The organism is Streptomyces sp. NPDC001904 (genome assembly GCF_040297005.1).
GTDB lineage: Bacteria > Actinomycetota > Actinomycetes > Streptomycetales > Streptomycetaceae > Streptomyces.
The window spans coordinates 1-229,609 of record NZ_JBEOYI010000007.1 but is presented as its reverse complement, the minus strand read 5'-3'; the positions used below and the strand labels follow the sequence as shown (position 1 = coordinate 229,609).

The 229,609-nt window shown below is 71.3% G+C and carries 202 protein-coding genes and 1 pseudogene (1 of these 203 cut by a window edge); 114 read left to right on the top strand and 89 right to left on the bottom strand.

The features are described 5' to 3' along the window. The 4 genes from ABT127_RS14325 to ABT127_RS14310 all read left to right on the top strand — a co-directional run. On the top strand, positions 1-411 hold the 3' portion of the coding sequence (locus tag ABT127_RS14325; protein WP_351448725.1) for an ABC transporter ATP-binding protein. The gene continues 276 nt to the left of window position 1, outside the view; the window shows 411 of its 687 coding nt (coding positions 277-687); its start codon lies beyond the left edge, outside the window; it ends in the stop codon at positions 409-411. A gap of 142 nt (positions 412-553) precedes the next feature. Further along, on the top strand, positions 554-2,041 hold the full coding sequence (locus ABT127_RS14320) for an ABC transporter permease (RefSeq protein ID WP_351448722.1): 1,488 nt from the start codon (positions 554-556) through the stop codon (positions 2,039-2,041). A gap of 45 nt (positions 2,042-2,086) precedes the next feature. Next, the gene (locus tag ABT127_RS14315; RefSeq protein ID WP_351448719.1) at positions 2,087-2,773 is read left to right on the top strand and encodes an ABC transporter ATP-binding protein; all 687 of its coding nucleotides are present in this window, start codon (positions 2,087-2,089) and stop codon (positions 2,771-2,773) included. A 109-nt stretch (positions 2,774-2,882) separates the two neighbouring features. Then, positions 2,883-6,212 carry a S8 family peptidase gene (locus tag ABT127_RS14310; RefSeq protein WP_351448716.1) on the top strand — a complete coding sequence of 1,110 codons (3,330 nt, stop codon included), beginning with the start codon at positions 2,883-2,885 and terminating at the stop codon, positions 6,210-6,212. Between the two features lie 108 nt (positions 6,213-6,320). On the opposite strand, the gene ABT127_RS14305 is transcribed toward ABT127_RS14310, so the two are convergent. After that, the gene (locus ABT127_RS14305; RefSeq protein ID WP_502971705.1) at positions 6,321-7,208 is read right to left on the bottom strand and encodes a helix-turn-helix domain-containing protein; all 888 of its coding nucleotides are present in this window, start codon (positions 7,206-7,208) and stop codon (positions 6,321-6,323) included. Between the two features lie 119 nt (positions 7,209-7,327). On the opposite strand from ABT127_RS14305, the gene ABT127_RS14300 reads away from it, so the two are divergent. Beyond that, a complete protein-coding gene (locus ABT127_RS14300; RefSeq protein ID WP_351448711.1) occupies positions 7,328-8,371 on the top strand; it encodes an NAD(P)-dependent alcohol dehydrogenase in 1,044 nt (347 codons plus the stop codon). A gap of 123 nt (positions 8,372-8,494) precedes the next feature. Further along, positions 8,495-8,842, top strand: a complete 348-nt coding sequence (locus ABT127_RS14295; protein ID WP_351448708.1) for a DUF1330 domain-containing protein — start codon at positions 8,495-8,497, stop codon at positions 8,840-8,842. Positions 8,843-8,854: 12 nt separating this feature from the next. Here ABT127_RS14295 and ABT127_RS14290 read toward each other — a convergent pair whose 3' ends face one another. Continuing rightward, positions 8,855-9,214: a GntR family transcriptional regulator gene (locus ABT127_RS14290; protein ID WP_351448705.1), complete on the bottom strand. Its 360-nt coding sequence runs from the start codon at positions 9,212-9,214 to the stop codon at positions 8,855-8,857. Next, on the bottom strand, positions 9,208-10,161 hold the full coding sequence (locus ABT127_RS14285) for a hypothetical protein (protein WP_351448703.1): 954 nt from the start codon (positions 10,159-10,161) through the stop codon (positions 9,208-9,210). The genes ABT127_RS14290 and ABT127_RS14285 overlap by 7 nt, the downstream gene beginning before the upstream one ends. A 173-nt stretch (positions 10,162-10,334) precedes the next feature. On the opposite strand from ABT127_RS14285, the gene ABT127_RS14280 reads away from it, so the two are divergent. Beyond that, entirely contained in the window at positions 10,335-10,820 is a 486-nt protein-coding gene (locus tag ABT127_RS14280) for a carboxymuconolactone decarboxylase family protein (protein ID WP_351448700.1), read from the top strand. A gap of 8 nt (positions 10,821-10,828) precedes the next feature. Here ABT127_RS14280 and ABT127_RS14275 read toward each other — a convergent pair whose 3' ends face one another. Next, positions 10,829-11,425, bottom strand: a complete 597-nt coding sequence (locus ABT127_RS14275; protein ID WP_351448698.1) for a DUF4291 domain-containing protein — start codon at positions 11,423-11,425, stop codon at positions 10,829-10,831. Between the two features lie 5 nt (positions 11,426-11,430). Beyond that, entirely contained in the window at positions 11,431-11,850 is a 420-nt protein-coding gene (locus ABT127_RS14270; RefSeq protein ID WP_351448696.1) for an ATP-binding protein, read from the bottom strand. Positions 11,851-12,019: 169 nt separating this feature from the next. Between ABT127_RS14270 and ABT127_RS14265 the strand changes: the two genes are divergently transcribed. From ABT127_RS14265 to ABT127_RS14255, 3 genes are all read left to right on the top strand, one after another. Then, complete coding sequence (locus tag ABT127_RS14265; RefSeq protein WP_351448693.1) at positions 12,020-12,865, top strand: helix-turn-helix domain-containing protein; 846 nt, start codon at positions 12,020-12,022, stop codon at positions 12,863-12,865. Further along, positions 12,822-13,016: a DUF397 domain-containing protein gene (locus tag ABT127_RS14260; protein ID WP_351448690.1), complete on the top strand. Its 195-nt coding sequence runs from the start codon at positions 12,822-12,824 to the stop codon at positions 13,014-13,016. The genes ABT127_RS14265 and ABT127_RS14260 overlap by 44 nt, the downstream gene beginning before the upstream one ends. A gap of 92 nt (positions 13,017-13,108) precedes the next feature. After that, a complete protein-coding gene (locus ABT127_RS14255; protein WP_351448687.1) occupies positions 13,109-15,169 on the top strand; it encodes a restriction endonuclease in 2,061 nt (686 codons plus the stop codon). A 62-nt stretch (positions 15,170-15,231) separates the two neighbouring features. Here the strand turns inward: ABT127_RS14255 and msrA are convergent, their stop codons facing one another. Beyond that, on the bottom strand, positions 15,232-15,909 hold the full coding sequence (gene msrA / locus ABT127_RS14250) for a peptide-methionine (S)-S-oxide reductase MsrA (protein ID WP_351448684.1): 678 nt from the start codon (positions 15,907-15,909) through the stop codon (positions 15,232-15,234). Positions 15,910-15,989: 80 nt separating this feature from the next. After that, positions 15,990-17,081 carry a hypothetical protein gene (locus ABT127_RS14245; RefSeq protein WP_351448681.1) on the bottom strand — a complete coding sequence of 364 codons (1,092 nt, stop codon included), beginning with the start codon at positions 17,079-17,081 and terminating at the stop codon, positions 15,990-15,992. A gap of 55 nt (positions 17,082-17,136) precedes the next feature. Here ABT127_RS14245 and ABT127_RS14240 point away from each other — a divergent pair, with 55 nt between their 5' ends. Further along, a complete protein-coding gene (locus ABT127_RS14240) occupies positions 17,137-18,309 on the top strand; it encodes a cystathionine gamma-synthase (RefSeq protein ID WP_351448679.1) in 1,173 nt (390 codons plus the stop codon). Between the two features lie 10 nt (positions 18,310-18,319). Here the strand turns inward: ABT127_RS14240 and ABT127_RS14235 are convergent, their stop codons facing one another. The 3 genes from ABT127_RS14235 to ABT127_RS14225 all read right to left on the bottom strand — a co-directional run bounded on the left by ABT127_RS14235 (position 18,320) and on the right by ABT127_RS14225 (position 19,632). Next, the gene (locus tag ABT127_RS14235) at positions 18,320-18,574 is read right to left on the bottom strand and encodes a hypothetical protein (protein ID WP_351448676.1); all 255 of its coding nucleotides are present in this window, start codon (positions 18,572-18,574) and stop codon (positions 18,320-18,322) included. Further along, a complete protein-coding gene (locus tag ABT127_RS14230) occupies positions 18,571-19,062 on the bottom strand; it encodes a sigma factor-like helix-turn-helix DNA-binding protein (protein WP_351448674.1) in 492 nt (163 codons plus the stop codon). Before ABT127_RS14230 ends, ABT127_RS14235 begins: the two co-directional genes overlap by 4 nt. Positions 19,063-19,143: 81 nt before the next feature. Continuing rightward, positions 19,144-19,632: a MarR family winged helix-turn-helix transcriptional regulator gene (locus ABT127_RS14225; protein ID WP_111664070.1), complete on the bottom strand. Its 489-nt coding sequence runs from the start codon at positions 19,630-19,632 to the stop codon at positions 19,144-19,146. Positions 19,633-19,815: 183 nt separating this feature from the next. Here ABT127_RS14225 and ilvA point away from each other — a divergent pair, with 183 nt between their 5' ends. The 3 genes from ilvA (at position 19,816) to ABT127_RS14210 (ending at position 23,044) form a co-directional block, all read left to right on the top strand. Further along, positions 19,816-21,087, top strand: a complete 1,272-nt coding sequence (gene ilvA, locus ABT127_RS14220; protein ID WP_351448671.1) for a threonine ammonia-lyase — start codon at positions 19,816-19,818, stop codon at positions 21,085-21,087. A 125-nt stretch (positions 21,088-21,212) separates the two neighbouring features. Continuing rightward, a complete protein-coding gene (locus ABT127_RS14215) occupies positions 21,213-22,187 on the top strand; it encodes an ATP-binding cassette domain-containing protein (protein ID WP_351448668.1) in 975 nt (324 codons plus the stop codon). Then, positions 22,184-23,044 (top strand): ABC transporter permease, encoded by an 861-nt coding sequence (locus ABT127_RS14210; RefSeq protein WP_351448665.1) that lies wholly within the window; start codon positions 22,184-22,186, stop codon positions 23,042-23,044. The genes ABT127_RS14215 and ABT127_RS14210 overlap by 4 nt, the downstream gene beginning before the upstream one ends. Positions 23,045-23,113: 69 nt before the next feature. On the opposite strand, the gene greA is transcribed toward ABT127_RS14210, so the two are convergent. Both greA and ABT127_RS14200 read right to left on the bottom strand, forming a co-directional pair. Then, positions 23,114-23,611, bottom strand: a complete 498-nt coding sequence (gene greA, locus ABT127_RS14205) for a transcription elongation factor GreA (RefSeq protein ID WP_351448662.1) — start codon at positions 23,609-23,611, stop codon at positions 23,114-23,116. Between the two features lie 162 nt (positions 23,612-23,773). Further along, positions 23,774-24,184, bottom strand: coding sequence for a DUF4307 domain-containing protein (locus ABT127_RS14200; protein ID WP_351448660.1), 411 nt, complete (start codon positions 24,182-24,184; stop codon positions 23,774-23,776). A gap of 131 nt (positions 24,185-24,315) precedes the next feature. On the opposite strand from ABT127_RS14200, the gene mca reads away from it, so the two are divergent. The 3 genes from mca (at position 24,316) to ABT127_RS14185 (ending at position 26,114) form a co-directional block, all read left to right on the top strand. Beyond that, complete coding sequence (gene mca / locus ABT127_RS14195; RefSeq protein ID WP_351448658.1) at positions 24,316-25,197, top strand: mycothiol conjugate amidase Mca; 882 nt, start codon at positions 24,316-24,318, stop codon at positions 25,195-25,197. Continuing rightward, positions 25,190-25,429, top strand: a complete 240-nt coding sequence (locus ABT127_RS14190) for a hypothetical protein (protein ID WP_351448655.1) — start codon at positions 25,190-25,192, stop codon at positions 25,427-25,429. The genes mca and ABT127_RS14190 overlap by 8 nt, the downstream gene beginning before the upstream one ends. A gap of 100 nt (positions 25,430-25,529) precedes the next feature. After that, entirely contained in the window at positions 25,530-26,114 is a 585-nt protein-coding gene (locus tag ABT127_RS14185; protein ID WP_351448652.1) for a dihydrofolate reductase family protein, read from the top strand. Here the strand turns inward: ABT127_RS14185 and ABT127_RS14180 are convergent, their stop codons facing one another. From ABT127_RS14180 to ABT127_RS14160, 5 genes are all read right to left on the bottom strand, one after another. Next, entirely contained in the window at positions 26,115-29,327 is a 3,213-nt protein-coding gene (locus tag ABT127_RS14180) for a tetratricopeptide repeat protein (RefSeq protein ID WP_351448650.1), read from the bottom strand. It abuts the gene before it with no gap. A gap of 711 nt (positions 29,328-30,038) precedes the next feature. Continuing rightward, complete coding sequence (locus tag ABT127_RS14175) at positions 30,039-30,578, bottom strand: hypothetical protein (RefSeq protein ID WP_351448647.1); 540 nt, start codon at positions 30,576-30,578, stop codon at positions 30,039-30,041. Positions 30,579-30,598: 20 nt separating this feature from the next. Continuing rightward, complete coding sequence (locus tag ABT127_RS14170; protein ID WP_351448645.1) at positions 30,599-32,587, bottom strand: hypothetical protein; 1,989 nt, start codon at positions 32,585-32,587, stop codon at positions 30,599-30,601. Further along, positions 32,584-33,747, bottom strand: a complete 1,164-nt coding sequence (locus tag ABT127_RS14165) for a 5'-methylthioadenosine/S-adenosylhomocysteine nucleosidase family protein (protein WP_351448642.1) — start codon at positions 33,745-33,747, stop codon at positions 32,584-32,586. Before ABT127_RS14165 ends, ABT127_RS14170 begins: the two co-directional genes overlap by 4 nt. Beyond that, positions 33,748-34,491: an NUDIX hydrolase gene (locus ABT127_RS14160; protein WP_351448640.1), complete on the bottom strand. Its 744-nt coding sequence runs from the start codon at positions 34,489-34,491 to the stop codon at positions 33,748-33,750. A gap of 156 nt (positions 34,492-34,647) precedes the next feature. Between ABT127_RS14160 and ABT127_RS14155 the strand changes: the two genes are divergently transcribed. Both ABT127_RS14155 and ABT127_RS14150 read left to right on the top strand, forming a co-directional pair. After that, positions 34,648-36,678 carry a thioredoxin domain-containing protein gene (locus tag ABT127_RS14155; protein WP_351448637.1) on the top strand — a complete coding sequence of 677 codons (2,031 nt, stop codon included), beginning with the start codon at positions 34,648-34,650 and terminating at the stop codon, positions 36,676-36,678. Positions 36,679-36,758: 80 nt separating this feature from the next. Next, positions 36,759-37,070, top strand: a complete 312-nt coding sequence (locus ABT127_RS14150) for a hypothetical protein (RefSeq protein WP_351448634.1) — start codon at positions 36,759-36,761, stop codon at positions 37,068-37,070. A gap of 8 nt (positions 37,071-37,078) precedes the next feature. On the opposite strand, the gene ABT127_RS14145 is transcribed toward ABT127_RS14150, so the two are convergent. The 3 genes from ABT127_RS14145 to trhA all read right to left on the bottom strand — a co-directional run bounded on the left by ABT127_RS14145 (position 37,079) and on the right by trhA (position 40,076). Then, positions 37,079-37,690 carry a TetR/AcrR family transcriptional regulator gene (locus ABT127_RS14145; RefSeq protein ID WP_351448631.1) on the bottom strand — a complete coding sequence of 204 codons (612 nt, stop codon included), beginning with the start codon at positions 37,688-37,690 and terminating at the stop codon, positions 37,079-37,081. A 5-nt stretch (positions 37,691-37,695) separates the two neighbouring features. Continuing rightward, a complete protein-coding gene (locus ABT127_RS14140) occupies positions 37,696-39,261 on the bottom strand; it encodes an MFS transporter (RefSeq protein WP_351448628.1) in 1,566 nt (521 codons plus the stop codon). Positions 39,262-39,386: 125 nt separating this feature from the next. Then, positions 39,387-40,076 (bottom strand): PAQR family membrane homeostasis protein TrhA, encoded by a 690-nt coding sequence (trhA, locus tag ABT127_RS14135; RefSeq protein ID WP_351448625.1) that lies wholly within the window; start codon positions 40,074-40,076, stop codon positions 39,387-39,389. Positions 40,077-40,375: 299 nt separating this feature from the next. Between trhA and ABT127_RS14130 the strand changes: the two genes are divergently transcribed. Beyond that, positions 40,376-42,247 carry a phosphoenolpyruvate carboxykinase (GTP) gene (locus ABT127_RS14130; RefSeq protein ID WP_502971700.1) on the top strand — a complete coding sequence of 624 codons (1,872 nt, stop codon included), beginning with the start codon at positions 40,376-40,378 and terminating at the stop codon, positions 42,245-42,247. 148 nt (positions 42,248-42,395) lie between these two features. Here ABT127_RS14130 and ABT127_RS14125 read toward each other — a convergent pair whose 3' ends face one another. The 4 genes from ABT127_RS14125 to ABT127_RS14110 form a co-directional block, all read right to left on the bottom strand. Continuing rightward, positions 42,396-42,806 (bottom strand): SCO4983 family protein, encoded by a 411-nt coding sequence (locus ABT127_RS14125; RefSeq protein ID WP_351448622.1) that lies wholly within the window; start codon positions 42,804-42,806, stop codon positions 42,396-42,398. A gap of 99 nt (positions 42,807-42,905) precedes the next feature. Next, positions 42,906-44,117: a pyridoxal phosphate-dependent aminotransferase gene (locus ABT127_RS14120; protein ID WP_351448620.1), complete on the bottom strand. Its 1,212-nt coding sequence runs from the start codon at positions 44,115-44,117 to the stop codon at positions 42,906-42,908. A gap of 113 nt (positions 44,118-44,230) precedes the next feature. After that, positions 44,231-44,908, bottom strand: a complete 678-nt coding sequence (locus tag ABT127_RS14115; RefSeq protein WP_351448617.1) for a GNAT family N-acetyltransferase — start codon at positions 44,906-44,908, stop codon at positions 44,231-44,233. Further along, positions 44,905-46,023: a ThiF family adenylyltransferase gene (locus ABT127_RS14110; RefSeq protein ID WP_351448614.1), complete on the bottom strand. Its 1,119-nt coding sequence runs from the start codon at positions 46,021-46,023 to the stop codon at positions 44,905-44,907. Before ABT127_RS14110 ends, ABT127_RS14115 begins: the two co-directional genes overlap by 4 nt. 176 nt (positions 46,024-46,199) lie before the next feature. Between ABT127_RS14110 and ABT127_RS14105 the strand changes: the two genes are divergently transcribed. Beyond that, positions 46,200-46,838, top strand: coding sequence for an alpha-ketoglutarate-dependent dioxygenase AlkB (locus ABT127_RS14105; RefSeq protein ID WP_351448612.1), 639 nt, complete (start codon positions 46,200-46,202; stop codon positions 46,836-46,838). Between the two features lie 94 nt (positions 46,839-46,932). Here the strand turns inward: ABT127_RS14105 and ABT127_RS14100 are convergent, their stop codons facing one another. Then, positions 46,933-48,552: an N-acyl-D-amino-acid deacylase family protein gene (locus ABT127_RS14100; protein WP_351448609.1), complete on the bottom strand. Its 1,620-nt coding sequence runs from the start codon at positions 48,550-48,552 to the stop codon at positions 46,933-46,935. A gap of 119 nt (positions 48,553-48,671) precedes the next feature. Continuing rightward, a complete protein-coding gene (locus ABT127_RS14095; protein WP_351448606.1) occupies positions 48,672-49,967 on the bottom strand; it encodes an amino acid deaminase in 1,296 nt (431 codons plus the stop codon). Between the two features lie 132 nt (positions 49,968-50,099). Here ABT127_RS14095 and ABT127_RS14090 point away from each other — a divergent pair, with 132 nt between their 5' ends. The 5 genes from ABT127_RS14090 (at position 50,100) to ABT127_RS14070 (ending at position 54,668) form a co-directional block, all read left to right on the top strand. Next, positions 50,100-51,134 carry a sugar kinase gene (locus tag ABT127_RS14090; RefSeq protein WP_351448603.1) on the top strand — a complete coding sequence of 345 codons (1,035 nt, stop codon included), beginning with the start codon at positions 50,100-50,102 and terminating at the stop codon, positions 51,132-51,134. Beyond that, positions 51,131-51,898: an IclR family transcriptional regulator gene (locus tag ABT127_RS14085; protein ID WP_351448601.1), complete on the top strand. Its 768-nt coding sequence runs from the start codon at positions 51,131-51,133 to the stop codon at positions 51,896-51,898. The genes ABT127_RS14090 and ABT127_RS14085 overlap by 4 nt, the downstream gene beginning before the upstream one ends. After that, entirely contained in the window at positions 51,895-52,311 is a 417-nt protein-coding gene (locus ABT127_RS14080; RefSeq protein ID WP_351448599.1) for a RidA family protein, read from the top strand. Before ABT127_RS14085 ends, ABT127_RS14080 begins: the two co-directional genes overlap by 4 nt. Before the next feature lie 131 nt (positions 52,312-52,442). Beyond that, the gene (locus tag ABT127_RS14075) at positions 52,443-53,930 is read left to right on the top strand and encodes a GntP family permease (RefSeq protein WP_351448597.1); all 1,488 of its coding nucleotides are present in this window, start codon (positions 52,443-52,445) and stop codon (positions 53,928-53,930) included. Between the two features lie 120 nt (positions 53,931-54,050). Beyond that, the gene (locus ABT127_RS14070; protein WP_351448594.1) at positions 54,051-54,668 is read left to right on the top strand and encodes a hypothetical protein; all 618 of its coding nucleotides are present in this window, start codon (positions 54,051-54,053) and stop codon (positions 54,666-54,668) included. A gap of 68 nt (positions 54,669-54,736) precedes the next feature. Here the strand turns inward: ABT127_RS14070 and ABT127_RS14065 are convergent, their stop codons facing one another. After that, positions 54,737-55,762, bottom strand: coding sequence for a chitinase (locus tag ABT127_RS14065; protein WP_351448591.1), 1,026 nt, complete (start codon positions 55,760-55,762; stop codon positions 54,737-54,739). A 241-nt stretch (positions 55,763-56,003) separates the two neighbouring features. On the opposite strand from ABT127_RS14065, the gene ABT127_RS14060 reads away from it, so the two are divergent. From ABT127_RS14060 to ABT127_RS14010, 11 genes are all read left to right on the top strand, one after another. Beyond that, on the top strand, positions 56,004-56,951 hold the full coding sequence (locus ABT127_RS14060) for a hypothetical protein (protein ID WP_351448590.1): 948 nt from the start codon (positions 56,004-56,006) through the stop codon (positions 56,949-56,951). Positions 56,952-57,009: 58 nt separating this feature from the next. Next, the gene (gene cpaB, locus ABT127_RS14055) at positions 57,010-57,732 is read left to right on the top strand and encodes a Flp pilus assembly protein CpaB (protein WP_351448588.1); all 723 of its coding nucleotides are present in this window, start codon (positions 57,010-57,012) and stop codon (positions 57,730-57,732) included. Between the two features lie 238 nt (positions 57,733-57,970). After that, a complete protein-coding gene (locus ABT127_RS14050; protein WP_351448586.1) occupies positions 57,971-59,557 on the top strand; it encodes a CpaE/TadZ family protein in 1,587 nt (528 codons plus the stop codon). Then, the gene (locus ABT127_RS14045) at positions 59,554-59,988 is read left to right on the top strand and encodes a TadE/TadG family type IV pilus assembly protein (RefSeq protein ID WP_351448584.1); all 435 of its coding nucleotides are present in this window, start codon (positions 59,554-59,556) and stop codon (positions 59,986-59,988) included. Before ABT127_RS14050 ends, ABT127_RS14045 begins: the two co-directional genes overlap by 4 nt. A 1-nt stretch (position 59,989) precedes the next feature. Next, positions 59,990-61,348 carry a TadA family conjugal transfer-associated ATPase gene (locus ABT127_RS14040; RefSeq protein WP_351448583.1) on the top strand — a complete coding sequence of 453 codons (1,359 nt, stop codon included), beginning with the start codon at positions 59,990-59,992 and terminating at the stop codon, positions 61,346-61,348. Positions 61,349-61,376: 28 nt separating this feature from the next. Continuing rightward, complete coding sequence (locus ABT127_RS14035; protein WP_351448581.1) at positions 61,377-62,327, top strand: type II secretion system F family protein; 951 nt, start codon at positions 61,377-61,379, stop codon at positions 62,325-62,327. 7 nt (positions 62,328-62,334) lie between these two features. Next, entirely contained in the window at positions 62,335-63,237 is a 903-nt protein-coding gene (locus ABT127_RS14030) for a DUF5936 domain-containing protein (RefSeq protein ID WP_351448579.1), read from the top strand. A 238-nt stretch (positions 63,238-63,475) separates the two neighbouring features. Further along, a complete protein-coding gene (locus tag ABT127_RS14025) occupies positions 63,476-63,676 on the top strand; it encodes a hypothetical protein (RefSeq protein WP_351449082.1) in 201 nt (66 codons plus the stop codon). After that, positions 63,673-64,272: a pilus assembly protein TadG-related protein gene (locus tag ABT127_RS14020; RefSeq protein ID WP_351449080.1), complete on the top strand. Its 600-nt coding sequence runs from the start codon at positions 63,673-63,675 to the stop codon at positions 64,270-64,272. Before ABT127_RS14025 ends, ABT127_RS14020 begins: the two co-directional genes overlap by 4 nt. 222 nt (positions 64,273-64,494) lie before the next feature. After that, positions 64,495-64,878, top strand: a complete 384-nt coding sequence (locus ABT127_RS14015) for a hypothetical protein (RefSeq protein WP_351448576.1) — start codon at positions 64,495-64,497, stop codon at positions 64,876-64,878. A gap of 1 nt (position 64,879) precedes the next feature. Next, positions 64,880-65,494, top strand: a complete 615-nt coding sequence (locus ABT127_RS14010) for an OmpA family protein (RefSeq protein ID WP_351448573.1) — start codon at positions 64,880-64,882, stop codon at positions 65,492-65,494. A 13-nt stretch (positions 65,495-65,507) separates the two neighbouring features. Here the strand turns inward: ABT127_RS14010 and ABT127_RS14005 are convergent, their stop codons facing one another. The 3 genes from ABT127_RS14005 to ABT127_RS13995 form a co-directional block, all read right to left on the bottom strand. Next, positions 65,508-67,256, bottom strand: coding sequence for a serine/threonine-protein kinase (locus ABT127_RS14005; protein WP_351448570.1), 1,749 nt, complete (start codon positions 67,254-67,256; stop codon positions 65,508-65,510). 107 nt (positions 67,257-67,363) lie between these two features. Continuing rightward, complete coding sequence (locus tag ABT127_RS14000; RefSeq protein WP_351448567.1) at positions 67,364-68,680, bottom strand: cytochrome P450; 1,317 nt, start codon at positions 68,678-68,680, stop codon at positions 67,364-67,366. Between the two features lie 196 nt (positions 68,681-68,876). After that, positions 68,877-69,395, bottom strand: coding sequence for a DinB family protein (locus tag ABT127_RS13995; RefSeq protein WP_351448564.1), 519 nt, complete (start codon positions 69,393-69,395; stop codon positions 68,877-68,879). Positions 69,396-69,503: 108 nt separating this feature from the next. On the opposite strand from ABT127_RS13995, the gene ABT127_RS13990 reads away from it, so the two are divergent. Next, on the top strand, positions 69,504-70,328 hold the full coding sequence (locus ABT127_RS13990; protein ID WP_351448561.1) for a methyltransferase domain-containing protein: 825 nt from the start codon (positions 69,504-69,506) through the stop codon (positions 70,326-70,328). Between the two features lie 562 nt (positions 70,329-70,890). On the opposite strand, the gene mgrA is transcribed toward ABT127_RS13990, so the two are convergent. Continuing rightward, complete coding sequence (mgrA, locus tag ABT127_RS13985; RefSeq protein ID WP_351448559.1) at positions 70,891-71,928, bottom strand: L-glyceraldehyde 3-phosphate reductase; 1,038 nt, start codon at positions 71,926-71,928, stop codon at positions 70,891-70,893. 119 nt (positions 71,929-72,047) lie between these two features. Between mgrA and ABT127_RS13980 the strand changes: the two genes are divergently transcribed. The 4 genes from ABT127_RS13980 to ABT127_RS13965 all read left to right on the top strand — a co-directional run bounded on the left by ABT127_RS13980 (position 72,048) and on the right by ABT127_RS13965 (position 77,110). Continuing rightward, positions 72,048-72,821: an isoprenyl transferase gene (locus ABT127_RS13980; RefSeq protein ID WP_351448556.1), complete on the top strand. Its 774-nt coding sequence runs from the start codon at positions 72,048-72,050 to the stop codon at positions 72,819-72,821. Positions 72,822-73,159: 338 nt separating this feature from the next. Beyond that, the gene (gene phoH2 / locus ABT127_RS13975) at positions 73,160-74,485 is read left to right on the top strand and encodes an RNA 5'-3' helicase PhoH2 (protein WP_351448553.1); all 1,326 of its coding nucleotides are present in this window, start codon (positions 73,160-73,162) and stop codon (positions 74,483-74,485) included. 408 nt (positions 74,486-74,893) lie between these two features. Further along, positions 74,894-75,601 (top strand): aggregation-promoting factor C-terminal-like domain-containing protein, encoded by a 708-nt coding sequence (locus ABT127_RS13970; protein ID WP_351448550.1) that lies wholly within the window; start codon positions 74,894-74,896, stop codon positions 75,599-75,601. Between the two features lie 159 nt (positions 75,602-75,760). Next, positions 75,761-77,110, top strand: a complete 1,350-nt coding sequence (locus tag ABT127_RS13965; RefSeq protein WP_351448547.1) for an AI-2E family transporter — start codon at positions 75,761-75,763, stop codon at positions 77,108-77,110. A gap of 119 nt (positions 77,111-77,229) precedes the next feature. Here the strand turns inward: ABT127_RS13965 and ABT127_RS13960 are convergent, their stop codons facing one another. Beyond that, positions 77,230-77,760 carry an alkyl hydroperoxide reductase gene (locus ABT127_RS13960; RefSeq protein ID WP_351448545.1) on the bottom strand — a complete coding sequence of 177 codons (531 nt, stop codon included), beginning with the start codon at positions 77,758-77,760 and terminating at the stop codon, positions 77,230-77,232. Between the two features lie 16 nt (positions 77,761-77,776). Further along, positions 77,777-78,331: a peroxiredoxin gene (locus ABT127_RS13955; RefSeq protein WP_018089323.1), complete on the bottom strand. Its 555-nt coding sequence runs from the start codon at positions 78,329-78,331 to the stop codon at positions 77,777-77,779. Positions 78,332-78,465: 134 nt separating this feature from the next. On the opposite strand from ABT127_RS13955, the gene ABT127_RS13950 reads away from it, so the two are divergent. Next, a complete protein-coding gene (locus tag ABT127_RS13950) occupies positions 78,466-79,428 on the top strand; it encodes a LysR substrate-binding domain-containing protein (protein WP_351448543.1) in 963 nt (320 codons plus the stop codon). A 26-nt stretch (positions 79,429-79,454) separates the two neighbouring features. On the opposite strand, the gene ABT127_RS13945 is transcribed toward ABT127_RS13950, so the two are convergent. The 5 genes from ABT127_RS13945 to ABT127_RS13925 all read right to left on the bottom strand — a co-directional run bounded on the left by ABT127_RS13945 (position 79,455) and on the right by ABT127_RS13925 (position 84,264). Beyond that, positions 79,455-81,770 (bottom strand): ABC transporter permease, encoded by a 2,316-nt coding sequence (locus ABT127_RS13945; protein WP_351448541.1) that lies wholly within the window; start codon positions 81,768-81,770, stop codon positions 79,455-79,457. Then, positions 81,767-82,459 (bottom strand): ABC transporter ATP-binding protein, encoded by a 693-nt coding sequence (locus ABT127_RS13940; RefSeq protein ID WP_351448539.1) that lies wholly within the window; start codon positions 82,457-82,459, stop codon positions 81,767-81,769. Before ABT127_RS13940 ends, ABT127_RS13945 begins: the two co-directional genes overlap by 4 nt. Next, positions 82,456-82,983, bottom strand: a complete 528-nt coding sequence (locus tag ABT127_RS13935; RefSeq protein ID WP_351448537.1) for a PadR family transcriptional regulator — start codon at positions 82,981-82,983, stop codon at positions 82,456-82,458. The genes ABT127_RS13940 and ABT127_RS13935 overlap by 4 nt, the downstream gene beginning before the upstream one ends. 121 nt (positions 82,984-83,104) lie before the next feature. Next, complete coding sequence (locus ABT127_RS13930) at positions 83,105-83,338, bottom strand: type II toxin-antitoxin system antitoxin (protein ID WP_351448535.1); 234 nt, start codon at positions 83,336-83,338, stop codon at positions 83,105-83,107. Beyond that, positions 83,335-84,264 carry an SPFH domain-containing protein gene (locus ABT127_RS13925; RefSeq protein ID WP_351448533.1) on the bottom strand — a complete coding sequence of 310 codons (930 nt, stop codon included), beginning with the start codon at positions 84,262-84,264 and terminating at the stop codon, positions 83,335-83,337. Before ABT127_RS13925 ends, ABT127_RS13930 begins: the two co-directional genes overlap by 4 nt. 319 nt (positions 84,265-84,583) lie before the next feature. Here ABT127_RS13925 and ABT127_RS13920 point away from each other — a divergent pair, with 319 nt between their 5' ends. Beyond that, the gene (locus ABT127_RS13920) at positions 84,584-86,893 is read left to right on the top strand and encodes a transglycosylase domain-containing protein (RefSeq protein ID WP_351448530.1); all 2,310 of its coding nucleotides are present in this window, start codon (positions 84,584-84,586) and stop codon (positions 86,891-86,893) included. Between the two features lie 69 nt (positions 86,894-86,962). Here ABT127_RS13920 and ABT127_RS13915 read toward each other — a convergent pair whose 3' ends face one another. The 4 genes from ABT127_RS13915 to ABT127_RS13900 all read right to left on the bottom strand — a co-directional run bounded on the left by ABT127_RS13915 (position 86,963) and on the right by ABT127_RS13900 (position 93,280). Continuing rightward, entirely contained in the window at positions 86,963-88,927 is a 1,965-nt protein-coding gene (locus tag ABT127_RS13915) for an ATP-binding SpoIIE family protein phosphatase (RefSeq protein ID WP_351449077.1), read from the bottom strand. A gap of 440 nt (positions 88,928-89,367) precedes the next feature. Then, positions 89,368-90,051, bottom strand: a complete 684-nt coding sequence (fomD, locus tag ABT127_RS13910; protein ID WP_351448527.1) for a cytidylyl-2-hydroxypropylphosphonate hydrolase — start codon at positions 90,049-90,051, stop codon at positions 89,368-89,370. Between the two features lie 74 nt (positions 90,052-90,125). Further along, positions 90,126-91,520, bottom strand: coding sequence for a class II fumarate hydratase (locus tag ABT127_RS13905; protein ID WP_351448525.1), 1,395 nt, complete (start codon positions 91,518-91,520; stop codon positions 90,126-90,128). A 92-nt stretch (positions 91,521-91,612) separates the two neighbouring features. After that, a complete protein-coding gene (locus ABT127_RS13900) occupies positions 91,613-93,280 on the bottom strand; it encodes a fumarate hydratase (protein ID WP_351448522.1) in 1,668 nt (555 codons plus the stop codon). A 165-nt stretch (positions 93,281-93,445) separates the two neighbouring features. Between ABT127_RS13900 and ABT127_RS13895 the strand changes: the two genes are divergently transcribed. Continuing rightward, on the top strand, positions 93,446-94,126 hold the full coding sequence (locus ABT127_RS13895; RefSeq protein ID WP_351448519.1) for a DUF1707 SHOCT-like domain-containing protein: 681 nt from the start codon (positions 93,446-93,448) through the stop codon (positions 94,124-94,126). A 151-nt stretch (positions 94,127-94,277) separates the two neighbouring features. Next, positions 94,278-94,646: a WhiB family transcriptional regulator gene (locus ABT127_RS13890; protein WP_351448516.1), complete on the top strand. Its 369-nt coding sequence runs from the start codon at positions 94,278-94,280 to the stop codon at positions 94,644-94,646. A 97-nt stretch (positions 94,647-94,743) separates the two neighbouring features. Here the strand turns inward: ABT127_RS13890 and glpX are convergent, their stop codons facing one another. After that, positions 94,744-95,784 (bottom strand): class II fructose-bisphosphatase, encoded by a 1,041-nt coding sequence (gene glpX, locus ABT127_RS13885; protein ID WP_351448513.1) that lies wholly within the window; start codon positions 95,782-95,784, stop codon positions 94,744-94,746. Between the two features lie 225 nt (positions 95,785-96,009). Here glpX and ABT127_RS13880 point away from each other — a divergent pair, with 225 nt between their 5' ends. Then, complete coding sequence (locus ABT127_RS13880; RefSeq protein WP_351448511.1) at positions 96,010-96,546, top strand: DUF4245 domain-containing protein; 537 nt, start codon at positions 96,010-96,012, stop codon at positions 96,544-96,546. A 113-nt stretch (positions 96,547-96,659) separates the two neighbouring features. Here the strand turns inward: ABT127_RS13880 and ABT127_RS13875 are convergent. From ABT127_RS13875 to xseA, 4 genes and pseudogenes are all read right to left on the bottom strand, one after another. After that, positions 96,660-96,851, bottom strand: a pseudogene (locus ABT127_RS13875) (malonic semialdehyde reductase); the annotation flags it as partial. A gap of 126 nt (positions 96,852-96,977) precedes the next feature. After that, positions 96,978-97,568, bottom strand: coding sequence for a malonic semialdehyde reductase (locus ABT127_RS13870; RefSeq protein WP_351448508.1), 591 nt, complete (start codon positions 97,566-97,568; stop codon positions 96,978-96,980). 114 nt (positions 97,569-97,682) lie between these two features. Further along, positions 97,683-97,928 carry an exodeoxyribonuclease VII small subunit gene (locus ABT127_RS13865; protein WP_351448506.1) on the bottom strand — a complete coding sequence of 82 codons (246 nt, stop codon included), beginning with the start codon at positions 97,926-97,928 and terminating at the stop codon, positions 97,683-97,685. Between the two features lie 14 nt (positions 97,929-97,942). Then, complete coding sequence (xseA, locus tag ABT127_RS13860; RefSeq protein ID WP_351448503.1) at positions 97,943-99,160, bottom strand: exodeoxyribonuclease VII large subunit; 1,218 nt, start codon at positions 99,158-99,160, stop codon at positions 97,943-97,945. 113 nt (positions 99,161-99,273) lie between these two features. Here xseA and ABT127_RS13855 point away from each other — a divergent pair, with 113 nt between their 5' ends. Then, entirely contained in the window at positions 99,274-100,986 is a 1,713-nt protein-coding gene (locus ABT127_RS13855) for a collagen-binding domain-containing protein (protein ID WP_351448501.1), read from the top strand. A gap of 34 nt (positions 100,987-101,020) precedes the next feature. Here ABT127_RS13855 and ABT127_RS13850 read toward each other — a convergent pair whose 3' ends face one another. Continuing rightward, positions 101,021-102,400, bottom strand: coding sequence for an APC family permease (locus tag ABT127_RS13850; protein ID WP_351448498.1), 1,380 nt, complete (start codon positions 102,398-102,400; stop codon positions 101,021-101,023). A gap of 85 nt (positions 102,401-102,485) precedes the next feature. On the opposite strand from ABT127_RS13850, the gene ABT127_RS13845 reads away from it, so the two are divergent. Continuing rightward, positions 102,486-103,499 (top strand): 4-hydroxy-3-methylbut-2-enyl diphosphate reductase, encoded by a 1,014-nt coding sequence (locus ABT127_RS13845; RefSeq protein ID WP_351448495.1) that lies wholly within the window; start codon positions 102,486-102,488, stop codon positions 103,497-103,499. Between the two features lie 30 nt (positions 103,500-103,529). After that, positions 103,530-104,276: a polyphosphate--glucose phosphotransferase gene (ppgK, locus tag ABT127_RS13840; RefSeq protein WP_351448492.1), complete on the top strand. Its 747-nt coding sequence runs from the start codon at positions 103,530-103,532 to the stop codon at positions 104,274-104,276. Position 104,277: 1 nt separating this feature from the next. On the opposite strand, the gene ABT127_RS13835 is transcribed toward ppgK, so the two are convergent. Further along, entirely contained in the window at positions 104,278-104,916 is a 639-nt protein-coding gene (locus tag ABT127_RS13835) for a DUF6542 domain-containing protein (protein ID WP_351448489.1), read from the bottom strand. A 167-nt stretch (positions 104,917-105,083) separates the two neighbouring features. Here ABT127_RS13835 and ychF point away from each other — a divergent pair, with 167 nt between their 5' ends. From ychF to ABT127_RS13810, 5 genes are all read left to right on the top strand, one after another. Beyond that, positions 105,084-106,172, top strand: coding sequence for a redox-regulated ATPase YchF (ychF, locus tag ABT127_RS13830; protein WP_351448486.1), 1,089 nt, complete (start codon positions 105,084-105,086; stop codon positions 106,170-106,172). 106 nt (positions 106,173-106,278) lie between these two features. Next, a complete protein-coding gene (locus ABT127_RS13825; RefSeq protein WP_351448484.1) occupies positions 106,279-107,289 on the top strand; it encodes an Lrp/AsnC family transcriptional regulator in 1,011 nt (336 codons plus the stop codon). Positions 107,290-107,412: 123 nt separating this feature from the next. Then, positions 107,413-108,849 carry an amidase gene (locus ABT127_RS13820; protein ID WP_351448481.1) on the top strand — a complete coding sequence of 479 codons (1,437 nt, stop codon included), beginning with the start codon at positions 107,413-107,415 and terminating at the stop codon, positions 108,847-108,849. A 29-nt stretch (positions 108,850-108,878) separates the two neighbouring features. Next, a complete protein-coding gene (locus ABT127_RS13815) occupies positions 108,879-109,094 on the top strand; it encodes a hypothetical protein (protein WP_351448479.1) in 216 nt (71 codons plus the stop codon). Further along, positions 109,091-110,563, top strand: coding sequence for a sodium:solute symporter family protein (locus tag ABT127_RS13810; RefSeq protein WP_351448476.1), 1,473 nt, complete (start codon positions 109,091-109,093; stop codon positions 110,561-110,563). Before ABT127_RS13815 ends, ABT127_RS13810 begins: the two co-directional genes overlap by 4 nt. Before the next feature lie 55 nt (positions 110,564-110,618). On the opposite strand, the gene ABT127_RS13805 is transcribed toward ABT127_RS13810, so the two are convergent. Both ABT127_RS13805 and ABT127_RS13800 read right to left on the bottom strand, forming a co-directional pair. Next, entirely contained in the window at positions 110,619-113,300 is a 2,682-nt protein-coding gene (locus ABT127_RS13805; protein ID WP_351448474.1) for a discoidin domain-containing protein, read from the bottom strand. Positions 113,301-113,538: 238 nt separating this feature from the next. Beyond that, positions 113,539-114,657 carry a threonine synthase gene (locus tag ABT127_RS13800; RefSeq protein WP_351448472.1) on the bottom strand — a complete coding sequence of 373 codons (1,119 nt, stop codon included), beginning with the start codon at positions 114,655-114,657 and terminating at the stop codon, positions 113,539-113,541. A 269-nt stretch (positions 114,658-114,926) separates the two neighbouring features. On the opposite strand from ABT127_RS13800, the gene ABT127_RS13795 reads away from it, so the two are divergent. The 6 genes from ABT127_RS13795 (at position 114,927) to ABT127_RS13770 (ending at position 122,130) form a co-directional block, all read left to right on the top strand. Then, positions 114,927-115,679 carry a GntR family transcriptional regulator gene (locus ABT127_RS13795; protein WP_351448469.1) on the top strand — a complete coding sequence of 251 codons (753 nt, stop codon included), beginning with the start codon at positions 114,927-114,929 and terminating at the stop codon, positions 115,677-115,679. 228 nt (positions 115,680-115,907) lie between these two features. Then, entirely contained in the window at positions 115,908-117,626 is a 1,719-nt protein-coding gene (locus tag ABT127_RS13790; protein ID WP_351448467.1) for a purine-cytosine permease family protein, read from the top strand. A gap of 219 nt (positions 117,627-117,845) precedes the next feature. Continuing rightward, entirely contained in the window at positions 117,846-118,049 is a 204-nt protein-coding gene (locus ABT127_RS13785; protein WP_351449075.1) for an SPOR domain-containing protein, read from the top strand. Between the two features lie 21 nt (positions 118,050-118,070). Next, positions 118,071-118,475, top strand: coding sequence for a (deoxy)nucleoside triphosphate pyrophosphohydrolase (locus ABT127_RS13780; RefSeq protein ID WP_351448465.1), 405 nt, complete (start codon positions 118,071-118,073; stop codon positions 118,473-118,475). A 342-nt stretch (positions 118,476-118,817) separates the two neighbouring features. Further along, positions 118,818-119,234: an ATP-binding protein gene (locus tag ABT127_RS13775; RefSeq protein ID WP_351448462.1), complete on the top strand. Its 417-nt coding sequence runs from the start codon at positions 118,818-118,820 to the stop codon at positions 119,232-119,234. 259 nt (positions 119,235-119,493) lie between these two features. Then, positions 119,494-122,130, top strand: a complete 2,637-nt coding sequence (locus ABT127_RS13770) for a SpoIIE family protein phosphatase (RefSeq protein ID WP_351448460.1) — start codon at positions 119,494-119,496, stop codon at positions 122,128-122,130. A gap of 9 nt (positions 122,131-122,139) precedes the next feature. Here ABT127_RS13770 and ABT127_RS13765 read toward each other — a convergent pair whose 3' ends face one another. From ABT127_RS13765 to ABT127_RS13735, 7 genes are all read right to left on the bottom strand, one after another. Then, positions 122,140-122,853 carry a PspA/IM30 family protein gene (locus ABT127_RS13765; RefSeq protein ID WP_351448457.1) on the bottom strand — a complete coding sequence of 238 codons (714 nt, stop codon included), beginning with the start codon at positions 122,851-122,853 and terminating at the stop codon, positions 122,140-122,142. Between the two features lie 49 nt (positions 122,854-122,902). After that, a complete protein-coding gene (locus ABT127_RS13760; RefSeq protein WP_502971699.1) occupies positions 122,903-125,017 on the bottom strand; it encodes a TPM domain-containing protein in 2,115 nt (704 codons plus the stop codon). 100 nt (positions 125,018-125,117) lie between these two features. Continuing rightward, positions 125,118-126,524: a glucoamylase family protein gene (locus ABT127_RS13755; protein WP_351448454.1), complete on the bottom strand. Its 1,407-nt coding sequence runs from the start codon at positions 126,522-126,524 to the stop codon at positions 125,118-125,120. A 284-nt stretch (positions 126,525-126,808) separates the two neighbouring features. Further along, entirely contained in the window at positions 126,809-128,020 is a 1,212-nt protein-coding gene (locus ABT127_RS13750) for a glycoside hydrolase family 1 protein (RefSeq protein WP_351448453.1), read from the bottom strand. 68 nt (positions 128,021-128,088) lie between these two features. Beyond that, positions 128,089-128,946, bottom strand: a complete 858-nt coding sequence (locus ABT127_RS13745; RefSeq protein WP_351448450.1) for a carbohydrate ABC transporter permease — start codon at positions 128,944-128,946, stop codon at positions 128,089-128,091. Continuing rightward, positions 128,943-129,917 carry a carbohydrate ABC transporter permease gene (locus ABT127_RS13740; protein WP_351448447.1) on the bottom strand — a complete coding sequence of 325 codons (975 nt, stop codon included), beginning with the start codon at positions 129,915-129,917 and terminating at the stop codon, positions 128,943-128,945. The genes ABT127_RS13745 and ABT127_RS13740 overlap by 4 nt, the downstream gene beginning before the upstream one ends. Before the next feature lie 81 nt (positions 129,918-129,998). Continuing rightward, positions 129,999-131,243 carry a sugar ABC transporter substrate-binding protein gene (locus ABT127_RS13735; protein ID WP_351448444.1) on the bottom strand — a complete coding sequence of 415 codons (1,245 nt, stop codon included), beginning with the start codon at positions 131,241-131,243 and terminating at the stop codon, positions 129,999-130,001. 271 nt (positions 131,244-131,514) lie between these two features. Between ABT127_RS13735 and ABT127_RS13730 the strand changes: the two genes are divergently transcribed. Next, positions 131,515-132,507 carry an acetylxylan esterase gene (locus tag ABT127_RS13730; protein ID WP_351448442.1) on the top strand — a complete coding sequence of 331 codons (993 nt, stop codon included), beginning with the start codon at positions 131,515-131,517 and terminating at the stop codon, positions 132,505-132,507. Between the two features lie 278 nt (positions 132,508-132,785). Here ABT127_RS13730 and ABT127_RS13725 read toward each other — a convergent pair whose 3' ends face one another. The 6 genes from ABT127_RS13725 to ABT127_RS13700 all read right to left on the bottom strand — a co-directional run bounded on the left by ABT127_RS13725 (position 132,786) and on the right by ABT127_RS13700 (position 138,756). Beyond that, positions 132,786-133,862 carry a LacI family DNA-binding transcriptional regulator gene (locus ABT127_RS13725; protein ID WP_351448439.1) on the bottom strand — a complete coding sequence of 359 codons (1,077 nt, stop codon included), beginning with the start codon at positions 133,860-133,862 and terminating at the stop codon, positions 132,786-132,788. A gap of 174 nt (positions 133,863-134,036) precedes the next feature. Beyond that, positions 134,037-134,795 carry a phosphotransferase gene (locus tag ABT127_RS13720; RefSeq protein WP_351448437.1) on the bottom strand — a complete coding sequence of 253 codons (759 nt, stop codon included), beginning with the start codon at positions 134,793-134,795 and terminating at the stop codon, positions 134,037-134,039. A 66-nt stretch (positions 134,796-134,861) separates the two neighbouring features. After that, entirely contained in the window at positions 134,862-135,635 is a 774-nt protein-coding gene (locus ABT127_RS13715) for a succinate dehydrogenase/fumarate reductase iron-sulfur subunit (protein WP_351448435.1), read from the bottom strand. Then, positions 135,632-137,566: a fumarate reductase/succinate dehydrogenase flavoprotein subunit gene (locus ABT127_RS13710; protein WP_351448433.1), complete on the bottom strand. Its 1,935-nt coding sequence runs from the start codon at positions 137,564-137,566 to the stop codon at positions 135,632-135,634. Before ABT127_RS13710 ends, ABT127_RS13715 begins: the two co-directional genes overlap by 4 nt. Positions 137,567-137,582: 16 nt before the next feature. Continuing rightward, positions 137,583-138,422, bottom strand: coding sequence for a succinate dehydrogenase subunit SdhC (sdhC, locus tag ABT127_RS13705; RefSeq protein ID WP_351448431.1), 840 nt, complete (start codon positions 138,420-138,422; stop codon positions 137,583-137,585). Positions 138,423-138,465: 43 nt separating this feature from the next. Then, a complete protein-coding gene (locus ABT127_RS13700) occupies positions 138,466-138,756 on the bottom strand; it encodes an Rv0250c family protein (RefSeq protein ID WP_351448429.1) in 291 nt (96 codons plus the stop codon). A 480-nt stretch (positions 138,757-139,236) separates the two neighbouring features. On the opposite strand from ABT127_RS13700, the gene ABT127_RS13695 reads away from it, so the two are divergent. From ABT127_RS13695 to ABT127_RS13635, 13 genes are all read left to right on the top strand, one after another. Continuing rightward, positions 139,237-141,561 carry an ABC transporter family substrate-binding protein gene (locus tag ABT127_RS13695; protein WP_351448427.1) on the top strand — a complete coding sequence of 775 codons (2,325 nt, stop codon included), beginning with the start codon at positions 139,237-139,239 and terminating at the stop codon, positions 141,559-141,561. A gap of 274 nt (positions 141,562-141,835) precedes the next feature. Next, positions 141,836-143,743: a translational GTPase TypA gene (typA, locus tag ABT127_RS13690; protein ID WP_351448424.1), complete on the top strand. Its 1,908-nt coding sequence runs from the start codon at positions 141,836-141,838 to the stop codon at positions 143,741-143,743. Between the two features lie 553 nt (positions 143,744-144,296). After that, positions 144,297-145,922, top strand: coding sequence for a peptide ABC transporter substrate-binding protein (locus tag ABT127_RS13685; RefSeq protein WP_351448421.1), 1,626 nt, complete (start codon positions 144,297-144,299; stop codon positions 145,920-145,922). A 160-nt stretch (positions 145,923-146,082) separates the two neighbouring features. After that, a complete protein-coding gene (locus ABT127_RS13680; protein ID WP_351449069.1) occupies positions 146,083-147,015 on the top strand; it encodes an ABC transporter permease in 933 nt (310 codons plus the stop codon). Beyond that, complete coding sequence (locus ABT127_RS13675) at positions 147,008-147,961, top strand: ABC transporter permease (protein WP_351448418.1); 954 nt, start codon at positions 147,008-147,010, stop codon at positions 147,959-147,961. The genes ABT127_RS13680 and ABT127_RS13675 overlap by 8 nt, the downstream gene beginning before the upstream one ends. Before the next feature lie 11 nt (positions 147,962-147,972). Further along, a complete protein-coding gene (locus ABT127_RS13670; RefSeq protein ID WP_351448415.1) occupies positions 147,973-149,025 on the top strand; it encodes an ABC transporter ATP-binding protein in 1,053 nt (350 codons plus the stop codon). Beyond that, the gene (locus ABT127_RS13665; RefSeq protein ID WP_351448413.1) at positions 149,018-150,175 is read left to right on the top strand and encodes an ABC transporter ATP-binding protein; all 1,158 of its coding nucleotides are present in this window, start codon (positions 149,018-149,020) and stop codon (positions 150,173-150,175) included. The genes ABT127_RS13670 and ABT127_RS13665 overlap by 8 nt, the downstream gene beginning before the upstream one ends. Before the next feature lie 86 nt (positions 150,176-150,261). Further along, positions 150,262-151,017 carry a transporter substrate-binding domain-containing protein gene (locus ABT127_RS13660; protein ID WP_351448410.1) on the top strand — a complete coding sequence of 252 codons (756 nt, stop codon included), beginning with the start codon at positions 150,262-150,264 and terminating at the stop codon, positions 151,015-151,017. A 113-nt stretch (positions 151,018-151,130) separates the two neighbouring features. Next, complete coding sequence (locus ABT127_RS13655) at positions 151,131-152,762, top strand: peptide ABC transporter substrate-binding protein (protein WP_351448407.1); 1,632 nt, start codon at positions 151,131-151,133, stop codon at positions 152,760-152,762. Between the two features lie 67 nt (positions 152,763-152,829). Beyond that, a complete protein-coding gene (locus tag ABT127_RS13650; RefSeq protein WP_351448404.1) occupies positions 152,830-153,753 on the top strand; it encodes an ABC transporter permease in 924 nt (307 codons plus the stop codon). Then, positions 153,746-154,738, top strand: coding sequence for an ABC transporter permease (locus ABT127_RS13645; RefSeq protein ID WP_351448402.1), 993 nt, complete (start codon positions 153,746-153,748; stop codon positions 154,736-154,738). Before ABT127_RS13650 ends, ABT127_RS13645 begins: the two co-directional genes overlap by 8 nt. A gap of 5 nt (positions 154,739-154,743) precedes the next feature. After that, complete coding sequence (locus tag ABT127_RS13640; RefSeq protein WP_351448400.1) at positions 154,744-155,727, top strand: ABC transporter ATP-binding protein; 984 nt, start codon at positions 154,744-154,746, stop codon at positions 155,725-155,727. Next, positions 155,714-156,853, top strand: a complete 1,140-nt coding sequence (locus tag ABT127_RS13635; protein ID WP_351448398.1) for an ABC transporter ATP-binding protein — start codon at positions 155,714-155,716, stop codon at positions 156,851-156,853. The genes ABT127_RS13640 and ABT127_RS13635 overlap by 14 nt, the downstream gene beginning before the upstream one ends. 144 nt (positions 156,854-156,997) lie before the next feature. Here the strand turns inward: ABT127_RS13635 and ABT127_RS13630 are convergent, their stop codons facing one another. Next, on the bottom strand, positions 156,998-159,142 hold the full coding sequence (locus ABT127_RS13630) for a S9 family peptidase (protein ID WP_351448395.1): 2,145 nt from the start codon (positions 159,140-159,142) through the stop codon (positions 156,998-157,000). 164 nt (positions 159,143-159,306) lie between these two features. Between ABT127_RS13630 and ABT127_RS13625 the strand changes: the two genes are divergently transcribed. The 8 genes from ABT127_RS13625 to ABT127_RS13590 all read left to right on the top strand — a co-directional run bounded on the left by ABT127_RS13625 (position 159,307) and on the right by ABT127_RS13590 (position 166,635). Next, positions 159,307-159,501 carry a hypothetical protein gene (locus tag ABT127_RS13625; RefSeq protein WP_111666458.1) on the top strand — a complete coding sequence of 65 codons (195 nt, stop codon included), beginning with the start codon at positions 159,307-159,309 and terminating at the stop codon, positions 159,499-159,501. Positions 159,502-159,548: 47 nt separating this feature from the next. Then, positions 159,549-160,436 carry an N-acetyl-1-D-myo-inositol-2-amino-2-deoxy-alpha-D-glucopyranoside deacetylase gene (mshB, locus tag ABT127_RS13620; protein ID WP_351448392.1) on the top strand — a complete coding sequence of 296 codons (888 nt, stop codon included), beginning with the start codon at positions 159,549-159,551 and terminating at the stop codon, positions 160,434-160,436. Continuing rightward, positions 160,433-160,867 carry a DUF6113 family protein gene (locus ABT127_RS13615; protein WP_351448389.1) on the top strand — a complete coding sequence of 145 codons (435 nt, stop codon included), beginning with the start codon at positions 160,433-160,435 and terminating at the stop codon, positions 160,865-160,867. The genes mshB and ABT127_RS13615 overlap by 4 nt, the downstream gene beginning before the upstream one ends. Positions 160,868-161,053: 186 nt before the next feature. Then, positions 161,054-163,108: a hypothetical protein gene (locus ABT127_RS13610; protein WP_351448387.1), complete on the top strand. Its 2,055-nt coding sequence runs from the start codon at positions 161,054-161,056 to the stop codon at positions 163,106-163,108. Between the two features lie 104 nt (positions 163,109-163,212). Next, positions 163,213-164,121, top strand: a complete 909-nt coding sequence (locus ABT127_RS13605) for an ABC transporter ATP-binding protein (protein ID WP_351448384.1) — start codon at positions 163,213-163,215, stop codon at positions 164,119-164,121. Then, positions 164,118-164,858, top strand: a complete 741-nt coding sequence (locus ABT127_RS13600; RefSeq protein ID WP_351448381.1) for an ABC transporter permease — start codon at positions 164,118-164,120, stop codon at positions 164,856-164,858. Before ABT127_RS13605 ends, ABT127_RS13600 begins: the two co-directional genes overlap by 4 nt. Then, entirely contained in the window at positions 164,855-166,024 is a 1,170-nt protein-coding gene (locus ABT127_RS13595; RefSeq protein ID WP_502971697.1) for a sensor histidine kinase, read from the top strand. Before ABT127_RS13600 ends, ABT127_RS13595 begins: the two co-directional genes overlap by 4 nt. Then, positions 166,021-166,635: a response regulator transcription factor gene (locus ABT127_RS13590; protein WP_351448378.1), complete on the top strand. Its 615-nt coding sequence runs from the start codon at positions 166,021-166,023 to the stop codon at positions 166,633-166,635. The genes ABT127_RS13595 and ABT127_RS13590 overlap by 4 nt, the downstream gene beginning before the upstream one ends. A gap of 18 nt (positions 166,636-166,653) precedes the next feature. Here the strand turns inward: ABT127_RS13590 and ABT127_RS13585 are convergent, their stop codons facing one another. Both ABT127_RS13585 and ABT127_RS13580 read right to left on the bottom strand, forming a co-directional pair. Then, positions 166,654-167,496 (bottom strand): transglutaminase-like and tetratricopeptide repeat-containing protein, encoded by an 843-nt coding sequence (locus ABT127_RS13585; protein WP_351448375.1) that lies wholly within the window; start codon positions 167,494-167,496, stop codon positions 166,654-166,656. A gap of 30 nt (positions 167,497-167,526) precedes the next feature. Further along, a complete protein-coding gene (locus ABT127_RS13580) occupies positions 167,527-168,564 on the bottom strand; it encodes a GNAT family N-acetyltransferase (protein ID WP_351448372.1) in 1,038 nt (345 codons plus the stop codon). A 140-nt stretch (positions 168,565-168,704) separates the two neighbouring features. On the opposite strand from ABT127_RS13580, the gene fdxA reads away from it, so the two are divergent. Together fdxA and ABT127_RS13570 are read left to right on the top strand one after the other, a co-directional pair. Continuing rightward, complete coding sequence (gene fdxA / locus ABT127_RS13575; RefSeq protein ID WP_111666449.1) at positions 168,705-169,025, top strand: ferredoxin; 321 nt, start codon at positions 168,705-168,707, stop codon at positions 169,023-169,025. 107 nt (positions 169,026-169,132) lie between these two features. Further along, positions 169,133-170,236 (top strand): bifunctional succinyldiaminopimelate transaminase/glutamate-prephenate aminotransferase, encoded by a 1,104-nt coding sequence (locus ABT127_RS13570; RefSeq protein ID WP_351448368.1) that lies wholly within the window; start codon positions 169,133-169,135, stop codon positions 170,234-170,236. Positions 170,237-170,313: 77 nt separating this feature from the next. Here the strand turns inward: ABT127_RS13570 and ABT127_RS13565 are convergent, their stop codons facing one another. Further along, positions 170,314-170,757, bottom strand: a complete 444-nt coding sequence (locus ABT127_RS13565; RefSeq protein WP_351448366.1) for an ATP-binding protein — start codon at positions 170,755-170,757, stop codon at positions 170,314-170,316. A gap of 314 nt (positions 170,758-171,071) precedes the next feature. Beyond that, positions 171,072-171,995, bottom strand: a complete 924-nt coding sequence (locus ABT127_RS13560) for a VldE C-terminal domain-containing protein (protein ID WP_351448363.1) — start codon at positions 171,993-171,995, stop codon at positions 171,072-171,074. Between the two features lie 73 nt (positions 171,996-172,068). Here ABT127_RS13560 and dapE point away from each other — a divergent pair, with 73 nt between their 5' ends. Both dapE and ABT127_RS13550 read left to right on the top strand, forming a co-directional pair. Further along, positions 172,069-173,151: a succinyl-diaminopimelate desuccinylase gene (gene dapE, locus ABT127_RS13555; protein ID WP_351448360.1), complete on the top strand. Its 1,083-nt coding sequence runs from the start codon at positions 172,069-172,071 to the stop codon at positions 173,149-173,151. An 87-nt stretch (positions 173,152-173,238) separates the two neighbouring features. Continuing rightward, positions 173,239-173,988: an LOG family protein gene (locus tag ABT127_RS13550; protein WP_111666445.1), complete on the top strand. Its 750-nt coding sequence runs from the start codon at positions 173,239-173,241 to the stop codon at positions 173,986-173,988. Between the two features lie 17 nt (positions 173,989-174,005). Here ABT127_RS13550 and folP read toward each other — a convergent pair whose 3' ends face one another. Beyond that, positions 174,006-174,866 carry a dihydropteroate synthase gene (gene folP, locus ABT127_RS13545; RefSeq protein ID WP_351448356.1) on the bottom strand — a complete coding sequence of 287 codons (861 nt, stop codon included), beginning with the start codon at positions 174,864-174,866 and terminating at the stop codon, positions 174,006-174,008. A gap of 145 nt (positions 174,867-175,011) precedes the next feature. On the opposite strand from folP, the gene ABT127_RS13540 reads away from it, so the two are divergent. Further along, positions 175,012-175,407: a DivIVA domain-containing protein gene (locus tag ABT127_RS13540; protein WP_351448353.1), complete on the top strand. Its 396-nt coding sequence runs from the start codon at positions 175,012-175,014 to the stop codon at positions 175,405-175,407. Further along, positions 175,404-176,012 (top strand): DNA-3-methyladenine glycosylase I, encoded by a 609-nt coding sequence (locus ABT127_RS13535; RefSeq protein WP_351448350.1) that lies wholly within the window; start codon positions 175,404-175,406, stop codon positions 176,010-176,012. The genes ABT127_RS13540 and ABT127_RS13535 overlap by 4 nt, the downstream gene beginning before the upstream one ends. Here the strand turns inward: ABT127_RS13535 and chcB are convergent. Then, positions 176,009-176,812, bottom strand: a complete 804-nt coding sequence (gene chcB / locus ABT127_RS13530; RefSeq protein ID WP_351448349.1) for a 2-cyclohexenylcarbonyl CoA isomerase — start codon at positions 176,810-176,812, stop codon at positions 176,009-176,011. The genes ABT127_RS13535 and chcB overlap by 4 nt on opposite strands. 320 nt (positions 176,813-177,132) lie before the next feature. Between chcB and ABT127_RS13525 the strand changes: the two genes are divergently transcribed. Beyond that, positions 177,133-177,300, top strand: coding sequence for a DUF3117 domain-containing protein (locus tag ABT127_RS13525; RefSeq protein WP_003966491.1), 168 nt, complete (start codon positions 177,133-177,135; stop codon positions 177,298-177,300). Positions 177,301-177,499: 199 nt separating this feature from the next. Here ABT127_RS13525 and ABT127_RS13520 read toward each other — a convergent pair whose 3' ends face one another. Then, positions 177,500-178,198 carry an O-methyltransferase gene (locus ABT127_RS13520; RefSeq protein WP_351449064.1) on the bottom strand — a complete coding sequence of 233 codons (699 nt, stop codon included), beginning with the start codon at positions 178,196-178,198 and terminating at the stop codon, positions 177,500-177,502. 145 nt (positions 178,199-178,343) lie between these two features. Between ABT127_RS13520 and sigE the strand changes: the two genes are divergently transcribed. From sigE to ABT127_RS13495, 5 genes are all read left to right on the top strand, one after another. Next, positions 178,344-179,129, top strand: coding sequence for an RNA polymerase sigma factor SigE (gene sigE / locus ABT127_RS13515; protein ID WP_351449061.1), 786 nt, complete (start codon positions 178,344-178,346; stop codon positions 179,127-179,129). Further along, entirely contained in the window at positions 179,126-180,115 is a 990-nt protein-coding gene (locus tag ABT127_RS13510; RefSeq protein WP_351448346.1) for an anti-sigma factor family protein, read from the top strand. The genes sigE and ABT127_RS13510 overlap by 4 nt, the downstream gene beginning before the upstream one ends. A gap of 140 nt (positions 180,116-180,255) precedes the next feature. Continuing rightward, positions 180,256-181,890, top strand: coding sequence for a S1C family serine protease (locus tag ABT127_RS13505; protein WP_351448344.1), 1,635 nt, complete (start codon positions 180,256-180,258; stop codon positions 181,888-181,890). A 165-nt stretch (positions 181,891-182,055) separates the two neighbouring features. Then, on the top strand, positions 182,056-182,529 hold the full coding sequence (locus tag ABT127_RS13500) for a sec-independent translocase (protein ID WP_351448341.1): 474 nt from the start codon (positions 182,056-182,058) through the stop codon (positions 182,527-182,529). A 134-nt stretch (positions 182,530-182,663) separates the two neighbouring features. Beyond that, complete coding sequence (locus ABT127_RS13495) at positions 182,664-183,329, top strand: hypothetical protein (RefSeq protein ID WP_351448338.1); 666 nt, start codon at positions 182,664-182,666, stop codon at positions 183,327-183,329. Positions 183,330-183,439: 110 nt separating this feature from the next. Here ABT127_RS13495 and ABT127_RS13490 read toward each other — a convergent pair whose 3' ends face one another. Genes ABT127_RS13490 through ABT127_RS13480 form a run of 3 tightly spaced genes read right to left on the bottom strand, consistent with a single transcriptional unit; the run spans position 183,440 to position 186,457 of the window. Next, on the bottom strand, positions 183,440-184,573 hold the full coding sequence (locus ABT127_RS13490; protein WP_351448335.1) for an Mrp/NBP35 family ATP-binding protein: 1,134 nt from the start codon (positions 184,571-184,573) through the stop codon (positions 183,440-183,442). A 44-nt stretch (positions 184,574-184,617) separates the two neighbouring features. Then, complete coding sequence (locus ABT127_RS13485; protein WP_351448332.1) at positions 184,618-185,193, bottom strand: DUF1003 domain-containing protein; 576 nt, start codon at positions 185,191-185,193, stop codon at positions 184,618-184,620. Further along, positions 185,183-186,457, bottom strand: coding sequence for a magnesium transporter MgtE N-terminal domain-containing protein (locus ABT127_RS13480; RefSeq protein WP_351448330.1), 1,275 nt, complete (start codon positions 186,455-186,457; stop codon positions 185,183-185,185). The genes ABT127_RS13485 and ABT127_RS13480 overlap by 11 nt, the downstream gene beginning before the upstream one ends. Before the next feature lie 221 nt (positions 186,458-186,678). Between ABT127_RS13480 and ABT127_RS13475 the strand changes: the two genes are divergently transcribed. Further along, positions 186,679-187,389, top strand: coding sequence for a hypothetical protein (locus ABT127_RS13475; RefSeq protein ID WP_351449059.1), 711 nt, complete (start codon positions 186,679-186,681; stop codon positions 187,387-187,389). 148 nt (positions 187,390-187,537) lie between these two features. Here ABT127_RS13475 and ABT127_RS13470 read toward each other — a convergent pair whose 3' ends face one another. Beyond that, complete coding sequence (locus tag ABT127_RS13470; protein ID WP_351448327.1) at positions 187,538-188,059, bottom strand: hypothetical protein; 522 nt, start codon at positions 188,057-188,059, stop codon at positions 187,538-187,540. Positions 188,060-188,072: 13 nt separating this feature from the next. Next, the gene (locus ABT127_RS13465; protein WP_351448324.1) at positions 188,073-189,206 is read right to left on the bottom strand and encodes a magnesium and cobalt transport protein CorA; all 1,134 of its coding nucleotides are present in this window, start codon (positions 189,204-189,206) and stop codon (positions 188,073-188,075) included. 512 nt (positions 189,207-189,718) lie between these two features. On the opposite strand from ABT127_RS13465, the gene ABT127_RS13460 reads away from it, so the two are divergent. Beyond that, positions 189,719-190,312, top strand: a complete 594-nt coding sequence (locus ABT127_RS13460; RefSeq protein WP_351448321.1) for a suppressor of fused domain protein — start codon at positions 189,719-189,721, stop codon at positions 190,310-190,312. Between the two features lie 12 nt (positions 190,313-190,324). Here ABT127_RS13460 and ABT127_RS13455 read toward each other — a convergent pair whose 3' ends face one another. Further along, on the bottom strand, positions 190,325-191,581 hold the full coding sequence (locus tag ABT127_RS13455) for an MFS transporter (protein WP_351448318.1): 1,257 nt from the start codon (positions 191,579-191,581) through the stop codon (positions 190,325-190,327). Positions 191,582-191,774: 193 nt separating this feature from the next. Here ABT127_RS13455 and ABT127_RS13450 point away from each other — a divergent pair, with 193 nt between their 5' ends. From ABT127_RS13450 to ABT127_RS13440, 3 genes are all read left to right on the top strand, one after another. Continuing rightward, on the top strand, positions 191,775-192,413 hold the full coding sequence (locus tag ABT127_RS13450) for a DUF6758 family protein (protein ID WP_351448315.1): 639 nt from the start codon (positions 191,775-191,777) through the stop codon (positions 192,411-192,413). 154 nt (positions 192,414-192,567) lie between these two features. Next, complete coding sequence (locus ABT127_RS13445; protein WP_351448313.1) at positions 192,568-193,440, top strand: PHP domain-containing protein; 873 nt, start codon at positions 192,568-192,570, stop codon at positions 193,438-193,440. A gap of 119 nt (positions 193,441-193,559) precedes the next feature. Then, a complete protein-coding gene (locus ABT127_RS13440) occupies positions 193,560-194,165 on the top strand; it encodes a MarC family protein (protein WP_351448310.1) in 606 nt (201 codons plus the stop codon). Positions 194,166-194,251: 86 nt separating this feature from the next. Here ABT127_RS13440 and ABT127_RS13435 read toward each other — a convergent pair whose 3' ends face one another. From ABT127_RS13435 to ABT127_RS13425, 3 genes are all read right to left on the bottom strand, one after another. Further along, complete coding sequence (locus ABT127_RS13435) at positions 194,252-194,404, bottom strand: DUF8834 family protein (protein WP_351448308.1); 153 nt, start codon at positions 194,402-194,404, stop codon at positions 194,252-194,254. Positions 194,405-194,641: 237 nt separating this feature from the next. Then, complete coding sequence (locus ABT127_RS13430) at positions 194,642-195,511, bottom strand: alpha/beta fold hydrolase (RefSeq protein ID WP_351448305.1); 870 nt, start codon at positions 195,509-195,511, stop codon at positions 194,642-194,644. 95 nt (positions 195,512-195,606) lie between these two features. After that, positions 195,607-197,922, bottom strand: a complete 2,316-nt coding sequence (locus tag ABT127_RS13425; protein ID WP_351448303.1) for a DEAD/DEAH box helicase — start codon at positions 197,920-197,922, stop codon at positions 195,607-195,609. Between the two features lie 528 nt (positions 197,923-198,450). Between ABT127_RS13425 and ABT127_RS13420 the strand changes: the two genes are divergently transcribed. Then, positions 198,451-199,218 (top strand): ferritin-like fold-containing protein, encoded by a 768-nt coding sequence (locus ABT127_RS13420; RefSeq protein ID WP_351448301.1) that lies wholly within the window; start codon positions 198,451-198,453, stop codon positions 199,216-199,218. 108 nt (positions 199,219-199,326) lie between these two features. Here the strand turns inward: ABT127_RS13420 and ABT127_RS13415 are convergent, their stop codons facing one another. The 4 genes from ABT127_RS13415 to ABT127_RS13400 form a co-directional block, all read right to left on the bottom strand. Next, positions 199,327-199,599: a hypothetical protein gene (locus tag ABT127_RS13415; protein WP_351448298.1), complete on the bottom strand. Its 273-nt coding sequence runs from the start codon at positions 199,597-199,599 to the stop codon at positions 199,327-199,329. A 179-nt stretch (positions 199,600-199,778) separates the two neighbouring features. Next, the gene (locus ABT127_RS13410; protein ID WP_181512665.1) at positions 199,779-200,006 is read right to left on the bottom strand and encodes a DUF3107 domain-containing protein; all 228 of its coding nucleotides are present in this window, start codon (positions 200,004-200,006) and stop codon (positions 199,779-199,781) included. Positions 200,007-200,161: 155 nt separating this feature from the next. Beyond that, positions 200,162-200,803: a TetR/AcrR family transcriptional regulator gene (locus ABT127_RS13405; RefSeq protein ID WP_351448295.1), complete on the bottom strand. Its 642-nt coding sequence runs from the start codon at positions 200,801-200,803 to the stop codon at positions 200,162-200,164. 226 nt (positions 200,804-201,029) lie between these two features. After that, the gene (locus ABT127_RS13400) at positions 201,030-201,248 is read right to left on the bottom strand and encodes an Rv3202a family protein (RefSeq protein WP_351448293.1); all 219 of its coding nucleotides are present in this window, start codon (positions 201,246-201,248) and stop codon (positions 201,030-201,032) included. Positions 201,249-201,468: 220 nt separating this feature from the next. Between ABT127_RS13400 and ABT127_RS13395 the strand changes: the two genes are divergently transcribed. From ABT127_RS13395 to moeZ, 7 genes are all read left to right on the top strand, one after another. Continuing rightward, complete coding sequence (locus ABT127_RS13395; RefSeq protein ID WP_351448291.1) at positions 201,469-202,545, top strand: alpha/beta fold hydrolase; 1,077 nt, start codon at positions 201,469-201,471, stop codon at positions 202,543-202,545. A gap of 8 nt (positions 202,546-202,553) precedes the next feature. After that, positions 202,554-203,972 carry a DUF3152 domain-containing protein gene (locus ABT127_RS13390; protein ID WP_351448288.1) on the top strand — a complete coding sequence of 473 codons (1,419 nt, stop codon included), beginning with the start codon at positions 202,554-202,556 and terminating at the stop codon, positions 203,970-203,972. Between the two features lie 200 nt (positions 203,973-204,172). Continuing rightward, positions 204,173-206,068, top strand: coding sequence for a DUF3492 domain-containing protein (locus ABT127_RS13385; protein ID WP_351448285.1), 1,896 nt, complete (start codon positions 204,173-204,175; stop codon positions 206,066-206,068). Then, a complete protein-coding gene (locus tag ABT127_RS13380; protein WP_351448283.1) occupies positions 206,065-207,513 on the top strand; it encodes a hypothetical protein in 1,449 nt (482 codons plus the stop codon). Before ABT127_RS13385 ends, ABT127_RS13380 begins: the two co-directional genes overlap by 4 nt. Before the next feature lie 298 nt (positions 207,514-207,811). Then, entirely contained in the window at positions 207,812-208,780 is a 969-nt protein-coding gene (locus ABT127_RS13375) for an NAD-dependent epimerase/dehydratase family protein (RefSeq protein ID WP_351448280.1), read from the top strand. Next, a complete protein-coding gene (locus tag ABT127_RS13370; RefSeq protein ID WP_351448277.1) occupies positions 208,768-209,517 on the top strand; it encodes a spherulation-specific family 4 protein in 750 nt (249 codons plus the stop codon). The genes ABT127_RS13375 and ABT127_RS13370 overlap by 13 nt, the downstream gene beginning before the upstream one ends. Before the next feature lie 72 nt (positions 209,518-209,589). Further along, positions 209,590-210,768, top strand: a complete 1,179-nt coding sequence (gene moeZ / locus ABT127_RS13365) for an adenylyltransferase/sulfurtransferase MoeZ (protein ID WP_351448275.1) — start codon at positions 209,590-209,592, stop codon at positions 210,766-210,768. Between the two features lie 100 nt (positions 210,769-210,868). Here moeZ and ABT127_RS13360 read toward each other — a convergent pair whose 3' ends face one another. The 3 genes from ABT127_RS13360 to ABT127_RS13350 form a co-directional block, all read right to left on the bottom strand. Then, positions 210,869-212,506 (bottom strand): alpha/beta hydrolase, encoded by a 1,638-nt coding sequence (locus ABT127_RS13360; RefSeq protein ID WP_502971695.1) that lies wholly within the window; start codon positions 212,504-212,506, stop codon positions 210,869-210,871. Between the two features lie 120 nt (positions 212,507-212,626). Then, positions 212,627-214,174 (bottom strand): alpha/beta hydrolase, encoded by a 1,548-nt coding sequence (locus tag ABT127_RS13355; RefSeq protein WP_351448270.1) that lies wholly within the window; start codon positions 214,172-214,174, stop codon positions 212,627-212,629. A 110-nt stretch (positions 214,175-214,284) separates the two neighbouring features. After that, positions 214,285-217,062, bottom strand: coding sequence for a lysylphosphatidylglycerol synthase domain-containing protein (locus ABT127_RS13350; RefSeq protein WP_351448267.1), 2,778 nt, complete (start codon positions 217,060-217,062; stop codon positions 214,285-214,287). A 164-nt stretch (positions 217,063-217,226) separates the two neighbouring features. On the opposite strand from ABT127_RS13350, the gene ABT127_RS13345 reads away from it, so the two are divergent. The 5 genes from ABT127_RS13345 to nudC all read left to right on the top strand — a co-directional run bounded on the left by ABT127_RS13345 (position 217,227) and on the right by nudC (position 227,290). Continuing rightward, positions 217,227-217,592: an MGMT family protein gene (locus ABT127_RS13345; RefSeq protein ID WP_351448265.1), complete on the top strand. Its 366-nt coding sequence runs from the start codon at positions 217,227-217,229 to the stop codon at positions 217,590-217,592. A 278-nt stretch (positions 217,593-217,870) separates the two neighbouring features. Beyond that, the gene (locus tag ABT127_RS13340) at positions 217,871-221,224 is read left to right on the top strand and encodes an ATP-dependent helicase (RefSeq protein WP_351448262.1); all 3,354 of its coding nucleotides are present in this window, start codon (positions 217,871-217,873) and stop codon (positions 221,222-221,224) included. 63 nt (positions 221,225-221,287) lie between these two features. Continuing rightward, on the top strand, positions 221,288-224,833 hold the full coding sequence (locus ABT127_RS13335) for a UvrD-helicase domain-containing protein (protein ID WP_351448259.1): 3,546 nt from the start codon (positions 221,288-221,290) through the stop codon (positions 224,831-224,833). 10 nt (positions 224,834-224,843) lie between these two features. Beyond that, positions 224,844-226,256, top strand: coding sequence for a dipeptidase (locus tag ABT127_RS13330; protein ID WP_351448256.1), 1,413 nt, complete (start codon positions 224,844-224,846; stop codon positions 226,254-226,256). Between the two features lie 86 nt (positions 226,257-226,342). Next, positions 226,343-227,290 (top strand): NAD(+) diphosphatase, encoded by a 948-nt coding sequence (nudC, locus tag ABT127_RS13325; RefSeq protein WP_181512662.1) that lies wholly within the window; start codon positions 226,343-226,345, stop codon positions 227,288-227,290. Between the two features lie 18 nt (positions 227,291-227,308). Here the strand turns inward: nudC and ABT127_RS13320 are convergent, their stop codons facing one another. After that, positions 227,309-227,551 carry a mycoredoxin gene (locus tag ABT127_RS13320; RefSeq protein ID WP_255973298.1) on the bottom strand — a complete coding sequence of 81 codons (243 nt, stop codon included), beginning with the start codon at positions 227,549-227,551 and terminating at the stop codon, positions 227,309-227,311. Between the two features lie 162 nt (positions 227,552-227,713). Here ABT127_RS13320 and ABT127_RS13315 point away from each other — a divergent pair. After that, on the top strand, positions 227,714-229,609 hold a 1,896-nt coding region (locus ABT127_RS13315), incomplete at its 3' end, for an ATP-dependent helicase (RefSeq protein WP_351448252.1).

Below are 229,609 nucleotides of genomic sequence, written 5' to 3'. Positions count from 1 at the left end.
AACCTGATCCCGACGCTGACCGCGCAGGAGAACGTGGAGACCGCGCTGGTCCCGCTGGGCCTGAAGGGCGCCGTACGGCGGGAGCGGGCGGCACAGGCGTTGAAGTCCGTGGGGCTCGGCGAGCGGCTGACCCATCTGCCGTCGGAGATGTCGGGTGGTCAGCAGCAGCGCGTGGCCATCGCCCGCGCGCTGGTGAAGAACCCGAAGGTGCTCCTCGCCGACGAGCCCACCGGCAACCTCGACGAGTCGACGCGCGACGAGATCATGGACGTACTGGAAGGGCTGTGGCGGGAGCACGGCCTGACGTTCATCATGGTCACCCACGACTCGGCGCTGGCGCAGGCCGCTCCGCGGCTGGCCACGATCCGGAAGGGGCGGATCTCGGTCGCGGAGAACGCCGGCGCGGCCTAGGGCGTGTGTCGAAAGCGGCCCGACCCGGGTCTCATCCCGTTCTCATCGGCACCTCACGGAACCCTTACAGCACCTCAATACGGTTCCGCTGATTCCTTTCAGCGCCCCGATCCCGCGGGCCGTCATCCGGCGAGGCTGCCACATGTTCTTCACCTACCTCAGGCGTGAGTTGCGCCGCCGCAGAAAGGCGGCGCTGGTCGTCGCCTCAGGGCTCGCCCTCGGCATCGCGCTCGTCATCGTCGTCAGCTCCGTGTCCTCCGGCATGAACAAGGCGCAGGACAAGGTCCTGCAGTCCCTGTACGGCCTCGGCACCGACATGACCGTCACCAAGGCGGCCGCGGCGCAGACCGGGGACAACGCGCGGCCGAACTTCAAGTTCGGCGCACAGGACAGCGATTCCGACAAGAAGCAGTCCACCGACCGCGTCATCGTCCAGGGCTTCCAGACGCTCGCCTCCTCCACGGTCACCGAGGTGGCCGGCCAGAAGGGCGTCGCCGACACCGTGGGCGGCCTGAACCTCCAGGTCATGAAGGTCAGCGGGCAGTTCACGCGCGGCCAGTTCAAGCAGGACCAGAGCCAGGGGCAGCAGGGCCAGGGCGGACCCGGTGGCCGCAGCGGCGGCGGCAACGGCCAGCCGCAGGGCCGCGTCGAGGGCGGCGGCGCCAACTTCGACGTCAACTCCTTCTCGGTGTACGGCACCGACGTCACCAAGCAGAACCTCGGCCCGCTGACCACCTCGAAGATCACCAAGGGCCGGACCTTCAAGACGTCCGAGACGAACGCCGAAGTGGCCGTGGCCGACGCCTCGTACGCCAAGGAGAAGAAGCTCGCCGTCGGTGACAGCGTCACCGTCCACGGGACGAAGTTCAAGGTCATCGGCGTCTCCACCGCGGACAGCGGCGACTCGGCGGCCAACCTCTACATCCCGCTGAAGCAGGCCCAGACCGTCGCCGACATGAAGAACAAGGTGACGACGGTCTACGTCAAGGCGACCGACTCGCAGCAGATCGACGCGGTGAAGTCGGCCATCAGCAAGAACGTCTCGGGCACCACGGTCACCACCTCCGCCGACCTCGCCAAGACGGTCTCCGGCTCGCTCTCCACGGCCTCCTCGCTCGCCTCGAACGTCGGCAAGTGGCTGTCCATCGCGGTGCTCGTGGCCGCGTTCCTCGTCGCGGGCCTGCTCACCTCGTCGGCGGTCTCCCGCCGGGTGCGGGAGTTCGGCACGCTCAAGGCGCTCGGCTGGAAGTCCGGCCGGGTCACCCGGCAGGTCATCGGCGAGGCCGTCGTCAACGGGCTCATCGGCGGTGTCCTCGGCATCGCGGTCGGCCTGGCCGGCGCGTACGCGGTCACCGCGATCAGCCCGACGCTGAGCGCGTCCCTCGGCTCGACCGGTGGCGGCGGCTTCGGCGGCGGGGGCGGCATGGGCGGTCCCGGCGGCGGTGGCCCCGGCGGCATGCGCCAGGCCGCGGGCAAGACCCTCGACATCGCGCTGACCGCGCCGGTCTCCGGCACCACCATCGCCCTCGCGGTCGGCCTCGCCGTCGCGGGCGGCCTGATCGCCGGCGCGTTCGGCGGCTGGCGGGCCTCGCGGCTGCGCCCCGCGGACGCGCTGCGCCGCGTCGAGTAGCCCACCGGCCGTTCCGACTTCCTTACGCACCACAGGAGTTGCCCCATGTATCAGCTCAGAGGCGTCACCAAGCAGTACCAGCGCGGCAAGGAGCGCATCGACGCGCTCGCCGGGGTCGACCTGACCATCGGCGACGGCGACCGGCTCGTCATCCAGGGCCCGACCGGCGGCGGCAAGTCGACGCTGCTCCAGATGCTCGGCGGCCTCGACCGGCCCACCGCGGGCAGCGTCGAACTCGACGGCACCGACCTGGCCACGCTGCCCGAGGCCCGGCTGACCAAGGTCCGCGCCGAGTCCATCGGGTTCGTCTTCCAGTCCTTCAACCTCATCCCGACATTGACCGCGCAGGAGAACGTGGAGACCGCGCTGGTCCCGCTGGGCCTGAAGGGTGCCGTACGGCGGGAGAGGGCGGCGGAGGCGCTGAAGTCCGTGGGGCTCGGCGAGCGGCTGACCCATCTGCCGTCGGAGATGTCGGGTGGTCAGCAGCAGCGTGTGGCCATCGCCCGCGCGCTGGTGAAGAACCCGAAGGTGCTCCTCGCCGACGAGCCCACCGGCAACCTCGACGAGTCCATGCGCGACGAGATCATGGACGTCCTGGAGACCCAGTGGAAGGAGCACGGGCTCACGTTCATCATGGTCACCCACGACTCGGCGATCGCCCGCAAGGCCCCGCGCCTCGCGACGATCCGCAAGGGCCAGATCAAGATCACCGAGAACGAAAAGGCCAAGTAAAGAATTCCCGGTGATCGGTGCAACCTGTGAACCCCCTGAGCCATCTGTAGGCGCAGGGGGTTTCTCTCATCCTGCCCCCTGCGGTGAACCACCGTTTCCAGGGGGAAAGTTGCACAGACAGTCACATTCTCGGACGCGTCGGGCGGCGCTCGTCGCCGGTGCCGCCGCCGTCGCCGTGACCGCGGGGGTCGCCCTGCCGGCGCACTCCGCGCCCGCGGCCGCCGCGCACGCCGGCGCGGGGCAGCAGTTCAAGCCCAGGACGCACATCACGCTCATCACCGGCGACCGGGTCGCGGTGGACGCCAAGGGCCGGCCGGCCGGGGTGGAGCCGGCCGCGGGGCGCACGCACATACCCGTGCTGACCCGCACGGTCGCGGGCCACACCTATGTGGTGCCTCTCGACGCCCAGCGCCTGATAGCCGCCGGAAAGCTGGACCAGCGGCTCTTCGACATCACCGAGCTGTCCAAGGCGTCGTACAAGAAGGCCCAGAAGAGCGGCCTCAAGGTCATCGTCGGCTACAAGGGCGCGGCGGCCGGTGCCCGGGCCGAGGTGCGCGACGCCGGTGACACGACGGTGCGCCGCTCGCTGAAGGCGCTGAACGCGGACGCGGTCACCACGCCGAGGACCGACGCGGTGAAGCTGTGGGACGCCGTCACCGACCGGGACGGGACCACCGCCTCCGGCGTGAGCCGCATCTGGCTCGACGGCATCCGCCGGGCGAGCCTGGACAAGTCCGTGCCGCAGATCGGCGCGCCCACCGCCTGGGCCGCCGGGTACGACGGCAAGGGCGTCAAGATCGCCGTGCTCGACACGGGCGTCGACGCCACGCACCCCGACCTGAAGAGCCAGGTCGTCGAGTCGAAGAACTTCTCCGCCGCGCCCGACGCCACCGACCACTTCGGCCACGGCACCCACGTCGCGTCCATCGCGGCCGGCACGGGCGCCAAGTCGGGCGGCCTGTACAAGGGCGTCGCCCCCGGCGCCAAGCTGCTCAACGGCAAGGTGCTCGACAACGACGGCTTCGGCGACGACTCCGGCATCCTCGCCGGCATGGAGTGGGCGGCCGCGCAGGGCGCCGACATCGTGAACCTCAGCCTGGGCGGCGGCGACACCCCCGAGATCGACCCGCTCGAGGCCGAGGTCAACAAGCTGTCGCAGGAGAAGGGCATCCTCTTCGCCATCGCGGCGGGCAACGAGGGCCCGAACTCCATCGGTTCGCCCGGCAGCGCCGACGCGGCCCTGACCGTCGGCGCCGTCGACGACAAGGACAAGCTCGCCGACTTCTCCTCCACCGGCCCGCGCGTCGGCGACGGTGGCATCAAGCCGGACGTGACCGCGCCGGGCGTCGACATCACGGCGGCCGCCGCGCCGGGCAGTGTCATCGCCCAGGAGGTCGGCGAGAAGCCGGCCGGGTACCTGACCATCTCCGGTACGTCGATGGCGACGCCGCACGTCGCCGGTGCCGCCGCGATCCTCAAGCAGCAGCACCCGGACTGGACGTACACGCAGCTCAAGGGCGCCCTGGTCGGCTCGGCCAAGGGCACCGCGGGCCTCACCCCGTTCCAGCAGGGCAGCGGCCGGATCCAGGTCGACAAGGCCATCGGGCAGACCGTGTTCGCCGACCCGGTCTCCGTCGGGTTCGGCGTCGCGCAGTGGCCGCACACCGACGACAAGCCGCTGACCAAGCAGGTCACGTACCGCAACACCGGGACGAAGGACGTCACCCTCGACCTCACCGTCCAGGGCACGGGCCCGAAGGGGCAGCCGGCTCCGGCGGGCTTCTTCACGCTCGGCTCGACCACGGTGACGGTCCCGGCGGGCGGCACCGCCTCGGCCGACGTGACCGCCGACACCCGGCTCGGCGGCACCGCCGACGGCTCCTACTCGGCGTACATCACGGCGACCGGCGACGGCCAGACCGTGCGCACCGCCGCCGCGGTGCAGCGCGAGATCGAGTCGTACGACGTGACGCTCAAGCACCTCGGCCGCGACGGCAAGCCGCTGTCGACGTACCTGAGCGACCTGATCGGCTACACCGGGCTCGCCAAGAACCAGTACTACTCGGCCGAGCCCAGCGACTCCGGCACGGTGACGCTGCGCGTGCCCAAGGGCGACTACCTGCTGGACGCGTGGCTGGTCAAGGACACCGTCAACTTCAAGGGCGGCGTCGACTGGTTCGCCCAGCCGAAGCTCAGCGTCACCAAGAACACCAGCCTGACGCTGGACGCCCGCAAGACCAAGGCGGCCGACATCACGGTCCCGGACACGGCGGCCAAGCCGGTCAGCGCGAGCATCGGATACACGTATGACCCGGGGGAGGTGAACCTCACGCTCCCGCTCGGCTCGTTCGCGGACATCCGCATGGCGGGCCTCGGCGCGGACGTGCCGAGCGGCCTGTCGCAGACCTGGTTCGGCCAGTGGAGCAAGGGCGGCTCCGCCGAGTACGACGTCGCGACCACGGCCAAGGTCAAGCACATCGTCGGCGACAAGTCCAAGCACTACAAGAAGTCCGAACTCGCCACGGTGGCCAACACCCTGGGCGCTTCGACCGCCAGGAAGACCGGCGCGCTGGTGCCCGTCGGAGTGTTCTCCGACGACTTCGTCGTGGGCGCCCCCGTCGAGCAGAAGCTGCCCGGCACCCGCACCCTGTACCTGTCGACGAACGACAAGATCCAGTGGACGTACGACTTCCTGCAGATCGCGGGCAAGGACGCGGAGGGCAACCCGATCCCGGACGCCTCGTACTCGCTCGGCACCCCGCAGACCTTCAAGGCGGGCCAGAAGTACGCGAAGACGTTCAACACGGCCGTCTTCGCGCCGCGCGTGGGCGGTGACTACGGTCTCTTCCGCGACGGCAACGACATCTTCGGATACGTGCCGCTGGTCGCCGACGGCATGACGCACGCGGGCTCCTCGGACTACACCTCGGTGGCCACCACGCTGTACCGCAACGGCACCAAGGTCGGCTCGCACACGGACCCGCTCTTCGGTGACGAGGTGTTCACCGTTCCGTCGGGCGACGCCGCGTACAAGCTGACCACGTCGGTGAAGCGCAGCACCAAGGTCGCCGCGGTATCCACCCGGGTCGACGCCTCCTGGACGTTCCGCTCGAAGAAGCCCGCCGACTTCGCCACGCTCCCGGCGGCCGGCGTGCGGTTCACCCCCGCGGTCGGCTCCGACAGCCGCGCCACGGCCGGCAAGACCCAGTCCGTCCCGGTCGCCGTGACCGGCGCGGCGGCCGGCTCCAACCTCAAGTCGCTCTCGGTCTACACCAGTTACGACGACGGCAAGAACTGGAAGAAGGTCACCGTCAAGAGCGGCAAGGTCAGCGTGAAGAACCCGGCCAAGGGCAAGGGCATCACGCTCCGCGCCAAGATCACCGACAAGAAGGGCAACACGTCGACGATCACGATCTACAACGCGTATCTCGGTAAGTGACGTAGCGCGCGTGGGCCGCGGCCCGTCCTGGTCCTCGGACCGGGGCGGGCCGCGCTCGCGTTCGTCCGCGACCGGCCCTCACCGGCCCGCAGCCGCGATCGACGCGACCTAGCGGGGCACCGTCGTGGCGTCGGCCCCCCAGCTGGCCAGCAGCCGCAGCGCCTCCGCCGAGGCCGTCCCCGGCTCGGCGTGGTACACGGACAGGAACTGCCCGTCGTCGTCCGGCAGGTGCAACGTCTCGTAGGACAAGGTCAGTTCACCGACGAGCGGATGCCGCATCCGCTTCACCCCGTGCCCCTTCTCCTTCACGTCGTGCGTGGCCCACAGCTTCCTGAACTCCTCGCTCTTGACGGAGAGTTCACCCACCAGCGCCGACAGATCCGGGTCCTCCGGGTTGCGGCCCGCGTAGAGCCGCAGATAGCTGACCATGTCCGACGCCTTCTGCTCCCAGTCGAGGAACAGCTCGCGGTAGGCGGGGTCGAGGAACGTGAGCCGTGCCCAGTTCCGCTCGGACGGCGTCAGCGCGCCCCAGTCGCCGAAGAGGGCCGCCGCCATCCGGTTCCAGGCGAGGATGTCCGAGCGCGCCCCGCCGATGTATGCGGGCACGCCCTCCAGGTTCTCCAGGAGGTGCCGCAGCGCCGGCCGCACCTGCTGCTGCCGCCGGGGCGCCCGCTGCTTGCGGCGGGCCTGCGTCGGCTTCGCCAGATGGACCAGGTGGGCGTGCTCGGTGTCGCTCAGCCGCAGGGCGCGCGCGATCGCGTCGAGCACCTCCGCCGACACATTGCGCCCGTTGCCCTGCTCCAGGCGCGTGTAGTACGCGACCGAGACCCCGGCGAGCTGGGCCAGCTCCTCGCGGCGCAGTCCCGGCACCCGGCGGTGCCGCCCGGCCGCCGAGAGCCCCACGTCCTCGGGCTTGAGCCGGGCCCGCCGGGTGCGCAGGAACTCGCTGAGTTCGGCGCGGCGGTCCAGGGTGGGGTTGTCGTCCATGCTGTCCAGTATTCCCGGTCGTACGACAGTGAGCCTGACCCCGTCAGTAGTAGGACCACTGGTCGTACGCAAAGGGGTGACCTGCGCAGATGTCGCAGCAGGGGTCCGGCTCGGGCAGGCTTGCATCCATGACCACCACAGTTGCCGCCTACGCCGCGCCCAGCTCGAAGGCCCCGCTGGAGCGCACCACCATCGAGCGCCGTGACGTGCGCGAGCACGACGTTCTGATCGACATCAAGTTCGCCGGAATCTGCCACTCCGACATCCACCAGGCCCGTGAGGGCTGGGGCGAGGCCATCTTCCCGATGGTCCCCGGGCACGAGATCGCCGGTGTCGTCGAGGCCGTCGGTTCCGGTGTCACCAAGTTCAAGGTCGGCGACCGGGTCGGCGTCGGCTGCATGGTCGACTCCTGCCGCGAGTGCGAGAACTGCCTGGCCGGCAACGAGCAGCACTGTCTGCGGGGCAACGTCGGCACCTACAACGCCGTCGGCCACGACGGTGAGCCCACCTACGGCGGCTACTCGCAGAAGGTCGTCGTCGACGAGGCCTACACCCTGCGCATCCCGGACGGCCTGTCGCTGGACGTGGCCGCGCCGCTGCTCTGCGCGGGCATCACCACGTACTCCCCGCTCAAGCGCTGGGACGCGGGCCCGGGCCGCAAGGTCGCCGTGATCGGCCTGGGCGGCCTCGGTCACATGGCCGTCAAGCTGGCGCACGCCATGGGCGCCGAGGTGACCGTCCTGTCGCAGTCGCTGCGCAAGAAGGACGACGGCCTGAAGCTGGGCGCCGACCACTACTACGCGACCAGCGACCCGAAGACCTTCGAGGAGCTGGCCGGCTCCTTCGACGTCATCCTGTCGACCGTCTCCGCCCCGCTGAACTTCGGCGCGTACCTGGGCCTGCTGAAGACGAACGGCGCCCTGGTGAACGTCGGCGCCCCCGAGGAGCCGATCTCGCTCAACCTGTTCTCGCTGATCGGCGGCAACAAGGTGCTCGCCGGCTCCGCGATCGGCGGCATCGCCGAGACCCAGGAGATGCTGGACTTCTGCGCCGAGCACGGCCTGGGCGCCGAGATCGAGCTGATCGAGGCGAGCCGGATCAACGAGGCGTACGAGCGCGTCATCAACTCCGACGTGCGCTACCGCTTCGTGATCGACACGGCCACCATCTGAGCCCGTGCCGAACCACCTCTCATGGCCTGAGGGACACCTCATGATGACCTGAGAGGTCATCGACGCCCTCCCCGGGCTCCGGCAGGATCCCCCTATCCGGCCGGACCCGAGGAGGGCTCGCTCATGACCGCCTACGCCATCGCCGTACTGCGCCCCACCCAGCCCGTGCACCCCGATGTCCTGGAGTACATCGAGCGCGTGCAGGGAACCTTCGAGCCGTTCGGCGGCCGCTTCCTGTCGCACGGCAAGCCCGGCGAGTGGATGGAGGGGGAGCGCCTCGGCGACCTGGTCATCCTCGAGTTCCCGGACCTGGACCGGGCCCACGCCTGGTACGCGTCCGACGCCTACCGGGCGATCCTGCCGCTGCGCACGGACCACATCCCCGGGGAGCTGGTCCTCCTGGACGGCGTGCCGAAGGGGTACGACGCCGCGGCCACGGCGGCGAAGATGCGGGATGCCGGGCCCGCGTGACGGCCGCGGGTGTCAGGGCGTGAGCCCGCCGCGCACCAGCCCCACGATCTCCTCGTCGCTCAGCCCGAGCCGCCGCCCCTCCGACACCAGCGCCCGCACCTTCTCGGCCAGCCGCGCCCGTCCCGCGGTCGCGGCCCCGCCGAGCACCACCGCGCCCCGACCGCGCCGCAGCTCGATGACGCCCTCGTCGCGCAGCCGCTGGTAGCCCCGCAGCACGGTGTGCAGATTGACCCCCAGCGAGTCGGCGAGCGCCCTGGCCGAGGGCAGCCGCTCTCCCGGGGCCACGTCCCCGTCGGCGACGGCGCGGCGGACCTGCGCCGCGATCTGGTCGCCGAGGGGAGTGGCGGAGCCGGGGTCCACACGGATCAGCACGGGCTGTCCTTTCGTGCGACGAGCGAGTTGAGCAGGGCTGCGGCGGTCCCGGCGTCGTCGACGGTGACGGCGAACTCGCGTCCGCCCGTCCGTCGTACGACCAGGGCCTCGCCCGCGCGCAGGACCACCCCGGTCGCGCCCGGCCGCACCCGGTACCCCCAGCCGCCGAAGTCGCCGAGCGGGCTGATGGTACGCCGGGAGGCGCTCTCGACCTGCTCCAGAGGTATCCGGACCCGCGGCCACCGCAGCCCGCTCTGTGCCACGACGAGCCCCTGCGGGCCGACGGTCACCTGGACCCGGCCGAACCCCAGCGACGCGAGACCCGCGCCCGCGACCGGCAGACCCCACCAGCCGACCAGGGCGGCGGCCACCAGCCCGGCCGCGATCAGGGCTGAGCCGAGCAGGGTGAGGGGCAGCGATCCGGCCCGCCGGACCCAGACCGCCCGCTCCCCGTCGCGCAGCGCCAGCGAGGTCCCGGCCGTGCCCTCGCCGACCTCCCACGTGCGCGGCCAGCCCCGGGTGAGCAGCCACCCGCCCGCACCCGCGACAGCGGCGACCGCACCCGCCACGGCCAGGTGCCACCAGGGCATACGGGCGTCATGGGCATCGCCCACGGCGGCGTTGACCCGCAGCACGGAGACCGCCACGGACCCCAGCAGCCCCGCCGTGCCCCAGCCCAGCACCACGGTCCACCGCGCGGCGCCGACCCGCTGCCGGCCCGCGACGACGCCGAACAGCGCTCCGGTCCCGACCAGCATCAGCAGACCTACGACCAGGAAGCCGCTCCCCGACGAGAACCCGTCGGGCGGCCCGCTGCCCGGGAAGTGGGTGGCCATGGGGTCGGGGAGCCGGTCCCGCAGGGCGGTGCGGACGGCGCTCGCGACGAGGGCGGCCGCGGCGAACGGCAGCCCGGCCAGGAGGGCCCGGGGAGCTGAGGAGATCGGCATGGTGACTCCGTCCGCTGAATGTTCGCTACTTGTTAGCGTCATAGTAGAACAATCAGCAAAGGCGGGGCAAAGGTGCAGGCGCAGCCGTGCGGAGCTGTCACGGACAGGGGGCGGCCGGGGTCTTGTGCACGACACGCCGGGGCCGACCCGGCCACCACCACGGAGGAGTCACCATGACCGCGAGTCCCCGCTTCAACCTCTTCGACAGCCCGACCGCGGCGAAGGTCGCCAAGCGCTTCTACAACGTCTCGCTGGCCCTGGAGGGCTCCACGCTCCCCAAGTCCCTTCGGGAACTGGTGCAGTTGCGGGTCAGTCAGCTCAACGGCTGCGGCTTCTGCGTCGACGCCCACACCAAGGAGGCCGCACTCGCGGGCGAGAGCGCGGTGCGCATCAACCTGGTCGCGGCCTGGCGCCACACCACCGTGTTCAGCGACGCCGAGCGGGCCGCGCTCGCCCTCGCCGAGGAGGGCACCCTGCTCGGCGACCACGGTGTCTCCGACGAGACCTGGGAGTCGGTCCGCAAGCACTTCGACGACGACGAGGTCGGCGCCCTGGTCTGCCTGGTCTCCCTGATCAACGCGGCGACCAGGATGAACGTGATCGTGCACCTTGCCGGGGGCTCCTACGAGCCGGGCATGTTCGCGGCTGTGGCGGACTGAGGGGACGGTCAGGGCACGAGGTGCCCGAGGCTCAACTCCGCGCTGGGGTAGGGCCGTTCGGCGGGAAGCAGCCGGACGGCCCCTGCCTGGTCGCCGTCACGGACGGCGGCCCGCACCTCCCGCGCGAGCGGCGTCACATCCCTGATGCCGACCGTCCACTCGTCCGCGTACCGCGGCACGGCCTCGCCGGAGAGCCCGAGCTGGAGCGACCGGTGGGCCAGCGGCTGCAGCCGCATATCCCGCTCGGGATCCCACTGCACCCGCGCGGGCGACCGCCTCAACTCCCGCTTCCACTCTGCCTGATCACTGTGGACGGAGCGCGTATAGCTCGACAGGCACGCATGCCGCAGCGCCCACTCGAACCCCTCCCGCGTGATCTCCACGGCGAGCACCACCTCCTGCCCGGGCTTCTCCGCCCAGCCGCAGCGGTACATCATCCACAGGAACGACGGCTTGACCCACGTCATCCGGTCCCGCTTCCAGAGCGCGGGGAAGCGCCCGTCGCGGGCGGCGGGGAGACCGATCTCCGGGCGGTACGCCTGGTAGACGGTGACCGTCGACGCCGTGTACGCGGCGCGGATCTCGTGGCGGGGTGCGGTGGTCATGGGGTTCAGGATGTGGCGGCGCGGGTGGCGGGACCAGTGATTTTCCGCCCCGGGGGACCGGCGACCTCGCACCACACCGTCTTGTCGTGCGCCCCCTGCCGTACGCCCCAGCGCACGGCGACCGCGCCGACCAGCGCGAGCCCGCGCCCGGACTCGTCGCCGGGCATCGCATGCAGGAGAACGGGCAGCGCCCGCGGATCGGGGTCGGTGACCTCGATCCGTGTACGGCCATCGTCCCCGTGGCGGACTCGCACGGTCACCGGTGTCCCCTCCCCGAGGTGGTCGATCACGTTCGTCACCAACTCGCTGACGCAGAGCTGCACCTCGAAGCCGTGGCCGCGCAATCTGTGCCGCAGCTCAGGTACCGCCTTCGGGGTGGCCAACAGGTCGATCCTCGTGGGACGGGGCGGGTGGGGGCCGGTCATGGGCGGACGCCTTCCTGTGCCGTGTGTCGTGCGCTCTGTGTGACGAACCACTCACACCTTGACGCCACCGCACGTACCGTAAAAGGGACTTCGTGTCCGCAGACCGGCCTGCGGACGCCTCTCGCCCGGACGGTGAACGATGGCGCGACGCAGGGACATCGACGGCTCCATGAGCGTTCCGACCTTCTACGGCAAGGAGCTGAGGTGGAAACGCGAGGCCGCCGGGCTCTCCCTGGAGGACCTGGTACGGGGGAGTTTCTACGGCAAGACGTACCTCAGCGACATCGAGCGCGGGGAGCGCCGGATGCCGCTGGACCTGGCCCGGCACGCCGATCAAGTACTGGGTACGGATGGGTTCTTCGAGCGGTGCTGTGAGGATGTGCGCAGGGCACGGAGGGGTACGCACGCCGAGTACTTCGCTGATGTGCTCGCTTCGGAGCGCCGTGCTACGGAGATCGAGGAGTGGGGGCCGTGCCTGCTCCCTGGCCCGCTTCAGCTAGAGCCGTACATCCGGGCGGTGGTACTGGCCGCCCACCCGTCGACCTCCGACGACCTGCTGGCGGCGAAGGTCGCGGACAGGCGTGGCCGCGCCGATCTCGTCGAGGAGTCGGACGGCCCGGAGACCTGGGCGGTGTTGCACGAGTCGATACTTCACGAACCGGTGCTCCCACAGGGGGACATGGCGGAGCAGCTTGCCCACGTGGCGGCGCTCGCCCGTAAGCGCCGATTCATTCCGCAGGTCCTTCTGCGGAATGCGGGGCCGCACCCCTTCATGATGGGCACAGCGAGGTTCTTGACCTTTCCGGACGAACCGCCGCTCATGTACACGGAGGGCATGTATAGCGGGCAGTTGATCGATGATCCCGCTCTCGTGCGGCAGTATGCGAAGGCGTATGACCGTCTCAGAGCCACCGCTCTCGCTCCAGAGGCGTCCATCAGGCTGATCGAAGCAGCGGCGGAGGACTACCGAAATGGCAAGCACCCTGAACGATTTGAACCCCCGACTGTGGCGTAAGAGCAGCTACAGCAACGGCGACGGCGGTCACTGCGTCGAGGTAGCCGACGGAGTCCCCGGCATCGTCCCGGTCCGGGACAGCAAGAACCCCGACGGCCCGGTCGTCACGCTCACCGGCACCGCTTGGCGGGTGTTCGTCCACTCCCTCTGAACGGCCCAGACACCAACGCGCCGCCGGATAAAGTCGCTCGGTACAACTGGTTGTGGGGACAACCAGAGCGCCTTGGGGAGGGCATGCGGAACATGAGTCGTCGTTCTGGTGGCATGGTCGGTGCTTGGGCCGAGATGCAGAGGCAGCAGCAGCGTCAGGTGGAGGCCGAGGCCCGGCGGCAGCGCCTCGAAGAGCAGCAGGCGCGCGCCCATCAGCGGCGAGCCGCCCAGAGCTACCGCGAGTACCGACAGGCCGAGGCAGCGCGCCGCACCGAGGAACTGGACGCCCAGATCACCGTGCTCCAGAACCTTCTCGCCACCGGGTGCCGGACCCCGGCCTTCAGCGCGTCGTCGCTGTTGCGCCCGGAGCAGATCGCTCCCTTCGCGCCGGGTCGGCTCGGGCAGCCTGTGTCCATGCCGGTCGGCGACCATTACCAGGCGCAGGGCGGCTGGACGGCCGGCCGCAGAGCTCAGGCGCAGGCCGAGGCGAGGGCACGCTTCGAACGGGACTGGCACGCGGCCCAAACTGCCGAGGCGCAGCGACTCCAACAACTTGCCGCGTATCAAAGGGAGTACGAGCAGTGGGCGGATGCCCAACTGGCCGACACCCGGCGCCACAACACGGGGATCGCCGAGCTGACCGAGGGAGTGCGCCGTCGCGATCCGGATGCCGTGGTCGAGTACTTCTCAGCGGCGCTCTACGCGTCGACCGCGTGGCCGGAAGGGTTTCCCCGCCAGGTTGCCGCAGCCTATGACGCGGCGGCCGGGCAGTTGGTTCTCGACTGGGAACTCCCCGGCTTCGACATCGTCCCCGAGGCCAAGGCCGTCCGATACCTGTCCAGTACGGACCAGGAGAAGGAGACAGCACGTCCGGTCGGTCAGCGGCGTTCGGTCTATCGCGAGGTCCTGGCGCAGTGCGTGCTGCTCGTGCTGCACGACGTCTTCGCCGCCGACGAGTCGGGCGTGATCGAGTCCGTGACCCTGAACGGTTTCGTGGACGGGCACGACCCGGCGACGGGGATTCGCGGGCGCATCTATCTGGCGACCGTGATGGCGCCCGGCATGACCTTCCGCGGGCTGCACATCGAGCAGGTGGACCCCCTCAGCTGCCTGGCCGACGCGTTGCACGGACAGCTCTCCGTCCGCCCGGACCAACTGACGCCGGTGCGCCCGGGACGCTTACCGCAGGACATCGGGAACCGCGTCGTCACCCACGGCACGGACGACGATCCGGATCTGTACGCCATGGATCCGATCGCGTTCGAGAACCTGGTGGCCGAGCTGTTCCGCGCCATGGGGATGCAGGCGGTCACCACTCAGCGCTCCAACGACGGTGGCGTGGACGTCGACGCACTGGATCCGGCGCCCATCAGGGGCGGCAAGATCGTCGTTCAGGTGAAGCGCTACCGCAACACCGTGCCGCCGACCGCGGTGCGCGATCTGTACGGGACGGTCCAGGACGCCGGTGCCAACAAGGGCGTCCTCGTCACGACCTCGAAGTTCGGCCCGGGCTCGCACACGTTCGCCAACGGGAAACCCTTGGAGCTGATCTCGGGGACGGAACTCGTCGACCTGCTCCATCGCCACGGGCTGCGCGGACGTCTGGGCGGTGACGCCTCGCCCGCATCGGCGAATTCCACGGCGACGGTTCCCGACCTCCGGCTTCCCGACGACTACAACGTCCTGGGCATGTCCTGGACCGGAGACGTCTGCCTCGACGTCTGTGCCCTCGTCTGCCAGGGCAACCGGGTGCTCAGCGACGACCACTTCGTGTTCTTCAACAACCCGCGGACCCCTGACGGTTCCGTGCGTGCTCTGCCCGCCACCGCACCGGACAAGGCTGCCATCTGCGTCTCCTTCGACGGACTGCCCGCCGCTGCCGACCGGTTCGTCCTGGTGGCCGCGGTCGATCCGGAGACCAACCCTGATGCGGACCTTTCGGGGTTCACGAACGCCGGCATCCGTCTGCTGGACCCGGCGCTGACGGAACTGGGGCGGCTGGAAGTCTCCGACGGCCGACCGGGAGAGACCGCCCTCGTCCTCGGCTCGTTCCGCCACCGGCCCAACGGCGACTGGGACTTCGTCCTAGGCGGCAAGGGCTACACGGGCGGCCTGGAAGAGCTCGTACGCGATTTCGGCATCGACGTCGAGTGAGCAGCGGTGGGGCCGGACACGGCCTCATGAAGTGCAGACTCCCTGTGCGCGACGCGCCGTGGCTACTCCTCCGAGACCTCACGCGCCGGGGAGACTCCCACCGGACACGACACCCCCATCCCCCCGATCCCGCAGTACCCGCCCGGATTCTTGTCCAGGTACTGCTGGTGCTCCGGCTCCGCCGGATAGAAGACGCGGTCCTGTGCCGGGAGGATCGCCGTCGTGATCGTGCCGTGGCCGGAGCCGGTCAGGACCTGCTGGTACGCCGCACGTGAGGCCTCCGCGGCAGCGGCCTGCGCGGGGGAGTGGGTGTAGATCGCCGAACGGTACTGCGTGCCCACGTCGTTTCCCTGCCGGAAGCCCTGGGTCGGATCGTGGTTCTCCCAGAAGAGCTTCAGCAGCGCCTCGTAGGAGACGGTGGACGGGTCGTGGACCACGCGGACCGTCTCCGCGTGGCCCGTCAGCCCCGAGCAGACCTCCTCGTACACCGGATGCTCGGTGGAGCCGCCCTGGTAGCCCACGAGTGTCGTCCACACGCCCGGCGTCTTCCAGAAGACGCGCTCGGCGCCCCAGAAGCAGCCGAGGCCGAAGTCGGCGACCGCCAGGCCCTCCGGGTACGGGCCGAGCAGCGGGGTGCCGAGGACCGTGTGCCGCTCCGGGACCGTGAACTCGGGCTCGGAGCGGCCGCGCAGGGCCTGGTCGGGGGTGGGCAGGGCCGGGGTCCGGCCGAAGAGTGCCATGGGGTGCTGCCTCCCGGAGGGTGTCGGTGACGTCGGGGTCGTCCCGTGCAACAACCCCGGCCCGCCACAGGATTCCGGGGTCAGGCGGACAGCGTCGCCGGGCTGCCGCCGTTCGCCTCGTAACCGGCCACCGCGAGCGCCCGGTACACGGCGTACGACGCCGCCGGATCGGTCTCCGCCGTCCACGGCACGGCGCCCACGTGCCCGTCCACCCGCACCAGCTGCTGCATCGCCTCGGACCAGCGCTCCCCGCGCACCAGGAAGAAGACCAGCAGATGCCGTACGTGGGCGAGCATCGGGTCGTCGGGCCGGGCCGCGTGCACCGCGAACAGGGCGCCGTGCATCGCCTTGGAGACGACCTCGCTCTCGTAGAACCCGCGCACCAGGTTCAGATCGGGCAGATGCTCGTACAGCGCGAAGAGCGGCAGCGCGGCCAGCAGCGAGCCGCGCGGGGCGCGGGCCGCGGCGGCCTCGGCGAAGGCGAACGCCTGCTCGCGCGAGCCGTGCCACTTCTCGCACCAGTAGCGCAGGCCGGCCAGGTGCGCCCCCATGTGCCCGGGCGCGGTGTCCAGGATCTTCAGCCAGACCTGCTCGAACTCCGACTGGGAGTAGCCGAGCCCGCGGGCCACCGCGAGGTGCGTGATGTGCGGGACCGGGTCGCCGGGCGCCAGCAGCGCGGCCTGCTCACAGGCGCCGCGCGCCTCCTCCAGGATGATCCGCTGCTCGTCCTCGGTGCCGCCGCCGCGCCACGCCTGCTGCACCAGGAACTCGGCGAACACCTGTGCCCCACCGGCGTCCTTGGGCTGCTGCGAGCGCCAGGCGTGCAGCCACCCGGCGCCGATCCGCGGCGTCTGCTGCAGCTCGATGGCGGCGGCCCCGGCGATCGCCTGCACCCGCTCCCACCGCGTCTCGGTCTCCTTGCCGGTGCCGGCGAGGAGTTGCGAAGCGGCTGTGAAATCTTGATTGCGCTGCACGACGGCCATGACGTCGAGCAGATCCTGGTCGGGACCGGGCAGCCGGACGTCCAGGTCCTCCTGTCGCATGAACCCGTAGTCCGCCGGATCGGCGGCGTCCGGCGACCCCGGTGCCACCTGACGGATGCCGCCGCGCCTGCGCAGCATCACCACCCAGGCGATCATCAGCACGGCCATCAGCCCCCAGAGAATTCCCATGCTTCAAAGCTAACCGAGGCGGAGACGGCTCCACGGCCCACTACTCTCGGGGCACATGAGCGACACGCACAGCCAGAGCGAAGCCCCGCGCGGCTTCGAGACCACCGCCATCCACGCCGGAAACACGGCCGATCCCGTCACCGGCGCCGTGGTCCCGCCGATCTACCAGGTCTCCACGTACAAGCAGGACGGCGTGGGCGGTCTGCGCGGCGGCTACGAGTACAGCCGCAGCGCCAACCCCACCCGTACCGCCCTGGAGGAGAACCTCGCCGCGCTGGAGGGCGGCCGCCGCGGCCTCGCCTTCGCGTCGGGCCTGGCCGCCGAGGACTGCCTGCTGCGTACGCTGCTCAGCCCGGGCGACCACGTGGTCATCCCGAACGACGCGTACGGCGGCACGTTCCGCCTGTTCGCGAAGGTCGTCTCGCGCTGGGGCGTCGAGTGGTCCGTCGCCGACACCAGTGACGCGGCGGCCGTCCGGGCCGCCCTCACCCCGAAGACCAAGGTCATCTGGGTCGAGACCCCGTCGAACCCGCTGCTCGGCATCACCGACATCGCCGCCGTGGCCCAGGTCGCCCGGGACGCGGGCGCCCGCCTCGTCGTCGACAACACCTTCGCCAGCCCCTACCTCCAGCAGCCGCTGGCGCTCGGCGCGGACGTCGTCGTGCACTCCATGACCAAGTACATGGGCGGCCACTCGGACGTGGTCGGCGGCGCCCTGGTCGTGAGCGACGAGGCGCTGGGCGAGGACCTCGCCTACCACCAGAACGCGATGGGCGCGGTCGCCGGCCCCTTCGACTCCTGGCTGGTGCTGCGCGGCATCAAGACGCTCCCCGTCCGCATGGACCGGCACAGCGAGAACGCCACCCGGGTCGCCGAGATGCTCGGCCGTCACCCCCGCGTCACCAAGGTCCTCTACCCGGGCCTGCCCGACCACCCGGGCCACGAGACCGCCGCGAAGCAGATGAAGGCGTTCGGCGGCATGGTGTCGTTCCAGGTCGAGGGCGGCGAGGCGGCGGCCGTCGAGGTCTGCAACCGCGCGAAGCTGTTCACCCTCGGAGAGTCCCTCGGCGGCGTCGAGTCCCTCATCGAGCACCCGGGCCGGATGACCCACGCGTCGGTCGCGGGCTCCGCCCTGGAGGTCCCCGCCGACCTGGTCCGGCTCTCCGTCGGCATCGAGTCGGTGGACGACCTGCTCGCCGACCTGCAGCAGGCGCTCGGCGACGCCTGAGGCCCCGGGCTCACCAGCCCGTCAGCGGTGGAGTCGTCTGCGAGGGCGGCTCCACCCACGGCCGCGTCATGGTCGCCCACACCAGGAACACCACCGCGACCACGGTCAGCACGCACCACAGCAGCCGCCGTACGGTCCGCCGCCTGCGCAGCCCCCGGGCGCCCCGGCGCACCGCCTCCGCGCACAGCTCGGCGGGGACCACCGGCGGCGGGGCGGAGTCGAGCACGGCGCGCACCGACGCCGACCTGCGGTCCTCCAGGCTCATGTCGAGGCCGCCTTCCGCAGCGGCGGCACGGGCGCGGGATCACGCGGCGGATGCAGCACCAGGCCCATCGCGCGCGCCTGCACGGCACGGACCCGCTCCATGGGCAGCCCGAGCAGCGCCGCCACCTGCTCCTCGCCGACCCCCTCGAACAGCCGGAGCACCAGAATCAGCCGCTCCTGCGGTGACAGGTGACGCAGGACGCCGCTCGGCTTCCGGCGCGAGGGCCAGGGCGGCCAGGTGCCGCGCGCGAAGCGGACGGCCAGGTCCTTGCGGGCGCAGTCGTAGGGATCCTCCCCCCGAAGACGGTCCCAGAAGGCATACGTCCGGGCGAGGGAAGCCGTGAGGAGTTTCCGCGCGCGGGGGTTGTCGTCACCGGGCTCCGCGGTCAGCAGCGTCGCGGCATGGAGCAGCCGCCCGGCCGCGCCCGCGACGAACGCCTCGAACTCACGGGCCCGACGGGCATCCCGGGACGCCTGCCGATCGCGCACTCTTCATATGAGGCCTGCCGCGGCCCCCCGGTCAAGAGGCGGGGAACCGCGGCAGTGCGGATGTCCGGGAGGCGTCGCCCCTCAGGAGTCCGCGGACGGAGCGGCCTGGCCCGACTGGCGCGCCGAGAGGGCCGTGTTGAAGCGCGTGAGGAGCGCGCAGAACTGCTCGCGCTCCTGCGGCTCCCAGTCCTGCGTCAATTGCGCCATCAACTCCTGTCTCGACGAACGGACTTCGTCGAGACGGGCGAGACCACGTGGGGAGAGCTGAAGCACGACGGCCCGGCCGTCCTCGGGATGCGAGGTGCGCTTCACGAGGCCGGTGTCGACGAGCGGGGCGACCTGGCGGGTCACCGTCGAGGAATCGATCCCCATGCTCGCCGCGAGCGCCTTGACGCCCATCGGACCTTCTTTGTCGAGGCGGTTGAGCAGCAGATACGCGGCTCGGTCCATGGAATTGCGCACCTGCCCGACCCCGCCGAGCCGGGTCTGTTCGGCGCGACGGGCGAAGACCGCCACCTCGTGCTGCAGCGTTTCGAGGAGGCCGGTGTCGCCGGCGGTCGACATGTCCATCGTTTCCTGCGGTGTGGGCATGGCCGGGGGCTCACTTCATGCGTGGGTGGTGGATTGCACTCAATTACGAGATTGGCCCACAGAGTACGCGGCGAAAGCGCTGGCCGTACCGGCCGTGCGCAATCCGGTCTCGCAGCGTGAACATCCCGAGTCACCTGCGGCGTGAGCTGCGAGACTTTCGTCATGAGCTACAGCGCGTCTGACTCCTTGCCTTTTCCGGCCGCGGTCACTCTGGACGACGTACGCGGTGCGCAGAAAATGCTGTCCGGGGTGTCCCGGGTGACAACGATGGCGCACAGTCATCACCTTTCCCAGCTGCTCGGATCTCCGGTGCATCTCAAGTGCGAGAACCTCCAGCGGACCGGTTCCTTCAAACTGCGCGGCGCCTATGTGCGGATCGCCGGGCTGCTCCCCGAGGAGCGGGCCGCCGGAGTGGTGGCGGCGAGCGCGGGCAACCACGCGCAGGGGGTGGCCCTCGCCTCTTCGCTCCTGGGCGTGCGCTCCACGGTGTTCATGCCGGTCGGTGCGCCCCTGCCCAAGGTCGCCGCGACCCGGGACTACGGCGCGCAGGTGCGGCTGCACGGTCAGGTGGTCGACGAGACCCTGGCCGCCGCCCAGGAGTACGCCGAGCGGACCGGCGCCGTCTTCATCCACCCGTTCGACCACCCGGACATCGTGGCCGGTCAGGGCACGCTCGGCCTGGAGATCCTGGAACAGTGTCCGGAGGTCCGCACGATCCTCGTCGGGATCGGCGGCGGCGGCCTGGCGGCCGGACTCGCGGTCGCCGTCAAGGCGCTGCGCCCCGAGGTGCGGGTGATCGGCGTGCAGGCGGCGGGCGCGGCCGCCTATCCGCCCTCGCTGGCGGCCGGCCGGCCCGTGGCGATCGACGCCCCGGCGACGATGGCCGACGGCATCAAGGTGGGGCGGCCCGGCGACATCCCGTTCCGGCTGATCGCGGAGCTGGTCGACGAGGTCCGTACGGTGACCGAGGACCAGCTCTCCAGCGCCCTGCTGCTCTGCCTGGAACGCGCCAAGATGGTCGTCGAACCGGCCGGCGCGAGCCCGGTCGCCGCGCTGCTCGCCGACCCCGCCGGGTTCGAGGGCCCGGTCGTCGCGCTGCTGTCCGGCGGCAACGTCGACCCGCTGCTGATGCAGCGCGTCCTCACCCACGGCATGGCCGCGGCGGGCCGCTACCTGTCGCTGCGGCTGCGGCTGACCGACCGTCCCGGCGCCCTGGCCACGCTGCTCGGCGTGCTGTCGGTGGCCGACGCCAACGTCCTCGACGTGGGCCACGTGCGGACCGATCCGCGGCTCGGGCTCACGGAGGCCGAGGTCGAGCTGCATCTGGAGATGAAGGGGCCCGCGCACTGTGCGGCGGTCGGACAGGCGCTGCGCGAGGCGGGCTACACGGTCACGGCCCAGTCCCTCGGCGGGTCCCTGGAGCAGTCCGCGTAAATCCATTGCCGATACGCGATACATCGCGATAGCGTGTGCCCCTCGTCACGCTTCGCCGGGCATGCATGCCCCGGCAAATTTACAATTTCTGTACGTATCAGGACGTACGAATCTGGGGGAACCACATGCCAGGCGCCATCTACGCCGAAGGTCTGGTGAAGACCTTCGGCGATGTCCGGGCTCTCGACGGGGTCGATCTGGACGTGCCGGAAGGCACCGTCCTCGGCCTCCTCGGGCCGAACGGAGCGGGCAAGACGACGGCCGTGCGCTGTCTGACCACGCTGCTGACGCCGGACAGCGGCCGGGCGGTCGTCGCGGGCATCGACGTCGTGAAGAATCCGAACGAGGTCCGCCGCTCGATCGGCCTGTCCGGTCAGTTCGCCGCGGTCGACGAGTACCTGACCGGCCGCGAGAACCTCCAGATGGTCGGCCAGCTCTACCAGATGCGGGCCAAGGAGGCGAAGGCCCGGGCCGCCGAGTTGCTTGAGCGGTTCAATCTCGCGGACGCCGCCGACCGCCCCTCCAAGACGTACTCCGGAGGCATGCGCCGCCGCCTCGACCTCGCGGCCGCGCTCGTCGTCTCCCCGCCGGTGATGTTCATGGACGAGCCGACCACCGGACTCGACCCGGTCAACCGGCAGCAGCTGTGGGAGGTCATCCAGGAGCTGGTGGCGGGCGGCACCACGCTGCTGCTCACCACCCAGTACCTCGAAGAGGCCGACCACCTCGCGCACGACATCTGCGTCGTCGACCACGGCCGCGTCATCGCCCGCGGCACCTCCGACCAGCTCAAGGCGCAGACCGGCGGCGAGCGCGTCGAGGTCGTCGTCCACGAGCGGGAGCACATCGCCGCCGCCCGGGAGATCCTGGCCGGCTTCGGCAAGGGCGAGACCACCGTCGCCGAGCACACCCGCAAGCTCACCGTCCCGGTCACCGGCGGCGCCAAGCTGCTCGCCGAGGTGATCCGCGACCTGGACGCGCAGGGCATCGAGATCGACGACATCGCCCTGCGCCGCCCCACCCTCGACGATGTCTTCATCTCGCTGACCGGCCACCTCGCGGAAGCGGCGGAGCAGGACGAACAGGAGGCCCGCTCATGAGTGCCGTCACCGAGAGCGTGCGCGCCCCCCGCGCGGCGGGCGGCGTCGGCCAGTCCGTCCGTGACTCGCTGGTCGTCGCCAAGCGCAATCTGATCCGGATGACACGGATCCCCGAGATGATCCTCTTCGGGATCATCCAGCCGGTGATGTTCGTGGTCCTGTTCACGTACGTCTTCGGCGGCTCGATCTCCATCCCGGGCGCGGGCACCAGCCCCACCGCCTACAAGGAATTCCTGATGGCGGGCATCTTCGCCCAGACCGTCACCTTCGCCACGGCCGGTGCGGGCGCGGGCATCGCCGACGACATGCACAAGGGCCTCATCGACCGGTTCCGCTCGCTGCCCATGGCGCGCGGAGCGGTGCTCACCGGGCGCACCCTCGCCGACCTCGTGCAGACAGCCGTGACACTCGCCGTGCTCGCCGCGGTCGCCCTGCTCGTCGGCTGGCGCACCCACGAGAACATCGGCAAGGTGCTCGCCGGCTTCGGCCTGCTCCTGCTGCTCGGCTACGCGTTCACGTGGATCGGCGCCCTGATCGGCCTGTCCGTGCGGACCCCGGAGGCGGCGACGTCGGGCGGCCTGATCTGGCTCTTCCCGCTGACCTTCATCTCGAACGCGTTCGTGCCGGTCAACGGCATGCCGAAGTTCCTCCAGTACGTCGCGGAGTGGAACCCCTTCAGTGCCACGGTGGCGGCGGCCCGCGAGCTCTTCGGGAACACGATCGACGGCGTCCCCAAGTCGGTGACCGGCGCCTGGCCCATGGAGCACCCGGTCTGGGCCTCGCTGATCTGGTCGGTGCTGATCATCCTGGTGTTCCGCACCCTCGCCGTCCGCAAGTACCGCAAGGCGGCCGGCTGACCGGCCCCGCACGCGAGAGGGCCCCGGAGCATGGTCGCTCCGGGGCCCTCTCGTACGACGGTGAAGGCGTCAGCCGCTGTACGGCTCCGCCTTGAGGATGCGGACCGAGGCCGGCTTGCCGTTCGGCAGTTCGTACGTGGCGTCCTCGCCGACCTTCTTGCCGTTCACGCCCGTACCGAGCGGCGACTGCGGCGAGTACGTCTCGATGTCGGAGCTCGCGTACTCGCGGGAGGCGAGCAGGAACTCCAGGGTGTCGTCCTCGTCGCCGTCGAAGGCGATGGTGACGACCATGCCCGGCGCGACGACGCCGGAGGCGGCCGGGGCCTCGCCGACCTTGGCCTTCTCAAGGAGCTGGGTCAGCTGGCGGATGCGGAGCTCCTGCTTGCCCTGCTCCTCCTTCGCCGCGTGGTACCCGCCGTTCTCGCGCAGGTCGCCCTCCTCGCGCGCCGCAGCGATCTTCTGCGTGACTTCCTCGCGCGCGGGACCAGACAGGTAAGCCAGCTCGTCCTTGAGCTTGGTGTACGCCTCCTGCGTCAGCCAGGTGACGTCTTCGCTGGTCTGGGTCACAGGTCGCTCCTCGTAGGTACTGGGATACAAAGCATCGCCCTACCCAGAAGGATGTTCCCTCTCGGGTGGGCGAAACCACGAGCCTAACAATTCGCCGGCCAAAGGGGGAGGACATAAGGCATCAGTTTTACGTCAACGCAGGTCAGCCACGATCACTCGACATCAGTCGGCGTGGCAGCCGAGCAATTCGGCCGTCGTTCCCCTGCCGCCGGACGTACGGAGCGTGACGACCTTGTCGATCCGCTCCTGATCCTGGTCGAAGCGAAAGTCGGCGCGGCCCACCTCGGAGCCGACCGCGTCCTGGGAGCGGATCGTGCAGTAGCCGGAGGTGCCGGCGTCCTTGCGGATCTCCAGATGGACCTTGACGTTGTCGTCGTAGGTCTTGAACGCGATGACCTCACCGCTGAACTTGCTGCCGCCCGAGACGTAGTACCAGCCGAACCAGACCATCATCGCGGCGAACAGGGTGCCCAGCACGATCGCGGCGATCCGCAGCTTGCGGTCGGCGCGGGCGTCGGAGTCGCGCGGGGAGCTGTAGCGGCCCTCGGGCAGGTGCTGCTGCACGGCGCTCATCAGCCAGTTCCTCTCGCCTTGCCCGTCAAGATGCGGACGCCGGAATTTTCGGCCGCCCGGTTCGGTCACTATAGAAGCCGCCCATTGCACCGAAACACACCAGGGCGACCCATCTCACCGAGGATCTTGTCTTGACTGAGCAGCTGCGACTGATGGCCGTTCACGCCCACCCCGACGACGAGTCGTCGAAGGGCGCGGCCACCATGGCCAAGTATGTGTCCGAGGGGGTGGACGTGCTGGTCGTCACGTGCACGGGCGGCGAGCGCGGCTCCATCCTCAACCCCAAGCTCCAGGGGGACACGTACATCGAGGAGCACATCCACGAGGTCCGCAAGAAGGAGATGGACGAGGCCCGCGAGATCCTCGGCGTCAAGCAGGAGTGGCTCGGCTTCGTCGACTCGGGCCTGCCCGAGGGCGACCCGCTGCCGCCGCTGCCGGAGGGCTGCTTCGCGCTGGAGGACGTCGACACGGCCGCCGGCGAGCTGGTGAAGCAGATCCGCTCCTTCCGCCCGCAGGTCGTCACGACGTACGACGAGAACGGCGGCTACCCGCACCCCGACCACATCATGACCCACAAGATCACGATGGTGGCCTTCGACGGGGCGAACGACCCGGTCGCCTACCCGGAGGCGGAGTTCGGCCCGGTCTTCCAGCCGTCGAAGCTCTACTACAACCAGGGCTTCAACCGCCCGCGCACCCAGGCGCTGCACGACGCGCTGCTGGCGCGCGGCATGGAGTCGCCGTACGGGGACTGGCTCAAGCGCTGGGACGAGTTCGGGCGGGTCGAGCGGAACCTCACCACGCACGTGCCGTGCGCCGACTTCTATGAGATCCGCGACAAGGCGCTGATCGCGCACGCCACGCAGATCGACCCCGACGGCGGCTGGTTCCGGGTTCCGATGGACGTCCAGAAGGAGGTCTGGCCGACCGAGGAGTACGAGCTCGCGAAGTCGCTCGTGGACACCTCCCTCCCCGAGGACGACCTCTTCGCGGGCGTACGCGAGAATGCCTGATGTGATTGCGAATCTGGCATTGACCCATCTCGTCCCTCTGGCCGCGACCGAGGTCGACGAGGACAAGGTGACCCCGGGCGTGCTCGGCTTCATCGTCTTCGCGGTGATGGCCCTGGCCGTGTGGGGCCTGATGAAGTCGATGAACAAGCACATGCGCAAGGTCGACTTCAAGGAGAAGACGTCCGAGCCGGTCGCCCCGGCGGCCGCCGAGGACCGTCGCACCTCCGCCTGACGCACCCGGCCGACGACCCCTTCGCCGCCCTGCGGGGCAGAGCCGCGGAGCGGGTCGTCGGCGTGCGATGAGTTCCGCGGGCGCGCGGAGTCGTACAGGTATGAGCCCTGTACTGATGCACGCGGTCGTCTCCGTGGACGGCTTCATCGCCGATGCCGACGATTCCGTCGGCCGCCTCTTCGACTGGTACGGCAACGGGACCGAGCCGATCGTCGACGACGCCGGATTCCGGGTGTCCAAGGCCTCCGCCGACTACACCCGCGCGGTGTGGGACAGCCTCGGCGTGATCGTCATGGGACGCCATCTGTTCGACTTGACCAACGGCTGGAACGCCGAGCCGCCCGCCGGTGAGCACGTCGTCGTGGTCTCGCACCGGCCGCGCCCCGCCGACTGGTACCCCGAGGCGTCCCACTACCACTTCGCCCGCGACGTGCCCGAGGCCGTCGCCACCGCCCGGGAGCTGGCGGGGGAGCGGTCCGTCGCGATCACCGCGGGGGACGTCGGCGGCCAGGCGTTCGCCCTCGGCCTCGTCGACGTGGTGGCGATGGACGTCGCCCCGGTCGTCCTCGGCGCGGGCAAGCGCTACTTCGGGTCCGCCGCCGGGGAGCGGCTCCTGGACGACCCGCACGTGGTCGTCCAGGGGGACCGGGTGCTGCACCTCCAGTACCGGGTGCGCGGGCGGTAGCTACCCCCGGTCCGCGCCGACCACCACGCCCATCGTGTCCCGCGCGTGCCGGTTCGGGACCATGCCGAGCCGCCACGCCTGCCAGCCCGTGTCCAGGTCCACGCCCCGCTCCAGGAGCAGCTGGTACGCCTCCACGTAGTCGTCGAGCTTGCCGTCGCGCGTGGGATGCGTGGCCCGGGCGAGCCGGCCCAGCTCCTCCTGCGCGACCGCCGTGCCGACCTCCGAACCGCCCGGCGAGGCGTACGGCAGCAGGGTGCAGCGCAGGAAGACCGCCCAGTCCTTGCCGCGCCGGTCGCCGTACGAGGCGAAGAGCGCCTGCGCCTCCTCGCACAGGGTCATCGCCTGCTGGAGCCGGGCGTTGCCCGCGTCGACGACCGCCAGCTCCAGGCACGTCCAGCCCTCGCCGTGCGCGACGCCGATCCGCTGGAAGTCGGCGCGGGCGTCCACCAGGAGCTGCCGGGCGAAGCCGGAGTTGCGCAGCGAGCCGGTCTGCACGGCACGCTGGTCGCGGGTGACCCGCGCCGAGTGGTGCCGGGCGCAGGCGAGCCCGTACACGTCCCGCATCCGGGAGAACATCGTCCGCGACCGCTCCAGCTCGCGGACCGCCTGGTCGAGACTGCCGGTCTCCTCCAGGGCCTGGCCCAGGTAGTAGTACGTCCAGGCCTCACCGCGCGCGTCCTCGTTGTCCCGGTGCCGGGACGCCGCCTGGCGCAGCCCGTCGACCGCCACCGAGGCGTCGCCCTCGACGAGCCGGGCGCGGGCCAGCTGGGTCAGCGCCCAGGCCTCGCCGCGGGCGTCGCGGGTGCGGCCGTACAGGTCGAGCGCGGCCCGCAGCTCGTCGTCCGCGCGCGGCACGTCGCCCATCCGCAGGCAGAGCTGGCCGAGCTGGAAGTGGGCCCAGGCCTCGCCGTGCAGCGACTCGTTCTCCCGGTGCAGGGCGAGGGCGTCGGTGAGCAGGGCCAGCGACTCGCGGACATGGGCGCGGTCCCGCTCGACGGCCGCGAGCGCGTGCAGGGTCCAGCCCCGGTCGCCCTTCGTCTCGGGTGTCGTCTGCATCTCCAGGGCCTGCCGCAGCCGGTCGGCGGCCTCGGTGAGCTGGCCCTGGTGGTGCAGGGTGATGCCGAGCGAGCACAGGGCGCGCGCCTCGCCCGCCCGGTGGTGGGCCTCGCGGTACAGGTCGACCACCGACGACAGCGTGGTGCGGGCCTTGTCGAGCTCGCCGAGCTGGCGGGCCGCGATACCGGTGCGCCACTGGACCGACCGCACCAGCAGGCCCTGGTCGATGGCCTGCGTCAACTCGCTGATCTCGCCCAGGCGGTAGAGGTCGCCGCGCAGCAGGCAGTAGTCGCACAGCGCGCCGAGCAGGCCGAGCACCGCGTCCTGGTTGACCCCCTCCGCGTGCCGCAGCGCCGCCGTGATGAAGCTGGACTCGTCGTCCAGCCAGCGCAGCGCCGCGTCCAGCGACGTGAAGCCGTGCGGGCCCATCTGGCCGGCCCGCGTCGACATGTTGCCGTCGACCAGGCGGATCACCGAGTCGGCCAGCTCCGCGTAGTTCTTGATCAGCCGCTCCTGCGCGGCCGTGCGCTCCTGCGGCTCCTCCTCGTCGGCGAGGCGGGCCTGCGCGAAGACGCGGACCAGGTCGTGCAGCCGGTAGCGGCTGCCCCGGACGTGGTCGACGAGACCGGCGCGGGCCAGCGCGGTCAGGTGCCGGGTCGCCTCCGTGTCGTCCGTGGCCAGCAGGGCCGCCGCCGCTGCCGCGCCCAGCGAGGCCCGGCCCGCGAGCGCGAGCCGCCGCAGCAGCCGCCGGGCCGCGTCGGACTGGTCGGTGTAGCGCAGCCACAGCACCCGCTCGACCGGATCGACGGGCCCGTACGCGCCCAGGTCGGCGACGAGCTGACGCGGCGAGCGCGGCCCGAGCGCGGACCCCGCGATGCGCAGCGCCAGCGGCAGGCCGCCGCACAACTCCCGTACGGCGTCGGCCGACTCGGCGTCGTACGGCCCGCCGGCCTCCTCCGCCGACTCGCGCAGCAGCTCCTCCGCGCCCGCCGCGTCCAGCGCCTCCACCGGCAGCTGGTGCACCCAGGCGGGCATGTCGTCGCCGAGGTCCAGCGGCTCCCGGGAGGTGACGATCACCAGGCTGTCGGAGCGCTCGGGGACGAGCGTGCGCACCTGCCGCGCGTCGTCGGCGTCGTCGAGCACGATCGTCACCGGAAGCCCGGTCAGATGCTGGTGGTACAGCTCGCTCAGCCGCTTGACCTGCTGGTCCGGCGTGGAACGCTCCCGGAACAGCAGCTGCTCGCGCGGGGCGCCCAGCCGGTTCAGCAGGTGCAGCAGCGCGTCCCGGGTCGACAGGGCGGGGCCGTCCGCGCGGTCGCCGCGCAGATCCACGACGCAGGCCCCGCGGAACTGGTCGCGCAGGTCGTGCGCGGCCCGCACGGCGAGCGTCGTGCGGCCCGAGCCGGGCGTGCCGTGCAGCACGACCACCGTCGGCCTGGTCTCCGTGCTCGCCCGTGCCGCGTGCACCCACTGGGCGATCCGCGCCATCGAGGTCCGCCGCCCGGCGAACGGGCCCTGCGGCTGCGGGAGTTGTCCGAACGACTGCTCCAGCACGCTCCGGCGCCGGGCGGCCGCGCTCCGGTCGGGCCTGCGCCCGCCCGGTACGACCGTCTTCGTGCCGACCGACCCGGTGGACGCGGCGAGGACCCGCTGCTGGTCCAGGAAGGGCCGGATGCCCCGCACCTCCAGGGCGGTCAGCCACTGCAGCCGCAACTGCTCGGGCCCGCCCGGCTGGCTCCTCGCACCGGCGCTGCGGCTGGCCGCCGGCACGTGCGACGCGGTCACCTTCGCGACGGTCGCGGCGGCCCCGAGCACCGCCACGGCGGCGCCCACCCCCACGGCCGTGCCGGTGCCGGTGCCGAGGATCAGGTCGGCCACGCACGCGGTGACGGCCCCGACTCCCGCCACTTGCAGGGGAGTTGATCCGCCCTGCTTGGCGAACCGCTCGCCGAACGTCATCTGTCCGGCCGCCGCCTCGTCCAGCGCCCGGGTGTACGCGGCGTACTCCTCGGCCGCGGTCTGCTCCATGGCGTCCAGCGACCCCTTGGCCCGGGACAGCAGCACTCCGGCATCCGTCCGCCCGCCCGAGCGCCGCACCTCCTCCTCGACGGCCCGGGCCAACAGCCGCTCGGCCTCCGCCCGATGGCTGTCTCGCATCTTCGGTCCCCCTCCGGTCGCGACAGTTCCTTGTCAATTGTCCTGCGTATGGGGTGTCGGCGCGAGGGGCCCGGCGATCAGAGGGTTCAGCGGCGGCGCCGGATGGCGCCCGGCGGCTCACCTGCCGACGTCTCCGGCTCCCGCCGAAGTGGGGGGGGGGGGGCGGCCGCGTGCGAGGTCTGGACGCTGAGCGGCAGGACCGCCCCTGTGCGCCGGCCGCCCTCGGGCACTGACGATCTCTTCGCAATTCTGGGGTTCGCAACTCATCGACGGTCTGTTTCTGGCTGAAGCAGGCCAATGCCACCACAGGGCCAACGGGCTCGATCCCCTCTGCCTGGCCAGGAATGGGCCTGGCGTCATCCCTTGCCGGGCGGCATTCCGCCGGACTGTGTGCGGGAGTTTTATGACCTGGGGCCGGTTCTCGACGCTCACGTGCCGGGTGGCGTGTGCGCGGGTGAACATCACCCCAGCCGAAGCACGTTGGCCGCGGTGAGAGCCGCCCACACCCAGCCCAGCCGCTCCGGCTGCATCGCGGCCCACACGCACAAGTACCGCTCGGCGGAAGCGCCCTTGAAACTGACGGACGGGCCTGGACCGTTGACCTGGACGAACTACATGAGTCCGAGTGGGGTACCTGCTGACTGTGCAGCGGAGTCCGACTCGCACTCTGAGGCCGGAGGTGTCGTATGCGTGCGTGGCGAGGGCCGGGTGCTACCGCTCCGTACGGCGCAGGAACTGCCAGCCCAGTACAGCCAAGGCGAGCGTCTGCACGAGAGAAGTGAGCACGAGCAGGGGCCGGGCGGCGGGAGAGCACCAGAACGCGGTAGTGCAGACCATCGGCAGGATCAGGTACGTGAACAGGTCCACCGCGGTTTGGAGCCGCTTGCGCAAGGTGCGGCCCAAAACGTTGCGGTGGTAGACCTCCCAGCCGAAAACCGTGCTCTGGGCGGAGGAGAGTTCCCCAAGACGCGGCCCCAGTTGGTCGCGGACGTAGTTGCCGATCGCCGAGATCTTCTCGTCGTTGACCAGGTAGGTCCAGCCCAGGATCAGACAGATCGCGGGGGCGGAGAGCAATAGCCGGGACTGTCCGCTGTGGACGGTGGCCGCCACGACCGCGGTGACCGCGGCGAGCGTGAAGTAGAGCAGGTTGTCGCGGAACCCTATGCGAGTCTTCTGTTCCTCCTTGAGTCGGTCGTACTCGGCCAGCAGGACTTTGCTCTCGGTGACATCGTCCATAGCGGTCACAGCCATTCCTGTGCTCGAATCCAGGATCAGCCGGCGACCTGGAAGGGCGTCAGATCATCGGGGTTGTGCCGTTCGATCCAGTCCTTCCCGTCCGCCGCGATCCCCTCCAGGAGGCGGAAAGTATGAGTGAAGCCGGCCGCGCTGAGACTGATCTCGGAAATCTCCCGGGCGCTCTCGTCCGGTGCCAGTTGATGAGCATCGGCGTCCTTGACACGGATCTTCCGGGCTGGTCCGTTGGTGAGGACGAGTTCCAGGTCGTAGCCGACATCCGCGTTCTCCGTCACCTGCACCGAGGACAGTGCGTCGAACCGGTAGTTGCTCCGCTCCTCGTTCCTGCGTGTCGAGTCGACGAACTTGAGCTCGGAGCTGATCTCGCGGATGCCGTCCCTCGTGAACAGGAACAGGCGGATGACGTAGTGCGAGTACCGCCACGGGCCGCCCCGGACCCGGGCTCGTCTGTAGGAGGGCGCCGGGGCCACCAGGATGGTGTGCGTGATCAGGTCCCGCCAGGTGAGCCGGTGGTGCCGCAGCGCCTCGTCCACGAACGAAGTCCTGTCGCAGGTGAGCCAGGTCTCCATCTCCCGCTCGCTGGGGCGGGTCTCGTCCAGGAATGCCTTCCAACGCTGATAAGCCTGCTGCCGTGCGGCCAGCTCCTCCTGGTACTCCCGGGCCTCCCGGGCCACCCGGTGTCTTTCACGCCGGGACTCCAGCCACAGCTGAGCGGCCGCATGCCCCGACCAGGCCGCACCGAGCAAGGCCAGGAATGCCCACAGTGGCCGCGGCTGGGCAGCGCCCGACACCGCCGTGCCGAACGCTGACAGAGCCACGGCGCCGAGAACAACGAGGGCCGCCACGGTCAGGACCTTCGTCCTGGCCGGCGTCCGGTCCTGGGGGTGCCGATCGAAGAGGGTGCCGTTGTTGTGGCGATTCCTGCTCTCCTCGGCGAGGTACCGGATCAGCCAGGTGACCCGGTCCACGTTGATGCGGCTCTCCCGGTAGAGGTCCGCAATCTCGGCGGCGAGGCCGCTGCGGACCTCAGCGGTGTATGCGAGCCAGGCTTCCGAGGCAAAACCGTGGGGTGTGCGGACGCTGAAGTAGTGATCGAACTTGCTGTGGACGCTTTTGGTGAAGCCGCCCTCGGCAGGCGTGGGACCGTGCGGCTGGGGGGAGCCGGGCCCGACTGTGTAGTCCGACCTCGGGTCCCGGCCCCACCACTGGACGCCGTAGCGGGCCGCGGTGCGGCCCGCGCCGAGTGCCACCAGTGACTCGAAGACCGCCTGGGCCGGATGTGCGATCCATGCCAGGGCCCCGAGGGCCCCAATGCTGACCACGAACAGGACCAGCCGGAGCGGGAGGGCCGCCCGGGCAGCGGCAGCGGCATCAGTGCTCAAGTGGGGGAGTACGGCACGTGCCCCGATGGGGGAGGGCTCGAAATAGGCCCAGACCCGTCCGACCCGGTCATTGCCGAAGCGCTCCGCCCCAGCCCGTTCGAGGGTCTCCGCCCACAGGTCGTCCTTCAGCCCTCCGGTGAGCATGAGGTCGAGGTGGCGAAGGATCGCATCATGCTGGCGGGACGGCAGATCCTGCAGCTGCTTCAGTACAGGTCCGGTCGCTCCGCTCGCGGTGCCGAGCGCCGCCAGCAGGTCGAAAGTGACGCGCAATGCTTCCTTCCACTCGTCCTCGGCGTAGGCCCGCACGAGCCCGGAGGCGTGGCGCAGCCGCTGGACCTCTTCGACGCTGAGGTCGTGGTAGGTGCGTGCGCTGAGCATGGCGAGCACCCAGTGGAAGCGAACCTCCGCGTTGTGGTAGCCGTGGGCGATCGCGTCCGTGATCATTTCCCGGGCACGGCTGGGAATTCCGTCTTCCAGAAGCCGCACGCCCACCCTGTACTTCTCCTGTGGCGAAGCATCCGGGTGGACGAAGTAGACATTGGAGTTGTGTACGGTCTCCGCCTGGATCCCGACGGTGGAGCCGTACGCGGCCGAGCTGTGCGTGGCACTGTTGCTGTCGCTCATACTCGGCCACCGGCTGTGGCGACCAAGGGGGCCAGCTCGGCCATGAGCGCAGGGCACTCCACGACCAGCCCGCGCAGTCTCCTGAGCGTCATGATTGCCCGCTTCGACGAATCCGGGGTGTTCTCCCCGGCTGACCGGAGGGCGGAGTCCAGGTCGGCCAAGGCCTCCCGGTACGTGTCCTCGTCGAGGGCGCCTTCAGCGTGGTGCTGCCTCAAACTTCCGCGGAAACCGTTGAGCGTCGCGATCAGATTCATCGGGCCGGACTCCTGCGGAGCCGTGTTCATGTGAACGCTGCTGCCCGTGACCGAGCCGGCCATGATGCCGACGGTGCTGTTGTGAGCAGTATTGCTGACGTGTCGGCCGGGCCGGTCGGCCGCAGGGGCCCTGCCGTCCCGGGACACGGCGGCCTCCTCCTGTTCAGCTGTCAGTTCCACCGCAAGCCGGATGGCGAACGCCGCCGCGTTCGCTGCGGCCTGCGGCTGCCAGTTGCGGTCGTCTGTGCTGTTCTTCGTGCCGTCCGCCCGGTCGCTGATTCCCCGAATGATGGCCACTGGGGCCCCGTTGAGATGGCCGGCCTGCGCCACGCCGGCCGCCTCCATCTCGATGGCGAGTGCGTCGTTGTAGTGCTTCCGGATCCAATTCGCCTCGGCCGAGATCCTTGAGTTCTGGACGACCTCGCCAGCGGCAACCGCCCCGAAGCGAACCTGTGGCGCGTTCTCGTGACCGGAGGAGGAATCCGCCCATTCGTTCAAGCGGGCCAGGTGCGAGGCGAGCTGAATGATGCCGTGCGGTGCTTCCCACACCCGCGGGCGTGCTTTGAGCCCGTCGTCCTCGCTGGTCCCACCGTGGTACGCGTACACGTGTGACGCCATGACGACATCACCCAGCCTAGTGGCGTCCCATAAAGCGCCGGCGACCCCGACGAACAGCACGGCCACGGGCGAGAACTCCTGAATCGCGCGTTCGGCGATCACCGCGGCGGAATGGTTCCCCTTGCTCGTCAGGCCGAGTGCGACACGGCACGACGTACCCTGCACGGTTCCCACTTCGAACCGGGTGCCACGCTCATGGCGGTGCATCTGCGGATTCGCCAGCTTCTGACGTACGGCCTGATATTCGAGATTGAGAGCGGTGAGAATCACCACCGGGCCTTTCGACATCTATTCCTCTTCCCCTCTAGTGTTCTCTTCCGTTGCGGGCGGCGCGGGGCGGATCAGTGGGGGGAACAGCACGGTCTTCGGACCGGCCCGGTACAGCTGTGCGGGCCGTCCGCCGGTGCTCCTGCGGTCTGTGCCGGCGGGGATGATGAATCCCTTAGCGGCCTGGACCTTGCGGTAGAAATTGCGAGTGTCGAGTGCGGTGCCCCAGACGGCCTCGTACACCTGTTGCAGCTCTGCGATGGTGAATTCTGCCCCACAGAAGGCCGTAGCCAGCGACGAGAACTCAAGCTTGGTACGCGCGTGTTCGATCCCGTCCGTTGCGATTCGGCGGTGGTCGAAGGCGAGTTCCACCTTTCCCGACAGCACGGCGTGCGCGGGAACCCACGCGGCATCGGTGGCATCCGTCCCCGCGACCGGGTCGGGCAGTCCCGGCGCGATCGCCAGGTGTGCCACGGAGACGACTCGGCCCCGGGGGTCGCGGCCCGACTCTCCGTACACGCCCAGCTGTTCAAGGTGGACCCAGCTGGATGCCAGGGCCGTTTCCTCGCTCAGTTCGCGGTGAGCGGCATCCAGGATCTCCTCGCCGTCGTGGTTCAGGAATCCTCCGGGCAGGGCGGACATGCCGCGGAAGGGGTCTTCGCCCCGCTCCACCAAGAGGACGTGCAGGTGGCCCTCCCGAAGCGTCAGGATCACAAGATCGACCGTCAGTAAGACACGAGGAGGTGACCACACGTCATCTTGCATGTATTGCAAGGTACTTCAGTTACTGTCACTTGCACAAGAAGGGGGTCGGGGCTTGCTGTCACGTTCGCCCCCCCCGCGGTCCCGGCGCGGGTGGGGGACCCCGCCGGTCCGATCCGGTTTCGGGGTTCCCACGGTCGGTGCTGCGATACTGCCCGCATGGTGAACCGCCTGGCCGATGCCCTGTCCCCGTACCTGTTGCAGCACGCCGACAACCCCGTCGACTGGTGGCCCTGGTCGGCCGAAGCCTTCGCGGAGGCGCGGCGGCGCGGGGTGCCCGTCCTGCTGAGCGTCGGATACTCGGCGTGCCACTGGTGCCACGTCATGGCGCACGAGTCCTTCGAGGACGAAGCCACCGCCGCGCTCGTCAACGAGAACTTCGTCGCCGTGAAGGTCGACCGCGAGGAGCGGCCCGACGTCGACGCCGTCTACATGGAGGCCGTGCAGGCCGCCACCGGGCACGGCGGGTGGCCCATGACGGTGTTCCTGACGCCGGACGCCGAGCCGTTCTACTTCGGGACGTACTTCCCGCCCGAGCCGCGGCACGGCTCGCCCTCCTTCACGCAGGTGCTCCAGGGGGTGCGCGACGCCTGGAGCGAGCGGCGCGGGGAGGTCGCCGAGGTCGCCGGGAAGATCAGCGCCGATCTCGCGGCGCGGGAACTGACGTACGGGGACACGCAGGCGCCCGGCGCGGAGGAGCTGGGGCAGGCGCTGCTCGGCCTGGTGCGCGAGTACGACGCCACGTACGGCGGGTTCGGCGGGGCGCCCAAGTTCCCGCCGTCCATGGTCATCGAGTTCCTGCTGCGCCATCACGCGCGCACCGGCGCCGAGGGCGCGCTGCAGATGGCCGTCGACACCTGTGACCGGATGGCGCGCGGCGGGATCTACGACCAGCTCGGCGGCGGCTTCGCCCGCTACTCCGTGGACCGCGAGTTCACGGTGCCGCACTTCGAGAAGATGCTCTACGACAACGCGCTGCTGTGCCGCGCCTACGCACATCTGTGGCGTTCCACCGGCTCGGAGTCCGCCCGGCGGATCGCCCTGGAGACCGCCGACTTCATGGTCCGTGAACTGCGCACGAACGAGGGCGGGTTCGCCTCGGCGCTGGACGCCGACAGCGAGGACGCGGCGACCGGCGAGCACGTCGAGGGCGCCTACTACGTGTGGACGCCGCGGCAGTTGACCGAGGTGCTGGGGGAGGAGGACGGCCAGGTCGCCGCCCGGTACTTCGGGGTCACCGAGGAGGGCACCTTCGAGGAGGGCGCCTCCGTCCTCCAACTCCCGCAGACCGATGAGGTGTTCGACGCCGGGAAGATCGAGGACATCCGGCGGCGGCTGACCGCGGCCCGCGCCGGACGCCCCGCGCCCGGCCGGGACGACAAGGTCGTCGCCGCCTGGAACGGTCTGGCGATCGCCGCGCTCGCCGAGACCGGCGCCTACTTCGGGCGGCAGGACCTCGTGGACGCCGCCGTGTGCGCGGGCGACCTCCTGGTGCGCCTGCACATGGACCCGCAGGCCCGTCTCTCCCGCACCAGCAAGGACGGTCACATCGGCCGGAACGCCGGGGTTCTGGAGGACTACGCCGATGTCGCCGAGGGCTTCCTTGCGCTGGCCTCGGTGACCGGGGAGGGTGTCTGGCTGGAGTTCGCCGGGTTCCTGCTCGACCACGTGCTGGACCGGTTCGTGGACGCGGAGAGCGGGGCGCTCCACGACACCGCCGTCGACGCGGAGCAGCTGATCCGCCGCCCGCAGGACCCGACCGACAACGCCGCACCGTCCGGCTGGACCGCCGCCGCGGGCGCCCTGCTGTCGTACGCCGCCCAGACCGGTTCCGAGCCGCACCGCACCGCCGCGGAGCGGGCGTTGGGGGTCGTCAAGGCGCTCGGCCCGCGCGTGCCCCGCTTCATCGGGAACGGTCTGGCGGTCGCCGAGGCGCTGCTCGACGGGCCCCGCGAGATCGCCGTGGTCGGGGAGGTCGGCGGCCGGCTGCACCACACCGCGCTCACCGGCACGGCCCCCGGCGCCGTCGTCGCGGCCGGACCCGAGGGAAGCGGTGAACTGCCCCTGCTGGCCGACCGGCCGCGGATCGAGGACCGGGACACCGCCTATGTGTGCCGGCACTTCGTGTGCGACGCCCCGGTGACCGATCCCGACCGGCTGGGACAGATCGTGGGCGAAGCGGCGTCCTGACCCGCCCGGTGCGGCGCCGGGTGTCACTGGACCGGTGCACAGGCCGTTTCCCACAGGGCGGTCGCTGAGATACGTAGGGCATGATCCGCTACCTCGCGACCGCCGCGCTCGCCGCCGCGCCGCTCCTCGTCAGCACCTCACCGGCGCTCGCCTCCGACACGGTCCACCGGGGCGTCACCGGCTGCTTCTCCTGGTCCTGGAAGGACGGCGGCGCCCTGACCACGACCGTGTACTACCGCAACCGCTGCGACACCGCGCACACCCTGCGCATCCGCTGGTCGTCGGCCGCGTCCGGCAACGAGGACATCAAGGTCGGGGCCGGCGCCAAGGGTTCGACCTGGAGCTTCGTCTCCCTGAAGCCACTGGGCTTCGACGATCTGGGGCGGGCCTAGCCGGTGACCTAGAGCCCCTGCTGGACGGTGTCCAGGGCGCGCAGCACCAGGGCGCGCAGGTCGTCCTCGTGGTCGTGCTCGGCCCAGTACATCGTGGCCTGCATGAGGGCGCCGACCAGGGCCATCGCGTAGACGCGGACCTCCAGGCCGTCGGGGTCGCGGCCGGTGCGCTCGGCGATCACCCGGCACAGCAACTGGCCGGTGACCGACATCGACTCCATCATCCGGGAGCGCACCGCGGGCGTCTCGACCTGGAGGCGGGTGCGCAGCCGGACGACCTCGGGGGACTCGCCCGCGAACGCCAGCTGCAGGGCGCGCTCGACGACGTGCCGTACGGAGTCGATGACCGACTCGTCGGCCGGCCGGGCCCGCAGCTCCCGCTCCAGGACCGGGTCGAACTCGTCGGTGAGGACGATGTCCTCCTTGGTCGGGAAGTAGCGGAAGACGGTGGACGGCGAGACCTCGGCGGCCTCGGCGATCTGCTCGACCGTCGTCGCGTCGTACCCCTGCTCCGCGATCAGGCGGTACGTCGCCTCGCGGATCGCCGTCCTGGTCTTGATCTTCTTGCGTTCGCGGAGCCCGACCTTGGGCTCCGCGGACGTGTGTGCTGAGGCGGCCATGGCGCTCATTGTCCGGCATCGGCGCTGATCGGGGCCACCTCCTTACCGGGTGAGGTGTCCTCTGCGGGGCGGACCCGGGCGGGCATCAGTGTCGCCGAGAGCAGCGCCGCGGCCAGCGCGACGATGCCGATGACGACCAGGGCGAGGTCCATGCCGTGGACGTACGAGGAGTCCGCCGACGCCGCGAGCGCCCGGTCGCCGAGCCGGCCGGCCACCCCATGGGCGCCGGTCACCGAGTCGCGGGCGATGTCCGCGGCCGGCCCCGGCAGCCCGGCCGTGGAGAGCCGGTCCGTGTAGGCGCCGGCGACGAGCGCGCCGAGCAGGGCCACCCCGAGCGCGCTGCCGGTCTGCCGCACCGTGCTCAGCAGGCCCGTGCCGCGCCCGGCCCGGTCCTTGTCGAGCGCGGCCATGGCGCCGCCCATCGCCGGGATCATGGCGAAGGCGACGCCGATGCCGGCGATCGACAGCCACAGGGCGGTGAACCCGTAGCCCGAGGCGACGGTGGTGCGGGCGCCGAGGAACGCGGCGAAGGCGAGCACCGCGAGCGCCGCGCAGACCACCGACCGGGCCCCGAACCGGATGACCAGCGGCTGCGCGAGCCGTGCCGCGAGCAGCATGCCGCCCATCAGCGGGAGGATCCGCACGCCGGTGCCGAGCGCGTCCGTGCCGAGGACGGCCTGGAGGTACTGCGGCAGCAGGAACAGCACGCCGGACAGGACGAACATGCCGAGCGTGGCGGCCAGGGTGTTGCTGAGGAAGCCGCGGTGGGCCAGGAGCGAGAGGTCGAGCATCGGCCGCGTGCCGCGCCGCTCGCGCAGCACCAGCGCGGCCAGCAGCACGACGGCCGCCGCGAATCCGCCGACGACGAGGGCGTCGCTCCAGCCGCGGCCCGGGCCCTCGATGATCGCGTAGATCAGGCTGCCGAGGCCGAGCGCGGTGAGCACGGTGGAGACCGTGTCGACCTTCGGCGCGGCCGGGTCCCGGCTCTCGGGCAGCAGGAACAGGCAGGCGGTGATGCCGAGGGCGACCATCGGCACGTTGAGCACGAACACCGAGCCCCACCAGAAGTGGTTCAGCAGCCAGCCGCCGACGATCGGGCCGAGCGGCATGCCGAGCGCGGAGGCCGCCGAGATGATGCCGATGGCCTTCGTCTGCTCGTCGCGCGGGAAGAGCGAGGGCAGCACGGACATCGCCAGGGGCATCACGAACGCCCCGCCGACGCCCATCAGGGCGCGGGCCGCGATGACCCAGGCGACGTCGCTCGCGAGCGCGCCGACGACGGAGGCGGCGAGGAAGACGCCGAGCCCGCCGATGAGCATCCGGCGCCGCCCGAACCGGTCGCCGAGCAGTCCGGCCGGGAGCATCAGGGCGGCGAACACCACGATGTACGCGTCCGCCATCCACTGCTGCTGCCCCGTGCTCGCGCCGAGGTCCCCGGCGATCGTCGGCAGCGCCACATTGAGGATCGTCATGTCGAAACCGAGCACGAGCATGCTCGCGACCAGGGCCCCGAGGGCCCACCAGCGCCGTGGATCCAGGCGCGACTCCGGGGAATCAGTGACAGTAGCCATGAATTGAGAGTAGCTTTCAGTTCGTAGAAGATGTCAATGGGGAGTGACTTCCGGTCGAGTGCAACAGGGCACAAAAAAGGGCCGCGGCTGGGGAGCCGCGGCCGGGAGTGCTGGGGGGGTGGGCGTCAGCCGTGCTGGTACGCCACCAGGGAGATGCCGACGTAGTGCACGACGAACGCCGCGAGGGTGAAGGAGTGGAAGACCTCGTGGAAGCCGAACCAGCGCGGGGAGGGGTTCGGGCGCTTCATGCCGTAGATCACGCCGCCCGCGCTGTAGAGCAGCCCGCCCACGACCACCAGGACCAGCACCGCGATCCCGCCCGTGCGCAGGAAGTCGGGCAGGAAGAAGACCGCGGCCCAGCCCATCGCGATGTAGCAGGGCGTGTAGAGCCAGCGCGGGGCGCCGACCCAGAACACCCGGAAGGCGATGCCCGCCAGGGCCGCCGCCCAGATGCCCCACATCAGGGCGTCGCCCTTGGCGTCCGGCAGCAGCAGCATCGTCAGCGGCGTGTAGGTGCCCGCGATGATCAGGAAGATGTTGGCGTGGTCCAGCCGGCGCAGGACGCCGTCGGCGCGCGGCCCCCAGTTCCCCCGGTGGTAGAGCGCGCTCACCCCGAACAGCAGGCAGGCCGTCAGGACGTAGATGCCGCAGGCCACGCGCCCGCGCGTGGAGTCCGCCAGCGCGGTCAGGACCAGGCCGGAGATCAGTACCGCCGGGAACATGCCCGCGTGCAGCCAGCCCCGGAGTCTCGGCTTCAGGGCGGGCGGTTCGGTGAGTCCGACGGGGGGACCGGGCTGCTCTGCGGCGACGCTCATGCCCGGCATCGTACCTACGCGACCGTAAGTAACAGATAGGGCCAGCCCCCGTATCCGGGCTGGGGGGAACCCGAATTCATCGATCGTTAAGCCTCCGGAGGCCCTCCGGTGCGAGTGGCAATGCTCACGTCGCTCACCTGTGAGCCCCCCTGGACAGATGGGCGAAACGGTCGGATGATCAAATGAGTGCGGTCGGCACCGGATGAGCGCTCACTGGGAAACAGTGGAACGGGAGGCGCAGCGTCCGGGTCGCAGCCCCCACGGGGCAACCAACTCAACACCCTCTTTTAGGAGCGATCGTGGCGCGCGACATCGCGGCTCCCCACTCCCGGCTCGACACAGCCCCTGTTTCCCAGAACCCCACCACTCTCCCGACCAACCACAAGGAACTGATCTCGTGGGTCAACGAGATCGCTGAACTGACGCAACCGGACCGCGTGGTCTGGTGCGACGGCTCCGAGGCCGAGTACGAGCGGCTCGCGGAGGAGCTCGTCGCCAAGGGGACGTTCAGGAAGCTGGACCCGACGCTGCGCCCGAACTCCTACTACGCCGCCTCCGACCCGACCGATGTCGCGCGGGTCGAGGACCGGACGTTCATCTGCTCCGCGAAGGAGGAGGACGCCGGCCCCACCAACCACTGGAAGGCCCCCGCCGAGATGCGGGAGATCTTCCGGGGCAACGAGGGCAACGGCGGGATCTTCCGCGGCTCCATGAAGGGCCGGACGATGTACGTCGTCCCGTTCTGCATGGGCCCGCTCGGCTCGCCGCTGTCCGCCATCGGCGTCGAGATCACCGATTCGGCCTACGTGGCCGTCTCCATGCGCACGATGACCCGGATGGGCCGGCCGGTCCTGGACGAGCTCGGCGAGGACGGCTTCTTCGTCAAGGCCGTCCACACGCTGGGCGCCCCGCTGGCCGAGGGCGAGGCCGACGTGGCCTGGCCGTGCAACTCCACCAAGTACATCTCGCACTTCCCCGAGGACCGCGAGATCTGGTCCTACGGCTCCGGCTACGGCGGCAACGCCCTGCTGGGCAAGAAGTGCTACGCCCTGCGCATCGCCTCGGTGATGGCGCGGGACGAGGGCTGGCTGGCCGAGCACATGCTCATCCTCAAGCTGACCCCGCCGCAGGGGGAGTCGAAGTACGTCGCCGCCGCGTTCCCGTCGGCGTGCGGCAAGACCAACCTCGCGATGCTGGAGCCCACGATCTCCGGCTGGACCGTCGAGACGATCGGTGACGACATCGCCTGGATGCGGTTCGGCGAGGACGGCCGGCTCTACGCGATCAACCCCGAGGCCGGTTTCTTCGGCGTCGCGCCCGGCACCGGCGAGCACACCAACGCCAACGCGATGAAGACCCTCTGGGGCAACTCGGTCTTCACCAACGTCGCCCTCACCGACGACAACGACGTCTGGTGGGAGGGGATGACCGAGGAGACCCCGGCGCACCTCACCGACTGGAAGGGCAACTCCTGGACGCCCGGGTCGGGCGTCCCGGCCGCGCACCCCAACGCCCGCTTCACCACCCCCGCCGCGCAGTGCCCGATCATCGCGCCGGAGTGGGAGGACCCGAAGGGCGTGCCGATCTCGGCGATCCTCTTCGGCGGGCGCCGCGCCTCGGCCGTGCCGCTGGTCACCGAGTCCTTCGACTGGAACCACGGCGTCTTCCTCGGCGCGAACGTGGCCTCCGAGAAGACCGCCGCCGCCGAGGGCAAGGTCGGCGAGCTGCGCCGCGACCCGTTCGCGATGCTGCCGTTCTGCGGCTACAACATGGGCGACTACATGGCCCACTGGGTGAAGGTGGCCCAGGGCAAGGACGCTGCCAGGCTCCCGAAGATCTACTACGTCAACTGGTTCCGCAAGGACGCGAACGGCCGCTTCGTGTGGCCCGGGTTCGGCGAGAACTCCCGCGTCCTGAAGTGGATCGTGGACCGGCTCGACGGCCGCGCCGAGGGCGTCGGGACCCCGATCGGCATCCTCCCGGCCAAGGGCTCCCTGGACACGGACGGGCTGGACCTGTCCGACGCCGACCTGGACTTCCTGCTCACCGTCGACAAGGAGGTCTGGCGCGAGGAGGCCGCCCTGGTCCCCGAGCACCTCAACACCTTCGGCGACCACACGCCGAAGGAACTGTGGGACGAGTACCACGCGCTGGTGAAGCGCCTGGGCTGATCCGCCCCGCCCGAAGACCGGCGAGGTTCCGTACAACGGCGTGCGGGATCACGGGCCCGTCGCTCTCCCGTGCCGCCCCCGCAAGCCCCTGGGGACGGCGGGAGGCGGCGGGCCCTCGCCTGTGCGGCGCGGCCTGCTCGGAGAACGTCTACGCGGAGACCAGGTGCCCCGCGCCCGCGTGGTACTCCATGCGCTGCGCGGCCAGGATCGCGGCGGCGGTGTCCGCGCGGGACGCGGCGACGACCAGCGCGCGCCCGGCGAGGGCGTGCGCCCGCTGGTGCAGGGCGGCGACGTGCGGCTCGTGGATGGCGGCGGCCACGGCCGAGCGGACCGGCGGGCGTCCGCCGCGCAGCCGCGCGACCTGGGTGGCCAGCTCCTCGGCCGCCCGGTCGAGCTCCGGGTCCCCGGCGGCCTGGCGGATCTCGTCCGTCACCGCGAGCAGGGCGGAGAGGTGCCCGGCGAGCTGGATGTCCAGCTCCTCCTCGCGGGAGCGGTGCGGGAAGGTGTCGTGGCCGGCCGCCATCGTGTGGACCGACTTGGTGCGGATCGGCTCGTACATGGAGGCCTCCGGGCAGCAAGGGGTGCGTGGCTTGGTCTCCATCGTACCTTAGAAACTGTCTAAGTTAGAACTTGTCCAAAGTAGGCCCGGGTCCGCGTGTCACGGCTGGCTGTAGCCGTCCAGGAAGTTCCCGATCCGGGTCACGGCCTCCGTCAGCTGCTGCGCCGAGGGCAGGGTGACGACGCGGAAGTGGTCGGGCTCGGGCCAGTTGAAGCCCGTGCCGTGGACCACCATGATCTTCTCGGCGCGCAGCAGGTCGAGCACCATCTGGCGGTCGTCCTTGACCTTGAAGACCTTCGGGTCGAGGCGCGGGAAGAGGTACAGGGCGCCCTTGGGCTTCACGCACGTCACGCCGGGGATCTGCGTCAGCAGCTCGTACGCGACGTCCCGCTGCTCCTTCAGCCGGCCGCCCGGCAGCACCAGGTCGTTGATCGTCTGGCGGCCGCTGAGCGCGGCGACGACCCCGTGCTGACCCGGCATGTTCGCGCACAGGCGCATGTTCGCGAGGATCGTCAGGCCCTCGATGTAGGACTCGGCGTGCGCGCGCGGACCGGAGACGGCCATCCAGCCGACGCGGTAACCGGCGACGCGGTACGCCTTCGACATGCCGTTGAAGGTGAGCGTCATGACGTCCGGGGCGATGGCGGCCGTCGGGGTGTGCGTCGCGTCGTCGTAGAGGATCTTGTCGTAGATCTCGTCGGAGCAGACGAGCAGGTTGTGGCGGCGCGCGATGTCGGTGAGGCCGCGCAGCATCTCGTCGCTGTAGACCGCGCCGGTGGGGTTGTTCGGATTGATGATGACGATCGCCTTGGTGCGGTCGGTCACCTTGCGCTCGATGTCGGCGAGGTCCGGCATCCAGTCGGCCTGCTCGTCGCAGCGGTAGTGGACGGCCGTGCCGCCGGAGAGCGAGACGGCCGCCGTCCACAGCGGGTAGTCGGGGGCGGGGACCAGGACCTCGTCGCCGTCGTCGAGGAGGGCCTGCATCGCCATCACGATCAGCTCGGAGACGCCGTTGCCGATGAAGACGTGCTCGACGTCGGTCTCCACGCCGAGGGTCTGGTAGTGCATCATCACCGCGCGGCGGGCGGTGAGCAGGCCCTTGGCGTCGCCGTAGCCGTGGGCGTCACCGAGGTTGCGGAGCATGTCCTCCAGGATCTCCGGCGGGCATTCGAAGCCGAACGCCGCCGGGTTCCCTGTGTTCAGTTTCAGGATCCGGTGCCCTGCCGCTTCCAGCCGCATCGCCTCCTCGAGCACCGGGCCCCGGATCTCGTAGCAGACGTTGGCGAGCTTGGTCGACTGGATGAGCTGCATGCTGAGACTTTACGGCGGTGTTTCGCCCGGGCGCGCGCGGTTTGCGCCACAGGCGGGAGGAGCCGGCAGGAGCACTTCGGATGCGGTGGCACGCGGTGCCGGGTGTCTTCGGATTACGGGGTGGAGGGTCCGGCGGAGCTTGGAACGAGCTGGTCGCGCGCGTGGGTGAGATGGGCCACTGGCAGGCGCTCCGGGACCTCGGCGGGTGGCCCGCCGAGGATGGCCCGCTCGGCCGGGGTCGCCTGCTCGATCCACTCCGGGGCCAGGGCTGCGTACGTGGTGACGTCGTGCCAGGCGCCCTGGGTGCGGAAGAGCCCGCGCAGGGTGGCCTCGGGGTGCAGGCCCGCCGCGAGCATGATGTCCCGCATCCGGGTGTGGTCGGCGCGGTGGCCCGCCCAGATCCGGTGCAGTCCGAGCCGGCCGAAGCCGTGGGCCATGAGCAGCCGGCCCGCCTCGTGGCCGTGGCCGCGCACCGGGGCGCCGGGCAGCAGGACCAGGCTGGTCAGCATGGCGTTGCGGCCGTACTCCTCGACCAGCAGGCCCATCATGCCGACCATCGTGTCGTCGCCGGGGGCGCACACCGCCATGGTGTGCTTGCGGCGCGGGTACGAGAAGGGCTGGGTCAGGCACTGGACGAAGGCGTCCTGGGCCTGCCGGGCGTCCATCCGGTCGATGCCGAGATAGCGGGTCAGGACCCGGTGGGTGTGGATCCGTTCGAACGGGGCGAGGTCGGTGGGGCGCAGTTCGCGCAGCCAGAGTCGGTGGCCGTGGAGTTCGGGCAGCTGGTTCACGCGGCCGCTCCCGCCGTCACGCGGCCGATGAGCCGCTCCAGGTCCACGTAGTAACGGCCCGACGCGACCGGTTCGCCGAGCAGGATCCGGCGGGCGGTGTCGGTGACCAGGGCGCCGCCGAGCGCCACCCCGCTGGCCAGCTGGGGCCAGCTGGACAGGGTGGTGCCGATCCGGCGCAGGGCGTCGGTCATGGCCGGGCTCAGGTTCGCCTCGTCGCAGACGTCGAGGAGGTGGGCGAGCGCGTCGGCCGGGGCGAGGCCGCGCACCTGCGCCGCCGTCAGCCCGCCGCCGCGGCCGTGGAAGAGCGGGCGGTCCGGCTCCAGGTCGAAGCGTTCGACGTCGAGCAGCCCGCGGTCGTTGGCGTCCATCAGGACGGGGACGCGGCGGGCCCGGGCGTGCTCGCGCACGGCCGTCTTCACCCAGGGGGTGTCGCACTCCTCGACGACCAGGTCCAGGGCCTGCTCACCGGCGCCGACGAACGCGCCGACGCTGTCCTCGGTCAGCCCCTCGGGCCACAGCTCGATGTCGAGATAGGGGTCGGTCTCGTACATCTGGCGCGCGCACAGGACGGTCTTGGCGAGGCCGAGGTCGTGCACGCCAGCCCGCAGCCGGTTGAGATTGCTCAGGCCGATGTCGTCGAAGTCGGCCAGCCGGAACGATCCGCCAACACCCTCCATGGCGCAGGTCAGCGCGGCGCTGTTGCCCACGGACAGGCCGACCACCCCGATCCTGCGGCCCAGCAGGTGCTCCTGCTGGGCGCTGGTGATCTTGTCCCGGTTGCGGTCGGTGCGGACCCGGTGGAACTCCCGCTCGGGCAGCACCCGGACGAGCCGGCCCGACCACGGGTACCAGACCCAGGTGCCGTACCGGCCCGGGTCGGTGCCGTCGAGCAGTTCGGCGACGGCCGCGTCGAGCGCGGGCCCGGCCTGGGCCTCGCCCGGGCGCAGGCAGCGTGCGAGTTCGGTGAGCTGGTCCGCGAGACGGTCGTGCGTCTCGCGGACGTCGCCGGAGGCGCGCAGGGCGTCGAGCCGGGCCCGGTCGTGGGGGTCGACGGGGCGCAGCAGGACGGGGCGCCAGGGGGCCGGGGCGGCCGGGGTGTCCGGTGCTCCTCGCAAGCTTGTGCGGAGAGTCACGGAGGGGGCGGAATTGATCACAGTCGGTGAAATTATCAGCGCGAAGGGGTGTGATGGGGGCGCGCAAGGGTTTTGCGCTACGGGAAAACATGAACGATTCGTACTCTGAGACACCTGTCGTTCGAGCTGATGTTCGAATATCGCGGTACGGTGGGGTCATGCGTCAGGTGAGTCAGGTGCTTCAGGGGTCGCTCTTCGATCAGGCCGAGGAGGTCGCGCTCGGCCCGCTCACCGGTGTGCGGCGGACCGTGCTCGGGGCCGGCGCCTGGATCGACGTCCTGCCCGGCTGGCTGCGCGGCGCCGACGCGCTGTACGAGCGGCTGGCCGGTGAGGTGCCCTGGCAGGCCGAGCGGCGGCAGATGTACGAGCGGATGGTCGACGTGCCGCGGCTGCTGAAGTTCTACGGCGCCGGGCGGGAGCTTCCGCATCCCGTGCTCGGCGCGGCCCGTGACGCGCTGTCCGCCCACTACGCGGAGGAGCTGGGCGAGCCGTTCACCACCGCCGGGCTCTGCTTCTACCGCGACGGGCGGGACAGCGTCGCCTGGCACGGGGACCGGATCGGGCGCGGGGCCCGGGAGGACACCATGGTCGCCATCGTGTCCGTGGGGGCGCCGCGCGATCTTGTGCTGCGGCCCGTGGGCGGGGGCGCCCCCTCCGTGCGGCGGGCGCTCGGGCACGGGGATCTCATCGTGATGGGCGGGTCCTGTCAGCGGACCTGGGAGCATGCGATCCCGAAGTCGACCCGGGCGGCCGGGCCCCGGATCAGTGTGCAGTTCCGGCCGAGCGGGGTGCGGTAGCGCTGTTCTTCGTCCGCGGGCCGGTGGGACTTCTCGCGCAGTTCCCCGCGCCCCTGAAGCGAGCTGCGCTCGCCCTTCAGGGGCGCGTCGGGCGTCAGCCGATGGACGAACCCGGAGTGCGGCGCACCGAGCGGCCGGCCAGGACGTCGGTGCGGCGGCCGTTCTCGATGACCGGCTTGCCGTCGATCAGGACGTGCGGGATGCCCACCGGCAGGGTGCGGGGGGACTCGAACGTCGAGCCCGCGGCCACCGTCTCCGGGTCGAAAAGGACCAGGTCGGCGCGGTACCCCTCACGGATCAGGCCACGGTCGGGAAGCCGCAGGCGGGCGGCGGGCCGGGACGTGAGGTGCGCGACCGTCTCCTCCAGGGAGAGCACGCCCAGGTCCCGGGCGTAGTGGCCGAGGTAGTGCGGGAACGTGCCGTACGCGCGCGGGTGCGGCTTCGTCCCCTGGAGGATCCCGTCGCTGCCGCCCGTGTGCACCGGGTGCCGCATGATCGCGCGGACGTTCTCCTCGTGCCCGACGTGCTGGAGGATCGTCGAGCCCAGGCTGTCCTCCAGCAGGAGGCGGCGCGCGGTGGTCCAGGGGGACTCGGCGTGCTCGGCGGCGGACTCGGCGACCGTCTTGCCGACGTAGGAGGCGAGCGCGGGGTTCGTCGTCCCCGAGATCTCGATGCGGTCCCACTCGATCGGCACGCCGTGGCACCCGTCGGAGCCGATCTCCTCGACGTGCGCGCGGATCCGCTCGCTGGTCGCGTCGTCGTGGAGCCGCGAGAGGGTGGCGTCCGGGCCGCCCTCGTTGGCCCAGCTCGGCAGCATCGCCACGAGCGTGGTGGCGCCCGGGGTGTACGGGTAGGTGTCCAGGCTGATGTCGGCGCCGGCGGCGATCGCCTCGTCGAGCAGCGCGAGGAGGTCCACTCCCTTGCCCTTGTTCACACCGAAGTTCATGGTGGCGTGGGCGAGGTGGAGGGCGCAGCCCGCGGTGCCGGTCAGCTCGACCATCTCGCGGTACGCGTCGAGCGCGCCGGCTCCGTAACTGCGGTGGTGGGGGCAGTAGTAGCCGTCGTACGCGGCCACCGTGCGGCACAGTTCGGTGAGTTCGGCGTCCTTGGCGTACATGCCGGGGGTGTAGGTGAGGCCCGACGACATGCCGACGGCGCCCTGCTCCAGGCCCTCGGCGACGAGCCGCTTCATGTGGTCCAGCTCGGCGTCGGTCGCGTCGCGGTCGTCCCAGCCGACCGCGTACATCCGGACCGTGCCCTGGGGGACGAGGTAGGCGGCGTTCACGGCGATGCCGCGGTCCAGGCGGTCCAGGTACTCGCCGACCGTGCGCCAGTCGAAGTCGACGGAGGTGTCGTCGGGGCCGCCGCCGTTCCAGCCGGTGATGGTGCGGCGGACCTGGTCGAGGGTGCGGTCGTCCACCGGGGCGTAGGACAGGCCGTCCTGGCCGAGGACTTCCAGGGTGACGCCCTGGGCGGCCTTCGCGCTGTGGTCCGGGTCGCGGAGCAGGGCGAGGTCGCTGTGGGCGTGCATGTCGATGAAGCCGGGGCTCAGGGCGAGGTCCTGGCCGTCCAGGGTTCGGGTCGCCGTGGGGCGGGGGCCGGTGCCGGGGCGGTGGATCTCCGCGATGCGGCCGTTGTCGATCGCCACGTCGGCGCGGTAGGAGGCTCCGCCGGTGCCGTCGATCACTCGGGTGTTCTTGATGACCAGGTCCACTGGGGGAGCCTCTCGTCTGCCGGGTTGTTGGAGTGGTGGCGTCTGCGGGCCGGTGGGGCTTCTCGCGCAGTTCCCCGCGCCCCTGGAACGAGCTCCGCTCGTCCAGGGGCGCGTACGGCCTAGAAGAACGTGCGGATGTAGTCCACGACCGTGCCGTCGGCCTCGACGAGGGGGATCAGCTGCCACTTGTCGAATGCGGTGCAGGGGTGCGACAGGCCCATGCCGAGCCAGTCGCCCACCTCCAGTTCGGTCCCGTTGTCCAGGCGGAGCCACCCGTGCTGGTCGGACAGGCCCGTCACCGTGACCCCGGAGGCGTCGCGGACAGCGCCGGTGCGGGCGGCGCGGACCGCCTGGGCCTCGGGGAGGTCGAGGTCGTGGGCGGCGTCGCGCTTGCCGGCGTTGATGAAGGCCTGGTCGGGCGCCGGACGCGAGACCACCTGCGCCCACAGCCGGAACGCCGGGTGCAGCGCGCCCTCCTCGGGGACCCGGTTGAACGGGGTGAGGTGGCGGTAGTGGCCGTCGTCGTGCGAGACGTACGCGCCGGAGCGCAGCAACTTCAGGACCGGCAGGGTCAGTTCGGGGATCTCCGCGAACACGTCGGCCACCGCGTCGAACCAGGCGGAGCCGCCCGCGCTGACCACGATCTCCTCGACGCCCGCGAACCGTCCGGCCCGGTCGAAGTCCACCGCCAGCGCGACCAGCTGCCGCAGCCACGCCCGGACCCGGTCGCCGTCGGCCTGCGGCACCTCGCCCTCGTACCCGGCGACGCCCACGAGCCGCAGCCGGTCGGCACCGGCCACCGCGTCGGCGACGGCCGCACACTCGGCCTCCGTGCGGACCCCGGTACGCGCGCCCACTCCGGCGCCGAGCTCCACGACCACGTCGACCGGCCGGGTCGCGCCCGCCTCCGACAGGGCGGCCTGCATCAGCTCCACACCGCGTACGGAATCCACGTAGCAGACGAACCGGAAGGACGGGTCGGCGTCGAGCTCGCCGGCCAGCCAGCGCAGCGCGGCCGCGTCGACCAGCTCGTTCGCCAGGAAGATCCGCTCGATGCCGAACCGCCGTGCCACGCGCACCTGGTGGGGCACGGCGAGGGTGATGCCCCACGCGCCGTGCTCGATCTGCCGCCGGAAGAGCTGCGGCGCCATCGACGTCTTGCCGTGCGGGGCGAACGTCAGGTTGTGGCGCGTGGCGTACGTCTCCATCAGCGCGAGGTTGTGCTCCAGGCGCTCGGCGGAGAGCGTGAGGACAGGGGTGGTGAAGCCGTCCGTGAAGAGGTTGAGGCGGCGGGCCGCGAGGTCGGCGACCGTGGCGCCCTCGGCCTCGGGCGGCAGGCCCTTGAAGCGGAAGTCCACCCGTTCCTGCGCGAGCGCGTCCAGCGGGTCCGGCTCGTCCAAGCGGTCGGCGGTCATGGAGCCCTCCTCCAGGCGGACTGTTGCATTATTTGCAACGGTCATTGCGTATGTCGCTCACTGCTGTCTAACATCCGAGCCGATGCCGGGTCAACGAAGTCGTTGGCCCCCCTGCCGCGAGGAGGACGCCCCATGAATGGCACGCCGGTGGACGTCGTCGCGCTCGGCGAGTCCATGGTCACGTTCCGGCCCACCGTGCCGGGACGCCTCGCCGACGTGCCCTCCTTCGACCGCGGGATCGGCGGCGCCGAGTCCAACGTCGCGTGCGTGCTGGCCGCCGGCGGACACCGCACGAGCTGGGTCAGCCGGGTCGGCGCCGACGGCTTCGGCGACCACCTGGTCGAGGCCGTCGGCGGCTACGGCGTGGACGTGAGCGCCGTGCGCCGCGACCCGACCCGCCCCACCGGCATCTACTTCCGCACCGCCGGGGACCGGGGCGGCGACTCCCACGAGGTCGCCTACTACCGCGCCGGATCCGCGGCCTCCGCGATGTCCGTCGACACCCTGGACCTCGACGCGCTGCGCGCCGGACGCGTCCTGCACCTGTCCGGGATCACCGCGGCGCTCTCGGCGGACTGCCTGGAGCTGCTGTACGCCCTGACCGACGGCTCGACGCCGGGCACGGTCTCCTTCGACGTCAACCACCGGCCCGGCCTGTGGCGCACCCCCGAGGACGCGCGGGTCCTGCTCGACCTCGCCCGCCGCGCCGACCTCGTCTTCGTCGGCGAGGACGAGGCCGAGGACGCCTGGGGCGTCACCGGCGGCCCCGACGCGATCCGGGCCGCGCTGCCCGAGCCGACGGTCCTCGTCGTGAAGCAGGGCTCCGCGGGCGCCGTCGCCTTCGATCACGAGGGCCGCCACTTCGAACCCGCCCCGCGCGTCGACGTCGTCGCCGCCGTGGGCGCCGGTGACGCCTTCGCCGCCGGATTCCTCTCCGCGACCCTGCGCGACCTGCCCGCCGCCGCCCGGCTGCGCCACGGCCACCTCTGGGCCGCCGCCGCCCTCACCGTCCCCGGCGACCTCGCCGCGCCCCCGAGCCGCGCCCACGCCGACCGGCTGACCGCCCTCGCGGCGGGCGAGTGGGGGACACTGCACCTCGGCCCCGGCTGGACCGAAGCGACCGAAGCAGCCGACAGCGGGGCCGCCGAGGAGGTACGTACGCCATGAGCCAGACCGTCGACCGCGCGCTCAGCATCCTGCCGCTGCTCGCCGAGGGCCCCGCCGACCTGGGCCAGGTCGCCGACCGGCTCGGCGTCCACAAGTCCACGGCCCTGCGACTGCTGCGCACCCTGCACGAGCACGGACTCGTCCACCGCCAGTCCGACCAGCGCTACCGGCTCGGCGCCCGCCTCTTCGCCCTCGCCCAGGAAGCCGTCGAGAATCTCGACGTCCGCGAGATCGCCCACCCCCACCTCACCGCGCTCAACGAGAAGTGCGGCCACACGGTCCACCTCGCCGTGTACGAGGAGCACGAGGTCCTCTACATCGACAAGGTCGAGAGCCGCTACCCGGTGCGCATGTACTCGCGCATCGGCAAGCCCGTCGCCATCACGGTGGCGGCCGTGGCGAAGCTGCTGCTCGCCGACCGGCCCGAGGCCGAGCGCCGCGCCCTCGCGGAGAAGCTCGACTACCCCATGTACACGGCCCGTTCGACCCCCAACGCGCCCGCCTTCCTGCGGGAGCTGGAGAAGGTGCGCGAACAGGGCTGGGCCACCGACCTCGGTGGCCACGAGGAGTCCATCAACTGCGTCGGGGCGCCCATCCGCGGCGCCGACGGACGCGTCGTCGCCGCCATGTCGGTCTCCGCGCCGAACGTGGTCGTCACCGCCGAGGAACTCCTCACCCTCCTTCCGCTCGTGCGCCGCACGGCGGAAGCGATCAGCCGGGACTACTCCGGTAACCCCCCAACCAAGGAAGCCAGTTCACGATGACCGAGAACGCCAAGACCGCACTCACCCCCGCCACGCACACCACCCCGCCCGCGAAGTTCTCGCACGGCGTCAAGAAGGGCAACATCCTTCAGGTCGCGGGCCAGGTCGGCTTCCTCCCGGCCGTCGAGGGCCAGGCCCCCACCCCGGCCGGCCCGACCCTGCGCGAGCAGACCCTCCAGACCTTTGCCAACGTCAAGGCGATCCTCGAAGAGGGCGGCGCCACCTGGGACGACGTCATGATGATGCGCGTCTACCTGACGGACGTCGACCACTTCGCCGAGATGAACAAGATCTACAACGAGTACTTCGAGGAGCAGGGCCTGACCGCCCCCGCCGCCGCGCGCACGACCGTCTACGTCGGTCTGCCCAAGGGCCTGCTCATCGAGATCGACGCGCTCGCCGTCCTCGGCTGAGCCGCCGCACCGCAGTCTGAACCACCCGCAAGCCGTACGTCGTCACGGCACGGCCCACCCGCTCCCGCAGCGCGGTGCGCCGTGCCGCGATCCCCCCTGCCCCGAAAGCCCATGCACTTACGAGGTCAACGATGTCCCCGTTCGCACTCGCCGCCCCGCTCGCGGCCCCCACCGAGGCACCGCCCCACACCGGCGGCATCCTCACGATCATCGACGGCACGGCCGGTCTGCTGACCGTCGCGTTCCTCGGGATCGTGCTGCTGCTCTTCCTGATCATCAAGGCCCGCATCCAGCCGTTCGTGGCCCTGCTCGCGGTCTCCATAGCCGTCGGCCTCGGCGCCGGCCTGTCGGTCACCGAACTCTTCGGCACCGTCCAGAAGTCCGACGCCGTCTCCACCATCGAGTCCGGCATGGGCGGCACCCTCGGACACGTCGCGATCATCATCGGCCTGGGCACCATGCTCGGCGCCGTCCTCGAGGTCTCCGGCGGGGCCGAGGTCCTGGCCTCCCGCCTGCTGAACCTCTTCGGCGAGAAGCGCGCCCCCCTCGCGATGGGCCTCACCGGCCTGATCTTCGGCATCCCCGTCTTCTTCGACGTCGGCATCTTCGTCCTCGCGCCGATCGTCTACGCGGCAGCCAAGCGCGGCGGCAAGTCGATCATCCTGTACTGCATGCCGCTGCTCGCGGGCCTGTCGATGACGCACGCCTTCCTGCCGCCGCACCCGGGTCCGGTCGCCGCCGCGGGCCTGCTGAAGGTCGACCTCGGCTGGGTCATCCTCATGGGCATCGTCTGCGGCATCCCGGCCGTGCTCGCCGCCTGGGGCTGGGCCGCCTGGATCGGCAAGCGGATCTTCGTCCCCGTACCGCAGGACATGGTGGAGGCCGCCGAGGAGGCGAAGGCCGCCCTGGAGGCCGAGCAGCGTGCCTCGGGCGTCACCCCGACCGAGAAGCCGGTTCCGCTGGGCACCGTGTTCACCATCATCGGTACGCCGCTGGTGCTGATCCTCCTCGCCACGTTCTCCTCGATCGCCTTCGACCCGTCCACGGGCCGCTCGGTCATCGAGTTCTTCGGCCACCCCTTCGTCGCGCTGACGATCGCCCTGCTGATGGCCTACTACCTGCTGGGCATCCGGCGCGGCTGGTCCCGCAAGTCCCTGGAGACGGTGTCGACCGCGTCGCTGAAGCCGGTCGGCAACATCCTCCTGGTGGTCGGCGCGGGCGGTGTCTTCGGCGCCGTCCTCAAGGCGAGCGGCATCGCCGACGCCCTGGCCGACACGTTCAACGGCATGGGCCTGCCGGTCATCGTGCTCGCCTACCTGATCTCGCTGGTCCTGCGCGTCGCCCAGGGCTCGGCCACGGTGGCGATCGTCACGACCGCGGGCATCGTCGCCCCGCTGCTGTCCGAGGGCCACTACTCGCAGGCCTTCACCGCGCTGGTCATCATGGCGATCTCGGCGGGCTCCATCTTCGCCTCGCACGTGAACGACGGCGGTTTCTGGATGGTCGCCAAGTACTTCGGCATCTCGGAGCGCGACACGCTGCGCACCTGGACGGTCCTGGAGTCGGTCCTGTCGCTCGCCGGGTTCGCGGTGGCGGCCGTGGTCAGCCTGTTCGTCTAGACACGGAGAGAGACGGCGCCCTCGCTCACCGTGGCGGGCGGCGCCGTCCCGCCGGTTCGTGACCAGGACGTAAGGGGCCGGGGGGCGCGGGACACAGAGTCGTCCGCCATACTTCGGCGCGTGGAGCAGCGTATGGACAGTCAGAAGGTCACGCCCGTCGCCGGCGCCGGTTTCGACCCGGCGTACGTCCCCGGTCTGACGTCTCCCGCCAAGGAGACGGTTGTCGAGGACGCCCAGGCCACCGAGGCGGAAGCGGACGAGACCCCGGGGGAGGTGAACACGCCGTCCCTGGAGAAGGAGACGCCCGAGCCGGAGGACGCCCGGAGCGCCGCGGCTGCGGAGACGGCCGAGCCGGCCGACGCCGAGGGCGCCGACGACACCGCGTCCGACACGGACGAGGAGCCGGGCGCCGAGAAGGCTGACGAGGCCGAGAAGGCCGCCAAGGCCGTGAAGGCGGAGAAGGGCGACGGCGTCACGCTGGAGGCCAAGGACCGTCGCGGCTCCATCACCGTCGACGCGACCGGCGTCCGCTACACCCTCGACGACCAGGAGGCCGACTTCACCTGGGGCGAGATCAGCGCGGTCGAGTACGGCACCTCGCGCAAGCGCCTCACGGTGACGGTCCACACGCCCAACAGCCGCTGGTACCCGAACGACGTCGAGGCCCCGGACAAGTCCCGCCTCAAGGAGTGGACGGAGAGCCTCGACAAGGCGCTGGACGCCTACTTCGAGGACTGAGCCTCCGGGGTTCCGGCAGCGCCGCCGGGGGAGCGGCGGCGCTGCCCGTTTCGAGGGACGGCCGTGGACTACAGGCCGTGCACGTGGCTCCCGACCGCCGAGGACCAGGCGTTGCCGGCCGTCGCGTCCCAGTTCGTGGACCAGGTCATCGCGCCGCGGATGCCGGGGTACGTCTTCGAGGGCTTGAAGGAGCCGCAGTTCGTGCCCTTGGCGAGGCAGTCGAGGGCGTCGTTGACGACCGACGGAGCCACGTAGCCGCCGCCCGCCGCGCTGGACGAGGCCGGGACGCCGATGCCGACCTGTGACGGGTCGAGGCCGCCCTCCAGCTGGATGCAGGCGAGCGCGGTGAGGAAGTCCACCGACCCCTGGCTGTACACCTTGCCGTCGCAGCCGAGCATCGAACCGCTGTTGTAGTACTGCATGTTGACCACCGTGAGGATGTCCTTCACGGCGAGCGCGGTCTTGAAGTACTCGGCCGACGTGGACTGCATGTCGATGGTCTGCGGCGCCATCGTCAGCACGAAGCCGCTGCCCGCCTTCGCCGCCAGTGACTCCAGCGCCTGCGACATGTAGGTGGAGTTGAGCCCGTTCTCCAGGTCGATGTCGACGCCGTCGAAGCCGTACTCCTGCATGAGCGCGTAGAGGGAGTCCGCGAAGTTCGTGGCCGAGGCGGAGTCGTTGATCGAGACGGTGCCGTTCTGGCCGCCGACCGAGATGACCACCGACTTCCCGGCCGCCTGCTTCGCCTTGATGTCGGCCTTGAACGCGTCCTCGGTGTAGCCGCCGAGGCCCGCCGAGTCGAGCGTGAAGTCGACCGCGCCCGGTGTCGTCGTGGCGTCCGCGAAGGCGACCGCGACGATGTCGTAGTCGGACGGCACGTCGCTGAGCTTCTGGACCGCCGCGCCGTTGTCGAAGTTCTGCCAGTAGCCGGTGACCGCGTGGGCGGGGACGGCGGCCGCGGCGCTCGGCGCGGTGGGGGCCGCGTTCGCGCTGCCGGCCGTGGCCATGAACAGGCCGGTCGCGGCGAGCGCCGTGGCCGTGAACCCGCCGATGAACGTGCCGAGCCGGCCGCGCCGGCGGTGGGAGTGCGTCATTCTCTGCCTCCGAGTGGGGGGAACCGTGGGGGAGTTGGGGAAGCAGCTGCTGGAGATACAAACTGGTCCAGACCAATGCCCGTGTCAAGGGTTCGGACAGTGCGGAGGTGATGGTTCCGCGCCAACTCCTGCCCATCCGGCCATGAACAGTGAGAAGTTGGGTGTTCAGGAGCGCTCACGTGGATATGGTGCTCAGGCAGAACGCCGTCAGGAGGAGCGCAGAGCGACCGGGGGTGCGCGCGTGCCGACCGCCATAGCCGTGACCGACCCCGACCTCGTGCTCATCTCGCCGGACCGGCACACCCCGACAGCCTCCGTGCTGCCCGTGGGGGAGTCGCAGGAGCGGTATCCGCTCGACCGCGCGATCATCGACGTCCACACTCTGATCGAGCAGCACGGCTATGTGATCGTGCTCTGCCCGCAGTCGGCACCGGACGCGGTCCTGCACCGACTGCACGCGATCCGTTCCGTGCTCGAAAGCGACCGGATCGCGATCCTGCGCCCCGAACTCCCGCCGCTCGGACTCGCCGTGCTCGCCCTGCAACTGCGCCAGTTGTCGATCTGCGACTTCAGCCCCGGCGTGCTGGCCTCGGCCGCGCGCCTGCTCGCGCACTATGTGCACGCGGGCGCCGTCGTCGGCTCCGTCGCCAAGCTGGACCGGGTCCCCGTCACCCTGCGCGCGCACGCCAAGTCCTGGTCGCCCGGCGCCCAGTTCGCCGTCGTCGCCTCGCCGCAGCCCGAACTGCTCCGGCTCACCGGGGCGGCCGGCGAGGTACCGGGCGGACCCTCCTTCGGCACGCACCTCTTCTACGCCGCCGGGCAGAGCCCCGCCGACTGGGTCACCGCGACGCTCGCCCCGGCCTGGCGGGTGCACGGGGTGACCGAGGCGCGGCTGCCCGCCGAGTCGGCGCGCTGGTGGGCGACCGGGAAGCCCGGCAGCCCCGGCCGGATCGTGGAGTTCGCCGCCGCGATCCCCGACATCTCCGTCCTCTACCAGCTGGTGTCGTCCGTCCGGCGCGAGGACTGCCGCTGGTGCGGGCTCGAACTCATCGGTGACCGCTGCGGGTTCTGCGCGGCGCCGCTGTCCGCCGACGCGCCCCCCGAGCGGGTGGGCGGCGGGCGGTCGACGGCGGCGCTCCAGCCGGCGGCGGCCTCGGCGCGGGCCGCGCTGCCGCGCGGTCCCCATTGACTCCGTCCCGTCCGTCCCGCCAGCCGTCCCGCCGTCTACCCACGAGGTTGTCCCGTCCATGAACTCACGTCAGCGCCGCGGCGTCATACTCCTGGTCGTCTCGGCCCTGTGCGCCCTCGGTGCCTTCGCCGGTGTGCTGTCGGTGATCAAGGACGTGAACTCCAAGGTGGGCCCGGAGAAGACCGCGTACCGGCTGAAGCAGGACATCGCCCCGTACAAGGAGCTGACGGCGGACCAGTTCGAGAAGGTGGACATGCCCGAGCGCTGGCTGTCGTCCACGGCCGTCACCCGGCTCGGGGAGATCCGCGGCAAGATCGCCGTCACCCAGCTGAAGAAGGGCTCCCTGCTGCAGGAGGACATGATCGTCTCCCGGCCGCGGCTCAAGGCGGGGCAGCAGGAGATCGCCATCATGATCGACGCCGAGACGGGTGTCGCCGGAAAGATCGACCCCGGCTCGAAGGTGAACATCTACGCCACCTTCAAGGCCGAGAACGACAAGCAACGCAACCAGTCCAAGGTCATCGTGGAGAGCGCCGAGGTCATCGACGTCGGCAAGCTCACCCCGATCGACCAGCAGGGGGCCAACGCCTCCGACAACAACGGGGTGCGGCGGCAGGGCGAGGCCGTGCCGATCACGTTCGCGCTCGGCGCCGCCGATGCCCAACGCGTCGCGTACGCCGAGTCGTTCGCCACCCATGTGCGGCTGGCGCTGGTGGCGCCGGGCAGTGACGGGGCGGTGCCGCCGGGGGACCGGACGTACACGCTGGACGAGGACAAGTAGGGGGTCGCGTGATGGTGATGCGCAGGGGTACCCGCGTCCCCGACCGGTTCGGGCGCGGGCCGAGTACGGCTGGGGTCCGGTCGCGCGGGTGCGGCGCCGCTGTGGCGGGTCGCGCAGCTCCCCGCGCCCCTTACGGGGCTGTCCTGGAGGGCGCCGAGTCCGCGGCGGGTGCCGGGGGCGGATCCGTGGGGCGGTGCGCGCAGCGCGGACCGGGGTACCCGTACACCGAGGAGGCCCGGTGACCACTCGTATTCTGCCCGCCGTCGGTGATCCGGACAGCGCCCGCGCGCTGATCACCCTGCTCTCCCAGCTCCCCGACACCGAGCCGGCCCCACCCGTCCCCGACTCCACCGCCCTCCTCGACCTGCTGGCCCGCCTCGCCGCCGAGTCCCTGGACGAACTCCCCGAGGTCGTCCTCGTACACGAACGCATCGGCCCCGTACCCGCCCTGGACCTCATCCGGGACCTGGTGCTGCGCTTCCCGGCGGTCGGCGTCGTCCTCGTCACCGCCGACACCAGCCCGGCCCTGCTCACCGCCGCCATGGACAGCGGCGCCCGCGGCATCGTCGCCTTCCCGCTCAGCTACGACGCCCTCGCCGAGCGCGTGCACGCCGCCGCCTCCTGGTCCGCCGGCATGCGCCGCCACCTCGCGGGGAGCACCGGCAACGAGCTCGTCCCGGCGGGCGGCGGCGGCCGCGTCGTCGCCGTCACCGGCGCGAAGGGCGGCGTGGGCACCACCCTCACCGCCGTCCAACTCGCCCTGGCCGCGCGTGCGTCGGGCCGCTCGGTCGCGCTGCTCGACCTCGACCTCCAGTCCGGCGACGTCGCCTCCTACCTGGACGTCCAGTTCCGCCGCTCGGTCGCCGACCTGGCCGCCATCACCGACATCACCCCGCGCGTCCTCCAGGACGCCGTCTTCACCCACGAGACCGGCATCGACCTCCTCCTCGCCCCGGCCGACGGCGAACGCGGCGAGGAGATCACCGACCGCGTGGCCCGCCAGGTCGTCCACGCCCTGCGCGCCCGCTACGAGGTCGTGGTCGTCGACTGCGGCACGCAGATGGGCGCCGCCAACGCCGCCGCGATCGAACTCGCCGACCAGGCCGCCCTCCTGATCACCCCGGACGTCGTCGCCGTCCGCGCCGCCAAGCGCATGATCCGCCTCTGGGACCGGCTGCAGATCCGCAAGGCCGAGGAGACCCTGACGGTCGTCAACCGGTACGCGCGCTCCGCCGAGATCCAGCCGACCCTGGTCGAGCGCGTCACCGGCACCAAGACGGCCCGCACCACGCTCCCCGCCGCGTTCAAGGAACTCCAGGCCGCCGTCGACGCGGGACGCATGCAGGACCTCGACAACCGTTCCACGGTGAAGCAGGCGATGTGGACCCTGGCCGGCGAACTCGGCCTGGTCGCCGCCCCGGCCCCCGACGCGACGGGCGGCCGCCGCACCCGCCGCCGCGGCGACAAGGGCGCCGTCACCCTCGAATTCGCCGCGATGTTCCCGCTGGTGCTCGTCGTCATGGGCCTGCTGTGGCAGTGCGTGCTGTACGGGTACACGTACTCGCTGGCCGGGAACGCGGCGGACGAGGCGGCGCGGGCGGCGACCTCGGTACAGGCCGGTGGCGGCGACTACGCCGCCGCCTGCAACGCGGCCGGCCACAAGAACCTGCCGTCCGCGTGGCAGAGCGCGGACATCGGCTGTGGTTCGGACGGCACGGTCATGAAGGCCACGGTGAAGGTGGACGTCCCCCTGTTCTTCCCGGGCGTGAACCCCGGCTGGTCCGTCACGGGCACGGCGGGCGCGGCTGCGGAGACGGACCAGTGACAGCGCCCGGGCCACGGGGCGCCGCCCCGGACCCCGCTCCTCGATCGCCGGAGGGGCACGACGGGGCGAACCGGCGCTTCACCGGCGACCGGGGCGTCTCCATGCTGGAGTTCGCCGGGTTCCTCCCCTTCCTCCTCGTCGTCGGCATGGCGGCGATCCAGCTCGGCCTCGTCGGCTACGGCGCCAACCAGGCCGGCAGCGCCGCCCGCGCCGGAGCCCGCGCCGAGTCACTGAACACCGGATCGGGCCCGGCGGCGGCGACCGCCTCGGTGAGCGGCTGGCTGGAACCGGCACCGGGCGCGTGCGGCGGTGACCCGCTGGTCACCTGCACCGTCACCGTCCACGTGAAGGCGATCATCCCCCTCTTCGACGGCTGGAACATCAGCCGCACCGTGACCATGCCCAGCGACCAGACCGACCAAGGGAGCTGACATGAGCCTGCGCTCCAGAGTGGTGGCCACCCGCGACCCCGCCGGAGGCGAACCGTCCCGCGACGACGGCCTCGTCGCCGTCTACCGGGCCAAGCTCCTCGAAGAGATCGACCTCGCCGAGATGTCGACCCTCGCGGCGGCGGACCGCCGGGTCCGCCTGGAGCGCGTCCTCGGCCACATCATCAGCCGCGAGGGCCCGGTCCTCTCCTCCACCGAACGCACCCAGCTGATCCGCCGGGTCGTCGACGAGGCACTCGGCCTCGGCATCCTGGAGCCGCTCCTCGCGGACGCCTCCATCACCGAGATCATGGTGAACGGCCCCGACGCGATCTTCGTGGAACGGGCGGGCCGCGTCGAACAGCTCCCGATGCGCTTCGCCTCGTCCGAGCAGCTCATGCAGACCATCGAACGCATCGTGTCCACCGTCAACCGCCGCGTCGACGAGTCCAACCCCATGGTCGACGCCCGCCTGCCCACCGGCGAACGCGTCAACGTGATCATCCCGCCGCTCGCCCTGACCGGCGCCACCCTCACCATCCGCCGCTTCCCGCGCGCGTACAGCCTCAACGAACTCCTCGACCTCGGCTCGCTCGACCAGCACATGCTGATGCTGCTCGCGGCCTGCGTCCGGGCCCGCTTCAACATCATCGTCAGCGGCGGCACCGGCTCGGGCAAGACGACCCTCCTCAACGCCCTCTCCGCGCTGATCCCGCCGCACGAGCGCATCATCACCATCGAGGACTCGGCGGAGCTCCAGCTCCAGCAGGACCACGTCATCCGCCTCGAATCGCGCCCGGCGAACGTCGAGGGCAAGGGCCAGGTCACCATCCGCGACCTCGTCCGCAACAGCCTGCGCATGCGCCCCGACCGCATCATCGTCGGCGAGGTCCGCGGCGGCGAGACGCTGGACATGCTTCAAGCCATGTCCACGGGCCACGACGGCTCCCTCGCGACGGTCCACGCCAACACCGCCGAGGACGCCCTGACCCGCCTCCAGACGCTCGGTTCGATGTCCGAGGTCGACGTCCCGTTCGAGGCCCTGCGCGACCAGATCAACTCGGCGGTCGACGTCCTCGTCCAGCTCACCCGGCACGCCGACGGCTCCCGCCGGGTCACCGAGATCGCCCTCCTCGTCAGCCACGGCCGCGAACAGTTCACGATCGCGACGGTGTCCCGCTTCGCCGCCCAGCCGCACACGTACGGCGACACGGGCCCGCGGCGCGTCCACGGCTACTACGAGCACCTGCCGCTGCCCCGCCGGGTCGCCGACCGGCTGTACGTGGCGGGGGAGTCGGTCCCGCCGGCCTTCGGGGTGGTCGAGTCCGTCGACGTACTCAACACCAGGGAGGCCACGGGATGACGTCCGACCACGCGGCGGAAGGTGCGGCATGACGAACCCGGTCCTCATCGCCCTCGCCGCCACCGTCCTGGCCTGCGTCGTCGCCGTCGCGGGCGTGCACGTCTACGCGTCCGGGCGCGCCCAGCGCCAGGCCCTCGTCGACCGCCTCGACGACTACGCGGCCGGTGGCTACGGCAGCGGCGCGGGCGGCCGGACCCGGCGCTTCCGCTCCGTCGACCGCCGCCTGCGCCGCACCCGCCTCGGCAAGGCGCTGCAACTGCGCCTCTCCGCCACGGGCCTGGACCTCACCCCGGGCGAGTTCTTCATCTACGTGGCCGTGCTCGTCGTCGCCCTGTGGCTGGTGGCGGCGACGGCCCTGGCCCCGTTCTTCGGGCCGATCGCGGGCGCCGTGGGCATCTGGAGCGCCGTCATCTTCCTCAACTGGCAGCGGCAGAAACGCATCGAGGCATTCATCAACCAACTCCCTGACGTGGCACGCCTCCTGGCGAACGCCACGGCCGCGGGCCTCGCCCTGCGCACCTCGCTGGCGATGGCGGCGGAGGAGCTGGAGGCCCCCGCGGGCGAGGAACTCTCGCGGGTCGCCGACCAGTTGTCGCTCGGGCGCTCCGTCGACGACGCCCTGGACGAACTGGCGGCCCGCCTCCCGTCCCGCGAACTCATCGTCCTGGTCACGACGCTGGTCCTGGCGAACAAGGCGGGCGGCACGGTCGTCTCCTCCCTGCGCAACCTCACCCAGACCCTGGAGGACCGCAAGGAGACCCGGCGCGAGATCCGCACGATGCTCTCCGAGGTCAACGCGACGGCCTTCACGGTTCCGCTGCTCGGCCTGGGCTCGCTGATCCTCATCAACTCGTCGAACGACGGGGCCCTGGCCCGGGTGACCGGCTCCGCGATCGGCCAGACGCTGATCCTGGTCTCCCTCGGCCTCTATGCGATCGGGTTCTTCGTCATCCGCCGCCTGGGAAAGATCGAGGTCTGAGGCGTCCATGTCCACCACCGTCATCGGCCTCCTCCTCGCCCTCCTCATGGGCCTGGCCGTCCTCGGCATCTTCCTGGGCGTCCGCATGTACCGGGCCGACGCCAAGATCCCCAGCGACCTCGCCCTCGCCCTGGAGGTCGGCGCCAGCCGCGTCTCGGCCCCGTCCTCGGCGGTCGACCGCCTGGGCATGCGGTTCGCCCCGCTGGTCCTGCGGCTGATGGGCCCGCGCCGGGTCGACGCCAAGCGCCGCCGCATCGACATGGCGGGCAACCCCGGCGGTCTGACCATCGACCGGTACGCGGCCCGGCGTGCGGTCTACGGCGCCTTCGGCCTGGTCATGGGCCTGGTCTTCCTCTCCGTCGGCCGGCCCCTCTTCGCCCTCTTCACCTTCGCCTTCGGCGCGCTCGCCGCCGACGCGCTGATCCTCCAGGCCATGCGCGAACGCAAGGACGTCATCGACCGCACCCTCCCCGACTTCCTCGACGTCCTCGCGGTCGTCGTCTCGGCGGGCCTCGGCTTCCGCCAGGCCCTCGACCGGGTCGCGGAGAAGTACGAAGGTCCCTGGGCGGACGAACTCCGCATCACCCTGCGCCAGATGGACATGGGCGTCCCGCGCCGCCAGGCGTTCGACGAACTCCGCCGCCGCAACTCGTCCGAGCAGGTCGCGCAGTTCGTCTCCGCCCTCCAGCAGGGCGAGGAACTGGGCTCGCCCATCGCGGACACCCTCATCCAGCTGGCCACGGACATGCGCCGCACGGACGCCCAGAACTCCCGCCGCCGCGCCGCCAAAACCATCCCGAAGGCAACGATGGTCACCCTGGTCTTCATGCTCCCGGCCACCATGATCCTGATCGGCACGGGCATGTTCCTGGGCTCGGGCTCCAACTTCGGCTCAATATTGGGGCGTTGACTGACTACAGTGTTCCCTAGTGTGGTTGGCGGTTGCGAACGCGGCGGGGGTGGGCGCGGGATGCGATCGACAACACAGGTGACACGGCGGACAACGCGAAATCAACTTCCGGTCAAGCGACAGCAGTTAATTGTCGAATCCGCATACAAGCGGTTGCTGGTCGCGTACGTTGCGTACGGTACGCGCGCGAGCGTGGCCGTCGTACGGGGAAGGGGAGATCGTGACCAGGGATCGGCTCATCGAGGTGTGGGTCAAGTGGACGGTTTCGGTGTCGGAGCGGGTTCGCGGAGCGCGGCGAGATTCTGGTGCCGGGTTCGTGGAATATGCGGGGCTGATGATTCTGATCGCGGGGATTTTCGTGGCGATCGATCAGCTCGGGCTGAACGGGCGCATCTCGTCCGCCATCAGCGGTGCGGTGGACGACGTGGTCGGCGGCTGAGGCTCACCGACGATCGAGGCTCGACGCTGCCGATCTATATCTGGCTCACCGGGATTCTGCTGTTCACCGCGTTCGCCTTCTTCGCCTTCGCCCAAGCCGCTTCCGCGCGCAATGGCGCCCAGTCCGCCGCAGACGCGGCCGCGCTGGCTGCGACCCAGTCGGCGCGGGACGAACTCATGGACGGCCTGGGTAAGGCTCTCGATGATGGCGGCGACTGGCTCGACTGGCTGAATGGGCAGGACGTCGCGGGGGCCAACGTGGAGGCCGCGGCCGGTCAGCTGGCTGCCGAGAACGACTCCGATGTCATCGCGGGTCCTGACGCCACACAGGTCGACGGGTTTCCGGGCTACCGGGTCGAGGTCCGGACGCGGTTCACGGTCGGCGACACGATCATCCCCGGTACGGAGAACAAACACGCGACCGCGCACGCCACAGCGGTCATCCAGCCCCGCTGTGATTTTCCTGCGGATGCCGACTTCAAGAAGGTTGTCGAGCTCGACTGCGACGGCACTCCGTTTGAGATCGACCCCGAGGATTTCCATCTGGAGGACCTGCCCGACGCGTCGGCCCTGTTCTCCGTCCACCTGGCCGACTGACGAGAAAGGGAAGCCGTAGCGATGAACCTTCGGCGCACTACGACGACCCGCCGGGCACTGGCCGCGGTGGCGATCACGACAGGTCTCGTCCTCTCCGTGGCCGGTTGCGGCGGTGACGGAGACAAAGGCGATGACGCCTCGAAAACGTCGGCGCCCGCGCAGAAGGAGAGCGACCGAGAGTCAACGGCGTCCCAGTCCCCTGAGAAGCAGACGCTGGCAGAGGTGAAGAGCAACGGCGTCACGCTCACCGTCACATCCGCGACGCGCGACCAGGGCGGCTTCATCACGCTGAACGGTCAGGTGACCAACGGGACGTCGGCCCGCTGGCTGGGCCTGGACTGGGCCAGCGACGAACAGGAATTGCGCAAGAACGGTGGATCCCTTGCGGGTGCCAGCCTCGTGGACGAGGCGGGGAAGAAGAAGTACCTGGTCCTGAGGGACACCGAGGGCCGCTGCCTCTGCACCAAATTCCAGGGCGGAGTGCCGCAGGGCGACACCACCGAATGGTTCGCCCAGTTCCCCGCACCCCCGCAAGGAACCACCTCCGTCCAGCTCCAGGTCCCCACCATGCCCCCGGCCCAACTCGACATCACCGAGGGCGAATGACATGCCCCGCCACCACCTGACCGCCGCGACGCTCACGGTCCTCCTGCTCGCCACCGGCACCGCGGTGGCCCACGCCGACGACAAACCCTCCGCCCCGCCCGGCAGCACCACCACGTCGGCGCCCCCGGACGTCGACGCCAACAGCCCCGGTCTCAAGCTCGCCGACGGCGCGACGCTGGCGCCCGCCAAGGTGCTGGACATCAAGTCGGTCGTCGAGGACCTCTCCGGCGACGAACGCCGCTCCGACACCAACGAGACCGTGACGTTCGCCCTCCAGGCCGAGGTCCTCTTCGCGAAGGACAGCGCCAAGCTCAACCCCGACGCACAGTCCCGCATCCAGGCGATCGCCGACGAGATCAAGTCCCAGAAGGCCGCCACGGTCCGGGTGTTCGGGTTCACCGACAACCTGGGCTCGTACGCGCACGGCCTGACGCTGTCCAAGAAGCGTGCCGAAGCGGTCCACGACCAGCTGACGACGGCCCTCGGCGCAGCCGGTGGAGAGGTCACCTTCCAGGTCCGGGGCTACAGCGAGGACTACCCGATCGCGGACAACGGGAGCGAGGAAGGCCGCAAGAAGAACCGGCGCGTGGAGGTCTCGTTCCCGAAGAGCGGCTGAGCCGCGCCGGGACTCACTTCTTCCAGTAGGCCATGTCCACGCTCAGGAAGGCGATGTCGGGCATGGCGGTCGACTTCACGTCGATGACGAGGGAGGCGAGCCGTCCGTCGCCGCTGCGGACACAGAACTGAGTGCCGACCGCCGAGGCGGCCAGCGGCCACGTGTGGCTCTTCTTGCCGGTCTTGGTCCTGGTCATGAGGTCGCACATCTCGCGGTCGGCGTCCGGCTTGCCGAAGATCTGCATGAACACGGCGGTGTCGCTGGTCAGTTCGCAGCCGGCCTGCTCACAGGAGAACCGGATCTCACCCTTGCGGTCCTTGCGCTGGTACGGGTCGTCGAAACTCAGCGAGTTCTTCGCGTCCAGCCACATCTGCGACTTCCCGTAGACCGTCGGCTCCGCGGCCGGGGTCGAGGCGGCGCCGGAGCCCGCCGTCCCGGCCGCCTTGCCGGTGCCGTCGTCGGCGGTGTCCGCCTTCGCCTCCGCCCCGGACCCGGACGCCGTCCCGGACGCCGACCCGGAGGGCGTTGCACCGGCCGCCACCCGGTCACGGTCACCGTCACCCTTGCCGCGGCCGAACATCCCGCCCGGGTTCAGCCCCGTCCAGACCAGCCCCGACAGCACCAGCACCGCCGCCGTCACGGCCGCGCCGACCGCCAGGCGGGCGCCGCGTCTTCGCGCGGGCGGCCCGCTCGGCTCGGTGGGCGGCGCCCACGGATCCCGGGGGCCTTGCGGCGCGGTCACCGTGAACGGAGCCGTATGCGCGGCGGAACCGGCACCGTCGGCCGGAGCGGCGACCGTCACCGCCCCCGAAGCCGCCCCCGAAGCCCGGTCCGGCCCCGGAACCGGCACCTCCGTCCCCACCACCTCCCGCCACACGGCAGACCCCCCACCCGCGTCCACGGCACCCCCGAGCCGCTGCCGGCACCACTCCACGATCTCCGCGGGAGTGGCCCGGTCGGCCGGGTCCTGGGCGAGGCAGCGGGCGATCAGCGGGCGCAGCTCCTCGGGGAGCGGCGTCAGGTCCGGCCGGGAGTGGACGATGCGGTACAGGACGGTGACCCCGGGGCCGTCGCCGTACAGCGGCGTGCCGAGCGCCGCGAACGCCGCCGTCTGGCCGAGCGCGAAGACGTCCGTCGCCTGCGTGACCTCGGCACCGGACGCCTGCTCCGGTGCCATGTACTGGGGTGTGCCGATGGCCAGGCCGCCGCTCGTCGCGGTGTACGAACTCAGCCCCGACGCCAGGGAGATGCCGAAGTCGATGACGCGTGGGCCGTCGGCGGCGAGCAGCACGTTCGACGGCTTGAGGTCGCGGTGCACGACCCCGGCCGCGTGGATGGCCTGCAACGCCTCGGCGACGCCCGCCATCAGCCACAGCACCGCCGTCGCCGGCAGCGGCCCGCGCCGCGCGACCGCCTCCGACAGGGAGGGGCCGGGCACGTACAGCGTGGCGAGCCACGGCGGATCGGCGTCCGCGTCCCCGTCGATCAGCTCGGCCGTGTACGCGCCCCGCACCCGCCGCGCCGCCTCCATCTCCCGGCGGAAGCGCCGCCGGAAGGACGGGTCGTCGGCCAGCTCGGAGCGGACGACCTTGAGCGCCACCGGGCGGCCGCCCTGCGTGTGCGACAGATAGACCCGGCCCATGCCGCCCGCGCCGATCCGCGCCGCCAGCCGGTAACCCGCCACCTCCGCCGGATCGTCGGCCTGCAACGGCCCGAAACCGGCGGCGGTCGCGCCCGCCCCGGCGTCCCCCCTGAGATCCATGCTCCCCAGGCCCCTTCCCCTGCACCCCTGAGCCCCGGTCAACCTTTGGTTGACCCGTGTACTGGGCATCAGACTATGCCGACGGGAGGGCCGACCCCGGACAGCCTCTAGAGCCGCACCGGCAGCGAGTCCACCCCGTACACGATCGACAGCTTGCGGAACTCCAACTCCTCGGTCGGTACCGCGAGCTGCAGGTCGGGGAAGCGGCGCACCAGTTGGGGGAAGGCGGCGCGCAGTTCCATCTTGCCGAGTTCGGCGCCGATGCAGCGGTGGATGCCGTAGCCGAAGGCCAGGTGGGAGGCGGTGGGCGGGCGCGAGGGCAGGAAGGCGTCCATGTCGTCGCCGTCCCCGCCGAGCCGCGGGTCCCGGTCGGCGGCGCTGAGCGACACGATCACGATGTCGCCGCCGGATATCGGTACGCCGCCTATCTCGACGTCCTCGCGCGCGAACCGCGGGAAGGCCGTCTGCACGACCGTCAGATGGCGCAGCAGCTCGTCGACGAACGGCGCCGCGACCGCCGCCGGGTCCTCCGCGTCGTGCAGCGCCGCGAAGTGCTCCCGGTCGCTGAGCATGATCATGGTGCCGAGCGCGAGCATGCTCGCCGTCGTCTCCAGACCACCGGTCAGCACCCCGTCCGCGAGGCCGGTCAGCTCCTCGTCGGTGATGTTGTCGCCGTGCTCGCGCACCAGCATGCCGAGCAGGCCCTCGCCGGGATCGCGCCGCTGCTGGGCGACGACCCCGCGCAGGTAGTCCAGCGACTGCGACACGGCCCCGAACGACGCACCGGCGCCGCCCAGCACGTCGAAGCGGGCCACGGAGAACTGCTGGAACGCCTCCCGCTCCTCGTAGGGGACGCCGAGCAGTTCACAGATCACCAGCGCCGGCACCGGCATCGCGAAGTGCTCGACCAGGTCGGCCGTGCCGTCGGGCGACTCGCGCACCGCCTTCTCCAGCTGGGCCAGCTGCTCCTCGACGATCGCGTGGATGCGCGGCGTGAGCCGTGAAAGCCGGCGCATCGTGAACTCGGGCGTGAGCAGCCGGCGCAGGCGGGTGTGGTCCGGCGGGTCGCAGAAGCCGAGCCCGCCCGGGTTCTGATCGGCGCCGGCGCCGCCCACGCCCACCAGGTGCCGGAAGTCGTTGCTGAACGCCTTGGCGTTGCTGAGGACTTCCTTCGCCTCGTCGTAGCCCGACACCAGCCAGACCGTCATGCCGGGGATCGGCAGCCTGCTGACCGGCTCCCGGTCGCGCAGCGCGCCGATCTCGGGAACCGGGTCGACGCCGTCGCGGCGCAGCGGCAGCAGCGCGCCGTCGGGCAGCTTCGACAGGATCGACAGATCCAGGCCCGTCCCCTTTCTCCGCAGCCGGGAGAAGTAGAGGCGGGTCAGCCAGCTCGCTATCGCGGAACGTGCAGATCGTACGTACATGTGCTCGCGTCTCTGCGGTGAAGTGGGACGGACGGGCCCGATGTGGGGGACGTGGGCCGAGGTGGTCGTGCGGCGGGGGTGCGTCAAGGGTATGTGCGGCCCCGGGGTGCCCGGGAAGAGGGCCAGCCCCTGAGAAGACCCTGTGGACATCCCCCGTACATCCCTGAGGACACCCCCCTGGCACCTCTCCCTCGTCCTACCGGGGCAGCGGCGGCAGGAAACCGGTCGCGCCGTCCGTCAGCTCCCGCAGGATGTCCATGTGGCCCAGGTGCCGGGCCGTCTCCTCCACCATGTGCACCAGCACCCAGCGCATCGACACCGTTCTGCCGTCCCAGGCCGTGCCCGTCTCCTCGAGGCCGGTCTCGGCGATGACCCGGTCGGCGGCGGTGCGCGCACGTGCGTAGAAGGCGAGGAGGCTCTCGACCGTCTCGTCGTCGGAGGCCACGATGTCCTCGCCCTTGAACGGGTTGAACCACAGCGGCTCGCTCTCCCGGCCGAACGTGTCGCAGAACCAGCCGTACTCGACCGACGCCAGATGCTTGACCAGCCCCAGCAGATTGGTCCCCGACGGCGTCAGCGGCCGCCTGGCCCGCTCCTCGTCGAGCCCGTCGAGCTTCCACACGACGCCGTCCCGGTGCCGGTCGAGCGCCACGTGCAGGCTCTCCTTCTCCGTGCCCTCGTACGGGACGTGCCGCATCGTCGGCCTGCTGGTCATCGCTGGTCCTCCCCTGTCCGGTGGGCAGAAAGTAGCAGGGCCCCCGGACAGCGCAGGCGCAGGGAAAAGGGGAGGAACGCTCCGGTTTCCCCTGCGACCATGGGTGTCATGAACGGCAAGGAGAACAGGGACACCGGCGGCACTCCGGGACCGGCGGGACGCACGGAGCGGACGGCCGACAGGGCCTACGAGGACCTGGTCGCCGAGGCGGTCGCCGCGCCCACCGAGGGCTGGGACTTCTCCTGGTTCGAGGGCCGCGCCACCGAGGAGCGGCCCTCGTGGGGGTACGCCCGGCTGATGGGGGAGCGGCTCGCCGGCGTCGACGCGGCGCTCGACCTGCACACCGGCGGCGGCGAGGTGCTCGACCTCGCCCCGAGCCTGCCGCGCCTGATGGCCGCCACCGAGGGCTGGCCGCCGAACGTGGCGAAGGCCTCCCGCCGGCTCGCCCCGCGCGGCGTGGTCGTGGTCGCGTCCCCCGACGACGCCCCGCTGCCCTTCGCCGACGCCACCTTCGGCCTGGTCACCGCCCGCCACCCGGTCAGGGCGGACTTCCCCGAGATCGCCCGCGTGCTGCGCCCCGGCGGTTCCTACGTCGCCCAGCACGTCGGCCCCAGCAGCGTGTTCGAGCTCGTCGAGTACTTCCTCGGCCCGCAGCCGGAAGAAGTGCGCCGGGGCCGCGGCCCGCAGGCCGAGGCGGCACAGGCGCGGGCGGCGGGGCTGGAGATCGTCGACCTGCGCGCCGAGCGGCTGCGCATCGAGTTCTTCGACATCGGCGCGGTCGTGCACTTCCTGCGCAAGGTCGTCTGGATGGTCCCGGGCTTCACCGTCGAGGCGTACGAGCCCCAACTGCGCGCCCTGCACGAGCGGATCGGGAAGGAAGGGCCGTTCGTGGCCCACAGCTCCCGCCACCTGATCGAGGCCCGCAAGCCGTGACCGCCGCACCTCGCTGAGCAAACGGTGCAAACCGGGCGCCTGGAGCAACCGATTCCGCATCGTTACCGAGACGCACTCGATCCCCACGTAAACCTCACGTAAGTTCAGACCAACGGCAATTCGCGCCAGCAAAGCTGCGCGGCGGTACCGTGCGGTGGAGGGGGCCGTGCGGTACCGCTTGCCACCTCCCGGGCCCGGCGCCGCCGCCACGCGACCCGAATGCGCCATATCTGCGACGCCCTTTGCGGGCGGCCCCGGCGGCGTCAACCTTGCGCCTGACACGGGAGAGGGACCCCGAATCCCCGGCGAAGAGCCTGTGGAGAAGGTGTCAAAGACGCCTGTGAGCCCGCTGTGCAGCGGCCGGAAAGCTACCTCCAGCAGTCGCCGGGCGATTGCGGAGAGTAGTTGTGGCACGCCGAAGGAGGCATCCGCACTTACGAAGGGTTATGGTGGAAACCCCCCCTCGGGCCGGTCCGTCTCCCCCCCACGGACCGGCCCGTTTTTTGTCCGCACATACGGACACGACAAGCCCCGCTCAGGGGCCCGCCGGGGGCGAACCGGATCAGCTGCGCCCGGCCCAGATGTTCGTACCCGGCGTGGAGACCGCGAACGAGTCGATTTCGGTCAGTTCCTCGTCGGTCAGAGCGGGCGCGGTCAGCGCCGCCACGTTGTTCTCCAGCTGCCGCACGCTGGAGGCGCCGATCAGGGCCGACGTCATCCGCTCGTCGCGCAGCACCCAGTTCAGCGCGAGCTGGGCCAGGGACTGGCCGCGGCGCTGCGCGATGTCGTTCAGCCCGTTCAGCCGGCGCACCACGTCCTCGCTCAGCAGATTCGGGTCGAGCGACTTGCCCTGCGTGGCGCGCGAGCCCTCCGGGATGCCCTTCAGGTACTTGTCCGTCAGCAGGCCCTGCGCGAGCGGCGCGAAGGAGATGCAGCCCATGCCCGCCGTCTCCAGGGTGTCGAGCAGGCCGTCGTCCTCCGTCCAGCGGTTGATCATCGAGTACGACGGCTGGTGGATCAGGGCCGGGACGCCCATCTCCTTGAGCAGCCGCGCGGCCTCGGCCGTCTGCTCGCTGGTGTACGACGAGACGCCCACGTACAGCGCCTTGCCCTGCTGCACCGCCGAGGCGAGCGCGCCCATCGTCTCCTCGAGCGGGGTGTTCGGGTCGAAGCGGTGCGAGTAGAAGATGTCGACGTAGTCCACGCCCATCCGCTTCAGCGAGGCGTCCAGCGACGACAGCAGGTACTTGCGGCTGCCCCACTCGCCGTACGGGCCGGGGTGCATCAGATAGCCGGCCTTGGTCGAGAGGACCAGCTCGTCGCGGTACGGGGCGAAGTCCTGCGCGAAGAGCTTGCCGAAGTTCAGCTCGGCCGAGCCGGGCGGCGGGCCGTAGTTGTTCGCCAGGTCGAAGTGGGTGACGCCCAGGTCGAAGGCGCGGCGCAGGATCGCGCGCTGGGAGTCGAGCGTGCGGTCGTCCCCGAAGTTGTGCCACAGGCCGAGCGAGATCGCGGGCAGCTTCAGGCCGCTGCGGCCGGTGCGCCGGTACTCCATCGCGTCGTAACGGTCGGCCGAGGCCACGTAGGGAGAGGTGTCGTTCATGGGTACGAAGCTACGTCAGTGCGCCGTCGGTGCACCGACACCCCACAGCTCCCACCCGGTTCTGCGGCTGTAGGCTTTCGCCTTCGGGGACCGTCGTCTGCACGGAGGGGCAAAAGACCGTGAACCTGCGGGACAGGCTGCGCGGCCTGCTGGTCAGGCTGTACGCACGCCGGGTCGAAGGCCATCTGGACCACGACCAGGTGCCCAAGCACATCGGCGTCATCATGGACGGCAACCGACGGTGGGCGAAGGCCGCCGGCTCCACCCCGGCCCAGGGGCACCAGGCGGGCGCCGCCAAGATCGAGGAGTTCCTCGGCTGGTGCAGCGAGACGGACGTCGAGGTCGTCACCCTGTGGCTGCTGTCGACGGACAACTTCGACCGGCCCGCCGAGGAACTGGTCCCGCTGCTCGGCATCATCGAGGACACCGTCCGCGCCCTCGCGGCCGACGGCCGCTGGCGCGTCCACCACGTGGGCACCCCCGACATCCTCCCCGAGGGCATGCAGGGCATCCTCAAGGAGGCCGAGGAGGCCACCGCCCAGCGCGACGGAATACTGGTCAACGTGGCGATCGGCTACGGCGGCCGCCAGGAGATCGCCGACGCCGTGCGCTCGATGGTCCTGGACGCGGGGGAGAAGGGGCAGTCGATCGAGGAACTGGCCGACGCCGTCTCCGTCGACCTGATCGGCAAGCACCTCTACACCAGCGCCCAGCCCGACCCGGACCTCGTCATCCGCACCAGCGGCGAGCAGCGCCTGTCGGGCTTCATGCTCTGGCAAACGGCCCACTCCGAGTACTACTTCTGTGAAGTCTTCTGGCCGGCCTTCCGCAAGGTCGACTTCCTGCGCGCGATGCGCGACTACGCCGCCCGGCACCGGCGTTTCGGCGGCTGATCCGCCCGCACCCCGGACGTACCCGGGGGACGTACGACATCAGGAGTTAACGCACGCGCCGCCCTATGCCCTGGCATGGCTGCGCGTGTTCGAGGGAATAACCCTCCCAGGTCGGTGTCCGCACCAAGGACACCGCATCTCAGCGGGCGGCACGGGGCCGCCCGCCCGGGAGGCCCTTTGCACCAGGACGACCGCACACGAACCCGTGCGGATGACGACTTGGAGGGCCGGCTCTCGGCCCGCGCAGCGGTGCCGACGACCGGCAGCCTTCGCCGGTGTTCCCGGCCCAGAAACTCCTCCGTCGCTCCCCGACCTCATCCGAGGGGGTACGTCCTTCCGTGGTGACCAGTAACAAGCGCCTGCGCAAAGCCGAACGGCGCACTTATGTTCTCGACACCAGCGTCCTGCTGGCCGATCCCAACGCCATGACCCGGTTCGACGAGCACGAAGTCGTGCTGCCGATCGTCGTGGTCACGGAGTTGGAGGCCAAGAGGCACCATCCCGAGCTCGGCTACTTCGCCCGGCAGGCCCTGCGGCTGCTGGACGACTACCGGGTTCGCTACGGACGCCTGGACGCCCCGATCCCCACCGGAGACCTGGGCGGCACGCTGCGCGTCGAGCTCAACCACTCCGACCCCTCCGTGCTCCCGGCCGGCTACCGCCTGGGCGACAACGATTCCCGGATCCTGGCCGTGGCCCGCAATCTGCAGGCCGAGGGGTTCGACGTCACGGTCGTGTCGAAGGACCTTCCGCTCAGGATCAAGGCGTCGTCGGTCGGTCTCCTCGCCGAGGAGTACCGCGCCGAACTCGCCATCACGGACTCCGGTTTCACCGGAATGTCCGAACTGACCCTCGCCGGCGAACAGGTCGACCTGCTCTTCGAGGAGGAGACGCTCTACGTTCCCGAGGCCGCCGACCTCCCCGTGCACACGGGCCTGACGATCCACTCCGAGCGCGGCAAGGCCCTCGGCCGGGTCACGCCGGAGGGCAACGTCCGCCTGGTGCGCGGCGACCGGGAGGCCTTCGGGCTCAAGGGGCGCAGCGCCGAGCAGCGGATCGCGCTCGATCTGCTCCTCGACCCGGACGTCGGCATCGTCTCCATGGGCGGCCGGGCCGGCACCGGCAAGTCCGCGCTCGCCCTCTGCGCGGGCCTGGAGGCCGTCCTGGAGCGCCGCCAGCACAAGAAGGTGATGGTCTTCCGCCCGCTGTACGCGGTCGGCGGCCAGGAACTCGGCTATCTGCCCGGCAGTGAGGCCGACAAGATGGGGCCGTGGGCGCAGGCCGTCTTCGACACCCTCTCGGCCGTGACGAGCCGTGACGTCATCGAGGAGATCACGGCGCGCGGGATGCTGGAGGTGCTGCCGCTCACCCACATCCGCGGCCGCTCGCTGCACGACGCGTTCGTGATCGTGGACGAGGCCCAGTCCCTGGAGCGCAACGTCCTGCTGACGGTGCTGTCCCGCATCGGGGCGAACTCGCGCGTCGTCCTCACCCACGACGTCGCCCAGCGCGACAACCTCAGGGTCGGCCGGTACGACGGTGTCGTCGCCGTCGTCGAGAAGCTGAAGGGGCATCCGCTGTTCGCGCACGTCACGCTGACGCGCTCGGAGAGGTCGCAGATCGCGGCCCTCGTGACCGAAATGCTGGAGGACGTCCAGATCTAGGGCAGTTCGCCCCGACAGGCGCCGTCCGGAGAAGCCAAGGAGCTTAGCCGGGCGGCGTCTTCGTGCGCGGGGGTTTCCTGAATTCCCCTGCGCCAAACGGGGTGTGAGCTTTCCCACGCAACGCAGAATTGCCTTGCGACGTCCGAATACGGCAGAGTCACGGTCCTGTCAGGCCCCGCATACGACACTTGCGTACCCCCAGCGGTACATCACCACTGCAGTACCAGCTGCACCCTGAACTCCATACCGGCCGTCGTATGCCGCCCGCGCACCACGCGGCGCTCCCCGCAAAGGAGTTGCCCACCGGGCCCGCGCCTCCCGTGACCCCGCAGTTGGGAGGCCAGCGTCAGGGGCACGATTGCGTCCGCGATGGTCACACTCAAGCGGGCGATGCTGGAAGGAAACCGTGTGAGCCGGATTTCGGTCCGGGGATTCGCAGTGGCTTCGGCCACCGCGGTCACCACTGTCGGCGCCGTCGTGGGTGTTGCCTCGGGCAGCACCGCTCAGCCTGCCGAGGCTGAGGCCACGGCGAGCGACGCGACCCTCCTCGCCGACATACCCGCGGGCCAGCAGGCCCAGGTTCAGACCTCGTCCCTCGAGCAGCAGGCTCAGACGCAGGCCATCGCCGCGGACAACGCTGCGCAGAAGACGGCGGAGGAGGCGGCCCGCAAGAAGGCCGCCGAGGACGCCGTCGCGAAGCAGCAGGCCGCGCAGGACGCGAAGGAGAAGGCCGAGAAGGAGGCCAAGGAGCGCGAGGAGGCCAAGAAGGCCGCCAGCCGCTCCGAGACCCGCGACGCCTCCAGCTTCGCGACGCAGTCGTCGTACTCGGTCGCCCAGATCCAGGCGATGGCGCGTCAGATGGTGCCGTCCGGCCAGTTCCAGTGCTTCAGCAACATCGTGAACCACGAGTCGAGCTGGAACTACCAGGCCACCAACGCCTCCTCGGGCGCCTACGGTCTCTTCCAGGCACTCCCCGCCTCCAAGTACTCCTCCGCGGGCGCCGACTGGCAGACCAACCCGGCCACGCAGATCAAGTGGGGCCTGAACTACATGAACGACCGTTACGGCAGCCCCTGTGACGCCTGGTCCTTCTGGCAGGCCAACAGCTGGTACTAGAACGCGATCGCGTACGCGTTCAACCTTCCGGAGCCCCTCACCGTCCTACGGTGAGGGGCTCCGGCCGTATCTCCATGTACGGTCGGTGTGAAAAGTGCCCCAGGGGGAACTGGGGGTGCTGCCACGGGGACCCCCGCGGGGGAAATCAGAGGACGGATCATGTCGCGAGTTCCAGGCTGGCTCGGCCGGGTAGGGGCCGGAATCAGCAAGGTCGGCGAGCGCCTGGACGAGCGCAGGGCCGAGGCCGAGAGAGACGAGGACGAGCCGGGGCGGCGCCGCACCTCCCCGTCTTCCGACGAGACCGACGGTGCCTCCGGTGACCAGGTGCCCGCGCCGCCGGCGTACGCGCCCGCGGTGTCGCCCCGGCCCGAGCCGGTCGCCGCGGTGCCCTGGGGGCTGCGTGTCGCCGCGGAGGCGGGGTGGCGGCTGCTGATCCTCGCGGGCGCGGTCTGGGTCCTGATGAAGGTCATCAGCTCCGTGCAGCTGGTGGTGTTCGCGTTCGTCGCGGCGCTGCTCATCACGGCGCTGCTCCAGCCGACGGTGGCCCGGCTGCGCCGGCACGGGGTGCCGCGCGGGCTCGCGACGGCGCTCACCGCGATCCTCGGCTTCGTCATCATGGGGCTCGTCGGCTGGTTCGTGGTCTGGCAGGTCCAGGAGAACATCGACACCCTCTCCGACCAGGTCCAGGACGGCATCGACGAGTTGCGCAAGTGGCTGCTCAACAGCCCGTTCCACGTCACCGAGGACCAGATCAACGACATCGCGAAGCAGTTGCGCGACGCCATCGGCGCGAACACGAACGCGATCACCACGGCCGGCCTGGAGGGCGTCACCGTCATCGTCGAGGCGATGACCGGCATCCTCCTGGCGATGTTCTCCACCTTGTTCCTGCTCTACGACGGCAAGCGCATCTGGGAGTGGACGCTCAAGCTCTTCCCGGCGCAGGCCCGGCCGGGCATCGCGGGGGCGGGGCCGCGGGCGTGGCGCACGCTCACCGCGTACGTCCGCGGGACCGTCATAGTCGCCCTCATCGACGCCATCTTCATCGGCCTCGGCATCTTCTTCCTCGGGGTGCCGATGGCGGTGCCGCTCGCCGTCTTCATCTTCCTGTTCGCGTTCATCCCGCTCGTCGGCGCCGTGGTGTCGGGGGCGCTCGCCGTCGTCGTCGCGCTGGTGACGCAGGGCGTGTTCACTGCCGTGATGACGCTGGCCGTGGTCCTCGCCGTGCAGCAGATCGAGGGGCACATCCTCCAGCCGTTCATCCTCGGGCGGGCCGTGCGCGTGCATCCGCTCGCGGTCGTGCTCGCCGTCGCCACGGGGAGCATGGTGTCCGGGATCGGCGGTGCCGTGGTGGCCGTGCCGCTCGTCGCCGTCACCAACACCGTGGTGGGCTACCTCCGCAGCTGGTCCCAGGAGGCCTCCCTCCGCCACGCCCCGGCCCCCCACGGCGCCACAGCCACCCCGGTGGCCCCGGTGGCCCCACCGTCGGATTCGACCAGCACTGACTGATCCGCGTCTGCCCCACGGGCCCGGTCGCGACCAGCCCCCACGGGCCCGCACCCGACCACGAGACGCAAGAAGTCGGCCCCGGCACACATCGTGTGCCGGGGCCGACCAGTAGAACCCGCTTACGCCAGGACGGCTTCGGCGTCGAGCGTGACCGCAACGGCCTGAATCACAGAGGCGATCTTGAACGCCTCCTGCACGACCTCCCGGTCGACACCGGCCTTGCGCAGCACCTGCTCGTGCGAGTCGAGGCACATCCCGCAGCCGTTGATCGCGGAGACCGCGAACGACCACAGCTCGAAGTCGACCTTGTCGACCCCGGGGTTGCCGATGACATTCATCCGCAGACCGGCGCGCATCGTCCCGTACTCGTCGTCCGAGAGAAGGTGACGCGTGCGGTAGAAGACGTTGTTCATCGACATGATGGCGGCAGCCGACTTCGCGGCCTTGAACGCCTCCGGCGACAGGTTCGCCTCGGCCTCCGGCGCCAGCTCGCGCAGCACGTGCGACGAGCGCGACGCGATGGCCGTCGCCAGGACCGTGCCCCACAGCTGCTGCTGCGGGAGGTCCGAGTTGCCGATGACCGAGCCCAGGTTGAGCTTCAGGTCCTTGGCGTAGTCCGGTATGGCGGACTTCAGTTCGTCGAGAGCCATGTCAGTACCCTTCCGTTCACTCGCCCGAGAGCAGCGCGACCGGGTCCAGGGTCTCGTCGCCCTTGCTCCAGTTGCACGGGCAGAGCTCGTCCGTCTGGAGGGCGTCGAGGACCCGCAGGACCTCCTTGGGGTTACGGCCGACGGAGCCGGCGGTCACCATCGTGAACTGGATCTCGTTGTTCTGGTCGACGATGAAGACGGCGCGCTGCGCGAAGCCGTCCTCGCCCTCGATGCCGAGGTCACGCATGAGCTCGTGCTTCGAGTCGGCCAGCATCGGGAAGGGCAGGTCCGTCAGGTCCGGGTGGTCCTTGCGCCAGGCGTGGTGCACGAACTCGGAGTCGCCGGAGAAGCCGAGGACCTGGGCGTCACGGTCGGCGAACTCGTCGTTCAGCTTGCCGAAGGCGGCGATCTCGGTGGGGCACACGAAGGTGAAGTCCTTGGGCCACGCGAACACGATCTTCCACTTGCCCTCGTAGGTCTTGTGGTTGATCTGCTCGAACTCCTGGCCCTTCTCCAGCGAGACGCAGGCGGTCAGGTCGAACTCGGGGAACTTGTCACCGACAGTGAGCACGCGCTCTCCTTGCAGCTAGAAAGGTCCCTTTTTGAGGGACTTTTCTGTGGGTTGGACTGTGAGCGATCGTGGCACAGAGTGCATTGATTACGGAAATAGCTAGACTCGGTCGTGTTGATCGGAGGTGGCTATCAGTGGCCGTCGGTAAGGGGACGCCCGCGGGTGGGCGGCGCAGGCAGCCGAGCCTGGCGCAATTGCGGGCGTTCGCCGCGGTCGCGGAGCATCTGCACTTCCGGGACGCCGCGGCGGCGATCGGGATGAGCCAGCCCGCGCTGTCGGGAGCCGTGTCGGCCCTGGAGGAGGTGCTGGGGGTGACCCTTGTCGAGCGTACGACGAGAAAGGTGCTGCTCTCGCCCGCCGGGGAGCGGATCGCGGTGCGGGCGCGCGCCGTGCTCGACGAGGTCGGGGCGCTGATGGAGGAGGCCGAGTCGGTCCGGGCGCCGTTCACGGGTGCGCTGCGGCTCGGGGTGATCCCGACCGTGGCCCCCTATCTGCTGCCGACCGTGCTGCGGCTCGTCCACGAGACCTACCCCGAGCTGGACCTCCAGGTGCACGAGGAGCAGACCTCGTCGCTGGTCGAGGGGCTCGGGGCCGGGCGGCTCGATCTGCTGCTGCTCGCGGTGCCGCTCGGGGTGCCCGGCGTCACCGAACTCCCGCTGTTCGACGAGGACTTCGTGCTCGTCACGCCGCTCGACCACTGGCTCGGCGGGCGGGAGGGGATTCCCCGCGAGGCGCTGCGCGAGCTGAATCTGCTGCTGCTCGACGAAGGGCACTGCCTGCGGGACCAGGCGCTGGACATCTGCCGGGAGGCGGGCCGTGGTGACGCTCCCGTCACCACGACCGCCGCCGGGCTCGCCACCCTGGTCCAACTCGTCGCCGGAGGGCTCGGGGTGACACTTCTGCCGCGTACCGCCGTCGCCGTCGAGACGAGCCGCAGCAGTCAGCTGCTGACCGGGTACTTCGCCGAGCCCGCACCCACACGCAGGGTGGCTCTCGCGATGCGTACGGGCGCGGCGCGCTCCGCGGAGTACCGGGAGTTGGGGTCGGCTCTGCGGGATGCGCTGCGGGGGTTGCCCGTTCGGATCCTGGGGGACTGAGGTTCTGCGCGTGGCCGGCCGCGGGTCTACTCGGTCCGCAGTCCTTCCGGGCGCATCAGGCGGTACAGGGGCGGCAGGCTCAGCAGAGTGACTGCCGCGATCGCTGCCAGGCCGACTCCCGCCAAGGGGAGGAACGCCAGCCAGTCCGCCACCGGGCTGCCGGCCATCCTGAGCATCAGGGTGCCCAGGGCCAGACCGCCGCCGATCGCCACCGCCATGCCGAGGGCGACCGGGATCGCCGTCTGCCACAGGACCGACCAGGCCAGGGTCGAGCGGCGGGTGCCGTAGGCGACGAGGATCGACAGCAGGCGCCTGCGGTCGCGGAGCTGCTCGATCTGCGAGACCAGCAGGGACGCCGCGATGAGCGTCATCGTCAGGGCCGCGGCGGAGAACAGGCCGCGCCGGATCGCCGCGTACTCGTCGTTGATCTCGACCGTCCGGTACTGGTTCACGTTCATGGTCGGATCGATCCGGTAGGCCGTGTTGCGGACGTACTCGGCGGCGTCCGGCACGTTCGGGTCGAGCCGGATCTGCGTGGACACCATCCCGTTGGCCAGGTCGCGCACGTCGACGGTGGACGGGGTGGCGAGGATGCCGCCGTAGTGGTTGCCGTCCGGGGCGCGCCGGGCCGGGACCGTGCGGGCGTTCTCGGGCACCGTCCAGTGCGCCTTCGTGGCGACGTCGTCGATGACGAGCCGGGCGCCGGGCTTGGCGTCCTTGCTCAACGCCTCCTCGTTGTCGGGGAAGTCGGAGCCGGTGGCGCGGAAGACGTCGCCGTCCTTGCAGGAGGGCAGCTTCGCCAGCTCGCGCAGGGTGGCGCAGGAACCGACGGAGAGCGGCACGGTGTGCGAGGCGACGGAGTCGGGCTTCGTGCCCACCGCGGTCATCGAGCTGTCGATGGTGCCGATCACCTGGCGCACGCCCTTGGTCGCGGCGAACTCCCGCACGATGTGCTCGGCCGTCCGGCCCGAGGTGACATCGGCGCTGGTCCCGATCTGGGCCCGCGTCGGGTCCTGCCCCGTGGACTCGCTGAAGTTCCCGTCGATACCGCCCACGTACATCTGCAGGGCGATGCCGCCCGCCACCGCGATGGTGATCCCGGCGACCGCGCGGCTCGCGCCGGTGCTGTGCAACTGGAGCCTGCGCACGGCCAGTTGCCACGGCACCGGGCCGCCGCGCAGCCGGTGCACGACCGCCTCCACCAGCCACGGCAGGACGAGGACCAGGCCGATCAGGGTGAGCACGATGCCGGTGGCGGTCTGGAAGACGCCGAACCGGCCGAGCGAGGACGCCGAACCGCTCGTCAGCAGCAGCACCGCGCCGACGACCGGCACCACGAGACGCCACCACAGCCGGCGGGAGCGGGTGCGGCCGCCGCGGACGACACCCAGCGGCTCGATGGTCACCGAGCGCAGCGCGAACACGGTGACGGCGACGGCCGACACCGGCACGGCCACCAGGACGAGAACGGCGAGGGCCGGGACGGGCGAGAAGTCGGAGGGGAACGCCGACAGCCGCCAGATCTCCACGACCCCGAGCAACTGCCGTCCCGCCAGGAAGAGGACGACGCCGAGGACGAGTCCGAGCAGCGTGCCGAACAGCGCCTCGCCCGCCGCCGTGCGCCGGGTCGTGCGGGCGTCCGCGCCGACCAGCCGCAGCGCGGCGAGGCGCCGGTCGCGCCGCTCGCCGCCGAACCGGACGGCCGTCGCGATGAAGATGGCGACCGGGACCAGCAGGACGACGCAGGCCAGCACGATGAGCACGATGAGGCTCGGGTCGAGGGCGGGACGGTCGTAGCTCATCCCGTAGTGGTCGAGGCGGGCGGTGCTCGTCCCGTAGGTGAGCGTGTCGCTGCCCGCGTAGAGGTACAGCTCGAAGGGGTTGTCCAGGCCCGCCGGGTGGATCGTGCCGACGACGCGGTAGTCGTAGCGCTCCTTGAGGAGCTTGCCGTCGGGGGAGTCGAGCAGCTTCTTCAGGGCGGGCGAGACCACCATCTCGCCGGGGCCCGGCAGCTTGTCGACGCCGGGCGGTACCGGCGGGTGCGCGCCCTCGGGGCGCAGCAGCGAGCCGCTGATGAACTCGCCGCGGTAGTCGGACGAGGCGCTGGCGGAGAGCATCGTGTCGTCGCCGGGCTTGAGGACGCGGTCGACGCCGACGCCGGGCAGCCTGGTGTCGCCGCGCGCGTTGCGCTCCTGCATGAACGTGGGCACCGAGGCCGCGCCGAGCAGCACGGCCACGCCGAGGGCCACGCCGACGGCGGTCAGCAGGGTGCGGATCCAGCCCTCACGGCCGCAGGACACGGCGAACCGCATGCCGAGGGCGAGGTCGCGGAGGAAGCTCATCGGGCGAACTCCATGTCCCGTGACTTGCCGTCCCGCACGACGATCTCGCGGTCGGAGTAGGCGGCGACCCGGGCCTCGTGCGTGACCAGGACGACGGCGGCGTTCGCCCCGCGCGCGGCCTCGGTCAGCAGCTCCATGACCCGCTCGCCGTTGAGGGAGTCCAGGGCGCCGGTCGGTTCGTCGGCGAAGAGCAGCCGCGGGTTCGTGACCAGCGAGCGGGCCACGGCGACGCGCTGGCCCTGGCCGCCCGATATCTCACCGGGACGCTTGGCGGCGAGGTCGTCGACCTCGAGCCGCGCGAGCCAGGAGGCGGCCTGCCGCTCGGCCTCCCTGCGCTTGGTGCCGTTCAGCCGCAGCGGCAGCGCGACGTTCTCCACGCAGGTCAGCTCCGGGACCAGCTGGCCGAACTGGAAGACGAAGCCGAAGTCGGTGCGGCGCAGGGCGCTGCGCTCGGCGTCGGAGAGCGTGGTCAGCTCGCGGCCGTCGTAGGTGATGCTGCCGGAGTCCGGGGTGACGATGCCGGCCAGACAGTGCAGCAGCGTCGACTTGCCGGAGCCGGACGGGCCCATGACGGCGACGACCTCGCCGGGGTGGACGGAGAAGGAGGCGCCGTCGAGCGCGGGTGTCGGGCCGTACGCCTTGTGCAGATCGGTGGCGGTGAGCAGGGCGCCGGCGGGCGTGGGGGTCATGAGGGACGTACCTCCGCGGCGAGTCGGTCGAGGCGCGCGGCGGTCAGTTCGAGCCAGCGCAGGTCGGCTTCGAGGTGGAACAGGGCGTGGTCGCAGATCAGCTGGTCGGCGAGGTCGCCCTTGCGCTTGCGGTCCGTGAGGATGCGCATCAGGCGCAGGTGTTCGGCGCGCTGGGTGTCGAGGATGGTGGCGGCGTCGCGCTCGGTCAGCAGCGCGAGGACGACCTTCGTGTAGAGGGTCGACTGGAGGTACGGCTCCGGCTTCTCCGGGGTCGCCAGCCACTGGCGTACGTCGGTGATGCCCGCGTCGGTGATCGCGTACCGCTTGCGCTCCGGGCCGTCGCCGGCCTCGATCCCGTCGACCTCCACGAGGCCGTTCTTCAGGAGGCGGGACATGGTCGAGTAGACCTGCCCGTAGTGCAGCGGCTTGTCGTGGCCGAACGTCGAGTCGAAGGTGCGCTTGAGGTCGTAGCCGTGCCGGGGGCCGGCTTCGAGAAGCCCGAGAAGGGTGTGGCCGATGGACATGAGGGTGACTGTACACCGTGTGTATACCCGGGGTGTATACCCGCCTGTGGGCTGGTGGGGGTTTGTCGCGCAGTTCCCCGCGCTCCTTCAGGGGCGCGGGGAACTGCGCGATCAGCCGCACTCAGCCGTCGGCCGCCGAACCACCGGCCCCGTCCGGGCTCTTGGGTGGACGGCCCCGGCGGGGGATCGGTCCGGCCCCGCCGGGAAGCCGCCCCGACTCGGCGAGAGCGCGCCGCAGCAGGAACTCGATCTGCGCGTTCGCCGAGCGGAGCTCGTCACCGGCCCACCGCGCGAGCGCGTCGTACACGGCGGGATCGAGCCGCAGCAGCACCTGCTTACGCGGACGCGGAGTCACTGGTAGAGCGTCCCGGTGTTCAGCACGGGCTGCGCCGCACGGTCCCCGCACAGCACCACGAGCAGGTTCGAGACCATCGCGGCCTTGCGCTCCTCGTCCAGCTCGACGATGTCCTGCTCGGAGATCCGGGCGAGCGCGGCCTCGACCATGCCGACCGCCCCGTCCACGATCTGCCGCCGCGCGGCGACCACGGCACCGGCCTGCTGGCGCTGGAGCATCGCCGAGGCGATCTCGGGCGCGTACGCGAGGTGCGTGAAGCGGGACTCGATGATCTGCACCCCGGCCGCCTCCACGCGCGCGTGCAGCTCCACGGCGAGCTTCTCGGTGATCTCCTCCGCGTTGCCGCGCAGCGACAGGCCCTCCTCCTCGTGCGCGTCGTAGGGGTACTCGATGGCGATGTGCCGCACGGCCGCCTCGGTCTGCGTCGACACGAACTCCAGGAAGTCGTCGACCTCGAAGGTGGCCTGCGCGGTGTCCTCGACCTTCCACACCACGACCGCGGCGAGCTCGATCGGGTTGCCGTAGGCGTCGTTGACCTTCAGGACGGCCGTCTCGTGGTTGCGCACGCGCGTCGAGATCTTCGTACGGGAGGTGAGCGGGTTCACCCAGCGCAGGCCGTCCGTGCGGATCGTGCCCCGGTAGCGGCCGAAGAGCTGGACGACGCGGGCCTCGCCCGGCGCCACCATGTTCAGCCCGCACATGGCGAAGAACGCGGCGATCACGACCACGATGCCGACCGCGATCAGACCGCCCTTGGCGCCCGCCGAGTCGAGCCCGGCGCCGACGGCGACCAGGCCCGCGCCGACGAGCAGTCCGACGAGTCCGAGCAGCAGGGCGAGCCCTCCGCCGATGCTGCCGGCCGTGAACTCGCGCACGCCGGTCCTGGGCATCTGTGGCACATCGGGTGTGGCGTCCGTCTCGGGCATGACTGTCCCCGTTTCCCTGAAGCATTGCTGAGCTGCTGGTTCGCATCGGAGGTGACGCGGACCCTGTCTAGCAAAGTGATATCACTTTACCTCGAGTGGCAACCTTCCGCAGCTGTTGCTCGTCGGATCTCTTGGGGTGCGTGCTGATTGTCACGTCCCGGAAAGCCCGGAAAGGGCGGTATTGGCCGGTAGGCGCGGTGTTAGCTTCATGCACTGATTAGGCCTACTGGGGGTGGAAGGGCCGGGTTCACAGGCCGGTGCGGAATGATCCGCGCACCGGAGCACGCCGAGAACGACGAGATGCGGAGCGGTAGACGTCATGGGCCGAGCGGAAGAGCGGCGGGCACGGCAGCGCGGGGACGCACGCCGTGCCGCGCCCGCCCCGGCGACGGGACACCGTGCCGAGGGCGGGCGCGCGGACCGTAGGAAGAGCAAGGACGGCAAGGACGACCGGGGGTTCATACGCCGCATGTTCACCTGGAAGAAGCTGCTGGGCGCCTTCTTCGGCGTCGTACTGGTCTGCATGGGCGCGTTCGTCGTGCTGTACATGGTCATCGACGTACCCGACGGGAACAACGAGGCGAAGCTGCAGAGCAACGTCTTCGAGTACAGCGACGGCGCCGTGATGGCCCGCACCGGCGACGTCAACCGCGAGATCGTCGACCTGTCGGAGCTCTCCCCCGAGGTGCAGCACTCCTTCGTCGCCGCCGAGAACAAGTCGTTCTACACCGACAAGGGCGTCGACCTGAAGGGCACCGCCCGCGGCCTGTTCAACACCCTGTCCGGCAAGGGCAAGCAGGGTGGTTCGACGATCACCCAGCAGTACGTGAAGAACTACTACCTCACGCAGGACCAGACCGTCACGCGCAAGCTGAAGGAACTGGTCATCTCGCTGAAGGTGGAGCGGCAGAACTCCAAGGAACAGATCCTCGCCGGGTACATCAACACCAGTTACTACGGCCGCGGCGCCTGGGGCATCCAGGCCGCAGCGCAGGCCTACTACGGGATCGACGCCTCGAAGCTGAGCCCGAACCAGGGCGCCTACCTGGCCGCGCTGCTCCAGGCCCCCAGCCAGTACGACTATTCGAGCGCCACCCCGACCGGCAGGAAGCTCGTCAAGGCGCGCTGGAACTACGTCCTCGACAACATGGTCGAGATGCACTGGCTCGGCGCGAGCGAGCGCGAGGGCCTGACCTTCCCCACGCCGCACAAGCCGAAGGCCGCCTCCGGCCTCACCGGCCAGGAGGGCTATCTCTACGAGGCCGCGAAGGCCGAGGCCATCAAGGACCTCGGCATCCCCAAGGAGAAGTTCGACGCGGGCGGCTACACGATCACCCTCAACATCGACCGCAAGAAGCAGAAGCAGCTGGAGAAGTCGGTCGCGCAGCAGCTGACCGACGACCTCGACCCGAAGTCCAGGAAGGCGGACGCCCGGGTCCAGGCCGGCGCCGTCTCGGTCGACCCCAGGACCGGCAAGGTCCTGGCGATGTACGGCGGCAAGGACTACACCGAGCACTACGTCAACAACGCCACCCGCGACGACTACCAGCCGGCCTCCACCTTCAAGCCGGTGATCCTCGCGGCCGCGCTGCAGAACCAGTCCGAGACCCAGTCCGGCCAGCCGATCAAGGCCAGCACCAGCTACGACGGCACGAGCAAGCGCCCGGTGGAGGAGGACGGCCGGAAGGTCGGCTTCGCCCCGCCGAACGAGGACAACCGCGACTACGGTCCGGTCACCGTGCAGACGGCCATGAACAAGTCCATCAACTCCGTCTTCGCCCAGATGGGCATCGACGTCGGCATGGACAAGGTCATGGAGACGGCCAAGCAGCTCGGCATGAACTCCGACGACCTCAAGCCGTACGCGGCCCAGACCCTCGGCACCATGGGCGCGAGCCCGCTGGAGATGGCCGGGGTCTACGCGACGTTCGACAACCACGGCAAGAAGGTCACCCCGAAGATCCTGAAGTCGGTGACCTACGGCGGCGCCAAGCAGCCGCTGCCGGACGCGATCGGCGGCCGGGTCGTCGAGCGCGGTGTCGCCGACTCGGTCACCTCGGTGCTGACCGGTGTGGTCGACGACGGTACGGCGAAGGCGTCGGTCCGGGACAACGCGGCGCGCGACGGCCAGCAGGTGGCCGGCAAGACCGGTACCTCCGACGACAACAAGTCGGCCTGGTTCACCGGCTACACGCCGGACCTCGTCACGTCCGTGGGCCTGTTCGGCGAGGGCGCCGTCAAGACGGCGGAGGAAGGCAGCCACGTCTCCATGAGGGGCGCCGGCGGACTGCCGCGCGTCGACGGCGGCAGCTTCCCGGCCCGCATCTGGGCGCAGTACATGTTCAACTCGACCAGCGCGAACAGCAAGTTCAGCCTGGACACGGACATGGGCGCGGGCGTCGCACCCACGTCGTCGGCCCCGGCCACGCCGACCGAGGAGCCGTCGAGCGAGACGCCGAGCCAGACGCCGACGACGAAGGCGCCCACGCAGACGCCGACGACGCCGACCCAGGAGCCCACGACCGAGACGCCGACCCAGGACCCGACGACGGAGCAGCCGCCGAACCCGACGGACTCCCCGACGATCGAGATCCCGGAGAACCCGGTGAACGGCAGGGAAGAGCAGTAGCCACGCACACGCGAAGGGGCGCCGGAGACCGTCCGGCGCCCCTTCGGCGTGTCCGCGTCCGTACGTGCCTCAGGAGGCGCCGCCGCCGGGCCGCGCCAGCTCGAACCAGACCACCTTGCCGGTGGACAGCCGGGTGGCACCCCAGCGCCTGGCGAGACGGTTCACCAGGAACAGGCCGCGGCCGCCCTCGTCGGTGGCGCGCGCCTGCCGCTGCCGGGGCAACTGCGGTACGTCGTCGCCGACCTCGCAGCGCAGCACGTCGGTGCGCAGCAGCCGCAGCGTCACCGGCCGGGACGCGTACCGCACCGCGTTGGTGACGACCTCGCTGACCAGCAGCTCGACGGAGTCGGTCAGCTCCTCCAGGCCCCAGCGGGCCAGCGCGCTGCGCGCGAGGCGCCGGGCCCGGGACGGCGCCGCGTCCTCCGGCTCCAGGAACCAGTACGCGACGTCGCTCGGCGCGATCCCGTCGAAGCGGGCGGCGAGCAGCGCGATGTCGTCGTCCCGGTCGCCCGGACCGAGCATGTCGAGCACCTCGTCGCAGAGGGCCTCCAGGGGCGGCGGATGGTCCGGGCCCGTCAACTGGGCCGTGTTCGCCAGCCGTTCGCGCAGCTGCTCTATGCCCGTCCATACGTCGCGCAGCCGGGACTCGACGAGCCCGTCCGTGTAGAGGAGCAGCGTCGCCCCGGCGGGCGCGTCCAGCTCCACGGCCTCGAAGTCGACGCCGCCGACGCCGATCGGGGCGCCCGGCGGCACCCGCAGCACCTCCGCGCGCCCGCCCAGATGGAGCAGGACCGGCGGCGGATGCCCGGCGTTGGCGATGGTGATGCGGTGCGAGACCGGGTCGTAGACCGCGTACAGGCAGGTCGCCATGCGGTCGGTGCCGAGCCGCTGTGCCTGCTCGTCGAGGTGGTGCAGGACCTCCTGCGGCGGCAGGTCGAGCCCCGCGAGGGTCTGTGCCGTCGTGCGCAGCTGGCCCATGATGGCCGCCGACGTCATCGAGTGCCCCATGACGTCACCGACGACCAGGGCGACCCGGCTGCCCGGCAGCGGGATCGCGTCGTACCAGTCGCCGCCGACCCGCGCGGTCTCCGCCGCCGGGAGGTAGCGGGAGGCCAGCCGGACGCCGGTCGGGCGCGGCAGGGTCTCCGGGAGCATGGTGCGCTGCAACTCGTCGGCGATGTACGCCTCGCGCCCGTACAGGACCGCCTTGTCGATGCCGAGCGCGCTGTGCGTCGCCAGCTGCCCCGCCACCAGCAGGTCGTCGGGGTCGAAGGGGATCCGGTCCTGGCGGCGCAGGAAGACCGCGGCCCCGATCACCCTCCGGCGCCCGCGCAGCGGAGCCAGGATGACGCGCTGCCCGGTCGGCAGCGACGGCTCGCCGCCCAGGAGTTCGGGCAGCGCGGCCTGCGCGGCCGTCGTGTCCGCGAACACCGGGCGGACGCCGCGCAGCACCTCGGCGAGCGCGCCGCCGACCCGCACCTCGCACAACTCGGCGCTTCCCGACGCCAGTTCCGTCTGCGGCGGGAGCGGCACGGCCAGGATGGAGCCGTTGTCGGTGTCGGCGTCCCCGGCGTCGGGGATCCGGTCGGTGCGGCGCAGCCGCAGCACCATCGGGCCCGTCGGACGCTCGTCGCCGACCGGCAGCGGCTCGCGCAGATAGACCAGGATCGCGTCCGAGAACGTCGGCACCGTGGCCCGGCACAGGCCCATCACGATCTCGTCGAGGTCGATGCCGCGGGCGATCCGCCGGGTCGCGGCGCCCACGAACCGCAGCCGGTCCCCGTCCCGGCGCATCGCCACCGGCTGGCCCGCCGGACGCGGCTGCCCGGAGCGCCGCTCGCCGCCGCCGGCCGGCGGCCCGGACGGGTCGGGGCGCACCGGCTCGGGCGACGGCGTCCGTGGCTGCGAGTGCTCGGCGTCCGCGGACGAGGGCGTGGCGGAGCGGCGCGGCTGCTCCGGTAACCCGCCGGAGCCCTCCGCGGACTGCGGGGTGTGCCGCAGCGCCGCGCGAGGGTCCGCGGGGCGGGCCGCCATGCCGTGATGGCGGCCTTCGTGGGAGCCTTGATAAGAGGCTGAGTGCTCCGTCACGCGTGTCGAATCCGTCCGTCCGGGGCTGCGCGCCGTGTCACTGGCCGATGCGTCGGCCGTTGATGAACAGCTGGTGCTCGGGTGCCCGCAGAAAGGCCGATACCCGGAACGTGTGCCCAGGGAACGGAATCCCGGCGTCGCACGGGGCGGGGACGGCCGCGGGCAGGTGTCTGTCGGCCATCTCGGACGGGACACCCCTGAGTTGACGGCCCACGCCGCCCGATCCACCCACGCTCACGGTCCCGCCGCCCCTCGATGGCCTCGTTGACATCGTGTCAGACCCACTACTGGTGCGAAGAGTTGCCGCCGGAACTCCACACATCCGCAGTTGTTCGCTCTTGCGGAGGACGATCCTACGTTTCCTCCCCGGGGGCGCATCAAGGGTCTCATGAGGACACATGCGCGGGCGTACGGTCCCAGTCGGCGGGCAGCGGCGGCACCGGCCACGCCGGATCGGGGCGCCAGTGCTGCCAGCCGTCGGCGAACGGATGGCCCCAGTCCTCGATCACCTCGACGGCCCGCGCGCCCGCCTCGCGGACCCGCCGGGCCTGCTCCACGCCCATCAGGCCCACCGCCTGGGCCTGCGCGAACTCGTCCTCGTCGTGCCAGCGCCAGCTCCGGTCCTCGTACACCGACAGGTCGAGGAAGTGGTCCTCGGAGTCGACACCGCCCGACCAGCGGGTCTGCGGCTGTTCGAGGTTCACGTACCAGTTGCGGAAGCGCCAGTCCTGCTCCCAGAACAGCCACACCGACCACGGCTCGCCGGGGCGTGCCAGCTTCAGCACGCCGGCGCCGAACCAGCGGTCGCGGTGCACGGTGCGCGGCTTGGTGTAGCGGGTCGCCAGCGGCTCGCGGTGCAGCGGGGTGCCGTCCGCGAGCACCGGCCTGACGCACTCGGTGCCCGGGGCCATCCAGGCGGCGAGCAGGTCGTCGGTGTCCTGGACGACCGTGACCGGACGGCAGATGTGGACAGGCCCGGAACCCGGGTGGCCCGTATTGGCGCGATAACGCCACAGGATCTGCTCCCCGGGCGCCCAGCGCCCCTCGCCCGTCCGGTCGTTGTCTGTCATGGACAGATATTAGGTGCCGCTGGCATACGACGGCAGCGACCGACGTCACGATGACGCCATCCGGCCATCACTCGTTACGGACGGGTCATCCGCAGGACATCCAGCGCCTCGTCCAGCTGCGCCTCGGTGAGGTCGCCGCGCTCGACGTATCCGCCCTCCATCACGACCTCGCGGACGGTCTTCCGCTCGGCGAGGGACTTCTTGGCGACCTTGGCCGCCTCCTCGTAGCCGATGTACTTGTTCAGCGGGGTCACGACCGAGGGGGAAGACTCGGCGTACTCGCGGGCGCGCTCCCGGTTGGCGGTGATGCCGTCGACCGTGCGGTCGGCCAGGAGCCGGGAGACGGACGCGAGCAGCCGGATCGATTCCAGGACATTCTTGGCGATCACCGGAAGCATGACGTTCAGCTCGAAATTGCCCGCCGCGCCCGCCGTGGCCACCGTCGCGTCATTGCCGATCACCTGTGCGGCGACCATCAGGGTGGCCTCGGGAATGACCGGATTCACCTTGCCCGGCATGATCGAGGAGCCGGGCTGGAGGTCGGGCAGGTTGATCTCCGCGAGGCCCGTGCGGGGTCCGGACGCCGCCCACCGGAGATCGTTGGCGATCTTCGTCAGGCCGACCGCGATGGTCCGCAGCTGCCCGGAGGTCTCCACGATGCCGTCGCGCGCGCCCTGCGCCTCGAAGTGGTCGCGCGCCTCGGTCAGCGGCAGCCCGGTGGCGCGGGCCACTTCGGCGATCACGGCGGGCGAGAACCCGGGCGGCGTGTTGATGCCCGTACCGACGGCCGTGCCGCCCAGGGGCAGTTCGGCGAGCCGGGGGAGCGAGGCGGTGAGCCGCTCGACGCCGTAGCGGACCTGCGCCGCGTACCCGCCGAACTCCTGGCCCAGCGTCACCGGCGTCGCGTCCATCAGGTGCGTACGGCCCGACTTCACGACGTCCGCGAACTCCTCCGCCTTGCGCTCCAGGGACGCGGCGAGGTGGTCGAGGGCCGGGATCAGGTCGTGGGTGACGGCGGCCGTCGCGGCGATGTGGATCGAGGACGGGAAGACGTCGTTCGACGACTGCGAGGCGTTCACGTGGTCGTTCGGGTGCACCGTGAAGCCGGGGCGGTCCAGCCGCTCGGTGGCGAGGGTGGCGAGCACCTCGTTGGTGTTCATGTTCGAGGAGGTGCCGGAGCCGGTCTGGAAGACGTCGACCGGGAACTCGTCGTCCCAGCGCCCCTCGGCGACCTCGGCCGCCGCGTCCGCGATGGCGCCGGCGATGTCCTTGTCGAGCACCCCCAGCTCCGCGTTGACCTTCGCGGCCGCGCCCTTGATCCGGGCCAGGGCCTCGATGTGGGCGCGCTCCAGGCGCTGGCCGGAGACGGGGAAGTTCTCCACGGCGCGCTGGGTCTGGGCCCGCCACTTGGCGGTGGCGGGGACACGGACCTCGCCCATGGAATCGTGCTCGATGCGGTAGTCGGTCATACCTGGTACAGCACGTGCACCCGCGCCGGTGTTCCCGGCGCAACGCCGGACGAGCCGTTCATCGGGCCCGTCCGGCGGATACGCGGGCGGGGTCAGACCAGGCCGGGACCGCGCACCGGGATGTGCGTGAACGTCGGCTCGGGGGCCGGGTTCTGGAAGAAGTCGTTGCCCTTGTCGTCGACGACGACGAACGCCGGGAAGTCCTCGACCTCGATCTTCCAGACCGCCTCCATGCCGAGCTCCTCGTACTCGACGACCTCGACCTTCTTGATGCAGTCCTGGGCGAGGCGGGCGGCCGGGCCGCCGATGGAGCCGAGGTAGAAGCCGCCGTGCGCGTCGCACGCGTCGGTGACCTGCTGGGAGCGGTTGCCCTTGGCGAGCATCACCTTGGAGCCGCCCGCGGCCTGGAACTGCTCGACGTAGGAGTCCATGCGGCCGGCCGTGGTCGGGCCGAAGGAGCCGGACGCGTACCCCTCGGGCGTCTTCGCCGGGCCCGCGTAGTACACCGGGTGGTCCTTCAGGTACTGCGGCATCTCCTCGCCCGCGTCGAGCCGCTCCTTGATCTTGGCGTGCGCGATGTCGCGGGCGACCACGAGCGGGCCGGTCAGGGAGAGCCGGGTCTTGACCGGGTGCTTGGTCAGCTCGGCGAGGATGGCGTCCATCGGCTGGTTCAGGTCGATGCCGACGACATCGCCCTCTTCCAGATGCTCGTCCGTCGTCTCCGGCAGGAAGCGCGCCGGGTCCGTCTCCAGCTGCTCCAGGAAGACGCCCTCGGCGGTGATCTTCGCGACGGCCTGGCGGTCGGCCGAGCAGGAGACGGCGATGGCGACCGGGCAGGAGGCGCCGTGCCGGGGCAGGCGCACCACGCGCACGTCGTGGCAGAAGTACTTGCCGCCGAACTGCGCGCCGATGCCGATCTTCTGCGTCAGCTCGAAGACCTTCTCCTCCAGCTCCTTGTCCCGGAAGCCGTGGCCGAGCGCGGAGCCCTCGGAGGGGACGTTGTCCAGGTAGTGCGCGGAGGCGTACTTCGCGGTCTTCAGCGCGTACTCGGCGCTCGTGCCGCCGACGACGATGGCGAGGTGGTACGGCGGGCACGCGGCGGTGCCGAGCGACCGGATCTTCTCCTCCAGGAACTTCATCATGGAGGCCTCGTTCAGGACGGCCTTCGTCTCCTGGTAGAGGAACGACTTGTTGGCCGAGCCGCCGCCCTTCGCCATGAAGAGGAACTTGTAGGCGCCGCCGTCGGTCGCGTACAGCTCGATCTGCGCGGGCAGGTTCGAGCCGGTGTTCTTCTCGTCCCACATGTTCAGCGGGGCCATCTGCGAGTAGCGCAGGTTCAGGTTCTTGTAGGCGTCGTAGATGCCCTTGGAGAGCGCCTTCTCGTCCTCGCCCTCGGTCAGCACGTTCTGCCCGCGCTTGCCCATGACGATCGCGGTGCCGGTGTCCTGGCACATCGGCAGCACGCCCGCGGCCGCGATGTTCGCGTTCTTCAGCAGGTCGAGCGCCACGAACTTGTCGTTGTTCGACGCCTCGGGGTCGTCCACGATGCGGCGCAGCTGCGCGAGGTGGGCCGGGCGCAGGTAGTGCTGGATGTCGTGGATCGCCTCGGCGGCGAGCGTGCGCAGCGCCTCCGGCTCGACCTTCAGGAACGTACGGCCGTCCGGCCCCTCGGCGGTGGTGACGCCCTCCGAGGTCACCAGGCGGTACGGGGTGGTGTCCTCGCCCTGGGGGAGCAGATCGGTGTACGCGAACTCAGGCATCTCGCCCATTCCTCTTTCGACCGGTGGCAGCTGGCATCCATTGGCAGCGCCAACCAGCGTAGAACCTGGCCGGGCGGCCGGACCTGTGAGGTAAGGCTCAGTCGGTCCCGGTTCGGTGGCCGCGCACCCTAGTCGCGATCTATCGCGTTTGGGTACGCTGCTGCCGTGGACCTTCAAAAGCGCCCTGAGCAGCCCGCCCCGACCGCCTCCGCGCCGGCCCCCGCCGACCTGCGCGCGTCCGACGCGGACCGGGACCGGATCGCGGACATCCTGCGCGAGGCGCTGGCGGAGGGCCGGATCGACGCGGACGAGCACGCCGAGCGCATCGACGGGGTGTACCGCGCCAAGACGGTGGGTGAGCTGGAGCCGCTGGTCAGGGATCTGCCCGGCGCGCACACGAGCAGGCCGTCCGTCGCCGCCCCGGCGCCGGACCAGCCGGCCCCCGGCACCATCCCGCCGCTGCCGGGGGAGAACCTCGTGGCGGTGTTCAGCTCCACCACCCGCAGGGGCCGCTGGCGCGTGGGGCGGCGCACGCACGCGTACGCCGTGTTCGGCAGTGTGGAGATCGACCTCAGCGAGGCGATCTTCGAGTACCCGCAGGTCTACATCAAGGCGGTCTCCGTCTTCGGCAGCGTCGACATCCGGGTCCCGGAGAACATCTCGCTGCGCGGCAGCGGCGGCGGCATCCTCGGCAGCTTCGAGGTGGACGCGATGGACGCGCCGGAGCCCGACGCGCCGGTCGTCTACGTCGACGGGGCCGCGGTGCTCGGCAGCATCGAGGCGAGACCCAAGCGCGGCAGGATCGTCGCGAAGATCGAGAAGCACCTGCGCAAGCACTTCGGCTGAACTCCCGTACGGGCCCGGGAACTTCCGTGCTTCGGAACTCAGTGCATAGGCGTCGACACAGCGGGTAGAGCTTGGGGCATCGTCTACCGATCGACCCCTGTTGCCTCTGAAGCTCGCGAAAGCCGCCGTAAGCCGTCGTCAGGAGTAGACCGTGCTGCATCCGCCGCATCAGTCCTTGCAGGTCACCGCCGTTCCGCAACAGCGGGTGCCCGTGCGGGACCGGGATCAGGACGCACCGTGGCACACGGAGGCCGTGTGCAGGCGCGACGAGGCGGGACTGTTCTTCGCCCCATCAAAGGAGCCCACCGCCGCGCGCCTCGCGCGCGAGGAGGCGGCCAAGCGGGTCTGCGCCCGCTGCCCGGTCCTGGTCGAGTGCCGCGAGCACGCCCTGCTCCAGCCGGAGCCGTACGGGGTGTGGGGCGGCCTGACGGCGGCCGAGCGCAGGGTGGTGCTGGCGCGCAGGCGCCGCCGCGACGTGGAACTCAAGAACACGGGCCGCCCGGTGGCGGCCGCGGGCTAGCCGACGCCCGCACGGGGCGCGGGGGAGTGTGCGAGGGCCTCAGGCGCGAGAAAGGCGCCCCGTGCGACGGGGCGCCTCCGGCCGCGGTACGGGCCCGCTACTTGGCCCGGTCGAAATCGATCGCCGAGTAGGCGCGCAGCTTGCTCAGCCGGTGCTCCGAGTCGATCTGCCGAATGGTCCCGGACTTGGACCGCATCACGAGCGACGACGTGGTCGCGCCCTCGGACTGGTACCGGACGCCGCGCAGCAGTTCGCCGTCCGTGATGCCGGTGGCGACGAAGAACACGTTCTCCCCGGAGACCAGGTCGTCGGTGGCCAGCACCCGGTCCAGGTCGTGCCCGGCGTCCAGCGCCCGCTGCCGCTCCTCGGCGTCCTTGGGCCACAGCTTGCCCTGGATCACACCGCCCAGGCACTTCATGGCGCAGGCGGAGATGATGCCCTCCGGCGTACCGCCGATGCCGAGCATCAGGTCGACGCCGGTGCCCTCGCGCACGGCGAGGATCGAACCGGCGACATCGCCGTCCGAGATCAGCTTGATCCGGGCGCCGGTCTCCCGGATCTCCTTGATGATGCCCTCGTGGCGCGGGCGGTCGAGGATGACGACGGTGACGTCCTCGGGGGAGCGCCGCTTCGCCTTGGCGACCCGGCGGATGTTCACCGACACCGGGGCGTTGATGTCCACGTAGTCGGCGGCCTCCGGGCCGGTGACCAGCTTGTCCATGTAGAAGACGGCGGACGGGTCGAACATCGTGCCGCGGTCGGCGGCGGCCAGCACCGCGATCGCGTTCGGCATGCCCTTCGCGCAGAGCGTCGTGCCGTCGATCGGGTCGACGGCGATGTCGACCTCGGCGCCGGTCCCGTCCCCGACGTGCTCCCCGTTGAACAGCATCGGGGCCTCGTCCTTCTCACCCTCGCCGATGACGACGACACCGTTCATCGACACGGTGGAGACGAGGGTCCGCATGGCGCGCACGGCGGCGCCGTCCGCCCCGTTCTTGTCGCCGCGGCCGACCCAGCGGCCGGCGGCCATGGCGGCCGCCTCGGTGACGCGGACGAGTTCCAGGGCGAGGTTGCGGTCGGGGGCCTCGGAGGGAACCTCGAGTTCGGACGGCAGCTGGTGATGCTGATGCTCGGTCATCGAGACGCACCTTTCTGTTCCGGCGTTTCTGCGTTTCACCGGGATACGACGACGGCCGGATGAGGGTTGATGTGTCCCGACTCTATCGTTCGTACGACAATCTGAGCAGACCGCCCCACGAATGAGCGGTTACGTTCATGACAGGTATGCACATCGAGGTGCATACCGGGCCGCGAACGGGGACCTCCCGGCGGAGATCGTTCGGCCACCTGCGACGATGGGCGGGTGGCAGGAAGAAATGGCAAGAAGACGGTGGGCAGCCTGGTGCTGTCCCTGGGTGTCTGTGTCGTGGCGGCGGGCGTGATCTACGCGTTCGTCCCGCACGACGACTCCAAGGAGACGCCTGTCAAGCGCGTGGACTACCGGGTGGAGCTGCTCTCGGCCCGCCGTGCGGCCTCCTATCCGGTGGCCGCCCCCGAGGGCCTGGCGAAGTCGTGGAAGCCGACGTCCGTGCGCTACGACGGCGAGGGCAACGAGGCCTGGCATCTCGGCTTCCTCGACCCCGACGGCCAGTACATCGCCGTCGAGCAGTCGACGGACAAGCCGTCCCGCTTCATCGACGAGGCGAGCCAGGGCGCCGAGGAGACCCGCCACGAGCAGACCATCAACGGGGCGCGGTGGCAGCGCTACAAGGGCGAGAAGTACGACGCCCTGGTCCTGAAGCAGAAGAAGGCCACGACGGTGGTGACCGGCACGGCCGGCTTCGACGGCCTGACGAAGATGGCCGAGTCGCTGAAGATGGAGCGCGACACGTCGGCGTGACGGTGTCGCCCCGGATTCGTCGGGCGGGGCCGTCCGGTCGACCGAGGGCATGACGAAAGACCCCGGCTTCTGGGGGAAGCCGGGGTCTTTGCGTGTGCTGGGGGGTGTCTGGCTCAGACGGTGGTGATGACCTGGTCCTGGGCGAGGCGCGGGGAGCGGGGGAACCAGGCGTTGTCGCCGGGCTTGCCGATGTTGATGACCATCAGGGGGGTGTGGTCGTCGTCCAGGAACTCCTTCTGGACGCCGCCGAAGTCGAAGCCGGTCATCGGGCCCGCGGCCAGACCGGCGGCACGCACGCCCATGATGCTGTGCCTTCCCGGGGGCGACCCCCGGACCCCCGGCCGGGAAGGCCTGCCGGTGTGGCGGGTGAGCGAAAGACCCCGGCTTCTGGGGGAAGTCGGGGTCTTCGTGTGTGCTGGGGGGTGTCTGGCTCAGACGGTGGTGATGACCTGGTCCTGGGCGAGGCGCGGGGAGCGGGGGAACCAGGCGTTGTCGCCGGGCTTGCCGATGTTGATGACCATCAGGGGGGTGTGGTCGTCGTCCAGGAACTCCTTCTGGACGCCGCCGAAGTCGAAGCCGGTCATCGGGCCCGCGGCCAGGCCGGCGGCACGCACGCCCATGATGAAGTAGCCGGCCTGCAGCGTGGCGTTGACCAGCGCGGCCTGCTCGCGGACCGGGCGCTCGGAGAAGAACGCGTCCTTGGCCTGCGGGAAGTGCGGGAGAAGCTGCGGCAGCTCCTCGTGGAACTCGTTGTCCGCCGAGAGGATCGCGACCAGCGGGGCCGACGCGGTCTTCGGCTGGTTGCCCTCGGCCATGTGCTTCACCAGGCGCTCACGGGCCTCGGGGGAGCGGACCAGGGTGATGCGCAGCGGCGACTGGTTGAAGGCGGTGGGGCCGTACTTGACCAGGTCGTAGATCGCCTGGACCTGCTCGTCGGTCACCGGCTCGTCGGTGAAGGTGTTCGCGGTGCGGGCCTCGCGGAAGAGCAGGTCCTGGGCGGCGGAGTCAAGAACGAGGGACATTGATCAACCTTCTCGTACGGATCAACTGACGTCCCTGACCCTACGCCGATGAGGTTCAACTTTCAACAAACACCTTCGTGACCCTGTTCACAAGAGGCACGGGGGCGCCCGGCGTCAGTCCTCCTCCGGGTCGCCCGCCTCCCCGTCCCCGGCGGACTCCTCGGCCAGCGCCGCGTCCAGCCGGGCCCGCGCCCCGTCCAGCCAGCGCCGGCACACCTTCGCCAGCTCCTCGCCCCGCTCCCACAGCGCGAGCGACTCCTCCAGGGACGTGCCGCCGGCCTCCAACCGCCGTACGACGTCGATCAGTTCGTCCCGGGCCTGCTCATAGCCGAGCGCCTCGTCGGCCGCCTTCGTGGTCATGCTGTTGTCCGTCCTCACGCTTCGGTTCCTGTGACTCGTACGGTGAACTCGCCCTCGGCGACCCGGGCCCGCAGCTCCTCGCCGCCCGCCGCCTCCTCCGGAGCGCGCACCACATGGCCGTCCGCCTTCTGCAGGACCGCGTAGCCCCGCTTGAGGGTGGCGGCCGGCGAGAGGGCGACCACACGCGCGTGCGTGTGCGTCAGCTCCGACTCGGCGCGGTCCAGGAGATGGCCGAGGGTGCGGCGGCTGCGCTCGGTCAGCGCCGTGATCTGCGCCTCGCGGTCGTCGACCATGCGGTGCGGGTCCTCTATCGACGGCCGGGCCAGCGCCGCAGCGAGCCCCCGCTCCTCCCGGTCGAGGAACGCCTCCACACTGCGCCGGGCCCGGTCCCGCAGGAACCGCACCCGCTCGTACTCCTCGCCCACGTCCGGCACCACCTTCTTGGCGGCGTCGGTCGGGGTGGAGGCCCGCAGGTCGGCGACGTGATCGAGGAGCGGATTGTCCGGCTCGTGGCCGATCGCGGAGACGACCGGTGTCCGGCACGCCGCCACGGCCCGTACCAACTGCTCGTCCGAGAACGGCAGCAGATCCTCCACGCTGCCGCCGCCGCGCGCCACGACGATCACGTCGACCTCGGCCAGCGCGTCCAGCTCCTTGACCGCCTGGACGACCTGCGGCACCGCGTGCACGCCCTGCACCGGCACATTGCGCACCTCGAAGCGGACGGCGGGCCAGCGGTGCCGTGCGTTCTCCAGGACGTCGCGCTCGGCGGCCGAGGCCCGCCCGCAGACCAGGCCGATCAGCTGCGGCAGGAACGGCAGCGGCTTCTTGCGGTCGGCTGCGAAGAGCCCCTCGGCCGCCAGCGACTTCTTCAGCTGCTCCAGGCGCGCGAGCAGCTCACCGACGCCGACCGGCCGGATCTCGGCGGCCCGCAGCGAGAGCTGACCGCGCGGCGCGTACCACTCCGGCTTCGCGTGCACGACGACCCGGGACCCCTCGCGGACCACGTCCGCCACCGCGTCGAACACCTGCCGGTAGCAGGTGACCGAGACCGAGATGTCGTGCGACGGGTCGCGCAGCGTCAGGAACACGACACCGGCACCGGGCCGCCGGGACAGCTGGGTGATCTGCCCCTCGACCCACACGGCACCGAGCCGGTCGATCCATCCGCCGATCAGCCGGGACACCTCGCCGACGGGGATCGGGGTGTCCGAGGACGTGTTGACAGCCATGCCGCGAGCGTAGCCGCCGGGACCGACAGCCTGTGGGTCACACGGGTTGTCCTGTGCGCGCCCCGGCGCGACCTGCCGCACCCCATCCCCGGCCGTCCCTAGCGTCGGCCGGTATGACAAATCTGATCAGGACAGCCGTCCCGGTGGCTGTGGCGGCGACCGGCGCCGTGTGCGCCTGCGCCCTGGTGGCCGCCTCACCGGTCCGCTCCGCGCCGGCCGCCGCGGTCCGCGACACCGTCACGGTCGGCAATCCGGTCGCGGGCAGCAACGGCTTCGGCGTCGTCACCGAGGGCGACGCCTACCTCGGCAGCACCGAGTCGGAGGGTCCGGTCGCGGTCGGCGGCGACCTGCGCTTCGGCGCCGGTTACAACGTCTCCCTGAACGTCCCGGGCACCTTCGTCGCCCCCGGCGACTCTCGGCCCACCACGCTGCTCGTCGGCGGCCGCGTCCGCTACGACCAGAGCAACCCGTCCGGCGTCCTCAGGGTCCTGCAGAACGGCTACGTGAAGATCGGCGACATGACCGGCGGGCAGGCCCGGGACACCGACGGCAACGGCGCCGCGGTCAACACCCGCGTCGGCGTTCAGGGCGCCGGCTACGACGCCACCCCGCGCATCGAACTCACCACCCGTGAGACTCCGGCGCAGGTGGGTCCCGCGGACCTGATGGACTTCCCCGCCCTGTTCACCGCGTACCGGGAACGGGCCGCCCGGATGGCGACCTGCGCCAACAACGTCGTCCTGCGCGACGGGAACGGCAACCCGCTCCCGGACCAGTCCACGGTGGCGCCCGGCTCCCAGATCAAGCTCTCCCTCGACGCCACCCGCACCAACGTGCTGCACCTCACCGGCGCGATGCTCGACAACATCTCCACGCTGACCCTGCTCGACCAGCCGACGGCCGCCGCGCCCCTGGTCGTCGTCGTGGACACCACCGCCGAGGGCGGCGACTTCACCTGGCACGCCCCGACCATGGCCGGCGTCGGCAACTCCGAGAACCACATTCTGTGGGACTTCCCGGACGCGACCCGGATCACCAACCCCGACGGCGACCAGATCGAGGGCACGGTCTACGCGCCGAACGCCGAGTTCATCGACCTGGACTCCTCGAACATCGAGGGCGACGTCGTCGTCAAGTCGCTCGTGCAGGGGGCGACGGCGGCGGTCGGGGGGAACGCGGTCAACGCGGGGGAGATGCACTACCACCCGTTCGACGCGACCGTTCAGTGCGACGACGGGACCACGCCGACGCCGACGCCTTCGCAGCCGGGTGAGTCGCCTTCGCCCACGCCGACCCCGACGGACGAGTCGCCGACGCCTACGCCGACTCCCACGCCGACGCCTTCGCAGCCGGGTGAGACGCCGTCGCCCACGCCGACCCCGACGGACGAGTCGCCGACCCCTACGCCGACTCCCACAGTCGTCAACGGATCGCCCACCCCCTCGCCGTCCCCGTCGGACACCCCGACGCCGACGCCGACCCCGTCGGACAGCCCCACACCCACCCCCTCGCCGTCCCCGTCGGACACTCCCACGCCTTCTCCGACCCCGACGCCCAGCCCCTCCACAGAAACCCCGACCCCGACTCCGACCCCGAGCGGCACCACGTCCGCCCCCGCACCGCCCACATCACCCCCGCAGACCCCCACCCCGCCCGCCACGCCACCCGCCACCCCGCCGCCCTCCACGCCCGCCGGCCCCGGCCTCGCCCACACCGGAACCGACGCCCGGGGCACCGCCGTCATCGGCGGCATCGCGGTGGCCCTGGTGGCCGCCGGTGCCGGAGCCCTGGCCTTCGGACGGCTGCGCAGGAACGGCCGCCGCTGACCTGAGCGCCTCGCACCGGACGGGCGGCGGCCCACTACACCGGATCCGCCGCCCGCCCGCGCTGCGCCACCAGCACCACGAGCCCGACCACCAGCCAGATCGCGCCCACCACCTGCGCCGTCCCCGAGGCCTCCACGATCACCGCGACGGCGATCGCCGCACCGACCACCGGCACCAGCAGATGCCGCCACCAACTGACGGGACCGCCCTGGCGGCGGACCACGAACCAGCCCACGACACTGGCGTGCAGCAGCGTGAACGCGGTCAGCGCGCCGATGTCGACCACCGACGTCAGCTGATCGAGACCGTCGTCGCGGCGGGCCGCCCACACCGCCGCGACCAGCGTGATCACCGCGGCCACCAGCAGCGCGGCCCGCGGCACGCCCGAGTCCGTGCGGGACAGCACCTTCGGCAGCCGCCGGTCGCGGGCCATCGCGAACACCAGCCGGCCCGCCGCCGCCTGCCCGGCCAGCGCGGCGAACGCCGCGCCGATCGCCTTGCTCACCGCCACCAGATCGTGCAGCCAGCTCCCGACCGACGCGTCCACGGTGTCGTAGAACGCGGACCCCTGCTTCGCCGGATCGGCCGCCATCTGCGCCGACGTCGCCGGCTCCAGCAGGGCCGCCAGATACGTCTGCGCGACGAACAGCACACCGGTGAGCACCAGGCAGAACAGCACCGCCCGCGCGACCTTCGCCGAACCGCCGGTGACCTCCTCGGCGAACGTGGCGATGGCGTCGAAGCCCAGGTACGACAGGACGGCCACCGACACCGCGCCGAGCACCGCCGACAGCGCGAACGCGCCCTGGGTGCCGTCCCCGGTCAGCGGCGAGAGCCAGCCGCGCTGCGCGCCGTCCGTCGCCAGCACCACGACCGCCGAGACGATGAAGATCACCAGCACCACGATCTCCAGCGCCAGGACCGCGAAGCCGACCCGGGCCGCGGCGCGTACGCCCCACAGGTTGAGCAGGGTCGTGATCACCACGGCGAGCGCCGTCCACACCCACCGCGACACGTCCGGCACCAGCGAGTTCATCGCGATCCCGGAGAACAGGTACGCCACCGCCGGGATCAGCAGATAGTCGAGCATCGCCATCCAGCCCGCGATGAAACCGGGCCCTTTGCCGAGCCCCACGCGTGCGTAGGCGTACACGGAGCCCGCGCGCGGAGCGACCCGCACCATCTGGGCGTAGCTGAAGGCGGTGAACGCCATGGCGATCGTGGCGACGACGTAGACCAGCGCGACCGCGCCGTGCGACTTCGCGTCGAGGGTGCCGAAGATGCCGACCGGCGCCATGGGGGCGATGAAGAGAAGCCCGTAGACCACCAGATCCCGGAAGCCGAGGTTCCGGCGGAGCTTGCCGTCCGGGACCTCGGGGGTCCCGGGGGCTTCGGACGCGGCTGGTACGGACATCGTGCCTCCGTTGATTCGGGCAGGCTCCGGGCTCCACCAGTCTCCCCAGCCGGGCGATCTTTGGCCTGCTGGGGTCGGCCTTACGATGGGGGACATGACTGCTACGACTGGCTCCCGCCGTGTCCTGCTCGCCGCTCCCCGTGGCTACTGCGCCGGTGTGGACCGTGCCGTGATCGCCGTCGAGAAGGCCCTGGAGCAGTACGGGGCCCCGATCTATGTCCGCCACGAGATCGTGCACAACAAGTACGTCGTGCAGACCCTGGAGCGGAAGGGCGCCATCTTCGTCGAACAGACGGAGGAGGTTCCCGAGGGCTCGATCGTGATGTTCTCGGCGCACGGTGTCGCACCGACCGTCCACGCGGAGGCCGAGCGCGGCAAGCTGGCGACCATCGACGCCACCTGCCCGCTCGTCACCAAGGTCCACAAGGAAGCGATCCGCTACGCCAACGACGACTTCGACATCCTGCTGATCGGCCACGAGGGCCACGAGGAGGTCATCGGCACCTCCGGCGAGGCCCCCGACCACATCACGCTGGTCGACGGCCCCGAGGACGTCGCCAAGGTCGAGGTCCGCGACCCGGAGAAGGTCGTCTGGCTCTCCCAGACCACGCTCTCCGTCGACGAGACGATGGAGACCGTCGACGCCCTGAAGACCAAGTTCCCGGGACTCGTCTCACCGCCGAGCGACGACATCTGCTACGCCACGCAGAACCGCCAGCTCGCCGTGAAGCAGATGGGCGCCGAGTCCGACCTCGTCATCGTCGTCGGCTCGCGCAACTCCTCCAACTCGGTCCGCCTGGTCGAGGTCGCCAAGCTGGCCGGCGCGAAGGACGCGCACCTCGTGGACTTCGCGAGCGAGATCGACGAGTCCTGGCTGGACGGCGTCACCACGGTCGGCGTCACCTCCGGCGCCTCCGTGCCGGACGTCCTCGTCGAGCAGGTCCTGGAGTACCTGTCGCAGCGCGGCTTCGCGGACGTGGAGATCGTGAAGGCGGCCGAGGAGTCCATCACCTTCTCGCTGCCCAAGGAGCTCCGCCGGGACCTGCGCGCCGAGGCCGCGGCCCTCGTGGAGGGTGCGGATTCCGCCTCCGGGAAGTGACCGTGGGTCTCCCGTCGTAACGTGGAGCGCATGGAGATCTTCGGTGTGGACATCGGCGGATCAGGGATCAAGGGCGCTCCGGTCGACCTGGAGCGCGGCGATCTCGCCGAGGAGCGGTTCAAGGTGCTGACCCCGCAGCCGGCCACCCCCGACGCGGTGGCCGACGGGGTCAAGCAGGTCGTGGAGAACTTCGCGGGCGGCTGCGACCGGGTCGGCATCACCTTCCCGGGCGTCGTCACCGGCGGCTCGACGATCCGGACCGCCGCCAACGTGGACAAGAGCTGGATCGACGTCGACGCACGGGCCCTGCTGAGCGAGAAGCTCGGCGGGCTGCCCGTCACGATCCTGAACGACGCGGACGCCGCCGGTGTCGCCGAGATGCACTTCGGCGCCGGCCGCGGCCGCACGGGCACGGTGCTGCTGCTCACCCTCGGTACGGGCATCGGCAGCGCGCTCTTCACCGACGGCACCCTGGTGCCCAACACCGAGCTCGGCCACCTGGAGCTGCACGGTCACGACGCCGAGAAGCGGGCCTCCACCAAGGCCCGCGAGGACGAGGACCTGAGCTGGGAGCACTGGGCGAGACGCGTCACCAAGTACCTGAAGCACGTGGAGATGCTGTTCTCGCCCGAGCTGTTCATCATCGGCGGCGGCATCAGCCGCAAGGCCGACAAGTTCGTGCCGCTGATCGAGGGCGTCAAGGCAGAGATCGTACCGGCCCAGCTGCAGAACAACGCGGGGATCGTGGGCGCGGCGATGGCGGCGCGCGAGGCCTGAGCTAGGCGCGTCGCGGCTTGGGCGCCTTCCGCTGCTGCGGCTGCTCCGGGTGGTCCTGCTGCCCGGCCCGCCGCTGAGCCGCGGCCTTGCGAGCCATCAGCCGTACCTTCCGTACGGCGACGACCAGGCCGGCGACGAGGGTGCCGCCGTACAGCCAGCCCGCGCTCGTCGCCAGCGTGGTCACCAGGCCCGCGAGGTGCCCGCTGAGCCCGTCACCGCCGTCGCCGACGAAGAAGGCGCCGAGGGCGAACGCGATCGGCACCGCGACCGGGGCCGTCACCAGGTCCACCTTGCGCACCCAGCCCGCGGTGAGCCCGCTGACCAGCACGAAGAACACGCCGTACACGGCCACGGCGCCGCCGAACAGCAGTCCGTCGAGGAATCCGAGCACCAGCATCGACGCGGCGGCGAACAGCCCGCTGCCCAGGCCCGTCAGCCGCGGGTTCGGGAATCTGCGGAGCGCGCGCACCAGCGGCGGCAGCCGACGGCCCTCGCCGCCACCGGCGCGGTATACGGTGGCGGACTCGCCGGACGGCGCCACGGCACGCCCGTCACCGGGCTCGCCCTGCGCCTGCGGGGGCAGCGGGGCCCGGCCGCGGCGGGGCCGGGATTGCGGGGGACGCGTCCTGTGTTGCTCCACAGGCCCAACATAGGTGGGCTTATGTGCGCAATACGCCGCGGGACACGCCCTTAGTTCAAGCTTGACCGTTGTTGGTTCGGGTGTTCGATGCGTCGCCGGGTCGGGGGCGGCGAGGCCGTAGACTGGTGGATCGCCCACACCTCTCCTCCTGTACGGGAAGTCGCAACGTGTCGCTCACGATCGGAATCGTCGGTCTGCCCAATGTCGGCAAGTCGACCCTGTTCAATGCCCTGACCAAGAACGACGTGCTCGCGGCCAACTACCCGTTCGCCACGATCGAGCCCAACGTCGGCGTGGTGGGCGTCCCCGACACCCGCCTCACGAAGCTGGCGGAGATCTTCAGCTCCCAGAAGGTCCTCCCGGCCACGGTCGACTTCGTCGACATCGCGGGCATCGTGCGCGGCGCCTCCGAGGGCGAGGGCCTGGGCAACAAGTTCCTGGCGAACATCCGCGAGTCGGACGCGATCTGCCAGGTCATCCGCGCCTTCAAGGACGAGAACGTCGTGCACGTCGACGGCAAGGTCTCGCCCAAGGACGACATCGAGACGATCAACACCGAGCTGATCCTCGCCGACCTCCAGACCATCGAGAAGGTCCTCCCGCGCCTCCAGAAGGAGTCGCGCATCAAGAAGGACGTCGCCCCGAAGGTGAAGGCCGTCGAGGAGGCCAAGGAGATCCTGGAGAAGGGCGACACGCTCTTCTCGGCCGGGATCGCCCAGGGCTCCGGCAAGGAGGAGCTCCTCCACGACCTCCACCTCCTGACGACCAAGCCCTTCCTCTACGTCTTCAACGTCGACGAGGACGAGCTGACGGACGACGCCTTCAAGGCCGAGCAGAGCGCCCTGGTCGCCCCCGCCGAGGCGATCTTCCTCAACGCCAAGCTGGAGCAGGACCTCGCCGAGCTCGACGAGGAGGACGCCATGGAGCTCCTGGAGTCCGTCGGCGCCGAGGAGCCCGGCCTCGCCACCCTGGCCCGCGTCGGCTTCGACACCCTGGGCCTCCAGACCTACCTGACGGCCGGCCCCAAGGAATCCCGCGCCTGGACGATCAAGAAGGGCGCCACGGCCCCCGAGGCGGCCGGCGTCATCCACACGGACTTCCAGAAGGGCTTCATCAAGGCCGAGGTCATCTCCTTCGACGACCTGGTCGAGACGGGCTCGGTCGCCGACGCACGCTCCGCGGGCAAGGCACGCATGGAGGGCAAGGACTATGTGATGCAGGACGGGGACGTGGTGGAGTTCCGCTTCAACGTCTGACATCCAGCGGCAGCACGCAGGTCACGACGGGCCCGGCTCTTTCGAGCCGGGCCCTCCGTGTCCAGCCGGGAGACCGGGGAACCGCCGGGATGATTAGGGTCGTCCGGTGACCTCTGAACCGAATTCGGCCGCCGCGACCGGCCCGCTGGACGTCCTCGACCGGCGGATCGTCGCCGCCCTCCAGATCGACGGCCGTGCCTCCTGGCGGCGGATCGCCAGCGCGCTGGGGGAGCCCGAGCGGAAGGTCGCGCGGCGCGGGCTGCGGCTTCTGGAGAGCGGGGCCGTGGCGGTGCGCGGGCTCGTGGTGCGGGGCGAGACGGTGATCCTGCGCATGAACTGCCGGCCCGGCGCCGTCCGCGAGACCGCCGTCGCCGCCGCCCGCAGGGACGACGCCATCTTCTCGTACGTGCTCGCGGGCGCCACCGACTGCGTGGCCGAACTCCAGTGTCAGCCGGACGAGCTGGCGCGGCTCTCGCTGGACGAGGTGCCTGCGCTGCCGGGGCTCGTCGCACAGCAGGTCTCCCCGGTGCTGCGCTACTTCCGCACCGTGCACGAGTGGTCGCCGGGCATCCTCGGCGACGACGAGGCCGCCGCGCTCACCGGGGAGACGGCGCGGCCGGTGGACGGCATCGGGGCGCCGGAAGTGGAGCTCGCGCCGGACGAGCGCGCCATCCTGCGCGCGCTCGCCGAGGACGGCCGTCGCACGCACGACGAACTCGCCGCCGTGGCCGGGGTGTCGGTGGCGACGGCGCGGCGCCGCGTGGAGTCGCTGACCCGGCAGGGGGTCGTCAGCATCCGGGCGGCCGTGGAGCCCGCCCTGCTCGGGCTGCCGGTCGAGGCGCTGCTGTGGATCAGGACCCGGCCCGACGAGGTCGAGGAGGTGGGGCGGCTGCTCGTCGAGTCGCCGCTGGTGCGGTACGCGGCCGTGGTGATGGGCGAGCACCAGATCCTGGTCGACGTCACGCAGCCGTCGAAGCAGGCCCTGTACGCGTTCCTCACCGAGTCGGCGTGGGTGCGGCGCGCCGAGGCCGTGCAGTCCCATCTGGTGGTGGAGGCGTGGAAGCGCAGCGGGGTGCCGGCCCGTGGAGTCTCCCCGCTCCCTGTTGCCGATGCGTGACCATAAGTTTCAGTGAGATAAGTCGGACGTCTGAAAAGTTCATGCACGCAGAACTGTTGACTGAAACGATCAGTTGACCGCAGTGTGGGGGCGCACACCGTCGCCTCCCGCACGAGGACCGCCATGCCCCTGAGCCCCGCCGAAGCCGACGCGCTCTGCGCGCTCGACGCCGTCGACCTCGCCGCCCGGATCCGTCGCCGCGAGCTGTCCGCGCGAGAAGTCGTCGCCGCGCACCTCGACCGCGTCGCGCGGGTGAACCCGGCGATCAACGCCATCGTCACGCTCGACGCCGAGGGCGCGATGCGGGCCGCCGCACAGGCGGACGAAAAGGCCGCGTCCGGAGCCGAGTTGGGGCCGCTGCACGGGCTGCCCATCGCCTTCAAGGACACCCATCTCACCCGGGGCATGCGCACCACGCACGGCTCGCCCCTCTTCGCCGACCACGTCCCCGACGAGGACGAACTCCTCGTCCGGCGGATCGAGTCGGCGGGCGCCATCCGCATCGGCAAGACCAACGTGCCGGAGTTCGCCGCCGGTTCGCACACCTTCAACACCGTCTTCGGCGCGACCCGCAACCCGTACGACACCACGCGCTCGGCCGGCGGCAGCAGCGGCGGCGCCGCGGCCGCCCTCGCCGCCCGGCTGACCCCGATCGCCGACGGCAGCGACATGGGCGGCTCCCTGCGCAACCCGGCCTCCTTCTGCAACGTCGTCGGGCTGCGCCCCACCCCCGGCCGCGTACCGGCGCTGCCCTCCGGCGACGTCTGGGAGACCCTGGCCGTCGCCGGGCCGATGGGCCGCACCGTCGCAGACACCGCGCTGCTGCTGTCGGTCATGGCCGGACCCGATCCGCGCAGCCCGCTCTCCCTGGAGGTCCCGGACCCGGCCTCGTACCGAACCTCCCTGACCCGCGACCTCACGGGCCTGCGGGTCGCGTACGCGCCCGATCTCGGCGGCCGCGTCCCCGTCGACCCCGAGGTGCGCGCCGTCGTCGACCGGCAGGCCGCCGTCCTCGAGGGCCTGGGGTGCCGCGTCAGCGAGGACTGCCCGGACCTCGACGCCGCCGAGCACGCCTTCCGCACCCTGCGCGCGCACGCCTTCCAGCAGGGGTTCGGCCCGCTCCTCGACGCCCACCGCGACGCCCTCAAGCCCAGCCTGGTGTGGAACATCGAGGAGGGCCTGAAGCTCACCGGTGCCGAGCTGGCCCGGGCCCGCGGCGAACTCACCCGGCTCCATCTCGCCGCCGTCGCCTTCTTCGAGCGGTACGACGTGCTGATCGCGCCGGTCAGCCAAGTCGCCCCGTTCCCGGTCGAGTCGGAGTACCCCGGCGTCATCGACGGGCAGCCGCAGCACACGTACCTCGACTGGATGCGCTCCGCGTACTTCCTCTCCGCCCTGGGCGCACCCGCCCTCTCCGTCCCCGCCGGATTCACCCCGGCCGGGCTTCCCGTGGGCCTGCAGATCGTGGGCCCGCCGCGTGCCGAACGCCTCGTCCTGGAGGTCGGCGCCGCCCACGAGGCCGCCACCGGACACGGGCGGCACGCGCCCACCCTCCCGTAGGTGCTCAACTCCCCTCAGCTGGAGCCCCGATGAGATCACCGCACGCGCTCTGGGCGGCCGTGCCCGTCCTGGCCTTCCTCAGTACGCCGTACCTGCCGTTCGTCAACGGACCGCACCTGTGGCTCGGCATCCCCTCCGTCCTGTGCTGGTGCCTGATCTGGACGGCCGGCACCACGGCGGCGCTCGCCCTCGTGGACCGGTTCGCCCCGGCGGCCGACGACGACGAGAGCGGGGAACCCGTATGAACGCCACCATGGTCATCACGGTCCTCGGCATCGTCGCCATCGCACTGGTCGGCGTCAGCGGCCGCCGCGCCCCCAGCAAGGAGCTGGGGGAGTGGACCGTCGGCAAGCGCCGCTTCTCCACCTTCACGACGTGGTTCCTGCAAGCCGGTGAGTCGTTCACGACGTTCAGCTTCCTCGGCCTCGCGGGGCTCGCGTTCGGCGCCGGAGCCGCCGCGTCGTACGCCCTGTGCTACCTCGCCATCAGCTTCGTCCTGCAGTACTTCACCGCCCCGCGCATGCGCGAACTCGGTCTGCGGGGAGGCTATTTGACGCAGGCGGACTTCTTCGTCGACCGCTACCGCAGCCCGCTGCTCGGCAAGGTCGTCGCCGTCGTCGGCGCGGTGTTCCTGCTGCCGTACCTGCAGCTCCAGATCACCGGCCTCGGCATGATCGTGCAGCTCGCCACCGGAAGCCGCGCGGGCGGCAACTGGAGCATGGTGCTCGCCACGGTCCTCACCGTGGGCTTCGTCCTGTGGTCCGGCATCCGCGGCATCGCGCGCGTCGCGTACCTCAAGGACGCGCTGATGATCGTCGGACTCGTGGTGCTGGTGGTGGGGGTCGCGGTGTCCTTGCACGGCGGCATCCAGGGCACCTTCGCCACCCTCCGCGACGCCCGCCCGGATCTACTGACGCTCGATCAACCCGGTTACGACGGAACGTTCTTCGTCACCGCGGTCATCATCTCCTCGATCGGCGGCGGGCTCGGCACGATGGCGCACCTGTGGCCGCCGGTGCTCGCCGCGGGCAGCGGGCGCGCCCTGCGCTCGAACGCGGTCTGGCTGCCGCTCTACCAGATCGCCCTCGGCATCCCGGTGATCGTCGGCTTCGCGGGCGTCCTGCTGCTGTCGAAGGACGCGGCCCCCAACTCCGTCGCCCTCACTCTCGCCGGGCAGACGCTGCCCGGCTGGCTGGTCGGCCTCGTCGCGGTCGCGGCGGCCTCGGCGGCGATGGTGCCGTCCGCCGCGATCGTCGTGGGCATCTCCAGCCTGCTGTCCCGCAACCTGCTCCCCGCCCGCTCCGCCCGGGCCCAACTCCGCACGAACCACGTGTGCGTGGTGGCCGCGGCGGCCCTGGCCCTCGTGCTCGGCCTGCTCCGCCCCGGCCTCCTCGCCGACATGCTCCTGCTCACCTACGGCGGCCTCACCCAGCTCGCCCCGGCGATCGTGATGGGCCTGGCGAAGCGGGTCCGCCTGGGCGCGGTGCCCGCGCTGCTCGGGATCGTGACCGGGGTGGCGGTGCTGAGCTGGCTGACGTTCGGCGGGGGCGTGGATGTCGGCACGGTGGATACGGGGTTGATCGCGCTCGGGGTGAACGTGCTGGTGACCGTGGTGGCGCAGGTCCTGGTGGGGGACCGGAGGGCCGGCCGGAGCCGGGGCCCGGAGCCGGAACGGGACCAGGCCGGCAGGTCGGTGGCGGCTCGACCGGGCTGAGGCCCGGGGCCGGGGCGTGGCCCGGCCATGACCTTCAGCGTACGGTCGACGATCCTCAGCGCACGGTCAACTCGCCCACCGCGACCGGCGATCGGCCCGTCTGCGTCACCCGCACGAACCGTCCCCGTGTGCCCGCGTCGAACGGCACCCAGCGCCGCCCGTCCGCCGACACCTCCGCCCGGTACGCGCGGGTCCCGGCCACGGTGACCTCCCGCAGCGTCCGCCGGCCGCCCAGGTCGACGGTGAGGGTCGCGCCCGGCCGGGTGGGCAGCCAGGTCGTCGCCGGGTTGCCGTCGACGGCGGCGCCCGCGTACTGGCCCGGGTCCTCGGACGTCGCCCGCGCCGGGCGGCAGCGGGCCAGGTCCGGGGTCGGGGTGAGGTCGGGGCGGCGGGTGGGGAGGGTGAGCCCCTCGGCCGTGACCGTCCGGCGGCCGCCCGGGGTGTCCACGGCGAAGGGGCTGCCGGAGGTGAGCCGCACGGTGGTGCGGCGGGCGCCGAGCGCGATGTCGTACGTACGGCCCCGCCAGTGCAGCCCCCTGACCGTGACGCCCTTCGCCAGCTGCGGCGGCAGCATCGGGTCGAGCCGCACGGCCGCGCCGTCCTCCAGCCGCAGCCCGGTCAGGCCGTGCGTGAAGACCTGGAGGAAGCCGCCCTTGCCGGTCAGGAAGTCCTGGGCGGGCGCGCCGGCGAGCGCGTCGTCCCCGCCCGCCTTGTCGCCGCGCGCCTCCGAGAACGTACCGAAGGGCGCCCGGAAGAACGGCCGCGAGGCCCGCTCCAGGAACGTGTACGTCGCACAGCCCGGCTCGCCGATCGCCGCCGCGGCGGCCGCGTGCACCGAGTCGGTCATCGCGGGGCCGCCCCGGTCGGTGTGGGCCGCGTAGTGGTCGAGCGTCGCGGCCGCGGCGCCCTTCGGCATCGGCCGCCAGTCCAGCGGATACAGCAGCAGCACGGCGTCCGCCTGCTTGATGTCGCTCGCGTGCGCGGGGTCGTAACCGGCGTACTGGAGAAAGACCTTGCGGCGGGCGTCGTACGGGATCCGCAGCCGGTCGGCGATCGTCGTCCAGTCGGCGCCGGGGCGCTCGCCGACGAGCCGGGCGGCCTTGACGGCGGCGCGCAGGGAGGTCGCGGCGACCGCGTTGGTGTAGACACCGTCGTCGACGCCGTTGCTGTACTCGTCCGGCCCCGCCACGTTCTTGATGGAGTAGGAGCCGTCGGCCTTGTTCGCCGTCACGCGTGAACTCCAGTACGTGGCGAGCCCGTTGAGCAGCGGCCAGCCCTGCTCGCGCAGCCAGTCGCGGTCACCGGTGGCCTGGTAGTACTGCCAGACGGCGAGCGCGATGTCGCCCTGGAGGTGGTTCTGGATGACGCAGTGCGGCGGGTACCAGCTCTGGCACTCCTTCCACAGGGAGCCCGAACTCGCACTGGTCCAGGGATACATGAGTCCCTTCACCGACGTCTTCAGGGCGTTGTCGGCGGCCGCCGCCCGGGTGCGGTAGCGGTACGCGAGGACCGGCTCGGCCAGCTCCGGGCGGGTGGCCAGGAGCGAGGGGAACATCCAGGTCTCGGCGTCCCAGAACACCATGCCCGCGTAGTTGTCGCTGCTCAGGCCGGACGGCGGGATGCTGTCGCGGGCGCCCGCCCGGACGGACGCGAGCAGTCCGTACTGGGCGGCGCGCACCTGCGCCTGGAGATCCGGGGCGTCCTTCACCTCGATGTCGGACGACCACAACGCCCGCCAGGCACGGGTGTGTTCGCTCTTCAGGTACTCCCAGCCCGCGGCCGCCGCGCGCTGCGAGGCGCGCACCGCGGAGGTGTGCGGGGTGCGCGAGGTGAGCGAGGTGTCCACGCCGACGTACTTCGCGACGTCGTAGCGCGTCCCCGGAACGGCGTCGAACTCCGCCGACGTGCTGCCGCTCAGGCCGTCCGAGCGGCGGGGCTCGTGGGTGCGGCCGGGGGAGCGCAGGGTCGAGGCCACCGTGCCGGCCGTCCCGGTGCCGTCGGTGCGGAAACCGACGGCGACCGTGCGCTTGCCCGCCGGGCCGCTGCCGGTCGCCGTCAGCCGGCGGGCGCCGCGGCCGTCGACGCGGTCGGTCACGGTGACCCTGCCCGACCAGTGCGGGGTGATGCGCAGGCGGACGGCGCCGACGTGGGCGTGGGCCCGGTCGGCCAGCACCTCGTAGGAGAGGCCGGTGCGGCGGCCGTCCCGGTGGATCCAGGTGAGCGAGGTGACGACCGTGCCGCAGCGCAGGTCGAGACGCTGCCGGTAGTCCGTGGTGCGGCTGCCCGGTCCGTACGTCTCGCCGCGCGCGGTCACCTCCAGGGCGGTCCAGTTCGGGAGCGCGGCGAGGGCCTGGCGGTGGGCGGTGTTCTTCGGGCCGCGCGCGTAGAGGCCGGAGACGAAGGCGCCGTCGTAGCGCGGGGTGTAGAGCGGCCAGCCGGTCTTCTCCGCGGGGGTGCCGTGGGCGTAGCCGGTACCGGCCGAAGGGTCCCGGACACCGAGGTAGCCGTTGCCGGTGTACGCCGTGTAGGGGTTGCCCGGGTCGGCGGTACGGGTGGTCAGGGTCCAGCCGGGGGCCGCGCAGGAGGGGGTGGCGGGGGCCGTGGTGGGCGCGGTGGCGGGTGGCAGGAAGGCGGCTGTCGTCAGGGCGAGGGTGAGGGGGAGGGCGGCGGCGAGGAGTCTGCGGCGTGCGGTGGTCACGGGTCGAGCGTGCGGGGTGGGGGGTTTCGGGTGTGGCATGCGCGCCGGGGTTTAGGCGGTTCGGGTGCGGGCTCGTCGTGGTTTCTCGCGCAGTTCCCCGCGCCCCTGGGTTGTCCGTTCGTCCGCGGCCCGGTGGGGGCTGGTCGCGCAGTTCCCCGCGCCCCTGAAAGATCCGCGTCTGCCCCACGGGGTTTCGTTGCCACCCGCGGCCCGGTGGGGCTTCTCGCGCAGTTCCCCGCGCCCCTGAGGCAGGCGCTTCGCGTGCCTCTTCCTGCGGTCAGGTGGCCAGGCCCGTTTTCAGGCCCGCTCCGCAGAGGGGGACCACCGCGGTACGGGTGTTCAGGGCGGCGCCCAGGGGGCCGTCGTCGCGGGTCGCGGCCCAGCAGGCGACGCCGGTGGACTCGACGTACAGGCCCCGCGAGGCCAGGTCCAGCTGGGCGTGCCGGAGCTGATCCTCCGTCACCGTGTGGAAGGCGCCCCCTGATTCCCGTACCGCACGGAGAATCTGCCGGGCCCGCGGCGGCCGCGTGATGGCGATCCCCTCGGCGAAGGTGGGCGCCATCGGCGTGACCCCCACCAGATCCTCGGCCCCGGCCCGCCACGCCTCGGCCAGCGGCGCCACGGCGGCGGCCTGCACCGCGTGCAGCGCGGGCCGCCGGTCGATGAGCCCGGTGGTGTGCAGCTCGGCGACGGCGAGCGCGGCGCCGAGCAGCAGCGTGCCGTTGCCGACGGGCACCACGAGCACGTCGGGCAGCCGCCCGCCCAGGTCCTCCCACAGCTCGTGGACGTACGTCTTCGTGCCGTGCAGGAAGTACGGGTTGTGGACGTGGCTGGCGTAGAACACCCCGTCCTCGTCCGCGGCGGCCCGAGCCGCCCGCGCGGTCGCCTCCCGGTCCCCGTCGACCACGAGCAGCCGGGCACCGTGCGCGCCGATCTGCTCCAGCTTCTTCGGGGACGTGCCCCGGGGGACGTAGACGGTGCAGGGGAGCCGGGCGCGGGCGCAGTACGCGGCGATCGCCGTGCCCGCGTTGCCACTGCTGTCGGCGATCACCCGCTCGGGCCCGAGCCGCGCGGCCAGCGCGGCCAGCATGACGGCGCCGCGGTCCTTGAACGACAGCGTCGGCATCAGGAAGTCCAGCTTCGCCGAGACCCCGTCGGTGAGCGGCACGAGCGGCGTGCGCCCCTCCCCGAGGGTGCAGTCCGGCGTCGGCAGCGGCAGGCACTCGGCGTAGCGCCACAGGGAGCCGGTGCGCCCGCTCAGGGACTTGAGCGAGGCGGGCGTCGGCGCGTAGTCGAGGTCGAGCGGTCCGCCGCAGGCGGGGCAGCACCAGGTGAGGGATCCGGACGGGACGCGGGTGCCGTCCAGCGGGCAGTAACAGTCGGGCAGCGCGGTCATGAGAAGAGCGTAGGCAGTCCGTCGGCTCCTGAACCGTACGCACGGCCGACTCGGGCGCCGATGTGTGAATGACTCAGTACCTGGAGAAAGTCCCTGCGTAAAGCCCTGCGCGCCTGTAAGTCATCACATCGAGTGATTCCTTGGCCTTTGCTTGCACGCTCCAACCCACGGTTGCCAGGCTGTCGCTGTCTGTCAATGTGATGGGGGTTCCGCGGACGGCGGTCGGGGGAGACCGTCAGGGGATCCGCGGGGAACGAGGGGAACAATCAGTGTCATTCGGTGAGCAGCCGGCGTACCTGCGCGTCGCGGGTGATCTCCGCGAGAAGATCGCCAACGGCTCGCTTCCGCCGCACACCCGTCTCCCTTCCCAGGCCAAGATCCGCGAGGAGTACGGGGTTTCGGACACGGTCGCCCTGGAGGCCCGCAAGGTCCTGATGGCGGAGGGCTTGGTCGAGGGCCGCTCGGGTTCGGGCACCTATGTGCGCGAGCGACCGGTGCCGCGCCGCGTCGCCCGCTCCGGGTACCGCACGGGCAGCGGCTCCACCCCGTTCCGCCAGGAGCAGTCCGACCCCTCGGCGCGCGGCACCTGGGAGTCGCGCAGCGAGCAGGCCGAGGCCGACGCCCCCCTCGCGGAGCGGCTCGCGATCCGCCCCGGCGACCGGGTGATGCGCACGGCGTACGTGTACCGGGACGCGGGCGAGGCGGTGATGCTCGCCACCTCGTGGGAGCCCCTCGCGGTCACCGGCCGCACCCCGGTGATGCTGCCGGAGGAGGGCCCGCTCGGCGGCTGCGGCGTGGTCGAGCGCATGGCGGCGATCGACGTGATCGTGGACAACGTGACGGAGGAAGTGGCCGCCCGCCCCGGCCTCGCCGAGGAGCTGAGCGCGCTCGGCGGCGTGCCGGGTCATGTCGTCATCGTCATCCACCGCACCTTCTTCGCCTCGGGCCGGCCGGTCGAGACGGCCGACATCGTGGTCCCCGCGGACCGCTACCGGATCGCCTACCACCTGCCGGTCAAATGACCCCGCACCGGCGCCCGTCGCCCCCGTCCGCTGGCCGGACGCGTCGTCCGGGCCGTGATATCCGGAGTTAACCGAACCCCAACTCCCGTAACCGCCAGGCAATCCGCCGCTGCCCAGACTTGTCATGCACGGCTCCTACCGTCCTTCTGCGTACCCGCCGTACCGGTATACCGCTACCGACCGCTACGGCCAGGCCCCGCTGACTGACGGACGAACGGGAAGCCGACCATGACCGAGACCGCACTGCCCACCGCCGAACCGGCGCCGCCCCAGCCGCCGAACCGGCAGGCGCCCCGGCGCAGTTACGCCAAGCTGGCGGCCGACGAGTCCCGCGAGGACTTCTCGCTGCGCTATGCCCCGCACTCCTACCGGCGCTGGTCGCCGACCATGGTCGCGTCCACCGCTCTCGGCGGCATCGCCTATCTCGCCGACTTCGCGATCGGCGCGTCGATCGTCTTCACCTACGGATTCACCAGCGGTTTCGCATCGATCCTGTGCGCGGCGACGATCATCTTCCTGACCGGCATCCCGATCGCCCGGGCCTGCGCCAAGTACGGCCTGGACATGGACCTGATCACGCGCGGCGCCGGGTTCGGCTACTTCGGCTCGACGCTCACGTCCCTGATCTACGCCTCGTTCACCTTCATCTTCTTCGCGCTCGAAGGCTCGATCATGGCGCAGGCGATGCACGAGGTGGCCGGCCTGCCGCTGCCCGTCGGCTATCTGCTGACGACGCTCATCGTCATCCCGATCGTCTTCCGCGGCATGGGCGCGCTCGCCAAGGTGCAGGCCTGGACCCAGCCGGTCTGGCTGATCGGCCTGGTGCTGCCCTTCGTGATCCTCGCCTTCCACTCCCCGGGCTCGTTCGGCGACTTCACCCACTTCGGCGGCACCGAGGGCGCGGGCAGCGGCTTCTCCTGGCTCGGCTTCGGGCTCGGCACCGGCGTCGCGCTCTCCCTCATCGCCCAGATCGGCGAACAGGCCGACTACCTGCGCTTCATGCCGGCCAAGACCGAGCAGAACCGCCGGCGCTGGAACCTCGCCGTCCTGGCGGCGGGACCCGGCTGGGTGATCATCGGCGCCGCGAAGCAGATCGGCGGCGCGCTGCTCGCCTTCGTGGCCCTCGAAGCCGTCGGCAAGACGCACGTGCTCGAACCGATCGCCCCGCAGATCGAGGCGTTGAAGCCGTGGCTCGGCTCGGTCGCACTGCCCGCCGCCGCGCTGTTCGTGATCGTCTCCCAGATCAAGATCAACGTCACGAACGCCTACAGCGGCTCCCTGTCCTGGTCGAACTTCTTCTCCCGCGTCACCCACCGGCACCCCGGCCGCGTCTGGTACATCTTCCTCAACCTCGCCATCGCGCTGACGCTGATGGAGATGAACATGTTCGCCGCGCTGAACAAGCTGCTCGGCTTCTACTCGAACGTGGGCATCGCCTGGATCGCGGCCGTCGCCGCCGACCTCGTCATCAACAAGCGGGTGGGCTGGAGCCCCAAGTACATCGAGTTCAAGCGGGCCTACCTCTACGCCGTGAACCCCGCGGGCTTCGGCTCGATGGTGATCGCCTCGACCGTCTCCATCCTGGCCTTCTTCGGGCTCTTCGGGGAGTACGCGGAGGCCTTCTCCACCTTCATCGCCGCCGGCCTCGCCCTGGTCCTGTGCCCGACGATCGCCTGGGCCACGAAGGGCAAGTACTACCTGGCCCGTCCGAACCCGGTGAACGGTCCGGACGTCGTGCTCGCCGAGGGCACCGACATCACCGCCACCCACACCTGTGGCGTCTGCGAGACGGCCTACGAACTCCCCGACATCGCCGACTGCCCGGTGCAGGCGGGGCCCATCTGCTCGCTGTGCTGCTCGCTGGACGCGGAGTGCGGTGACGTGTGCACGAAGAAGCCGACAGGAGAGCCCGTTCTGATGCCGATGCCCACGGTGCGCAGGGGCTGAACGGTACGGGTGGGACTCAGGGGGCGCATTTATGCAAATGCGCCCCCTTGGCGCCTGTCAGCAATGGCTTGTTGCGTATCTCTTTGTGCCAACACGTATCCGCTCTGTGAAGGTCAGGCGTAGGCTCGGGCATATGCGGATTGTGGTTTCCTCAGGACGCTTGGGGGGTGGAGCACGATGCGAGCCGGGGTCGGGCCGATCAGGGAGGGGCGGCGCACGATGAACGACGGCACGACGACACTTCCGTGGCTCGTCATACGCCAGGACGACAATGGCAACCGCTATCGCGTGGGCCGCTACGCGACCAGGGCGGAGGCCCAGCGCATCGCCGACAGCCTCGACGCCCACGGGCACAAACAGCTCTACTGGGTCGAGCGCCTGGCGGAGAACACCACCTCGGTGCGGAACGGATCAGTGCGCTGACGGGGCCGTAGGCTCCGCCGCATGACTGATCAGATCGAACCGGCCGTCGTGGTGGTGGTCGCCGCCGCCCTGTACGACACCGACGGCCGGGTGCTCGCCGCGCGGCGCAGTGCGCCTCCGGAGCTTGCCGGGCGCTGGGAGTTGCCCGGTGGGAAGGTCGAGCCGGGGGAGGTTCCGGAGCGGGCGCTGGTCCGTGAACTCCGGGAGGAACTGGGTGTCGGGGCCAGTCCCGTCTCCAGGGTGCCGGGGGAGTGGCCGCTGAAGCCCGGCTACGTTCTCCGGGTCTGGCGCTGCTCTCTCGACTCGGGAGTCCCCGCGCCGCTCCAGGACCACGATGAGCTCCGCTGGCTCGCTCCGGCCGACATCTGGTCCGTGAACTGGCTGGACCAGGATGTTCCGGCGGTGAAATCTCTTACGGGGGACTAGATCCGCAGCCCGGTGGCCGCTTCTCGCGCAGTTCCCCGCGCCCCTGAGATGCGCACTTCGTGCGCCATCTCATCAAGAGAGGCGCGGCGGAGCCGCAGCCTCAGGGGAGGCGGCGCGAGGCGCCTGCCTCAGGGGCGCGGGGAACTGCGCGACCAGCCCCCACCGGCCCGCAGGCGAACGACAGCCCGACAAGTGCGGCCGTCCACCGAGGCACCCGCACCCCGGCGGAGCCCTACGCCGTACGTGCCACCCCGGCCCATCCCCAGCGATAACACCCCACCCGTCCGGGTATATCCCGATTAACCCCATGCAATCGGGCAGAACTCCTCGCGGGTCAGGGAAGTGATCGGTGTGCTCCACACCCAGGGCGACGTCGCCGAGTGGGCCTTCCCCGCCGACCCCATGGCCGTCCGGAAAGCCCGCGCAGCGGTCCGTGGGCAACTCGCCGCCTGGGACCTGGACGAGCTGAGCGACATCACGATCCTGCTGGTCAGCGAGCTGGTCACCAACTCCCTGCGCCATGCGTCGGGCCCCATCGGAGTCCGCCTGGTCCGCCCGGAGGGCCGGGCGGGCGCGCTGCTCGTCGAGGTCTCCGACCCGCTCCCCGACCCGCCCCGGGCCCGTACGGCCACCCCCGACGACGAGGGCGGCAGGGGCCTGCAACTGGTGGCCGGCGCCTCCCGGCGCTGGGGCACCAGACCGGGCGGCACGGCCACCGGCGGCAAGACCGTGTGGTTCGAGCTTCCGCTGCCCGGCTGAAACCGCGCGGGCACACCCGTCCCGGTTAAGTAGGTCGCACCTGGTTAAGAGACGGGAATGTGGAACTCGAGTGGAGAACGCGGTGTGTGGACGCACCTGCACTCTGGGTACGGAAACAGTCGGTCCCGACGGGCCAAAAAGGGTCGGGACCGTGGTGTGATCGTGAACACCGTGTCGTGCGGCTCCGTAGTGCTGGATACTGCGGGCAGCCGCCCCGGTGACCGGTGCCGGACGCGGTGAGCTGGAGGGGACGGTTCGCGTGAGCGAGATACCAGCGAAGGCCGGGGCGTCCAAGGACGCCCCGGACGCGGCGTCGACTCCGGATGCGGGCCTGACCTCGCCGGAGCGGGCGCAAGCCGACATCGGGCCGATCGCCGACATCTGGCAGACGAGCCCGCCCGGGTCGATCTACGACTACATCAAGGTCGCCTCGTTCTCGATCGGCCCCGACGGACTGATCGACCAGTGGAGCCTGCGGGCCGCGCAGATCTTCGGCGTCCCGGCCGAGGAGGCCGTGGGCAAGGATCCCGTCGAGGCGTTCGTCCCGCCCGAGCTGCGCGACCGCGGCCGCCGCAAGATGACCGAGATCCTGGACGGGCGGGAGTGGACCGGCGTCGTGCCGTTCCGCACGCGCGGCGAGGGACAGGGCGGTGCCGGGGAGCAGCACGGTACGGCCGAGGTCTATGTGATGCCGTCGACCACCGAGTCCGGTGAGCGTGGAGCGGTCTGCGTCGTCGTGGACGTCCAGACCCTGCGGAGCATCGAGACGGACCTCGCCGCCTCGCAGTCGATTTTCGGTCAATCTCCTTTCGGCTTCCTGCTGTTCGACACCGACCTGAAGGTGCAGCGGGCCAACCGCACGTTCACCTCGGTCTTCGGCGGTCACGTCGACGACCACCGCGGCCGCACCGTCCACGACTACCTGCCGCGCCACGAGGCCGACCGGGTGCAGGGCGCGCTGCGCCGGGTCCTGGAGACCGGCGACGCCGTCACCGACATGCAGCTCGTCGGCCCCGCCCCCGACTCGGCCGAGCGCCGCCACTGGTCCATCAACCTCTACCGCGTGCACACCGGTTCGGGCCGGACCATCGGCATCGCCGGACTCGCCACCGACGTCACCCGGCGGCACGCCGCCGCACGCGAGGCCGCCCACGCACGGCGGAATCTGGCCCTCCTGAACGAGGCGGGCGCCCGCATCGGCAACTCCCTCGACCTGGAGACCACGTCCCGCGAACTCCTCGACGTGGTCGTGCCGGGCTTCTGCGACCTGGCCTCCGTCGACCTGTACCAGGGACTGCTCTCGGGCGACGAGACGGCGCTGGCCAACCACCGGCTCGCCGACGGCAGCGCCGAGCTGCGCCGGGTCGCCGCCGCGAGCGCCGTGGCCGACGTGCCCTTCCTCGACCTGGGCGGCGAGGAGCCGGTCAGCGTCGGCGCGGTGCACCGCTTCGCGTTCAACTCCGCCTGCGCGGACGCCCTGCGCACCGCCCGCCCGCAGACCCTGCCCGCGCAGCCCGGCGGCCTCGTGCAGTCGACGCTCGCCGTGCCGATGGTCGCGCACGACACCGTCGTCGGCCTCGTGCAGTTCTCCCGCACCAAGGGCAGCGAGCCGTTCAACGAGCGGGACCGGGCCCTCGCCATGGAGCTGGCCGCGCGCGCCGCGGTCTGTATCGACAACGCCCGGCTGTACCGCCGCGAGCACGAGCGCGCGCTGATACTGCAGCGCTCCCTGCTCCCGCCGGACAACCCCGAGGCGTCCGGCCTCGACATCGCCTGCCGCTACCTGCCGGGCAACGCGGCGACCGAGGTCGGCGGCGACTGGTTCGACGTCATCGAACTCCCCGGCCACCGCACCGCGCTGGTCGTCGGCGACGTGATGGGCCGCGGCCTGCGCGCCGCCGTCGCCATGGGCGAACTGCGCACCGCCGTCCGGACCCTGGCCCTGCTCGACCTCGAACCCGCAGAAGTGCTCGGCGCCCTCGACGAGATCGCCCGCGGCCTCGGCACCCCCGGCGGCGTCCAGCAGGCCACCCGCGCCGCCCGCACCGCGAACCAGAGCGGCGAGGACCTCTCCGAGGTCTACCTCGCCACCTGCGTCTACGCGGTCTACGACGCCGTCACCCGCCGCTGCACCTTCGCCAACGCCGGCCACCTCCCGCCGGTCCTGGTGGAACCGGGCGAGGGCGCGCTGATGCTCGACGTACCGCCGGGCATGCCGCTCGGCGTCGGCGGCGAACCCTTCGAGGAGGTGGAGGTCGAACTCCCGGAGGGCGGGCTGCTCGCGCTCTACACGGACGGCCTGGTCGAATCGCGCGACCACCCGCTCGACGAGGGCCTGTCCGCGTTCCGGGCCGCCCTCGACGACCCCTCACCGGCCCTGGAGGACGTCTGCGACCACGTCCTCAACACCCTCGACACCCACCACGGCGAGGACGACATCGCCCTGCTGATGGCCCGCATCCAGGGCCTGCCGGCGGGCAACGTGGGCGACTGGAGGCTGCCGCGCGAGCCCAAGTCCGTCGGCCGGGCCCGCGAGCTGACGCGCGAACAACTGCTCGCCTGGGACCTCGAACCCCTCGTCGACACCACGGAGTTGCTGGTCAGCGAGCTGGTCACCAACGCCCTGCGGTACGGGGAGGGCGAGATCAGGCTCCGGCTGCTGCTCGACCGCTCACTGGTGTGCGAGGTGTGGGACGCCGGTCTCGTGCAGCCGCGCAGGCGGCGCGCCCGGGACACCGACGAGGGCGGCCGCGGCCTCCAGCTCGTCGGCCTGCTCAGCGCGGCCTGGGGCTCGCGGCGCACCCCGCGCGGCAAGACGGTCTGGTTCGAACTCCCGCTGCCGGACGGCGGGGCGGGCCTGGTGGACCCGACGGAGGCTCTGCTCAGTCTCTTCTGAGCGGACGCCCTAGGAGCCGCTCTTCAGCGCCGCGAGCCGGGCCTCGATCTCGGCCGCGTCGCCGAGCGAGTCGAGCTGCTCGAACTGCGCGTCGAGGGAGGACTCGGCCAGCTCCTGCTTGCCGAGCGCCTTCGCCTCCTCGCGCCGCACCTTGTCCTCGAAGCGGCCCAGTTCGCTGGTGGGGTCGAGGACGTCGATGTTCTTCGCCGCGTCCAGCATCTGGTTCTGCGCCTGCGCGGTCTTCGCGCGGGCCACCAGCTGGTCGCGCCTGGACTGCAGTTCCGTCAGCTTCGTCTTCATCTGGTCGAGCCCCGCCTTGAGCTTGCCGACCACCTCGGTCTGCGCCGCGATCGTCGGCTCGGCGTCCTTCGCCTCCTTCTCGGACTGCAACTGCCGCCCGAGGGCCACCTTCGCGAGGTTGTCGAACCGGTCGGCCTCCGCCGCGGTACCGGCCGCCCGCAGCTCGTCCGCCTTCTTGCTGGCCGCGAGCGCCTTGCCGCCCCACTCGGCGGCCGCGTCCACGTCCTCCTTGTGGTCCTGCTCCAGCATCCGCAGATTGCCGATGGTGGTGGCCACCGCCTCCTCGGCCTCCGCGATGTTGTTCGTGTAGTCGCGGATCAGCTGGTCGATCATCTTCTGCGGATCCTCGGCGCCGTCGAGCAGCGCGTTGATGTTCGCCTTCGCGAGCTGCGCGACCCGGCCGAGGATGGTCTGCTTCGTCATGGTCATGTCCTTAACGTCTGGGGGTGAGCCGGTGGGTTGGTGCACAGGTTCAGAAACGCCCGCCGCCGCCCCGGCGGCCGCGCGTCCCCCCTCCGCCGAAGCTGCCGGGCCCGCCCCCGCCGCCGCGCCCGCCACCCCCGAACCCGCCCATGCCGCCCCCGCCCATGCCCCCGCCCGTGCCGCGCCCGCCGTTCAGCAGTCCGCCGAGGATGATCCCGCCGAGCACCGCGCCGCCCATGCCGCTGCCGCCGCGCCCGCCGCTGCCCCCGCCCCCGTACGGATTGCCGTACGCGCGCACGTCCCGCTCGGCGAGCGACTGCGCCTGCCGGGCCAGCGCGTCGGCCTGCTGCGCCTCGGCGAGCGCCGCGGCCGCGTCACCACCGCCTTCGCCGGCCTGCGCGTTCGCGAGCCGCCGTTCGGCCTCCGCGAGCCGGGTGCGGGCCTCGCTGCCGACGGCGCCGCGGTGCGTGGTGATGAAGTCCGCGGCCGCTCCCGTACTGCTGCGGGCGGCCAGCAGCGCCTGGCCGAGCAGGGAGCGGGCGCGTGCGGTGCCCGCCTCCCGCTCGCGCGCCGCCACCAGCGCCTCGTCCAGCGCCGTGTCGGCCTCCTCGACCCGGCGCAGCGCGTCGATCGGGTCGTACGGGCCCGCCGCAAGCTCCGCGCGCACCTGGCCCACGACCGACTCGACGCGGGCGATGCGGCCGCGCAGATCGGCGGTGGACACGCCCTGCCCGGTGCCCTCCAGGAGGCCGCGCGCGTCCGCCAGGTCGGTGTCGGACTCGGTGAGCGCGGCGGGCAGCTTCTCGTCGGCCTCGGCCAGCTCACCGGCCAGCCGGTCGATCGCGGTGACGAACGTGGCGGCCTGGTCGACGGCGCCCTCGGCGGCCCGCAGATGGACGGCGCCCTTGCCGGCCTCGCCCGCGTCGACGCAGCCGCGTGCCTGGTTGAGCTGGGTGGTGGCGAACACGAGCCGGTCCTTGGCCTGCTCGACATGGCCCTCGACGGTCTGGAGCGCGGCCGCCGCGTACCGGCCGCCGAGCGTGGTCATGGTCTCCTGCGCGCGCGTGGTGCGCGCCGCCAGCTCGCGGAAGGTCCGCTCGGCGTGGGCGAGCGCCTCGGGCGCGTTCTGTTCGAGGGCGCGCAGCCGGTCGAAGTCCGCGGACTGCGCGTCGAGCGCGTCGCCCGCCCCGGTGCACCGGCTGATGATCTCCTCCAGCATTCGCCGCTTCGTCGCGTCGTCCTCGGGGAAGGCGTCGTCGAGCTGCTGGCGGAGCGTGAAGGCGGCGGTCAGCTCGGTCTGCGCGGACGTGAGCGCCGCCTGGAACTCCCCGACCGCGTCCTCGCCGAACTGGGCGGTGGCGAAGCCCAGCTCCTCGGTGCTGGTGCGCACCGCGTCGTCGGTCTCGACCAGCAGCAGCCTGGCCTGCTTGTCCAGCTCGGGCAGCGGGGTCTGCGGCGCCTTCCCCCAGCCCTGCGCGCCGCCGCCGGACGGGCGGCCCGTGCCGCCCCCGCGCCGCTTGCGGCGGGTGTACGCGTACGCGACCACGGCACCGGCCCCGCCGACGGCGATCACCGGCAGCACCAGGTCGCCCGCGCCGCTGCCGCCGGAATCGCCCGTGCCCGGGTCGGCCGCACCGGGCGTGACGGTCGGGGTGGGGACGGGCCGGCCCGCGACGGCGGCGCCGATGCCGTTCGCCGCGCCGACCGCGGCGCCCGCCCAGTCGTTCTGGCGCAGCGCCGGTTCCACGGCGGTCCGCGCGATGTCCTGGATCTGGGCGTCGGTGAGCCGGGAGTCCTGGTCGACGGAGAACGCGTACTGGCGGTCGTGGGTGGCGACGGCGAGCAGGACGTCGTCGAGGCCGAGGCCGTTCTTGTCGGCGGTGGCGTCGGCCCAGTCCCGCGCGGAGCGGCCGGAGAAGTCCCGTACGTAGGTGACGTAGAGCTGGATGCCGCGCGTGTCGTCGAGGTCGGTGAGCGCGTCGGCGGCGGCGTCCCTGCGGTCCCCGAGGGCGTTCACCTTGTCGGTGAGCTGGCCGGTGCGGGACAGGGTGACCGGATCGTCGGCGTGGCCGGGAGGCGCGGGCAGCAGCAGCCAGGCCAGGGTGAACAGCACGGCTGCGGCCGTCCGCGCGGCTATCGGGCGCACAGAAGCGGCGGGCGTCACGTTTGGGAGCGTATGTCCGTAAAGAAGGTGCCGCGACCGGGGGCGCCCCCACAGCACCCTCGCGGTCGCGGCACCCGTTCGAGGGGTCCGGCGCGTCGGCTCAGACCGAGAACCGCTCCCTGGCCAGCAGCGGCCGCACCCGCGCCGCGAAGCCGCCCGTGCGGAACGGGCGCTGCAGCAGCCCCGGCCGCAGCTGCTGGGCGAGCGCGGCGGCGATCATGCCCTGGTCGAGCGCGAGCACGAAGTCGCTGACCCGGCCGGTCGTGACGTCCACCGAGTCGCGGAAGCCGTACGTCTCGTCGTACGCGCCGAAGTCCGCGGCCAGCGCCTTCAGGTTCGCCACGGCCTCCCGGCGGGCGTACGGCAGCGCCAGGAAGGAGGCGTGCGGGGTGACCACGCCGAGCGAGTGGTAGCCGTCCTCCTGCATGCCGAGCGCGTCCACGCCGTACTCGCGGTAGCCGCCCTGGGGGATGTTCGCCGGGGAGAACCCCCAGTAGCCGTATCCCGCCTCCTGAAGGCCGTGCTCGATCTGGCCGCGGACGTAGCGGCCGTGCGTGACGCCCCAGGAACCCGGTGACCACTCCGGCTCGGGCACGAACAGCGGCACCATCAGTGCCTCGAACATCGAGCCGCCCCAGGTCGGTACGAACGCCCGGCCCCGGTAGGTGTAGTGGCCCTGCCAGACGCGGATGCCGTCCATGGCCACGTAGGAACCGCCCGGCTCCTGCTCCTGCCCGCTGCCCGGCAGCAGGGTGCGCAAGAGGTGCCAGTAGTGGTCGGCGGGCAGGCTGCCGTCGGCGATGCCGAGGTAACTGGCCATCCGCGGCTCGGTGTTCAGGGCGCCGTAGTGGTGGCCGGTCGGCTCGCCCCTGCCGGGCCTGTCGGGCCAGAAGCCGCCGCGCAGCTGACCCGGTCCCGCGACGGGGTCGGCCGGGTCGTACGGCGTGTAGTAGTACGACCAGTCGGCGCCCGCCAGCAGCTTCGCGACGCGCGGGCGCAGCGCCGGGACGGCGTCCGCCGCGATGCGCAGGCCGGTCACCAGCCAGGCGTTGTCCACCGAGGACAGGAACGGGCGGACCGTCTCGCCGGTCGCCGGCCAGGTCGTCAGCACGCTGCCGTCGTGCGCGTCGTACCAGTTGAACCAGAACCCGTGCGCCCGTTCCAGACGCTCGACGGCCGCGACCGTGCGCGTGAGCCGGCGCTCCATCACGCCCCGGGTGATCACTCCGAGCCCGCCCGCGGCGGCCGTCGCCCACAGTCCGCAGCCGATGTTGGTCGGCGAGGTCTGGACGGACGGGACCGGGCCTCCCGCACCACTGACGTCGATCTTGTCGGCGGCGAGCCCGAGGCCGGTCGTCATCGCCTCGATCGAGCGGTACGTGGCACGGAACCAGGTGCGCAGCAGCGCCGGGTCGACGGCGGCGGAGGCGCCCGCGGCCGGGGCGGCGCCCAGCGTGAGCGCGGCGCCGCCGGCACCGGCGGCCATGAGGAACGTACGGCGATCCATGAAGGTCCTTCTCCCGGGAGATCCGAACGGGCAGCTGTGGAAGGGAAGTTCGTGGTGCTCGTGAGGGTGCGGGAGAGCGGGGGCCGGCACTCGTCAGGTGCGCGCCGGCCCCCGTCTCTCGGTGGGCCCGCGAGGTCAGGTGTCGCGGGCCCCGGGACAGCGGGGGTCAGAAGCCGCGGTCCCGGGAGTCGCGGGCGGCCCAGGGGGATTGGACCGCCCGCGACGGATCGGGGTGAGCGGCGGCGACGCGGGGTCGAGCCGCCGCCCACCGGTAAGGGGGCCGGTCAGACGCGCGGCAGCGCCCGCTCGCGGCCCAGACCGCCGAGCCAGTGCGCGGCCGGCTTGGGCGTGCGCGCGAACGTCTCGCCGTCCCAGCCGATGAGACCGAACGTCGCCTTGTAGGTGCCCCACTCGTAGTTGTCGAGCGCGCTCCAGGCGAGGTAGCCGCGGACGTCGATGCCGTCCTCGATGCAGGCCGCGACCGCGTCGAGCGCGCCCGCGTAGTAGTCGATCCGGCGCTGCTCGTCGCCGGTGGCGATGCCGTTCTCGGTGACGACGATCGGGGTGTCCGGGCCGATCAGCTCGGCGGTGTGCCGGATCGCGTGGCCGACGGCCTCCGGGTAGTACTCCCACGAGGTCAGCGTGCGCTCGGCGTCGGCCGGGGCCGGGATCGGGCCGTCCGCGCCGATCTTGGTGCGGGTGTAGGACTGCACGCCGATCCAGTCGTCGCCGCGCGCGGCCTCGATGAAGATGTCCTCGCGGGGGTGGCGGTAGGCGGCGGTGACGTCCTCGGCGCCCGGCTCGGCCTGGTAGACCTGGTTGGCGACGGTCCAGCCGACCTTGATCTCCGGCTTGATCGAGCGCACCGCCTTCACCGCGGCGTGGTGCGCGGCGATGACGGCGTGCGTCGTCTCCTCGTCGGGGAAGGGCAGCCCGGCCGGCGGGAAGCCCTGGTCACCGCGCTTGGCGAGACCGGCCATCACGGCGATCATGTTCGGCTCGTTGATGGTGCAGACGTGCTCGACCCCGTCGGCGATGATCGGCGCGCACTCCTCGACGTAGCGCGCGAACAGCTCGACGGCGCCCTCGGCGGTGAAGCCGCCCAGGTCCTCGAACCACTGCGGGATCGTGAAGTGGTGCAGCGTGACGTTCGGGCGCAGACCGCGGGCGATCGCGCCCTCCACCATGCGGCGGTAGTGGGCTATCTCGGCGCGCGAGAAGTAGCCGCGGGCGGGCTCGATGCGGGCCCACTCGACGCTGAACCGGTAGTCGGTGAAGCCGAGTTCGGCGAGCAGGTCCATGTCCTGCTCCCAGCGGTGGTAGCTGTCGCAGGCGTCCAGGCTCGGCTCCTGGATCCCGGCCGCCGGGTCGTGCTCCTTGCGCCACCAGTCGCTGTTGACGTTGTTGCCCTCGATCTGGTGGGCGGCGGTCGAGGCGCCCCACAGGAACCCGTCGGGGAAGGGGAGCGTGCGCGTCGGGGCAGGGGTGAGCGTCATGGTGATGATGCCTGTCTTTCTACGTGCGTGTGTGGGGGGCCGGGGCGGACTGTGCGGACCGGAGGGGGCTACTTCATGCCGGCGGTGGCGATGCCCTGGGTGAAGTGGCGCTGCAGGACCGCGAAGACGACCAGCACGGGGAGCACGACGAGCAGCGAGCCCGCCATCAGCATTCCGTTGCCGCCGCCGACCGTGCGGTTGGGGTCGTTGGCGAAGGTCGCGAGGGCCACCGGGAGGGTGTACTTGTCGGGGTCGTTGGTCGCGATCAGCGGCCAGATGAAGTTGTTCCACGACCCGAGGAACGTGAAGATCGTCAGCGTCGCGAGGGCGGGCTTGACCAGCGGAAGGACGATCCGCCAGAAGATGTACCACTCGCCGGCGCCGTCCATCCGGGCCGCTTCGAGCAGCTCGTCCGGGATCGACTGCATGAACTGCCGCATCAGGAAGACGCCGAACGCGCCCGCCGCGAAGGGCAGCACGAGGCCCGCGTAGGTGTCCAGCAGGTTCAGCTGGTTGATCAGCACGAACAGCGGCAGGACCATCAGGTTCGCGGGGACCATCAAGGCGGCGAGCACCACCCCGAAGACCTTCGAGCGGCCGCTGAAGTTCAGCTTGGCCAGCGCGTAGCCGAGCATCGAGCAGAACAGCAGGTTGCACACGGTCACGAGCACGGCGACGATCACCGAGTTCAGGAAGTACCGCGGCATGTCGAGCTGGTCGAGCAGGTCGGTGAAGTTCTTCAGCGTCCACTCGGACGGGATCCAGACCGGCGGGCTCGCGGTCAGGTCCTTCTTGGTCTTGAAGGCGCTCAGCGCCATCCACAGGAACGGCGCGGCCATCACCAGCAGACCGAGCGAGGCGACGACGTAGAGCAGCGGCTTGCGGACCCGGCCGTCGGGGCGGCGGGTGGGGGTGACGGCGCTCATTTCGTGTTGTCCTTCATCAGTCGCAGCTGCAGCACCGTGATGCCCATGATCACCACGAACAGGACGTACGCCATGGCGCTCGCGTAGCCCATGTTGAAGAACCGGAAGCCCTGGAAGTACATGTCGAGCGACACGGTCATCGTGGAGTCGGAGGGTCCGCCCTGGGTCATCACGAACGGCTCCTCGAAGACGTTGAGGTAACCGATCGTCGTGATGACCGTGGCGTACAGGAGCGTCGGGCGCAGCAGCGGCACCGTGATCCGGCGCAGCTCCTGCCAGGCGCTCGCCCCGTCGAGCCGGGCGGCCTCGCGGACCTCGGCCGGGATGGCCTGGAGTCCGGCGATCATGAGGACCATCACGGTGCCGAGGTTGCGCCACACCGCCATCACGATCAGCGACGGCATGGCCCAGGTCTCCGAGCCGAGGAAGTCCGGCGCGGTGAAGCCGAGTTCGTCACCGAGCCCGGCGATCAGACCGTCCGAGGGGTCGAGCACGAACCGCCACACGATGGCGACGGCGACGATCGTCGTGACGACCGGCGCGTAGAAGCCCACCCGGAAGAAGGTGCGGGCGCGGTCGATGCCGTTGTTGAGGAGCACCGCGACCAGCAGCCCGAGACCTATGGTCAGCGGCACCCCGACGACCACGAAGTACGCGGTGTTGAACATCGCGCGCAGGAACTGGTCGTCGCCGAACAGCTTGGTGTAGTTCTCCAGGCCGACGAAGTTCGCGTCCATCGGCTTGCGGACGTTGCGCTGCCCGAAGTCGGTGAAGCTCATGACGAGCGTCGCGACGATCGGGAACAGCATGAAGACCGCGAACAGTGCGAGGAACGGGGTGGAGAACAGCCAGCCGGCCAGGTTCTGCTTCCCCATCGAGCGCTTCTTGCGCCGCCCCGCGCCCTGCGGGGACCCGCCGCCCGGGGCCTGTTCGGCCCCGGGGCGCGCGGGGGTGGGTGTCGTGGTGGACATGGTCGCCCTTCGGACGTCCTCCGGGCGGGTCCCTGCGGACCGTCCGGCGGGTGGGGGTTTCTTTCGCTGGGCCCTGCCGGGCTACTTCTGGACGAGACCCTCGATCTCGCCCTGCGCCTTGTCGAGCGCGGCCTTCGGGGAGGCCTTGCCCTGGGCGGCGTCCTCGATCGCGGTGTCGATCTTCGAGGTGATCTCGGACCACTTGGGCTGGGCCGGCGAGACCTGCGCCGACTCCATCTGCTTCTTCCAGACCTTCATCTTCGGGTCCTTGGCCAGGTCACCGGAGTTCCAGGCGGTCATGTTGGCCGGCAGGTCCTTGGTGCGCCGGAACCAGTCGGCCTGGCCCTCGGTGCCCGTGAGGTACTGGACGAGCTTCTTGGCGGCGGCCTTGTGCTCGCTGTCCGCGGAGATCGTCAGGGCCGAGCCGCCCGCCATGGAGGCGGAGGTCTTGTCGGTGGGCACGTTGGCGATGGCCCACTTGCCCTTGAGGTCGGGGTAGTTGTCGTCGAGCAGACCCATGTGCCAGGGGCCGCCGAAGAACATCGCGACCGCGCCGGTGTTGAAGTCCTTCGTCACGTCGTAGCCGGGACGCACCGACTTCGCGGCGAGGCCCTTCTTGAAGTAATCGGTGTAGTTCTCCAGCGCCTTCACGGCCGCCGGGCTGTTGGCGACGGTCTTGCCGTCCTTGGTGACGATCTGGCCGCCGGCCGAGTACAGGAACTGGTAGAAGCTCTGCACCGAGTCCAGGCCGTTGGGCTGGATCGACAGGCCGTACTTCGAGCCGGCCTTCTGGTACTTCTCCGCGGCCGTCTGCAGCTCGGCCATGGTGGCCGGTGCCTTGTCGATGCCGGCCTTCTTCGCCAGGTCGGTGCGGTAGTAGAGCACGCGGGTGTCGACGTACCACGGCACGCCGTAGGTCTTGCCGTCGTACTCGCCCTGCTCCCAGCCCGCCGGGAAGTAGTCCTTCTCCTTGAAGGTCTTGGTGTCGACCTCCTCCAGGGCGCCCATGTCCGCGAACTCGGTCAGGTAGCTGCCGCCCATCTGCATCACGTCGGGCAGCTTGTTGGCGGCCGCGGCGGCGACGAGCTTCTGGTGGGCGACGTCCCAGCCGATCGGGGTGACCTTCACCGAGATGTTCGGGTTGGCCTTCTCGTAGACCTTGGCGACGTCGGCGAGCTTCTCGCCCTCGGTGCCCATGGCCCAGACGGTGAGCGTCTGCTTCGCGTCGGCTGCGACCGAGTCGCCTCCGGAACCGCCGCAGGCGGTGAGGGTGAGCGCGGACGCCAGGCTGACGGCGATCGCGGCAGTGGTTGCGCGGCGGTTCATGGACGGCTCCTCCTTGAGCGGACCGAGGAATGTATGCGCTGTCTGTAAGCGCATACATGACTCTGTAACAGCCCCCTCCGATGTGGCAAGAGGGGTCTTGGTCACACTCCCGTAACGGGACGGAAAGCTGAGGGGCTGTCGAGCGCGGCCGGGCGTGACCTGGGCGCCCGCCCACTGTGGCCGAGCGTAAAACAGACATTCCTGTTTGACCCGGACCACCTCGGAAGAATTGGCCTGTACCGGATGTGATCTCTGTCCTAAGGTCGCGGCCATGACAGTCTTCGCGCACGATTTCCCGTTCGACCCGACGTACGGCTACACCCTCGCCGACCTGCGTGGCGTCGGTGCGCCCGACGGCGCTCCGGCCGATTTCGACGCCTTCTGGCGCGGCCGGTACGAGGCCGCGCGGGCGGTGCCGACCCGGCCGGAGATCGGGCCGCTCGTCGAGGAGCGCGACGGCGTCCGCATCTTCGAGGTGACCTACACGTCGGTCGGGGACGCGCGGCTCGGCGGCTGGCTGGCGCTGCCGGTGGACGGCCCGGCGGAGCACGGCTTCGTCATCGGGCACGGCTACGGGGGCCGCGACCAGGCGGGCCCCGACGTGCCGCTGCCGCTGCCCCGGGCGGCGGCGATCCTGCCGTGCGTGCGCGGAATGGTGGAGCGCGGGCTCGTCGACGGGGTGCCGTCGGTCTCCGCCGAGCACGTGCTGCACGGGATCGCCGCACGGGAGACGTACGTCATCGGGGAGTGCGTCGCCGATCTGTGGTGCGCGGCGTCGGCGCTGCTCGAACTCGTCCCGGAACTGCGGGAGTCGGTGGACTCGGGGTACGGGCTCGGCTATCTCGGGGAGAGCTTCGGCGGCGGGCTCGGCGCGCTGGCGCTGCCGTGGGACGACCGGTTCGCCGCCGGGGAACTGACGGTGCCGACGTTCGGGAACCATCCGCTGCGGCTGACGCTGGACTGCGCGGGGAGCGGGGCGGCTGTGCGCCGCCATCACGCCGGGCACCCCGAAGTCACCGAGGTGCTCGGGTACTTCGACGCGGCGACGGCGGCGACGCGCTTGTCGAAGCCGGTGCTGGTCGCTGCCGCGCTCTTCGATCCCTCGGTGCCGCCGCCGGGGCAGTTCGCGGTGCACAACGCGCTGGCCGGGGGTGGGGAGTTGCTGGTGCTCGAGGCCGGGCACTTCGACTGGGTGGGGGAGGCGGCGGCGCGGGTCGAACTTGCCGCGGCCAAGTCGGAGTTCTTCGGTCGGGCACTGAAGTGAGGCGCGGGTACCTGTAGTTCGGGCCGTTGCCTTGGTCTGCGGCTCACGTCGTGGCTGGGCGCGCAGTTCCCCGCGCCCCTGAGATGCGCACTTCGTGCGCCATCTCATCACCAGAGGCGCGGCGGAGCCGCAGCCTCAGGGGGAGGCTGCGCGGAGCGCATGCCTCAGGGGCGCGGGGAACTGCGCGACCAGCCACCGCCGGGCCGCAGGCGAGTGAACTACCCAGGGGTGCGGGCGGCGGTGAGACGGGGGCGCCGCCGAAGAAGAGCGGGGCCCGATCAGGTGCAGCCGCAGCTTTCTCGGCGGGTGGGGGAAACCGGCAGCATCATCGACACCGGCTCCTTCCCCTGTTGCCCGGTGAGCCGCCGGACGAGGAGTTCCACCGCCTCCTCGCCCATCCGCCGCATCGGCTGCCGCACGGTGGTGAGCGTCGGGCGGACCAGGCGGCTCAGCGCGATCCCGTCGAAGCCGGTGACCGCGATGTCGTCCGGCACCCGCACGCCCCGCCGCTCCAGCGTGTGCAGCGCCCCCACCGCCATCTGGTCATTGGCGAACAGCAGCGCCTCGGGCCGCGGCCCCGGCCGGTCGAGGAGTTCGTCGGTGGCCCGCGCCCCCTCGGGCCGGGTCATCATGGCGACCCGCAGATCGGGCTCGTCGGACACCGGAACGCCCGCCGCGCGGCAGGCCTCGGCGTACCCCCGGAACCGGGCGGCGACGTCGGGCGACTCCTCGGCGCCGATGTAGGCGAGGCGGCGCAGGCCGTGGTCCTCGATGAGGTGCCGGGTCAGTTCGCGCTGGCCGTCGGTGTTGGCGGTCTCGATGTGGTCCAGGTGGTCGAGGTCGTCCGACTCGCGGGGCCCGGCCAGCATGACCACCGGCTGGCGCCGCGAGATGACGTCCAGATCCTCGGTCGGCACGGTCCGGGCCAGCACCGCGAACCCGTCCACGCGCCCCGCCACCTTCGCCAGCTGGCTCTCCGGCCCGCCCTTGAGGGACGCGGCGATCAGCAGCGCGTACCCGTGGCGGCGCGCGGCGCGCTCCATCCCGCGGATGATCTGGTCGGAGTAGAGCATCGCGGCGTCGTCGTCCGCCTCGTCACCGGCTCCCGTCTCGGCCTCGGACTCGGCTTCCGGGTCGGAGTAGTCGGGAAAGCACAGGCCGAGGACGCCGGTGGAGCGGCTGGCGAGTCCGCGGGCGTTGCCACTGGGGACGTAGCCGAGCTCCCGCGCACTGGCGAGCACCCGCTCGCGGGTCTGGGCGCGGACCGAGTCGGGGTTGCGGTAGACCCGCGAGACGGTGGCGATGGAGACCCCGGAACGTTCGGCGACGTCGTACACCGTGGGGGCTGTGCTCACTGGGTGGACCCCCGAGTGCGTGGAGTGGCGGAAAGCGAAATGAAAGCGCATTCACCCTAAGGCCGGGAGCGAGCGACGGGCAAGGGCGCCTTCGGGGAGCGCCCCTGCTCGCGTGCACGTTCACCGGCGGCCGCGTCCCGCACTCCGAGCAGGGCCCGGCGTACCCGGCGCCGTTCAGCACCCCGCCTCCTCCGCCCGGACCAGTTCCACGGCCGCCCCGAGCCGTTGCTTCTCCGCCGGGCCGAGGGCCGGGTTCGCGGTGCGCCGGGCGCGGGCCTCCTCCAGGGCCCCGGCCAGGCCGGGCCGCGGGCCGGAGAGCAGGGCGGTGAGTGCCGTCCCGACGGCCGCGGCCTCGGGCCGGTCCGGGGCGACGGCGATCTCGGCGAGGATGAGCGCCGACATCGCCCAGTCCAGGGCGGGGGCCCCTTCCTCGGCGTTGGCCCAGTCGATGACGACGGGCCCGCGCGGAGTGCGGATGACGTTCTCCGGGTGCAGGTCGAGATGGAGCACCTGCCCGGCCGACCGCGGCGGAAGTGCGTGCAACTGCCGCAGCAGCAGGCCGAGTTCGTGCCCCGCGTCGACCGGTGAGACCTCACCGCGCAGCGCGGCCTCGGCCTGCGTCGGCCCGGCGAGGCGCTCCATGACCAGATCGCCCGGGAGCGGGCCGGTGACAGGGCGGACGCGCGGCACCGGGTAGCCGTGCCCGTGCACGTACGTCATGAGCTCGGCCTCGCGGCGGGTGTCCCACCCCTCGCGGTGCCGGCGCAGCACCCAGCCGTCGTCGAGCGCGTAGACGTCGGCGGTGCGGCCGGAGCCGAGGAGAGGCAGCCCGGAGATCTCCGACTCGCCCACTCCGGAGGCGAATCGATCGACGGAGTGCACCTCGTCGAATCCCCGGCCCTGTCCCTCGTCCCGCCCATGGCTTCCGGTCATGGGCGCAGCGTCCCACGGAGCGTCGCACCGGATCCTCCGGCCGGACCGGATGCGCTGAGTGGCGGCCTACGACGGACGGCGCCGGATCTTGTTCCCCAGCCAGACCAGCGGATCGTACTTGCGGTCAACCGCCCTCTCCTTCAAGGGGATCAGTGCATTGTCGGTGATCTTGATGCCTTCGGGGCAGACCTCCGTGCAGCACTTGGTGATGTTGCAGTAGCCGAGCCCGTGCTCGTCCTGGGCGGTGGCCTTGCGGTCGAGGCCGGTGGAGGAGGCCGCGTCCAGGGGGTGCATGTCCAGCTCGGCGACGCGCATCAGGAAGCGCGGCCCGGCGAACGCCGCCTTGTTCTCCTCGTGGTCGCGCACCACGTGGCAGGTGTCCTGGCACAGGAAGCACTCGATGCACTTGCGGAACTCCTGCGGGCGGTCCACGTCCTCCTGCATCATCCGGTACTCGCCGGGCCCGAGGTCCTGCGGCGGGACGAAGGCCGGGACCTCGCGGGCCTTCGCGTAGTTGAAGCCGACGTCGGTGACCAGGTCGCGGACGACCGGGAACGCGCGCAGCGGCGTCACCGTGATCGTGTCGGCGCGGTCGAAGACCGACATGCGGGTCATGCACATCAGGCGGGGGCGGCCGTTGACCTCCGCGGAGCACGAACCGCACTTGCCCGCCTTGCAGTTCCAGCGGACGGCGAGGTCCGGGGCCTGGGTGGCCTGCAGGCGGTGAATGATGTCGAGGACCACCTCGCCCTCGTTCACCTCGACCTCGAAGTCCTCCAGGTCCCCGCCGCCGGTGTCCCCGCGCCACACCCTGAAGTGCGCGTCATACGCGTCGCTCACTCGAACAGCTCCTCTTCGGCCAGGTACTTGACCAGCTCCTCCTTCTCGAAGAGGGCCAGCAGGTCGGGGCGGATGGGCTCGGTCTCCTCCCGTACGAGGCTGATCTGGCCGCGCACCGGATCGGTGGCCGCCAACCCGCCGGTGGGGTCGCGGAGCTGGCACAGCAGGTTCACCCGGCGCCAGGCCCGGTCCATCGCCGCGTGGTCCTCGCGGGTGTGACCGCCGCGCGACTCCGTGCGCTCCAGCGCGGCGCGCGCCACGCACTCGCTGACCAGCAGCATGTTGCGCAGGTCGAGCGCGAGGTGCCAGCCCGGATTGAACTGCCGGTGCCCCTCGACGCCCGCCCGCCGGGCCCGCAGCCGCAGATCGGCGAGTTTGCGCAGCGCCTGCTCCATCTCGGCCTCGCGGCGGATGATGCCGACCAGGTCGTTCATCGTCTGCTGGAGTGCCTGGTGGAGCGTGTACGGGTTCTCGGGGACGGTGCCGTCCTCCGGGCCCTCGGCGGAGAAGGGGCGCAGCGCCTCGGCGGCCGCCGCGTCGACCTGGATGTCGTCGACCGAGGGGCGGTCGGCGGCCGTGCCGGTGGCGTACGCGGCCGCGTGCAGCCCGGCCCGCCGGCCGAAGACCAGCAGGTCGGACAGTGAGTTGCCGCCCAGCCGGTTCGAGCCGTGCATGCCGCCCGCGACCTCACCGGCCGCGAACAGGCCGGGCACGCCGCGGGCCGCCGCCGTGTCCGAGTCGACGGCGATACCGCCCATCACGTAGTGACAGGTCGGGCCGACCTCCATCGGCTCGGCGGTGATGTCGACGTCCGCCAGCTCCTTGAACTGGTGGTACATGGACGGCAGCCGGCGCCGGACGACGTCGGCGGGCATCCGCGTGGAGACGTCGAGGAAGACACCGCCGTGCGGGGAGCCGCGGCCCGCCTTCACCTCGGAGTTGATGGCGCGCGCCACCTCGTCGCGGGGGAGGAGCTCGGGCGGGCGCCGGTTGTGGTCCGGGTCGTCGTACCAGCGGTCGCCCTCGGCCTCCGACTCCGCGTACTTCTCCTTGAAGACGTCGGGGACGTAGTCGAACATGAACCGCTTGCCGTCGGAGTTCCTGAGCACCCCGCCGTCGCCGCGGACGGACTCGGTGACCAGGATCCCCTTGACCGACGGCGGCCAGACCATGCCCGTCGGATGGAACTGCACGAACTCCATGTTGAGCAGCGGCGCCCCGGCGAGCAGTGCCAGCGCGTGCCCGTCGCCCGTGTACTCCCACGAGTTCGACGTCACCTTGAAGGACTTGCCGATGCCGCCGGTCGCCAGGATCACGCCCGGGGCCTCCAGGACGAAGAAGCGGCCGCTCTCGCGCTCGTAGCAGAAGGTGCCGGACACCCGGCCCCCGTCGTCCTTCAACACCCGTGTGACCGTGCACTCCTGAAAGACCTTCAGGCGGGACTCGTAGTCGCCGGTCTCCTTGAAGTCCTCCTGCTGGAGCTGGACGATCTTCTGCTGGAGGGTGCGGATCAGCTCCAGGCCCGTACGGTCGCCGACGTGGGCGAGGCGCGGGTACTCGTGGCCGCCGAAGTTGCGCTGCGAGATCCGGCCGTCCTTCGTGCGGTCGAACAGGGCGCCCCAGGTCTCCAGCTCCCACACCCGGTCGGGGGCCTCCTGCGCGTGCAGCTCCGCCATCCGCCACTGGTTGAGGAACTTGCCCCCGCGCATCGTGTCGCGGAAGTGGACCTTCCAGTCGTCCCCGGAGTTCACATTGCCCATGGCGGCCGCGATGCCGCCCTCCGCCATCACCGTGTGGGCCTTGCCGAACAGGGACTTGCAGATCACGGCCGTACGCGCGCCGCGCTCCCGCGCCTCGATGGCGGCCCGCAGTCCGGCACCTCCCGCGCCCACCACGACAACGTCCCACTGCTGCCGCTCGACAACTGACATCAGAAGGCCCCCACCATTAGAAGAACCGCGGATCGTCGAAGGCGCCGGACGCGACCAGGTACACGTAGAAGTCGGCGAGGGCCACGCTCACCAACGACGCCCAGGCGAGCAGCATGTGACGGGCGTTCAGCCGCCCGGCCCAGCTCCAGAGGCGGTAGCGCACTGGGTGTTTCGAGAAGTGCTTGAGCCGGCCGCCCACGATGTGCCGGCACGAGTGGCAGGAGATCGTGTACGCCCAGATCAGGGTGATGTTGAGCAGGAACACGAGGGTGCCGAGGCCCATGTGGCCCCACGCGTAGTTCTCGTCGCGGAAGGAGAGCACCGTGTCGTAGGTGAGGATGCAGGCGACGAGCACGGCCGCGTAGAAGAAGTACCGGTGGATGTTCTGCAGGATCAGCGGGAAGCGCGTCTCGCCGGTGTACTTCTTGTGCGGCTCGGCCACCGCGCAGGCCGGGGGCGAGGCCCAGAAGCCGCGGTAGTAGGCCTTGCGGTAGTAGTAGCAGGTCAGCCGGAAGCCCAGCGGGAAGATCAGGATGAGCAGGGCGGGGGACAGGCCCCACCAGCCGCCGAACAGCTCCCAGTTGGGGCCGTGCCGCATCGGCGCGCAGTTCTGCGACAGGCACGGCGAGTAGAACGGCGACACGTAGGGGGCCGCGTAGTAGTCCGCGTTCGCGAAGGCGCGCCACGTCGAGTAGACGACGAAGGCGAGCAGCCCGGCGGCGGTCGCGGCCGGGGCCAGCCACCAGCGGTCGGTGCGCAGGTGGGGCGCGGCGATCGCGGCCCGGGTCCGGCCGCGGACGCCGGTGCCGCTCTCGGTCGGGGGTTCGGTACGGGAGGGTTGGGTGCCGGTGGCCAACGAAGCCTCCGCTCGAAGGGTCAGGGGCGTGACCGGGGATGTGTCAGGGGGCGTGCCTGTCCCGTGCGCCGAGTCCCTCGTCGTCCGAGTCCGTCCACAGCGTGCTGTCGTACGGGGTGTCGGGGATCGGGACGAGGTCGGGGCGGCGCGGGTTCTCGTACCTGGCCGTCGCCGCCTCGCGCAGCAGGGCCAGGCTCTCGCGCAGGTGGTCGGCGTCGGCCCGGACGCGGCGGATGTCCGGGCCCGTGCCGAGCTGGGGTTCCAGGCGGCCGACGGCGCGCGTGAGGTCGTCCAGGCAACGGGTGGCTGCCGCCAGGTCGTCTGACAGGGACATGATGTGCCTCGCTTCCGCTGGTGCGGCGGAGATGCTCATGCGCCTGCGAGTGTCGCGCGTCACATCGCGGTTTGTGAAGGGAGCGGCGCGGATTCCCGGGGCGCGCCTTGGTGTGCGCCCCCTTTTTCGCGCCGCTATCGCGCGGGCGCCCCGGGGTGGTTCGTTCGCCCGCGGCCTGGTGGGGGCCGGTCGCGCAGTTCCCCGCGCCCCTGAGATGCGCACTGCGTGCGCCATCTCATCGAGGGTGGCGGGCCCCGCCGACGAGAGAGGCGCGCGAAGCGCCTGCCGCAGGGGCGCGGGGAACTGCGCGACCGGCCCCTCCGAAGCGTGGCCGGGTGGGGCGGCATTGGTCCGCCCGGGGGGTTCCGGGGGGTCGGGGCCGTGTCGCCGCGTCGTATGAGGCTCTCGCCCCGATAGATGTGATCAACCGCATATACCACCAAAAGTGATCAACCGGCCCGTACCGGAGGTAGCTCCGAGATGCACCAGACCCCCAGGCGCCCAGGCGCAGCCCTGCGCTCGGCCGCGTTCCTCGTGAGCGGCGCGCTCGCCGTGACCGCCCTCGCCGGGTGCTCCGCGGACGACGAGGCGAGCAAGCCCTCCGCCGGGCAGGACATCGCCCCCGCAGCCCGCGACCAGATCAAGGACGGCGGCACCCTGCGCTGGGCCGTCGACAACCTGCCGCAGACCCTGAACGCCTTCCAGGCCGACGCCGACGCCGGCACCAGCCGGGTCACCGGCGCGGTCCTGCCGTCGATGTTCCGCCTCGACGGCCAGGGCCGCCCGCAGGCCGACCCCGACTACCTGGAGAAGGCCGAGGTCATCGAGACCGAGCCCAAGCAGGTCGTGCTGTACAAGCTCAACCAGCAGGCGGTCTGGAGCGACGGCCGCGAGATCGGCGCCCCCGACTTCGCCGCGCAGTGGCGCGCCCTGTCCGGCAAGGACAGCGCGTACTGGACGGCGCACAACGCCGGGTACGACCGCATCGAGAAGGTCGAGCGCGGGGCGAACGACCTGGAGGTGCGGGTCACGTTCGCCAAGCCGTACGCGGACTGGCGGGCCCTGTTCTCGCCGCTGTACCCCAAGGACGTCATGGGGACCCCGGACCACTTCAACGACGGCGCGCGGCGCAAGCTGGCGAACACGGCGGGCCCGTTCGCCATCGACACGATCGACCGCGACGCCGAGACGGTCTCCCTCAAGCGCAACCCGCGCTGGTGGGGCAGCCCCGCCAAGCTCGACAAGCTCGTCCTTAGCGCGGTGCCGCGCGGCAAGCGCGCCGCGGCCCTCGCCGCCGGCGACCTGGACCTCGCCGACCTGGACTCCGGCGGTGCCGACCGCATCGCGTACGCCGCCCGCGACAAGGGCACGGCGGGACCGCTCGCCCACGGCCCCGGCGCCGCCCTCACCCCCGGCAAGGCGCTGCGCTCCTGGGCGATCGCGCACGGCGAGGACGAGGAGGCCGCCGAGGAGGAGATCGAGGCGCGCGCCAAGACCCGCAAGGCCGTGAAGAAGTACGCGAAGGAGCAGCGGAACCTGCGCGGCTTCGTGGTCCGCAAGTCGCTGGAACCGGCCTACACGCAGCTCGCGCTGAACGGCACCGAGGGCCCGCTGGCCGACGAGCGCGTCCGCCGCGCCGTCGCCCGCGCCATCGACCGCACCAAGCTCGCCGAGGCCGTCCTCAAGCCGCTGGGCCTGCCGGCCGGCACCGTCGACAACCACCTCGCGCTGGCCGGCCAGGCGGCGTACTCGGACAACAGCGGCGCCCTCGGCGAACAGGACACCGCCCAGGCGCGGGCGCTGCTCGCGGAGGCGGGCTGGGTGCCCGGCGGCCCCCTGGAGAAGAAGGAGAAGGAGAAGGGCGACAAGGAGAAGACGGCCGGCTCCGAGAACGCGGCGAAGTCCGAGAACGAGGCCGAGGACGCCGACGACGGTACGTACATCGTCGGCGAGGACGACCAGAAGCCCGGCGCCGACGCGCCTCTGCTGCTCGGCCCCGGCCCCCTCGCGGCCGCCCAGCACACCGCCCTCCTCCACCAGGCCGACGCGGTGAAGCTGCGCAAGGCCGACAAGGAGAAGGGCAAGCACTCCAAGGCGTCCAAGCACGCCAGGAAGCACAAGAACGACCACGCCGCCGAGGGACTCGGCAAGGACGCCAAGACGTACGTGAAGCAGGGCGGCGCCCCCGGCGCGTACGCGCCCAAGGGCACGGCGGCCCCGGCCGGCGCCGCCGCGGGCCCGCTCGCCAAGGACGGCAAGCCGCTCACACTGCGCTTCGTCCTGCCGTCCGGCGCGGGTTCCGAGCAGCTGCGCACGGTCGCCGACCGGATCACGCAGATGCTGGAGAAGATCGGCGTCCGCACCGACATCATGAAGGTGGACGACGAGAGCTACTTCAAGGACCACATCGCGTCCGGCCAGTACGACCTCGCCCTCTACTCCTGGCCCGCGTCCGCCTATCCGGCCACGGACGCCCGCCCCATCTACGCCAAGCCGGTCCCGGCCGCCGACGGCTCGCTCACCGTCGAGCAGAACTACACCCGGGTCGGCACCGACCAGATCGACCAGCTCTTCGACGAGGCGATCGGCGAGCTGGACGAGGGCGAGGAGCGCTCCCTGGTGAAGCAGGCCGACGCCCGCATCTGGGCGGCCGCCGGCTCCATCCCGCTCTACCAGCGCCCCGAGCTGGTCGCGGCCCGTACGAACGTGGCCAACGCCGGCGCCTTCGGCTTCCAGGAGCCTCAGTACCAGAACATCGGCTACCTGAAGGCGGGTGCGAAGCCGTCGGCGAGCCCGGCCTCCTGACCTGCGGCCTTTCCCGCGACGGCGGTCCAGGCTCAGATCCAGCTCAACTCCCTTGCCCCCGGGCCCGCCCGCGGGGCAAGGTTCGTTGTAACCCGTTGACCTGCGCTTTTACCCCGTCGCGGGGCTCGCTTCCCCCACCTCGTCGAGCCCCCGCAAACCCCCCACCCTTTGAGCCACGTACGATGGGGTGAGGCCGTGGCGTGTCCAGCCCGGCAGGGCGCGCGTATCACTGATGTACGCGCAGCCGTCCACTATTCCGGGAGTACGCCGCAATATGGCCACGCGCCACGACATCCGAAACGTCGCCATCGTCGCCCACGTCGACCACGGCAAGACGACCATCGTCGACGCCATGCTCAAGCAGGCCGGCTCGTTCGCAGCTCACGCCGCCGAGTCCCTCGACGATCGCATGATGGACTCGAATGACCTGGAGCGTGAGAAGGGCATCACGATCCTGGCCAAGAACACGGCCGTCAAGTACCACCCGAAGGATGGCGGCGACGTCATCACGATCAACATCATCGACACCCCGGGCCACGCCGACTTCGGTGGCGAGGTCGAGCGCGGTCTGTCGATGGTCGACGCCGTCGTCCTGCTCGTGGACGCCTCCGAGGGTCCGCTCCCGCAGACGCGCTTCGTGCTGCGCAAGGCGCTCCAGCAGCGTCTGCCCGTCATCCTGTGCATCAACAAGACGGACCGTCCGGACTCCCGGATCGACGAGGTCGTCAACGAGACGTACGACCTCTTCCTCGACCTGGACGCCGACGAGGACCAGATCGAGTTCCCGATCGTCTACGCCTGTGGCCGCGACGGCATCGCCTCGCTGACCAAGCCGGCCGACGGCACGGTCCCGGCGGACTCCACCAACCTGGAGCCGTTCTTCTCCACGATCCTGGAGCACGTCCCGGCCCCGACGTTCGAGGAGGACGCGCCGCTCCAGGCCCACGTCACCAACCTCGACGCCGACAACTTCCTCGGCCGCATCGCGCTGCTCCGCGTCGAGCAGGGCGAGCTGCGCAAGGGCCAGACGGTCGCCTGGATCAAGCGCGACGGCACGATCAGCAACGTGCGCATCAGCGAGCTGATGATGACCGAGGCGCTCACCCGCAAGCCCGCCGAGGTCGCGGGCCCCGGTGACATCTGCGCCGTCGCCGGTATCCCCGACATCATGATCGGCGAGACCCTGGCCGACCCGGAGAACCCGGTCGCGCTGCCGCTGATCACGGTCGACGAGCCGGCGATCTCCATGGTCATCGGTACCAACACCTCGCCGCTGGTCGGCCGTGGCGGCACCGGCAAGGGCGCCCAGGCCAAGTCGGCCGTCAAGGACCGCAAGGTCACCGCCCGCCAGGTCAAGGACCGCCTCGACCGCGAGCTGATCGGTAACGTGTCGCTGCGCGTCCTCGACACCGAGCGCCCCGACGCCTGGGAGGTGCAGGGCCGCGGTGAGCTGGCGCTGGCCATCCTGGTCGAGCAGATGCGCCGCGAGGGCTTCGAGCTGACCATCGGCAAGCCGCAGGTCGTCACCAAGCAGGTCGACGGCAAGACGCACGAGCCGGTCGAGCGCCTCACGGTGGACGTCCCCGAGGAGCACATGGGCGCCGTCACACAGCTCATGGGCATCCGCAAGGGCCGCATGGACAACATGTCGAACCACGGCTCCGGCTGGGTCCGCATGGAGTTCGTCGTCCCGTCCCGCGGCCTCATCGGCTTCCGTACGGAGTTCCTGACCAACACCCGCGGTACGGGCATCGCCCACTCCATCCACGAGGGCCACGAGCCGTGGTTCGGCACCCTGACGACCCGTAACAACGGTTCGCTGGTCGCCGACCGCGCCGGTGCCGTCACCGCCTTCGCGATGACGAACCTCCAGGAGCGCGGCGTGCTGTTCACCGAGCCCGGTACCGAGGTGTACGAGGGCATGATCGTCGGCGAGAACTCGCGCGCCGACGACATGGACGTGAACATCACCAAGGAGAAGAAGCTCACGAACATGCGGTCCTCGTCGGCCGACTCGTTCGAGGCGATCGTCCCGCCGCGCAAGCTCTCCCTGGAGCAGTCCCTGGAGTTCTGCCGCGACGACGAGTGCGTCGAGGTGACCCCGGAGGCCGTCCGCATCCGCAAGGTCGTCCTGGACCAGAAGGAGCGCGGCCGCACCGCCTCGCGCGCCAAGCACAGCTGATCCCACGGCAGTTGGCCCGGTTCCCGCGAGGGGGCCGGGCCTTCGTGCGTCCGGTTCTCCTGTGGCCCCGCTGTGATGCGCGGGAAGGCCTGTTCGGCTGTACGGCACAGTCTTCCGCCGCTACCCTGCCTCACTGTGTGTCGCGCGTAGACCGCACCCTGCTCCCGCTCGGGGTGCCCCTCGCGGCCAGGCTCTCCGTGCCGGCCCTCGCGCGCAAGTTCTTTTCCTCTCACTGCGTCCGCTATCCGGACGCCTCTGACCGATAGATATGTAACGCGTCCGTTTCGTGACCCTCTAGTCCAGATCGCTTTGTCCGGATTTTGGGAGATGTACGCAGCAGGTGTGATCGAACCGAGACCAAATGGGTGTTGGTGACCGACACTCCATGGCTAATAGTTGACGCCATAGAGCTCGGGTCAATGGGTCACGCGCAGTGGGGAGCGCCGACTCACGAGCACACTGAGGCACACCATTTGCTGACCGACAGGGGTGTCGGTCCTCATGGGTGTGCCCTCTCTCGCAGTGAACAAGTGGACTCATGAGGAGGAACCCCATGCGTGGTGCCAAGAGCGCCAAGTGGGTGGCGGGCGCGGCGATCATCGCTCTGGCCGCGACCGCGTGCGGTGGCAGCGACAACGACGGCGACAAGGGAAGCTCGGGCGCCGTCGACCCGAACGGCACGTTCTCCGTCGAGACGGGTGAGCCGCAGAACCCTCTGCAGCCCGCCAACACCATGGAGTCCAACGGCAGCATCGTTCTCAGCACGCTGTTCTCGCAGCTGGTGGACTACGACGCCAAGGGCAACATCACCATGGTGAACGCCCAGTCGGTGGACACCAAGGACAACAAGACCTTCACGGTCAAGCTGAAGCAGGGCTGGAAGTTCCACGACGGCACCCCGGTGACCGCCGAGTCCTACGTCAAGGCGTGGAACTGGGCCGCCAAGCCCGAGAACAAGCAGACCAACAGCTTCTGGTTCTCGGACATCAAGGGCTACGACGACGTCGCGCCGGCCAAGGGCAAGGCGAAGGCCGACACGATGTCCGGCCTGAAGGTCGTCGACGACAACACCTTCACCATCGAGCTGTCGAAGGCGATGCCGTACTTCGTCTACAAGCTCGGCTACGAGGTCTTCTCGCCGCTCCCCGAGTCGTTCTACAAGGACCCGAAGGCGGCCGGTCAGAAGCCGGTCGGCAACGGCCCCTACAAGTTCGTCTCCTGGCAGCACAAGAAGGAGATCAAGGTCGCGAAGTTCGACGGCTACAAGGGCCCGAACAAGGCGAAGAACGGTGGTGTGACGTTCAAGAACTACACCAACCTGGAAACCGCCTACGACGACCTGAAGTCGGGCAACGTCGACGTCCTGCGTCAGCTCGCCCCGCGTGACCTCCCGGTCTACAAGCAGGACCTGGGCGACCGTGCCGTCGACCAGTCCTACTCCGCGATCCAGACCATCGCCGTGGCCTTCTACACCAAGCAGTGGAAGGGCATCGACCCCAAGGTCATCCAGGGTCTGTCGATGGCGATCGACCGCGACACCATCACCAAGACGGTCCTCCAGGGCACCCGTGAGCCGGCCACCGGCTGGGTCGCCAAGGGCGTGCTCGGCTACCAGCCGAACGCCGCGGGCGACGTCACCAAGTACGACCCGGCCAAGGCCAAGGCGCTCATCAAGGAGGGCGGCGGCGTTCCGGGCAACAAGATCTCCATCCAGTACAACGCGGACGGTGGTCACAAGGAGTGGGTGGACGCCGTCTGCGGCTCCATCAAGAAGGCTGTCGGCGTGACGTGCGTCGGCGACTCGAAGGCCGACTTCCAGGCGGACACCAACGCGCGTGACGCCCACGAGGTCAAGTCGCTGTACCGCTCCGGCTGGGTGCTCGACTACCCCTTCAACGCCAACTTCATCCGTGACCTGTTCGGCACCAAGTCCGACGGTAACCAGGGTGGGTTCAGCAACAAGAAGGTCGACGAGCTGATCTCCGAGGCCGACAGCGCCGCGACGCTGGAGGAGTCGGAGAAGAAGTACCAGGAAGTCGAGAAGCAGCTGGTCAACTACATGCCGACCATCCCGCTCTGGTACTACAAGGTCAACGCGGGCTACTCGGAGCGGGTCTCCGGCGTCAAGTACGCGCAGGACGGCGACCCGATCCTGGACGGCGTCCAGGTCCACAAGTAGTAACCGCTGACAGCGCGCGCATCCGCTGCCCCCGGCCGCACCTGGGGGCAGCGGTGCGAAGCGGGCCGGATTGGCCGGGGGGCCTTTTTCACCGTATGCACCGCGAGTTCGGTCTGCGTACGGCGAAAAGGGCCCCTGCTGCGATTGACATGGAGGCATGATGGGGCGCTACGTCGCACGACGACTGCTCCAGATGATCCCGGTTTTCATCGGGACGACTCTGCTGATTTTTCTCATGGTGTACGCCCTGCCCGGTGACCCGGTCCGTGGTCTCTTCGGCGACAAGGCGGGCAGCCCGCAGGTCATCGCGTCGCTGCGCCATGAGTACGGGCTCGACCAGCCCGTGCTGGTCCAGTACTGGCACTACATGCGGGACATGATCCTGCACTTCGACTTCGGCACCCAGATCGCTTCCGGGCGCCCGGTGACCGACGTTCTCGGCGACGCGTTCCCGGTGACCCTCCGGCTCGCGGCGCTGGCCTTCGCCATCGAAGCGGTGCTCGGCATCGTCCTCGGTGTCATCGCGGGCATGCGGGCCGGACGTCTGGCCGACACCCTCGTGCTGTTCCTGACGCTGCTGCTGATCTCGGTGCCCGTGTTCGTGCTCGGGTTCATCGCCAAGACGGTCTTCGCGTTCCAGCTCGGCTGGATGGCGCCGAACGTCAACGACTCGACGAACTGGGGCCAGTTGCTGACCCCGGCCATCGTGCTGGCCGCGGCCTCCCTCGCCTACGTGGCGCGTCTGACGCGTACGTCGGTCGCGGAGAACCTGCGCTCGGACTACATGCGCACCGCGATCGCCAAGGGCCTGCCCAAGCAGCGCGTCATCGGCGTCCACCTGATGCGCAACTCGCTCATCCCCGTCGTCACCTTCCTCGGCACCGACCTCGGCGCCCTCATGGGTGGCGCCGTCGTGACCGAGGGCCTGTTCAACATCAAGGGTGTCGGTGGCACCATTTACGAAGCGCTGCAGCGCCGGGAAGGGACCACGCTGGTCGGACTGGTGACCATCCTGGTCCTCGTCTACCTCGTCACCAGCCTGATCGTCGACCTGCTCTACGCGGTCCTGGACCCGAGGATTCGCTATGTCTGATCTGACCAAGTCCGCGACCGCACCGGCCGAGGCCGCCGCAGGCGGCAAGCTGCCCGACCCCCAGGTGAAGGTGGAGAAGCGCGAGAAGTCGCGCAGCCTGTGGAGCGACGCCTGGCGCGACCTCCGCACCAACTGGATCTTCGTGGTCTCGGCCGTGCTGATCCTGCTGCTCCTGGTGATATCCGCCTTCCCCGGCCTGTTCACCGGCGCGGACCCGAACGCCCGAGACCTGGCAGGCCACTACCTGGCCAAGCCTCAGCTCGGCAAGGTGTTCTCCGACGGCTGGCTCGGCTACGACGCCCAGGGCCAGAGCGTCTACGCCCGCATGATCTACGGCACCCGGGCCTCCGTCATGGTCGGCCTCGGCACCACCATCGTGGTCACGGTCTTCGGCGGCATCATCGGTCTGCTCGCCGGCTACTTCGGCGGCTGGATGGACGCGCTTCTGTCGCGCCTCACCGACATGTTCATGGGCATCCCGTTCCTGCTGGGCGCGATGGTCATGCTCAACGCCTTCCAGGACCGCAGCATCCCGGTCGTCATCGCCGCTCTCGCCTTCCTCGGCTGGACGCAGACGGCCCGCGTCATGCGCGGTTCGGTGATCACGGTCAAGCAGGCGGACTACGTGCTGGCGGCCAGGGCACTGGGCGCGGGGACCAAGCGCATCCTCTTCAAGCACATCCTGCCGAACGCGATCGCCCCGGTGATCGTCGTCGCGACGATCTCGCTGGGTGTCTACATCGCCGCCGAGGCGACGCTGTCCTTCCTCGGACTCGGCCTCACCAGCGGTGTGTCATGGGGTGCCGACATCTCCGACGGCGGCAACTCGATCCGCGTGGCGCAGCACATCATCCTGTTCCCGTCGATCCTGCTGAGCATCGCCGTCCTGTCGTTCATCATGCTCGGCGAAGCGGTCCGCAACGCCCTCGACCCGAAGATGCGCTGAGGGAGGCGTACGTGACCATCATCGACAATCCCGCGCTGGTCCCGACCCCGCGAGGCAACGACGACGCCCCGCTCCTGGAGGTCCGCGACCTGCACGTCGAGTTCCACACCCGCGACGGCGTCGTGCGCGCCGTCAACGGCGTGAACTACAGCGTGCAGTCCGGCGAGACGCTCGCCGTCCTCGGCGAGTCCGGCTCCGGCAAGTCCGTGACCGCGCAGGCGATCATGGGCATCCTGGACATGCCGCCCGGCAAGATCCCGCAGGGCGAGATCCTGTACCGGGGCCAGGACATGCTGAAGATGTCCGCCGACGAGCGGCGCAAGGTGCGCGGCGCGAAGATCGCCATGATCTTCCAGGACGCGCTGTCCTCCCTCAACCCGGTGCTGACCGTGGGCTACCAGCTCGGCGAGATGTTCCGGGTCCACCAGGGCATGAGCAAGAAGGACGCCAAGGCCAAGGCCATCGAGCTGATGGACCGGGTCCGCATCCCCGCGGCCAAGGAGCGGGTCAACGACTACCCGCACCAGTTCTCCGGCGGCATGCGCCAGCGCATCATGATCGCCATGGCGCTCGCCCTGGAGCCCGACCTGATCATCGCGGACGAGCCCACCACGGCGCTCGACGTGACGGTCCAGGCCCAGGTCATGGACCTGCTCGCGGAGCTGCAGCGCGAGTACAACATGGGCCTGATCCTCATCACGCACGACCTGGGTGTCGTCGCCGACGTCGCCGACAAGATCGCCGTGATGTACGCGGGCCGCATCGTCGAGCAGGCGCCGGTCCACGAGCTGTACAAGCGCCCCGCGCACCCGTACACCCGTGGCCTCCTGGACTCGATCCCGCGCCTGGACCAGAAGGGCCAGGAGCTCTACGCGATCCAGGGCCTGCCGCCCAACCTCCTGAAGGTGCCGTCGGGTTGCGCGTTCAACCCGCGCTGCCCCAAGGCGCAGGACATCTGCCGCACCGACGTCCCGACGCTCGTCGAGGTGACGGAGCGGGACGGCGGCGCGCTGCCCGGCCGGCGCAGCGCCTGCCACTTCTGGAAGGAGACGATCCATGGCTGACATCAGCAAGAAGAGCGCCGAGAACGAAGCCGTGGACGCCACCCCGAACGTCACGGACGTCGAGGTCGTCGACGCGGCCACGGAGGACGCGGCGGTCGCGGCGCTCGACAAGACCGTCGAGCGCGGTGAGCCGATTCTCCAGGTGCGCAACCTGAAGAAGCACTTCCCGCTGACGCAGGGCATCCTCTTCAAGAAGCAGATCGGTGCGGTCAAGGCCGTCGACGGGGTCTCCTTCGACCTGTACCAGGGCGAGACCCTGGGCATCGTGGGCGAGTCCGGCTGTGGCAAGTCCACGGTCGCCAAGCTCCTGATGACCCTGGAGCGGGCCACCGAGGGCGAGGTCTTCTACAAGGGCCAGGACATCACCAAGCTGTCCGGCCGCGCGCTGAAGGCCGTGCGCCGCAACATCCAGATGGTGTTCCAGGACCCGTACACCTCGCTCAACCCGCGCATGACGGTCGGCGACATCATCGGGGAGACCTTCGAGATCCACCCCGAGGTGGCCCCGAAGGGCGACCGGCGCCGCAAGGTCCAGGAGCTCCTGGACGTCGTGGGCCTGAACCCGGAGTACATCAACCGCTACCCGCACCAGTTCTCGGGCGGTCAGCGCCAGCGCATCGGCATCGCCCGCGGCCTGGCCCTCAACCCCGAGATCATCATCTGCGACGAGCCGGTCTCCGCGCTCGACGTGTCGGTGCAGGCGCAGGTCATCAACCTGATGGAGAAGCTGCAGGACGAGTTCAACCTGTCCTACATCTTCATCGCGCACGACCTGTCGATCGTCCGGCACATCTCGGACCGGGTCGGGGTCATGTACCTCGGCAAGATGGCCGAGATCGGGTCGGACACGCAGATCTACGACCACCCGACGCACCCGTACACGCAGGCGCTGCTCTCCGCGGTGCCCGTGCCGGACCCGGACGCCCGCGAGGGCCGCGAGCGCATCATCCTCACCGGTGATGTGCCGTCCCCGGCCAACCCGCCGTCGGGCTGCCGCTTCCGCACCCGCTGCTGGAAGGCGCAGGACAAGTGCGCCGAGGAGGTCCCGCTGCTGGCGATCCCGGAGCGGTTCGCTGGCTCGGCCACCCCGGCCGCCCACGAGTCGGCCTGCCACTTCGCCGAGGAGAAGGACGTGGTCCACGCGGCCTGAGCCGCTGCGCGCCCTGGAGGGCCGGTCACCGGGATTCCCCGGCGACCGGCCCTCTTCTCTTCCCCGGCCTCTGAAAAACTCTGGGCATGACAAGCCCCGCAGAACCCACCGCCGACTCCCGGGACATCGCCCGGGACCTCGCGCCCACCGGGGTGCTCCGCGCCTCCGTGAACCTCGGCAACCCCGTCCTCGCCCAGGGCACCCCCGAAGCGCCCGCCGGAGTCACCGTCGACCTGGCCCGGGAGATCGCGCACCGGCTGGGACTCCCCGTCGAGTTCCAGTGCTTCGACGCCGCCCGCAAGTCCTACGAGGCGATGGCCACCGGCGCCGCCGACCTGTGCTTCCTCGCCGTCGAACCGGCCCGGGAGGCGGAGGTGGCCTTCACCGCGCCCTACGTGCACATCGAGGGCGTCTACGCGGTCCGGGACGGCTCGGCGCTGCGCACGGCCGCCGACGTGGACCGCGCCGGGGTGCGCATCGGGGTCAAGCAGGGCTCCGCCTACGACCTGTACCTGACCCGGACCCTGAGCGCGGCGACCGTGGTGCGCGGCACCGACGGCGTCTACGTCTTCCACGCCGAGGAGCTGGAGGTCGCCGCGGGCATCCGCCAGCCCCTGACCGCCCACGTCGCCGCCCGCCCCGGTCTGCGCCTGCTGGACCCGGCGTTCATGACCATCCGCCAGGCCGTCGGCACGACCCGCTCCCGCAGCGAGCGGACGGTCCGCTTCCTGCGCGACACGGTGACCGCCCTGACGGCCTCGGGCTTCGTGGCCGCCGCCCTGACCCGCTCGGGCCAGGACCCGAACCTGGCCGCACCCGTGGAGGGCGACGCCGTGGGCTGACGGACACCGGGAGGGCCCCGTCCACCGGGTGGCTGTACCGGGAGTGCGACATGTGCCGTTTGGCCTGATATTTGGGCGTACGTGTCACGTGATCGGTACAGAGGAGGCACTCCATGCGTGGAGCCACGCACGCCAAGTGGGCGGCTGGTGCAGTCGCCGTAGCCCTCGCGGCGACGGCCTGTGGTGGGGGCGGCGACAGCGGTGGCGGCGGTGACGGCTCCGGGATCGTGCGCTCCTCCTGGGGTGACCCGCAGAACCCGCTGGAGCCCGCCAACACCAACGAGGTGCAGGGCGGCAAGGTCCTGGACATGATCTTCCGGGGTCTGAAGCGGTACGACCCGAAGACCGGCGAGGCCAAGGACATGCTCGCCGAGAAGATCGACACGTCCGACTCGCAGAACTTCACGATCACCGTGAAGAAGGGCTGGACGTTCTCCAACGGCGAGAAGGTCACCGCCAAGTCCTTCGTCGACGCCTGGAACTACGGCGCGAGCCTGAAGAACAACCAGAAGAACGCCTACTTCTTCGGCCAGATCGACGGCTACGACAAGGTGCACCCGGAGTCCGGCTCGCAGAGCGCGGACACCCTCTCCGGCCTCAAGGTCACCGGCGACGACACCTTCACGGTCAAGCTGAACCAGAAGTTCTCCACGTGGCCCGACACCCTCGGCTACGCGGCCTTCGCGCCGCTGCCCAAGATGTTCTTCGACGACCACGACTCGTACATCAAGAAGCCCATCGGCAACGGCCCGTACACCGTGGACTCGTACCAAAAGGGCTCGCAGATGTCCCTGCGCAAGTGGGACAAGTACCCGGGCGACGACAAGGCCCAGAACTCCGGCGTGGACCTCAAGGTCTACACCGACAACAACACGGCCTACACCGACCTGACGGCCGGCAACCTCGACCTCGTCGACGACGTGCCCGCCGCCCAGCTCGCGAACGTGAAGAGCGACCTCGACGGCCGGTACATCAACACCCCCGCCGGCATCATCCAGACGCTCGCCTTCCCGTTCTACGACTCCGACTGGAACAAGGCGGACAGCGACAAGGTCCGCAAGGGCCTGTCGATGGCGATCAACCGCAAGCAGATCACCGACTCCATCTTCGAGAAGACCCGCACCCCCGCCACCGACTGGACCTCGCCGGTCCTCGGCGAGAAGGGCGGCTACAAGGAGGGGCTGTGCGGTGAATTCTGCGACTACAACCCCACCGAGGCCAAGAAGATGATCCAGGAGGGCGGCGGCATCCCCGGCGGCCAGGTGCAGATCGGCTACAACGCCGACACCGGCAGCCACAAGGAGTGGGTCGACGCCGTCTGCAACTCCATCAACAACGCCCTCGGCAACGACAAGGCGTGCGTCGGCAGCCCCACCGGCACCTTCGCCGACTTCCGCAACAAGATCACCGACAAGAAGATGACGGGCCCGTTCCGCGCCGGATGGCAGATGGACTACCCGCTCATCCAGAACTTCCTGCAGCCGCTGTACTACACCAACGCCTCGTCCAACGACGGCCACTGGTCCAACAAGGAGTTCGACTCCCTCGTCGACAAGGCCAACGCCGAGTCCGACCAGACCGAGGCGGTCAAGATCTTCCAGCAGGCCCAGGAGGTCGTCCGGGACAACATGGCGGCCATCCCGCTCTGGTACCAGAACGGCAGCGCCGGCTACTCGGACAAGGTCGACAACGTCGCCCTGAACCCGTTCAGCGTCCCCGTCTACAACGAGATCAAGGTCAAGTGACGCCAGGGGAGCGGCGGCCCGCCGGCCGCCGCTCCCGCCCCCTCGCGGAAACGGAACCGGAGTCCTCATGGGACGTTATGTGATCCGGCGCCTGCTGCAGATGATCCCGGTCTTCATCGGCGCGACGCTGCTGATCTTCCTCATGGTCAACGTGATGGGCGACCCCATCGCCGGGCTGTGCGGCGACAAGGCCTGCGACCCTGCCACCAAGGCGCAGCTGTCGAAGGAGTTCGGCCTCGACAAGCCGGTGTGGCAGCAATACCTGACGTACATGGGGAACGTCTTCACCGGAGACTTCGGCACGGCGTTCAACGGCCAGAAGGTCACCGAGCTGATGTCGACCGCGTTCCCCGTCACCATCCGCCTGACGATCGTCGCGATCCTCTTCGAGATCATCGTCGGCATCACCCTCGGCGTCATCACCGGCCTGCGGCGCGGCCGTCCCATCGACACCACCGTGCTGCTGCTGACCCTCGTCGTCATCTCCATCCCGACGTTCGTCACCGGTCTGCTGCTGCAGCTGCTGCTCGGCGTCAAGTGGGGCTGGATCGAACCGGCGGTGTCCACGGAGGCGACCTTCGGCGAGCTGATCGTGCCCGGCCTGGTCCTCGCCTCGGTCTCCCTCGCCTACGTGACCCGCCTGACGCGGACGTCCATCGCCGAGAACAAGCGGGCCGACTACGTCCGCACCGCCATCGCCAAGGGCCTGCCCAGGCGCCGCGTCATCACCCGGCACCTGCTGCGCAACTCGCTGATCCCCGTCGTCACCTTCATCGGCGCCGACGTCGGCGCCCTGATGGGCGGCGCCATCGTCACCGAGCGCATCTTCAACATCCACGGCGTCGGCTACCAGCTCTACCAGGGCATCCTGCGCCAGAACACCCAGACCGTGGTCGGCTTCGTGACGATCCTCGTGCTGGTCTTCCTCGCGGTGAACCTGATCGTCGACCTCCTGTACGCCGTACTCGACCCGAGGATCCGCTATGCCTGAACCGCACGCACCCGACGGGCGCACACCCGACGACGGTGCCATCGCCGCGACCGGCATGGGCGGCGCGATGGACCTCGCCACCAGCGAGGGCACGACCGTGGAGGGGGCGCCGGGCGGCCCCGCGGGCGGCCCGGCGGACAAGCCCCGCAGCCTGTGGTCCGACGCCTGGCGGGACCTGCGCCGCAACCCGGTCTTCATCATCGCGGGCCTGGTCATCCTCTTCCTGGTCGTCATCTCGATCTGGCCGCAGCTGATCGCCTCCGGCAACCCGCTCTCCTGCGACCTGTCCAAGCGGCAGCAGGGCTCCGAGCCGGGCCACCCCTTCGGCTTCGACGGCCAGGGCTGCGACGTCTACACGCGCACCGTCTACGGCGCCCGCAACTCGATCACCGTCGGCGTCTGCGCCACGGTCGGCGTGGCGCTCCTCGGCTCGGTCCTCGGCGGCCTGGCCGGGTTCTTCGGCGGGTTCTGGGACTCGGTCCTGTCCCGGATCACCGACATCTTCTTCGCGATCCCCGTCGTCCTCGGCGGTCTGGTGCTCCTGTCGGTCGTCAGCAGCAACACCGTCTGGCCGGTCATCGGCTTCATGGTGCTGCTGGGCTGGCCGCAGATCTCCCGCATCGCGCGCGGCTCGGTCATCACCGCCAAGCAGAACGACTACGTCCAGGCGGCCCGCGCCCTCGGCGCGTCCAACTCGCGGATGCTGCTGCGGCACATCACGCCGAACGCCGTCGCGCCGGTCATCGTCGTCGCGACGATCGCCCTCGGCACGTACATCGCCCTGGAGGCGACCCTGTCCTACCTCGGCGTCGGCCTGAAGCCGCCGGCGGTCAGCTGGGGCATCGACATCTCGTCGGCGTCCGCGAACATCCGCAACGCACCGCACGCACTGCTGTGGCCGTCCGGCGCCCTCGCGATCACGGTCCTCGCGTTCATCATGCTCGGCGACGCGGTGCGCGACGCCCTCGACCCGAAGCTGAGGTAGCGCCCATGCCGTTGCTCGAAGTACGCGACCTGAACGTCGAGTTCCGCACCCGGGACGGCAACGCCAAGGCGGTGAACGGCGTCAACTACACGGTCGACGAGGGCGAGACCCTCGCCGTCCTCGGCGAGTCCGGCTCCGGCAAGTCCGTGACGGCGCAGGCCATCATGGGCATCCTCGACATGCCGCCGGGGAAGATCACCGGCGGCGAGGTCCTCTTCCGCGGCCAGGACCTCCTCAAGCTCAAGGAGGAGGAGCGGCGCAAGATCCGCGGCGCCGAGATGGCGATGATCTTCCAGGACGCGCTCAGCTCCCTCAACCCCGTGCTCTCGGTGGGCGAGCAGATCGGCGAGCTGTTCACCGTCCACCGGGGCATGTCCCGCAAGGACGCCAAGGCCAAGGCCGTGGAGCTGATGGACCGGGTCCGCATCCCGGCCGCCAAGGAACGCGTCGGCCAGTACCCGCACCAGTTCTCCGGCGGCATGCGGCAGCGCATCATGATCGCGATGGCGCTCGCCCTCGAACCCGCCCTGATCATCGCGGACGAGCCCACGACCGCCCTGGACGTCACCGTCCAGGCCCAGGTCATGGACCTGCTCGCCGAGCTGCAGCGCGAGCTCCACATGGGACTCATCCTCATCACGCACGACCTCGGCGTGGTCGCGGACGTCGCCGACAAGATCGCCGTCATGTACGCGGGCCGCATCGTCGAGCAGGCCCCCGTGCACGAGATCTACCGGGCGCCCGCACACCCGTACACCAAGGGCCTGCTGGAGTCGATCCCGCGCCTGGACCAGAAGGGCCAGGAGCTCTACGCCATCAAGGGCCTGCCGCCCAACCTGATGAACATCCCGCCCGGCTGCGCCTTCAACCCGCGCTGCCCCATGGCACAGGACGTGTGCCGCACCGACGTCCCCCCGCTCGCCGACGTCTCCGAGACCCGTCGCAGCGCCTGCCACTTCTGGAAGGAGACGCTCGATGCCGCACAGTGAGCACGTCAGCAAGCAGGACCTCAAGCGCGAGGGCGAGATCGCCCAGCACCTGCTGCACCAGTCGCAGGCCGAGTCCTCCTACGCGGCGAACGGCTCGGAGTCCGGGCACGAACCGATCCTGGAGGTGCGCGGTCTGGTCAAGCACTACCCGCTCACCCAGGGCATCGTGTTCCGCAAGCAGGTCGGCGCGGTCAAGGCCGTCGACGGCGTCGACTTCGACCTCGGGCAGGGCGAGACGCTCGGCATCGTCGGCGAGTCCGGCTGCGGCAAGTCCACGGTCGCCAAGATGCTGGTGAACCTGGAGAAGCCGACCGCGGGCGTCATCAAGTACAAGGGCGAGGACATCACCAAGCTGTCCGGCCGGGCCCTCAAGGCCGTCCGCCGCAACATCCAGATGGTGTTCCAGGACCCGTACACCTCCCTCAACCCGCGCATGACGGTCGGCGACATCATCGGGGAGCCGTACGAGATCCACCCCGAGGTGGCCCCCAAGGGCGACCGGCGCCGCAAGGTCCAGGACCTCCTCGACGTGGTCGGGCTCAACCCCGAGTACATCAACCGCTACCCGCACCAGTTCTCCGGCGGCCAGCGCCAGCGCATCGGCATCGCCCGCGGTCTCGCCCTGCGGCCCGAGATCATCGTGGCCGACGAACCGGTCTCCGCGCTGGACGTGTCGGTCCAGGCCCAGGTGGTCAACCTGCTCGACCGTCTGCAGAACGAGTTCGACCTCTCCTATGTCTTCATCGCCCACGACCTGTCCATCGTGCGGCACATCTCCGACCGGGTCGGCGTCATGTACCTGGGCCGCGTCGTGGAGATCGGCTCGGACTCGCAGATCTACGACCACCCGACGCACCCCTACACCCAGGCGCTGCTCTCCGCGGTCCCGGTGCCCGACCCGCGGGCGCGCGAGCACCGGGAGCGCATCCTGCTCTCGGGCGACGTCCCCTCACCGGCGAACCCGCCCTCCGGCTGCCGCTTCCGCACCCGCTGCTGGAAGGCGCAGGCGCGCTGCGAGCAGGAGGAGCCGGTGCTCGCGGTGCCGGAGGTGTTCAGCACGGTCGAGACCCCGGCCCGGCACCCGTCGGCCTGCCACTTCGCGGAGGAGAAGCAGGTCGTGCCGTAGGAGCGAGGGCCGGTCCCGCCTTTACACACAGGCAACTTGACGGACCCGGTCCCGATATACGGACACGCCATGGTGTTCCACGTACGGCCGTGCGGGTGCCGTGAACCGGGGTCGGAGCGCGCCATGTCGCTCCGGCCCCGGTTGCTATGCCACGTCCAGCGACCGCTTCAGGAAGTCGACCTGGAGCAGCAGCAGGTTCTCGGCGACCTGCTCCTGCGGCGTCATGTGCGTGACGCCCGACAGCGGCAGCACCTCGTGCGGCCGCCCGGCGGCGAGCAGCGCGGAGCTGAGCCGCAGCGCGTGCGCCACGACCACGTTGTCGTCCGCGAGCCCGTGCACGATCAGCATCGGCCGGTGCCGGCCGGCCGCCTCGGTCAGGCCGTCGTCCGTCACCAGGGAGTTCTTCGCGTACGTGGCCGGGCTCTTCGCCGGATCCCCGAGGTACCGCTCCGTGTAGTGGGTGTCGTACAGCCGCCAGTCCGTCACCGGCGCCCCCGCGACCCCCGCGTGGAAGACGTCGGGGCGGCGCAGCACGGCCAGCGCCGACAGATAGCCGCCGTAGCTCCAGCCGCGCATCGCCACCTTGGACAGGTCCAGCGGGAACCGGTCGGCCAGCGCGTGCAGTGCCGTGACCTGGTCGTCCAGCGTCACCGTGAAGTCGCCGCGGATCGCCTTCTCCCGGCCGGGCGAGACCCCCGGGGTGCCCCGGCCGTCCGCGACGATCACCGCGAAGCCCTGGTCGGCGAACCACTGGGAGGTCAGGTACGGGTTGTGCGCCGCCAGGACGCGCTGCCCGTGCGGGCCGCCGTACGGATCCATCAGCACCGGCAGCGGCCCGTCCCCCTCGGCGTACGAGGAGGGGAGCAGGACGGCGCACGGAATGCCGTCCGCCTCGGTCAGGGTCACCCGCGGCGACAGCACCGGCGCTTGCGCGAAGGAGGCGATCTCGGCGACGTGCTTGCCGTCGCGCTCCACGCGCACCCGTGCGCCGGGGGAGCCGAGGGTTGCCGAGACGAGGACGGTGACCTCGCCCGAGCGCACCGCCGAGTGGACGCCGGGCTCGCCGGTCACCCGCTGCACGCCCAGCTCGTTGACCCGGTAGACGTGCACCTCGCCGGTCTCCGGCGCCTCCGCCTCCGCGCCCGCCGACGCCGAGATCAGCACGTCGCCGTCGCCGACGTCCAGGACGGCGCGGACGTGCAACTGCGGACCGGTGAGCGGGCGTTCGCCCACCGCCAGGACCCGCGCGCCGCCCTCGTCGGCGATCCGCACCAGCTGCCCGCTCGGCGACCAGCACGGCACGCCCGGCAGCAGCTCCAGCCACTGGTCGTCCTCGTCGGCGTGCACCATCCGGGTGGTCCCCAACTCGACGTCGACGGCCAGGTAGAGGGCGCTCAGCTGGTCGCGGGCCTGGACCAGGAGCAGCGGGGCGCCGTCCGCCGACCAGTGGACGCGGGCCAGGTACGGATAGGCGGCCCGGTTCCAGGTGATCTCGGTGCGGGTGCCGTCGAGCGCGTACGAGAAGAGCCGCACCTCGGCGTTGGGGGTGCCGGCCGACGGATAGGCGACCCGGGCCGGTTCGCGGTCGGGGTGCGCCGGGTCGGCGATCCACCAGCGCTGCACGGCCGCGTCGTCGGCGCGGGCCACCAGGAGCCGGTCCGAGTCGGGGGACCACCAGTGGCCCCGGTAGCGGGACATCTCCTCGGCCGCGATGAACTCCGCGAGCCCGTACGTGACCGTGTCCGACTCCGGCGTCGCGAGCGCCCTGTCGTCCGCGCCCTCCGCGCCGACGACGCGCAGGGCGCCCTGCGCCACGTAGGCGATGTGCCGGCCGTCGGGGGAGGGGCGCGGATCGATCACCGGTCCCGGCACGGACAGTTCACGGGCCGTCCCGGCGCGCAGCTCGGCCGCGAAGAGGCGGCCGGACAGTGCGAACGCCGCCAGCTCCACCGCCGCGTCCGTCGCGTACCCGACGATGCCCGCGCCGCCCTCACGGCTGCGCTCGCGCCGGGCCCGCTCCGCGGCGGACAGCTTCTCCGACACCCCGCCGAGCAGCGCGGACGGCTCCGCGGCCGGCCGCTCCTGGCCGCTCGCCACGTCCAGCACCCACAGCGCGTTCGCCCGGTCGCTGCCGGAGGGGGAGCGCAGAAAGACGACGCGCTCCCCGTCGGGCGCCACGGTGAACGCACGGGGTGCGCCCAGCGTGAAGCGCTGCGTACGCGCGTGCTGACGAGGGAAGGAAGGAGGAGTGGACGACTCTGTGACGAGCGTCTCGGTCTCGGTGGTCATCCCCGAAGCGTAGGGCGCGAGTGGACCATGCGCCCCCTCGTGCTCCCGGTGCCCCCTGGCGGCGACTCATGCGTAACGACGGATAGTTATGATTCGTAGCGTTCCGTGGGTAGACAGCTCTCGGAAGACTCCCGGCGACCGGATCACTTTGGAGGAGGACCGCTGTGGCACTCTCGATCTCGGCCGTGGTGCTGTTCGCGATCATCGTCTTCATCCTGATCAAGAAGTCTGGGCTGAAAGCCGGTCACGCGATCGTCTGTGTGCTCCTCGGCTTCTACCTGGCGAGCTCGTCCATCGCGCCCACGATCAAGGAACTGACGACGAACGTGGCGGACATGGTCGGCGGCATCAAGTTCTAGCGGCATCGTGTTCCGGGTGCGTGTCCTCGGGGTTCTAGGCTGGGGGTATGACCGAACTGCCCGCCCGGCGTCTGCTCCTCGTGCACGCGCACCCCGACGACGAGTCGATCAACAACGGCGCCACGATGGCCAAGTACGCCGCCGAAGGTGCGCACGTCACCCTCGTGACCTGCACCCTCGGTGAAGAGGGCGAGGTCATTCCGGACGAACTGGTACATCTCGCCCCGGATCGGGAGAACATTCTCGGACCGCACCGCATTGGTGAGTTGGCCGCCGCGATGAAGGAACTGGGCGTCACCGACCACCGCTTCCTCGGCGGCCCGGGCCGCTTCCACGACTCCGGGATGATGGGCGCCGAGCAGAACGAGCGGCCGGGATCCTTCTGGTCCGCCGACCTCGACGAGGCCGCCGCCCACCTGGTCGCCGTGATCCGCGAGATCCGCCCGCAGGTCCTCGTCACGTACGACCCCGACGGCGGCTACGGACACCCCGACCACATCCAGGCCCATCGCGTCGCCCACCGTGCCGCCGACCTCGCCGCCGAACCCGCCTTCCGGCGCGATCTCGGCGAGCCGCACACGATCGCCAAGATCTACTGGAACCGGGTGCCCCGCACGGTCGTCGAAGAGAGGTTCCGGCGCCTCGACCCCGCGCCGTTCGGCGCCGTCGCCGCCGTCGGTGACGTCCCGGGCGTGGTCGACGACGGGCGGATCACCGCCGAGATCGACGGCCGCCCCCTCCTCGGCCGCAAGGCCGCGGCGATGCGCGCCCACGCCACCCAGGTCGAGGTCGCGGAGGGAGACGCGGTGTTCGCGCTCTCCAACGGGCTCGCGCAGCCGCTGTTCGACGTCGAGTACTACGAGTTGGTGCGGGGCGAGCCCGGATCGGCCCACGAGAACGACCTGTTCGAGACCGCCGAGGGAGCGCGCGCATGACGAGCAAGGACAAGGCCCCGGTCCGGGCGCAGGGCGGCAGCGCCCTCGCCCAGCCGCTCGACCTCCGCCCCGGCCGGATCGCCGCGCTCCTCGGTCTGCTCGTGCTCGGCGCCCTGGTCGGCGCCGCGGGCGCGCTGGCCCAAGGCGGCTGGTTCCCGGGCGGGTTGCTGCTCGCGCTGCTCGGCGCGGCCGGCGTCTTCCACGGCGGAGCGCGGCTGACCGGCGGCAGAGCCGGGGCCGTGGCGCCGGCGGCGGGCTGGCTCGTCGCCGTCATGCTGCTGACCACGAGCCGGCCCGAGGGAGACTTCCTTTTCGGCGCCGGTCTCGGCTCCTACCTCTTCCTCCTCGGAGGGATGGCGGTGGCTGTGATCTGCGCCACCATCGGACTTCCGGGGCAACCGCCCACGCCCACCGCCCGACTTGGGAAGTGACGTCCCCCTTTGACGGACACCCGCCGGACGCCCGCCGGGCACCTGACGGACATCGCCACCGGCCCCACAGGGGATTCACCATCCGTCACATGATGACTTCCCGCGACGGCCAGTATGGTGGTGCGCGCCGCCGAACAGCCCGCGCGAGGTCGAGACGGGCGGCGGAGCCAACCGGGAGAACCTGCCTTGAGTCGTGAAACTGACAGTTCGTCCTCCGGGCCCCAGGGGCGCGGCGCAGCCGCCTACCCGTCCGGGACGCCTCCGTACGGCACGTCCGCGCAGGGCGCGGCGTCCGGGGACGCCGAACCGACACCGCCGGGCGACCAGGACGGCCCCAAGACCGAGACGACCCTGACCACCCGGATCCGGATCAACATCCCGGGCTCCCGCCCGATCCCGCCGGTCGTGATGCGTACGCCGATGAGCGACGTCGACGGCGGTGGTTCCGGTGGCGCCGGTGGTTCTGGTGGTGCCGCCGGGCCCCAGGGTGCGGACCCGGGCCGCGGTCCCGCCCCGCAGGCGCCGGCCGCCGATGTCCGTCCTCCCGCGTCCGCCGGTGCGCCGGCCGACGCCCCGCAGCCGGGCGCGCCCGGCGAGCCCGAGGAGAAGACCAGCGACTGGTTCGCGCCGCGCAAGACGGCCGCCGCCCCGCAGCGTCCGGACGCTCCGGCCCCCGGCACGGGTGCCCCGCAGCGCGGCACGTCCGCCGGTACCTCCGGCGGCTTCGACGTGTCCGGCGCCGTGGCGGCCGGACCGCTCGGCAGCGGCGCCCCGCAGGGCGCCAAGAGCGGGCCCTCGGGTCAGTCGGGTCCGGGCGCGGGAGACCGCGGCGACCTGCCGTACTTCTCCGCGAACGCGGGCGGGAACGGGAACGCGAGCGGCAACGCGCCGGGCGGCCCCGACGGCCCCCGCCGGCCGGACGCCCCGGGCCGCGGCCCGGCCGGTCCCGCCGGGCCCACCGGTGGCCCGGTCACCGGCGACGGCCCGATGCTGACGCCGCCGAGCGCGCCGAACCCGCTGGTGGGACCCGGCACCGGTGCCCCGACGCCGCCCCGGATGAGCGACGACACCGCGATCCTGACGCCCCAGATCCCCGCCCCCGAGCCCCCCGGCTCCGGTGGCAACGTCTCGGGCGACACGCTCACCAGCGGCATCCCGGTCGTCCCGCAGCCCGGCCAGGGCGCGGGCCCCGGCTCCCCGTTCCCGCCGCAGGGCCCGGGCGCCGGACCGGCCGCGCACACCGCGCCGAAGCTGCCGGATCCGGTGCAGAGCACCCCGGCCCCCGCAAAGAAGAAGAAGGGCCGCAGCAAGCTGGTCCTGCTCGGCGCGGGCGTCGTCGGCGTGGCCGGTGTCGCCTACGGCGCGGGCCTGCTGATGAACCACTCCGACGTCCCCAAGGGCACCACCGTCCTCGGCGTCGACATCGGCGGCGGCACCCGGGACGAGGCGGCCGCCAAGCTGGAGAGCACGCTCGGCAAGCGCACCGGCGACCCCCTGAAGCTGGAGGTCGACGGCAGGACCGTCGAGCTGAAGCCGGACCAGTCGGGCCTCTCGCTGGACAGCGCGGCCACCGTCTCGAACGCCGCGGGCAGCGACTACAACCCGGTCTCGGTGATCGGCTCGCTCTTCGGCAACCAGAGGGTCGTCCAGCCGGTCATGCCCGTCGACGAGGAGAAGCTGCACGCGGCCCTCCAGGACGCGGCGGGCGGTGGCGCCGCCTCCGGCGACGGCACGATCAAGTTCGTTCCCGGCAAGGCCGTCGCGGTCTACGGCAAGGCGGGCAAGGGCATCGACGTCGACCAGTCGGCGGGCGCGGTCGCGGAGGCGTACCGGGCGCACGTCGAGACCGGCAAGGACGCGCCGGTCCGGGTCGCGACCTCGACCCAGCAGCCGACGGTCTCGAACGCCGAGGTCGACCGGAAGATGAAGCAGTTCGCCGAGCCGGCGATGTCCGCCAACGTGACCATCACGGCGGGCGGCAAGCAGATCGACTTCGGCCCCGCCATCTCCCTGCCGAAGGTGCTCGGCATGAAGGCGGTCGACGGCAAGCTCGTCGAGACGTACAACCTGGCGGCGCTCAAGACGCTCTACGGCAACACCTTCGACGGCGTCCTGATCACCCGCGGCACCGGCAAGAAGACGGCGGTCCAGCCGACCGACGTCGCCCAGGCCATGGGCAAGGCGCTGCTGGGCAAGAGCAAGGCCGAGCGCACCGTGGACATCCCCACGAACGCCGGCTAGCCGCCCCCACCGCACGACCCGCGCGTCCCGCATGACATCTGTCATGCGGGACGCGCGACACGTGGCACTGCCGTACCGGGCCGCCGAACGGCGACGATGGCGTCATGAACTCAGACGCAGCGGTCACCTTCACCGGGGTGACGAAGACGTACGGCACCGTGCGGGCCGTCGACGGGCTCAGCCTCGCGCTGCACCCCGGCGAGACCGTCGCTCTGCTCGGCCCGAACGGCGCCGGCAAGTCCACCACCCTCGACCTGCTCCTCGGCCTGCGCCCCGCCGACACCGGTGACGTGCGGGTCTTCGGCCTCAGCCCGCGCGACGCGATCGTGCGCGGCCGGGTCGGCGCCATGCTGCAGAGCGGCGGCCTGATGGACGAGGTGACCGTCCGTGAGCTCGTCCAGCTCGCGGTGGCCCTGCACCCGAAGCCGTACACGACCGATGACGTCCTGAGCCGGGCCGGTGTCACCCAGATCGCCGACCGCAAGGTCAACAAGCTCTCCGGCGGCCAGGAGCAGCGCGTCCGCTTCGCCCTCGCCACCGCGGGCGACAGCGATCTGATCGTCCTCGACGAGCCGACGACCGGCATGGACGTGTCGGCCCGCCAGGCGTTCTGGGCGACCATGCGCGAACCGGCCGACCAGGGCCGCACCGTTCTGTTCGCCACGCACTACCTGGAGGAGGCGGACGCGATCGCTGACCGCGTCCTGGTGCTGCACCGCGGCCGCCTGCTCGCCGACGGCACCGCCGCCGAGATCAAGGCCAAGGCGGGCGCCCGGAAGGTCTCCTTCGACCTGGAGGGCCCCATCGACGAGGCGGCCGTCCGCGCCCTGCCGTTCCTGACCGCCGTCGACGTGTCGGGCCAGACGGTCCGCATCCAGTCCACCGACGCCGACGCGACCGTGCACGCCCTGTACGGGCTCGGCGTCTACCCCCGCAATCTGGAGGTCGCCGGGCTCGGCCTGGAGCAGGCCTTCGTCGCCATCACCGAGGCCGAGGAGGCCAAGTCGCGATGAACAGCCTGATCAGACTGGAACTCGTGCGCGCCCTGCGCAACAGGAAGTTCCTCTTCTTCTCGGTGATCTACCCCTCGGTCCTGTTCCTGCTCATCGCGGGCCAGGCCGACAGCAAGGACATCGTCGACGGCACGGGACTGAGCCTGCCCGCGTTCATGATGGTCTCCATGGCGTCCTTCGGCGCGCTCACCGCGGTCCTGATGGGCAACAGCGAGCGCATCGCCAAGGAGCGCGAGAGCGGTTGGGTACGGCAGTTGCGGCTCACGACGCTGCCGGGCCGCGGCTATGTGCTCGCCAAGACCGCGAGCGCCGCCGTCGTCTCGCTCCCGTCCATCGTGATCGTCTTCGTCGTCGCCGCGGTCTTCAAGGACGTACGGTTCGACGCCTGGCAGTGGGCCGCGCTGACCGGCGCGATCTGGGCCGGCAGCCTCTGCTTCGCCGCGCTCGGGGTGGCCATCGGCTACATCGCGAGCGGCGACGCCGTCCGCCCGATCACGATGATCACCTACTTCGGCCTGTCCATCCTGGGCGGCCTGTGGATGCCCACCACGACGTTCCCGCAGTGGCTGCAGGACATCGCCAAGTGGCTGCCCACGCACGCCTACGCCGCCCTCGGCCAGGCCATCGAGCTGGGCGACGCCCCGCACGCCAAGGACGTCGCGCTGATCGTCGCCTACTTCCTGCTCTTCGCGGGCGGCGCGGCGTACCTGTACCGGAAGGACACGTTGAAGGCGTGAGCACCGAGACCGAGGGCGCGGGCCGGGCCCCCGCGGTCGGCCGGCCGCCGGAGAGCCGCCGCGAGTTCTCCGTGAAGCTCCTGTGGATCGCCATGTGGCTGGCCTTCCTCGGGAGCCCGGTCGCGGATCTCGCCCAGGGACACCACAGCGCGGCGGCCACCACCCTCGGCTGCCTGGGGCTCGCGGTGTTCGTGGCCGCGTACATCGGTCTCGTGATGCGGCAGACGGGCCGCCCGCTCGGCCAGTTCGCGGCCCGCGCCTGCCTGACCGTGCTGCCCGTCCTCGCCGTCGTCCTCTCCCTCACGCTCGGGCCCGAGTGGCTGGTCCTGTTCGTCTACGTGTCCGTGGCCCTCGGCGCGGTCCTGCCGCTGCGCCACTCCCGGCTCGCGATCGTCGCGGCGACGGCCGTCATGGTCGGCGTCGGCCTGCTGCGCCACACCGAACCGCAGTACTGGCTCGTCATCCCGTCGCTGCTCGGCGGCTTCTCCATGATCGGCGTACGGGAACTGGTGCGGACCACCAGGGAGTTGCGGGAGGCGCGGGCGCAGGTCGCGCAGCTCGCCGCCAACGAGGAGCGGCTGCGGCTCGCCCGCGACCTGCACGACCTCCTCGGGCACTCGCTCTCCCTGATCACCCTGAAGAGCGAACTGGCGGGCCGGATGCTCCCCGACCACCCCGACAAGGCGGCCGGCCAGGTCGCCGACATCGAGAAGGTCAGCCGCCAGGCCCTCGTCGACGTGCGCGAGGCCGTCACCGGCTACCGGCGGCCGCGCCTGTCCGCCGAACTCGCCGGGGCCCAGGTCGCGCTGACGGCGGCGGGCATCGAGGCGACGGTGCCCGCCGGGGCGCCCGCCCTGCCCGAGGCCCAGGAGACGGCGCTCGCCTGGTCGCTGCGCGAGGCCGTCACCAACGTCGTACGGCACAGTGGCGCCCGCCGCTGCGCCGTCGCCGTCACCCGCCGCGAGACCCTGGACGGCCCGGTCGTCGAGCTGACCGTGGAGGACGACGGCGCGGGCCCCGCGGGTCCGTCCGCCGGGAACGGCCTGACCGGCCTCGCCGAACGCCTCGCCGCGGCCGGCGGCTCCCTGGACGCGGGGGCGGCAGCGGGGCGCGGGTTCCGCCTGGTGGCCCGGGTCCCGGCGGGCTCCGTAGGATCCGCCGCATGACCACCCCGATCAAGGTGCTGCTCGCCGAGGACCAGTCGATGGTCCGCGAGGCCCTCGCGGCGCTGCTCGGCCTGGAACCCGACATCGACGTCGTCGCCCAGGTGGCGCGCGGCGACGAGGTGGTCGCGGCGGCCCGCGAGCACGCGGTGGACGTGGCGCTGCTCGACATCGAGATGCCGGGCTGCACGGGCATCGAGGCCGCCGCCCGGCTGACGCGCGAGCAGCCCGGGGTGAAGGTGGTCGTCCTGACCACGTTCGGCCGCCCCGGCTACCTGCGCAGCGCCATGGAGGCGGGCGCCCACGCGTTCCTGGTCAAGGACGCCCCCGCCGCCCAGCTCGCGGCGGCCGTGCGCACGGTCCTCGCCGGTGAACGCGTCATCGACCCGACGCTCGCCGCGGCGGCCCTGGCCGAGGGCGCGAACCCGCTCACGGACCGGGAGCGCGAGGTGCTCCGCGCGGCCTCCGACGGCCGCACCAACGCCGAACTGGCCCGCTCGCTGAACCTCTCCCAGGGCACGGTCCGCAACTACCTCTCGGTCGCCATCCAGAAACTGGCGGTTCGCAACAAGGCGGAGGCGGTACGGGTGGCCGAGGAGAAGGGCTGGCTGTAGCCCCGTGCGGGGCGCGGCTCAGTTCAGCATCGCCCGAGCCGCCCGGGCCTGTCCCAGCACCGTCTCGGCGGCGCGGGCGTCCACGGCTCCCACCACCTCGGCATAGGCCTCCAACTCGGTGGCCCCGCCCACATAGTCCCCGCGCTGCACCAGCAACTGGGCCCGCTCGTACCGCAACCGCGCCGGATGCGAAGGCAGCAGCAGCGACAGCTCCACGGCCCAGAGCGACACGTCGGACCGCTCCGGCCGCGTCGCCGCCCACGCCCGTACGTTGTTCAGGATCCGCAGCACGACCTCCAGCGGGTCGGCGGGCCGCAGCATCGAGGCGTCCAGCGGCGCCCCGGTGGCCCCGGCCACCAGCAGCTCCGCGTCGGACCCGGTCAGCACCCGCCCGCCGTCGAACGGATCGGCGAGCACCTGCTGCTCCAGCGGCCCGAACCCGACCACGAAGTGCCCCGGCAGGGCCACGCCGTACACCGGCGCCCCGGCCCGCCGGGCCACCTCCATCCACACCACCGACAGCAGGATCGGCAGCCCGCGCCGACGCCGTACGACCTCGTGCAGCAGCGACGACTCCAGCCGCTGGTAGTCGCCCGGCACCCCGTGGAACCCGAGCTGTGCCCCGAGCAGTTCGGCCAGCGCCGTCGCCCAGGCCCGCGGGCCGCCCGGCCGGAACGGCAGCCGCCCGGCCAGCTCGTCCAGCTCGATCTCCACGGCGTCCGTCCCGGCGTCGTCGAGCTTGCCGTCCGCCTCCGCGGCGAGCAGCAGACACAACCGCGCGAGATCGGGCCGCTCGGCCCGCGCCTCCTCGGCGAACCGGCGCCGGAGTTCGGTGGAACGGGGGGACAGGTGCGGGGACATACGTGCCTCGTGCCCTTTCAGGCCGATCGATTAGCGGGCGCGGCGGTGGACAGAACCGCCGACCCCGTCCTGGTGCTCCGGTGCACGGTAGTAGCGGTAGGTGTGATGCGTGGCGAAACCCATGCGGTCGTAGAGCGCGCGCGCCCCCTCGTTGTCCGCCTCCACCTGGAGCCAGGCCGCCGACGCACCCTCGTCGAGGGCCTGCCGCGCGAGCGCCGTCATGATCTTCGTGGCGAGCCCGCGGCGCCGCTGGGCAGGGTCGACCTCCACGGCACCGAACCCGGCCCACCGCCCGTCGACCACGCACCGGCCGATCGCCGCGGGCACCCCGCCCTCGCCCGGCACGGTCGCGAACCACACCGACGGTCCGGCGCACAGCACCTGGAGAGCGACCTCGCTCGCCCCCTTGCGCTGGTAGCGGTCGAGCCATGCGGCCGACGGCCGCCGCGCCAGCACCACCTCGGCGCCGGGATCGGGCTGGTCCCCGACCGGCGCGAGCGCGGCGGTCCGCACCTCGGTCGGCGACTCGTCCGTCCAGCCGCGGGCGGCCAGTTCGGCGCAGAGCAGTTCCTGCGTCCCTTCGGCGCCGGTCGCCGCCTGCGCGTAGACGGGCAGCTCCCGGGCCGCGTACCACCGGTGGACGTGGGCCAGCGCCTCGTCGAGCGGAACGCCCGGGTCGCCCACGGGCAGCACGGAATTGGCCCGCTTGGTGTATCCGTCGGCGGCCCGCAGCCGCCATTCGCCCAGCTGTTGGCTCTCCAGCGGCTGCCAGGCCCGCGCGCCGACGTGCGCCAGCTCGGCGAAGGTCGCGGCGGGACCCCGGCGGCGGGCCGGTTCGGCGGGCACCACCTTCCCGGCGACCAGTGCGGACTCCTCGATCGTGACCCGTTCGCCGCCTCTTCGTGTGATGAGCAGCACACCGCTGTTCCACGATGTGAGAACGCCGACGGTGTCGGTGAATTTCCGACCCGCGGGTCCGTCCTCGCTCACCCGTCGTACAGAGACGCGTTTTCCCACGTCATCGCCCGAGATGCGGACTTCGAGCCGTCCGCCAGCAGTGAATTCCACAGCTAGGCCCACCCCTCCTGTTCGGATCATGGCCGGGAACGGAGATACTAGGTGCGGGCATCGACGACGCCGCGCTCCCGCGCGCCAGGCGGCGGAGCCTGCGGAGGCCCGCCAGCGCCCTATCGAGGAGGAACGACAGCGTGACCTACGTCATCGCGCAGCCTTGTGTCGACGTCAAGGACAAGGCGTGCATCGAGGAGTGCCCGGTCGACTGCATCTACGAGGGCTCCCGGTCCTTGTACATCCACCCGGACGAATGCGTCGACTGTGGTGCTTGTGAGCCGGTCTGTCCGGTCGAGGCGATCTTCTACGAGGACGACACTCCGGAGGAGTGGAAGGACTACTACAAGGCGAACGTCGAGTTCTTCGACGAGCTCGGTTCGCCCGGTGGTGCCTCGAAGATGGGCCTGATCGAGAAGGACCACCCGTTCATCGCCGCTCTGCCGCCGCAGAACCAGTAACCGCGCGAGCGGTACGCACAGGCGCTGCCCCGGTCCCGTACGGCTTCCACTGCCGTACGGGACCGAGGCGTTTGTCCACCATTTTCGTGAAAGAAGTGAGCTGACAGGTGTCCGCAGTCCCGGCCCCCATCGACCGCATTCCGACCTTCCCCTGGGACAAGCTGGAGCCGTACAAGAAGACGGCCGCGGCGCACCCGGGCGGCATCGTCGACCTGTCCGTCGGCACGCCCGTCGACCCGGTGCCCGAGCTGATCCAGAAGGCCCTGATCGGCGCCGCGGACTCGCCCGGCTACCCCACGGTCTGGGGCACGCCCCAGCTGCGCGACGCCCTGGTCTCCTGGTGCGAGAGCCGGCTCGGCGCCCGCGGTCTGACCCACCACAACGTGCTGCCGGTCGTCGGCTCCAAGGAGCTGGTGGCCTGGCTCCCGACGCAGCTGGGCCTCGGCCCCGGCGACAAGGTCGCCTACCCGCGCCTGGCCTACCCGACGTACGAGGTCGGCGCCCGGCTGGCCCGCGCGGAGTACGTCTCCTACGACGACCCGACCGAGCTGGACCCCACGGGCATCAAGCTCCTGTGGCTCAACTCCCCGTCGAACCCGACGGGCCGCGTGCTGTCCAAGGACGAGCTGACCCGCATCGTGGCCTGGGCCCGCGAGCACGGCATCCTCATCTTCTCGGACGAGTGCTACATCGAGCTGGGCTGGGAGGCCGACCCGGTCTCGGTCCTGCACCCGGACGTCAACGGCGGCTCGTACGAGGGTCTGGTCACCGTCCACTCGCTGTCCAAGCGCTCGAACCTGGCCGGGTACCGGGCGGCGTTCCTCGCCGGTGACGCGGCGGTCCTCGACCCGCTGCTCCAGATCCGCAAACACGGCGGCATGATGACCTCCGCCCCGACGCAGGCGGCCGTCGTCGCCGCGCTCGGCGACGAGAGCCACGTCCACGAGCAGCGCGCCCGTTACGCGGCCCGCCGCGAACTGCTGCGAGAGGCGCTGCTGAAGCACGGCTTCCGCATCGAGCACAGCGAGGCCAGCCTGTACCTGTGGGCGACGCGCGGGGAGTCCTGCTGGGACACCGTCGCCCATCTCGCGGAGCTGGGCATCCTGGTGGCGCCCGGCGACTTCTACGGCGAGGCGGGGGCCACCTTCGTCCGCGTCGCCCTGACGGCGTCCGACGAGCGGATCCGGGCGGCCGTGGACCGGCTCGCCTGACGGTCCCCGACCGCGACGAAGGGGCGCCCCGGAGCTGACACAGCGTCCGGGGCGCCCCTTCGTCATCGGCGCGCGACTCAGCCGAGCGGCAGGCTCTGGACCGGGAGGGACTCGGTCGGCAGGCCGCCCTTGGTCAGGGAGTCGGTGGGCAGGCCGCCCTTGGTGGCGGTCCCCGCGGTGTCGCCGACCACGTCACCGGTGCTGCCGGCCAGGTCGCCCGCGGCCTTCTGCGCCGCCGGGGTGGCGGTCTTGGCACCCTTGCCGACCGTCTTGCCGGCCGCCGGAACGGCCTTCTTCACGGCCTTGCTCCCGGTGTCGCCGGCCATGCCGGTGGCGTTCTGGGTCGCTCCGTCGACGGTGTTGCCCAGGTTCGCGCCGTCCAGCGCGGTCACGCCACCGAGGTCGGGCGTGGCCGGCAGTTCGGCAGCGCTCACGGAACCGGCCGCACCGACCACGGGTGCCGCTCCCGCCGCAAGGAGCAGCGCGGCACGGGCGATCCGACGGGTCAGGGGGAGGGACATGATGCTCCTTAGACGGGAGAGAACGTTTGGTGCCCGGTCACCGTGCGGCGCCTGTTGCCGTGCGGCGGTCGGACGCTCAGACAACAGGCCGACGCCCCGGGAAGGTTGCGGGTCGGCAACGTAAAGGGTTGGTAATGCGTCGCATTATCTGCCGCGGATAAAAACGGGCAAACGCCGCCGTCGGTGCGGGCCCGAAAACCGCCGGAAGCCCCTTGTCCCAAGGGGATCGGGGCCCGCGCCGAGGTGCGCCCGCGAGTGTGTTCCCTACGCATGCCGGACGAGTCCCGCGTGCCCCTATCGGGTGACGGTCCGCACTACTGCCCAGTGGTGATTCGGACCTCGTCGACGGCCGCGCGCCGTGACGGCTCCGGCGGATTCTGTGCCGTGCGCCACTTCTGCCCGCTCTCCCCGGCGGTCCACTCCCGGCCCGCGTAGGAGACCTGTTCGATGTGCAACGCGGACGAGTTGGCCACCGCCCACTGCGCCAGCTCCCAGCCGCGCTGCCGCTCCGCCGCTCCGGCGGACGCCGGGACGGTGGGCACGGGGACCCGCAGCGCGTTCCTGCCCGCGGGGCGCGGGGCCACCTCCCGGCCGAAGTCGCGTACGAGCGCCGCGTCCACCCCCGCCGGATCTCCGGCCCGCGTCGCCTCGGCGCCGCTCGGCCGGCCCTCGCAGGTCAGCGAGGCGGCGGCCCGCCCGGTCAGGGCGGCGGCGAGCAGGGTGGCATCCGGCTCGTGCTTCGCGTACGCCTGCGGAAAGCCGCTGCGCTGCACGCGCTGGGCGGCCACGGTCAGCGGCAGCCGCGAGTAGCCCGGGACCTTCTCCAGGCGCGCGTAGAACCGCTCCGCCGCGTACACCGGGTCCATGATCTGCTTCCGGGTGCCCCAGCCCTCGGAGGGGCGCTGCTGGAACAGGCCGAGCGAATCCCGGTCGCCGTAGCGGATGTTGCGCAGGCCGGACTCCTGGAGGGCGGTCGCCAGCGCGATGGTGACGGCGCGCTCGGGCATGCCGCGCGAGGTGCCCACCGCCGAGATCGTCGCCGCGTTGACCGCCTGCTCGGACGTGAACCCGTAGGAGCTCCCGCCGCCGTGGGCCGCCGTCACCGTGCACCGTGGCGCGGGGCGGCCGCCGGTGGCGTACTGCGCGGCCACGTAACCGGCCACGGCGAGCAGCACGACGACCGACGCGCCGATCCTCGGAAGGCGGCCGCGCCGCACGGGAGTGGGGGGCCCAGGCACGCGACCAAGGTACTGGAGTCCACCGACAGGACGGGCGGCGGCGGCCGGGCGCCGCCCGTCTAGGATCGGCGCCATGGATCGCACGCTTGACCTCACCCAGGACGCCGCCCGCCTCACCGCCCAGCTGGTCGACTTCGCCTCTCCCAGCGGCAGCGAGAAAGAGCTCGCGGACGCCGTCGAGGAGGCCCTGCGCGCCCTGCCGCACCTCACCGTCGACCGGTACGGCAACAACGTGGTCGCGCGCACGGACCTGGGCCGCTCCGAGCGGATCATCCTGGCCGGCCACATCGACACGGTCCCGATCGCGGACAACGTCCCCTCGCGCCTCGACGAGGACGGCGTCACCCTGTGGGGCTGCGGCACCAGCGACATGAAGTCCGGCGTCGCGGTCCAGCTCCGGATCGCGCAGACCGTCACCGAGCCCAACCGCGACCTCACCTTCGTCTTCTACGACAACGAAGAGGTCGCCGCACACCTCAACGGCCTCGGGCATGTGGCCGACGCCCACCCCGACTGGCTGGAGGGCGACTTCGCGATCCTCCTGGAGGGCACCGAGGGCCTGGTCGAGGGCGGCTGCCAGGGCACGCTGCGCGTCATCCTGAAGGTCTCGGGCGAACGGGCGCACTCCGCGCGCGCGTGGATGGGCAAGAACGCCATCCACGCCGCGTCCCCCATCCTGGAGCGCCTCGCCGCCTACGAGCCGCGCAAGCCGGTCGTCGACGGCCTGGAGTTCCACGAGGGCCTGAACGCCGTCGCCATCGAGGGCGGGCTCGCCAAGAACGTCATCCCCGACGCCTGCGCCGTCACGGTCAACTTCCGCTACGCCCCGGACCGTTCCACGGAGGAGGCCGAGCGGTTCGTCCGGGACTTCTTCGCCGGCTGCCCCATCGACGAGTTCATCGTCGACGACCACACCGGCGGCGCCCGGCCCGGCCTCACACACCCCGCGGCGGCCGCCTTCCTGGCCGCCGTCGGCGGCGAGGCACGCCCGAAGTTCGGCTGGACCGACGTCTCCCGGTTCAGCGCCCTGGGCGTCCCCGCGGTCAACTACGGACCGGGCAACCCGATCTACGCCCACAAGATCGACGAGCGGGTGGACACCCGGCTGATCCTGGAGGCGGAGAAGGTCCTCGCCGCCTGGCTCACCGCTCCCTGATACGCCGGGGTCCCTCGCATGTAACCCGCGTAGACCTACCCTTGCTCTACGTAAGTGCGTGATGACTGCGCAGGAAGGGAGCGGACAATGAGCAACCCCGAGGGCACGCGACGTCCCAAGGAGCAGCGGACGGGCCCGGTGGTCCGCCGTCGTGACCAGGTCCAGCCCGGGACGAGCGACCAGCGTCTGCTCGACACGGAGGGCCCGTCGGGCTGGGTGCACACGGACCCCTGGCGGGTCCTGCGCATCCAGTCCGAGTTCATCGAGGGCTTCGGCACGCTCGCCGAACTGCCGCCCGCGATCAGTGTGTTCGGCTCCGCCCGCACACCGCAGGACTCACCGGAGTACGCGGCGGGCGTCGAGATCGGCAAGGCCCTGGTGGAGGCCGGCTTCGCGGTCATCACCGGCGGCGGACCCGGCGCCATGCAGGCCGCCAACCAGGGCGCCGTGGAGGCCAAGGGCATCTCGGTCGGCCTCGGCATCGAACTGCCCTTCGAGCAAGGGCTCAACCAGTACGTCGACCTCGGCCTGAACTTCCGCTACTTCTTCGTGCGGAAGACGATGTTCGTGAAGTACGCCCAAGGGTTCGTCGTCCTGCCCGGCGGGCTCGGCACCCTGGACGAGCTGTTCGAGGCGCTCACCCTCGTCCAGACCACCAAGGTGACGCGCTTCCCGATCGTCCTGTTCGGCACGCAGTACTGGAGCGGGCTCGTCGACTGGCTGAAGAACACGGTCATCGCGCAGGGCAAGGCCAGCGAGGCCGACCTGCTGCTGTTCCACGTCACGGACGACGTGGAGGAGGCCATCACGCTGGTCACCAAGGAGACCGGCAAGTAGACCGCTCGCGCGCGTGGTCAGGCCAGTCCCCGGCGGGCGACCGCCGGGGGCCGGTGACCCGCGATGGACGCCACCATGTCCAGAACCTGCCGCGTCTCCGCGACCTCGTGCACCCGGTAGACCTGCGCGCCCAGCCACGCCGAGACCGCCGTCGTCGCGAGCGTCCCGACGACGCGCTCCTTGACCGGCTTGTCGAGCGTCTCGCCCACGAAGTCCTTGTTGGACAGCGACACCAGCACCGGCCAGCCCGTCTCCACCATCTCCGGAAGCCGCCGCGTCGCCTCCAGCGAGTGGCGGGTGTTCTTGCCGAAGTCGTGGCCCGGGTCGATCAGCACCGACTCGCGCGGCACGCCGAGCGCCACCGCCCGCTCCGCGTAGGACACCGTCACGTCGAGGATGTCCGCCATCACGTCGTCGTAACGGACCCGGTGCGGCCGCGTACGGGGCTCCGCGCCGCCCGCGTGCGTGCACACGAGGCCCACCCCGTGGCGCCCCGCGACCGCCGCCAGCTTCGGGTCTACGCCGCCCCACGCGTCGTTGAGCAGATCCGCGCCCGCCTCGCACACGGCCTCGCCGACCTCGTGCCGCCAGGTGTCGACGCTGATGATCACGTCGGGGAAGCGCCGCCGCACCTCCGCCACGAAACCGACGGTGCGCCGCGCCTCCTCGGCCGCGTCGACCTCCTCGCCGGGACCGGCCTTCACCCCGCCGATGTCGACGATCAGGGCGCCCTCGGCGACGGCCTGCTCGACCCGCGCGAGCGCGGGCTCGTCCCGGAACGTGGCGCCCTGGTCGTAGAAGGAGTCGGGGGTCCGGTTCACGATCGCCATGATCACCGGTTCGTGCGCGGCGAACTCGTGCCGGCCCAGCCTGAGCATCCCTGTGACTCTCCTCTGGATCCCACTGCAATCACGTATCAACGGTCGCCTGCGACCTTAACCGTCGGTGCGGCATGGCACGATCGGACCCTGACGGTTTCGGGCTGCGTGAAGACCGGCCCGGTCGAGCCAGGGGACGGCACAGATGGTCATGTTCTTGTTTCTGGTCGCCGCGCTCGTCGTGGTGGTCGCGGCGGTGACGCTCGCGATCGTCGGCGGGGGCGACGGCGGCACACTGCGCGACGAACCGTCCCAGTTCTACGCGGACCCGCTGCCGCACGACCGCCCGGTCGGCCCGGCCGACGTGGACGCGCTGCGGCTGCCGACCGCCGTGCGCGGCTACCGCATGGCGGAGGTCGACGACGCGCTGAACCGGCTCGGCGCGGAGCTCGCCGAGCGGGACGCCCGCATCACCGAGCTGGAGTCGGCGCTCGCCACCGCCCACACGCAGGCACGGCACCAGCCGTTCGACGGCCGGCCCGACAGCGGCTTCGCCCCGCCCGGCGGCTACCTGGACGAGACGGGGGAGGGCCTGCGATGAGCGAGCCGACCGGCGCCGCGATCCCCGGCCCCGACGGCAGACCGCGCTGCCCCTGGGGCCTGTCGACCGAGGACTACGTCGCGTACCACGACACGGAGTGGGGCCGCCCGGTCCACGGCGACGACGCGCTCTTCGAGCGGCTCAGCCTGGAGGCCTTCCAGTCCGGTCTTTCCTGGATCACGATCCTGCGCCGCCGCGAGACCTTCCGCACCGCCTTCGCCCACTTCAAGATCGCGGATGTCGCCGCCTTCACGGACGCCGACCGCGAGCGCCTGCTGGCCGACCCCGGCATCATCCGCAACAGGGCGAAGGTCGACGCCACGCTGGCGAACGCGCGCGTGCTCGCCGACTGGCCCGCCGGCGACCTCGACCGCCTCATCTGGTCCTTCGCGCCCGACGCCGCCGGGCGTCCGGCCCCCCGGCTGCTCTCCGACGTACCGGCGAGCACCGACGCGTCGAAGGCCCTGTCCAAGGAGCTGAAGAGGCGGGGCCTGCGCTTCGTCGGCCCCACCACGGCGTACGCGCTGATGCAGGCCTGCGGGCTGGTCAACGACCACCTGGCCGACTGCGTCGCCCGCACGGCTGCCGGGAGTTCCGGGAGTTAGCGGCCGAGGTACTTCGGCTTCTCCTTGGCGATGAAGGCCTTGACCGCGATGGCGTGGTCCTCGGAGGAGCCGGCCCGCGCCTGGAGCTCGTCCTCCTTCTCGAGGGCCTCGTCGAGGGAGTGGTCGGCGGCGAACGCGACCGACTCCTTGAGCGCGGCGTAGGCGACGGTCGGCCCGGACGCCAGCAGCAGCGCCAGCTTGCGGGCGGTCTCCGCCAGCTCGGCGGCGGGCACGATCTTGTTGACGGCGCCGATCTCGAAGGCCTCGTGCGCCGTGATGGTGCGCGGGAACAGCAGCAGATCGGTGGCGCGCCCGGGGCCGATCAGCCGGGGCAGCGTCCACGACACGCCGGAGTCGGCGGTGAGCGCGACCCCCGCGAACGAGGTGTTGAACGAGGCCGTGTCCGCGACGATCCGGTAGTCCGCGCAGAGCGCGAACCCGAACCCGGCACCGGCCGCCACGCCGTTGACCGCCGCCACGACCGGCTTCGGCATCCGGGTCAGCGCCCGGACGATCGGGTTGTAGTGCTCGTGCACCGTGCTCATGGTGCCGCCCTCACCCGCCTCCCGGTCCGCCAGCAGCGACCCGATGTGCTCCTTGAGGTCCTGGCCCACGCAGAACGCCCGGTCGCCGGCCGCGGTGAGCAGCACCGCCCGCACCGCGGGGTCGGCGGCGGCGGCCTGGACCGCGTCGCGGAGGGCGACCTTGGCCTCGGTGTTCATCGCGTTCATCGCCTCGGGGCGGTTCAGCGTGATCGTCGCGAGCCCGTCGCTCACCTCGTAGAGCACGGCGTCGGCCATGGGAGCCTCCTATGCGGTTGCTTAGTCGTCCGTGCACAGCATGACGGAGATCACGACCCGCGGAACGCCCCCGGCATGTGACCTGCGTCAAACAATTCCGTCACGGAAGAGGCGCGAGAGCGGCGTAGTATCGCAGCCACATCCCCGAATTGAGTGGTTTTGCTCAAGCGCGTTGCGCAAGCGATGCCTGCCGATGTTGGTCATCGGGTCCTGCGATGCGGGATAATGGCCTAGAAGCAATGTGTTCGATGCCGGTGAGGAGTGCCCGTTCAGGGGGCCGTCGGCGCTGATGTGAGCTGGTTTCAGGAAGGGGAACGAGCATGGCGGCCATGAAGCCGCGAACGGGTGACGGCCCGCTCGAGGTGACCAAGGAGGGGCGGGGCATCGTCATGCGCGTTCCGCTCGAAGGCGGCGGTCGGCTCGTGGTCGAGCTGACGCCGGACGAGGCAGACGCCCTCGGCGACGCCCTGAAGAAGGTCGTCGGCTGACGCGAAAGCGACCATACCTTTTCGACCGCCCTGGCACACATCCGGTGCCAGGGCGGTCGTGTTTCCGCAGGTCAAAGGTGCTGCCAGGGGTACGGTGCGCTGTCGTCGCGGAGGCGCGGAAGCCCCGCCAGGGGCGCGGGGAACGGCGCGACCGGCCACGACGGACGGACGGCCGCGAGACGGCTCGGCCGGCCGCCGCCTAGCGCTTCACGGCGCAGAGCAACCCGTCCCCGACGGGCAGGAGCGAAGGCACCAGGACGGAAGACTCCCGCACGGCCCGCAACAGCTCCCGCAACCGCACGACCTCCACCGGCTGCGGCCCCGAGTCCACGGTCCGCCCATCGGCGAAGACCCCCTCGAAACAGACCAGACCACCCGGCCGCAGCAGCCGCAACGATTCGGCGAGATACTCCAGCGACTCCATCCGGTCCCCGTCGCAGAAGACGAGGTCGTACCCGCTGTCGGCGAGCCGCGGCAGCACGTCGAGCGCCCGCCCCGGAATGAACCGGGCCCGGTTGCTGGCGAAGCCGGCCGCGCGGAACGCCTGCCGCGCGAACTGCTGCCGCTCCGGCTCCGGATCCACCGTGGTCAGCACGCCGTCGGGCCGCATGCCGTGCAGCAGATGGATTCCGGACACGCCGGTGCCCGTACCGATCTCGGCGACGGCCTTGGCCCCGACGGTGGCGGCGAGCATCCCCAGGGCCGCGCCCGCGCCGGGTGACACCGAGCGCAGCCCCGCGTCCCGGGCCCGGTCCCGGGCCCAGCGCAGTGCGTCGTCCTCGGCGACAAAGGCGTCGGCGAACGCCCAACTCGTCTGCCGGTTGCCGGTAATGGCCCTCTCCTGTCCCCGTGGTTGCCTGCGCGTGACTTTATCCGTTGGTGGCGGGAACTCGCAGATGGGACCGGGCGTTTACGAGGGCAGGGGGAAAGAGCAGGGCGAAGCGGGGGAGAGCGGGATGGCGACAGCGACAGAACGGGTGGCCGCGAGGCGCCCGGCAAATCTGAGTAAAAACGCTTATCCGGAGCTAACGGGCGAGGTGGCTATGGTAGGGGCTCCACTGGACACCACCAGAGCCGACAGGGGAGGTGCGGCTGCGCCTGTGGATCGGGGAGGAGTGCTGCGGCGCTTTCTCAGGTCGGCGGGTGAGCCGAAATCTGTGACCAACACCGCTGACCGATTCCGCACCACTGACTCCGCGCAGCAGACCGCGACCTTTGCCGCTGACGCGGAATCCCAGGCGTGGACTCCGCCCACATGGGAGGAGATCGTCAGCACGCACAGCGGCCGGGTGTACCGGCTCGCCTACCGCCTGACCGGCAATCAGCACGACGCCGAAGATCTCACCCAGGAGGTCTTCGTCCGCGTCTTCCGCTCCCTGTCGACGTACACGCCCGGCACGTTCGAGGGCTGGCTGCACCGCATCACGACGAACCTGTTCCTGGACATGGTCCGTCGCAAGCAGCGCATCCGCTTCGACTCCCTGGGCGACGACGCCGCCGAGCGCCTGCCCAGCCGCGAGCCTTCCCCGCAGCAGGTCTTCAACGACGCGCACTTCGACGCCGACGTGCAGCAGGCCCTGGACACCCTGGCGCCCGAGTTCCGCGCCGCCGTCGTCCTGTGCGACATCGAGGGCCTGTCGTACGAGGAGATCGCCGCGACCCTCGGCGTGAAGCTGGGCACGGTCCGCAGCCGTATCCACCGTGGCCGTTCACAGCTGCGCAAGGCCCTGCAGCACCGTTCTCCGGAGGCCCGCAAGGAGCGCCGCACGCTCGCGACGGCGACGACGGGGGCGATCCCTGTCCTAGGAACAGGGGGCGCGATCGCGTGAGTGGATCACGTCTCAATCCTGCCGACCGCCAGCTGACCGCAGCCGACCAGCACCTCGGAGACCGCCTGGCCGCCTTCGTGGACGGTGAGCTGGACCACGACGCGCGCGAGCGCGTCCTCGCCCACCTGGCGACCTGTGCCCGGTGCAAGGACGAGGCCGACGCGCAGCGCCGCGTCAAGAGCGTCTTCGCCGAGGTGGCCCCGCCGCCGCCCAGCGACAGTTTCCTCGCCCGCCTGCAAGGCCTCCCCGCCGGCGGCGACCGGGACGACGACGGGACACCGTTCGGCGGCGCCGGCTTCGGCACGGGCCGAGCCTTCGGCAACGTCCGAGGCCTGGGCAACGGCGTGTTCGACGTCGACTCCGAGCCCTTCGGCTACGCCCCGTCCGGCGCCCATGCCGCCGTGCTCCCTCCCCAGCACGGCTTCCGCATCCACGAGGTGAACCGCGACCGGCACGACAGCGACCGGGCCTCGCGCGGGCGCCGCTTCGCGTTCGCCGCGGCCGGGGCGGTCTCGCTCGCCGCGATCGCGCTGGGCGGCGTCACGTCCGGCGTCCCCTCGGACACCTCCGACGCCCGCGGCACGGGGGGCGGCGGCAACAGCAATGCCACGCCCCTGCGCAGCCAGGCGGCCGGTGCCGCGTCCACGCCCGAGGCCCAGCGCCGCAGGTCGCTCTCCCCGCTGCTCGGCCAGAGCGGTGGCGCCCTCGCCGCACCGGTCTCCTCGACGGGGTCGGGCGCCCCGCTGCTGCCGGGGGGTGGCCACGCGGACAGCGCCAGCTATCCGTTCTCCACCCCGATGCTCTCCGCGGCGGCCCGCATGACTCCCCTCATACGTCCCGCCGCCACCGTCCCCGTGGTCTCCCTCGCTCTGAACCCGCACACGTCGTCCGAAGTGACCGGCATCGACGCGTCCGGGCAGTCGAGCCTCGCCGCGCCCCCGACCGCCCTGCCGACGGTCTCCTCCCGGCCGTCGTCCGCCCGCTGAGCCTGCCTGACCACCCTTCGCCGGACCCGTCGAACCTGGTTGAATCCAGGTGAGGCCGCGTCCCGGGTATCGCCCCGGGCCGCGCGGACGGGAGCCCGCGGTGACGTGCCGCGGGCCGGGCGCGGGGAGAACAGCGGGACATGGACGAGGGCAAGCCCACGAAGGCCAAGTGGTGGAGCCGCCCCCGACCGGACACGGGGCGCCCGGCGGACGACGACGGCGACTGGCATCTGCCGGCACCCGCGGCGCCCCTCGGCGGTGAGCCCGAAGCCCTCGCCGTGGAAGCGGACGACGGGACGAACCGGTCCATCGGGTCCGGCCGAACCGACGACACCGTCTCCCCGGGCGATCAAGAGGCCCCGCAGCCCTCTCACGCCCCTGGGACGCCGGTGGACGCCGCCCCGGCGGTCCCCGCTCCGGACGCCGTCGAGCCCCGCCCCGAGCCTCTTCCCGAGCCCCTTCCCGACCCCCGGGGCGACCGGGTCACGGACGTGCCGTACGGGGCGCCGGGACCCTGGGCGCCCGCACCGCCGGTTCAGCACCCGGGGCTGGCCGCGGCGGCTCCACCGTCGCCGTACCCGGGGCCGGCCGCGCCCTGGCAGCGGTACGACCCCTGGGCCGGGCCCGTCTCGCTGTCCCAGAGCGGCGGGCCCGTCGGGGAGCGGCCGCGGCGCGGGCGGCGCGGCCTGGTGCTCGGCGCCGTACTGATCGCGCTGGTCTCCGGCGGAATCGGCGGCGCCATCGGCTCGTACCTGGAGCGCAACGGCGGGACGGACATCGAACTCCCGCAGGCGGGCGCCGAGTCCACCCACCGCGCACCCGACAGCGTCGCGGGCATCGCCGCGAGCGCGCTGCCCGGCGTCGTCACCATCCACACCAAGGGATCGTCGGAGCAGGGCACCGGTACCGGCTTCGTGCTCGACGACCGCGGCCACATCCTCACCAACAACCACGTCGTGGATCCGGCAGGCACCGGCGGTGAGATATCGGTCACGTTCGCCGGAGGGGAGAGCGCCCGCGCCGAGGTCGTCGGGCACGACACCGGCTACGACCTCGCCGTCATCAGGGTCGACCACGTGCGCGGCCTCAAGCCGCTGCCGCTCGGCAACTCCGAGAGCGTGCAGGTCGGCGATCCGGTCGTGGCCATCGGCGCCCCCTTCGACCTCGCCAACACGGTCACCGCCGGCATCATCAGCGCCAAGGACCGGCCGATCACGGCGGGCGGCGAGAAGGGCGACGGCAGCGACGTCAGCTACGTCGACGCGCTGCAGACCGACGCGCCCATAAACCCGGGCAACTCCGGCGGCCCGCTGGTCGACTCCAAGGCCCGCGTCATCGGTGTCAACAGCGCCATCCGCTCCGCCGACGGCGGCTCGGAACTGGACGGCGGCCAGTCCGGCTCCATCGGCCTCGGCTTCGCCATCCCGATCAACCAGGCCAAGCGCGTCGCCGAGGAGCTGATCAACACTGGCAAGGCCACCCACCCGGTCATCGGCGTCACCCTGGACATGGACTACACGGGCGACGGCGCGCGCGTGGGCACCAAGGGCAACAGCGGCGGCTCGTCCGTCAGCCCCGGCGGGCCGGGGGCCAGGGCCGGGATCCGGCCGCTCGACGTGATCACCGCGGTGGGCGGGGTCCGCGTCCACTCCGGCGAGGAACTGATCGTCAAGATCCGCTCCCACCGCCCCGAGGACAGACTGGTTCTCACGGTCGAACGGGACGGAAAGGAGCGGGAGGTGTCCCTGGTCCTCGGTTCGGCCGACGGCAACTGACAGGCCGCCGACCGGTCAAGTCCCGGCACAGATGATCCCGGACGTAGCCCAGTGGCTACCAAATAGACAGGTACGCCGGGTACCGTGGACCGGTCCCCTGCCGGACCCTGCCGAAGACCTGCTACTGAAGACCGCCGCGGGCCGAGGACACGCTAGGAGTGCAAGGTGTTCAACGACATTGGCCTACCGGAGGTCATAGCGCTTGTTGTGCTGGCCGTCCTCGTGTTCGGCCCCGACAAGCTGCCACAGGTCATCCAGGATGTCGCGCGCACCATCCGCAAGATCCGTGATTTCTCGGACAATGCCAAGCAGGACATCCGCAATGAACTGGGTCCGGAGTTCAAGGACTTCGAATTCGAGGACCTGAACCCCAAGACGTTCATCCGCAAGCAGCTGGACAGCGATGAGCTGGGGCTCAAGGAGATCCGCAACGGCTTCGACCTGAAGAAGGAAATGGCCGAGGTCGGCGACGCCGTGCAGACGGTCGGTGACGTGCGCGACGACGCCTCGTCGTCCTCCTCCAGCACCTCCACCGGCCGGATCAGCATGACCAAGGGCCCTGACCTGGAGAAGCGCTCCGAGTCGGCGGAGCAGCCGGCCAAGCCGACGCCGCCGCCCTTCGACAGCGACGCGACCTGAACCACACCACTCGAAACCGGGCCCTGTGGACCCGGTGTGGCATCCTGCCTTGTTGTTGCGCGGACCGGACGTGAGGACGCCCGAGGGGGGCGGGCCGCTCCGGTCCGTAACTGAGCGAGGAGGCGGCCGGGTACATGGAGACGACGAGTCGGGTGGGCGCGCAGGCGCCGGCCACCGAGGGGGCCGGTCAGGTTCCCGGGGCCCGGCGTACGGTCGACGGATACCTGCTGGCGTCCTTCCCGTGGTACGGCCTCGACGAGGCCTTCACGGGACCGCGTTGGCTGATGCAGGTCGGCACCACGGCGGACGGGTCCGTCGAGCACGGCTCGATCGGACACGGTGACGAGCCCTCCGTACGCAGTGAAGGAACCTTCCACGGGGACGCCGCCGAGCGGTTCGCGGTCGTGGTGACCATCGCCGCCAATCCCGTACGGCGCAGCGCCGACGGCACGGGCGTGCTGGAGGCGACGTCCGTCTCCTCGGCGGCCTGGCTCGCCGGGGTGGGGCTGCTGTCGTACACCTGGCCGGGGCAGATGGACCACACGCTCCGGGACGACTGGCTGGAGCAGCAGACCGAGACGGCGTGGGTCCTCGCGGACGATCTTCGGTCGTCGGACTGGGCCGTGCTGTCGTTGCCGGTCGACGGAGTGCCGACCGAGTTCCACTACCGTGAGTCCGAGTACGGCTGGGTTCTTGCCGGGTCGACGCAGGCCGGGGTCCATCTCGGTGCCTACGGGCGCGGGATGAGCGCCTACGGCCTGGGCTTCTCCGTGGTGAAGGACATCGCCGAGTACGCCTAGACCGTGGCTGGTCGCGCAGTTCCCCGCGCCCCCTGGGCGAGCGAAGCTCGCTTCAGGGGCGCGGGGAACTGCGCGAGAAGCCACGACGGCCGTCGGCCGACCGCGAGCCCTCAGAACTTGTTGCGCGGGGTGATCCCGAGCGACATGCCCGACAGACCGCGCTGGCGGCCGCCCAGCTGACCCGCGATGCCGCGCAGCGCCGCACCGGCGGGGGAGTCGGGGTCGGACAGCACCACCGGCTTGCCCTCGTCGCCGCCCTCGCGCAGCCGCACGTCGATGGGGATGGACCCGAGCACCGGCACCTCGGCACCCGTCGTCCGTGTCAGGCCCTCGGCGACCAGCTTGCCGCCCCCGGTGCCGAAGACGTCGACCATCTCGCCACAGTGCGGGCACGGCAGCCCGGACATGTTCTCCACGACGCCCACGATCTTCTGGTGCGTCTGCACCGCGATCGATCCGGCCCGCTCGGCGACCTCGGCGGCGGCCTGCTGAGGCGTCGTCACGACGAGGATCTCGGCGTTCGGGACGAGCTGCGCGACGGAGATGGCGATGTCACCCGTCCCCGGCGGCAGGTCGAGCAGCAGGACGTCGAGGTCGCCCCAGAAGACATCGGCCAGGAACTGCTGCAGCGCCCGGTGCAGCATCGGCCCGCGCCACACCACCGGCGCGTTGCCCGGCGTGAACATGCCGATGGAGATGACCTTCACGCCGTGCGCGGACGGCGGCATGATCATGTTCTCGACCTGGGTGGGCTTGCCGTCGGCGCCCAGCATGCGCGGCACGGAGTGGCCGTAGATGTCGGCGTCGACGACACCGACCTTCATCCCGTCGGCGGCCATCGCGGCGGCCAGGTTCACGGTCACGGAGGACTTGCCGACGCCGCCCTTGCCGGAGGCGACCGCGTAGACGCGGGTCAGCGAACCGGGCTTGGCGAACGGCACCTCGCGCTCGGCGGTGCCGCCGCGCAGCGCCGCGGCCAGCTCCTTGCGCTGCTCGTCGCTCATCACGTCGAGGGTGACCTGCACATCGGTCACGCCCTCGACGCGGGCGACGGCCTCCCGCACGTTCGTCTCGATGGTCGAGCGCATCGGGCAGCCGGAGACGGTCAGGTACACGGTGACCGCGACGACTCCGTCCGCACCGATGTCCACCGATTTGACCATCCCCAGCTCGGTGATGGGTCGCTGGATCTCGGGGTCGTTCACTGTCGCGAGTGCCTCGCGCACCGCGTCTTCCGTAGCCATACGACCGATAGTACGGCGCGGTAACCGGGGCACGGAAAGCCCCGTCAGCGGTCGTCTACGTCACGTGCCCGTTCCCGCTCGGCCGGGAATACACCGCTCTCGGGATCGGACCGCCGCTGCTCCTCCAGCTCCTTCAGGAGGTCCTGCAGCTCGGAGCGGATCCAGTCGCGGGTCGCGACCTCGCCGAGGCCGATCCGCAGGGCCGCGACCTCGCGGCTCAGGTACTCGGTGTCGGCGATCGACCGCTCGTTCTGCTTGCGGTCCTGCTCCAGGTTGACCCGGTCGCGGTCGTCCTGCCGGTTCTGCGCGAGCAGGATCAGCGGAGCGGCGTAGGACGCCTGGAGCGACAGCATCAGGGTCAGGAAGATGAACGGGTACTGGTCGAAGCGCAGATCCTCGGGCGCGGTGATGTTCCAGATCACCCACGCGATGATGATCACCGTCATCCAGACGATGAACCGCCCCGTCCCCAGGAACCGGGCGATGCGCTCCGACAGCCGTCCGAAGGCCTCGGGGTCGTACTCGGGCAGCAGCCGGCGGCGCGGGGCGCGCGGCTGGTCGAGGCGGATGCGGGGGCGGCGCGACGGCTCCTCGCGCCGGGACGTTTCCTCACTCGCCATGGTTCACGTCCCCCGCGAGATGGAACTCCTGCTCGCGCCAGTCGTCGGGCAGCATGTGGTCCAGGACGTCGTCGACGGTGACCGCGCCGAGCAGCGACCCGCTCTCGTCGACGACGGGCGCCGCCACCATGTCGTACGTGGCGAAGAACCCGGCGATCTCCGGCAGCTGGGCCGACGGCGACAGGGCCTGCAGATCGTCGTCCAGGATCGAGCTGACCATCGTGTACGGCGGATCGCGCAGCAGCCGCTGGAAGTGGATGGTGCCCAGGTACTTCCCGGTCGGCGTCTCGTCCGGCGGCCGGCAGACGTAGACCTGGGCGGCGAGCGCGGGGGAGAGGTCGGGATTGCGGACGCGGGCGAGTGCGTCGGCGACGGTCGCGTCCGGGCGCAGCACGATCGGTTCCGTCGTCATCAGACCGCCCGCGGTCTTGTCCTCGTACGCCATCAGGCGCCGCACGTCGGCCGCGTCGCTGGGCTGCATCAGCGTCAGCAGCCGCTCCTTGTCGTCCTCGGGCAGCTCGCTGAGCAGGTCGGCCGCGTCGTCCGGGTCCATCTCCTCCAGGACGTCGGCGGCGCGCTCCTCCTTCAGCTTGCCGAGGATCTCGATCTGGTCGTCCTCGGGCAGCTCCTCGAGGACGTCGGCGAGCCGCTCGTTGGTGAGCGCCGCGGCGACCTCGGCCCGGCGCTTGGGGGAGAGGTGGTGCAGGACGTTGGCCAGGTCGGCCGGGCGCAGCTGCTCGAAGGTCGCCAGCAGGTTCTCGGCACCCTGCCCGTGCTCCTCCAGGGAGAAGCCGTCGACGGCCGACCAGTCCACGGTCAGCGCCTCGCCCTTGCGCCGGAAGGTGCCGCCCTTGCCCTTGCGGACGAAGACCCGGTCGATCTCCCAGTCACGGCGGGCCGGCAGCTGCTGCACGGAGACGTCGAGGACGGTGACCTCCTCGCCCGACTCCACCAGGCGCACCCGCCGGTCCAGCATCTCGCCGAGGACCAGCCGCTCGGTGGGCCGCTGCTCGAAGCGCCGGACGTTGAGCACGCCGGTGGTGATGACCTGGGCCGACTCGATGCCGGTGACGCGGGTCATGGGAAGGAAGATGCGCCGCCGCGTGGACAGTTCGACGACGAGGCCGAGCACCCGGGGCGGCCGCCGCCCCACCCGCAGCATCGCCACGACGTCGCGCACCCGGCCGACCTGGTCCCCGTTCGGGTCGAAGACGGCAATGCCCGCGAGATGCGAGACGAAGATCCGAGGGGCGCCACCTGCCATGTCTGCCCGCACCTCCTCGTGGCGTCAGTGATCAATCCGTGGTTCAGGCTAGCCGGTACGCGTCGAACACGCCTTTGCGCATCCCCTCCCGCCCGGACCCGCAGGGGCAACGGCAGACACCACGGGTACGCTGCCGTACTGCCGACGAGCCCCTTTCCGTACGAGAGGTAGTACCGCCCGTGACCGCTTTCCCCCTGGCCCGCCGAACCCGCAGGACGCTCATGGTCGGCGCGATGTGCACGGGGCTCGCGGCCGGGCTCGCGGCCTGCGGGGACGATCCGGACGCGGGGACGAACGGGGTCGGCAAACTGGGGCCGGACACGATCCAGGCTCGCACGGTCAAGGCGGCCCGGGGCGCCGACGCCCTGCGGCTGGACGGCACCGTCGTCAGCGGCGGCAAGACGTACAAGCTCGACATGCGGCTGAAGGGCGGGGGCGGCACCGGCTCGGTGACGACGGGCGGCAGCACGTTCCGGCTGCTGCGGGTCGACGAGCACCTCTATCTCAAGGCGGACGCGGACTTCTGGTCGCACTCCGACGACGGCGCCGAGGGGCAGCAGAGCGACGGAGCGGCCGGCGACAAGCTCGACGGCAAGTACGTGAAGGTGCCGGCCGGCGACCCCTCGTACAAGCGGCTGAGCACCTTCACCGACAAGGACGTGCTCCTCGACGGGCTGCTCACGCTGCACGGCACCCTCGCGAAGGGCGACCGCGGCACCTCCGGCGGGGTGCGGACCATCGCGCTCACCGGCGACGAGGGCTCGGGCGGCACGCTCGACGTCTCCCTGGAGGGAACGGCGTACCCCATGCGTCTCGAGCGGGCCGGCGGTGCGGGGACGCTGCGGCTGACGGAGTGGGGCAAGGACTTCCCGCTCGACGAGCCGACGGCCGCCGACACCGTCGACTACGGCCGCCAGCTCCCGGAGTCCTGACGACGCGGGCTTGTCGGTTCGGCTGCCGGCCGGTGGCCTCTTCCCGCGCCTCCCCTGGGCGGGCGGAGCTCGCTTCAGGGGCGTGGGGAACTGCGCGAGAAGCCCCACCGGCGGTCAGCCGACGGACAAGCCCCGGGCCATCAGGACGTCAGCGGCGCGTGCCGCGGCGGCGGCCGAGGAGCCGGGGGAGCCCCGCCGGGACCGGATCCCGGGTGGTGGCGGGAGTCGGTACCGGCACGGCGGCCAGCGCATCGGTGGACGCCGGAAGCGGGGCCGCACCGGCGACCGGCTCCAGGCGCAGCACCCGGCACTCGCGGCTCCAGCGCCCGGTCATCGTCTCCGCGTCCGGCGCGTTGAGCCGCTTGCCCTTCAGCTCGGCGACGGCCGCCTCCCACTGCGGCGTGCCGGGCGCCAGCTCCACGGCCGTCGCCCGCCAGCCGACCAGCCGGCCGCCCTTGTCCTTGCTGCGTACCGTGACCACGGCGGTGCCGCCGTCGACGAGACCGGGCAGCGGCTGCTCGCCGGGCCCGTCGCCGACCACGTGCGCCGCGCCCTCGTGCCACACGTGCCACAGGGCCCGCTCGGCGTCGGTGCCCCGCACCCAGATGAGCCCGGACTTCTTGGTGGCCTCCTCGACGAGGGCGGCGTCGAGCAGTTCGGCAGTCGTCATGCGGTCAGCGTAGCTACAGCCAGCCGTTGCGCTTGAGGGTGCGGTGGATGGTGAAGCACGCGACGACGGTGACGGCGAGCACCAGCGGGTAGCCGAACCGCCAGTGCAGCTCGGGCATGTGGTCGAAGTTCATGCCGTAGACCCCGCACACCATGGTCGGGACGGCGACGATGGCCGCCCACGAGGTGATCTTGCGCATGTCCTCGTTCTGGGCGACGGACGCCTGCGCCAGATTGGCCTGGAGGATCGAGTTGAGGAGTTCGTCGAAGCCGATGACCTGTTCCTGGACGCGCTCCAGGTGGTCGGCGACGTCACGGAAGTACTTCTGGATGTCGGGGTCGATCAGCCGCATGGGCCGCTCGCTCAGCAGCTGCAGCGGCCGGCGCAGCGGGGCGACGGCCCGCTTGAACTCCAGGACCTCCCGCTTGAGCTGGTAGATCCGGCCGGCGTCGGTGCCGCGCGGACCGCCCTTGCCGGTCTGCGAGAAGACATCGGTCTCGACCTCGTCGATGTCGTCCTGCATCGCGTCGGCCACCGCCAGATAGCCGTCGACGACGTGGTCGGAGATGGCGTGCAGCACCGCGCTCGGGCCCTTGGCGAGCAGCTCCGGCTCGGTCTGGAGGCGGCGGCGCAGCGCGCGCAGCGAGCCCTGTCCGCCGTGCCGCACGGTGATGAAGAAGTCGCGGCCGAGGAAGCACATGACCTCGCCGGTCTCCACGACCTCGCTGGTGTCGGTCAGTTCGGCGTGCTCGACGTAGTGGATGGTCTTGAACACGGCGAAGAGCGTGTCGTCGTACGGCTCCAGCTTGGGCCGCTGGTGGGCGTGGACCGCGTCCTCGACGGCGAGCGGGTGCAGCCCGAACTCGGCGGCGATACCGGCGAATTCCTTCTCGGTGGGCTCGTGCAGACCGATCCAGGCGAAGCCGCCGTCACGGCGCACCTGGAGGCGTGCCTCACGCGGCGTCAGGCAGTCGTCGCCGCTCTCCACGCGGGCCCCGTCGCGGTAGACGGCGCAGTCCACCACGGCCGAGCAGGCGGACGGGTCGCGGGTGGGGTCGTACGAGGAGCGCGCCTCGTTCTCGTACGGGGCCACGCTCTTGCGCAGCGAGGGGCGGACGGCGGCACGCAGGTCGCGCATCATCGACATGGGCAGGCTCCTTCGCGGGCGGGAGCCGCGCAGGGCACTCGGGAAATCGGAACTGCCCGGAATGAGGACGTCCTGGCCAACCGGAAACCGGGACATGCTGCACGTCCACAAAGCGGGGAGCACCGCACCGACGCCGGGCGGCTCCGCTGACTGATTCAGATCAGGAAGATCGGAAAGATCAGGTGGAAACGAAGTGCTCTTCCGGCAAACGCGGACAGCCCGGACCGGGAGAAGCCGACGAAACGCCGGCGACTACTGACTGCGGTGGGGGATGCGGGCCTAGCGGCCGGAAGAACGGGTGGTACTGCACGGTCGACTTCGATCCATGACAGCCCCACCTCCTCCGGCCGGTCCCCCGTGGGGGACGATCAGTGGGTCGGGTCTTCGAGGGCTCTTGAGGGCTCTCGGCGGGGACGCTCAGCGTTCCGTCCCGACCAGCGGCCAAGACTATCAGCCGACTGAAGAAGCAAGCCCCGCCTTTACCCGTTCCATGCGAGTCCTATGCTCGCGGGATGGGAGAAGTTCTTGCGCTTGTAGAGGCCCGGCTGCACACGGCCCTGGGCGAGCCGGACGCGCGCGCGGCGGTCACGTTCCTCGGCACGGACCGCATCGAGGTGCTGCGTTTCACCGACGCCGACCAGGGTGTCGTGCGCTACGCGACGCTGGGGATGTCCGCCGCACCGATGGCCGATCCGACCGCGGCCCTCGCCGATCCGGTCGAGGGTCCGCGCGCCGAGCTGGTCCTGACGGTCCGCGCGGGGCTCGCCGACACCGACAAGGCGCTCAGGCCGCTCGCGGTGCTGGCCGCCTCGCCGCAGGTGGAGGGCGTGGTCGTCGCGCCGGGCGCGTCGCTGGACGTGGGCGAGCCGCTGTGGCCGGGCGCGCCGTTCACCTCGGTCCTCGTGGCGGAGTCGGGCGGCCTGGTGGAGGACCTCGAACTGGACGCGCCGATGGACCCCGTACGGTTCCTGCCGCTGCTGCCCATGACGCAGAACGAGGCGGCGTGGAAGCGGGTGCACGGTGCGGCCGAGCTCCAGGAGAAGTGGCTGAACAGCGGAACGGACCTGCGCGATCCGCTGCGCAGGTCCGTCGCTCTCGACCGGTGATCGGTACGGGGTTCAGTTCGCGAAGACGGTGACGCCGTCCTCGGTGGCGTGCCGCGGCTCCAGCTCCTCCGCCTCGTGCGTGAGCGCGTTCCTGCGCACCCAGACCACGACGGCGCCGAGCAGGGCCGTGACCGCGGCGACCACGAAGGGGATGTGGATGTCGGTCCACTCCTCGATCTTCGGCGCCAGGTACGGGGCGGCCGCGGCGGCGAACCAGCGGACGAAGTTGTAACCGGCGCTCGCCACCGGGCGCGGCGCGTCCGAGACGCCGAGCGCCAGCTCCGTGTAGACCGTGTTGTTCACGCCGATGAAGGCGCCGGACAGGATCGTGCAGACGACGGCCGTGGTGTGGTTGCCGTATCCGAGGACGAGCACGTCGGCCGCGAGCAGCACCAGCGAACCGCCGACCACCTTGAGCGAGCCGAACCTGGCCTGCATGCGCGGCGCGACGAGCACCGAGAACAGCGCGAGCAGCACGCCCCAGGCGAAGAAGACGCCGCCCGACTTGTACGGGGTCATGTTCAGCACGAACGGCGTGAAGGCCAGCACCGTGAAGAACGTGTAGTTGTAGAAGAAGGCCGAGACGGCGGCGGAGGCGAGCCCGCCGTGCCCGAGCGCCTTCAGCGGGTCGAGGATCGATGTCCTGCGCGCGGGCCTGGGCTGCTCCTTCAGGAACAGCGAGATGCAGATGAACCCGATGGCCATCAGGGCCGCGGTGCCGAAGAACGGGTAGCGCCAGCTGGCGTTGCCGAGCAGGGCGCCCACCAGGGGCCCGCACGCCATGCCGAGGCCGAGCGCGGACTCGTAGAGCAGGATCGCGGCGGCCGAGCCGCCGGCCGCCGCGCCGACGATGACGGCGAGCGCGGTCGACACGAAGAGCGCGTTGCCCAGGCCCCAGCCCGCCCGGAAGCCGACCAGCTGGCCGACGGTGTCCGAGGTGCCGGAGAGACCCGCGAAGATCACGACGAGCGCGAGCCCGACGAGCAGGGTCTTCTTGCCGCCGATCCGGCTGGAGACGAACCCGGTGACCAGCATCGCGACGGCGGTGATCAGGAAGTACGAGGTGAAGAGCAGGGAAACCTGGCTCTGTGTGGCCTTCAGGCCCTGCGCGATGGACGGCAGGATCGGGTCGACGAGTCCGATGCCCATGAAGGCGACGACGGATGCCCCGGCGGTCGCCCAGACCGCCTTCGGTTGACGCAGGATGCTGCCCGCACCCGCGTCGAACGTGTCCCCTTCGACGGGACCTCCTGTACTGCTGTGGCTCATGCCCGTTCCACTTCCTTCGTCCCGCGTCCTGTGCGGACGCTCGACCGGATGGTTGACCTATACACACAATAAGTTAGCGTGGCTAATTAATGCAAGCTACATCTATATGTGCGGGTGAGACGCACCGGACCGGCACGCCCTGGACGGGTGATCGTCCTTGACGCGGCGCGGGACGGGGAGGACCGTGGGCCGTATGAGGGGCGAACCCAGTTGCCCGAAGTGTGGTGGCCGGGTCAGGGCTCCCGGACTCTTTGCCGACTCCTGGCAGTGCGATGTGCACGGCACCGTGCACCCGCTGCAGCCTGTGATCCCGCCCAGCGTCGAGGCCCTCAGCGTCGTGGTGCGCCGCGCGCAGGTACCGGTCTGGATGCCGTGGCCGCTGCCCGTCGGCTGGCTGTTCACCGGCGTGGCCAACGCGGGGGACGACCGCCACGGCGGCCGCGCCACCGCCGTCGCCTGCTCGGGACCCGCGCCGCTCGGCGGCATCGGCGAGCTGGTGCTCGTCGCCGAGGAGCTGGGCGTCGGCCTCGGCGCGCGCTACGCGGGCATCGACGGACCCGACCCCGGCCCGCACATGGACGTCCTCGGACCGCCGCACGCCAAGGTGGTCGCCGCCGGGCGGCCCACCCCCCTGTGGCACGTGCAGAGCGGCCCCGACGACCGCGCGGTCTTCGCGGGCGAGGCGCGCGGCCTGTGGCTGTGGGCGATCGTGTGGCCCGCGGCGTCCGGGCTGCTGATGTACGACGAGCTGGTCCTGACCGATCTGCGGGACGCGGGCGCCGAGGTGGAGCTGCTGCCGTGCGGGGCGCTGTCGCCGCGCGTTCTGCAGTGATGCGGGTGCGGGTACGCGTGACGGGGTGCGGGTGATCCGGTACGAGGTGTACGGGTAAGGGGTCGCAGCCTGGTTCGGGCGTGACGGGAGTGTGCGCGATCCCCGTTATCCTGGAGCGGTCCCTTCCGTCCGTCCGAGCCTGGAGTACGCAGCCGTGCGCATCGATCTGCACACCCACTCCACCGCGTCCGACGGCACGGACACCCCTGCCGAGCTGGTGCGCAACGCCGCGGCGCAGGGCCTGGACGTCGTGGCGCTCACCGACCACGACACCACGCGCGGGCACGCCGAGGCGATCGCCGCGCTCGCCGAGCTGTCGACGGGACTGACCCTCGTCACGGGCGCCGAGCTCTCCTGCCGCCTCGACGGCGTGAGCATGCACATGCTGGCCTACTTGTTCGACCCCGAGGACGCCGCGCTGCTCGCCGAGCGCGAGCTGGTCCGCGACGACCGCGTCCCGCGCGCCAAGGGCATGATCGCCAAGCTGAACGACCTCGGTGTCCCCGTCACCTGGGAGCAGGTCGCCCGGATCGCCGGGGACGGCTCGGTGGGCCGCCCGCACATCGCCTCCGCGCTCGTCGACCTCGGCGTCGTGGACACGGTCTCCGACGCCTTCACCGAGAACTGGCTGGCCGACGGCGCCCGCGCCTACGTGCCGAAGCACGAGACCGACCCCTTCGAGGCGATCCGCCTGGTCAAGGCCGCCGGCGGGGTCACCGTCTTCGCGCACCCGGCCGCCGTCAAGCGCGGCCGCACGGTCCCCGAGACGTCGATCGCGAAGCTGGCCGAGGCCGGGCTCGACGGCATCGAGGTCGATCACATGGACCACGACCCGGCCACCCGGGACCGGCTGCGTGCGCTCGCCGCCGACCTCGGGCTGCTGACCACCGGCTCCTCGGACTACCACGGCAGCCGCAAGACCTGTGTGCTCGGCGAGTACACCACCGATCCGGAGATCTACGGGGAGATCACCCGTCGGGCCACCGGCGCCTTCCCGGTGCCGGGCGCCGGCGGAGGCCGCGCCTGACGGGTGCGCCCGCCCGCCGCCCGTCCCCTCTTCTGATCGCACACCTTTTCGCGCGCCCGCATCCGAGCGGGCGCGTCCGCACGCCCGATCGTCCCTCGCACCCCAAGGCAAGCCCCACTGTGTTCGACGCCGCCGTCTTCGGATCCCTTTTTCTCACGCTTTTTGTAATTATGGATCCCCCCGGAATCACTCCGATCTTCCTCGCCCTCACCGCGGGCCGCCCCGCCAAGGTCCAGAAGCGCATGGCCTTCCAGGCCGTCTGCGTCGCCTTCGGCGTGATCGCCGTCTTCGGCGTCCTGGGGCAGCGGATCCTCGACTACCTGCACGTCTCCGTGCCCGCCCTGATGATCGCGGGCGGTCTGCTCCTGCTGCTGATCGCACTCGACCTGCTCACCGGCAAGACGGACGAGCCGAAACAGACGAAGGACGTGAACGTCGCCCTCGTCCCGCTCGGCATGCCGCTCCTCGCCGGGCCCGGCGCGATCGTCTCCGTGATCCTCGCCGTGCAGAAGGCGGACTCGTTCGCGACCCAGGTCTCCGTCTGGACGGCGATCATCGCCATCCACGTCGTGCTCTGGCTGGTCATGCGGTACTCGCTGGTGATCATCCGCGTCATCAAGGACGGCGGCGTGGTCCTGGTGACCCGGCTCGCGGGCATGATGCTCTCCGCGATCGCCGTGCAGCAGATCATCAACGGTGTCACGCAGGTGATCCGGGCCGGCTGACCGCCCGCCCCCGCCCCCGCGAACGCGCGAAGCCCCCGTACGCACCGTGCGTACGGGGGCTTCGAAGTGTGTGAGTCGCCGCGCTGTTACGAGGCGGACGTCTCGGCCGGGCGGATGTAGAGGCGCTGGCCGATGGCCGCCGCCTGCTGAACGATCCGGTTGACGGAGGCGGCGTCCACGACGGTGGTGTCCACGGCGGTGCCGTCGACGTCGTCGAGTCGCATGATTTCGAAGCGCAAGGGCTTCTCCCTTCGTCTGGTCATCCTCCTGAAGGAGAACTGCTGGTGCAGGACATCAGTCTCGTCCTGCCGTACGGCCAGGCGGTTGCCTGCCCGTTAAGAGTGGATTGCGTGACTAGAGCGCCCCGCGTTCTATATGGGTACAACGGGTTGCCCCCTGCAAACATTCCCTACGCTAAAGAAATTTTTCGAGAAACTAATTACTAGCCAGTAGGGGAGTGGTGCGAGCACACAGCGTCACGCTGCGGGGTGCCGGTCCCAGAAGGCCGCCAGGGCCGCGGCCGTCTCCAGCGGGCGGTCGGTGTTGGGGGAGTGCTCCGCCCCGGTGATCACGGACCGCTCGGCGCCGAGGCGGCGCGCCATGTCGTCGAGCAGCGGCACCGGCCAGGTGTCGTCGCGCTCGCCCGACAGGACGTGCACCGCGGGCGTGAGCGCGGCCAGCTCCGCGACCCGGTCCGGCTCGGTGCACAACTGGTGCCCGGTCGCGATGAGTTGGGCCGGGCTGTTCAGCATCCAGCGCCGCCGCAGATCGTCCCGGGCGTCGGCGCCGCGCACGTCGGCCACGTCGTCGACGGCGTCCAGGGCCTGGATCGCCTCCCAGACCTGCGCCATGTCCAGGGTGGCCAGCGCCCCCTGGAGCAGCTTGACGCGCTGCTGCTGGGGCTCGGTGACGGCGGCCGGGCCCGACGCCATCAGGGTCAGGGACGCGAACGGCGCCGGGTCCGCGATGACCGCGGCCCGCGCGACGAGCCCGCCGAGCGAGTGCCCGAGCAGATGCACCCGCGGTACGTCGAGCGCCGCGGCCTGGGCGAGCACGTCCCGGGCCAACTCGGCCTGCGCGTAAGGCCTTTCGTCGTCCGCCGGGCCTGGCGTCTCGTACTGCCCGCGCCCGTCGACGGCCACCGTGCGGTAGCCGGCCGCGCCGAGCGGCCCGTGCAGGGCGATGAAGTCCTCCTTGCTGCCGGTGAACCCGGGAAGGAGCAGCACGGTGCCGCGCACGGACCCCGACTCCGGCTCCCCGACGAGGGCGGCGAACTCGCCCCTCGCGGTGGCCAGTCGGTGCGCACGGGTGCCGGAGGGCGGGGTGAAGGTGGAGGGCCTGCTCATGCCGTGAGATTACGTCGTGGGCCGCACCGGGGCGACAGCACGAAGGCCCGGGTTCCGCATGGTGCGGAACCCGGGCCTTCGTGCTGTTGATGCGCTCAGGCCTCCGGGGCCTCGACGGCGGCGACGGCCTTCTTGCGGGTCCGGCGCGGCTTGGTCTCCGCGACGGCGTCCGTCTCGACGGGGGCGGCGGCTGCCTTCTTGCGCGTACGGGTGGCGGGCTTGGCCTCGACGGCCTCCGCTGTGTCCACGGCGGCGACGGCCTTCTTCCGGGTCCGGCGCGGCTTGGTCTCCGCGGCGGTCTCGGTTGCGACGTCCGTCTCGACGGGGGCGGCGGCTGCCTTCTTGCGCGTACGGGTGGCGGGCTTGGCCTCGACGGCCTCGGCCGTGTCCACCGCGGCGACGGCCTTCTTCCGGGTCCGGCGCGGCTTGGTCTCCGCGGCGGTCTCGGTTGCGACGTCCGTCTCGACGGGGGCGGCGGCTGCCTTCTTGCGCGTACGGGTGGCCGGCTTGGCCTCCACGGCCTCCGCCGTGTCCACCACGGCGACGGCCTTCTTGCGCGTGCGACGCGGCTTGGTCTCCGCGACCGCCTCGGCGGCCTCGACCGTCTCCGCGACGGGCTCCGCCTTCTTGCGGGTGCGGGTCCGCGCGGGCTTGACCTCGGCGGTCTCGACGGTGGCCTCCACCGCGTCGACGACAGCCTCCGCCTTCTTGCGCGTACGCGTACGGGCACGAGCGGGCTTCGCCTCGGCCTCCACGACGGGCTCGGCGGCCACGACCGGCTGCACCGGCTCCACCGTGTCGACAGCGGCTTCCGCCTTCTTGCGCGTACGGCGACGCGGCTTGGCGGGCACCTCGGCCTCGATCACCGGGGCGACGGCCTCCACGACCGCCTCGGCCGTCTCGACGACGGCCTCGGCGGCGGCCGGAGCGGCCGGGGCGACGGCAGCGGCGGGACCGCTGCGCGTGCGGCGGCGACGGCGCGGCGTGCGCGGCTCGGCCGGCGCGGAGGAGTCCTCGGCGACCGGACTGACGGGCGCCGCCGTGGTCTGCGCGGAGACCGGCTCGCCGTTGCGGGTGCGACGGCGACGGCGCGGAGTACGGGCGGAACGCTCGCGCTCCTGGTCCTGGTCGCGGTCGTTGCGGTCGCGCTGACGGTCCCGGTCGCGGTCCTGCGACGGACGGCCGCCCCGGCCACCGCGCGGCGAAGCGCCACGGCCACCGGTCTCGCCCAGGTCCTCGATCTCCTCGGCGTCGAGCCCGGCGCGCGTGCGCTCCGAACGCGGCAGCACACCCTTGGTGCCGGCCGGGATGCTCAGCTCCTCGTACAGGTGCGGGGAGGAGGAGTACGTCTCGACCGGGTCGTTGAAGGTCAGGTCGAGGGCCTTGTTGATCAGCTGCCAGCGCGGGATGTCGTCCCAGTCCACCAGCGTGATCGCGATGCCCTTCTTGCCCGCGCGGCCGGTGCGGCCGATGCGGTGGAGGTACGTCTTCTCGTCCTCGGGCGACTGGTAGTTGATGACGTGCGTGACGCCCTCGACGTCGATGCCGCGGGCGGCGACGTCGGTGCAGACCAGCACGTCCACCTTGCCGTTGCGGAACGCGCGCAGCGCCTGCTCGCGGGCGCCCTGGCCCAGGTCGCCGTGGACCGCGCCGGAGGCGAAGCCGCGCTGCTTGAGCTGGTCGGCGATGTCGGCGGCCGTGCGCTTCGTACGGCAGAAGATCATCGCGAGCCCGCGCCCGTCGGCCTGGAGGATGCGCGCGACCATCTCGGGCTTGTCCATGTTGTGCGCGCGGTACACGTGCTGCGCGATGTTCCGCACGGTCGCGCCCTCGTCGTCCGGCGACGTGGCGCGGATGTGCGTCGGCTGCGACATGTAGCGGCGGGCCAGGCCGATGACGGCGCCCGGCATGGTCGCCGAGAACAGCATCGTCTGACGCTTCGCCGGCAGCATGTTGATGATCTTCTCGACGTCGGGCAGGAAGCCCAGGTCGAGCATCTCGTCGGCCTCGTCGAGGACGAGCGCCTTCACGTGCGACAGGTTCAGCTTCTTCTGACCGGCGAGGTCGAGCAGCCGGCCCGGGGTGCCGACGATCACGTCGACGCCCTTCTTGAGGGCCTCGACCTGAGGCTCGTAGGCGCGACCGCCATATATGGCGAGGACGCGGACATTGCGCACCTTGCCGGCGGTGAGGAGGTCATTGGTCACCTGCTGGCACAGCTCGCGCGTCGGGACGACGACGAGGGCCTGCGGGGTGTCGGTGAGCTGCTCGGGCGTGGCCCGGCCGGCCTCGACGTCCGCGGGGACGGTGACGCGCTCCAGGAGCGGCAGACCGAAACCGAGGGTCTTGCCCGTGCCGGTCTTGGCCTGGCCGATGACGTCCGTGCCGGAGAGGGCGACGGGGAGGGTCATCTCCTGGATGGGAAAGGGATTGATGATGCCGACTGCCTCAAGGGCCTCTGCCGTCTCGGGGAGAATGCCGAGCTGACGGAATGTCGAAGTCTGCGTAGTCAGGGTGTTGCCTCTTCTGTGAGGTGCGGTGCGAGGCGAACGCGGGGGTCTTGACCGTGCCAGTGCCGTGCCTTTGGTACGCCGGTCCCTGATCCGCTGCTGCGGTGGGGCCGGGTGGCGCGGGACCACTGCCGACGCTCGAGCGCTCGTGCCGCTGAGGGTCCCTCCTCGATCCGTACGTCTCGTGACGTACGACCCGGAGGGCTGTCGGGTCGGAGCCGATCGGGCCACCGACCGGGCATCCTCATTCGTGCGGCCCGTCGGATGTGCGTGCAAGCGCCATTGCGATGTGGGGGCAAAGCGGCTTGCACTCGGCGGGCTCTTTACCACCATACCCCGGAAACGCGCATGTGCGATGGCCGATTTGGTCACGTAGCCGTCGTCACACTCTTTGACCAGGGACTTACCCGCGACGGTGAGCGGGCTATTGTGCGCTTCATGGAGACGCCTGACAACGCCACGCCCGCCACTGAAGCGACCGACGCAGTGACCGACGCTCCGACCGGGATCGCGGCCCAGGACTGGGCCACCGCGTCCGCGGACGAGAACTATCGCGCCGCCGTCGTCGACCTGCTCGGCGCGCTGGCGTACGGCGAGCTGGCGGCCTTCGAGCGGCTGGCCGAGGACGCCAAGCTGGCGCCGACGCTGGCCGACAAGGCGGAACTCGCGAAGATGGCCTCCGCCGAGTTCCACCACTTCGAGCAGTTGCGCGACCGGCTCGCCGCGGTCGGCGCCGAGCCGACCGCCGCCATGGACCCGTTCGTCGGCGCCCTCGACGGCTTCCACAAGCAGACCGCCCCGTCGGACTGGCTGGAGGGCCTGGTCAAGGCGTACGTGGGTGACTCGATCGCCTCCGACTTCTACCGGGAGGTCGCGGCCCGGCTCGACTCGGACACCCGTGAGCTGGTGCTCGCCGTCCTCGACGACACCGGGCACGCGTCGTTCGCCGTCGAGAAGGTGCGGGCCGCCATCGAGGCCGAGCCGCGCGTCGGCGGCCGGCTCGCGCTGTGGGCACGCCGGCTCATGGGCGAGGCCCTGTCGCAGTCCCAGCGGGTGGTCGCCGACCGCGACGCCCTGTCGACCATGCTGGTCGGGGGCGTCGCCGACGGCTTCGACCTGGCCGAGGTCGGCCGGATGTTCTCGCGGATCACCGAGGCCCACACCAAGCGGATGGCGGCCCTCGGACTCGCCGCGTAACGGCTCTCGTCGCCCAGGAGTTCCGGCGGCGTGACCGGCCCGGTCGTCGGGCGGGTCACGCCGTCCAGCAGTTCTTCTCGCGTGACGGGCCGAGCGGTCGGCCCGCGCTCACGCGGACGTCGTGAGCTGGTGCCCTCTGCTTCGGGTGGGGCGCAGCAGCAGCGACAGCAGGGCCACTGCCATCACGACGGAGCCGCTGAGCGTGGCCAGCTCGTGGCCGGACCCCAGCGACGTGTGCGTGACGAACGCCCCGAACAGGGCGCCGACGATCCCGGTCGCCAGCACCAGCCTGCGCGACGGCAGACGGTGCGGCAGACGGCTGCTCGCGGCCCAGGCGAGGGCCAGACCGAGCAGTGCGGATCCAAGGGCTTCGAGAAGCATGGTGAGGGTCCCTCCCGCGCGGCCAGTAGGTGCAAATCGGTCCTAGCCGGTCTACCCCTGGGACCCGGAATGCAACCCTCCTCGTGTGGCTCGGCTGTGCTCGCGCTGTGCGCGCCCGGGAACGCCGGAGGGGCCCGACAGCGTCCTGCTGTCGGGCCCCTCCGCCGTTCGTTCCTGCTCTACAGAGGGCCGAAGCCCACCTTCCGCACTGCGGGCTCGCCCAGCTCCACATAGGCGAGGCGGTCGGCCGGGACCAGGACCTTGCGGCCCTTCTCGTCCGTCAGGGAAAGCAGCTGCGCCTTGCCGGACAGCGCCGCGGACACCGCGCCCTCGACCTCCTCGGCGGACTGGCCGCTCTCCAGAACGATCTCGCGGGGCGTGTGCAGCACGCCGATCTTGACCTCCACGGCCTTGTCCCTCCGACGATCCGTGATGCGCGCGGTCTACCGCGCCGTACGCAGCACAGATTAGCCCGCCCGGCCCACGCACCCGGCGTCCCGGCTGCACGCCAAGAGCGAACAGCCCACCGGGAACAAAACAGGACGACGGGCTACCTGTCGGCTCAGGAGTGCTCCGCGCCGTGCAGCGGGAACCCCGCGATACCGCGCCAGGCCAGCGAGCTGAGCAGCTGCACCGCCTTGTCGCGCGGCACCGGGCTCTCGCTGGACAGCCAGTAGCGGGCGACGACCTGCGAGACGCCGCCGAGCCCGACGGCGAGCAGCATCGACTCGTCCTTGGACAGCCCGGTGTCCTCGGCGATGACGTCCGAGATCGCCTCGGCGCACTGGAGGCTGACCCGGTCGACGCGCTCACGCACCGCCGGCTCGTTCGTCAGGTCCGACTCGAAGACGAGGCGGAACGCGCCGCCGTCGTCCTGGACGTACGCGAAATACGCGTCCATGGTCGCCTGCACGCGCTGCTTGTTGTCCGACGTCGACGCGAGCGCCGTGCGCACGGACTGGAGCAGGGACTCGCAGTGCTGGTCGAGCAGGGCGAGGTAGAGCTCCAGCTTGCCCGGGAAGTGCTGGTAGAGGACCGGCTTGCTGACGCCGGCGCGTTCGGCGATGTCGTCCATCGCGGCCGCGTGGTACCCCTGCGCGACGAACACTTCCTGTGCCGCGCCGAGAAGTTGATTGCGTCGGGCACGGCGCGGCAGGCGTGTGCCCTTGGGGCGCGCTGCCTCAGTCTGCTCGATGGCTGTCACGCCGCCTCCCAATATCGTCCGTGTGCTGCGATGTGCGCCGCGCCGTCATCGTACTTTTGGGTAACCAGGATGTGCGCGGTGCGAGCGCAGAATTTCACGGACCGGACGTCTGTGAAAGCCGCTCGTCGCGGGCCTGTGGGCGCAAAGTGGCGCATACCGATGGGTGGGGCGGCAGATGCGGGGGGACGGCGCGAGCGCGTGATCGGCACCATCGGTGCCGGTGGCGTCACCGATAGTCGTCCTCGTCGAGTGCGACCACCCTCGCCTGCTCCGCCCGGTCCGCCTCGTCGGCGCTGTCCGGGTCGGCCGAATCGCCCGGCATGTCGTCCTGCTGAGGGGTCAGCTCGGTTGACTGCTCGGCGGCGTCCGCCTCCGGCTCCTCCACGCCGATCTCCGTGGGGCGGTTGTCCGTGAACGTCGCGGGATCGCTCGGGTCGACCGTCATCGATGGCTCCCTTCCTCACTGGTCCGTGCGTGGGCGGGTGCCCTGTATCGAGCGTAGGAGACACCCGATCGGGGCGCTATGCGATCTCCCGCCCTCTACTTCTTCCCCCGCGCGGGCCCGGATTTCCCGGCGGAGACGGAAAGGCTTTGGGGAGAGCTGTGCGAGATCTGTGACGGCGAACACACGATCCTCAGTGTGATCACCTCGTAACATATGCCGCATGCCTTCGACCGATTCGCCGCGTGTGCCTCCCGCCGTCGCCGCCGTGGCGCCCAAGCCGGGTGTCGTTCAGGTCGCGGAGGGGGAGAGACTGCGCTCGGTCGGTCTTCCGGGGCTGACGCTGACGGTCCGGTCACGGCCGGGGACGCGGGAAGGGCTGCCGCCCGCGCTCTACGTCCACGGTCTCGGCGGTTCCTCGCAGAACTGGTCGGCACTGATGCCGCACCTCGAGGACATCGTCGACGGTGAGGCCGTCGATCTGCCCGGCTTCGGCGACTCGCCGCCACCGGACGACGGCAACTACTCGGTGACCGGCCACGCGCGCGCGGTCATCCGCTATCTCGACACCGAGCGGCGCGGCCCCGTGCACCTCTTCGGGAACTCGCTGGGCGGCGCCGTCGCCACCCGGGTCGCCGCCGTGCGCCCCGATCTCGTCCGCACACTGACGCTGGTGTCGCCCGCGCTGCCGGAGATCCGCGTCCAGCGCACCGCCCTGCCGACCGGACTGCTCGCCGTGCCGGGAGTCGCCGCGCTCTTCACCCGTCTCACCAAGGAGTGGACGGCCGAGCAGCGCGTGAGCGGCGTCACGGCCCTCTGCTACGGGGACCCGAACCGGGTGTCCCCGGAGGGCTTCCGGGCCGCCGTCGAGGAGATGGAACGGCGCCTGGAACTCCCGTACTTCTGGGACGCGATGGCCCGCTCCGCGCGCGGGATCGTCAACGCCTACACGCTCGGCGGCCAGCACGGTCTGTGGCGACAGGCGGCCCGTGTGCTGGCGCCGACACTGCTCGTCTACGGTGGACGGGACCAGCTCGTCTCGTACCGGATGGCGGCGCGCGCGGCGCGTACCTTCCGGGAGTCGCGCCTCCTCACGCTCCCCGACGCCGGGCACGTCGCGATGATGGAGTATCCGGACACCGTCGCGACGGCGTTCCGGGAACTCCTCGCGGACGCCGAGGCGTTCAAGGGGACGCGCGGGGCGGGGGAGCAGAGCGGGTCCGTGCCGGACGAGGCACGCGAGGCGCACGACGCGCCGGACCGTACGAGTACGACGCACCGATCGAAGTTGGGGAGCTGAGGCGGCGAGTGGGACGGCACAGCCGCCGAGGGCCGGCAGACAACGGCGACACCGCCGACATACCAGTACCACCCGAGTTGCGGGACCCGCCGCAGGAGGGCCCGGGCTCCGGGCGCCGACGCAGGAGCGCCGCACCGGAGGGTGCCGCTCAGACCGCTCCCCGCAGCCCCGCGCGTCCGGGCGGCCCGTCCGTGCGCGGCGGCCACCCCGAGCAGCGGGAATCGGGCGGCGGCTGGGGCGGGCCCCGGACGCAGCCGCGGGCCGCGGCCACGCCGGCGTCCGGTACGCCGAGCGTGCCGCATCCGCGATCGGGACGGCCGCGCCAGGAGTACGTCGACGCGTTCGACGCATTCGATCCGGCGGGCGCAAGGGAAGTGACGGACGAGGCGGGCGCGGTGGATGCGCCCACGCGGCGCGGTCGGTACGACTCCGACTCCGACGCCGACCGGGGCGCCGGCGCCTACTCCGGCTCCGGCTCCGAATCCGGCACTGAATCCGGCTTCGGCTCCGACTCCGGCGATTTTCCCGAGGCGGACGCGTCGGGTGCGGGCGTCGGTGGGGAGGACCCCGAGCGGCTGGAGTCGGACGGCGGGCGCGAGAAGCGCGGCAAGGGGCTCACCTTCGCCGGTATCGCGGCCGCGGCCGTCACCACCGTGCTCGCGGTCGTCGTCGCGGGCCAGGTGGCCGACGGGCACGGCGGATCGTCCGGCGGCGTCTCCGCGAAGTCGGCGGACGGCGCGCGCGTCCACGACGACTCGGCGTCCCGCTCGGACGACCGGGCCACGCCGTCGAGGACCGCGCAGGCCGCCCCGGCGACGTACGACCAGGAAATGGCGAAGAAGTTCCCGCTCAAGGCGGACCTGAAGGCATCGGGCGAGTTCGCCGCGGTCGGCGGGTTCGACAAGGCGCCGGGCCGCGGGCAGAAGTTCCGCTACCGCGTCGACGTGGAGAAGGGGCTCGGACTCGACGGCGCGCTGTTCGCGAAGGCCGTGCAGAAGACCCTGAACGACAAGCGGAGCTGGGCGCACGACAACGCCCGTACCTTCGAGCGGATCTCCTCCGGCAAGCCGGACTTCGTGATCACGCTGGCCAGCCCCGGGACCACCGCGGACTGGTGTGCGAAGTCGGGACTCGACACCACCGAGGACAACGTGTCGTGCGACTCGGCCGCCACCGAACGCGTGATGATCAACGCCTATCGGTGGGCGCAGGGCTCGAAGACGTACGACCACGTGCTCCACGGCAGTGCCATCCACCCCTACCGGCAGATGCTCATCAACCACGAGGTCGGACACCGGCTCGGCTACAACCACGTCACCTGCTCGCAGGACGGCGCGCTGGCGCCCGTGATGCAGCAGCAGACCAAGTTCCTGACCTTCGACGGGATCACCTGCAAGCCCAACCCCTGGGCCTACCCCAACGCTTGACGCTTCGTAGCGTTCTGTAGCCGGATGATCTCTTAGCGCGACAGAACGTCACGCGCACGCGAAAGTTACGCCCGTTCACCCCTTTTGGTGGCGCGATGGACAACCGTCCATCGCGCCACCGGCATGTCCGCATACGTTCGTCCCGCTGCGAGCCGCCGACCCAACGGCGGCTCCCCATACGGGAGATCGGGGGTGTACTCGTGCGTATCGGACTGCTGACAGAGGGTGGCTATCCGTATGTGAGCGGTGAGGCCAGACTCTGGTGCGACCGGCTCGTGCGCGGGCTCGAGCAGCACGAGTTCGACATCTACGCGCTCAGCCGCAGCCAGGAGCAGGAGGACGCGGGCTGGCTCGAACTGCCCCCGCACGTCGGCCTGGTGCGGACCGCACCGCTGTGGACGGCGCGGACGGGGACGGGCGACGACGGGGCGTGCGGCGGCGCACTCGGGCGGCGCGCCCGGCGCCGGTTCGCCGCGCTGTACGCGGAGCTGGCCGAGGCCGTGGTGTGCGCGCCGGGGGACGGAACCGGTAACGGGACCGGGGCCGCGTCCATGGTCGGCTCCGGTGCGGGTCTCGGCGTCGGAGCGGGTGGCGCGCCCGGTGAGGCGGACCGTTTCGCCAAGGCGCTCTACGGGCTGGCCGAACTGGCCAGGGACGAGGGCGGACTGGGATCCGCGCTGCGCTCCGAGACCGCCGTGCGCATCCTGGAGCGCGCCTGCCGCGCGCCGGGCGCCCGGCGCGCCGCCCGCGGAGCCCGGGTGCCCGACCTGCTGGCCTTCGCGGGTGAGGTCGAGTCCGCGCTGCGTCCGCTCTCCCTGGACTGGTACGACGACGCGTCCGGCGGGTCCGGTGGCGGTGGGCTCGGTGCCGTCGACCTCTGCCACGCCACCTCGGGCGGGGCAGCGGCCCTGCCCGGACTGCTCGCCAAGCGCTTCCACGGCGTGCCGCTGCTCGTCACCGAGTACGGAGTGCAGTTGCGGGCCCGCTACATCGCGGCGGGCGACGCCGAGTTGAGCGCGCCGGTGCGGGCGCTCCTCGCCGCCTTCCACGGCCGGCTCGCCGCCGAGGTCTACCGGCAGGCCGCCGTCATCACCCCCGGCAACGCCCACGCCAGGCGCTGGCAGGAACGGTGCGGCGCCGACCGCGCCAAACTCCGCACCGTCCACCCCGGCATGGAGGCGTCCCGCTTCGCCGAGGTCGGCGAGCGCGAGGAGCCTGGGGAGCCGGACACCCTGGTCTGGGTCGGACGGATCGATCCGTCCAAGGACCTCATCTCCCTGCTCCACGCCTTCGCCGAGGTCCGCAAGGAGGAGCCGAGGGCGCGCCTGCGCATCGTGGGGGCGATGCCGGCCGGCTCGGGCTCCGGATCGGGCCCCGGTTCCTGCGAGGGCCGGGAGGCCGAGGCGTATCTCGGACACTGCAAGGCCCTGGCCGCACAGCTCTTCCCCGACGAGGCGACGGGCCTGCACGCCATGGGGGAGAACCCGGTCTCCTTCGAAGAACTCGGCGCCCCGGAGGCGCCCGGCCTCGCCGAGGTCTACGGCTCCGGCAGCGTCGTCGTCCTCTCCAGCGTCGTCGAAGGCTTCCCGATCAGCCTGGTCGAGGCCATGTTCTGCGGGCGCGCGACGGTGTCGACCGATGTGGGTGCCGTCGTCGAGGTGATCGGCGGCACCGGACTGGTGGTGCCGCCGCGCAACCCCCGGGCCCTCGCGGAGGCCTGCGTGGCCCTGCTGCACGACTCCGACCGCCGCGAGCGACTCGGCGCGGCCGCCCGGGCGCGAGCCCTCGAACTCTTCACCGTCGAGCAGAACGTCACGGCATTTCGCGGCATTTACCTGGAGATCGTCTCGCACTGCCCGGTGCGCCGGGAGGCCGTGGACGACGCCGGTGAACCCCGGCCGTTCGCCCACCCGCCCGAGGCCCATGTGCCGGGGAGATGGACGGCGCCGGCCGCCGGCGGCATCGGCGGCGCATGGCTCGCCGGCCGCTCCTCCGGCGCGGGCGCGCCGAGCTGGGCGTCCGCTCCCGGTGACAGCGGCGGCGGGCGCGAGGAACTGGCCGGAGTGACCCGAGGCGGCGGGGAGGGAGACGCGTGAGCGAGAGCCACGAGGAGAGCCGGGGCGGCCGCGGCGGCGGCAGCGGGGTCGGCGCGGATGTGCCGCGGGTGCCGGTGGGCGCCGGGGCCTGGGGGACCAGCTCGGAAGAGGCGCTGACCCTGACCGTCACCGAGCCGGCCGGACCCGAGGCCGTCGCCGACGCCCTCGATCCGCTGGACGCCCTCGGCGCGGACCTGCTGCACGAGTCCGGGGCCTGGCGGAAGACGGCCGACGCCGAGCAGGCCCGACCGGCCCGCACCGCACGGCCCGGCCGGACCGACGACGGACCCGGACCCGCGCATTCCGAAAAGGCCGCCGGGACCGCGTCCCGGACGGCCGACTCCCGCACGGCGAAGCGCCGGTCCGGAGTCGACCCCGTCAAGGTCCTGATGCATCGCCATCGCGACCTGTGCGAGCGCGCCGTCGACCCGCTGGAGATCGCGGCCGGCCTGGAGGCGCACGGCCTGACCGACCGGACGGCCGCCCGCTACCGGCACAAGGACGTGTTCTCCCTCGCCGAGGAGATGTACGCGCGCATGCCGAGGGACGGGGAGTCGGGCGCACCGGCCGCGGTCACCCCCGACCCCATCACCGGCGTACGCGGTGCGTGGGCCGGGCTCGCCCTGCTGCCGGGCGCCGTCTGCGCCCTCGCCGTAGTCGCCCTGAACGTCACCTCGGGCACCGTGCACCTGGCCGTCGCGCTCACCGGCGCCCTGGCCGTCGCCGCCGCCCTGCGCACGACCCTGCGCCACGGTCCCCTGCGCACCGGCGTCCGCCCGTCCGCACCCGCGACCCGGCTGTGGGTCTGGGCGCTCCTCCTCTACGCGGTCTTCGGCGACGGACTCCTGAACGCCGCGTTGGCCGGAGGGCCCGACGGGGCATGGGCCCCCGCCACCGCGCCGCTCCTCGCGCTCGCTTTCGCCGTGGCACCCGCCACCTGGTGCGCCGGGTTCTTCGCCACCGGGGCCCGCCGACGCCTCGCCGCCAGCAGGGGCCTCGCCGAATTCACCTCCTCCGTCAGGCCTCTGCTGCTCGGCTGCGTGCTGCTCTTCGTCGTCGCCCTCTCGGTGCTGCTCGGCGCGGCCGGTGCCCTGATCGACCAAGGCGGTGCGGGCGTGGACTACGCCGGTACAGGAGCCTTGGGCATCCTGCTGCTGCTCGCCCGACTGCTCTCCGCGCACGGCCGCACCCACGCGCCGACCGTGGTGCTGGGCGTGGCGGCCGGCGCCGAAGTCGTCGCCGTCGCCACCGTCTTCGCCGCGCGACTGCCCGGCTGCGCCCTCCTCGGCACCCCCGTGGAGAGCGCCGTCGACGCGGTCGGCGCGAGCGTGGTGCCCGGCACGGTCTGTGCCGTCGCCGCCCTCGCGCTGCTGGTCCATGCCACGAGGACCCTCACCCGCGCCTCCGCCCACGCGAGCACCGACAGCCGGGCGAGCGCCCCATGACCCCCACAGGCACCACCCGTGCCGCAGCCGGACGCGCCCTGCTCCCGCGCGCACCGCACGCGGCGTAGGAACCCCCCTTCTCCCGCGGGGCCGACACCGCGGGCCCTTTCGTCGACTCTCAGCAACATCCGTAAGGAGAACGCCAGATGACCACCCCTCCTCCCGGAGGCACCGGATACGCCGGATACTCCGGACCTCATGGGCAGCGCGGAATTGACGGGCAGCGCGCGTCGCGCGTCGGACGCGCCCCGCACCCGGTGCACCCGGCGCTCTCGGCGCGCACTGCGGGAGGCGTCCGATGAGGGTCCTGCTGATCGGAGCCAACGGGTACATCGGCCGCTTCGTCGCCGACCGGCTGCTCGCCGACCCCGCCGTCCAGCTCACGGCCCTCGGCCGGGGCGACGACGCCGACGTCCGCTTCGACCTCGCCACCGGCAGCCCGGGAGCGCTCACCCGCTTCCTGGACGCCGTGCACCCCGGAGTGGTCATCAACTGCGCGGGCGCCACCCGCGGCGGTGCCCGCGAACTCACCCGGCACAACACCGTCGCCGTCGCCACCGTCTGCGAGGCCCTGCGCCGCAGCGGCTGCGGCGCCCGCCTGGTGCAGATCGGCTGCGGTGCCGAGTACGGACCCTCGCAGCCCGGTTCGTCCACCGCGGAGGACTCGGTGCCCCGGCCCGGCGGCCCGTACGGCGTCAGCAAGCTCGCCGCGACCGAGCTCGTCCTCGGCTCCGGCCTCGACGCCGTGGTCCTGCGCGTGTTCTCGCCCGCGGGACCGGGCACCCCGGCGGGCTCCCCGCTCGGCCGGCTCGCCGAGGCGATGCGCCGCGCCATGCAGGCTGGCGACGGCGAGTTGAAGCTCGGCGGTCTCGGCGCGCAGCGTGACTTCATCGACGTGCGCGACGTGGCACGCGCCGTCCACGCCGCCTCCCTCTCCGCCGCGCAGGGCGTCATCAACATCGGCTCGGGCCGTGCCGTCCGGCTGCGGGACGCCGCCGCCGTGCTCGCCCGGGTCGCCGGCTTCGGCGGCGCCCTCCACGAACTGGACGCGCCTCCGCTGGGAGTCCGCACATCCGTCGGCCACCCGCGCACCGAATCCGACCACGGGATGCACAGTCCGCCGGCCGCGTACCCGTACCCGGACGGCTGCGGAAGCTGGCAGCAGGCCGACGTCCGCACGGCTCGCGACCGGCTCGGCTGGCGTCCCCGCATCAACCTCGAAGAGTCCCTCGCCGACATCTGGATGGAGGCGGCATGCCGTATCTGACCCCCACCGCGACCGGCCAGTCGAGCACCGACGTACGCCTTGGCTTCGGGATCCCGGGCTTCGCCCACCCTCTCGTCGCTCCGGCCGAATGGGCCGAACTCACCCGCCCGGAGACCCCTTTGCACTGGGTCGTCCTGAACGTCGCACGCGGCCCCGGGGCCCGCCCCGACCCGCACTGCCTGGCGGCGGTGAGCCGGCTCCGCAACGCCGGTGTGCGTGTCCTTGGTCACGTGGACGCCACCTACGGCGCCCGCTCCTTCGGCGAGATCGTCTCCGACGCCCACCGCTTCCTCGACTGGTACCGGGTCGACGGGTTCCTGCTCGACCGGTGCCCCACCGAGCGGGTCGCCCTGCCCGAGATCCGGCGCACGGTCACGACCCTGCGCGCCCTCGTCGACGACGCGTACATCGTCCTCGGCCACGGCACCCACCCGTATCCCGGATACGCCGAATCCGCCGAGCAGTTGGTGACCTTCACCGGCCCTTGGAGCGACTACCGGTGGTCGCAGGTCGCGGAGTGGACGGCCGAGTACCCGCCCGAGAAGTTCTGCCACTTCGTCCACGGCATGCCGGGCGGGCATCTGGAGGAGGCGCTGCGCATCGCCCGCTGGCAGGGCGCGGGCACCATCTACTTCACCGACCGGACGGACCGCGGAGGGCTCACCGACCCCTGGGAGGCGATGCCCGGGTACTGGGACGAAATCGTCTCGCGGATCGGACCTGGTGTCTCGGAATGAAGTCGGGCGTGGCAGTGTTACAGACGGAACATCCGTACGTAGATACCGACCAGCTGCATTAATGAGGTCTCCGTGTCGCTGCCACCCCTGGTCGAGCCAGCTGCTGAGCTCACCGTCGACGAGGTCCGCCGGTACTCCCGCCACCTGATCATCCCCGACGTCGGGATGGACGGGCAGAAGCGGCTGAAGAACGCGAAGGTGCTCTGTGTGGGCGCCGGCGGCCTCGGATCGCCGGCGCTGATGTACCTCGCCGCGGCGGGCGTCGGCACGCTCGGCATCGTGGAGTTCGACGAGGTCGACGAGTCGAACCTGCAGCGCCAGATCATCCACAGCCAGGCCGACATCGGCCGCTCGAAGGCCGAGTCCGCGAAGGACTCCGTCCTCGGCATCAACCCGTACGTGAACGTGATCCTCCACGAAGAGCGGCTCGAGGCCGAGAACGTGATGGACATCTTCAGCCAGTACGACCTGATCGTCGACGGCACGGACAACTTCGCGACGCGCTACCTCGTCAACGACGCCTGCGTGCTGCTCAACAAGCCCTACGTGTGGGGTTCCATCTACCGCTTCGACGGCCAGGCCTCGGTCTTCTGGTCCGAGCACGGGCCGTGCTACCGCTGCCTGTACCCGGAGCCCCCGCCGCCCGGCATGGTCCCCTCCTGCGCCGAGGGCGGCGTCCTGGGCGTGCTGTGCGCGTCCATCGGCTCCATCCAGGTCACCGAGGCGATCAAGGTCCTGGCCGGTGTCGGCGACCCGCTCGTCGGCCGCCTGATGATCTATGACGCCCTGGAGATGCAGTACCGCCAGGTGAAGGTCCGCAAGGACCCCAACTGCGCGGTCTGCGGCGAGAACCCGACCGTCACCGAGCTCATCGACTACGAGGCCTTCTGTGGCGTCGTGTCCGAGGAGGCCCAGGAGGCGGCGGCCGGCTCGACGATCACTCCCAAGCAGCTCAAGGAGTGGATCGACGACGACGAGAACATCGAGATCATCGACGTCCGTGAGCCGAACGAGTACGAGATCGTCTCCATCCCCGGCGCCAAGCTGATCCCGAAGAACGAGTTCCTCATGGGGACCGCTCTCGAAGGCCTGCCGCAGGACAAGAAGATCGTCCTGCACTGCAAGACGGGTGTCCGCAGTGCGGAAGTCCTCGCCGTCCTGAAGTCCGCGGGCTTCTCCGACGCCGTGCACGTCGGCGGCGGCGTCATCGGCTGGGTCAACCAGATCGAGCCGGACAAGCCGGTCTACTAGCCGGATCTCCGGGCCACGGCTCGGACCCGACTGTCCCGGACGGGCCTCGCGCACCCTGCGCGGGGCCCGTCCGCCATGTCCGGGCCGTGCACGCCACGCGTCAGGAGCACACCTTGCCGTCGCGCGGTATTCGTCCCTCCAGCAGATACGCGTTCATCGTCGTGTCGACGCAGGCGCTGCCCGAGCCGTACGCGCCGTGCCCCTCGCCCTTCCACGTCAGCTCCACACCGACTCCCTCGCCCAGTTCGTCCGCCATCCGGCGGGCCCCCTCGTAGGGCGTGGCCGGGTCGCCCGTGTTGCCGACGACGAGCACCGGCGCGGCGCCCGGCGCGCTCACATCGGGGTCGTCCCACAGGCCGGGCACCGGCCAGTCGTGGCACCATCCCGCGGTGTCCCAGGCCATGGCCTTCCCGAAGACCGGCGAGATGGCGCGGAACTTCGCCATCAGGGCCTTGGCCCGCGCCGCCGTCGGCCGCTCCCTGTCGTCCCGGCACGAGATCGCGCGCTGGGCGTGGGTCGTCGTGCCGTAATGCCCCTTGGTGTCGCGGTCGTTGTAGGAGTCGGCCAGCGCGAGCAGCGTCGTGCCGTCACCCCGGTCGGCCGCCCGCAGGCCCCGGGTGAGCGCGGGCCAACTCGTCCTGCTGTACAGGGTGACGAGGATGCCGGTGGTGGCCAGCGACTCGTTCAGCTCGCGGCCGCTCGCGGTGGGCAGCGGTTCGGCGTCGAGCTGTTCGAGGAGTGCCGCGATCTTGCGCGAGCCCGCTTTCGGGTCGATGCCACGGGAGGTGAAGTAGTCGTCCAGCGCGCGCTGGAACCCGCGGGCCTGGTTCTCGGAGTGGCCCACCGTGCCCACCGTGGGGTCGACGACCGCGTCCAGAGCGAGCCGGCCGACCTTGCCGGGGAACAGATGGGCGTACACACCGCCGAGTTCGGTGCCGTACGAGACGCCCATGTAGTGCAGCGTGTCGTCGCCGAGGACCTGGCGCATCAGGTCCATGTCGCGGGCCGCCTCGGTGGTCGACACATGGCTGAGCAGGTCTCCGGCCTGCCGTGCGCAGCCCTTGCCGAAGTCGGCGGCGTCCTTGAAGTACGCCGACTCCTCCGCGGAGGTGTCCGGGGTGGCGTCGATGGACTCGGCGGCCCGCACCTGCCGGTCGCTTCTACAGCGCACCCCGCGGCTCGCCCCGACACCGCGCGGGTCGAAGCTCACCAGGTCGTAGCGCGCCCGCAGCTTTGTGTACTGGGGAGCGAGGGCCGGCAGCAGGTCGACGCCGGAGCCGCCCGGACCGCCGAAGTTGAACAGCAGGGAGCCGATGCGCTCCTTGCCTGCCCCGCTGGATCCGGCCCGGATGAGGGCGAGAGAGATCGTCCGGCCCGTCGGCCGGGCGTAGTCGAGCGGGACCTTGAGTGTCGTGCACTGCCAGTCGGGCCCGGGGGCGGGTGTGCTCGCCGTCCCCCGGCAGCGGCCCCAGCGCAGGTGCTGGCCGGTGAGCGCGGCGGGCAGCGCGGGTGATGCCCCGGCGCGGGGTGGGGGGTCGGCGGATCGCGAGGCGTCGGCCCGTGGTGACGACGACACCGGCTCGGGCGCGCTGTCGCCGTCTTCTCCCGGGCCGCTGCAGGCGGTGATCAGGCCGACCGTCAGCACGGCGGCCGTGATCAGACCGAGTGCGCGGACCGTTGTCCCTGCGCCTGCGCCCGTATGTGTACGTGCGCGCGCAAGCGAATCCTCTGGCGCCATGGGCACCTCCCCCGTCGACTGCCCCCGTTCGAGAAGCAGTCAGGCCATCGTAGGAGGCCATGCCGACGGCCGCTCGGGCCTGTGGACAACGCCCGTTTCACCCTGTGGACAACTCGGCGATCACGAACAGACCGTTCCCTCGTCCGGGACCTTCCCGTCGAGGAGATAGCCGTCGACCGCGCTGTGCACACAGGAGTTGCCGCTGTCGTACGCTCCGTGGCCCTGGCCCTTGTACGTCAGCTCGACACCCACGTCGCCCCCCAGCGCGTCGACCATCTTCTTCGCGCCCTCGTACGGGGTGGCCGGGTCGCCGGTGTTGCCCACGACGAGGATCGGTGCGGATCCGGACGCGCTCACGTCGGGATGGTTGGCGGCGCCGTCGACGGCCCAGTCGGTGCAGCTGAGCATGCCCCAGGCCAGGTAGTCGCCGAACAGGGGAGAGGCCTTGCGGAACTCGGGCAGCTTCGCCTCGACGTCCTTCGTGGTGTAACGGGGCTTGTAGTCGCCGCAGTTGATGGCCACGTTGGCGGCCTGCATGTTGCTGTACTTGCCGTCCTCGTTGCGTCCGTTCATCGAGTCGGACAGTGACATCAGGATCTTGCCGTCGCCGTCGTACGCCTGTTGCAGGCCCTCGGTGAGGTACTCCCAGAAATCCTTCGAGTACAGGGACTGGGCGATCCCGTTGGTCGCCGCGGTCTGTGTCAGCTCGCGGGGGAAGATCCCCGGGATCGGCTTCTCGTCGAGTTCGTCGAGCAGCTTGGCGATCTTGTCCTTGACGTCCTGCGGGGTGTCGCCGACCGGGCAGTCCTCGGTCTTGGAGGTGCAGTCCTTCGCGTAGTTGTCCAGCGCCAACTGGAAGCCCTCGGCCTGCCCGAGGGAGCTCTGCTCGGGGTCCTGGGTCGGATCGACGACGCCGTCGAACACGGCGCGGCCCACGTTCTTGGGGAACAGATGGGCGTACACGCCGCCGAGTTCGGTGCCGTAGGAGATGCCGAAGTAGTGCAGCTTGTCGTCGCCGAGCACCTGGCGCATCAGGTCCATGTCGCGGGCCGCGTCGGTGGTGCGGACGTGGGGGAGGACCTTCCCGGAGTTCTTGTCGCAGGCGCCGTTGAACTTCTTGACGTTGTCGACGAGCTTCTGCTGCTCCTCGGTGTCGTCGGGCGTCGAGTCCTGCTCGAAGTAGGTGTCGAGCTGGTCGTCGCTCTCGCAGGTGACGCCCGCGCTGCGGCCCACTCCGCGCGGGTCGAAACTGACCAGGTCGTAGCGCTTGCGCAGCTTCTCGTAGTCGGAGCCGAACGCGGGAAGGGTGGTGACGCCCGAGCCGCCGGGGCCGCCGAAGTTGAAGATCAGCGAGCCGATGCGCCGCTCGTCACTGCCGCTGGACCTGGCGCGGATCAGCGCGAGGCCGATGGTGTCGCCCTTGGGGTCGTTCCAGTCGAGCGGCGCCTTCATGGTGGCGCACTGCCAGTCCGTGCCGCCGGGCAGCGGGGAGGGGGAGGCGCCGCCGCCCTCGGACTCCGACGGGGCCGGACAGTCCTTCCAGTTCAGCTTCTGGGACGGCAGGTCCGCGTCGTCCTGCGAGTCGCTGCTGCACGCGGCCAGTGAGGCGGAGAGCAGTGCGGCGGTGACGGCCAGGGCTGCGGCGCGGGGCCGGGACGGGATGGGCATGCGTCCATCCTGCGGCGGACCGGTGCGGGGCGCTCTTGCAGCGGGCTGTGCGGGTGAGGTTTCCGGCCCCTGACCGCCGTCGCCGGAGCCCGCGCCCGGCGACGGGCTCCCTACAGAGCGCCCTTGCGGGTCAGGTGGTTGAAGAACAGCCACCCGGGCAGGACGGGCAGCCACAGGGTGAGCAGCCGGTACAGGAGCACCGCGGGAGCGGCCACTTCCTTAGGGAGGCCGATCGCGATCAGACCGACCGTCAGCGTCGCCTCGACGGCGCCCACGCCGCCCGGCGTCGGCGCGGCCGAACCGAGCGCGTTGCCGGCCAGGAAGACGACCGCCACGCTGGCCAGGCTCAGGCTCGTGGTCTCGTCGCCGAAGGCGCGGATCGAGGCGTCCAGGCACATCACGAAGCAGGCCGTCAGCAGCAGCATGCCGCCGATGCCGGTGACCAGCTTCCGCGGCCGCTGGAGCACGTCGAGCATGCGCGGCACGACGCCGGCGAACAGCGACCTCACGCGCGTGACGACGAATTTCCGCAGGAAGGGGATCGACGTCACCACGAGGACGAGCACCGCGACCGTCAGCAGACCGGCGATGACGGTCCGCGAAGGCGACAGGGAGGGCGTCTTCTCCGTCCCCGTCAGATAGCCGAACGTCAGCAGCAGCAGGATGTGGCTGCACATGCCGAACAGCTGCGAGGCGCCGACACTGGCGACCGCCAGGCCCGGACGGACTCCGGCCCGCTGGAGGAAGCGCGTGTTGAGCGCCACGCCGCCGACCGCCGCGGGAGCCACGATCTTCACGAACGACCCCGCGACCTGCGCCGCGACGGTCCGCATGAAGGGCACCCGCTCCGGCACGAAGCCCAGCAGGCTCATCGCCGCGGCCACGTAGCTGAGCGCGGAGAAGACCACCGCGAGTCCGACCCAGCCCCACTCGGCCTCGTCGACGAGGGAACCGAAGTCGATGTGCGTGAGCTGCGACAGCAGGAAGTACGCGCCGATCGCGCCGGCGATGAAGCTGATCAGCGTGCGCGGCTTGATGCGCTCCAGGCGGGCCGGTTCGACGGGTGCCTGCGGCCTGATGCGGAGCACCTGATGGCGGATCTGGGTGAGCAGATCCTCCTCGCGGGCCTCGTCCAAGGCTTCGTCCAGGGCCCGCTTCTCGGACTTCTTCTCTGCCTTCTCGGACTTCTTCTCGGCCCGTACGGACTTCTTGGCGTCGGTCTCGGTCTGGGCGGACGCCTCCAGACGGGCCTCCTTGGCCCGGTCGGACGCCTCCAGGACGGCCTCGCGCTCACGCTGGGCGCGCTCGCGTCCCAGCCTGCGCAGCGTCGCCCTGGTGGAGCGGGTGAGGGCGATCGGCTGCAGCAGCGGCAGACAGTCGGCGACGGGGTCGGGGCCGAGGACCCCCACCGCCGAGGCGACCGCCCGTTCGGCGCCCACGCGCAGGCCGAGCGTGGTGACCATCTGCGCGATGTCCATCCGCAGCACCAGCTCGCCGGCCGCGATCTCGCCACCGCGCAGATCCGTCAGGATCACCGTGCCGGAACGATCCACCAGAATCGCGTCGCCCGCGAGCCGCCGGTGCGCGATCCGCCGCGACTGGAGCGACTGCACCTGGTGCCAGGTGTCGCGCAGCAGGTCGTCGGTGATCTCCTCGTCCGGGATCGCGTCGAGGGAGCGGCCGCCGATGTGCTCGTAGACGAGCATCACGGCGTCGGGGCCCAGCTCGGACGTGGCGATCAGCTTCGGGGCGTTCGCCCCCGCGGAGATCGCCGCGTAGGCGAGCAGCGCCTCCTGCTCCAGCGCCTGGCGCAGCGATTGCAGGCTGCGGCGCTGGGTGATGCCGCGCAGCGTCAGCCGTCGCCACACGCGGTAGAAGAAACCCTGCGCCTGCTGTTCCCGGTCGACCACGGTGACGTCGAGTGGGGGGCCGTCCTCCAGGGTGACGAAGTAGCGCCGTCCCCGGTCGCCGTTCTCCGTGGTGCCCTCGTGCGCCTCTTCGCGGGAGGCGCTGACGGGGTGGAAGCCGACATGGCGCAGGCCCGCCAGGAGCGTCTGCCCGGTGGGGCGCACATTGGGGGAGCCGACCGCGTACAGCGTGCCGTAGGCGACGGTCCAGCCGATGAGGATCGTCAGGATGATCGAGAACGGTGTCGTGTAGCCGGTGACCAGCATCGTGAACGCGTCGAGCAGCAGCACCACCCACAGCACGACGCGCCATCGTGGTCTTCGGGACATGCCCACGGCTGTCATGTAGGCGATGACGGGCGCCAGATAGCCGTGCACCGGATCGGTGAGCGCGTGGATGTCGCTCGGCGAGACCTTCGTGAGCGCGTCCTGGATGGACTGGGGTGCGGCCTTGGCGACCCACAGATCCGTCGCGAGCGTCACCCCGTGGGCCAGCACCGCGGCGAGCACGCCGTCGGCGATCCGCAGCCCGTCCCGTTTGATGAGCCGTTCGATGGCGAACGCCACCGGAACCAGCAGGATGGCGATGCTCGACGCGAACCCGGCGAACTTGGTCAGCAGGTCGGGGGCCTGCTCGGTGCCCTTGTTGATGTCCTGGGCGAAACCGGTCGTCGTGGCGTGCGCGAACGCGGCGATGGCCAGCAGCACCACGACCGCCAGCAGTCCCGCGAGCAGGCGCATGAGGTCGGACGGACGGTGCACGCGCGCGGGGAGCAGCGGTTCGTCGCCGTCGACCCGTTCCGCGTGCGCGTCCGCGTCGACGCAGTCCGGGTCGTGCAGCGGCTGCTCGTGCTTGGTCTCCGCCTCGGCCTCCGTGGCTTTCTCGGCCGTTTCCTCAGGGCGTGCCGGTGCCACAGAGGTGCCCTCCGCCTTGTCGGGGTGCACGCTCTGCTCCGTCGTCTCTTCTTGATCTCGTATCACCAGTCACCGCCCGCACGATGGTGGCATGTCCCATGGCCGTAGGGAGGCATCAGGGTGCATCCGTGGGGCGCGGAGTCGTCAGCAAGCGCCTTCTCGTACATCTGTCCAGGGCGCGACCCGTCACTCCCTCGGTGTTGTCGGTGCCGTGCGGCAGGATGGGTCGGATGAGCGAGGAGAGCGAGCCGGCCGGAGAACTTCCCGAGTACGCGGAGCGGGTGCTGGAGGTGGCGGAGCTCATTCCGCCCGGGCGCGTCATGACGTACGGGGATGTCGCCGAGTGGCTGGAGGAGGGCGGGCCGCGCCAGGTCGGCCGGGTGATGTCCCTCTACGGGGGAGCGGTGCCGTGGTGGCGCGTCGTGCGCTCCGACGGAGCGATGCTCCCCGGCCACGAGCTGCGGGCGCTCGACCACTACCGGGAGGAGAACACCCCGCTGCGTGAGGCCTCCCGCGCCGCCGCGGGCCACCTGCCGCGCCTCGACATGAAGCGGGCTCGGTGGGACGGGCAGACTCGTACGGAAGCTCACAATTGACAGCTTCCGCCATCCCGCGCGCGGGCGGGGTACCGGTGGCCCGTCCGGGGGAAGCGGGACGCGCGGGGCACTTCGAGGGGACCGTGTCCGTTCGTGAGACAGCGCACACCTGTGCCGTACGGGGTCCGGGACAGGCGCCGGAAGCCCGGCTTCCGCCACACTCGACGGCGTAGCGTCGACGGCACCGTCGATGACAGACACCTCCCTCACCCCGCGGCCACCGCCTCGCGCGGACGGCGCGTCGACCACCAGCACACCCACCAGGACCAGCGATCCACGTGAGCTCCTCTTCGTCCACCCGCTACCTGTCGCAGCACCAGGCTCGACAGGGGATGCCCGGCGCGTACCGACTGGTGCGTACCCCGCCGGCGCCCGTGGACCCCCCTCGTCTGGACGCACGTCAGCGTGCGGTGGTTGACCACGCCCGAGGCCCCCTGCTGGTGCTGGCCGGACCGGGCACCGGCAAGACCACCACGCTGGTGGAGGCCGTCGCGACCCGCATCGCCGAGGGCGTCGAACCCGCGCGCATCCTGGTGCTCACGTTCAGCCGGAAGGCCGCCGTCGAGCTCCGCGACCGCATGGGGCTGCGCATCGGAGCGGCGCGCGCCCCGCAGGCGACGACGTTCCACTCGTTCTGCTACGCCCTCGTCCGCGCCCACCAGGACGCCGACCTCTTCGCCGAGCCCCTGCGCCTGCTGTCCGGCCCCGAGCAGGACGTCACCGTACGGGAACTGCTCGCGGGCCAGATCGACCTGGAGCGGGCCGGGCTCGCCCATGTGCGCTGGCCCGACGAGCTGCGTGCCTGTCTCACCACGCGCGGTTTCGCGGACGAGGTGCGCGCGGTGCTCGCCCGCAGCCGTGAGCTGGGTCTCGGACCCGCGGCCCTGGACTCCTTCGCCCGGCGCATCGGCCGCCCGGACTGGGGCGCGGCCGCCACCTTCCTGGCCGAGTACCTGGACGTCCTCGACATGCAGGGCGTGCTCGACTACGCGGAGCTGGTGCAGCGCGCGGTCCTCCTCGCCCACCGCACCGAGGTCGCCGAGCAGCTGGCCGCCCAGTACGACGCCGTGTTCGTCGACGAGTACCAGGACACCGATCCGGCCCAGGTGCGACTGCTCCAGGCCCTCGCCGGGGGCGGCCGCACCCTGGTCGCGTTCGGCGACCCGGACCAGTCGATCTACGCGTTCCGCGGCGCGGACGTCAACGGCATCCTGGACTTCCCGCAGGCCTTCCCGCAGTCCCTCCGGGGGACGGCCGGTGCCCCGGCGCCGGTCGAGGTGCTCACCACGTCCCGCCGCTCGGGCGCCCGCCTCCTGGACGCCACCCGGCGCATCACCCAGCGGATGCCGCTGACCCGGCTGCCCGCGGACAAGGTGCGCGCCCACCGCGACCTCGGCCCCGTGCGCGACGGCGGCCGGGCCGAGGTCTACACGTACCCGACCTCCGGCGCGGAGCTGGACAACATCGCGGACATCCTGCGCCGTGCGCACCTGGAGGACGGCGTCCCGTGGAGCGACATGGCCGTGCTGGTGCGCGCGGGCGCGCGCGGCATCCCGTCCGTGCGGCGAGCTCTCACGGCGGCCGGCGTTCCGGTGGACATAGACGGCGACGACCTGCCGCTGCGCCACGAGCCTGCGGTCATGCCGCTGCTCACCGCGCTGAAGGCGGTCGCGCACAGCCCCGCGGAAACCGCATCGGAGGACTCGGAGGGTTCCGAGGTCTCGGAGGATTCCGATACGGCGGCCTCCGGAGCGACCTGCTGGCTGGACACCGAGACCGCTCTCACGCTGCTGGGCTCGCCGCTCGCCGGTATGGACGCCGCGGATCTGCGCCGCCTCGGACGCGCCCTGCGCGAGGAGGAACGGACCGGCGGCAACCCTCTGCCGCCGCCCTCCGACGACCTGCTCGCACGCGCGCTCGCCGAGCCCGAGCGCCTCGCCGTGCACGATCCGTCGTACGCGCGCGGTGCGCAGCGCCTGGGCGCCCTGCTCGCACGGGCCCGCGCGAGACTCACCGACGGCGGCACCGCGGAGGAGGCCCTCTGGGAGCTGTGGAACGGCACGCCCTGGCCCCAGCGCCTGGAGCGGTCCGCCCGGCGCGGCGGCGCGGCGGGCCGCAACGCCGACCGCGACCTGGACGCCGTGTGTGCGCTGTTCGCCGTCGCCTCACGCGCGGAGGAGCGCACCGGCGGCAGCGGCGCGCGCAACTTCCTGGAGGAGATCGAGGCCCAGGACATCGCCGCCGACACACTCGCCGGGCGCGCGGTGCGGCCCGACGCCGTCCGCCTCATGACCGCCCACCGCTCCAAGGGCCTGGAATGGCGGCTCGTCGTCGTCGCGGGCGTCCAGGAGGGCCTGTGGCCCGATCTGCGCCGCCGCGGCTCCCTCCTCGAGGCCGACCGCATCGGACGCGACGGACTGGCCGAACCACTCACCCCCGGCGCGCTGCTCGCCGAGGAACGCCGCCTCTTCTACGTGGCCGCCACGCGCGCGCGGGAGCGGCTTGTCGTCACCGCGGTGAAGGCGCCCGCGGACGACGGGGACCAGCCATCCCGGTTCCTGACCGAACTCGGCGTCGAGCCCAAGGACGTCGCGGGGCGCCCGCGCCGCCCGCTGTCCGTCGCCGCGCTCGTCGCCGAGCTGCGCGCTACGACGGTCGACCCGCGCGTGTCCGACGCGCTGCGCGAGGCCGCCGCCCGCCGCCTGGCCCGGCTCGCCGCGCTCAGCGACGACGACGGCAGGCCCCTGGTGCCGTCCGCCCACCCGTACCGCTGGTGGGGCATGTACGAGCCGACCGAGAGCAAGGTCCCGCTGCGCGACCGCGACAAGCCCGTCGTGCTCTCGGGCAGCGCTCTCGACCAGCTCGCCAACACCTGCGCCCTGCAGTGGTTCCTGGGCCGCGAGGTCAAGGCCGACGCGCCCGCCACCGCGGCCCAGGGGTTCGGCAACGTCGTGCACGTCCTCGCCGACGAGGTCGCGTCCGGACGCACCCCCGCCGACCTGGCCGTCCTCATGGAACGCCTCGACTCCGTGTGGGACGCCCTCGCCTTCGACGCCCCCTGGAAATCGGCCCAGGAGAAGGAGAACGCGCGCGTGGCGCTGGAGCGCTTCCTCCAGTGGCACGTCATGGACCGGGGCGGACGCACCCCCGTCGCAAGTGAGCACGATTTCGACGTGACGCTGGAAGCGGGCTCCTACGAGGTACGCATCCGCGGCTCCATGGACCGCGTCGAGCGGGACGCCGAAGGCCGCGCCTACGTGGTCGACTTCAAGACCGGCAAGCAGGCGCCCAGCGCCGCCGACGTCGCCCACCATCCGCAGCTCGCCGTCTACCAGCTCGCCGTGACCGAGGGGGCCGTCGACGAGCCGTTCGACGGCGCCCGCCCGCACCCCGGTGGCGCCGAACTGGTGCAGTTGCGGCAGGGCGCCGCGAAGAAGGACGGCGGGGAGATCCTCCCCAAGGTGCAGGCGCAGGAGCCGCTCGAGGGGGAGTGGGTCGGTGACCTCCTCGCCACCGCGGCGGGCAAGGTCCTCGACGAGCGGTTCGCGCCGACCGCCGGCCAGCACTGCACCCACTGCGCCTTCCGGGCCTCGTGCAGCGCGCGGCCCGAGGGCAAGCACGTCGTGGAGTGACGTGCGCCTCCGCCGCGGCGGAACGGGCGGGTGCTGTCGGTGGTGCCGGTTAGCCTCGATGAGGTGACCACACGCCTCACCGACCCCGAGCAGCTCAAGGAGCTGCTGGGCATCCCGTTCACCCCGGAGCAGATGGCCTGCATCACGGCGCCGCCCGCCCCGCAGGTGATCGTGGCCGGAGCCGGTTCCGGCAAGACGACGGTGATGGCCGCGCGCGTGGTCTGGCTGGTGGGCACCGGACAGGTCGCGCCCGAGCAGGTGCTCGGCCTCACCTTCACCAACAAGGCCGCGGGCGAGCTGGCCGAGCGCGTCCGCAAGGCCCTGATCAGGGCGGGCGTCACCGACCCCGACGCCATCGATCCGGACAACCCTCCGGGCGAGCCGGTGATCTCCACGTACCACGCCTTCGCCGGCCGCCTCCTGACCGACCACGGCCTGCGCATCGGGCTCGAACCGACGACACGGCTGCTGGCCGACGCCACCCGCTTCCAGCTCGCCGCGCGCGTGCTGCGCGAGGCGCCGGGCCCGTACCCGGCGCTCACCCGCTCCTTCGCCGACCTCGTCAGCGATCTGCTCGCCCTCGACGGAGAGCTGGCGGAACACCTCGTACCACCGGGCAGACTGCGCGCCCACGACCAGGACCTGCTGCACACCCTGGACGGCGTCAAGCTCAGCAACGCCGATCTGCGGAAGGTGCCCGAAGCCGCGGCCGCCCGGCTGGAGCTGGCCGAGCTGGTGGGGCACTACCGGGCCGCCAAGCGCACCCGGGACGTCCTCGACTTCGGCGACCAGATCGCCCTGTCCGCCACGCTCGCCGACACCCGGGCCGAGGTCGGGGAGATCCTGCGCGACGAGTTCCGGGTCGTGCTGCTCGACGAGTACCAGGACACCTCCGTGGCCCAGCGGATCCTGCTGGCGGGCCTGTTCGGCGGCGGCACCGGCCACGCCGTCACCGCCGTGGGCGACCCCTGCCAGGCGATCTACGGATGGCGCGGCGCCTCCGTCGCCAACCTCGACGACTTCCCCGAGCACTTCGCGTACGCCGACGGCCGCCCCGCCACCCGCTTCGCGCTCAGTGAGAACCGCCGCAGCGGCGGCCGGCTGCTCGACCTCGCCAACGGTCTCGCCGAGCCGCTGCGCGCGATGCACGCGGGCGTGGAGGCCCTGCGGCCCGCCCCCGGTGCCGAGCGCGACGGAGTGGTGCGCTGCGCCCTCCTGCGCACCCACAGCGAGGAGATGGACTGGCTCGCCGACTCCGTCGCCCATCTCGTCGCCACCGGCACGGCGCCCGGCGAGATCGCCGTCCTGTGCCGCACCGCGACCGACTTCGCCGAGATCCAGGGCGCGCTCGTCGCCCGCGACGTCCCCGTAGAAGTGGTCGGCCTCTCCGGCCTGCTGCATCTCCCGGAGGTCGCCGACCTGGTCTCCGTGTGCGAAGTGCTCCAGGATCCCGGTGCCAACGCGGCCCTGGTGCGCGTCCTGACCGGTCCGCGCTGGCGCATCGGCCCACGCGACCTGGCGCTCCTCGGGCGTCGTGCGCGCCTGCTGGTGTCGCACGCGCGCGGGGGCGCCCTCGACGACGCCGACGACCCGGACCGGCGCCTGGCCGAGGCGGTCGAGGGAGTCGACCCGTCCGAGGTGATATCGCTGGCGGACGCGCTCGACACGTTCCTGGAGACCTCCCTGGAGGCCGACGGGGACGACGACGGGCTGCCGTTCTCCCCGGACGCGCGCGTGCGCTTCGCCCGCCTCGCCACCGAACTGCGCGACCTGCGCCGCTCGTTGTCCGACCCGCTGATGGACGTACTGCACCGGGTCCTGGCGGTCACCGGCCTGGAGGTCGAGCTCTCGGCGTCTCCGCACGCGCTGGCGGCCCGCCGACGCGAGACGCTGTCCAACTTCCTGGACGTCGCGGCCTCCTTCGCGGCCAACGACGGCTCCGCGACCCTGCTCGCCTTCCTCGCGTTCCTGCGCACCGCCGCCCAGTACGAGAAGGGCCTGGACAACGCGCTGCCGGGCGGCGAGAACACCGTGAAGGTGCTCACCGCCCACAAGTCCAAGGGCCTCGAATGGGACGTCGTCGCCGTCCCCGGACTCGTGAACGGCACGTTCCCGAGCACCCAGGGCCGCGAGAAGTGGACCGCCCAGGGCAAGGTGCTGCCGCACGCGCTGCGCGGTGACGCCGCCACCCTGCCCGACATCGAGGCGTGGGACTCCAGGAGCATGAAGGCCTTCCAGGCCGACATGAAGGACCACCAGCACACCGAGGAACTGCGCCTGGGCTACGTCACGTTCACGCGCCCCCGCAGCCTGCTGCTCGGCTCCGGCCACTGGTGGGGGCCGTCCCAGAAGAAGAAGCGCGGCCCCTCCGACTTCCTCCAGGCGCTGTACGACCACTGCGCCACCGGCCACGGCGACATCGAGGTCTGGGCGGACGAACCGGACGACGAGGAGGAGAACCCGGCCCTTCAGGAGGCGTCGGCCGAACAGGCCTGGCCGCTGCCGCTCGACGAGGTGTCCCTCGCCCGGCGGCGCGCGGCGGCCGACACCGTCCTCGCCCACCTGGAGCGCGCGGCGGGCCCCGCGCAGGCGCGCGCCCACACCCAGCCCCACCCCGCCGCCCACGACGAGCCGCCCTTCGAGGACCCCGACTGGCCGCCCCCGCCGGACGACGACGCCTTCGGCGAGGACGAACCCCCCGTGCCGGACGAGGAGGTCCCCGACGACTGGGAGAACCTGCCCACCGAGCGCCCCAAGGTCCCGCACCCGACGCCCCGACCCGAAGCCCCGGACCCGGAAACAGCGCACCACGCGCGCGTGCCCCCACCGCAGACCGCGACGGTCCCGCACCCCGCGCACGCCCCGGAGAACGACCTCACTCCGGAAGAGGCCCGCACCATCGACTCCTGGGACCGCGACCTGGACGCCCTCGCCGGAGAGCTGATGCGCGCCCGCGCGGCCGTGCGCGAGGTGCCCCTGCCCCAGTCGCTCACCGCCTACCAGTTGATGCGGATCGCCGCCGACCCCGACGGCTTCGCCCAGGAACTGGTGCGGCCCATGCCCAGCCCGCCCCAGCCCGCGGCCCGCCGGGGCACCCGCTTCCACGCCTGGGTCGAATCCCGCTTCGAAGAGCTGCGGCTGCCCATGATCGACCCCGAGGAGCTGCCCGGGAGCGACGCGGAGATCGCCGACGAGCGCGACCTGGAAGCGCTCAAGGAGGCCTTCGAACGCACTCCGTACGCCCACCGCACCCCGCACCGGGTGGAGCTCCCCTTCCAGCTGGCCATCGCGGGCCGCGTCGTCCGCGGCCGCATCGACGCCGTCTACAAGGAGGGCGACGGCGAGGAGACGACGTACGAGATCGTCGACTGGAAGACCGGCCACCAGCAGAACGCCGACCCGCTGCAGCTCGCCATCTACCGGCTCGCCTGGGCCGAGCGGCAGGGGGTACCGCCGGAATCGGTGGACGCCGCCTTCCTGTACGTCCGCACCGGGGAGACGGTACGACCGCGCAGCCTGCCCGGCCGGGCGGAGCTGGAGCGGCTGCTCACCCGGGATCCGCAGGTCGTCGAGGAGCCGCCGGACGAGCACCCCTCCGCGGGGGACTAGGCTCGTGACCATGAGCAAGCCCGTTGACAACGCCGTCAGCACTGTCCGTGCGTACATCGAGGACCACCGCGAGGCGTTCCTCGACGACCTGGCCGCATGGCTGCGGATCCCCTCCGTGTCCGCCCAGCCCGACCACGCCCCGGACGTGCGGCGCAGCGCCGACTGGCTCGCCGCCAAGCTGGCCGAGACCGGCTTCCCGACCACCGAGGTGTGGCCGACGGCCGGGGCCCCCGCCGTCTTCGCCGAGTGGCCCTCCGGCGACCCCGAGGCCCCCACGGTCCTGGTCTACGGACACCACGACGTGCAGCCCGCCGCCCGTGAGGACGGCTGGGACACCGACCCCTTCGAGCCCGTCGTCGTGGGGAACCGCCTCCACGCGCGCGGGGCGGCCGACGACAAGGGGCAGGTGTTCTTCCACACACTCGGTGTGCGCGCCCACCTCGCCGCCACCGGCCGCACCGCCCCCGCGGTCAACCTGAAGCTGCTCGTCGAGGGCGAGGAGGAGTCCGGCTCCCCGCACTTCCGGGAGCTGATCGAGGCCCGCAAGGAGCGCCTCACCGCCGACGCGGTGATCGTCTCCGACACCGGCATGTGGTCCGAGGACACCCCCACGGTCTGCACCGGGATGCGGGGCCTCGCCGACTGCGAGATCGAGCTGTACGGGCCCGACCAGGACATCCACTCCGGCTCGTTCGGCGGGGCCGTGCCGAACCCGGCGACCGCCGCCGCCCGGCTGGTCGCCGCGCTGCACGACGAGCACGCGCGCGTGGCCGTCCCCGGCTTCTACGACGGCATCGTCGAGCTCACCGACCGCGAGCGCGAACTCTTCGCCGAGCTGCCCTTCGACGAGGAGCAGTGGCTGCGCACCGCGAAGTCCCACGCCACCCACGGGGAGGCGGGACACACCACCCTGGAGCGCATCTGGGCCCGGCCCACGGCGGAGGTCAACGGCATCGGCGGCGGCTACCAGGGCCCCGGCGGCAAGACCATCGTGCCGACGTCCGCCCAGCTCAAGCTCTCCTTCCGGCTGGTCGCGGGGCAGGACCCCGACCACGTCGAGAAGGCCGTCACCGCCTGGGTCGCCGACCAGCTGCCCGCCGGTGTCCGCCACGAGATCACCTTCGGGGCCGCCACCCGGCCCTGCCTCACCCCGCTCGACCACCCCGCCCTGCAGTCCGTCGTCCGCGCCATGGGGAAGGCCTTCGAGCAGAAGATCCGCTTCACGCGCGAAGGCGGCTCGGGCCCCGCCGCCGACCTCCAGGACGTCCTCGACGCCCCCGTGCTGTTCCTGGGCATCTCGGTCCCGTCGGACGGCTGGCACGCCCCGAACGAGAAGGTCGAACTCGACCTCCTGATGAAGGGTGTGGAAACAGCCGCCCACCTGTGGGGCGATCTCGCCGAGAGCTGGGCAGATGCTCCGTGACCGACGCACCCCGCACCCGCCGCGCCGTATCTCCTGCTGAACCGCCTGCCGAACCATCCATTCCACCGGGGGAGTTGGAAGCACCCGTGACCACCTGGACCGACCGCACCGCCGACCGACCGCTCTCGCTCGCCGCCCCCAGCGGCATCGACCGCGCCGCGCACCACCGCCTCGACGAGGCGTGGCTCGCCGCCGCCTGGAGCCACCCCACGACCCGGGTCTTCGTGGTCTCCGGCGGTCAGGCGCTGATCGACGAGACCTCGGACGGCGCGACGGAACTGGTCATGACGCCGGCCTTCGAAGCACCGCTCACCGAGGCACACCGCTACTTCCTGGGCACCGACGACGACGGCATCAGCTACTTCGCGCTCCAGAAGGACACGCTTCCCGGCCGCATGGACCAGTCCGCGCGCCCGGCCGGCCTGCGCGAGGCCGGACTGCTGCTCTCCCACCGCGACGCGGGCCTGATGGCGCACGCCGTCGCCCTGGAGAACTGGCAGCGGCTGCACCGCTTCTGCTCCCGCTGCGGCGAGCGCACCGTCATCGCCGCGGCGGGCCACATCCGCCGCTGCCAGGCCTGCGGGGCCGAGCACTACCCCCGCACCGACCCGGCCGTGATCATGGCCGTCACGGACGAGCAGGACCGCATCCTGCTCGGCCGCCAGGTGCACTGGCCCGAAGGCCGCTTCTCGACGCTCGCGGGGTTCGTGGAGCCCGGCGAGTCCATCGAGCAGTCGGTCCGCCGCGAGGTGTGGGAGGAGGCCGGTGTCGTCGTGGGAGACGTCGAGTACGTCGCCAGCCAGCCCTGGCCGTTCCCGTCCAGCCTGATGCTGGGCTTCATGGCCCAGGCCACCTCCACGGAGATCAACGTGGACGGGGACGAGATCCACGAGGCCCGCTGGTTCTCCCGCGACGACCTGCGGGCCGCCTTCGAGTCCGAGGAGGTCGTCCCTCCCTACGGCATCTCGATTGCGGCCCGCCTGATCGAGCTCTGGTACGGCAAGCCCCTGCCGAAGCCCAGCGACGCGCTGTAGGCCCCGGCGCCGGGGGCCTCAGGCGCCGATCTTCTGCTTGACCTGAGCCAGCGAGGGATTGGTGAGCGTCGAACCGTCGTCGAAGAGGACGGTGGGGACCGTCTGGTTCCCGCCGTTCGCCTTCTCGACGAACGCCGCCGACTCCGGGTCGTGCTCGATGTTGATCTCGCTGTACGCGATGCCCTCGCGGTCCATCTGCTTCTTCAACCGCTGGCAGTAGCCGCACCAGGTGGTGCTGTACATCGTCACAGTGCCCGGCATGTTCCTCGCGCTCCTTCGTGGCTGGGGATGCGTGTTCGCAAGGAGTTGAACGTACGCGACCGGGCGCCCATTCCCGCACGTCGGGCGCATTAGTACGACCGGCACCCGCTGCCTGTGGACAACGCGACGCATCCGGCCCCGCGGACCTGGCAGCATGGCGGGGTGACAGCAGCAACGCACTCCACCCTGTTCCCGCAGGTCCCGGAATCGGCCGACGCGGTGCTCGACGGGCTCGACCCCGAGCAGCGCGCCGTCGCGACGGCCCTGCACGGTCCGGTGTGTGTGCTCGCGGGTGCCGGCACGGGCAAGACGCGCGCGATCACCCATCGCATCGCGTACGGCGTCCGCGCCGGGATCCTCCAGCCCAACACGGTCCTCGCCGTCACCTTCACCAACCGCGCCGCGGGAGAGATGCGCGGCCGGCTCCGGCAGCTCGGCGCGGGGGGAGTGCAGGCCCGCACCTTCCACTCGGCGGCCCTGCGCCAGCTCCAGTTCTTCTGGCCGAAAGCGGTCGGTGGCGACCTGCCCCGGCTCGTCGACCGCAAGATCCAGCTCGTCGCCGACGCAGCGGCCGCCTCCCGGCTCCGCCTGGACCGGGGCGAGCTGCGCGACGTGACCGCCGAGATCGAATGGTCCAAGGTCACCCAGACCGTCCCCGGCGACTATGCGGCCGCGGCCCACAAGGCGGCCCGTGAGACCCCCCGCCACCCCGCCGAGATCGCCCAGATCTACTCCGACTACGAGACCCTCAAGCGCGACCGGGGCGTCATCGACTTCGAGGACGTCCTGCTGCTGACCGTCGGTGTGCTGCAGGACCGGCAGGACATCGCCGAGCAGGTCCGGGCCCAGTACCAGCACTTCGTGGTCGACGAGTACCAGGACGTCAGCCCGCTCCAGCAGCGACTGCTCGACCTGTGGCTCGGTGACCGGGACAGCCTGTGCGTCGTGGGCGACGCCAGCCAGACGATCTACTCCTTCACCGGCGCCACCCCGGACCACCTGCTGAACTTCCGCACCCGCCACCCCGGCGCCACGGTCGTCAAGCTGGTCCGCGACTACCGCTCGACACCCCAGGTCGTGCATCTGGCCAATGGCGTGCTGGCCCGGGCCAAGGGCCGCGCCGCCGAGCACCGGCTCGAACTGATCTCCCAGCGCGAGGCCGGACCCGAGCCGGTCTACGTGGAATACGTCGACGAGCCCACCGAGGCCGAGGGCGCGGCCGGCCGCATCCGCGAGCTGATCTCCTCCGGCGTCTCCGCGGGCGAGATCGCGATCCTGTTCCGGACCAACGGCCAGTCGGAGATCTACGAGCAGGCCCTGGCCGACGCGGGCGTGCCCTACCAGCTGCGCGGTGCGGAGCGCTTCTTCGAGCGGCCCGAGGTGCGCAAGGCCGGCCACTCCCTGCGCGCGGCGGCCCGCTTCGGCGGCAACGACGCGGGGCTCGACGAGGCCGTCGACCTGCCCTCCCAGGTGCGAGCCGTCCTATCCGGCGAGGGCTGGACGAATCAGCCGCCCGCCGGATCGGGTGCCGTGCGCGAGCGCTGGGAGTCCCTCGCCGCCCTCGCCCGGCTCGCCGAGGACTTCGCGCGCGCCAAGCCCGCCGCGACCCTGGCCGACCTCGTCACCGAACTCGACGAGCGGGCGAACGCCCAGCACGCCCCCGCGGTGGACGGCGTCACGCTCGCGTCGCTGCACGCGGCGAAGGGCCTGGAGTGGGACGCGGTGTTCCTGGTCGGGGTGGCCGAGGGCATGATGCCGATCTCGTACGCCAAGACCGACGAGCAGGTCGAGGAGGAGCGTCGGCTCCTGTACGTCGGCGTGACGCGCGCACGGCGCCACCTGGGCATTTCCTGGGCGCTGTCCCGCTCGCCGGGCGGCCGCCCGAATCGCAGGGCGAGCCGCTTCCTCGACGGACTGCGGCCGGGCTCCACCGGTCCGGCCGGGCGCGGTGCGGGCGGCGGGCGCGGCGGCGTCGAGCACGCGCTGGGGGCGGCCACGCCCGGGGGGGGTCCGGCGCCGGGGCCCCCCCCGCGGGGGCCACCGGAGCTGGGGGGCGGG

Bases quoted from the DNA above. Each gene is read 5' to 3' on its own strand.
- ABT127_RS14320 (WP_351448722.1), top strand. From the start codon at position 554: ATGTTCTTCACCTACCTCAGGCGTGAGTTGCGCCGCCGCAGAAAGGCG.
- ABT127_RS14315 (WP_351448719.1), top strand. From the start codon at position 2,087: ATGTATCAGCTCAGAGGCGTCACCAAGCAGTACCAGCGCGGCAAGGAG.
- ABT127_RS14300 (WP_351448711.1), top strand. From the start codon at position 7,328: ATGACCACCACAGTTGCCGCCTACGCCGCGCCCAGCTCGAAGGCCCCG.
- ABT127_RS14295 (WP_351448708.1), top strand. From the start codon at position 8,495: ATGACCGCCTACGCCATCGCCGTACTGCGCCCCACCCAGCCCGTGCAC.
- ABT127_RS14285 (WP_351448703.1), bottom strand. From the start codon at position 10,161: ATGCCGATCTCCTCAGCTCCCCGGGCCCTCCTGGCCGGGCTGCCGTTC.
- ABT127_RS14280 (WP_351448700.1), top strand. From the start codon at position 10,335: ATGACCGCGAGTCCCCGCTTCAACCTCTTCGACAGCCCGACCGCGGCG.
- ABT127_RS14275 (WP_351448698.1), bottom strand. From the start codon at position 11,425: ATGACCACCGCACCCCGCCACGAGATCCGCGCCGCGTACACGGCGTCG.
- ABT127_RS14270 (WP_351448696.1), bottom strand. From the start codon at position 11,850: ATGACCGGCCCCCACCCGCCCCGTCCCACGAGGATCGACCTGTTGGCC.
- ABT127_RS14265 (WP_351448693.1), top strand. From the start codon at position 12,020: ATGAGCGTTCCGACCTTCTACGGCAAGGAGCTGAGGTGGAAACGCGAG.
- ABT127_RS14260 (WP_351448690.1), top strand. From the start codon at position 12,822: ATGGCAAGCACCCTGAACGATTTGAACCCCCGACTGTGGCGTAAGAGC.
- ABT127_RS14255 (WP_351448687.1), top strand. From the start codon at position 13,109: ATGAGTCGTCGTTCTGGTGGCATGGTCGGTGCTTGGGCCGAGATGCAG.
- msrA (WP_351448684.1), bottom strand. From the start codon at position 15,909: ATGGCACTCTTCGGCCGGACCCCGGCCCTGCCCACCCCCGACCAGGCC.
- ABT127_RS14245 (WP_351448681.1), bottom strand. From the start codon at position 17,081: ATGGGAATTCTCTGGGGGCTGATGGCCGTGCTGATGATCGCCTGGGTG.
- ABT127_RS14240 (WP_351448679.1), top strand. From the start codon at position 17,137: ATGAGCGACACGCACAGCCAGAGCGAAGCCCCGCGCGGCTTCGAGACC.
- ABT127_RS14235 (WP_351448676.1), bottom strand. From the start codon at position 18,574: ATGAGCCTGGAGGACCGCAGGTCGGCGTCGGTGCGCGCCGTGCTCGAC.
- ABT127_RS14225 (WP_111664070.1), bottom strand. From the start codon at position 19,632: ATGGACATGTCGACCGCCGGCGACACCGGCCTCCTCGAAACGCTGCAG.
- ilvA (WP_351448671.1), top strand. From the start codon at position 19,816: ATGAGCTACAGCGCGTCTGACTCCTTGCCTTTTCCGGCCGCGGTCACT.
- ABT127_RS14215 (WP_351448668.1), top strand. From the start codon at position 21,213: ATGCCAGGCGCCATCTACGCCGAAGGTCTGGTGAAGACCTTCGGCGAT.
- ABT127_RS14210 (WP_351448665.1), top strand. From the start codon at position 22,184: ATGAGTGCCGTCACCGAGAGCGTGCGCGCCCCCCGCGCGGCGGGCGGC.
- ABT127_RS14200 (WP_351448660.1), bottom strand. From the start codon at position 24,184: ATGAGCGCCGTGCAGCAGCACCTGCCCGAGGGCCGCTACAGCTCCCCG.
- ABT127_RS14190 (WP_351448655.1), top strand. From the start codon at position 25,190: ATGCCTGATGTGATTGCGAATCTGGCATTGACCCATCTCGTCCCTCTG.
- ABT127_RS14185 (WP_351448652.1), top strand. From the start codon at position 25,530: ATGAGCCCTGTACTGATGCACGCGGTCGTCTCCGTGGACGGCTTCATC.
- ABT127_RS14180 (WP_351448650.1), bottom strand. From the start codon at position 29,327: ATGCGAGACAGCCATCGGGCGGAGGCCGAGCGGCTGTTGGCCCGGGCC.
- ABT127_RS14175 (WP_351448647.1), bottom strand. From the start codon at position 30,578: ATGGCTGTGACCGCTATGGACGATGTCACCGAGAGCAAAGTCCTGCTG.
- ABT127_RS14170 (WP_351448645.1), bottom strand. From the start codon at position 32,587: ATGAGCGACAGCAACAGTGCCACGCACAGCTCGGCCGCGTACGGCTCC.
- ABT127_RS14165 (WP_351448642.1), bottom strand. From the start codon at position 33,747: ATGTCGAAAGGCCCGGTGGTGATTCTCACCGCTCTCAATCTCGAATAT.
- ABT127_RS14160 (WP_351448640.1), bottom strand. From the start codon at position 34,491: ATGCAAGATGACGTGTGGTCACCTCCTCGTGTCTTACTGACGGTCGAT.
- ABT127_RS14155 (WP_351448637.1), top strand. From the start codon at position 34,648: ATGGTGAACCGCCTGGCCGATGCCCTGTCCCCGTACCTGTTGCAGCAC.
- ABT127_RS14150 (WP_351448634.1), top strand. From the start codon at position 36,759: ATGATCCGCTACCTCGCGACCGCCGCGCTCGCCGCCGCGCCGCTCCTC.
- ABT127_RS14145 (WP_351448631.1), bottom strand. From the start codon at position 37,690: ATGGCCGCCTCAGCACACACGTCCGCGGAGCCCAAGGTCGGGCTCCGC.
- ABT127_RS14140 (WP_351448628.1), bottom strand. From the start codon at position 39,261: ATGGCTACTGTCACTGATTCCCCGGAGTCGCGCCTGGATCCACGGCGC.
- trhA (WP_351448625.1), bottom strand. From the start codon at position 40,076: ATGAGCGTCGCCGCAGAGCAGCCCGGTCCCCCCGTCGGACTCACCGAA.
- ABT127_RS14125 (WP_351448622.1), bottom strand. From the start codon at position 42,806: ATGTACGAGCCGATCCGCACCAAGTCGGTCCACACGATGGCGGCCGGC.
- ABT127_RS14120 (WP_351448620.1), bottom strand. From the start codon at position 44,117: ATGCAGCTCATCCAGTCGACCAAGCTCGCCAACGTCTGCTACGAGATC.
- ABT127_RS14105 (WP_351448612.1), top strand. From the start codon at position 46,200: ATGCGTCAGGTGAGTCAGGTGCTTCAGGGGTCGCTCTTCGATCAGGCC.
- ABT127_RS14095 (WP_351448606.1), bottom strand. From the start codon at position 49,967: ATGACCGCCGACCGCTTGGACGAGCCGGACCCGCTGGACGCGCTCGCG.
- ABT127_RS14090 (WP_351448603.1), top strand. From the start codon at position 50,100: ATGAATGGCACGCCGGTGGACGTCGTCGCGCTCGGCGAGTCCATGGTC.
- ABT127_RS14085 (WP_351448601.1), top strand. From the start codon at position 51,131: ATGAGCCAGACCGTCGACCGCGCGCTCAGCATCCTGCCGCTGCTCGCC.
- ABT127_RS14080 (WP_351448599.1), top strand. From the start codon at position 51,895: ATGACCGAGAACGCCAAGACCGCACTCACCCCCGCCACGCACACCACC.
- ABT127_RS14075 (WP_351448597.1), top strand. From the start codon at position 52,443: ATGTCCCCGTTCGCACTCGCCGCCCCGCTCGCGGCCCCCACCGAGGCA.
- ABT127_RS14065 (WP_351448591.1), bottom strand. From the start codon at position 55,762: ATGACGCACTCCCACCGCCGGCGCGGCCGGCTCGGCACGTTCATCGGC.
- cpaB (WP_351448588.1), top strand. From the start codon at position 57,010: ATGAACTCACGTCAGCGCCGCGGCGTCATACTCCTGGTCGTCTCGGCC.
- ABT127_RS14040 (WP_351448583.1), top strand. From the start codon at position 59,990: ATGAGCCTGCGCTCCAGAGTGGTGGCCACCCGCGACCCCGCCGGAGGC.
- ABT127_RS14035 (WP_351448581.1), top strand. From the start codon at position 61,377: ATGACGAACCCGGTCCTCATCGCCCTCGCCGCCACCGTCCTGGCCTGC.
- ABT127_RS14030 (WP_351448579.1), top strand. From the start codon at position 62,335: ATGTCCACCACCGTCATCGGCCTCCTCCTCGCCCTCCTCATGGGCCTG.
- ABT127_RS14010 (WP_351448573.1), top strand. From the start codon at position 64,880: ATGCCCCGCCACCACCTGACCGCCGCGACGCTCACGGTCCTCCTGCTC.
- ABT127_RS14005 (WP_351448570.1), bottom strand. From the start codon at position 67,256: ATGGATCTCAGGGGGGACGCCGGGGCGGGCGCGACCGCCGCCGGTTTC.
- ABT127_RS14000 (WP_351448567.1), bottom strand. From the start codon at position 68,680: ATGTACGTACGATCTGCACGTTCCGCGATAGCGAGCTGGCTGACCCGC.
- ABT127_RS13995 (WP_351448564.1), bottom strand. From the start codon at position 69,395: ATGACCAGCAGGCCGACGATGCGGCACGTCCCGTACGAGGGCACGGAG.
- ABT127_RS13990 (WP_351448561.1), top strand. From the start codon at position 69,504: ATGAACGGCAAGGAGAACAGGGACACCGGCGGCACTCCGGGACCGGCG.
- mgrA (WP_351448559.1), bottom strand. From the start codon at position 71,928: ATGAACGACACCTCTCCCTACGTGGCCTCGGCCGACCGTTACGACGCG.
- ABT127_RS13965 (WP_351448547.1), top strand. From the start codon at position 75,761: ATGTCGCGAGTTCCAGGCTGGCTCGGCCGGGTAGGGGCCGGAATCAGC.
- ABT127_RS13960 (WP_351448545.1), bottom strand. From the start codon at position 77,760: ATGGCTCTCGACGAACTGAAGTCCGCCATACCGGACTACGCCAAGGAC.
- ABT127_RS13945 (WP_351448541.1), bottom strand. From the start codon at position 81,770: ATGAGCTTCCTCCGCGACCTCGCCCTCGGCATGCGGTTCGCCGTGTCC.
- ABT127_RS13940 (WP_351448539.1), bottom strand. From the start codon at position 82,459: ATGACCCCCACGCCCGCCGGCGCCCTGCTCACCGCCACCGATCTGCAC.
- ABT127_RS13935 (WP_351448537.1), bottom strand. From the start codon at position 82,983: ATGTCCATCGGCCACACCCTTCTCGGGCTTCTCGAAGCCGGCCCCCGG.
- ABT127_RS13925 (WP_351448533.1), bottom strand. From the start codon at position 84,264: ATGCCCGAGACGGACGCCACACCCGATGTGCCACAGATGCCCAGGACC.
- ABT127_RS13920 (WP_351448530.1), top strand. From the start codon at position 84,584: ATGGGCCGAGCGGAAGAGCGGCGGGCACGGCAGCGCGGGGACGCACGC.
- ABT127_RS13915 (WP_351449077.1), bottom strand. From the start codon at position 88,927: ATGGCGGCCCGCCCCGCGGACCCTCGCGCGGCGCTGCGGCACACCCCG.
- fomD (WP_351448527.1), bottom strand. From the start codon at position 90,051: ATGACAGACAACGACCGGACGGGCGAGGGGCGCTGGGCGCCCGGGGAG.
- ABT127_RS13905 (WP_351448525.1), bottom strand. From the start codon at position 91,520: ATGACCGACTACCGCATCGAGCACGATTCCATGGGCGAGGTCCGTGTC.
- ABT127_RS13900 (WP_351448522.1), bottom strand. From the start codon at position 93,280: ATGCCTGAGTTCGCGTACACCGATCTGCTCCCCCAGGGCGAGGACACC.
- glpX (WP_351448513.1), bottom strand. From the start codon at position 95,784: ATGACCGAGCATCAGCATCACCAGCTGCCGTCCGAACTCGAGGTTCCC.
- ABT127_RS13870 (WP_351448508.1), bottom strand. From the start codon at position 97,568: ATGTCCCTCGTTCTTGACTCCGCCGCCCAGGACCTGCTCTTCCGCGAG.
- ABT127_RS13865 (WP_351448506.1), bottom strand. From the start codon at position 97,928: ATGACCACGAAGGCGGCCGACGAGGCGCTCGGCTATGAGCAGGCCCGG.
- xseA (WP_351448503.1), bottom strand. From the start codon at position 99,160: ATGGCTGTCAACACGTCCTCGGACACCCCGATCCCCGTCGGCGAGGTG.
- ABT127_RS13855 (WP_351448501.1), top strand. From the start codon at position 99,274: ATGACAAATCTGATCAGGACAGCCGTCCCGGTGGCTGTGGCGGCGACC.
- ABT127_RS13850 (WP_351448498.1), bottom strand. From the start codon at position 102,400: ATGTCCGTACCAGCCGCGTCCGAAGCCCCCGGGACCCCCGAGGTCCCG.
- ABT127_RS13845 (WP_351448495.1), top strand. From the start codon at position 102,486: ATGGGGGACATGACTGCTACGACTGGCTCCCGCCGTGTCCTGCTCGCC.
- ppgK (WP_351448492.1), top strand. From the start codon at position 103,530: ATGGAGATCTTCGGTGTGGACATCGGCGGATCAGGGATCAAGGGCGCT.
- ABT127_RS13820 (WP_351448481.1), top strand. From the start codon at position 107,413: ATGCCCCTGAGCCCCGCCGAAGCCGACGCGCTCTGCGCGCTCGACGCC.
- ABT127_RS13815 (WP_351448479.1), top strand. From the start codon at position 108,879: ATGAGATCACCGCACGCGCTCTGGGCGGCCGTGCCCGTCCTGGCCTTC.
- ABT127_RS13810 (WP_351448476.1), top strand. From the start codon at position 109,091: ATGAACGCCACCATGGTCATCACGGTCCTCGGCATCGTCGCCATCGCA.
- ABT127_RS13805 (WP_351448474.1), bottom strand. From the start codon at position 113,300: ATGCCACACCCGAAACCCCCCACCCCGCACGCTCGACCCGTGACCACC.
- ABT127_RS13800 (WP_351448472.1), bottom strand. From the start codon at position 114,657: ATGACCGCGCTGCCCGACTGTTACTGCCCGCTGGACGGCACCCGCGTC.
- ABT127_RS13790 (WP_351448467.1), top strand. From the start codon at position 115,908: ATGACCGAGACCGCACTGCCCACCGCCGAACCGGCGCCGCCCCAGCCG.
- ABT127_RS13785 (WP_351449075.1), top strand. From the start codon at position 117,846: ATGAACGACGGCACGACGACACTTCCGTGGCTCGTCATACGCCAGGAC.
- ABT127_RS13780 (WP_351448465.1), top strand. From the start codon at position 118,071: ATGACTGATCAGATCGAACCGGCCGTCGTGGTGGTGGTCGCCGCCGCC.
- ABT127_RS13765 (WP_351448457.1), bottom strand. From the start codon at position 122,853: ATGACGAAGCAGACCATCCTCGGCCGGGTCGCGCAGCTCGCGAAGGCG.
- ABT127_RS13755 (WP_351448454.1), bottom strand. From the start codon at position 126,524: ATGGATCGCCGTACGTTCCTCATGGCCGCCGGTGCCGGCGGCGCCGCG.
- ABT127_RS13750 (WP_351448453.1), bottom strand. From the start codon at position 128,020: ATGACGCTCACCCCTGCCCCGACGCGCACGCTCCCCTTCCCCGACGGG.
- ABT127_RS13745 (WP_351448450.1), bottom strand. From the start codon at position 128,946: ATGAGCGCCGTCACCCCCACCCGCCGCCCCGACGGCCGGGTCCGCAAG.
- ABT127_RS13740 (WP_351448447.1), bottom strand. From the start codon at position 129,917: ATGTCCACCACGACACCCACCCCCGCGCGCCCCGGGGCCGAACAGGCC.
- ABT127_RS13735 (WP_351448444.1), bottom strand. From the start codon at position 131,243: ATGAACCGCCGCGCAACCACTGCCGCGATCGCCGTCAGCCTGGCGTCC.
- ABT127_RS13730 (WP_351448442.1), top strand. From the start codon at position 131,515: ATGACAGTCTTCGCGCACGATTTCCCGTTCGACCCGACGTACGGCTAC.
- ABT127_RS13720 (WP_351448437.1), bottom strand. From the start codon at position 134,795: ATGACCGGAAGCCATGGGCGGGACGAGGGACAGGGCCGGGGATTCGAC.
- ABT127_RS13710 (WP_351448433.1), bottom strand. From the start codon at position 137,566: ATGTCAGTTGTCGAGCGGCAGCAGTGGGACGTTGTCGTGGTGGGCGCG.
- ABT127_RS13700 (WP_351448429.1), bottom strand. From the start codon at position 138,756: ATGTCCCTGTCAGACGACCTGGCGGCAGCCACCCGTTGCCTGGACGAC.
- ABT127_RS13695 (WP_351448427.1), top strand. From the start codon at position 139,237: ATGCACCAGACCCCCAGGCGCCCAGGCGCAGCCCTGCGCTCGGCCGCG.
- typA (WP_351448424.1), top strand. From the start codon at position 141,836: ATGGCCACGCGCCACGACATCCGAAACGTCGCCATCGTCGCCCACGTC.
- ABT127_RS13685 (WP_351448421.1), top strand. From the start codon at position 144,297: ATGCGTGGTGCCAAGAGCGCCAAGTGGGTGGCGGGCGCGGCGATCATC.
- ABT127_RS13680 (WP_351449069.1), top strand. From the start codon at position 146,083: ATGGGGCGCTACGTCGCACGACGACTGCTCCAGATGATCCCGGTTTTC.
- ABT127_RS13675 (WP_351448418.1), top strand. From the start codon at position 147,008: ATGTCTGATCTGACCAAGTCCGCGACCGCACCGGCCGAGGCCGCCGCA.
- ABT127_RS13665 (WP_351448413.1), top strand. From the start codon at position 149,018: ATGGCTGACATCAGCAAGAAGAGCGCCGAGAACGAAGCCGTGGACGCC.
- ABT127_RS13660 (WP_351448410.1), top strand. From the start codon at position 150,262: ATGACAAGCCCCGCAGAACCCACCGCCGACTCCCGGGACATCGCCCGG.
- ABT127_RS13655 (WP_351448407.1), top strand. From the start codon at position 151,131: ATGCGTGGAGCCACGCACGCCAAGTGGGCGGCTGGTGCAGTCGCCGTA.
- ABT127_RS13650 (WP_351448404.1), top strand. From the start codon at position 152,830: ATGGGACGTTATGTGATCCGGCGCCTGCTGCAGATGATCCCGGTCTTC.
- ABT127_RS13645 (WP_351448402.1), top strand. From the start codon at position 153,746: ATGCCTGAACCGCACGCACCCGACGGGCGCACACCCGACGACGGTGCC.
- ABT127_RS13640 (WP_351448400.1), top strand. From the start codon at position 154,744: ATGCCGTTGCTCGAAGTACGCGACCTGAACGTCGAGTTCCGCACCCGG.
- ABT127_RS13635 (WP_351448398.1), top strand. From the start codon at position 155,714: ATGCCGCACAGTGAGCACGTCAGCAAGCAGGACCTCAAGCGCGAGGGC.
- ABT127_RS13630 (WP_351448395.1), bottom strand. From the start codon at position 159,142: ATGACCACCGAGACCGAGACGCTCGTCACAGAGTCGTCCACTCCTCCT.
- mshB (WP_351448392.1), top strand. From the start codon at position 159,549: ATGACCGAACTGCCCGCCCGGCGTCTGCTCCTCGTGCACGCGCACCCC.
- ABT127_RS13615 (WP_351448389.1), top strand. From the start codon at position 160,433: ATGACGAGCAAGGACAAGGCCCCGGTCCGGGCGCAGGGCGGCAGCGCC.
- ABT127_RS13605 (WP_351448384.1), top strand. From the start codon at position 163,213: ATGAACTCAGACGCAGCGGTCACCTTCACCGGGGTGACGAAGACGTAC.
- ABT127_RS13600 (WP_351448381.1), top strand. From the start codon at position 164,118: ATGAACAGCCTGATCAGACTGGAACTCGTGCGCGCCCTGCGCAACAGG.
- ABT127_RS13590 (WP_351448378.1), top strand. From the start codon at position 166,021: ATGACCACCCCGATCAAGGTGCTGCTCGCCGAGGACCAGTCGATGGTC.
- ABT127_RS13585 (WP_351448375.1), bottom strand. From the start codon at position 167,496: ATGTCCCCGCACCTGTCCCCCCGTTCCACCGAACTCCGGCGCCGGTTC.
- ABT127_RS13565 (WP_351448366.1), bottom strand. From the start codon at position 170,757: ATGTCCCTCCCCCTGACCCGTCGGATCGCCCGTGCCGCGCTGCTCCTT.
- dapE (WP_351448360.1), top strand. From the start codon at position 172,069: ATGGATCGCACGCTTGACCTCACCCAGGACGCCGCCCGCCTCACCGCC.
- ABT127_RS13550 (WP_111666445.1), top strand. From the start codon at position 173,239: ATGAGCAACCCCGAGGGCACGCGACGTCCCAAGGAGCAGCGGACGGGC.
- folP (WP_351448356.1), bottom strand. From the start codon at position 174,866: ATGCTCAGGCTGGGCCGGCACGAGTTCGCCGCGCACGAACCGGTGATC.
- ABT127_RS13540 (WP_351448353.1), top strand. From the start codon at position 175,012: ATGGTCATGTTCTTGTTTCTGGTCGCCGCGCTCGTCGTGGTGGTCGCG.
- ABT127_RS13535 (WP_351448350.1), top strand. From the start codon at position 175,404: ATGAGCGAGCCGACCGGCGCCGCGATCCCCGGCCCCGACGGCAGACCG.
- chcB (WP_351448349.1), bottom strand. From the start codon at position 176,812: ATGGCCGACGCCGTGCTCTACGAGGTGAGCGACGGGCTCGCGACGATC.
- ABT127_RS13525 (WP_003966491.1), top strand. From the start codon at position 177,133: ATGGCGGCCATGAAGCCGCGAACGGGTGACGGCCCGCTCGAGGTGACC.
- sigE (WP_351449061.1), top strand. From the start codon at position 178,344: ATGGTAGGGGCTCCACTGGACACCACCAGAGCCGACAGGGGAGGTGCG.
- ABT127_RS13505 (WP_351448344.1), top strand. From the start codon at position 180,256: ATGGACGAGGGCAAGCCCACGAAGGCCAAGTGGTGGAGCCGCCCCCGA.
- ABT127_RS13495 (WP_351448338.1), top strand. From the start codon at position 182,664: ATGGAGACGACGAGTCGGGTGGGCGCGCAGGCGCCGGCCACCGAGGGG.
- ABT127_RS13490 (WP_351448335.1), bottom strand. From the start codon at position 184,573: ATGGCTACGGAAGACGCGGTGCGCGAGGCACTCGCGACAGTGAACGAC.
- ABT127_RS13485 (WP_351448332.1), bottom strand. From the start codon at position 185,193: ATGGCGAGTGAGGAAACGTCCCGGCGCGAGGAGCCGTCGCGCCGCCCC.
- ABT127_RS13480 (WP_351448330.1), bottom strand. From the start codon at position 186,457: ATGGCAGGTGGCGCCCCTCGGATCTTCGTCTCGCATCTCGCGGGCATT.
- ABT127_RS13475 (WP_351449059.1), top strand. From the start codon at position 186,679: ATGGTCGGCGCGATGTGCACGGGGCTCGCGGCCGGGCTCGCGGCCTGC.
- ABT127_RS13470 (WP_351448327.1), bottom strand. From the start codon at position 188,059: ATGACGACTGCCGAACTGCTCGACGCCGCCCTCGTCGAGGAGGCCACC.
- ABT127_RS13465 (WP_351448324.1), bottom strand. From the start codon at position 189,206: ATGTCGATGATGCGCGACCTGCGTGCCGCCGTCCGCCCCTCGCTGCGC.
- ABT127_RS13460 (WP_351448321.1), top strand. From the start codon at position 189,719: ATGGGAGAAGTTCTTGCGCTTGTAGAGGCCCGGCTGCACACGGCCCTG.
- ABT127_RS13455 (WP_351448318.1), bottom strand. From the start codon at position 191,581: ATGAGCCACAGCAGTACAGGAGGTCCCGTCGAAGGGGACACGTTCGAC.
- ABT127_RS13450 (WP_351448315.1), top strand. From the start codon at position 191,775: ATGAGGGGCGAACCCAGTTGCCCGAAGTGTGGTGGCCGGGTCAGGGCT.
- ABT127_RS13430 (WP_351448305.1), bottom strand. From the start codon at position 195,511: ATGAGCAGGCCCTCCACCTTCACCCCGCCCTCCGGCACCCGTGCGCAC.
- ABT127_RS13425 (WP_351448303.1), bottom strand. From the start codon at position 197,922: ATGACCCTCCCCGTCGCCCTCTCCGGCACGGACGTCATCGGCCAGGCC.
- ABT127_RS13415 (WP_351448298.1), bottom strand. From the start codon at position 199,599: ATGCTTCTCGAAGCCCTTGGATCCGCACTGCTCGGTCTGGCCCTCGCC.
- ABT127_RS13400 (WP_351448293.1), bottom strand. From the start codon at position 201,248: ATGACGGTCGACCCGAGCGATCCCGCGACGTTCACGGACAACCGCCCC.
- ABT127_RS13395 (WP_351448291.1), top strand. From the start codon at position 201,469: ATGCCTTCGACCGATTCGCCGCGTGTGCCTCCCGCCGTCGCCGCCGTG.
- ABT127_RS13375 (WP_351448280.1), top strand. From the start codon at position 207,812: ATGAGGGTCCTGCTGATCGGAGCCAACGGGTACATCGGCCGCTTCGTC.
- ABT127_RS13370 (WP_351448277.1), top strand. From the start codon at position 208,768: ATGCCGTATCTGACCCCCACCGCGACCGGCCAGTCGAGCACCGACGTA.
- ABT127_RS13360 (WP_502971695.1), bottom strand. From the start codon at position 212,506: ATGGCGCCAGAGGATTCGCTTGCGCGCGCACGTACACATACGGGCGCA.
- ABT127_RS13355 (WP_351448270.1), bottom strand. From the start codon at position 214,174: ATGCCCATCCCGTCCCGGCCCCGCGCCGCAGCCCTGGCCGTCACCGCC.
- ABT127_RS13345 (WP_351448265.1), top strand. From the start codon at position 217,227: ATGAGCGAGGAGAGCGAGCCGGCCGGAGAACTTCCCGAGTACGCGGAG.
- ABT127_RS13330 (WP_351448256.1), top strand. From the start codon at position 224,844: ATGAGCAAGCCCGTTGACAACGCCGTCAGCACTGTCCGTGCGTACATC.
- ABT127_RS13320 (WP_255973298.1), bottom strand. From the start codon at position 227,551: ATGCCGGGCACTGTGACGATGTACAGCACCACCTGGTGCGGCTACTGC.